Here is a 230,686-nt window from a genome sequence, read left to right as displayed (position 1 = left end):
GCCGATCCCAGGCTTTGCAGGCAGAGCATCAGGCAGATCAGGCAGATGCTGAGCAGCCCGATGCCGATGTAGTCAACGCGGGTTTTACGCGCCTGGATATGCTCGCTCAGGAAGAGCTGGATCATGATGATGACCAGCAGACCGATGGGCACGTTGATGGCGAAGACCCAGTGCCAGCTTATCTGCTGGACGATGAAACCTCCCAGCAGGGGGGCGATGATGGATGCGATGCCCCAGGCCGAGCCGTTCAGGCCGATCATGCCCGCCCGCTTGTCCAGAGGATAGATGTCGGCCAGAACCGTGTAGGTCAGCGGCTGGATGGCGCCTGCCCCCAGGCCCTGCAGAAAACGGGCGCCTATCAGCTGGGGCATGGACTGGGAGAGGGCGCACAGGGTGGATCCGATTACGAAGACCAGCAGGCCGATGGTCAGCAACGGCTTGCGGCCGAAGCGGTCTGAAAGCTTGCCGTAGATAGGCGTGGTGACCGCCGTCATGAGCAGATAGATGGAGTAGACCCAGTTCATGATGGACAGCCCATGCAGGTCCCCGATGATGGTGGGCATGGCGGTGGAGACGATGGTCCCCTCGATGGCGGTCATGAAGGTGGCAATGAAGACCGCCACCGTCACCAGGGTGCGATTGGTCTTCCTGCCACTGCCTGTATCGACTGTCTGTGACAATCCAAACTCCCCCTTATATGGTGTGTTTCTCTGCTTTTGCGGACGATGGCCGCGAATTCCTAGTGGATTATAGCCGCACCATGCGGCCTTGTCACCGTGTCTTCTGCTAAGGTAGTGTGCTGGTCCCGTGGCTCAGTTGGTTAGAGCGCCACCTTTACACGGTGGATGTCCCCGGTTCGAGTCCGGGCGGGACCACAGGGGTTTTAGGGGGCGTTCCCGAAGTCGCGTCTTAGCGCTCACGTAGAATCGATGCACGACGATCGTTGGCAAGAAAGGTCAGGAGGTCGATGCCTGATGTCAGCTAAGCCTGATGCCCGTGGAACCGAGGCGACCATTGCGCGCTCGGGCAAGCGCAAGTGGGGATATGACACCAAGCAGGTGGACGCCTTCCTGGAGCGGGCTCACTCTCTCTATGAGAGCCAGGACCCCGATCTGACCCAGGAGGAGATAGCCAACGCCTCCTTCGATCTGTGCAAGAACGGCTACATCATCACCCAGGTGGATGCTGCCCTCTCGCGCTTGGAGCGGGTGATTTCCGACAGGCAGACCAGCTTGGAGATAGCCCGGGTGGGCGTGGATGGCTGGACGACCAGAATGGTCAGTCTGCAATCGGAGCTGACCACTCATGCCGGCAGGCCCTCGGGCAGTGTCTTCAAGCGCGGGGATCCCGGCATGCCCTCATACGACTGCAAGCAGGTGGAGCGGCTGATCGAGCAGGTTCTCAACAAGACCTCTGACCAGCTCAACCTGCACGAGGGACGGAAGACGGGCTCGGGCAAGTCGAAGAACACCGACATCACGGCAGACCGCGTCTCCAACGTCATTTTCACCCAGCGGCGGGGGCCCAAGGGTTATGACGAGCGCCAAGTGGACTTCTTCCTGGCCAAGGCCGTCGAGCTCCTGGAGCAGCTGGAGTCCTTTGCCAGGGTCAGCGAGAGGGCCAAGAGGGCAAGCGCTAATGCAACGGCCCCGGCTGCTGTTCCTGCGCCGTCGCAGCTGTCGGTGCAGGAGTCTTCAACTTCGGGCGTTCAGCCGCTGATCGGACAGAGCCAGGCACCCGCCTGGAGCATCCCGAATGCCTCCGCTCATGCGAGCGACCAGGGCAGTCAGGACGATTTCGCTCAGCTGCACCAGGCAGAGCGGGCCATCTTCGAGGCTCCGACAGCCGGCACGCAGACGACACCCACGGCGCCGACGGCGCAACCTAACAGTTCTCTGGGTGCCCTGGCTTCGGCGGTCAACCAGCGGCTTGAACAGGGGGGCGCTGAGGCAGCCCAGGCATCATCGGCGGCGGCATCTCCCATCTCTTCTCCAGCCAAATCGATCTCCTCGGTCGGTGTCGGCCGTGGATCCGCTGCTGCCCCGGCCAATCCCGCTGTCTCAGGTCAACAGGAATCGGTCATGCCGGCTTCCGCGCCGCCTGCGTCCGCAGCGACGGCCTCTGCGCCGACCAGCTACACTCCTGCGGTTCCCACTGCAGAATCAACGGCGCCTGTGTCGTCTGCGAAACCCGTGCCTTTCAACTCGGCGGCCCCTTCTTCATCGTCTTCCCCGGCACCACAAACTCCCGAGCCAGCGGTATTCCAGTCGACCCCTTCGGCACCTGCAGCCTCGACCCCGCCTACTTCGGCAGGGGCTGCATTCGTCCCCTCCACAAGGCCGGGATCACCGGTGTCTGACTCAGCGACGGGTGCTGACGCTGACGGTTCGTCTACGCCGGGATCCACCTCGATCATCTCCTCACCCTTCGTTGACGGACATCTGGGCGCAGGCGGACCCTTGGGCAGCTATGAGGAACCGGCACCAGCAGCGTCTGGGACCCGTGAACGTCCATGGGCCCAAACAGCCGGAAGCAGCACGGATACGCCTGACTGGGCCAAGCCCCGGTATTCACAAAACACACAGGGGAGTAAGCAGGACAAGGACCCGGATTCCTACCTGGCCTCCCTGCTCAACCAGGATCTGCCCAAGATGGATTTGGACATCCCTGATATTTCTTTTCCAGCCTTCGATGACGAGGGGGAACAGGATAAAGGCGGTCGATGAGTCCTCTGGCAGTGATGAGTGAAGGCAGGCAGGGCGGTCTGTCGGTCGGACGCGAGCGCACCTTGGCGGATTGGTCGCCCAGGGATGATGCCGACCGGTCTCGCAGTCTGGTCATACTGGGATCCACAGGATCCATCGGCACTCAGGCCCTGGATCTGATCAGTCGTCACAGGGATCGCTTCCAGGTGACTGGATTGGCCGCTGGCGGCGCGCATGTCGAGCTCCTGGCCCGCCAGGCACGCGATTTTGGCGTGAAGCGTCTGGCTCTGGCCGACAAGGCTCAGGTTACTGCCCTGCAGCGGGCTCTCGAGGCCCTGGGATTGACCGGCATTCAGGTAGAGGCAGGCATGGAGGCGGTTCAGGCTATGGCCGGTTCCGGCAGTGACCTTGTTCTCAATGGCATCACCGGATCAGTTGGTCTGCGTCCATCCATTGCAGCTTTGCAGGCTGGATCCCAACTGGCTCTGGCCAACAAGGAGTCCGTGGTAGCCGGCGGCCATCTGCTCTTCGACGCCGAGATACGGCCGGGCCAGATCAATCCTGTCGACTCGGAACATTCGGCCATCTGGCAGTCCCTGCGTTCCGGGCAGCATGGAGAGGTGGCCCGTCTGGTGGTCACCGCCTCAGGAGGTCCCTTCCGGGGCTGGAGCCGCCAGGCCATGCGCGAGGTCACCCCTGAACAGGCCCTGAACCATCCGACCTGGTCCATGGGCCCGGTGGTCACCATCAACTCCTCCACCATGGTCAACAAGGGTCTGGAGGTCATCGAGGCAAGTCGACTCTTCCGGATCGAGCCCGAGCGGATCACCGTGGTGGTCCACCCTCAGTCCGTGGTCCACTCCATGGTCCAGTTCCAGGACGGGGCCACCATAAGCCAGGCCTCGCCTCCGGATATGCGTCTGCCCATCGCCCTGGGCCTGTCGGCGCCTGCCCGTCTTGGTAACGTGGCTGCGGCCTGTGACTGGTCCAAGGCCAGCACCTGGACTTTTGAGCCCTTGGATGACGAGGCTTTCCCGGCGGTCAATCTGGCCAGGCGGGCTCTGGGAGGCTGCGAGCCCATGACTGCGGTCTTCAACGCCGCCAACGAGCAGGCGGTCAGGGCCTTCCTGGATCACCGGCTGCCCTACCTGAACATCGTCGAAACCATCCGTTCGGTCATGGATGTCATGGAAACGCATCTTCCGGGAACATTCACATCCGTGGAGGTAATGGAGCAAGTCGAGCATGAGGCGCGCCAAAGGGCCGATGCTTTGATAGACATGACAGCGTGAGTAGCATTCCCAAGACCGAACAGTCAACATCCTCCCAAGGGTTCCGCAAGACAGGTGAGCAGGCCATCAGCCAGACTCCGCTGCATCCTCGCCGCCGCTCCCGTCGGATCATGGTGGGGCCTGTGCCGGTCGGCGGGGGCGCCCCAATTTCGGTGCAGTCCATGACCAACACGGTCACCGCTGACATCAATGCCACCTTGCAACAAATCGCTGAGCTGGCTGCCGCCGGCTGCGACATCGTACGGGTGGCCGTGCCCAGCCAGGACGATGCCGACGCGCTCCCCATCATTGCGAAGAAGTCGCCCATCCCGGTCATCGCCGACATCCACTTCCAGAGCAAGTACGTTTTTCAGGCCATCGACGCGGGTTGCGCAGCCGTCAGGGTCAATCCGGGCAACATCCGCAAGTTCGACCAGGTTGGCCCCGAGATCTGCAAGGCAGCCACGGATGCAGGCATCTCCCTGCGCATCGGGGTCAACGCCGGCAGCCTGGACAAGGACATCTACGCCCGCTACGGCGGCCCCACTCCCGAGGCCCTGGTCGCCTCGGCCTTGAAAGAGGCTCACATGTTCGAGGACGTGGGCTTCCACGACTTCAAGATCTCCGTCAAGCACCACGATCCCGTCACCACTGTCCAGACCTACAGGCTCCTGGCCTCCAAGGGCGACTGGCCCCTGCACCTGGGTGTGACCGAAGCCGGACCCTCCTGGCAGGGGACCATCAAGTCCTGCCTGGCCTTCGGCGCACTGCTGGCTGAAGGCATCGGCGACACCATCCGTGTCTCCCTGTCTGCGCCGCCTGTGGAAGAGGTCAAGGTGGGCTGCAAGATTCTGGAATATCTGGGGTTGCGCCAGCGCCACTTCGACATCATCTCCTGCCCCTCCTGCGGTAGGGCCCAGGTGGACGTGATCGAGCTGGCCAAGGAAGTCACCGAGGGGCTCAAGGACATCACCGCCCCCATCCGGGTTGCCGTCATGGGCTGCATCGTCAACGGACCAGGTGAGGCCAGGGAGGCCGACCTGGGTGTGGCTTCGGGCAACGGCAAGGGGCAGATCATCATCAAGGGCAAGGTGGTGCAGACCGTGCCAGAGGACCAGATTGTCCCCACCCTGCTGGAACGGGCCAAGGAAATCGCCGCACAGATGGATGCCAAGGCGGCGGTTCAGGGTGAAACCCTGCCGGAGGTAGGGCCCATGGTGGTTCCGGTCACCGGCCGTGCCAGCTGAGCGCATAAGCACCATCCTCGCCACCGGATACAATGGCCGTCGTGTCCCAAGAGGTTGAGCGTTCCCTCCCCACAAGTCGGTGGAGCAGAGTCAGGCGGCTGATGACCAGTCTGCCCATCTTCGTCATCCTCATGGGTCTGCTGGTATCCGTCTCACACTTGACCGCCGTCCCCTGGAAATACGAACCAGTGGATCAGAATTTCCCCACCCTGACTCCGGACACCGCGGTCACCTTCGATTGGCCTGCCGGCCTTGCCAGGGATGCCATGGGGCAGTATCAGGTCGAATCCCGCCACCAGGAACTGAGCGTGGAAAGGCCCGCCACGGGCGAGCACCAACGCATCAGAATTCTAATTCGCTCTCCCAAGGGGGCTTCAGGCCATCGCCCGGCTGTGGTTTTCATGCACGGCGCCGGTTACGGCACCTGCGACAACTCCTTCGGGGACGTGGCCCGATCCCTGGCCTCCGCAGGTTTCGTCACCGCCGTGCTGGACAAGCCGGTCTGGTCCACCACGGATGCCGACAGGGACTATCCAGCCTCCGCCAGGGCCTATGAGCGGGTTGCCAATCTGCTGCGAGACCGGGATGATGTGGATGCCTCCAAGGTGGGCATCTATGCCACCAGCGAGAGCACTTGGATCGCCGCCATGCTGCTGACCATGGACCACCGGATCGCCTTCCAGATCCTGCTGAGCCCCATGGTCTATTCCCCGCGGCACGCCATGGGCTTCTTCGTGGCTCAGGACTTCGCCATTGCCGGGGCCAACCAGGGCTACCAGTCGGTGGTCCGTCGGCTCTTCAGCACTGATGCCGCTCTTTTGGGCCTGAACAATCTGGACATCGAACCCACGGACCGCTACACCTACGCCATCCCCACCCTGCTGGCCTACGGGGCCAAGGACGTGATGACCGCACAGGTGGAGGGGGTGCAGAGTGTGCTGTCGAAGGCGCACGCCTCAGGCAACGAGAACGTCACGGTGCGTTCCTACCCGGTCTCCAATCATGTGCTGCGGCTGGGGGATGAGGCCCGGACCGGAACACCCCTGGCCGACCACTATCAACGGGACATGATCGACTGGGCGGTGGGTCAGGTCCATGGCCTGCATCAGACCAGCCCCAGCGTGGGAGGGGCCACCATCCACCAGTCCATCGCCGTGCCTACTGACCTGCGGGGGCGGCGCTCGCTGACCGTCTATATGCTGGTCCTGCACCTGCTGACCCTGGTTCTTTTGCTGGCGGCCCTGGTCATGGCAGTCGTGGCAGGTCTGATGAAATTGTCCCGTCTGCGCAGGCGCAAGGACCCGGTTCTGGGCTTCAGCCATGGCTTCGGCGGCACCTTGGTCACCATCACCGGCACCACCCTGGCCACCATGGTCCTTTTCGGAGCCGGCCTGGGCCAGGTCATCATGGCCGTGGTACGCCTGGGTTGGGGCGGCGTGCCCGACCAGGCCGGGGTCAGTTACTGGAGCTGGCCGGTCATCCAGGTGGTCTGCGCCCTGGTCATCTGGGCCTGGTCGCGCACCTTCGCCCGCATGGTCGAAGTGGCCTCCCTGAGGGGATTGGACCGATTTCCCGACCAGGTCCGCACAAGCAAGGCCGGCGGCCCCAGCCTGCGCCAGCAGATGCGCAACATGGATCCCAGGCCTGTTCTGGCCTCCACCCGCTTTGGCGTTGCCCTCTTCACCGTCACCACCCTGGCCATGTTCGGAGTCCTGTTGATCTTCGCCTTCTGGGGCCTGTTCATCTACCAATGAAAGGACGGGACCGCCGTGGCCATCTATCGTGACGAGGGCCTGGTCCTCAGAACGGTCAAATTGGGCGAGGCCGACCGGATTGTCACCATTCTGACCAAGGGGCACGGCAAGGTCAGGGCCGTGGCCAAGGGGGTGCGACGGACCAAGTCCCGCTTCGGTGCGCGGCTGGAGCCCTTCATGCGTGACGATCTGCTCATCTCCCGTGGACGCAACCTTGACATCGTATCCCAGGCCGTCTGCATAGCCCCCTATGCGGATGCCATATGCGCCGACTATGACCTCTACGCCAACGGGGGCGTCATGCTTGAGACCGCAGACAAGCTGGTGGTAGGCGAGCACGAGCCGGCCCCGGAGCAGTACCGTCTGCTGGTCTCCGCCCTGGTCAGCCTGGCTGGTCACCGGCATGGACCCCGTGACATCGGCGCCTCCTACCTGCTGCGTTCCCTGGCACTGGCTGGCTGGCGGCCCCGGCTGGACTCCTGCATCGTCTGCGGCCGGACCGATCAGCTGACCCACTTTTCGGTGCCCGGCGGTGGGGTGGTCTGCAGTCGGGATAGGCCTACCGATGCCGTGGCGGTGGATCCCGCCACCCTGGACCGCTTCAGGGCTCTGAGCAGCGGGGACTGGTCCAGGCTGGACGGCAAGGGCTCAACCCCCCTCTGCGATGGTCTTGTCGAGAAATGGGGCGAATATTACCTGGAGCGGACCATCAGGTCCCTGAGGCTATTAGATTCTTGAAGCATGAGCTTTGACCCCGTCGACTATACCTCCCTTGATGTGCCTGCAGCCCCCTTCTCCGATCCTGCGCGTATTCCGCAGTTCCCCAAGGGTTCAGTCCCACGGCACCTGGGTGTGATTATGGACGGCAACGGCCGCTGGGCCAAGCAGAGGGGCATGGAGCGCACCCAGGGTCATCGGGCTGCCGAGCCGGTGGTCTTCGACACCATAGCCGGGGCCATTGAGGCCGGGGTCCGATACCTGAGCCTGTACACCTTCTCCACGGAGAATTGGAAGCGCTCACCGGCCGAGGTGCATTTCTTGATGGGCTTCTCCCGGGACATCATCCACCGTCGAGTGGCCCAGATGGATGACTGGGGAGTGCGGGTGCGCTGGGCGGGCCGTCGGCCCCGTCTCTGGAAGTCTGTCATCGATGAGCTGGAGGAGGCCATGGAGCGCACCCGGCACAACAACAGGATCGATGTGATCTTCTGTATCAACTACGGGGGCAGGGCTGAGTTGGCCGATGCAGCCACTGACATCGCCAGGGAGGTGGCGGCCGGGCAGATCAAGGGCTCCAAGGTGACCGAAAAGATGATCGCCCAGCACCTCTACAACCCCGACATACCGGATTGCGACCTGGTCTTGCGCACCTCGGGGGAGCAGCGTACCTCCAACTTCCTGCCCTGGCAGGCGGCATATGCGGAGCTTGCCTTTGTTCCCGAGCTCTTCCCCGACTGCGGGCGCGAGGTGCTCTGGCGGGCCATCGACGATTACATCCACAGGGACAGGCGCTTCGGCGGCGCGGAGAATGACTGAGAAAACAGGACCTCCCATTATGTGAAGTTAGCCATAGTCGTCCAAATTTACATGTCTGAACACTCTCGAAATGCCCCTGAAAGGTAGTCTGTGTCTTATCGCAGCGGAGCAATCCATATCCGCTGTGGAAATCAAGGCAGCAAACGAAGCAAGGGAGTGACAGGCGTGGACGACAAGCAGCGCATCATGCAGATCATCGAAGATAAGTCACAGGAGTTCATCGAGGCCGCCGACCATATTTGGGGTACCCCCGAGACCAGGTTTGCCGTCAAGGAGTCGGTCCAGCAGCACTACAAGGTGTTGGAGCATGAGGGCTTTGACATCGAGAAGGGCGTGGGCCATATGGACTATGCCTACGTGGCGACCTGGGGGTCGGGCCGTCCGGTGATAGGTATCACCGGCGAATACGACGCCCTTGGAGGCCTCAGCCAGGTGGCTGATTTGGGCGAGCACAAGCCATTGGTCGAAGGTGGCAATGGACAAGGCTGCGGCCACAACATTCTGGGCATGGCTGCCGTAGCGGCAGGCGTGGGCATTAAGACTTTCATGGAGGAAAAGGGTCTCAAGGGGACCATCAAGGTATTCGGCTGCCCGGCTGAGGAATCGGGCTACGGCAAGGCCTTCATGGCCAGGGACGGGGTCTTCGACGGGCTGGACCTGGCCCTGTCCTGGCATCCCTCGGATGTGACCCAGGCTTGGGGTTCCTCCAGCCTGGCGGTCCTGCAGTCCTACTTCGACTTCACCGGCGTGCCGGCACACGCGGCTGCGGCTCCCGAGCTTGGGCGGAGCGCCCTGGATGCCGCGGAGTTGATGAACGTGGGCGTGCAGTTCCTGCGCGAACACATGATCGATGAGGCCCGCGTGCACTATGCCTTTATCGACGCAGGCGGCGAGTCGGCCAACGTGGTGCAGTCCCATGCCCGGCTCTACTACTTCGTGCGCGCCCCCAGGATGGATCAGGCCCAGGATCTGTTCAAGCGGGTGGAGAAGATCGCCCAGGGTGCGGCCCTGATGACCGAGACCCAGGTCAAGGAGGAGTTCGATGCGGCCTGCTACAACTTCATCCCCAACCATCCGCTGACCGAGGCCATAGACAGGAACCTGGACCTCGTCGGCCCCCTGCCGCTGGACCAGCAGGAGCTGGACTACGAACGCCGCTACACCGACACGGTCCCCGAGGCCGGCAAGCAGCGGGTGCTCAGCCGCACCAAGGCTGCCTTCCCTGATCTTCCGGATGGGGAAGTCAGGAAGATGGCCGAGTCCACCATGGCTCTGAAGAAGTATCCGCTGGCTTTCACCGATACGGCATCGGGGTCCACCGATGTCGGCGATGTCAGCTGGCAGACGCCCACCGCCCAGTTCAGCGGCGGCTTCGAGCCCCAGGGCACCTCGGCTCATTCTTGGCAGTGGGCGGCCAACGGCAAGTCCTCGGTGGCCCACAAGGGTCTGCTGGCTGCGGGCAAGACCCTGGCCCTGACTGCTTATGATGCCTTTACCGACCCGGACCTGGTCAAGGCCGCCAAGGAGGACTTCGACAAGACATTCGCCGGCCAGGAGTACAAGGTCGTCATCCCTGACGATGTGATGCCCCACTGACCTACTGTTCGGCTGCCGCCGGGCCCTGTGATCCCTGCGGATCACTTCGCCCGGCGGCGGTTGGCTTCGACTGAAGGATGACAGACCAATGGCAATCAAACAATCCTCAAAAACGGCGAGCGGAACGCTGATCTTCTCCCTGATGGCCGGTTACTCGATCGTGTACATGGACAAGAACATGATCTCGACCGCCATCATCCCCATCTCCGAGCAGTTCCACCTCGACTCGGGGCAGACAGGCATCATCATGTCGGCCTTCTTCCTGGGCTACTCGCTCATGCAGATTCCCAGCGGTTGGCTGGCCGATCGACTTGGGGCCAAGCGTGTGTTGATGGCCTCCATGATCATCATCGGTCTGTTCAGCTATCTGTTCGGCCTGGCCAATGGTCTGGTCTTCTTCATCATCGTCCGGTTCTTCGCCGGCATGGGCCACGGCGGCTACCCGCCCTCCTGTTCCAAGTCGATTGCGGAGAACTTCCCGCAGGAACGGCGCACCTTCGTACAGTCGCTGATCCTGTCGACCTCGGGCATTGGCGGCATTCTGGCCTTCGTCCTGGGAGCCAACCTGGTCGCCATCAACTGGCACCTGGCATACGCAGTGCTGGGCACCCTCTATCTGCTGGCATTTGTCTGCATCCTGATCTTCGTGCCCTCCAAGCCCCGCCAGCCCGAGGTTGACCAGAAGCCCGGAGTCAAGGGTGCAGGGTTCCTCGAGGTGCTGAAGAATAGGAACGTGCTGGTCCTTTTCGTGGCCATGCTTCTGCTCAACATCCTCCTGTACGGCAATATCTCCTGGATGCCTACCTTCATCAAAAAAACCTTCGGGCTTTCAATCGGTCAGGCCGGCATCCTATTGGCTGTCAACGCGGTATTCACGACCATAGCCACCATCTATGCCGGTCAGCTGCTCTCCAAGCTCTTCCTGGGCAGGGAGAAGGTGGCCATCCTGGGTGCCGGACTGATCAGTGCCGTCCTGGTCGTATGCTTCGTTTTCTCGCGCAACATTTGGCTCTCCCTCCTGCTGCTGATCCTGGTATCCTGCGTCTCGGTGGTGGCCTTCACCGGCATCTTCACCTGGCCCCACAAGATCATGGACCCGCACATCATCGGCTCCGCCATTGGCATCATCAATACCGGCGGCACCTTGGGCGGATTCCTGGCCCCCATGATCATCGGTTACCTGGTCAAGGCTGCCGGCGGTTCCTTTGTTGGATCCTTCCTCTTCATGGGTGCGGCGGCCATCGCCTCCGGACTGATGGCTCTGCTGGTCAAGGTTGGCAGGTAAAGCCAAAGCCCGATCGGCCTGAGCAATGGCTTCCGGTCCCGAAGATCAATGGTCTGGGGCCAAGCCTTGACTGCCGAGTTGCAAGACAAAAGGCCCGCCCCTGAGTGATTTCAGAGGACGGGCCTTTCCCATGCCAGCCATTGGAGTGGAATCAGTGATCCGGCTGCTCCCAGATGGTGCCCAGCCTGGCTATGGAGAGGGAGTTTATCAGGGCCTTGCCCTCGCCGGATTCGGCAATAAGGCGGATGCCGCGCGGCCCTTCGGAGGGAAAGGAGTAGGAGGACATGATCTCCAGTCCGTCGTTGACGACGACCTCGATCGAGCCCCGGTCTACGATGATGCGCAGCTTGAGCTTGCCCGAGGACTGGTCGACGGGAGCCGTACGGTAGCCTCGGTCCCCGTAGGTGTTGCAGTGGCGGTCAAGCACCACGCGGCCCAACTGGTCGTCATAGCAGACCAGCGTATGGTCACCGGATTGCGTCCTATGGATCTCCAGCCCGATGCGTTCGGCCTGGGACTTGTTCAGATCGATCTCCAGATTGATGTCGGCGGTCTGCGCATCCTCCACCAGATCCCGGCTGCCGTTGACCTCCAGTTCGATGGTACCGAAGTCCTGCCGGTCCTGGTCCAGGCTGGAGAACTCACGCACCGGTAGGCAGCGCAGGTGATCGCCGGCCAGGGTGACCTCGCGGGGCACCGTGAACTGGCCGCACCAGCCATCCTCCTGCATGGGGATGGGCTCGGTGAAGGGGCTCATCCATCCGAAGACCAGCCGACGGCCGTCAGGGGCCTGGAAGGTCTGAGGGGCATAGAAGTTATGGCCGTCATCCCAGAGGTGGAACTCTGTCTCCTGATGGAAGTCGCCGCCGGGCTGCCAGCTGCCGATCACGTAGCCGGCATTGTTGTGGTTGCGAGCTTCGAATCCGTGGGGCTTCAGGCCCATTGCCGAATAGCAGATCACCCACTTGTCCTCCAGGGGGAACATGTCGGGGCACTCCAGCATGAAGACCTCAGGGTCGGGGTGCCGGTAAATCGCCCGGTCAAAGTTCCAGTGCTCCATGTCATTGGAGGTATACATCCAGATCTCGCCCCGATTGGCAGGTGTGCTGACCCCGAAGACCATGTACCAGAGCCCGCCCATCTTCCACACCTTGGGATCGCGGAAGTGCAGGATCTTGTCGTCGGGGCAGGGGACTACGACCCCCTTCTTTTCGAAGTGGATGCCGTCTGAGGAGACAGCCATGCACTGCTCCTGAAGATTGCCGTCATCTTCGTTGACCCCGTTGCGCCAGCGGTGACCGGTGTAGTAGATGGTCAGGCGGCCGTCGTCGCCCACCACGGCCGATCCGGAGAAGACCCCGTCCTTCTCGACCTCCAGGGTGGGCGCCATGGCCAGGGGCTCGCGCCTCCAGGTGACCAGGTCGGCGCTGGACACATGCCCCCAGTGCATGTTTCCCCACTCGCTCCCATAGGGGTTGAGCTGGAAATAGGCATGATAGCGACCCTTGTAGTAGCTCAGGCCATTGGGGTCGTTGATCCATCCGGCTTTGGATGCTATGTGGCACTGGGGATACCAGCGGTCATTGCGGGTGGCGAAGAGCCGATCGATGCTCTTCTGGGCCTTGCCCAGCTGAGCGCTCATATCGGCATTCTCCTTGTTTGTTGGCTGGTTCATCCTTGAATCCTTTCCGGTTGGATGGGTGCTGATGATGGCTGATGTGGGGATCAGCCCTGGGTTACGGCGTTTTTTTGAGAGTCCCTGATGAAAGGATCGCCGTCAACCTGTTGGTCGTCGCGCTTGAGCACGAAGATGCCGTAGATCAGGGCGATCAGCACCACCAATGAGATGGTGTAGAAGGTGATCCGATCGCCGACCCGGTCGTGGAGGATGCCCAGCGGGGTGGACATGGCCACCTGGCCGACCTGGGAGGCGATCTGGAAGCCCACCATGTAAAGGGTGGCGGACAGCTTGGGGTTGAAGTGCAGGGTGAAGTAGCGGAAGGCCGGCAGGCTGAAGAGCGGGACCTCGATGGAGTGGAAGAGCTTGACGATGGAGACCATGACCGGGTCGTGGAAGAAACCGCACAGGCCAATCCTGGCGAACATGACCGTAGCCCCCAACAAGAGGGAGTTGCGCACGCCGATCTTGCGCATGATGACCGGAACCACGCCCATCATGGCCGATTCCAGAAACACTTGGAAGGAGTTGAGGATGCCATAGACCTCGTGGCCCTGTTCCGGGGTGGAGAAGAGACTGGCATAGTAGTTGGGGAACATCTGTTGGTCGAAGACGGTGTAGAAGGTGTTGGTGAAGACCACGAAGACGATCAGGAGCCACAGGGCGGGCATGCCCAGGACGTGGATCATGTCGCGCAGGGAGGGCTGGGACTTTTCGCCCTCGGGGGTGGACTCCCGCTTGATTTCCTCGCGCTGCTCATCGGGTATCCAGAAGGCGTAGACCAGGAGCATGCAAGCGCCGAAGGCGGATCCCAGCCAGAAGTTGATCATCGGGTTGACGTTGAAAGTAAACCCGGCAATCAGAGCCACAATGGCGTAGCCGAAGGAACCCCAGGCGCGGGACTGACCGTATTCGAATCCGAATTTACGGCTGTACCGCTCGGTGATGGCCTCGATCAGAGAGCAACCCGACATGAAACCTGCGGATAGAACGACTGAACCGAGTACCGCGCCCAGGATCAGGTTGGAATGCATGAGGGGGGCGTAGACGAACTGCACGAAAGGTCCGACCAACGCCGCAATGGCCGCGATGAAGATGGCGAGCCTACGCTTTACCCCCAGCTCGTCCTGGATGACCCCGTAGACAAACATTATTATCAGTGTGCCCAAGGAGTTGATGGAGTAGATGTTGCCGACCTGGGCGTTGGTCATACCGAGGCCGTTGGTCAGCCAGGGCGAGTAGAAGGACCACCAGATGCCCCAGGCGCAGAAGAAGAAGAATATTCCGGTGGAGGATTCCAAATATGATGGATTCCTCCATGCTGATGATTTGGTGGCCATGTTGCCCCTCTCTCCTTGTCATGCACCGCTTCTCCGCAGTGCCTTAAGGTCCGATGCACTTACTGTGTGCAGAGCGAATCCTGGTAGGTATAGTAAACCGTCAATCGATTTACGTCAAACGATTGACAATTGCTGTGTGAACCTGTGCACGATAAGCAACCAGCTGGGGATGCTGACCGATTGTCGATTGGCGCGAATCCCGCCAGTATGCGACCTTGGTTCACCATCTTGCGACGGTGAGAGGGGTGAGGGAAGTGTGATTCTGGCTTAGCGGTTGGCCGGGTTCGGGTCCGAGGCTGCATCGAGGCGGGTGGAACCCTTGTGGATCAGAGCGCAGTGGATGCGCACCCCGCCAGCTTGATTGAGCGGCGGCAGGACGGCACGGGTTTTGGGCAGTGGCAGAGCAATGCGACGGGGGTTGATTTGCGCCAGCAGTCGCCGCACTGCCCAGAAGCCCATCTCGTAGTGGGGCAGTTCGACAGTTGTCAAGGGGGGTGCCGTGGTTTCGGCTACGACCTGGTGGTTGTCCACGCCTACCAGGTTCAGATCCTTGCCGATGATTAGATGGCGGGCGGCGGCGGCCTGATAGAGGTAGAAAGAACGCGAATCATTGAAGCAGAAGACGCCATCGGGGTGCTGGTCGTCCATCAGATCATCTACCTGGTCCATGGCCTCCTGGTTGAAGCCCACCAGTCGGATCAAGGCCTGACTTGCAGGTAACCCGGCTTCCTTGAGGGCGGCCTGATACCCTCGCATTCTGTCTTCCTGCGCGGGCAGATCCTGTGTGGTGCCCAGATAGGCCACTCGGCGGCAGCCTGATTCGATCAGATGGCGGGTGGCATCGTAGCCGATCAGAAACTCGTCGGGGGCGATGCTGGGGCAACGGTCTGCCCGCTCTACGGCGTTGACCACCACGGCAGGGCAGGAGCGCAGATCCTGGGGCAGGTCGACATTCTGGTTGTACATCTTGGCGAAGAGGAAGCCGTCCACACCATAGCGCTTCAAAGCCTGGATCTGTTCGGATTCCCGGACGCTTCCGTCTGTGGAGACGGTGAGAAGCACATATCCGCGCTCGGCTGCCGCATCCTGCGCGCCCTGAATGATGGCGCCTGCATATGGTGTGGTGGCTACCTCTTCGCTGATGAAGCCCAGCATGCCGGTCTTGCTGGTACGCAGTGACCTAGCCATGGGATTGGGCCGGTAGCCCAGGGTCTTGGCTGTGCTGCGCACCTTTCGGGCGGTTTCCGACTTGACCCTGCCCTTGTCACGGCCGTTGAGCACCAGTGAGACCGTGGAGACGGATACGCCTGTGCGTTCGGCAATCTGCTTCATCGTGATCATGGGCACACCTTAGCTTACTCAGGCGATTTCAGCCCGGCTGATCTTCAGTGAGAGTGGGCTTTCAGCGGTTCTCCCCGCCCAGGATCCGGTTGACCCGCTCCACCTTCTCGTGGATCTGATCCCGCTTGCCGGGACGGATGTCCAGCCTGAGGCTGACGCCGGTCCGATACCCCTGCTCGGCCAGGACCCGTGTAGCCTCTTCCACGACCTCCATGACCCGATGCAGATCCCCCTCGACAACGGTGCTCATGGCATTGGTCTGGTTGGGCAGCCCTGATTCCCTGATGACCTTGATGACCTGGGCCACATAGGTGGACAGTTCCTCACCCTGACCGGAGGGTGCAATCGTGACCTCGGCTACGGTGTTCAGATAGGATGGGTCATTCATATCAGGCATATCGGGAACCTTTCCTCATCGACTGGTGTTCGTAGGCAGGATGTCCGGTGTACCCTGCGGTCACCTGCGCGGCCTCCCGCTCCTGCCTCGATGGTAGGCCTCTGCGCTGACAGCAGGTCACCCGCCGAAGGTATGCTGGAGGCCGGTCATCAGGTCGTATGCCCCAGCAGGGGCTCCCGAGCAGAAGGTGTGATCAGTGGCAGTATCGAAACTGGATGAGGTCATCTCCCTGGCCAAGCGCCGAGGGTTCGTTTTTCCCGCAGGGGAGATCTACGGCGGGACGCGCTCGGCCTGGGATTATGGTCCCCTGGGCGTGGCCCTCAAAGACAACATCAAGCGTGAGTGGTGGCGGACCATGGTGGTCACCCGCGACGACGTGGTCGGCGTGGACACCTCGGTCATCCTGCCCACGGCGGTCTGGGAGGCCTCAGGCCATGTCTCCGTATTCAACGACCCCCTGATCGAGTGCCTGAACTGCCACAAGCGGCACCGGGCCGACACCCTGGAGGAGGCCTACGTCGAGAAGCACGGCCATGATCCGGAAAACGGCCTCAAAGACGTCCCCTGCCCGGACTGCGGCACCAAGGGTCAGTGGACCGAGCCGCGCGACTTCAATATGATGCTGCAGACCCACCTGGGACCCGTCCAGGACGAGAAGAGCCTGCACTACCTGCGTCCCGAGACCGCCCAGGGCATCTTCGTGGACTTCAAGTCGGTCATGGCCTCCTCCCGCTCCAAGCCCCCCTTCGGCATCGCCAACATGGGCAAGAGCTTCCGCAACGAGATAACGCCGGGCAATTTCATCTTCCGTACCCGCGAGTTCGAGCAGATGGAGATGGAGTTCTTCGTCCACCCCGGCACCGATGAGGAATGGCACCAGTATTGGATCGACGCCAGGACCCGTTGGTACGTGGACCTGGGCGTCAAGCCCGAGAACCTGCGCCACTACGAGCACCCCAAGGAGAAGCTGGCCCACTATTCCAAGCGGACCGTGGACATCGAGTACCGGTTCGGCTTCCAGGGTTCCGAGTGGGGCGAGCTGGAGGGCGTGGCCAACCGCACCGATTACGACCTCAAGGCCCATGCCGAACACTCGGGTGAGGATCTGAGCTACTTCGACCAGGCCAGCGGGGAACGCTACATCCCCTACGTGATCGAGCCTGCCGCCGGTCTGACGCGCTCGCTGATGGCCTTCCTGGTGGATGCCTATGACGTGGACGAGGCCCCCAACACCAAGGGCGGGGTCGACCGGCGCACCGTGCTGCGTCTGGACCCAAGGCTGGCTCCGGTCAAGGCCGCCGTCCTGCCCCTGTCCAAGAAGCCCGATCTGCAGCGGGTCGCCCACGACCTGGCCGCGGACCTTCGCCAGAACGAGTGGATGGTGGACTACGACGAGTCCGGGGCCATCGGCCGCCGCTACCGTCGTCAGGACGAAATCGGTACGCCCCTGTGCATCACCGTGGACTTTGATACCTTGGACGACAAGGCGGTTACCATCCGCAACCGCGACTCCATGCAGCAGGACCGGGTGGCCCTGGATCAGGTGGAGGACTATGTGCGCCGGGTCGTCGGCGAGCAGCGGGTGCGTTACCCCATGGGCCCGTCCGACCTGACCGGCGCGCGCGCCGCCGACGGTTACACGGATCTGGCCAGCGAGCCGGGCACGGACGAGAGCGAACCCATCAAGGTGGCCGAGGCCGGTGGCCGGTACTGAGACTGATCGCCTGACCCCGAAGGTTGCTCCGGTGCAGTTGGGCCCGATAACCGTGCCCGTACCGGTCATGCTTTCGCCCATGGCTGGCGTGACCAACTGGCCTTTCCGCCTGCTCTGCCGTGAGTATGGACCAGACGGACTGTATGTTGGGGAGATGGTGACGGCCCGAGCCCTGGTGGCGCGCAACCCCAAGGCCTTCCGGCTCTGCCGCTTCGCACCCAAGGAGAAGGTGCGTTCCCTGCAGCTGTACGGTGTGGACCCTCAGATCATGGAGCAGGCCACCCGGATGGTGGTTGATGCGGGCTGGGTCGATCATATCGACATGAACTTCGGCTGCCCGGTTCCCAAGGTCACCAGACATGGCGGCGGGTCCGCCCTGCCCTGGAAGACCGACCTCTTCTCCGAACTGGTCCATCGGGTGGTCGCCGTCTGTTCGCCTGCCGGAATCCCCGTCACCGCAAAGATCCGTGTGGGCATCGACCATCAGCACGAGACCTTCCTGGAGGCGGCCCACATCGCCCAGGAGGAGGGGTGTGCCGCCATCATCCTGCATGCCAGGACCACGGCTGAGTACTACGGCGGCCATGCCGACTGGGACCGTATCGCCGAGCTGGTTCAGGCCGTGGACATCCCCGTCTTCGGCAATGGCGACATCTGGACCGCCGAGGATGCCTTGGACATGTTCGCCCAGACCGGCTGCGCAGGCGTGGCCATAGGTCGGGGCTGCCAGGGCCGTCCCTGGCTCTTTGCCGACATTGCCGCGGCCCTGGCCGGCTCGCCGGAACGGCAGGAGCCCACTCTGGGCCAGGTGGGTGCAATCATGGCCCGCCATGCCCGGCTCCTGGTCGAGTTCTACGACGGCGACGAGCGCATGGCCGTTCACGATATGCGCAAGCATGTGGCCTGGTATCTCAAGGGCTTCGCCGTGGGCGGCCAGGTGCGACGCGATTTCATGGCCTGCGAGAGCCTGGAGGAGCTGGACCGCTGCATCGCCGACCTTGACCAGGACATGCCATATCCGCGGGCCGTGGCCGGCAAGCCCCGGGGTCGGGTACGGTATGCCAAGAAGGTCCGCCTGCCCTATGGCTGGCTGGATTCGCGGACCACCACACATCAGGAGCGCGAGACGCTCTTCGGTAACGACCCCATGGACGCCTCCTACTGAAGCCGGAAATGATCCCGTCACCAACCATGCGCATCCGGGTCTAGAATCAGGGTTTAGAATACGGACAGAACGGCGTGGAGGTTCTTGGAGGCCAGGGCGGTTGGCTCTGACCTCCCGGACCCTGGGCCCACGGCCGTCAGGGAGGGTCGGAACGCCTGTGGGCAAATGCGTGTTGGCGTATATGACCTGCGCTAGAGTTAAGCGTAACGTGAGTGACGGGAGCATACTGTGAGCGAGATTGCCCAGAATGACAATTTCAATGACAAGACCAACATCAAGGTTGTTGGTGTTGGTGGAGCCGGTGGCAATGCTGTCAATCGCATGATCGCCGAGGGTCTGCAGAATGTCGAATTTGTGGCCATCAATACCGATGCCAAGGATCTCCTGCGCTCAGAAGCCGATGTGAAGATCTCCCTTTCTGATGCCAACAGCCGCGGCCTGGGAGCCGGAGCCGATCCGGAGAAGGGTGCCAAGGCCGCCCAGGACCATCAGTCCGACATTGAAGAGGTCCTCAAGGGCGCCGATATGGTCTTCGTCACTGCAGGGGAGGGTGGCGGCACAGGCACCGGTGCCAGCCCGCTGGTGGCGCGCGCGGCCCGTCAGCAAGGCGCACTCACCATCGCCGTGGTCACCCGGCCGTTCACTTTTGAGGGGCCCAGGCGATCCGCCTCCGCCGAATCGGGCATCGAGAACCTGCGCAAGGAGGTCGATGCCCTTATCGTTATTCCAAATGACCGGCTTCTGGATCTCTCTGATCGCACGGTCTCGGTCATGGATGCCTTCAAGACCGCCGACACGGCCCTGTTGGCCGGCGTTCAGGGCATCACCGATCTGATTACCATGAACTCCTACATTCATGTGGACTTCTCCGATGTCACCGCCATCCTGAAGGATGCCGGGACCGCCCTCTTCGGCATCGGCGCAGCCAGGGGCGAGGATCGAGCCACCCAGGCCGCCGAAATCGCCATCTCCTCTCCGCTCCTGGAGGAGAGCATCGAGGGTGCCCATGGAGCCCTGATCAACGTGGCCGGCCCCACAGACCTGAGCATGCAGGAGGCCTCCGCCGCCGCCCAGCTGGTTCAGGATGCCATCCATCCCGAGGCGCAGATCATCTGGGGACTGGCCTTGGACGACGCTTACGGGGACGAAGTGCGGGTTACGGTCATCGCAGCAGGATTCGATCCCACCCCAAAGAAGGACGAGACTCCAGCCCCTGCAGCGGACTCGACTACCGCTCCGACGGTGGCCACTCCGATCCAGGAGCCCCAGCAGCCGCTGACGACCCCGTCCGCCCAGGCGGAGTCGGAGTCCGATGAGACCTCCGAACATGATGTAGTGCCCCCCGCCTCCGGCGACGACGGCACCTCCGACCCGGGATATCTGGATATCCCTGACTTTCTGCGGTAATCAGGCGAAGGAGCAGGTATGGCAGGATTGATGAAGAACGCAATGTCCTTTTTCGGCATGTCGGATGTCGTGGACGACGATGACGAGGACCTGGCCGACGATGACGAGGCCCGAGATGGCTTTGACACCGATCACTCTGTGACTCCCATGGCTCCGCAATCCACGTCCAGCAGCCAAGAGACCGAGTCCACGCCCTTCCAGAGCCGGATCAACCGCATCACCACCATCCATCCCAAGTCCTATGAGGATGCCCAGATGGTCGGCAGGGCCCTGCGAGACGGGGTGCCGGTGGTTCTCAACCTGACTGGCGTGTCCGAGTCGGTTGCATACAGGATCGTCGATTTTTCAGCCGGCGTGGTCTTCGGGGTACGTGGGTCCATCGAGCGGGTCACCCCCAGGGTCTTCCTGCTCAGCCCTGCCCAGGTCAACATCAAGGTGGAGGAGCCCGAGTCGGGCTCCTCGGCCAAGGGGCTTTTCGCCCAGTGACCGACGCCCTGGCAGCCGTGTCCGCAGGAGCCTAAAGACGCATGCTTGTTCCTTTTCTTCGATACCTGGTAGACATCTGCATTGAGACCTACCTGCTCATCCTCTTCGTGCGGATGATCCTGGACTGGGTCTTGGTTCTGTCGCCCCGCTGGTACCCCCGTGGCTTCGTGGCCTCGCTCATTCGGGTCATCTATGCCCTGACTGAACCGCCCCTGCGCTGGCTGCGCCGGTACATCCCGCCCCTGCCCATGGGCAGGATTCAGCTCGACGTCTCCTTCATGGTCCTCTACGCCGCCCTGATCATTATCCAGGTGCTCCTGGGGTAGAGACAAGACCGCGGGTACGGCAGACTCCGTGCTAGCATGCAGTAAGAGAACACAATCGGGCTGGTTGGCCTGAAGCGAGGTGGAGAAACATATGGCTCTATTGACGCCTAATGACATAAGGGAGCATACCTTCCAGACAGTGCGGTTTAAGGAAGGCTACGACGTCGACGAGGTCGACGACTTCCTGGATCAGGTCACCGATACGGTTGAGGCCCTGGGCAAGCAGGCCATGCAAGGCAACACCGCTTCCACCCAGTCCCTGGGTACCGATGTGGCCTCACTGAACTCTAAGATTTCCGACTTGACGGCCCAGGTGCAATCCCTGCAGACGGAGAATCGGGACCTGAAGCAGGCCCAGGGATCGGCTGCGGCCCAGCAGCCGGCCGTGGATGCCCAGACCAAGCGACTTCTGGCAGAGTCCCAGAGTCAGGTCAAGACTCTGGCCTCCCAGAACGACCAGCTCAAGCGTCAGGTCGAGCAGCTGAACTCGCAGATTGACCAGCTGACCGCCCAGGCCGCTGCGGGCAACAACACCCAGGCGCTGACCAACCAATTGACGGCCATGCAAAAGGAGCGCGACCAGGCCCGTCAGCAGGTGCAGGCGCTGACCAACCAGCTCAATGCCTCCCAACAGAGCATGGCCACGGCCCGCCAGCAGATTACCCAGGCACAGAAGGTCTCTCAGGAACAGCAGCAGCGCACCGAGCAGCTGAACAAGCAGCTGGAGGAGTCCCGCAAGCGCGAGGAGCAGCTGCGTGAGCAGGTCTCCAAGGCCGAGCCCTCCACTGAAACGGGCAGTCTGCAGCGGATCGCGGGGGCCGGTGCCGAGGCAAGCAGCGAGCCCGAGAGGGCCACTGCCATGCTCACTCTGGCCATGCAGCTGCACGACCAGTACGTAGACAAGGGCAAGGCCAACGCTTCCCAGCTGGTGGCCGAGGGACACGCCCAGCATGACGACATCGTCAAGAAGGCGGAGGACTACTCCAAGAGGACCCGCGCCGAGGTGGACGAGTACTCCAAGCGCGTGCACTCCGAGGCTGATGGCTACTCACAGCGCGTACGCTCCCAGGCCGACGAGTACTCCGTCAAGACCCGTTCCGATGCCGACGCCTATTCCAAGCGCCAGCACAACCAGGCTGATGAGTACGAGACCCAGGTGCAGACCCGGGCGCAGGAGTACGACAAGAACACCCGTGACAGCGCGGATCGTTATGCCGCCGATGTCAAGAACAAGCTCATGGATCAGTCCAAGGTTCTTGAGGAGAACATCCAGGGACTCAAGCAGTTCGAGGCGGGCTACCGGAGCAAGCTGACCGAGTTCCTCAACCAGCTGATCAACCAGATCTCGGACACCAGCAATTACCAGTCCATGGAAAAGAAGTCCGAACAGGCCCACTGATTCCATAAGGTAATGACGAAGAACACATTTATGAGACGGCTGCGCGGGCGCGTGGCCGTCTTCGTCGCTCTGGCGGCAGTGGCCATCGCCCTGGACCAGGTGACCAAGGCCCTGGCCCTGGCTCGGCTGGGCAGCGGTGTCAGGGTGGCTCTGCCCGGGCCACTGCGTGGACTGCGACTGGTACGCAACCCCGGGGCCTCGCTTGGATTGGGGTCCGGGAGTACCTGGGTCATATCCCTGATCGCCCTGGCAGCCTGTCTGCTCATCATTGTTCTGGCTCTGCGCACCACCTCCATGGCCTGGACTTTGGTTCTTTCCCTGGCCTTCTCCGGGGCGGCAGGCAATCTGATCGACCGAGTGGCCTATGCTTCGCGCTTCCTTGATGGAGCCGTGGTCGACTTTCTGGACTACGGCTGGTCAGTGGGCAATGTGGCCGACGTCTATCTGACCCTGGCAGGCGTGGCAGTAGTGGTGCTCCTCGTCTGCAATGTGAGGTTTACTGAACAGTCCACGATACAAGAACATGGGGGAGCAGCCAAGTGACCCGGCTTCTTCCTGCGCCGGATGCCCTGGTGGGTCGGCGCCTGGACATGGCCCTGTCCAAGATGCTGGGCCTGTCCAGGGCCAAGGCCAGCGATCTGGTGGCCCAGGGCCATGTGCGGATCATGGGCCGTCGTGTGAACAAGGCCACCACCCTGATGAGCGGCGATCTGATTGAGCTGGACGAGCCTGAGCAAGCCAAACAGGTGGAGCCGGTGGCCGAGGACATGCCTGTGGTCTACGAGGATGAGGACGTGGTCATCGTCGACAAGCCGGTAGGGGTGGCGGCACATCCCTCCATAGGCTGGACCGGCCCAACCGTTCTGGGCAGCCTCCTGCAGCGGGGCACCCACATCACCTCCATGGGGGCCCAGGGCCGTCAGGGCATAGTCTCCCGACTGGACGCGGGCACCAGCGGCCTCATGCTGGTCTGCAAGTCCGACCTGGCCTACAAGGAGATGCGCCGGCAGTTCGCCCGGCATGAGGTGGTCAAGATCTACCACGCCCTGGTCCAGGGCAATCTGACCGAGGACAAGGCCACCATCGAAGCCCCCATCGGCCGGGCCCGGGTCTCGGACTTCCGCTTCACGGTCACGCCTGCAGGCAAGGAGGCCATCACCCACTGGGATGTGCTGGAACGCTTCGGATCGGCCACACTGGTCAGCGTCAATCTGGAGACCGGGCGCACCCATCAGATACGAGTGCACTTCTCCTCCATAGGCCACCCCCTGGTGGGCGATCACATGTATGGGGCCAACCCCGACCTGGCGGACAGGCTGGGCCTGAAGCGGCAGTGGTTGCACGCCATGCGGCTGGAATTCCGCCATCCCCGAACCAAGATCTGGACCAAGGTGGTCTCCTCCTACCCCGCTGATCTGCGCAGCTCCCTGCAGATCGAGCGTCAGAGCGCCACTGGTATACGCAGCTAGCGGACTCCGGCGATTCGGCCAGGGGCCTGGGTAAGTTGGAGATATGTCCTCAACCCGGTCAGACTTCGTTCACCTTCACACCCACACCCACTATTCCACCCTGGACGGGGCCAGCAGGATCCCCGACCTGGTTGCCGAGGTGGGACGGCTAGGGCAGCCTGCCGTGGCCATTACCGACCACGGCAACATGCACGGGGCCTATGAGCTTTGGCGCACGGCCGTGGATGCCGACATCAAGCCCATCATCGGCATCGAGGCCTACGTGACCCCAGAGACGGCCCGCCAGGACAAGAGCCGGGTCCACTGGGGAACCGACGAGCAGCGTTCCGACGATGTCTCCGGCGGCGGCTTCATTACCCACATGACCCTTTGGGCCAGCGACGACACGGGCCTGGTCAACCTGATCAAGGCCTCCTCGGTGGCCAACCTGGAGGGCCTGGTCGGCAAGTGGCCCCGCATGGACAAGGATCTGTTGTCCACCTACCACAAGGGGGTCATCGCCACCACCGGCTGTCCCTCGGGCATCGTCCAGACAAGGCTGAGGCTGGGCCAGTTCGATGAGGCCCTGCGGGCCGCCGGGGAGTTCCAGGACATCTTCGGCAAGGAGAACTACTACGTGGAGCTGATGGACCACGGGCTGGAGATCGAGCATCGGGTGACCAAGGATCTGCTGGAGATCGCCCGTCGTCTGGATGCCCCCCTGGTGGCCACCAACGACTCGCACTATGTGCGCAAGGAGGACGCCTCGGCCCAGGATGCCCTGCTCTGCATCAACTCGGGATCCCGACTGACCGACCCCGGCCGCTTCAAGTTCGACGGCAGCGGCTACTACATCCGCTCCTCCCAGGAGATGCGCGAGATTTTCAAGGAGTTCCCCGAAGCCTGCGACAACACCCTGGAGATCGCGGAACGATGCAACGTCATGTTCGACGACCATGAGGACGGGGCCTTCATGCCCCGGTTCGACTGCCCGGAGGGTTGGGACGAGACCTCCCTCTTCCTGAAGAAGGTGGACGAGGGGCTGAAGAACCGCTACCCGGACGGGGTGCCCGAGGAGGTCTCCCACCAGGCCGACTACGAGTGCGGGGTCATCTGCCAGATGCAGTTCACCGGATACTTTTTGGTGGTGGCCGATTACATCAACTGGGCCAAGAACCATGGGATCATGGTGGGACCGGGCCGTGGATCGGCGGCAGGATCCATGGTGGCCTATGCCATGGGCATCACCGAGCTGGACCCGCTCAAGCACGGCCTGATCTTCGAACGCTTCCTCAACCCCGAGCGCGTCTCCCTGCCCGATATCGACGTGGACTTCGACCCGGAGGGGCGCATGAAGGTCCTGGACTACGTGGGCCGCAAGTACGGTTCAGACAAGGTGGCCCAGTGCGTGACCTATGGCACCATCAAGACCAAGCAGGCCCTCAAGGACTCCGCCAGGATCATGGACTACGAGTACTCCGTGGGCGACCAGGTGACCAAGGCCCTGCCGCCTACGGTCAACGGCAAGGACATGAGCCTCAAGGAGATCTTCGATCCCCAGTCCAAGCGCTATCCGGAGGCCAAGGAGTTCCGCGACCTGTACGAGTCCAACCCGGATGTCAAGCGAATCACCGAGGAGGCCAAGGGCATCGAGGGCATCATCCGCCAGACCGGTGTGCACGCCTGCGCCACCATCATGGCCTCCAACCCCATCACCAATACCTCGCCCTTGATGGAGCGCACCGACGGCACAGTGACCACGACCTTCGAGTACCACACCTGCGAAACCCTGGGGCTGGTCAAGATGGATTTCCTGGGGCTGTCCAACCTCACGGTCATCAGGGACACGGTCACCAACATCAAGCGCAACGGCAAGGAGCCCATCAGCATCGAGAAGGTCCCCCTGGACGACAAGGAGACCTACCAGCTGCTGTCCCGGGGCGACACCCTGGGCGTCTTCCAGCTCGATGGTGACGGCATGCGATCCCTGCTGCGCATGCTCAAGCCAGATAACTTCAACGACATCTCCGCCCTGATCGCCCTCTACAGGCCGGGGCCCATGGATATGAACTCGCACATCAACTATGCCAAGCGCAAGAACGGGCTGCAGAAGATCGAGCCCATCCATCCGGAGGTGGCCAAGCCCCTGGCGGGCGTGCTCGATGAGACCTACGGCCTGATCGTCTACCAGGAGCAGGTCCAGTCCGCAGCCCGAATTCTGGCCGGCTACTCCCTGGGTCGAGCCGATGTGCTGCGAAGGGCCATGGGCAAGAAGAAGCCTGACGTCCTGGCCAAGGAGCAGGTTCCCTTCTTCGAGGGTATGAAGGAGCACGGCTACTCCCAGGAGGCGGCCCAGGCGGTCTGGGATGTCCTGGTGCCCTTCTCCGGCTACGCTTTCAACAAGGCGCACTCCGCGGCCTATGCTCTGATCGCATATTGGACCGCTTATCTCAAGACCCACTATCCAGTGGAGTTCATGGCCGCCCTGCTGCAGAACGAGCGGACCAACAAGGACAAGACAGCCCTCTATCTGGGCGAGGCCAGAAGGATGGGCATCCGCATCCTGGCGCCTGACATCAACGAGTCCGTTGCCGAGTACTCCGCTGTCGGCGACGTGGTCCGCTTCGGCCTGGGAGCCATTCGCAATGTGGGCGACAAGGTGGTGGCGGACATCATCAAGGAGCGCCAGGGGCCCCGGGGTAAGTACGTCAACTTCATGGACTTCGTCAAGAGGGTGCCTATGGAGGTGCTCAACAAGCGAACCGTGGAATCCCTGATCAAGGGTGGTGCCTTCGACGGCATCGACCCCAACCGGAGGGCCCTCTTCCAGATCCACGACGAGGCAGTCGACCAGGTCATGCCCATCAAACGCAAGCAGGCCGAGGGCCAGTTCGACCTCTTCGCCGACGCCGATGACGATGAACCCCAGCAGGATGCCTTGGGCGATGCCCAGGTGACCGTGCCCGACATCGACGAGTGGGACAAGTCCACCAAACTCAACTTCGAGCGGCAGATGCTGGGCCTGTATGTGTCCGACCATCCACTGAGCGGCATGACCTCGGTTCTGGCCGGCATGCGAGACATGTCCATCGCCCAGCTGCTCAACCGGTCTAACAGCATGGACGGCAAGGCGGTGACCCTGGCCGGGCTGGTCACTGCTGTGGACCGCAGGGTCTCCAAGAAGGGCAACCCGTGGGCCATCGTCACCATCGAGGACCTGGAGAGCTCCATCCAATGCATGTTCTTCGGCAAGGTCTACGACGCCCACGCCGACGACCTGGCCCTGGACTCGGTCATCCGGGTGAGGGGAGTGGTCGAGCTTCGTGACGAGGCCACCAACATCCGCGTCAATGATATGGAGGTGCCCGTCCTGGAGTCGGCGGACGAGCGGCCACTGACCATCACCCTGCCCAGGCAGGCCCTGGATAGGGGGCACATGGAGCGGCTGGCCCGGATACTCAAGTCCCACCCCGGCTACTGCCAGGTCCGTCTGGCCGTCACCGACGACCGCGGGAACGTGCGTCTGCTGACCTTTGGCGACGGATTCCGCACCAGGCACGACACCTCCATGATGGCCGAGATCAAGTCGGTCTTCGGACCCTCCTGCCTACCGTCGGCCTAGGACGCGCCCGGACCCGTCTCACCATTTGGGACGGTGGTGGGTCGCTGGCTTTGGCGACATAAAAGTTCACTACCATCGAAGTATGTCAAAGCTCATGATGAGAACCATGGATCTGCGCGGGAAAACCATGTCCCGCGCCCAACTCCTCGCCGCCATGCCCCGAGCCGATATGGGTACCCGGGAGGCCAGCGCCCAGGTGCAGCCCATACTGGACCAGGTGCGTGAACATGGGGCGGCGGCCCTGCGCGACCTGGAGGAGAAGTTCGACCATGTGCGTCCTCATGATCTGAGGGTTCCGGCATCGGCCATGCAGGAGGCCCTGGAGCAGCTGGATCCCAAGGTCAGGGCGGCAATAGAGGAGTCAGTTACCCGCATCCGTAAGGTCTGCACCACACAGGTGCCCAAGCCCATGGCCACCGACCTGGCACCCGGTGCCCGGGTCAGCGAGCGGTGGATTCCGATCGAGCGCGTAGGCCTCTATGTGCCGGGAGGCAAGGCCCTGTATCCTTCCTCGGTCATCATGAACGCGGTGCCCGCCCAGATTGCCGGCGTCGATTCCCTGGCCGTGGCCACTCCGCCCGCATCCGACGACCCTCGGGGTCTGCCGGCGGCCATCATCCTGGCCACCTGCGCCATCCTGGGAGTGGATGAGGTCTATGCCGTGGGCGGCGCCCAGGCCGTGGCCATGTTCGCATACGGGGCCAGGGGATCCGAGCCCCAGGACGGGGAGATTCTCTGTGACCCGGTCGACAAGATCACGGGCCCTGGCAACATTTTTGTGGCGACAGCCAAGCAGATGGTCTCCGGCATGGTGGGAATTGACGCCGTGGCCGGACCCACGGAAATCGCCATTCTTGCCGACGGGCAGGCCAACCCCGACTGGGTGGCGGCAGACCTGATCGGACAGGCCGAGCATGACGAGCTGGCCGGCTCGGTGCTGATCACCGACAGCCCGGAACTGGCCAAGGGCGTTCAGGAGGCCCTGGGGCGCAGGGTGCCTCGGACCGAGCATGCCGACCGGGTGCGCACCTCCCTGGGCGGCAATCAGTCGGGAATCATTCTGACCGACGGGATCGACCAGTCCATCGACGTGGCAAATGCCTATGCCGCCGAGCATCTTGAGGTTCAGGCGGCCGATCCCGATGCTGTCATCGACCGAATTCGAAACGCTGGCGCCATCTTCCGCGGTCCTTACTCTCCTGTGCCCCTGGGCGACTACATGTCCGGGTCAAACCACGTCCTGCCCACCGGCGGCACAGCCCGGTTCGACGTGGCCCTGGGCGTCCACACCTTCATGAAGCCTGTCGAAGTCATCGAATATGACAAGGAAGGGCTTAAGCCCATCGCAGCCAAGATCAACGATTTCGCCGTATCCGAGGATCTGCCCGCCCATGGCGAGTGCATCCTGAGCCGGTTCCTGGACGACCCCTACGACAAGGCCGACCTGGAAGCCAACGAAGAGAAGGCCGGTTTGCTGTGAGTGCCGTTCCAGCAGATCTTCCACTCCGTACCGATCTGGTGGGTGAAGAACCCTATGGCGCCCCCCAGCTGGATGTCCCGGTCTGCCTGAACGTCAACGAAAACCCCTACCCCCTGGACCAGGAGGTGGTCGATGCCATCTGCCAGCGTGTCCGCCAGGCTGCCCCCGGCCTCAACCGCTATCCAGACAGGGAACATGAGGACCTGCGGCGGGCTCTGGCTGTCTACCTGAAGAGGGAGTCTGGTACCTCGCTCCCACCCGAGCAAATCTGGGCGGCCAACGGATCCAATGAGATCATGCTCCAGCTCTTCCAGGCCTTCGGCGGACCGGGTAGGATCGCCTTGGGCTGCGACCCTACCTATTCCATGTATCCCGAGTATGCCCGGGACACCTTCACCGACTGGGAGCTGGCCCACCGGTTGCCCGATTTCAGCCTGGACATGGATAAAACCATCAAGCGCATCAAGGAGCTGGGGCCCGCCATGGTCCTGGTGACCAGTCCCAACAATCCCACAGGGACGCCCCTGCCCATGGATCAGCTGACCAGGCTCCTGAAGGTCTGCTCTCAGGTCCCTGTGACGGGCGCGGACCCGTCCGCCCGGCCCATCGTGGTCGTGGATGAGGCCTACATCGAGTTTCGGGACCCGGGCACGCCCTCGGCGGTCAGCCTGATCGGTCAGTACGACCACCTGGCAGTCAGCAGGACCATGTCCAAGGCCTTCGCCTTCGCCGGCGCCAGGGTGGGTTACCTGGCTGCATCCCAGGGAATAGTAGACGCGGTCCGCATCGTCCGGCTGCCCTACCATCTGAGTGCACTGACCCAGGCTGCGGCCCTGGCTGCCTTGGAGCACACGGACCTCCAACTGGCTCGGGTCGATAAGCTTCGCCAGACCCGTCGGGAAACCGCCGAGTGGCTGGCTGGGCAGAAGTTCCACGGCCGGCCCCTGACCGTGGTCCCCTCGGCCTCCAACTTCATCCTCTTCGGGACCTTCCCCGACCGGGATGCCGTCTTCGAGGCCATGAAGGATGAAGGCGTGCTGATCCGGGCCGTGGGTCCCCAAGGCTACCTGAGGGTCTGCATGGGCACGGACTCGGAGATGGAGCGATTCCGCCAAACCCTGGTCCATGTCCTCAAGCGGTTCTAGCAGGATGCAGACCAGCGGGACGGCTATGCTGGTGGTCTAGACGCTGCGCAGAAGACACAGTGCTTACTGGAGTGCGCGGCAGAAAGCGGAGGAGCAGCAATGGCAGGCAGAACAGCCACCATCACCCGCCAGACCAGTGAGTCCAAGGTGAGCCTGAGTCTGGATCTGGATGGCACCGGGGTGACCGACATCGACACCTCGGTGCCCTTCTATGACCATATGATGACGGCCCTGGGCAGGCATTCCCTGATTGACCTGACCATCAAGGCCAGCGGGGACACCCAGATCGACGTCCATCACACGGTCGAGGACGTGGCCATCGTCTTTGGCGAGGCCCTGGCCCAGGCCCTGGGGGACAAGCGGGGCATCAAGCGCTTCGCCGACGCCACCGTCCCCCTGGACGAGGCCCTGGCCAGAGCCGTGGTCGACATTTCGGGCAGGCCCTATGCGGTCTGCACCGGTGAGCCTGAGGGGTTCCAGTACGCCATGATCGGCGGGCACTTCACCGGTTCCTTGGTCAGGCACGTCATGGAGTCCATCGCCATGCATGCCGGCATCTGCCTGCACCTGGCCCTCCTGTCGGGCAGGGATCCGCACCACATCGCCGAGGCTGAATTCAAGGCCCTGGCCCGGGCTCTGCGCTTCGCCGTGGAGCCTGATCCCAGGGTCAAGGACATCCCCAGCACCAAGGGGTCGCTATGAGCGCTGATGAATACGACAACAATGACAGTAGGGATCAGGATCTGCCGGATTCCGGCCATCATCTGAGCGAGGAGGAGGTCGAGCGGGCCCTGGCCAGCTTTGAGGCCGAGTTCAATGAGGGCCAGGACCAAGCGGATCAGCTGTCTGAGCACTCCGGATCGAGCGTGGATGACGAGGCTGGGCTGAATTCCGAGCCCGCTGACCATTCGTCGGTGGAACCGGACGAGGCTGATGGCGTTGCGGCAGACTTCGATCAGGAGCTTGAAGGCCTGATCGGCAACAGGGCCAAGGCCGCCGTCATGGTGACCCGCCTGGCTTCGGCAGAGCTTCTGGCGGCCTTCTGCCAGATATCTGATATATCTGCCTATTGCATCCAGGCCCGTGAGGGTGCCGTGGCCGTCCTTAGAAATCTGGACGGGGACGGCCCCGAGGCAGCCATTCGCGATCTGACTACGGTCGTATCCGGGCTCAGTGCCATTCTGGCGGTCAACCGGGCCGACAAACTCGAAGTGACCCTTTGGATCAGTGGGCAGTCGGGGCAGACGCTTGCCCCGCCCATCCTCTTCGCCGCCACCGCCGACTTTGTGGAGGACCTGATGATCGGAACCACCACGGTGGACAGGCTGCGCCAGGATGGGGCCTTAATCTTCGACTCGGGGGAGTACAACCGCGAGAAGGCCATGGGCATCATCGCCTCGCATACCAGGTTCGGGGCCGGCGGATCGACTCGCGAGGGTCGTGTCGAGTAATCGAACAAGCAAACGGCTTGGCTAGGAGGAACATGACCAGGATACAGGTGCTTGACTATGGGTTCGGCAATGTCAGATCCATGGTGCATGCCCTCTCCCAGCTTGGGGTTGATGCGCGAATCAGCGCCGACCCGGACCTGGCCATGAAGGCCGACGGCCTGGTCATTCCCGGCGTGGGGGCCTACGGGGCCTGCATGGCGGGGTTGCGGGCTGTCGGCGGAGACCGCATCATCCTGGATCGCCTGGCCCAGGGCCTGCCGGTTCTCGGGGTCTGCATAGGTCTTCAGATCATGTTCCAGTTCGGGGACGAGGACGGTCGCAGCGAGCCCGGTCTGGGCCTGATCCCCGGGCGGGTGACCGAGCTGGATGCCGATGTGGTGCCCCATATGGGCTGGGACCATGTCCAGGCGCCTCAGGGAACACAACTGTTGGCAGGGGTCCAGGACCAGCGCTTCTACTTCGTCCACTCCTATGCCGCCATGGCGGCGCAGGGAGATGACCGGGCCAGCCTGGCACAGCCCGATCTGTCCCTGCGGGTATCGGTGTTCAACCGAGAGGGCGAAACGCGGCCAGGGGCAGTCCAACCAGCATCTTACAAGACCTCACAGGGCACCTCCTTCGGTGAACCGCTGGTTACCTGGGCCACCTATGGACGCAGCAGGTTCGTGGCGGCCTATGAGTGCGGTCCCTTGAGCGCCACCCAGTTCCATCCTGAAAAGTCCGGCCAGGCCGGCGCACGGTTGCTGACCAATTGGGTGCGGACCCTTCCCGGGGCTTCCGGACGCCCCTGCGAGAAAGGTGAATGAGATGCTGACGCTCCTACCCGCTGTCGATGTCCGCGACGGAAAGGCGGTCCGCCTGAAGCAAGGGGTCTCCGGCTCCGAGAAGGTCTACGGGGAACCTGCCGATGCAGCCAAGGCCTGGGTCGACCAGGGTGCCGAGTGGCTCCACCTGGTCGATCTGGATGCGGCCTTCGGCACGGGCGACAACCGCGACAAGCTGGCCGCCCTGGTCAACGAGCTGGGGGATCGCGTCAAGGTGGAGCTCAGCGGCGGTATCCGCGACGAAGCCAGTCTGGAGGCGGCCCTGGATGCCGGTGCCACCCGGGTCAACATCGGTACGGCGGCCCTGGAAAACCCGGAATGGACAAGCCGGGTCCTGAATCGCTACGGGCAGAGGGTTTGCGTGGGTCTGGATGTGCGCGGACACACCCTGGCCGCCCGGGGCTGGACCAGACAGGGCGGGGATCTTTTCGAGGCCATGGATCGGCTGGACCGGGACGGTTGCAGCCGGTATGTGGTCACCGATGTGACACGCGACGGGATGATGACCGGTCCCAACCTGGATCTGCTGGGACAGGTGGCTGACCGGACTCCGGCCAAGGTGACCGCCTCGGGAGGTATATCCAGCCTGGATGACCTGAGCCGGATCCTGGATCTGGCCGATCGGGGCGTGGACAGCGCCATCCTGGGCAAGTCCCTCTATGAGGGGGCCTTCACCCTGGAGCAGGCGCTGGACCTGGTCTCGGGGCATTGTTAACGCTATAAGCAAGTCTGCGAAATATAGGAATGGGAGCATAAGCTCTATGGATAAGCAAGAGGAGTTCGCGCTGCGCACTGTCGAGGAGCGCGATGTCCGGTTCATTCGTCTCTGGTTCACCGACGTCTTGGGCACCCTGAAGTCGGTGGCCATAGCGCCCACCGAGTTGGAGGTCGCCTTCGAGGAGGGGCTGGGCTTCGACGGCTCGGCCATCGAGGGCATGACCAGGGTCTCCGAGGACGATATGATCGTCAAGCCCGACCCGTCCACCTTCCAGATTCTTCCCTGGAGGGGCGGACCTCAGGGCACAGCACGGATCTTCTGCGACGTGCTCACCCCGGATGGCGAGCCCAGCAGCGGCGATCCCCGGCATGTGCTCAAGAGGGCCTTGGCCAAGGCCAAGGAGAAGGGCTTCATCTTCTATACCCATCCGGAGATCGAGTTCTATCTGTTTGAGAACCAGGACGACTGGTCCCAGGTCCCGACCCCCATCGACGAGGGCGGCTACTTCGACCACGTGCCCCGCAGCCCGGGGATGGACTTCCGCCGGGCCTGCGTCAACATGCTGGAGCAGATGGGCATCTCGGTGGAGTACTCCCACCACGAGGCCGGGCCTGGACAGAACGAGATCGACCTGCGCTATGCCGATGCCCTGACCACCTCCGACAACATCATGACCTTCCGGACCGTGGTCAAGGAGATCTCACTGGAGCGTGGAATCTATGCCAGCTTCATGCCCAAGCCCTTCACCGATCAGCCGGGATCGGGCATGCACACCCATCTGAGCCTGTTCGAGGGGGACACCAACGCCTTCTACGAGGTGGGCCAGGAGTTCAACATGTCCCAGACGGCCCGGCAGTTCGCCGCCGGCATACTGGCACATGCGGCCGAGATCTGCGCGGTGACCGACCAGTACGTCAACTCCTACAAGCGTCTCTGGGGCGGGGCCGAGGCGCCCAGCTACGTCTGCTGGGGGCACAACAACCGGTCCGCCCTCCTGCGCATACCCCAGTACAAGCCCGGTAAGGGCAACTCGGCCAGGATGGAGTTCCGCGGGCTGGATCCGGGGGCCAACCCCTACCTGGCCTACTCGGTGCTGCTGGCTGCGGGCCTGGACGGGATCGAGCAGAAGATGACCCTGGGCGAGCCCACCAGCGACGACGTCTGGGAGCTGACCGACGCCGAGCGGCAGGCCATGGGCATCGAGCCCCTGCCTGACAGCCTGGATGCGGCGCTCAAGGTCATGGAAAAGTCGGACTTCGTGGCCCAGGTGCTGGGCGAGCAGACCTTCGAGTACTTCCTGCGCAACAAGCACAGGGAGTGGGCCGGGTACAGTCGTCAGGTCACCCCCTACGAGCTGGCCTACTACCTGCCCAGGCTTTGAACCCGGGGCTTACTGGTCTGATCGGCCGAACCAGCTGTTGTAGATGATGACGAAGTTGCGGTTGCCATAGCTTGAGCAGCGGTTGCCCTCGCCGTCTCCTGCCCGCAGCGCTGCCTCGTTGGGCTGGTAGGGCGTATAGATGTAGAGCAAGGCAGTGGCATCGTTCTCGATGTAGACCTTACCGCTGCCGCAGGAGGCATCGGGGCTGAAGCGAACATCGTTCAGGGCCTTGGTCTTGTAAGCGTACTGATCCCGGTGCGCCTGGTAGTAGCGGAATCGATGGGCGGCCCCGTAGACCTGGTTGAAGAAACCGGCGTAGCGGGCGTCACAATCCGCGCCATCAGGGCAGGAAAGGCCCATGGCGGACTTTAGCTGGACCTGGGTGGCGGGCTGGTCGGTGGCTACCAGATGCTGCTCCTTTTGCAGTATGGTCAGGAGGATTTTCTGACTTATCCCACAGGAGCGAGCGGACCCGTCGATGATCTGGGCCGCGCTCTGCCCCTTGCCGCCCTTGTAAGCATCACATAGACCGTCACCGGGGCGGTCGGGGACGTCCATCCGCAGGTTGCGCAGACAAGTGGATCCGTTGCAGGACGCCCCCTTCTGGTCCAAGAAGGCCTGAACATCGTCGGCGTTCATGTCCATGGTGTCATGGAAGCGGTGATCGGTGATAATCCTGCCTGGATTGAAGACATACTCCTGGGAAAGCTGCTCCTGGTAGCGGATGACGCGGCCGACCATCAGCCGGTATGAGACGAAGCGGACGGCCAGGATGCACAGGGCGACCACCAGGACTATGGCCATCAGGGCGGCCCCCAGGGTCTGTGCGCGGCGAAGGGTCATCCGTTCGCGTTTGTTGCCGCCCCTGCGTCTTCGTCCCGATGGACTTGTGCTCATGGTTTTCCTTCCAGCGCCTTCCTGATTCTTTGCAGGCTGACAGGGATGGCCGTCCCCAGCTCCTGGGCCCAGATGGAGACGAAGTACTCCTCCATCATCCAACGTCCCCTTTGTGCACGGTCCATGGCCTGGTCTCGTCCGGGACCGGCGGGCAGAGACTGGGCCGTCTTGGCCGCCTGGTCCACCAGATCCTGGGCGGTCTGCGCCTGCCATGCCCATCGTACGTCACGGTCCTTGTCCCTGCGGGCCTTGTTCAGCCGCATCAGGTCCGCCTTCAGATATGTGCGCAGGCGGGGGAGGGCATAGGGCGGGTCGGCGCCGATGAAGCCCTTGGCCACAAGATTGGCCGAATGCTGGCGTATCCACTGCAGAACCGAGAGCAGGGGAAGATCGGCCGGGCCAGACACGGCCTTGTCCACCTGGGCCGAAGTCTCCAGAATAGCGACAACATCCTTGGCCACCTGATACACGGTGTCCTCGTAGACCTGGCTGACGCCGGCTACAGCCTCCTGCAGGGTCCGGTCGTCGGTGATGGCTTCGGTGTGGGGGATCAGGCGCTTTACAGTGGCCATCTGCAGGTCCTCGGCCAGGGCGGAGGTGTCCGGGTAGGGGGCTGAGGCCAGCATCAGGGCCTCTCGGCTGAGCCAACGCGAGGAGATCCTCTGGGCAGGCAGATGGAGCTTGTCCAAGGCAGCCTGCCAGATCAGTTCCTCGCGCGGTTTGGTGGTGGCGCCGGACTGATGGAGCAGGTCGGCGCTTTTGACCACCTGGCCCTGTCGGGCGGCCTTGCTGGCCTGGGAGTCCACCCGGGACCGGGCCGACTGCCGGGCCTGTCCGGCCAGGTCGCGCTGCAGGTCGGTCAGGGACTTGGACCGGCCCAGGACCTTGGGGTGGCTCCGGCCCTTGTGGCCACTGCCGTGGCCCTGGCGTCGATCCTCCTCCACCTGGAAGGTGGGCCTCAGGTAGTCGGGCAGCCGTTCCAGCCTGGCCTGGGTGAAGACTTCCGGGTGCAGTTGGGCTCCGACCGTGTCTATGGCTGCGGCGGTGAAGGCCTGCTCGAAGTCCGGCCAGCCCCCGGCGGGAATGGCTCCGGCATTGCTGCCATCTTCGTCCGCAGGCCGGTCCGCTGACCCGTAGGTGGCCCGGTCCGCCGACGCAGGGTCGGCGCCGGGCAGCAGGGGATAGTGGCCGTCTATCCAAGCGCGGATTGTCCGGGCGGCGTCAGGGGCGGGGACGAACTGGACCCTCAGTGCCTTGGGCAGGGACTTGATGGTGGCTGTGATCAGGTCGTCCAGGAGGCCCGGCACGGTCCAGCTGAACTGCCCGGGTGTCAGCTGGTTCAGGCAGTGCAGTGGGATGTGGACCGTGATGCCGTCGTCTGGCTCTCCCGGCTGATAACGATAGGTCAGGGGCAGATCCATGGGCCGTCCGTCGATGCCCAGGGTGTGCCAGTGGTCGGGGTAGTCCCCGGGTCGGTAGGAGGCGGACTGGTCGTTCAGACGCTCCACCTTGTCGGGGTCGAAGTCCAGCAGATGTGGGTCCGCATCGTGGTGCTTCCGCCACCAATAGCCCAGCGCGGCCAGGGATGTGGCTTCCTGGGGAATGCGCTCCTGGTAGAAATCGTAGAGGTCCTCCTCGGTGACGGTGCCAGTAATCTGGCGGGTCCTGCTGGTCCGCTCGCCGGCCTCGTTGAGCACCTGCCGGTTGGCCTGGATGAAGCCGTCATGCGGGAAGCGCTCGCGCACCTCGCCCTGGACCAGGCCCTGGCGTATCAGCATGTCCCGGGCCTGGGCGGGGTTGATTCGGGCCCACTGGACCGTCCTGTCGCGCACGATGGGCAGGCCGTAGAGCAGGACCTTGGAGGTTGCCACCGCGGCACCACGGGAGGCAGACCAGTGAGGTTCGGCATAAGTGGTTCTGGTCAGGGATTTGGCCAGGGGTTCGGCCCAGGCGGGGTCGATGGCTGCGCAGCAGCGAGCCCAGAGCCGGGAGGTCTCCACCAGCTCGGCGGCCATGATCCAGGGCGGATTGGACTTGGAGAGCGCAGAGCCGGGGAAGATGGCGAAGTGCGTGCCTCGCGCCCCCTGGTAGTCGTTCTTGGCCTGCCGGCGTGCCCGCTTCATGGCCTTGGCCCGTGCCGCGCCATGCAGGCCGGCGAAATCGGAGGCCTTGGGTTCGTGGACCACCTGCATTCCCAGACTGGAGAGCAGGCCGGCCAGCATGGACCGGTGGATGCCTTGATCGTCCCAGGAGCAGACCAGGGCTTGGGCCGCCTGCTGCCCAATAGGCAAGGCCAGCAGAGCCTGATCCGGTCCCTTGACGGGGACAGGGGAGCCCACCTTCATGTGTAGGCCCCGACACATCTGAGCCAGCTGCCGGTAGAGGTCATGCCACTGTCGCATACGCAGGAAGCCCATGTACTCCTGTTTGCAGGCCTTGCGCAGGGCACTGTTGGAGGGCTCCTTGTCCTGCGGGAAGAAGCGGTTCCAGATGTTCAGGGCCGTCAGGAAGTCGCTGGAGGGGTCCTCGTAACGGGCATGTATTCGATCGGCCTCCTCGCGTTTCTCCTCCGGGCGCTCGCGAGGGTCCTGCAGGGAGAGGAAGGCCACGACCACCAGAACGGCGGCCAGGGTGTCCGGGGTGGCATCCTGACCGGCCTGCAGAATCATTCTGCCCAGACGGATGTCGATGGGGATTCTGGCCAGCCGTCGTCCCAGATTGGTCAGCCGGATGAGGCCCTGCTGGCGGGAGATGGCCTGCAGCTCGGTCAGCTCCCGCAGGCCGTCGCTGACTGCACGTGTGTCGGGCGGATCGATGAAGCCGAAGTCTGTGACGTCCTCGGCCGTATGGGCCACGCCCACCGAGAGCATGTGCAGGATGACCGAACCCAGGGAGGTGCGCAGGATCTCCGGGTCGGTGAACTTGGGACGGGTGTCATAGTCGTCTTTCGCATAGAGGCGGATGGCGATGCCGTCGGCCACACGTCCGCAACGGCCCGCACGCTGATCGGCCGAGGCCTGGGATATGGGCTCGATGGGCAGGCGCTGGACCTTGGCCGACTTGGAGTAGCGGCTGATCCTGGCCAGTCCCGGGTCCACCACGTAACGGATACCTGGAACCGTCAGGGAGGTTTCGGCCACGTTGGTGGCGATGACGATGCGCTGATGCCCGTGGCGTTCGAAGACCCGGTGCTGCTCCTTGGCCGACAGGCGGGCGAAGAGCGGGATGATCTCCAGGGCGTCCGCGCGGCGCATGTCGGAGGTTCGCGGGCCGAAGTGGCGGCGCAGGGCGGTCTCGTACTCGCGGATGTCGCGCTCGCCGGCAGCGAAGACCAGGATGTCCCTGGGGCCGTCCACATGGGTGGAATGGATGACCAGCTCGGCGCAGGCCCGGGCCACTGCCTTGGGGATGTCCGGATCCTCCCTGTCCTGTCCATCCTCGGAGTCGAACCCGGGGACGTGCCGCATCAGGGCCGGTGCCGATCCGGCGGGCTCGTAGAGGGTCTGGACCGGATAGGTACGGCCGGAGACCTCCAGCACGGGCACCTGGGTGTGCAGGGCCTTGGCGAAGTGGTCGCGGAACTTGACCGAATCGATGGTGGCCGAGGTGATGATCAGCTTCAGATCGGGCCGTCTGGGCAGCAAGGCGGTCAGATACCCCAGCAGAAAGTCGATGTTCAGGCTGCGCTCGTGGGCCTCGTCGATGATGATGGTGTCGTAGGCCCGCAGCTGGGGATCGCCCTGAATCTGTGCCAGAAGGATCCCGTCGGTGACCACCCGCAGGCGGGTGCTTCGGCTGGACTTGTCGGTGAAACGCACCTGGTAGCCGATCTGATCACCCAATCGGGTGCCCGTCTCCGAGGCGATGCGCTCGGCCACGGTTCTGGCGGCGATCCTCCTGGGCTGGGTGTGCACGATCTGATGGCCGTGGTCGCCCCGGCCCATCTCCAAAAGGATCTTGGGAATCTGGGTGGTCTTGCCCGAGCCGGTCTGACCTGAGACGATGACCACCTGGGAGGACTGCACGGCATGGACGATGTCCTCCTTGGCCGCGCTGATGGGGAGCTCGGCGGGATAATCGAACCTCATGCCCGGCCCACCTCGATGATCCGGTAGCCCTTGGCCGAGGCATGCTTCTCCGCTGTCCAGCCGGAGCCAAGAGCCTCAGCCAGCCAGGGAATCAAGGAGTCAGCGCCCAGGTTGCGCTGGACCACCAGGTAGGCCCGGCCCTGGGACTTCAACCTGGGCAAGTAGGTCATCAGCAGGTCGTGCAGTGCCGGCTTGCCTACCCGGATGGGCGGATTTGACCAGATCAGGTCATAGCGCAGATCGTCCGGCACCTGCTCCGGGGCCAGCGTGCGCACCCTGTCAAGGCCCTGGGATTTGGCGTTCCGGGCAGTCAGATCCAGGGCCCGCAGGTTGGTGTCCACAGCGTAGACGTTGGCCTTGGGCGATTGCATGGCCATGCTCAGGGCGATGGGACCCCATCCGCAGCCCAGGTCCAGAAAGTCGCCTTCTGCCGGTGGCTGGGGAACACGTTTGAGCAGGACCGATGTGCCCAGATCAAGCCTGCCCGATGAGAAGACCCCGTGGGAGACCTCCACCTGGCAGGTGCGGCCGGCCAGTTCGACCTGGATGGTCCGCCGGAGGTCGGGGGAGGCCGGACGGGCTACAAAGTACTGTTCGCCTCCGTCCATCCCGGTCCTGGAGGATTGCCCCCGGCTGCTGCCATGGTCCCTGTGCGTCATGTCCATCCCGTCCGTCTTTGAAGTCTGCCCGTCCCTCGGGCACCCGCTGATGTCTGCTAAGAAGATGATAATAAAGACTGTGTCATGATTCCGCCTATACCGGATTCGTTCCCCAGTCCATAGATCAATGCAGAGGTGCCTTTGACCCAAGAACAACCAACTCAAGAGCATGGTTCAGCAGTTGACGATGCCCATCAGGACCCGCTCTCTCACAAGTCCGAGGTACTGACCGGCAGTCAAGGGCGGGCCGGGCAGGACCAGGAGTGGGAGGAGCGCAGCCGGCGCAATGCCTTCCGCCATGTCGAGGGGCTGGGTGAGCTCCAGGACGTGACCGAGGTGGAGTACCGCAAGGTCCGTCTGGAGCGGGTGGTCCTGGTTGGTGTCTGGTCGGGTTCGAGGACCACGGTCGGCCAGGCCGAGGAGTCCCTGCGAGAGCTGGCCGCCCTGGCACGGACCGCCGGGGCTGAGGTCTTGGATGGGCTGCTTCAACAACGGGTCAAGCCGGATCCAGCCACCTACCTGGGTTCGGGCAAGGCGCGGGAGCTGGCAGATGTCGTGGCCCGGCTGGGCGCCGACACCATCATCACCGATGACGACCTGCATCCCTCCCAGCGACGTGCGCTTGAGGATGTCACCAAGGTCAAGGTGGTCGACAGGACGGCCCTGATTCTGGACATCTTCGCCCAGCACGCCACCAGCCGCGAGGGCAAGGCACAGGTGGAGCTGGCCCAACTGGAGTACATGCTGCCCAGGCTGCGCGGCTGGGGCGGGTCGCTCTCCCGACAGGCTGGTGGTCAGGCTGCAGGACAGGCTGGCGGCATAGGCTCCCGCGGCCCGGGCGAGACCAAGATCGAGACCGACCGTCGGGTCATCAGGCGGCGGATTTCCCGGCTGAAGCGCCAGATCGCCCAGATGGCCCCCTCGCGCCAGGTCAAGCGTGGGTCCCGGCGGCGCTACCAGCTCCCGGCCGTGGCCGTGGTGGGGTACACCAACGCCGGCAAGTCCTCGCTGACCAACCGGCTGACCGGATCCGAAGAATTGGTGGAGAACGCCCTCTTCGCGACCCTGGACACGGCGGTCAGGCGGACCAAGGCGGCAGATGGTCGGCTCTACGTCTATGTGGACACGGTCGGGTTCGTCCGCCGCCTGCCCACCCAGCTGGTGGAGGCCTTCAAATCCACCCTGGAGGAGGTGGGGCAGTCCGATCTGATTCTCCATGTGGTGGATGGCTCCCACCCCGATCCCTTCGGGCAGATCAGGGCTGTGGACGCCGTGCTGGCAGACATCCCCGGCGCCGAGTCCATTCCCCGCCTGCTGGTCTTCAACAAGGTGGATCTGATCGATAAGGACGCCCGGCAACGGCTTGCCAACCTTGAGCCTGAAGCCTTCCTGGTTTCGGCCAAGCAGGGTCAGGGTTTGGAGTCCCTGCGCAAGCGGGTGGAGGAGCTGCTGCCCGCTCCCGCCGTGCATGTCCAGGCCATACTGCCCTACACCAGCGGCTCCCTGCTGGAGCAGGTACGGCAGATGGGACGGGTGGAGTCATTGGAATATCGGGCCGACGGGGTTGCGCTGAGCGCTGATGTGGACGACCGGCTGGCGGCCGCCGTGCTTGACCAGGCCATTGACCAGAAGCCCTTGCAGGCTTCAGCGGGTGACACGCCATCGGCCGGGCTGAACTCTTAAGGGCAGATGCGCACCAGGTCACCTATGCTGGGTAGACTACGTATGTTGTCAGCGGCAAACCCGTTTCGCGGGTTCCGATAAGAGAGGTCCATAGAATATGGCGGAATCATCAATCAAGCCAACCAAGCTAGCAATCGTGGGAGCTGGAGCCGTGGGGTCGACTCTGGCCTTTTCGGCGGCCCAGCGCGGCGTGGCTCGAGAGATTGTTCTTGAGGATATCAACGCCCAGCGTGTTGAGGCCGAGGTCCGCGACATGCAGCACGGATCCAGCTTCTATCCCACGGTCACCATCGATGGCTCGGACGATCCGCAGATCTGCGCCGACGCCGACATGGTGGTCATCACGGCCGGAGCCAGGCAGAAGCCGGGGCAGACTCGGCTTGACTTGGCCGGTGCCACCATCAACATGATGAAGTCCATCATCCCGCAGATGGTCGAGGTGGCCCCCAATGCCATCTTCCTGCTGATTACCAACCCCGTCGACATCGTCACCCGAGTCTCCCTGGAGCTGTCCGGACTGCCGGTCAACCAGATGTTCGGTTCGGGCACCAACCTGGACTCTGCCCGTCTGCGCTACCTGATCGGCCAGCAGACCGGAGTCAATGTCAAGAACGTCCATGCATACATCGCCGGCGAGCACGGGGACTCCGAGGTCCCGCTCTGGAGCTCGGCCACCATCGGCGGCGTGCCCATGTGCGACTGGATGGAGCTGCCCGGCCATGAGCCCCTGGACGCGGCCAAGCGCGAGGAGATACACCAGGAGGTGAAGAACGCTGCCTATCAGATCATCGAGGGCAAGGGGGCGACCAACTTCGCCATCGCCATGTCCGGCGTGGACATCATCGAGTCCATCCTGAACGGCACCGACCGGATCCTGCCGGTCAGCTCCCTCCTGGAGGACTTCCATGGCATCTCTGACGTGTGCATGTCGGTGCCCAGCGTGCTCAACCGCGAGGGGGTCAACACCCACATCAACACCCCGCTGAGCGACGGCGAGCTGGCTGCTCTGAAGCGTTCCGCCGAGACCTTGAAGGAGACGGCAAGCAAGTTCGGCTTCTGAGTATTTCACGGAAAACCCTTGCCTCGCAGCCCCCGGTGACATACCTTGGTGACTGATGAATCGGGGTATGCATGAGCGCTCATGAAAGTGGTATCCAGGGTGGCGGATCCGCCCATCGTCGACAGTTGCTGACGACTTTGGCTCTGACGGGGTCGGTCTTCGTGGCCGAAGTCGTTGGCGCCTTGGTCACCCGCAGCCTGGCCCTGCTGGTCGATGCCGGGCACATGATGACCGACATGGCTGTACTAATCGCCTCCACGGTCACTGCGGTGTTGATGGAGCGCCGCCCTACAAACCGGCGAACCTGGGGCTGGTCCCGTCTGGAGGTCATCACGGCGGCTGGTGGGGCTCTGGTACTGCTGGCTATAGGCATCTACGCCATTGTGGAAGCAGTCATGCGGCTCTGGTCGCCCGGACGGGACCAAGTCCATCAGCAGGGGCTGCTGCTCTTCTTCGGCATCTTGGGCCTGGCTGCCAATGTTGGGTCCATCCTGGTCCTGGCCTCCGGCCATAAGGACAACCTGAACATGCGTGCCGCTTTTCTCGAAGTGGTCAATGACGCATTGGGATCGGTGGCGGTCCTGGTATCAGCCGTGGTCATGATGGTCACAGGCTGGGCCGGGTTCGATGCCGTGGCGGGAGGCCTGATTGCCCTGCTGATGATTCCCCGCGCGATCAAACTGCTGGCCAGCAGCATCTCTGTACTTCTTGAGGAGACACCGGCGGACCTCGACATGGCCAAGGTCAGGAAGCATCTGGAGGGTGTGCCCGGCGTACTTGAGGTTCATGACCTGCATGCCAACAGCGTCTCCACTGGTCTGCCGCAGCTGACGGCACACGTGATTGTGCGTCAGGGCACCTCGGCCGTCGAAAACGAACGAATTCTGACCAGCATGCAAAGCTGTCTGCGCGATCATTTCCCTATCTCGGTCGAACACACGACCTTTCAGATAGAACCGCAGGGGCACCGGGACAGCAGCGGCGAGCATTTGGACATGTAGCCTTCAGACTTTGCGCAGGACGGTGACCACCTTGCCCATGATGACGGCGTGGGTGCCATCAATGGGGGAGTAGGCAGGGTTGTGCGGAATCAGCCAAACGTGACCGTCCTCGCGGCGGAAGGTCTTTACCGTGGCCCCATCGTCCAGCAGGGCCGCGACGATATCTCCGTTCTCAGCCTCCTGCTGGCGGCGGACGACCACAAAGTCCCCGTCGCAGATGGCGGCATCGACCATGGAATCCCCATGTACCTCGAGCATGAAGAGCTCGCCGGATCCAGTCAGACGCTCGGGCAGGCGCATGACATCGTCCACATGCTGTTCTGCCAGAATGGGTTGACCGGCGGCGATTCTGCCCACCAGTGGCACGTCGCGGGACTGCATGATGGCCTCGTCGGTCTGTACGTCAGGGAAGGGCACAATCCTGGCGGTTCCCGCAGTCGGCTCAGGCTGGTCCTGGACCAGCTCTATGGCGCGTCCCTTGTTGGCAGTCAGACGAATATAGCCCAGATCCTGCAGGACCTGAAGCTGGTGCTTGACGGAAGAAGTGCTGCGCAGTCCCGCGTCTCTGCCGATCTCCCTGTAGGAGGGCAGGAATCCGCGCTCTGACAGGTGTCGCTTGATAGCCTCCAACACTCTGGCCTGGCGATCGGTCAGCCTGGGCCTGGAGCCATGATTCGGGCTCTCAGTGCCGGCGGAGTTTTCCCTCGCTTTGTACTTGGCTGAGGTTGAGGCGGTTTCCTGCGAGTCGGCTTTATCGGCGACAGTGGACTGGTTAAGGGAGCTCGTGGCCGTGGACCCTGTAAAGGGGATGGTACTCACGATAGGCTCCTTTCCTGGGAAACTGAACCCAGTCTAACCTGCCTGAAGTGAAAAATCAAACAAATGTTCGAATCAGCCTTGCCAAATGACCATCGCGGTGTCAGAATGAGAACATCTGTTCGATAGAACAAATGTTCGAAAGAGGAGTGCGATGGTTGTTCCTACCTATGCCAGTTCCCGCATGTCTGCGCCGTTGAACCTGTTTTCGACCTGCCTGGCGTCTGTGAGCTCTGTGTTCTCGTCCTTCACGGCCCGTCTTCGTGGAGCTGTCAAGGCCTGGCCCGATCAGGGTTTTCTGGGTGTCATCGTGCGCAGATTCGGGGTTTTCCTAGCCGTCGGCGCTCTGACCCTGTCTGGGTTCGGATGGATGGCTCGGCCGGCCAGTTCCGCTCCGGGGCCGCAGGAGGTCATCACAAGAACAGTTCGTCCGGGCGACAATGTCTGGTCCTATGCGGCCTCAATCACCCCGCAAGGGGAGGATGTCGCTAAAAACGTAGATCGTATCATGCAGATCAATAACATGTCCTCTCCCAATCTGCGCGTTGGCGACCGAATTCTGATTCCCGGCGACGATTGATGCAGCGACTTTCGATCCGGGGGAGGGGATTAAAGACGGGGCTTCGATGACTTGTCGTCTGGATGCAGGTACTAGCGGAATTCAAGGAGTTTGTCCAGGGTTATACGCTAATAGGCCCGGTATACGTGGGTCTTGAGGTTCTTTGGCGCTATGATATTGAATATGCACTGTCCTTTCTGCCAGAATCCCGATACCAAGGTTGTGGATACGCGAATCAGCGACGACGGCCATGCCATCAGACGCCGCCGTGAGTGCCCGCAATGCTCGCGTCGGTTCACCACGGTGGAGACCTCAATTCTCCTGGTCATGAAACGCTCAGGCAATGCCGAACCCTTCAACCGCGACAAGGTCATCTCTGGCGTGAGGAAGGCCTGCCAGGGCAGGCCCATCGATGAGAATGACCTGAAGCTCCTAGGCCAGCAGGTTGAAGAGGATCTGCGTTCACGCGGTTTGGCTCAAGTTGATTCGGAAGAGGTCGGCAGGGCCATTCTGAAGCCCCTCAGGGAATTGGACGAGGTGGCATATCTGCGCTTCGCCTCGGTCTACCGCAACTTCAGCAACCTGGAGGACTTCCAGCAGGCCATCGACACCCTGCGCGCCGAAGACCAGTCGGCTGAAGAGCAGTCTGCTACTGCACAGTCCTGAAGTCAGCTATTCTGGCATCGGTCATTCTGACTGCAACAGAACCACACTGCAACAGGCCAGCGATTTCCGTCAATGCGTGACGGGGCTGGCCTGTAACCGGCTTAGCACGAATTGAATGGGGGTTCCAGGCACGATACAGGCCAGGCACTCAGGCAAGTCATCCTAGGTCCAGCAGCCTCTGATCCTCGGAAGTCTGGGCGATGACCAGCTCCTGGGTCGGTCGCGTCATGGCCACATAGAGGTCGGCCGCCGCGCTCAGCCTGGAGGGGGCTTCATCCTGAATGGCCCCAGGCTCAACCAGAACCACGGCGTCGAACTCCAGGCCCTTGGTGTGACCGGTGGTTGTGACTGTGATCTGATGCTCCTGAGCCTTATCAATATGCAGCCGCGAGCTGACCTCGGCTTCCAGAGCGCCGGGAACGATGATGGCCAGGCGTCCGGTACCGTCCTTGCCCAGATGACGTTCCGCCAATTTGCTCACCAAGTCAGGCAGTTGGTCCAGCAGGCTGGCCCGATCCTCTGCCCTTAGGTGGCTGACCGATCCTTCCACCTCGCGCACGGCCTTGAGTGTTGAAACCTCAAGACCCTCGGAGGCTGCGAAGGATGAGGCCAGGTTGGATACCTGACGAGGATTGCGATAGTCGATGGTCAGCTGCCGCTGGTCCCACCCGTCCGGGCCGAAAAGCTTATCCATGGTGGAGGCCCAGGATCGGGTGCCGCCCAGGGCCGCTGTCTGGGCCACGTCCCCGACAATGGTAAAGGAACGGGAGGGGCAGCGCCGGACCAGCATCCTCCAGTCCATGGCCGTCAGTTCCTGGGCCTCATCGACCACGATGTGCCCGTAGACCCATTCGCGGTCGGCGGCCGCCTGGGCAGCTGCCTGGTTATCGTCCTGGCCGTTGATGGAATCCAGCAGCATCTGCGAGGTCACGATGCCCGTTCCGATGCCGTTCTGGGCCAGGGTGTCGCTGGCGAACCGGCGTTCCTCATCGCGGCGGGCCTTTTCAGCCTGGTCTCGATCCGCCTGGCGGGGGTCGGGGCCCAGCAGTTCCATGGCCTCGTCCAGGATGGGGATGTCGGATACGGTCAGTCCGGCGCCGTCCTGCCGGGTCAGCAGGTCAATCTGTTCAGGGGTCAGCCAGGGGGCGAACCGGCGCAGACGGTCCGGCCTGGACCAGAGGTCGTTGACCAGCCAGCGGGGGTTCATGGGCAGCCAGGCCAGGTTGAGTGTCCTCCGCACCTGGTCGTTCAGCCGCAGCAGGGAGGTTACACGGGCTAGTTCCTCAGCTCCGGGCTCGTAATCCACTCCCTCGGCGTAACGGGCGGTCATGGCGTTCAGTGCCGAGCGCACGAAGGTGTTCCTGGCCTTGTTGTGGGGCTGGTGGCTGCGGCGGGCATCGACCAGGGCCTGTTCCAGGTCGACAGCCAGCATGGGGACGGCGACCCCATCCACCTTGACCGTGGGCAGGGAGGCAGGCACCCGCTCCCTGGCGGCGACGGCGTTGGCTACGGCCTCGGCCATGCGGATGTCCCCCTTGAGCCGGGCTATGTGCGGGTCCTCCCGGCGTTCGGTGCTGATGCCGGGGATGAGGTCCCCCATGGTGCGGCTGAGCACTCCGGTCTCGCCCAGGGAGGGCAGGACCTGGTCGATGTAGTGCAGGAAGGCGTTGCTGGGCCCGACGATCAGCACGCCTGCACTCTCCAGTCGGCGCCGATGGGTGTAGAGCAGATAGGCCGCACGGTGCAGAGCCACGGCCGTCTTGCCGGTGCCTGGACCGCCCTGGACCACCAACGGGCGGGTCATAGGGGATCGGATGATTCGGTCCTGTTCGGCCTGGATGGTGGCCACGATGTCGGTCATCTGGCCGGTCCGGCGGCTGGACAGGGACGCCATGAGCGCGCCCTCGCCGGCCAGTGTGCCGCCCTGGGCTGCCTTGTCCACCTCGGGGGCCGACAGGTCCAGAACCTCATCCTCGATGCCGGTGACCTGGCGAAAGTTGAGGGTGATGTGCCGACGCATGACGATGTCGCCGTGATCCGCCGGCGTGGCCTCGTAGAAGGGGCGTGCGGCCTCGGCCCGCCAGTCGGTCAGGATGGGCTCGTGGTTGCTGTCAAGCAGGCCCAATCGTCCTATGTATCGTCGGCCGCCCTGGGCCGTATCCAGCCGGCCGAAGACCAGACGGTCCTCCACAGCCCGCAGTTGGGTGAGCCGGTCCTCATACATGTTGGCGAAGGAATCCCGCTCAGTGCGCTGGGTGGGGGATCCGTGGGAGCCGGCGGCCCGGACTGCGTCCAGTCTGGTTCTGGCCTGCGTCCGCAGCTCGTCCAGACGGCCGTAGGCCCTGTCCACCGCCGCCTGCTCTTCATGCAGCTGTGAGGAATAGCTCGACATGTGTGTCCGTTCTGTCCAATGTTCAAAAATCGGATGATCCAATATACCGCTCGACCTCTACTTTTCCGGCCCTGCAGACACTTGGTTGCGCCTTCTTTGCCAGGTGGCGAAACGCCGAGGCGGACCTTTTGCCGAGGCGAATGGTTGAGTTTGGGCCTGTAGTGGTGTCATGGTGGTGAGCAATGGGGATAAGTGGGGTAAAGTGGGGAGCGTTGCGCAGGGGACGCTACCCGATGGGGTCGTCCCACAGTTACCAAACTGGCATTGGAGGTGGGGCATGGCCGATACATACGACGCAGATGCCGCCCCGCCTTCCCTGCCGCCCATGCTTCTGGGCACTTATACGCCCAAGATGGATTCCAAGGGCCGCCTGGCTCTGCCGGCCAAGTTCCGCGCCCAGCTGGGTCAGGGCCTGGTCATGGCCCGCGGCCAGGAGCGCTGCGTCAGCCTGCTGCCCACCGAGGAATTTCGGCGGATGGCCGTGCGCATCCAACACACCTCCATGGGTGACAAGTCAGCCAGGGACTACCTGAGGGTATTTCTGTCCGGCGCCGTCGACCAGGTTCCAGACAAGCAGGGGCGCATCCTGGTTCCGCCTATGCTCCGCTCCTATGCACGGCTGACCGGCCCTGTCGTGGTCATCGGCGTGGGTACCCGTGCTGAGATATGGGATCAGGATTCCTGGTCCGCCTACCTGGATAGCAAGGAGCAGGGTTACGCCGATATTGCCGACGATGTTCTTCCGGCGGTGGATTGCTGATGGAGGCCCTCATGGAATATCGCAATCCACCCGATCAGGAGGCCGTGGACAGGGGCATGGTCCATCGTCCCGTCCTGCTGGAACGCTGCCTTGCGCTGGCCCGGCCCGCCTTGGGGCACCCTGGGGCCGTGGCTGTGGATTGCACGCTGGGCCTGGCAGGTCACGCCACCGCCTTCCTCAAGTCCTGCCCTGAGGCCCGTCTTATTGGCATCGACAGGGATCGCCAGGCCCTTGATCTGGCCGTTGGCCGGATGCGAGACGAGGGTCTGGCCGACCGCTTCACACCGGTACATGCCCCCTTTGACCAGCTGGATCAGCAGCTGGATGTGCTGGGTGTAGGCCAGGTTGATCTGGTCTTCATGGATTTGGGGCTGTCCTCCCTGCAGATTGACCAGCGCGACAGGGGATTCACCTACCGGCAGGACGCTCCGTTGGACATGCGCATGGACACCAGCCAGGAGCTGACGGCCGCACAGGTCCTGGCCGAGTATGACCAGGATCAGTTGGCCCACATCTTTTCCCGGTACGGGGAGGAACGCTATGCAGGACGCATCGCTCGGGCCATCGTTGAGGCCAGGCAGCAGCAGCCGCTGACCACCTCGGCCCAGCTGGACCGTCTGGTCGACAGGGTTGTGCCGCGTGGCCATCGTCCCCCCGGCAATCCGGCCAAGAGGGTCTTCCAGGCCCTGCGCATCGAGGTCAACGGGGAGCTGGACCGTCTCAGGCGCACCCTGCCCCAGGCCATTCTTCGCTTGGCCCAGGGGGGGCGTCTGGTTGTGGAGTCCTATCACTCCCTGGAGGATCGCATGGTCAAGCGCTTCATGGCGTCTGGGCTGCACGTGGACCTGCCGGCGGGTATGCCGGTGGTACCCGATCAGGCCCGCCCCTATCTGTCGGACCTGACTCATGGGGCCATCAAAGCTGACCCGGCCGAGCGGGAGCGCAACCCCAGGTCCGCCTCAGTGCGCCTGCGGGCCGTGGAGAAGATAGGAGCCATCCCTGAGGAGCGTCGTCGTCGGCTTCAGGCCGAGGCGCATGGTGAGAGTTCAGATGGTCGCCACCGCCATGTCGGCCATGGTCCGGAATCGAGGCGCCGGTCATGACCATGCCAGCACGTTCAGTCCGTTCCAAGGCCACTCCGGACAAGGGACATCCTCGCATCCAGGAGATGCCCACCAGGCCTGAGCTGAGTCTGATCAAGGGCACGGGCAAGGCAGGCAAGGCGCGCCGGCCGGAACGAGGCCCAGTGGCTGAGGGGGCCCGGCGTCTGATCGGCTGGACGCGGACCCGCGGCAATCCTCTGCTACGGATCATGACCTCCGTGGTTTTTCTTGCCGCCTGCATGTTCGGCTCCCTGATGCTGCGCACCCAGATGGTCCAGGATTCCTTCGAAGCCACCCGAATCCAGCGTGAGATCAGCAACCTCAACCAGGACGTCCAGGACGACCAGAACAAGCTCGACCAGCTCCAGGCCTCCCTGCCGGACAAGGCCCAGCAGTTGGGCATGCAGCCTCAGCAGGGTCTGAACTCCATCGATCTGCAGGGCTATAAGCCTCCCGAGAACGCCCAGGACAAGGCGGGGAATCCATGAGCGGGAAGGGAGCCAAGCGCTCCTGGCGCCTGTCCTTCTGCAAGCGTTCGTTGTCCGTTGGCCTGATCCTGGTCCTGGTGGCCGCGCTGGCCCTGGGCAAATTGGCATATATCCAGCTCTTCGACGGAAGGTCCATGGCCCAGGCCGCTGCGGCGGGTCGCACCGTGCCGCACACCATCAAGGCCCAGCGCGGCCGCATCCTGGATGTCAATGGCCGGGTGCTGGCCCAGAGCCTGGAGCGGTACAACATCATCGGCGACCCCGAGGCGGCCGCTTCCTTCATACCTGTCAACTGCACCAAGCGCACAGGCAGCGACTGCCACAGCATCAAAGGCCACCCGGTGGGCGCCGACGGTGCTGCCGGCGTGGCCCGCCTCCTGGCACCGGCCTTGGGGATGAATGCCATGGAGCTGGGAGGCAAGCTCAGCGTGCCTGGCAGATATGTGGTCCTGGCCAAAGGGGTGACCCCCGAGGTCAAGCGCGCTATCGACAAGCTGGGGCTGCAGGGGATCATCACGGCCGAACTGAGCAGTGAACGCACCTATCCGCACGCGGATCTGATGGGGGCCCTGATCGGGGGCATCGACGACAGCGGTAAGGGCGTGGCCGGGATCGAGCAGATGGAGAACAAGCGGCTGACCGGCACTGACGGCTATACGGTCTATCAGCAGGGAATGCTGGGCCAGGAGATTCCAGGAACCGTGACCCGTCAGCGCAATCCGGTCAACGGCAAGGATGTCACCCTGACCATTGACCAGGACGTGCTCTGGTACGTCCGTCAGGCCCTCAAGTCAGGTTGCCAGCGCTATCAGGCGGACTGGGGCCTGGCTGTGGTTCAGGACACCCGCACCAACGAGATCGTGGCCCTGGCCGACACCGATGATTACCAGGCTGGTAGCGACCAGGCCAAGGTCAACTCCTCAAGGGCGGTGGCGGAGACCTTCGAGCCCGGCTCCATAGGCAAGACCATCTCTGCCGCAGGCATGCTCCAGGAGCAGCTCCACGCCATGAGCGACCGCTTCACCGTGCCCGACCATATCACCGTGGACAACCAGCAGTACAAGGATGCCTTCTATCACCCCGCCGAGCACTGGACTCTTGCCGGCATTCTGCAGAACTCCTCCAATGTGGGCATGATCATGGCCGCGGATCAGTACTCTGATCAGAAGCGTTACGAGTATCTGACCCGCTTCGGCATCGGCCAGGCCTCGGCGCTGGGTCTGCCAGGGGAGTCCAAGGGCCTGCTGACCACGCCTCAGACCTGGGACCGGCGCACCCGCAACACGGTTCTGTTCGGACAGGGCTACGCCACCAACGCTGTCCAGCTGACCAATGCCGTCGCCACCCTGGCCAACAAGGGAGTCCGTTCCGACCAGACCATCATCCGCGGCCAAGGCGCCGTCAAGGCCAATCAGGTCAGGGTCGTGGACGAAAAGGTGGCGGCTGCGGTCATGAACGGCATGGAGTCGGTGGCCGAGAAGTACCAGAACACAGCCAAGGTGGAAGGCTATCGGGTGGCTTCCAAGACCGGAACCGCCGAGGTGGCCGACAGCTCGGGCAACCTGAGCGGCATCATCAGCGACTGGGTGGGCATCCTGCCCGCCGACGACCCCCATTTTGTGGTCACTGTGGCGCTGAAGAACCCCCACAGCAGCGATGGCGTTTTCGGCAGTATGACCGCCGGACCCATCTTTGCCCAGATCGGTGAATTCCTTATGCAGAAATACCAGGTCCCCGCTTCGCCGCCGAGGACCGATGCTATCCCGGTAACATGGTGATACCGGCAGGCATCATGGCGTTCCCGGACGAAGGAGAGATTGCAGCATGAGTGCGCTGAGTGAATCAATCTCCCGACGGTTGACCCTGGGTCAGCTCAAGGGGCGCTACGGGTTGACCCTGGTCCCTGACTTCGCTGAACCAGTCACGGTGACCTCATTGGTGGACGACCTGCCCTCAGTGCGTCCCGGCAGCCTGTACGTGCCTGCAGACCACCAGGTGGACCAGGGCATGATCGAGGAGGCCGAAAGCCGTGGGGCCTACGCAGCCCTGCTGCCGACCTCGGCGCGTCAAGAGGTGGGCCGAGCCCGCATACCCCTGCTCTTCGGCACCATGCACGCCTGGCAGATGGGCCAGTTGCTGGCCAACGCCGCCGGTGATCCTTCTGGAGCCCTGGCTGTTTTCGCCTTGGTTGGTTCCCAGGTACAGGATCAGGTGGATCTCCTGGCCGACTTCCTGCACGTGCTGGGCAATCCCGTCGGCATTCTCAGCGCCAAGGGTTCGTACTCGCTGGACCGGCGACTGGACCTGGAATATCCCCTGAGCATGTTCGATGTGCAGCGAAGTCTGTCCATCGCCCTGGAAGACGGGGCGGCCGCCGTTGTCATCTCCGTGGAGGAACAGACCCTGGCAAGGGATGCCCTGCAGGCGGTGGACCTGGATGTGGTGGCCCTGGGCGCCCAGGAGGGCTCCACCCGCGATATGCGGCACGTGAGGCTGATCTCCAAGGCCCGTCGATACGGATTCAACCTTGGCGGGCACACCATCGTGGCCCGGCGCAACGAGGAATCAGACGGGCTGGCCCGCCAGTCCCTGCCCGCGGATGCGGAAAGCGACGATCTGTCCCTGTGCATCGCCATGACCATGGCCGCCGGCGTCAAACGCAACAACATCAGGAGCGCCCTGCGCGTCTCCCGTGAAATGTCCTGAGAGGTGAGGATGAGTCAGTCTGTAGGGGCCGGGTCCATGCCCATGACCCTGGAAGAGGTCGTCGGATATGTGCACGGTCGGCTGGTCGAGGCCGGTCCTGGTCGCGAACCCGATCGGCGGTCCGTGCGCATGCGGGTGGTGACCGACTCCCGGCAGGCGGGCGCAGATGGGCTCTTCGTAGCAATCAAGGGCGAGCACGTGGACGGGCATGACTATGTTCCCGGCCTGGGGGCCCAGGGCTGCCGCGCGGCCTTGGTCGACCGCCTCGTTCCGGGTGCTGACCTGCCGCAGATTCTTGTGGACGATACGGTTGCTGCCCTGGGGCTGTTGGCGCGGGCCAACATAGACCGTCGGCGCAAGGCCTCAGGCCCTTTCACGGTCATCGGCATCACCGGCTCTGTCGGCAAGACCACGACCAAGGATCTGCTGGCCTCCCTGCTGGCCCTGCTGGGTCCTGTGGTGGCTCCGGTCGGGTCTTTCAACAATGAGATCGGTCTTCCTCTGACTGCCTTGGAGGTCGGGCCGGACACCCGCTACCTGGTGGCGGAGATGGGTGCCAATCACGTGGGCGAGATAGCAAGCCTGACCCGAATGGTTCCCCCTGACATGGCTCTGGTCCTCAAGGTGGGGGTGGCCCACCTGGGCGAATTCGGCTCCGTGGAGCGCATCGCCAAGGCCAAGAGCGAGATCGTGCAAGGCCTGGTGCCGGACGGGACCGCCGTGCTCAATGCAGACGATTCCCGGGTGGCGGCCATGGCCGATCTGGCCTCTGGGCCTGTCCTGCGATTTGGCATGGCCGGTGAGGACGGTGGAAGGGACCGCGATTTGGACGGTTCGGCTCGCTATCTGGATAGCGATAGCCTGGACAGGTCGGCCTTTGAGTTGCGCCTGCGTGGCCATCAACCAGTTCGGCTGCGTCTGGGCATCCCGGGACGGCACAATGTCATGAATGCCCTGGCCGCCGCCACGGTAGCCCACGCCTTGGGTCTGGACGCAGATCGTATCGCCGACGAGCTGGGTCGACAGCAGCGGATCAGCCCGCATCGAATGGCCGTATCTTCGGTCCAGCTGCCGGATGCCTCCTTCACCCTGATTGATGATTCTTTCAACGCCAATCCCGACTCTGTGCGGGCCGGTCTGGACGCCCTGGCCGCCTGGAGGGGATCCGATGGCCCGCTCTATCGGATAGCCGTCCTGGGGGCCATGCTTGAGCTGGGCGATCGAGGGGAGCAGTTGCATCAGGAGATAGGCACCTACTGCCGTCGTCAGGGCATTGATGCATTGGTCGCGGTGGGCTGCCGGGATCAGCAGATGGACGGTCTGGTCCAAGCCCTGGTCCGTGGTGCCGGTGGCCCATCCGATCCTAGCGGGGATCAGCCTGGAGCCATGCGGGTCCTCTTCGCCCAGGATGCCGATCAGGCCGATAAAATGGTACGCCGCCTATGCGCCGAGCATTCGGACCGGCAGCATCTCGTCCTGCTCAAGGGCTCACACATGTCCGGTCTGTCCGATCTGGCCGACCGGTGGCAGGGCTGAGCTATGAATCTACCGGCATCCCCGCAGCGGGGTCTAATATTCAAGGACAGAATCCAAGAGTTGGAGTACACACTGTGATTGCCCTCATCATCGGAATCCTGGTCGCCCTGGTGGTGACGCTGGCGGGGACCCCCCTGCTGATACGGCTGGTCCACCGCCTGCACTACGGCCAGTACATCCGCCAGGACGGGCCCAAGTCCCACCTGGTAAAGCGCGGCACCCCGACCATGGGCGGGCTGGTCATCAACCTGGCTATTCTGCTGGGCTGGGCAGCTTCGGCGCTCTACCGTTACTTGTCGCGGGGGGAGTCCGTGTCCCTGTCGGCCATGCTGGTTCTGTTCGCCATGCTCTCCATGGGCCTCCTGGGCTTCATCGACGACTTCGCCAAGGTGCGCAAGAAGCAGAACCTGGGCCTGTCGGTCAGGGCCAAGTTCATCGGCCAGTTCATTCTGGCCACCATATATGCGGTGCTGGCCCTGAAGGTGCCCACCAAGAACGGTTACCCTAGCGCGCAGGCAGGCATATCCTTCGTGGAGCAGCCCATCATCGACTTCCGAATGGCGGGCAGCGTCCTGTCCGTGGTCTTGTTCATCATCTGGGTCAATCTGCTGATGACGGCCTGGAGCAATGCGGTCAACCTGACTGACGGCCTGGACGGGCTGGCTTCGGGCTCCTCCATGATTGCCTTCGTGGGTTACACAATCATCGCCTTCTGGGAGAGCTACCACTTGAAGGGCGGCGGCCATCCAGGCCATGCCTACGCTGTCTCAGACCCCCTGGACCTGGCCATCATCGCTTGCTGCGCGGCTGTGGCCTGCTTCGGCTTCCTCTGGTACAACACCAATCCGGCCTCCATCTTCATGGGAGACACCGGATCCCTGGCTCTGGGCGGGCTCTTCGCAGCCCTGTCCATCGCTACCCATACCGAGCTGCTGGCGGTCATTCTGGGTGGGCTTTTTGTGGGAGAGGCGGCCTCCGATGTCATCCAGGTGGGCTACTTCAAGCTCACCCACAAGCGGGTCTTCAAGATGGCGCCCATCCACCACCACTTCGAGCTGATGGGCTGGCAGGAGTCCAAGGTGGTCGTCCGGTTCTGGATGGTCGACCTGATCTTCGTCCTGCTGGCCCTGGTCTGCTTCTATGCAGACTGGGTGGTCCGCTCCGGTTTGCCCATCTGAGTGCGTCCATTCACGGTACCGGACTTCGGCAGCCGGTATCATGCCAAGCAGATGCCAGAGCTAGCGGAATGAGGTGTTCATGGATATTGACTTGAGCCAGAAGCGCGTACTGGTCGCCGGGCTGGGTGTTTCCGGACGGAGCGTGGCCGCAGCCCTGCGGGGTCGGGCGGCCGGGGTGACAACTGTGGACCAGCGTGCTCCGCAGGCCGATCTTCATGACTTCGACCAGGTGGACTGGACCCGGGTGGATCTGGTCATGGCTTCTCCTGTCTTCAATCCGCGCACTCCATTTATCCTTGAGGCACAAGGTCGGGGCATTCCCGTGGTCAGCGAGGTGGAGATGGCCTGGATGTTGCGGGTGCCCTCAGAACGGACCGGACAGCCGGCCCCATGGATCGGGATCACCGGTACCAACGGCAAGACCTCGACCACCAGGATGGTCTCCGCCATGATGCAGGCCAGCGGATTCACGGCCCCTGCGGTGGGCAACATCGGCAAGGCCGTCTCCACAGCCGTCCTGGACCCCGACAATGACATACTCTGCGTGGAGCTCAGTTCCTTCCAGCTGCACTTCACCTTCTCACCGACCCTGGAGTGTGCGGCCATCACCAATCTGGCCGACGACCACCTGGACTGGCATGGGGGCTTCGAGGCCTATGCAGCCGATAAGGCGCGCATCTACCGTGGTGTGCGCAAGGCCTTGGTCTACAACGTCGATGACTCCCGGGTCTCCGACCTGGCCAGACAGGCTCAGCCGGCCTCCGGCTGCCAACTGGTGGGGTTCACCCTGGGGCGGCCCGAGGTTGGGCAGCTGGGTGTGGAAGATGGATGGGTCGTGGACCGCAGCGGATTGACCGGTCAGGACCTTGAGCATGGCGTCCGGCTGGTCCGGGTGGCCGATCTGACGGATCTGTGTGAGCCTGACGGCACGGTCTATCCTCATCTGCTGGCTGACGCTCTCTGTGCACTGGCCCTGGCACTGGGTGCTGGAGCCAAGGTCGATGCGGCCATCGAGGCCATGCGTGCTTTCACGCCCGGCGACCACAGAATCAGCACCGTGGCCACCCTGGGCCAGGGTTCGCAGGCCATCCGTTTTGTAGACGATTCCAAGGCCACCAACGCCCATGCCGCCGAGGCCTCCCTGGCCAGCTACCATGACGGCCAGGTGGTCTGGCTGGCCGGCGGACTGGCCAAGGGTGCCCGTTTCGACGATCTGGTCAGATCCCGCAGGTCCAAGTTGGCCGCAGCAGTGGTCATCGGCCAGGACCAGCAGCCCATGGCCCAAGCCATCAAGGATCAGGCGCCCGATCTGCCGGTTACCCTGATCGATCCAGGTGCCGGTGATCAGGTCATGGCCCGGGCCGTTCGTGCGGCTGCCTCCTATGCACAGCCCGGCCAGGTGGTTCTGCTGGCCCCCGCCTGCGCTTCCATGGATCAATTCGTCTCTTATGCCGACCGGGGCGATCAGTTTGCCAAGCAGGCAACACAATGGGTCCACGAGCATGAAGCGCGACACTGATTCCAACAAGGCCCCCTCCCAGGGGGCTGGCGGCAAGGGGGACTACCGAGGCTGGCGGGCCATTCTCAACCCGCTCTGGTGCTACTACGGTTTTCTGGCCGCAGTCGTCGCCACCACGGTCTTCGGTCTGATGATGGTATTCTCCTCTTCGGCTGTGGATCTGGTGGCCCAGGGTAGCTCACCCTGGAGCCAGGTCATTCGCCAGACCATATACGCAGTGTTGGGGCTCTTGCTGGCCCTTCTGGCCGTGAGGATCAGCATTGATCACTACCGGAGCTGGAGCACCTGGTTTCTGGTTGTCAGCCAGGGCATCCAGCTGTTGACCCGCACCCCGCTGGGGCGCTCCGCCAACGGCAACGAGGGATGGATCTCGGTGGGGGGCGTCTCCATGCAACCGGCCGAGCTGCTCAAACTGGCCCTGTGCCTGTGGCTGCCACAGGCCCTGATCGAAGCCCAGCGGCAGGCTGGCAAGGATTCCGATTTGAAGAGCCTGGCCAAGGCCTATGCCAAGCCGGCCTTCGGCTTTCTGATCAGCTTCATGTTCATCATGCTGGGCAAGGACCTGGGAACGGCCATGATCATCGTCATCATCGGCTTCGTGGCCTTCCTGGTATCAGGCTTCCCCCTGCGATGGTTGCTCAGCCTGGCGGTCCTGGGGATGGCGGCGGTCATCGGCTTTTCGGTCTACGGCAACAGCAACCGGACACAGCGGATCATGGCCGCCTACGGCAAGTGCTCGGCGGAAGACATTCAGGGTGTCTGCTACCAGTCCATACACGGGCTATACGCCATGGCTTCGGGAGGTCTGACCGGGGTCGGTCTGGGCAACTCCAGGGAGAAGTGGAACTACCTGCCCGAGGCGCACAATGACTTCATCTTCGCTGTCATCGGCGAGGAGCTGGGCTTCGTAGGGGCAGCCATGCTTATTCTGGTCTTCGTGGTCATGGGCTGGTGCATGCTGAGGATCGCCCTGACCACCAGGAACCGGTATGCGGGTATGGTGCTGATCTGCCTGGATGTGTGGCTGGTAGGCCAAGCCCTGATCAACATCTGCGTGGTTCTGGGCCTGCTGCCGGTGATCGGGCTGCCCCTGCCCTTCGTGTCGGCTGGAGGGACCGCACTGATCTCCTGCCTGGCTTCGGCCGGGGTGGCCCTGCAGATGATTCGGACCCAGCCGGACGTGAAGGCGGCCACGGACGGGTCCTGAGATATGGAATGGATATGGCGGAAAGGAAGCGGATTCGCGGATGACGACAGCGACGAGGACCGAGAGCGGGATGCCTGGGGACGACCATGAGCATGCCGGAAAAGGCGCTGGTCCCCATCTGGTGCTGGCCGGAGGGGGGACGGCAGGGCATGTCAACCCCCTGCTCAGCGTGGCTGCGGCCATTCGAAAGCGCTGCCCCCAGGCTTCTGTCAGCGTGATTGGCACTGCCGTCGGGCTGGAGCACGACCTGGTACCGGCCGCTGGACTGCCCCTGGACCTGATTGAGAAGGTACCCTTCCCTCGTCGTCCCAGTAAGGCCGCCCTCGCCTTCCCCCGGCGTTGGCGGCATGAGGTGCAGCGGGTCCGAGGGTATTTGCAGGATCGGTCGGCCGACATAGTGGTCGGCTTTGGCGGCTATGCTTCGGCACCGGCCTACAGGGCCGCACGGAACCTGGGTCTGCCCATCGTCGTCCACGAGCAGAACGCCCGGGCGGGCATGGCCAACAAACTGGGCGCTCGCTGGGCTGATTTCGTAGGTACGGCCTATGAGGATACCGGCATCCGAGCCCGGGCCGGAGTGCCCGTACGCCGCGTGGGTCTGCCCTTGCGGCCAGCCATCGCCCGACTGGCCATGCAGATGGAGACTGATCCTTCGGGCGCTCGCCGGGAGTCTGCACGGACCTTGGGTCTGGATCCCGATAGGCCCATCCTTTTGGTCACCGGGGGATCCCTGGGCGCGCTCAGCCTGAACAAGGCGGTGGCTGGCGCGGCCCGGCAGCTATTGGATCAAACCCAGGTCATTCATCTGACGGGCCGTTTCAAGGCCGACCAAGTCAGAGAGCAGGTGGCGGATGATCTGGGCGATGCAGCCATCAACGATCTGGATCCGGCCCACCAGGGCCAGGGGGACTACCATATGGCCGAATACTTGGAGCGGATCGACCTGGCCTTCGCCTGCGCCGATCTGGTGGTCTGCAGGGCTGGCGCCGGCTCTGTCAGCGAGCTGGCCGCACTGGGCGTGCCGGCCGTATACGTGCCCTTGCCCATCGGCAATGGAGAGCAGCGGTTCAACGCCCAGCCAGTCGTTCAGGCCGGGGGAGGGCTCATGGTCGATGATGCGGCCTTGGATGCCAAATGGATGGCCGAGCACGTCCCTGCTCTTATGGCTGATAAGGATAGGCTGGCTGACATGCGCCGCCGGGCCTGGGGGTACGGGATTCGCGACGCTGCCCAGGTGATGGCTGAGCAGATTCTGACCATGGCCGACCATCACCTAGCCCGCAAGGACTCAAGGAGGGTCTAATCGGGCATAATGGAGGCAGGCGACGGACGATAGTCCTGAATGGTCCTGAACTGTTTGAGGAGATGCAACTACTGTGCCCAAGATTGAATTGAATACTGTGCCCGGTCGGCAGGGCAATGGCGACAGGCCCCTGCCGGTTCTGGATCCCTGCCTGCCTGCCCTGGCCCAGGCCGGAGTGCACGACTCCAAGGATCTTGGGCCCACACACTTCATAGGCATCGGTGGGGCTGGGATGAGCGTGCTGGCTGAGATGCTCCACCAGGAAGGGGTACAGGTCTCGGGCTCCGACCGCGCCGAGGGGGACAAGACCCGCCGCCTGCGTCAGCTGGGAATTCAGGTCGCCATCGGTCAGGATGCCAGCAACGTGGCCGGGGCCCGCACTGTGGTTTGGTCCAGTGCCATCAAGCCCGACAATCCCGAGATTCTGGCAGCTCGTGAGGTCGGCGCCCGGCTGGTCCATCGCAGTGACATTCTGAATTTGCTTATGGCTTCCAGGATTTCGGTCACCGTGGCTGGTGCTCATGGCAAGACCACCACCAGCGCACTCTTGGCCCACCTGCTGGCCAAGGGGGGGCAAGGGGATCTTGCTGATCCCAGCTACGCCATCGGCGGCAGCCTTCAGAGCGGCCAGGGGCCCATGGACGGAGGGCATGTGGGTGCCGGACGGGTACTGGTGGCCGAGGCGGACGAGTCCGATGGCAGCTTTGGCAAGTACACTCCTGACGTCGCCATCATCACCAACGTGGAGCCCGACCATCTGGACCACTACGGTACGGCTGATGCCTTCCACCAGGCCTTTGTGGAACATGCCCGGCATGCCCGCCGCTTTCTGGTGGTCTGCGGAGACGACCAGGGCGCCCTGGAGGTGTTGCGGCGGTTGCAGGGGAACTGCCAGGCCAAGATCATCGTCTATGCTTCGGATCCCCAGCTGAATACTCACTCCCTGCCTGGGGTTCTGGGTCTGGTCCGCATCGAGTCCGAGTCCGAAAGCAGCGGTAGCGGTCGTGAGCATTGCCGTCTGGCCTTCCCCGCGCAGGTGCTCCAGGCGGCAGGGTTGAAGATCGGAAAGACGCTCGAACTGCAGGTGGATTTGGCGATTCCCGGCATCCACAACGCCCGCAATGCCGCCGCGGCAATCATCGCCGCCATCCTGCTGGGGATGGATCCCGATACGGCCGCCGCTTCTGCCGCAGACTTCCGTGGGGCCTCTCGACGCTTCGAGATCCGCGGAATCCAGCATGGGGTCACCGTAGTGGACGATTACGCCCATCATCCTACGGAGATCGCCGCCCTGCTGACCGCCGCCAGACGGCGTTATCCGGGTCGGACCATCAGGGTGCTCTTCCAGCCCCACCTGTATTCGCGAACCGCCATCTTCGCCGACCGGTTCGCGGCTGCTCTGTCCCTGGCGGACGATGTGACCGTCACCGACATCTTCCCCGCTCGCGAGTTGGCCAGAGATTTTCCGGGCGTGGATGCCGGGACCATCCCCGCAGCCGCCCGCAAGGCATCGAACCGGGAGTCCCAGGATTCCGGGAAGAGGTCGACCGGAACCGTCTTCCGGGCCTGCCCGGACATGCGTCAGGCCGCTCTGGATCTGGCGGAACGGGCGGAACCGGGGGATGTGATCCTGACCGTAGGCGCCGGCGATGTCACTGCCATGGGACCGGTCATTCTCGACAAGCTGGCTGAACGGGACGAGCAGTGAGGACCGGCAAGGGTCGCAGTGCCTCCGGCGGAGCTTCTTCCAGGACCAAGGCCGTCCGGGCAGCCAAAGCTGCTCGGACAGCCCGGTCTGGGCGTACCAAGTCTTCAGGAGAGGAACCGCGGACTGGCAGGACCGCCAGATCAGCCAGGTCGACCGCCTCCGATGTTTCAGCGCAGGCCAGCCGGTCCAAGATCGACAAAACAGGCGGCGATGGTAGGCGTCTCAAGCGCTCCAAACGTCTCAAGGGATCAAAGCGTTTCAATGGTCGCCCGAATCGTTCCAGGAATACAGGCGGATCGAGGACACGTAGCGTCAGATCCGCCTATTCATCCTCCAGCTCTCTGGTACAAGGCAGTAGCGCCTCGGCCTCCAAGTCTGCGGTGCGCAAATCCGCGACCACACGTTCGGCGAGTTCGGGTGAGGGATTCGTCGATGCCCGGACCATACCGCCGGACAGGCCCGTCTCTGGCAGGATAGGCACCGACCAGGAGGATCAGGGGCTGGGGATCTTCGTCCGGCCCAAGGTTCTGGACTTTCAGGCCCGGGTGCGCGAGAAGAAGAAGGTCAGCCGCAGACTGGTCCTGATCCGGACAGGTGTCGTCCTCCTGGTCATGGCTCTGATAGCAGGACTGGCATGGTTGCTCTTTCTCTCGCCGGTCTTCCGCCTGCAGGCCGACAAGGTCAGTGTCAGCGGCGGCAATGCCTGGGTGTCCAACGATCGGGTGGCCTCAATCGTGGCCCATCAGGGAGATCGCTCGCTGCTGTTGATTTCCACCAATGGCGTCGAGGAGGAGATCAGCGGCATGGCCGGGGTGACCGATGCCGAGGTCCGCAAGAGTTTTCCGCACGGTCTGGAGGTGACCTTCGATGCCCAGGAGCCCACTGCGGTCTTCAAGGATGCGCAGGACAAACTGACGGCCGTAGACAGACAGGGGAGGGTGCTCAACACCGTGTCCAAACCGGTGCACGGGGTGCCGGTCATCCAGGTGGCCACCGTGAAGCGTGCCCAGCAGGATCAGGCGGTCAGACAGACTCTGCGGATTCTGTCGACCATGCCTGAGGCCATGCGTCATTCGGTGACCAAGGTGACTGCGGAAACCCAGGACTCCATCACCACCGAGCTGGACCAGGGCAAACATGTCATCATCTGGGGCGACGGCTCCGACCTGAAGCTCAAGCAGGCCGTGGTCGACAAGATCATCAACGATCCATCCAAGATCGGCGACAAGCATCAGCTGGATGTGTCGGCGCCCCTGCGGCCAATCGTCAAATAGTCGCTGCAGGAGCTGCCGTCTTCATCAACCTGTCAGTGTCCAGCAGGATGGTCACCGGGCCGTCGTTGACCATATCCACCCGCATATGGGCGCCGAATTGTCCGACGGCAACTGGCACACCGGTCGCGGCCAGTGCCTGGTTCAGATTTTGCCAGACGCTTTGAGCGTGTTGGGGTTCGCCCGCAGCCATGAAACTGGGTCGATTGCCGCGCCGCAGATCCGCGTAAAGAGTGAACTGGGAGATGGAGAGGATGGATCCGCCGCAGTCCAGGACCGACCGGTTCATCCGGCCTTCCTCGTCGGGGAAGATGCGCATCCGGGTCAGCTTGCGGACGGCATAGTTGACCTGGTCAGCTCCGTCGCCATCCTGGACGGCCACCAGCAGCAAGAGTCCCTTGCCAATGCTTTGGGGTTTAAAATCAGGATCTGGCTGCCCTTGCTCGTCGACCACATCGACCCGGGCATGGCTGACCCGCTGTATGACGATTCTCATGCTTTCAGTCTAAATACTTCAGACGTTGTTGTAGTGTCGCAGGGAAAAGCTGGACCGGTACCTGGTTGGTGTCAGGTCGGAGAACCGTTTGAAGACTGGCATGAAAGACGCCCACTTCAATGTAGTCGTAGCAGGGCTGGTTCCTGTCAACGGTCCAGTCGATGGCTGTCCCTTCAACTCTTACGATGCGTAGCTTCAGGTCGAAGTCCGCGGTGCCTGTGTTACCAAGGAAATATGACGGGCTGCCTCTTCGACGCAACCCTGATCGGTGTGCACGGAGGATGTCATGAGGAATTACCTACTTACTCCGCTGATGGGCGGATTCTGGCCAGTCATGGTTTCCCTTGGATTGTCTCAGATTCGCTGGCGTTGTTTGGTTGTACAGACGTATCCTTCAACTGACTGCTGCGGTCATGATCCAGTCGGTCTGTAGTTCCTCGCCCAAGGTGAAGGTGTGTTCCCCGGTCCGTTTGAAGCCCATGGCTTGGTAGAAACGTTGGGCGGGCTCATTGTGTTCCCATACGCCCAGCCAGATTTTGTTCAAATTCTGAGTCCTGGCACGTTTGAAGGCTTGATTGACCAGCAGGGTGCCCAACCCGCGATGCTTGAAGTCCGATAGAACATATAGCCGCTCGATCTCCATGGATGTGTCGCCGAACTGCTCTGTTTGGGCCTTCCCGGTGTTGAGCTGCATGTAGGCTGCGGGCGTGCCGTCCACGCTGGCGAGCAGAAAAACGGATTCAGGTTCGGACAGTTTCGACTTGACCAATTCGGGGGAGAAGGAGTGCCGGAGGTAGTCTTCCATGTTCTCTTGGCTGTTGTCGGCGGCGAAGGTGTCGCGGAAGGTGGTCATGCCCAAGGAACGTATCAGCATGGCATCATCTGATGTGCATTGCCGTATTGTTGTGGTCATGATGGCGATTCCTGTACTCTTGATTTTATTTGTTGCTGAGGTGTATCTGCTTTGTTGGGTGTCAATTCTTAATTGACGATCTTGAGCCCGACCACGCAGGCGACCAAGCTAATGATGAGCAGAATGCGAGCCAGCGAAACAGGCTCCGAGCCCGTAGCCATGGCGTATATGACAGTCAAGGCAGCTCCGATGCCTACCCAGACCGCGTAGGCCGTGCTGGTAGGGATGCTGCGCATGGCAAAGGCCAGACCCATCATGCTGAGAATCAGTCCCACAATAAAAACGATGTCAGGGACGATTTTGGTAAAACCCTGAGACTTGCCCAGGGCGGTGGCCCAGACCGATTCACAGATGCCAGCGAATATGAGTACGATCCACGAGGACATGGTTCCCTTTCGGCAAGTCTTGTCGCTGTCCGGGTACTTGACCATCGTCCGGGAACCTGCATTGGATTCTGGGTATCAGAGTAGCACGGGAGGCGACTCTGAAGGCGGACTAAGCAGGGGAGTGGTCGACGGTCCATTGCGAGAAGGAATCGGGGTTGATTCAGGGGCGAATCAGGGGTTTGCCGGATGTTATCTTCCGCGCAGATCGGCTATTCATATACATAGAGGTGGATAGCAGAATGTACGCACGAGGATGTGGCAGGTGAATGAAACATGACTTGGGCCTTGCGTGACCTGAAAGCCAATAGTGGCATCTGGGCTGGCGTCTTTATCGTTCTTGTGGTTACCCAAACCCTGCTCTGCGCCATGAGTGTGAGTATGGGAGTCAACAGCTATTACCAGGGTCTGTCGGTCAAGACCAGGGATCCTGCCAAGAGTCTGGCTTCGGCCCTGAGTCTGGTCTTCCTCACGGTCATTGTGCTCGGCTGCCTGGTGATCAAGCAGACACTGCAAGCATCAATTCGCCAACGTCGGCGAGGCCTGGCCCTTATCTCGCTGTTGGGAGCCACTCCTAAGCAGATCCTGCTACTTACACTTTTGCAGGTGATCATTCTGGTTCTGCCGGCCTCCCTTGTTGCCGTGGCTCTTTCACCTGCGCTGGCTGGAAGGATCCTCGATTGGTATTCCACCGGGATGCGAATGCCGGTACATTTTGCTTTTACCTGGCGCGGTTTTCCCAGGTCTGCCTCGACCGGTCTTGCGGTGGGATTGGCCACGGCCGTCTTGGCGACCATCCGGACATTGCGGGATTTGGGAAAGACGACACCTGTCCGGGTGGTGCGCCGTGCTGAGGAGAGCGAATCGATTGACCGGCCCCGACATGGACGTGGTCTTGTATCCCTTTTTCTTGGGCTGGCCTTGCTGCTGTTGCCGTTGCCTGTCTTTGCCTATCTTTCGCACAGCGGCTCTGGGCCCTTGGATCCTAAGCAAGTCCAGGCGGTCATAAGTGCCGTTGGAAGTGGACCGCTTTTCGCCATTCTCCTGCTTCTGATAGCCTTGGCTCGCGCTGGTGGGCCGGTTATAGGCAGGGCCACTCAACTCTGGACTGCTCTGGTGCCGTCATCGTCTGCCGTCTGGCGGATAGCGCGTTCACAGGCTGTGGTCAGGAGTCGAGACACTACATTCGGCTCAACAGTTATAGCTCTGACTGCCTGTATGTTTCTGGTTGGCGGTCTGTTGGCTGCTGGAGGCACCAGTACCATCGCCATGAACAAGGTACCGGGAATAGAGAATGTCACATCGGGAGGAACCCTGGAGTTGCTCTATGGTTTCTGGGCAGCGCTGCTGGTCGCCCTGGTCGGCGTGATCGCGGGGTTCGCTATCGCCGCTCGGGATCGTGACCTCGATCTGGCGCTCCTGTCAATCGCTGGGGCAAAACCGCAGCAGCTTACTGCTATATCCACATTGGACGGCACCATCGTGATGACTACAGGCATTATCATCGCAGCAGGCGGCACCGGACTGGTCGGACTGAGCACAGCTATGGTCTACTGGCCCCTTATACACAGTCTGTCCGTAGTTTTTCCTTGGCAGTTTTTCCTTATCTGCGGGTTGCCGATCATCGTCGTCGGGTCGCTGGCGACCATGCTGACGGCGCGGCCTGCATTGAGACGCTCGCCCATAGCTATTCTGCAAGGCGCTATAGGCGAATGATCGGTTGTGAGCTTTAATTGTTGGGTCCGCGATGTGTAATTGAGTGGTCTTGCCAAGCACTGATTTCGTCAGTCGCTGTTTGTGAAATATACATCAACGGGCAATTCCTTGTCGTATTGACCGACACGGTCAATACGACAAGTACATGCTGGATGCTCAGAGATGGGTCTCGTCTTTATGACAAGTCAATCTTTAAGCGGTTCAGCACGCGATTATCTATGTATCTATGAAGTGGATAAAATTTCGAGCAAACTAGCGGTTTGATTGCAGTGATTCGAGTCAGTCGGGATCATCATCGATTGCCGAGACTTTCACTGATGTTACAGTGTTTGGTCATGGCTCCCGGTGGTCATCAAGGTAAGAATCATTCGATTCTTATCGCGCTTGTACACGAGCAGCCAGTCCGCGTCGACATGCAGCTCCTCGTATTTAGACCAGTGTCCTTTCAATCGGTGATTTCGGTATTTTCGTTTAAGCAGTGATGCATTGTAGTCAGCCAAGTCGTCAAGTACCTGATCAAGCCTGCTCAAGTCGAAATGCTTCCTTTTGATTTTCTTGACATCACGCAGGAATTTTTGCGTATATGCAAACTTATACATGATGGATGATGTCTTTCATGTTCTCTACATCACCCGCGTGAGTGACCGGTGAAGCCTCGGCTTCCTCCATTTCCCTGTCAAATTTGGAAAGTTGGGAGCGGAATGGAAGTCCTCCTTCGCGCAGCGACTGAGAGAGAAACATGTTAATAGCCGTGCCGAGATCAAGGCCTAAATCTTCGAAAAGCTGTGAGGCTCGACGCTTCATATCCTCGCTGGTTCGAATTTGAATTCTCGCTGTCTCTTTCATTACTTTCACCCGCTCCAATTGCTCTATTAGTCTCCTCTAGCTCCAAAATTATACCATTAATTCTCCAGGTGGAGTTATCTTGGAGTCATTTTAACTCTGCTAATAAAGAAACGAGGAAGACCTTTGATTCATGAAGAAGGTTGTTGACAATGTGATGCACTAAGTAATCCGGAAAGATGGATTCTTGAACCGTAGAACGGCATGAAAAGAGCCAGCCGAGTTGCCTCGGCCGGCCCTTGTCTTGTGGAGCTGCGGGGAATTGAACCCCGGTCCGGTGACCGCACCCTCAGTCTTCTACGTGCGTAGTCTGCTGGCCTTTGTGGCTATCTGTCTGCCCCCACCTGTGTCGCAGACAACCGGTGGCGGGCATAGCCGCAGTAAAAGTCCCCGAACCGCCCTGTGGCGCAGCAGTTCAGGCAAGTCTTCTTAATGACGCTCAGCATCCCCCCGAAGGCGAAGGGGAGTGAACGGAGCAGCTGCTCACTGGTTAATCCTGGCGCGAAGCTCAGGCAGCGAGAGCGAACTCAGTGCGGTTAGATTTAGCACTTGTTGTTTGCGGGAGGACATTAACGAGCGGACCCCCGCGTTCTCGGCACGCTTCCCTGCGACGAACAGGTCACCGTCGAAACCGATCAGCCCCAATCTTGAATTATCAAGCTCCGCTGGCGCCGATTCGGGCCAGCCTCGTCAGTATACAACAGATGGACGCTGCGGATATTCCCGCTTCTCCCTCGGCATTGACTCCAATTTTGGTCAAGCCACAGAGCCCAGTCGGTTGGTGGCATAGTCACTGAAGGCGTGTACCTCCTCCACGTCCTCGTGGAAGGCCTCCCGCTTGGTGTCGTTGAAGAGGAAGATGTTGAAGCGAGGCATGTCATCACCGGCAAAGGGGATGAAGCACAGGCCATCGCCAGGGTGTACGCCGGCCGAGGTGATCAGGCTGCAGACCAGGCCGGATGTGGTTACCATTTTCAGTGTTTCCACGTCGGAGACCTCAATCAGGTGGCTGACTGGCTCAGACAGATGAATCAGTCGTTCCGCTGCCTGGGCATGGACGAAATCGCGGTTTAGGGTGGCGAAGGGGACGTCCCCGGGAAGCATGGACAGATCCTCGGGGTGCAGGCTGGTCATTCCTGCCATACCCAATCGTTCGGCCATGGACTGGGTGCAGACCATGCCGAAGGGGAAGGAGGCCAGCCTGGTCGTCTCCACGCCATCCACGCTCAGCGACTCGTCGACGCTGGCCACCGCCCCGTAGTCCACGCGGTGGTTCTCTATCTGGCTCAGCAGCTTTTGGGATCCTATGGTTTCCACGGTCGTGTTCTTGTCTGGTTCGCACTGCTCTTGCTGCCCTTGTCCGGAGCTCAGCAACGATGAGATGATGGGTGGCAGACCGATGGTACGCCGTCGAATCCCGGGCCGCGCAGCCAAGGCTTCGGGCAGGGTGTTGATCAGATCCAGGGCCTGGCTGACATGATCCACCACTGTTTTTCCAGCCTGGGTGAGCTGTGTGCCATCACCTGCACCGAAACGTTGCCTCCGGACCAGCTTGGTTCCCAGACGCTTTTCCAGTCTTCTGATGGCCTGCGAGACCGCAGGCTGGGAGATGCTTGCCTCCAACGCGACATCGGTGAAACTGCCGTACCGGGCCAGCATGGTAAGCAGCTCGAGGTCGCGGACATTATCCATATAGGTCATGAGCCGCTTCCCTTGATTGGTGCTCATATTATTGCTTATCCGTCAACTTTGGCGAAAGACTACTTACCACTACACTATCATTATCGGCTGAATTTAAGAAGATTGACCCTTGAGAATATTGACCTGGCCTGACTCATGATGAGGGTCCGGTCGCCACGATCATCGGTTATCAATCGTGTCGACCGGACCCCAATCTCAATCTCGCAATATGCGAGGGAGCGGGTTTCGCTCAGGCATCGTAGTGCCACTGGGCCTTGGCCACGGCGGCGTCCACATCCTCAATCGGCTCCCGGTTCAGACCCTCTTGGACCGCCTGTGCAGCCACAGCAGTGGCCACCCGGCGTGAGATCTCCTTGAGGTCGGCCACCGGCGGCAACACAGCGGTTCCGGGCTTGTCCACGTCGATCATGTCGGAGATGGCGTAGGCTGCGGCCAAGAGCATCCCTTTGGTGACCAGCCGTGCCTTGGCGACGATGGCCCCGAAGCAGATGCCGGGATACATGAGGGCGTTGTTGCCCTGTCCGATGGAATAGGTGACCCCCTGGTAGTCAACAGGCTTTGAGGGCGTGCCGGTGATGACGAAGCCGCGGCCGTGGGTCCAGGCGATCACGTCGGCAGCCTTGGCCTCGGCCAGTTCCGTGGGGTTGGAGATGGGGCAGATCAGCGGCCGCTCCACATGCTTGGCCATGGCCTCAACAACATCCTGGTCGAAGGCCCCGGCTCTGGTTGAGGTGCCGATGAGCACCGTGGGTTGGAAGGCGTCGACGACCTGTGCCAGCGAGGTCTTGTCGGTGACTGAGGCGAACTCATACGGCTTGCGTGCATAACGGGTCTGGCCCTCGGTCAGATCATCCTGACCCTGCTCGATCAGACCCTGACGATCGAAGAGCAGAACCCTGCTGCGTGCAGTCTCTGAATCCATGCCCTGGCGGATGATCAGGTCGTCCACAATCTGGTCGGCGATGCCCACACCGGCGGTCCCTGCGCCAAAGACCATGATCCTGGTGTCCTTGGGGTCGGCTCCGGCGATTTTTCTGGCAGCGATCAGAGCGGCCAGGACGGTCACGCCGGTGCCCTGAATGTCGTCGTTCAGGGTCAGGATTCGGTCCTGGTAGCGCTTGAGGACGGGTGCCGCCTCAGGCCTGCCGAAGTCCTCCCAGTGGATCAGCGCCTGCGGGTAGCGCTGCAGGACCTGCTGGACGAAGTCATCGATGAAGTCGTCGTAGCGCTTGCCTCTGACCCTGGCGAAGTGGTTGCCCACGTAGTCGGGATTGTCCAGAAGGGCCTGGCGGTTGGTGCCGACATCCACCATTACCGGCAGAACGCGCGAGGGATCGATGTTGGCGGCGGCGGTGTAGACCGCCAGCTTGCCCGTCAGAATCTCAGCACCTTGTGCGCCCCAGTCGCCGATGCCGAGAATGCCTTCCGCGTCGGTGCAGACCACCAGGTCGATGGGTCGGTCGCCGGCGTATTGGTCCAGGGCGTCACCGATTCCTTCGGGGTGATCGATCGAGATGTAGGCCACGTCGCTGCCCGAATAGAACTCGTCGTAGCGTTGGATGGATTGTGCCACGGTGGGTGCGTAGACAATGGGCATGTACTCGGTCAGGTGCTTGTCCATGCTCCTGTAGAAGAGCCGACGGTCGGTGCGGCAGATGCTCATCAGATAGAGTCGTTTGTCCAGATCGGTGGGCTGGGCCAGGAAGCGGCGGTAAACGATGCGCTCGCGTTGTTCCTCATCCTGCACGGCAGCAGGCAGCAGCCCGTCCAGCTTTAGCTCGCGCCGCTGCTCATAGTCGAATCCCAGTCCCCGGTTGGTATAGGAATCGTTGATGGTATCGAATCCTGTCATGGTCTCACTTGTCCTTCACGATCGGGGCCGGCCGCGTTGCCGGACCTCTGCAATCAGCCTAGGAAAGCCCTTGGCGGCCCGGCAAATAAGCATCGTCTATATGCAGTTAAAGGCCTATTGCCGGTCCTTGGTGGGTCTGGGAGGTCATAGACAGTCGGCAGTTATGGTGCCCCCTCATATAGGCAGCGCTTATTTGTCGCCCCTACCGCCTGCCGCATAGCATAAGTCCACATGAGCATGCCGACGAAGAGGTCGGCGATTTCCGGGCAGTTATACGCCGGATCATGAGCGAAGGAGCAATGATGGGTGAAACAGTACGAACGGGTGAGGGCAGGGGAGACCCCCAGACAGGGGCCAAACAGCCTTTCAATACGGGCCAACTGGTCAAGGCTCTGATCTGTGTGGCGGTAGGGCTGGTCATCTTCCTCATACCGCCTCCCAAGGGGTTGACTCCCCAGGGCATGCACATGCTGGGAGTCTTCGTGGGCACCATTCTAGGGCTGATTCTGCAGCCTCTGCCCACATCAGCAGTGGCCATCATCGGCATGACCGTGGGGATGCTGACCGGGGCCCTGGATCCCAAGAAGGCGGCTTTCAACGGACTGGGCAGCGCCTCGATTTGGTTGATTGTGGCGGCCTTCTTCATTGCCCAGGGATTCGTATCCACCGGACTGGGCCGCAGGATCGCCCTGGTCTTTCTGTCCAGATTAGGCAAGTCCAGTCTGGGCATAGCCTACGGGCTCTCGGCCGCCGACCTGGTCCTGGCTCCGGCCACCCCGTCAAACACGGCTCGTCTGGGCGGTATCCTTTTCCCGATCATCACCTCCATCAGCGATGTGCAGGGTTCAAAGCCGGACACTGATGAGTCCCGGCGACGCATCGGCGCTTACCTGGCAATCACAGCCAACAATGTCAACGCCATCACATCGGCCATGTTCCTGACGGCTATGGCTGCCGGCCCGGTCGTGGGACAGCTGGCCCAGAAGTTCCACGTGGACATCGGGTGGGGGACCTGGGCCCTGGCGGGCATCGTGCCCGGCCTGATCTGCCTGATTCTCATTCCCGCCTTGATTTACCGCATTTTCCCGCCCACCCTGAGGAACGTGCCCCAGGCTCAGGAGGACGCCAAGGATGAACTCAAGGGACTTGGCCCTCTGAGCATGCACGAGTGGATCATGGCCGTGACCTTCCTGGTCATGCTGGTCCTCTGGGCGACAAGCTCGGTGATACATATCAATTCCACCACTGTTGCCTTCCTGGGCGTGGCTGTGCTGCTGTGCACCAAGATCATCACCTGGCAGGACATGGTGGCCAACAAGTCGGCCTGGTCCACACTGATCTTCTTCGGTGTCCTGGTAGGCATGGCGGAACCCCTGAACACCTTGGGCGTCACCACCTGGGCAGGGGAGATCATCGCCGGACTGGTCAAGGGCATGCCCTGGGTGCTGGTCCTGGTCATTCTGACGGTCTTCTACTTCTTCATCCACTACATGTTCGCTTCTGAGCTGGCTCAGGTCGCGGCCATATACACGCTCTTCGTCAGCGTGGCAGTGGCTGCCGGGGTCCCTGCGATGCCCGCAGCGCTGATGCTGGGATGCGCCAGCGGTCTGATCGGAGCCATGACCCATTACGCCTCCGGACCGGCGGCATTGATTTACGGTGCCGGATACGTCAAGACCTCTGAGTTCCTGCGGATCGGCCTGATTTGCGGACTGGTGACTGTGGCCATCTTCCTGACCGTGGGTCTGGGCTGGTGGCGCCTCATCGGTATCTGGTAAATTTCGGATTCCGTAGATATAAGACTGGTGCAGATATAAGTTTGGTCCCGTACAGTCGACAGTTCGTCCGGGCGGGACCAAATCATGTTCAAAGCTGGTGGATCATTTACCCTGCTGGCCCAGGTAGTCGGGGATATGCTCGGGATATTCGGGCCAGGCGCCCTGCTGGGTGCAGACGAATGCGGCGGTGTTGACGGCAGCTCGGTGGGCCTGGGTCAGGGATGCTCCCAGCAGGCGGTTGATGGCGAAGGTGCCGGAGAAGGCGTCGCCGGCTCCGACCGTGTCGGCTACGGTGATTTCAGGCGTCGGCAGGTGGGAGGACTGGCCGTCCGCCAGGTAGATCGTGCTGTAGTCGCTGCCGGCGGTCAGCACGATGGTGTCAAGGTGCCACTGCTCCATGAACCAGCGGCAGAGCTCGTCGTCCGTGGCCCCGGGAACGTGGAACATGTCACGCAGGGTGACCAGCTCCTCGTCGTTGAGTTTGAAGACCGTGGCCATGTCCAGCAGCTCCTGGATCAGATCCTTGCTGTAGAAGGTGCTGCGCAGGTTAATGTCGAAGAAGCGCATGGCATGGCTCTTGGTGTGACGCAGGACCTGCAGGCAGGTCTCGCGGGACTGGCTGCTGCGCATGCCCAACGTGCCGTAGCAGACCGCGTCGGCCCTGCTGGCAAGCCCGGCCAGGCCATCCGTGTATTCCAGATGATCCCAGGCCACATCAGGCTTGAAGACGTACTGGGGGATGCCCTCGGTCAGCTGGACCTCGACAGTGCTGGTGGGGTGGTCGTTGTGCTGCAGGACGGCATCGACCCCGGCCTTGTGAACAGCCTCCTCAAGCTCGCGGCCCAGGTCGTCACGTCCCACGGCGCTGATGGCATAGCCTTCCGCCCCGTTCTTTGCGGCGTGGTAGCTGAAGTTGACCGGTGCGCCACCGGCCCGTTTGCCTGTTGGCAGGACGTCCCAGAGGATTTCCCCGATGCTGAGGACCACAGGTTTACTGGTCATGGTGTTCCTTTCCTGACGACAGGCGATGTGCCCGCCTAATGCTTGTTGATTTCACAGTTGAGCGGCCCATGCTGGCCGGATGTTCCAGAAATTGGCTGGCAGCCACCGCGGCTGCCCCTGTCAGCGTGGCATCGGCTGGAAGGCGGGAGAGCAGAATCCTCGTGTGCTCGCGCAGGCCGGGTAGGGCGCGCTGGGATACCATGGTCCGAACTCGTTCCAGCAGTCGGGTACCGGCGTCGGCCACCATGTCTCCGATGACGATTTGGGCCGGGTTGTAGGCGTTGACGATGGTCACGCAGCCATAGCCCACGTAGTCGGCTATCTGATCCACCAGGGTCCGGGCGACCTGCTGACCTGAGCGGGCCTGGTCAAACAGGCTTGAGCAGGCCTTGGCGTGGGTCATGGCCTCGACTCCAGGGAAGTGATCCCGCATATCCGGCTTGCACATGCGGCGGTGGATTGCTACCGCCGAGCAGTAGCATTCCAGGCAGCCTCGGTTGCCGCACTCGCATGGCAGGCCGTTCAAATCGATGCTGACGTGGCCGATTTCTGTGGCCGCTCCCTGGCTGCCGTCAACCAGCGAGCCTCTGTCGATGACTCCTAATCCCACGCCTTCGCCCACCAGGAAGTAGGCCATGCTGGATGCGTTCACTCGGGGATCGAAGAGACTTTGCGCCAGCGCGCCGGCTCGGGCATCCTGCTCGATAAAGGTGGGTACACGGAAGGCCTGGCCGAATTCGTGGATAAAGTCCACCCCACGCCAGCCGGGCATGCTGGTGACCAGGGCGATGCGGCCGGTCTCGCGCAGGTAGGGTCCCGGTACGGCCATGCCCACGGCCACGATGGTGGGATTTGAATCCAATCGTCTTCCCACTCGCGTTCTGACCTCAGCTACTACGCCGGGGATGTCATCGGGGTCGACGGGGGGCATCTCCTCGGAGTCCAGCAGACGGCCGCTGATGTCGAACAGTCCGATACTGACCATGCTGCGGGCGAACTTGACTCCGATGACCTGGTAGCGGTCGGCGTTCAAGGCCAGGCCGATGGATCGACGGCCGCCCTCTGAGTCCATACTGCCGGTCTCGCTGATCAGACCCAGGCCGATCAGGCGGGCCACCAGCTTGCCTACAGCCGCCGGCGTCAGGTTGAGTTCCCGGGCCATCTGGGCTCGCGAACTGGTTCCGTGCTGGTGCAGATATTGGACGATGCGTGACTGGTTGAGTTCGGAGAGGGCCTTTGGTGTGCTGGCGTATGGGCTGCCTCGCATGTCAACCTCCTCCTTGAGTGCTACCGTCACGCTAACTTTGCGCACTTTATGAACAACGTTTATATATTAACATCGTTTAGTATTCTTGCGCAACTGATTCGATGCCGGTAAGGAACCGATAAGGGATCGCCGTCGGCGTTTGTCATAGGTCTGTAGCCGTAGGTGGGTTTGCTCTGTGGAGGTGGGGTGTGGCAACGAAGGGGGTATCGACAGAGTCGATGTAGGTTGTGCCGCCGTGAAGGGCATTATCGAACCCAAGACGTCAAAGGGTTTGATGGTTCGTATGCAGGTGGTCGACTGTCGACCTTCTAATGCTCAGCCCCATACAATTTCGTAGGCTTTTGACCGGGCGCATGCGCAGTGGTGCAGACGGATCGATTGGCCCGCGCGGGCGGACCTTTGTGGCTTGAGATCAAAGCTTCAGACGGTAGTCATCAGGGCTGTCGTCCAGATTCGATTCATGTGCCCGTGCAAGCGTCATCTATATAATTTAACGAATTGACAAAATCAATCCCTCCCTCTACCCTTGATGTTCAGGAGGCAGGAACTGATTTCCTCCCCTGTGAACGCCGTAAAGGCAAATGCAATAGGCAAAGGAGCATTTCGGATGGGTCTGTGGGACGTTGACAAGATCGAATACGTGGGTCGCCAGGGCGTCAAGGAAGGCCTGGGCTTCCGTTACTACGACAAGAACAAGGTGGTGGCCGGCAAGCCCATGAAGGACTGGCTGCGCTTCGCTGTGGCCTGGTGGCACACCTTCAACCAGGGTCTGGTGGATCCCTTCGGCGATCCCACTGCGCAGAGGCCCTATTATCGCTACACCGATCCCATGGATCAGGCGCTGGCCAAGGTGGATTACGCCTTCGAGCTCTTCACCAAACTGGGGGTCGAGTTCTTCTGCTTCCACGACCGTGACCTGGCTCCCGAGGGTGACACCCTGCGCGAGACCGATGCCAATCTTGACAAGGTGATCGACCGCATCGAGGCCGCCATGAAGGACACCGGAGTCAAGCTGCTCTGGAACACCTCCTCGCTCTTCACCAACCCCCGCTTCGAGGCCGGTGCCGGTACCTCGCCCTTCGCTGACATCTATGCATACTCGGCAGGCCAGCTCAAGCACAGCCTGGAGATCGGCAAGCGGCTCGGTGCTGAGAACTACGTCTTCTGGGGTGGCCGTGAGGGTTACGAATCCTTGTGGAACACCCGCATGAAGGAGGAGCAGGACCATATGGCCGCCCTCTTCCACATGTGCGTGGACTACGCCAAGGAGATCGGATTCGATGCTCAGTTCCTGATCGAGCCCAAGCCCAAGGAGCCCACCCTCCATCAGTACGATTACGACGCGGCCACCACCATCAACTTCCTGCGCACCTACGACCTGCAGGACAACTTCAAGCTCAACATTGAGGGCAACCACGCCAACCTGGCCATGCATACCTATCAGCATGAGGTCCGCGTGGCTCGCGAGGCCGGATTCCTGGGATCCCTGGATGCCAACCAGGGCGACAAGCTGATCGGCTGGGACATGGACGAGTTCCCTTCGGACCTCTACGATGCCACCGCCGTCATGTGGGAGGTGCTGGCCAACGGGAGCATCGGGCCCCGTGGAGGCCTGAACTTCGATGCCAAGCCGCGCCGCTCCTCCTTCCTGCCTGAGGACCTCTTCAGGACCCACATCGTGGGCATGGACACCTATGCCGCTGGTCTTCTGGTCGCTGCCAAGATGCATGAGGACGGCTACATCGAGCAGCTGCAGCAGGAGCGCTACTCCTCCTTCGAATCCGGCATCGGCTCGACGGTAAAGGACGGTACGGCCACGCTGGCCTCCCTGGAAGAGTACAGCCTTGACAAGCCGCAGGCCGAACTGATCGCCGCCGACAAGTCCGACCATCTTGAAGTGGTCAAGGCCACCATCAACAACTACATCGTCGAGGCTCTGGCCCAGGCCTGAGGATAAGAACATTCTGTTTTCGTCCCCGTGCGATGCTGCTGGCACCGCACGGGGACGAATCATTTATTGAGACCGTGCGCCTGCAGGTTGTCGATGAGCCAGGACCAATCGTAAGGGCCTTTATAACGTTGGATAAATTCGAGAACAGTGGGAATGCCGGGTGCGCTAAGGGCGCCTCCCGGGGTCTGCACTGAGTAGGCGGATGCCGCTGTCGCCAACTCCATGCAATGGCGCAATGGCCATGACCATGTAAAGGCTGTCATTAAAGCGGCTGCAAAAATGTCGCCGGCGCCGGTGGGATCCTTTGCTTCCACGGAAGGGGCCGGGACTTCGATGAAGCCGGTCGGGTCAGAGGCGGAAGATCCCAGGCCGCCGCGCGTGATGACAGCCGTTGATACATATTCACGTAGCATTTTCAGAGCACCTGCTGTCGTTTTCTGACCAGTGAAGTGTCTTGCTTCGGTTTCGTTCATCAGCAGGACATCGACTCCTCTGGCGGATTCGAGGATCTGCCTAGGCCAGCGGCCGGAGGAATCCCATCCGACGCCGCCGAATATGATTGTGCCCTGGTCTCGTAGGGGCTGTGACCAGGTGGGCAATCCTTCAGAGAGGCTGACGAAGAGCGTTCTGGTCAGTTTACCGGCAGGCCAATCCAGGGCAAGCGCTGAACGGTCATAGGTGACAAACGCGCGATCATTGCCAGTGCTGATAGCCACTGAGACCGGATTGCGGTATGCCGCGCTGGTGGTGCACAGATCAAGATTGAGATGGTCAACCTTTTGGAGGGTTTTGAACAATAAAGTCGACAATTGATCGTGTCCGCGGTTGGTGAGCAGACCGGATTCGGATCCAAGTCTTGCGGCAGCCACGGCCCTGTTGGCTGCACCCCCCGGAGAGATGGTCAGGTTGCCGGCCATTACTTCGGTCCCAGGCTGTGGGAAATCAACATCCGAAAAAACCAGATCCAGGTAGGTTTTCCCGGCAATCACTACGTCGAAGATCTTCGGACTGGCTTTATCGATCATCGTCTCATTGTTGATTCTGCTCATGTTTGCTCATTCTAGATAGAAACACTCAAAATGAGCAAACTTTGTCAAATCCTGTCATTTCATGTATGGTGAAGTCATGCTTTTGGATGAACGCCGTCAACGGATTCTCGATCAGCTGGCCGAGCATGGACAGTCAGTCAAGGACTTGTCACATGGTCTTGGGGTCAGTGAATCCACTATCAGAAGGGACCTCACATTCCTGGAGCAGGATGGCCGCCTCAAGCGCAAATATGGCGGTGCGATGCTGACCCAGGGCAACAGGGCCGACATCACTGACTCCGGCAAGCAGGACCGCGTCGTCGAGGCGACTGATGCGCAGATGCAACTTTGGGAACGCATGGCCAAGGCTGCTGCTGACATGGTTCAGGACGGCTCGGTCATCATCTTGGATGTGGCCCCTGAAGCGGCTTTGATTGCACGCAATCTGCGCGGACACAAGGTGACCATCATCACATCGAATCTGGCCGTACTTGATCAGGTTCGTGATGATGAAGCAGTTGACCTGGTGCTCATAGGCGGTGCGGTGCGGCACCATCATAACAGTCTGGTCGGCCCGCTGGCTGAACGGATGATCGCCGATGTTGCAGCTGACTTGATGTTTCTTTGCTGCACCGGTGTGCGGGGGAATGCCGTGGTGGACAACATGGCGGTCGAAGCCCCGATACGTCAAGGTTTCATAAAGGCGTCCCAGCAAATAGTCCTGTTGGCGGATGAATCCAAATTCCCTGGAACCGGAAGTTTCAAACTGTGCTCATTGACTGATTTGGATGCTCTCATCACGACTTCGGGGTCCGGCAAGGGAATGCAAGACAGTTTTGCCAAGGAAGGCAAGAAGGTGGTGGTCGTATGAAATTAACGATTCTTGGTGGCGGAGGCTTCCGTACGCCGTTCATCTGGCAGGCATTGATCAGGGATCAAGGCGAACCGCGCGTGGATGAGCTGGCTCTGTATGACACAAGCCAGTCGCGTATGGATACGATGGTGAACATCATGCGTGTCCAGGCCCAGGGCTTCGACCACAAGCCTGGAATCCGCACATACACGGAGCTTGAGCCGGCCCTGAGCGGTGCCGATTTTATTTTTGCTGCGATTCGTGAGGGAGGTCTCCAGGCCAGATGCTGCGATGAACATGTGGCTTTGGATCTGGGCCTGCTGGGGCAGGAAACCACTGGGCCCGGCGGGCTCGCATACGCCATGCGCACTGTGCCGGTTATGCTGCGGATGGCCCGTATGGCTGCCAGGGTCTGCCCTGACGCATACTTTTTGAACTTCACCAACCCTGCTGGCATCATTACCGAGGCATTGCAAAGCGTATTGGGTGATCGTGTGGTCGGCATATGTGACACCCCATCCGGATTGGGCAGAAGAATAGCCGCGGCTTTGGGCCATGATCCAGAGGATGTCAGCATGGATTATGTCGGCCTCAACCATCTGGGTTGGATGCGTAGAGTGTTGGTCGGCGATCATGATCTGCTGCCGGACCTGCTTGCCGATGAGGAGAAGCTGTCGGGGCTGGAGGAGGCCAAGGTCTTCGACCCGGACTGGTTGCGGCAGTTGGGGATGATTCCCAATGAATATCTCTTCTACTACTACTGCGATAGAGATGCCGTCCGTCGTATCTTGGAGTCTCCCATGACCCGCGGCGACTTTCTGCTCAAGACCCAGACTCGTTTCTACAAACAAGCAGCCACGGCCGGGAACGAAGCCGACCGTATCTGGACCGATGCCTTGCAGGAACGTGGAGCCAGTTATATGGCTGAGGCTCTGGGAGGTGTACAAGGTGCCCCCACCAGCAACCGCAAAGAGGAGTTCGATCCTGCCCATTTGGGTTATGCAGGAGTGGCTCTGGGCGTTATGAATGCAATTAGTCGACATGAGCGTCGGGTCATGATTCTCAATGTGCGCAACAGGGGAACAATAGCTGGCCTACCCAATGATGCCGTTGTCGAGGTTCCCTCGCTTGTGGACTCGCACGGAATCCATCCTCTGAATGTGGGAGAGCAGCCCACAATGGACCAGATCGGCCTTATGCAACAGGTGCGTCAGTCGGAAAGGCATGCGGTTCGGGCTGGGATCGAGGGATCCCCCCATGAGGCTTTGCTGGCTTTCGCCTTGCATCCTCTCGTGCAGTCCGTTCCGTTGGCCAGAAAGCTGCTGGCCGGATATCGTCGTGAAATTCCTGAGATGAACGCCATTTTCGAGAAACGAGGATAAAAATGACCAACCAGTCTTCGGCCCGGGGCTAAGCGGGTCGGTACGCGGACGGGGATTTTTTGCGTCCCTCATGTGATGTATCGCAAGAGTTCACAGTGCCAGGTAAAGCGATCAAAGCGGATTGTATTGTAATGGAAAGGTGCTCGGTTTATGCAAATCAAGGTTGATCGAGAGCTGAACAAGTGTAGGCGCTTCCTCAGAGATCGCATACGTCCTTTTATCGAAGAGGAACTTGAACCCTGCACTGTCGCCGCTTATGTCAACTCAGGGGAACCTGAACCTCCCAAGGACTTTATTCGTCGTGCAGAGGCAGGTTTGATTCGATTCCACCCTGTTGATCGTGGAGATGCGTGGGGGACGAACTGGGGCACGACCTGGTTTCGCGTTGATGGCAGGTTGCCTATGTCGGAGTCCCGTCACGGGACGGAGTTTGATCTGATTGTTGACCTGGGTTGGAATTCCAGCGTTTCCGGGGGGCAGTGCGAGGGATTGGTCTTCGCCAAGGATGGAAGAGCGATCAAGGGCGTTCAGCCAATGAATGCTTGGGTCCGCTTGCAAGGCAAGGGTGCTATGGCGGGTCTGTGTGACGACAATGGCGCCTTCCGCCTGTATGTTGAGGCCGGGTGCAATCCCATGCTGTTGAATATTCCACAGCGTTCCACGGATTTGGGCGAAGAGGCCGATGGGCGTGTGTGTGGAAAGTATGCCTTCCATGGCATCAGTCTGTGCCGGTTTGATCGTGAACTTTGGGAGTATGCCAGGGATCTGGAGGTCGTTACGGGCCTGCTTGATGTCATTGACAAGAACTCGGTGCGATATTGGCAGGTGATGAAGGCCCTGCAGACCTCGCTCAATCATTATGATGATGATCACCGTGCTGAAACACTTGGCCAGGCCCGACATGCATTGGCTGGGGTGCTGAGCAAAACCAACGGCCCGACGGTTTTCCATGATCATGCGGTCGGTCACGCACATATAGACACCGCCTATCTGTGGCCGAAGCGCGAGACAAGGCGAAAAATCGGCAGGACTGTTGCCAATGTCCTGGCCCTGATGGATCAGGACGACGAATTTGTTTTTGCAATGAGCTCGGCTCAGCAGTTTGCATGGCTGGAGGAGGATTATCCTGATCTCTTCAGACGAGTAAAGGAACGGATAGACCAGGGTCGATTCATTCCTGTGGGCGGAATGTGGGTGGAAGCAGATGCCATGATGCCTTCAGGCGAGTCTCTTGTCAGGCAGATTACCAATGGCCGTAGGTATTTCAAGGACCATCTTGGCATCAGTCCAAAAGGCATCTGGTTGCCCGATAGCTTTGGGTATACAGGTGCTTTCCCGCAGATTGCCAGAAGGGCTGGATACAGCTGGTTCCTCTCACAGAAATTGTCCTGGAATGACACAACCAAGTTTCCCCATCATTCCTTCATCTGGGAGGGAATCGACGGCAGTCCGATACTGACTCATTTTCCGCCTACTGATACTTATGCCGCCGAAATCACTCCCGGTGAATTGCGTTACTCGGAGATGAATGCAGCCGACAAGGAATGGATCGACCAGGGTCTGCTGCTTTATGGATACGGTGACGGTGGCGGCGGTCCCACCAGGGAGATGCTGGGCAGGCTCTCCAGGTTGCGCGATCTTGAGGGCGTGCCCACCTGCACTTCCGCGTCGCCTGACGATTTCTTCCAGACGCTGGCGGATCAGATGAATCGTTGTGATGGCTTTGAGAGGCCACGTTGGCACGGTGAGCTATATCTGCAGCTGCATCGAGCCACGCTCACGGCGCAGCAGGACATGAAGGCTGACTGCCGTCGCGAGGAGGGGATGCTCAGAACCATGGAATATCTGGGTTGCCTGGCCAGCTTGTGCCATGCGGAATATCGTTACCCCGGCGATCGGCTTCAAGTCATCTGGCACCGTCTTCTGCTCAACCAGTTCCACGACATTCTCCCAGGTTCTTCGATTTCTTGGGTGCACCGTGAAGCCCGTCAGGAATATGAGCAGGATATGTCCGAGCTGAGCGGGTTGATTCAGTCGGCTGCTGATACTGTGGCCGAGGCTGATCCCGATCTTCCCGTGCTTCAAAAGGGGTATATCGCGCAAAAGGATTGGCTGGTGCATCCAAGTCTTCCAGACGACTGCGCTGTGGTTGACGGTTGTCTTTCCTGCAATGATTCCGCTCCTCAGGTCCATGCTGAAAAATATGGATTCGTCATGGAGAATGCTTCGATAAGGGTTGCCATCAACAACGAAGGACTGATCGTATCCTTACGTGACCTTAAGGCCGGACGCGAACTGGTGGCTTCGGATCACGCTCTAGGCTCCTATCGCCTGTTGATCGACAAGCCATGCGAGCGTGATGCATGGGAATTGGACCGAGATGCCTTCCTGGGTCCCATTGATGAAGGCAGGGTCGTCAAGGTTGAACCTGTTTGCTCATCCGTTTCGGCCGGCGTGGAGATCACCACGGCTATAGGCGCAGGAACAACTATCAGGACCCAGGTTCTTCTGGATGGTCAAAACAGAAGTCTCAGGTTCCATGCCTACGTTGACTGGCAGGAGCGGGATCGCTTTCTCAAGGTGGATTTCCCTTTGAATGTCCAGACATCCATGGCTACTTACGAGTGTCAATACGGTACAGTCGATCGTCCAGTCTGTAGGGATGATGCAGACACGGAGGCGGCCTTTGAGTGTTGCACCCATAGATTCGTACACCTTCACGAGGGTGGATATGGAGTTGGGCTGGTCAACGAATCCACATATGGCTCCAGTGTCTTCCCGGTGGAGTCCGACGGGAATAACGGTGGCAGAACAGGGACCCTTTTGGAGTTGTCGCTGCTTTCCGCGCCCACATTCCCTGACCCCAATACGGATGTCGGCCGGAGCCACGAATTCACCTGGGAGGTCCTTCCGGGTGCCAATGTGGCGGATACGGTCAAGGAGGCGGGTGTTATCAACGCACCGACAATCGCCCATCTGCCGCAGGTCAGACCGCTGATTCAATTGCGTCAAGGGAAAGGCACGGTGATTCTGGATTGGGTCAAGCCGGCCGATGATGGATCGAAGGACATCATTGTTCGTTTGTATGAACCTGTCGGGGAATCCGCAACTGCGGACATTCTTGCGGATGATCTGATCGCCGAGGCAACCGTATGCGAAACGGATCTGCTGGAAGTAGCCGGGGCGACCCACGGCATGCCATCCGCCCTGGAAGGCGCTTGGATTCCTCTGCAAGGTGCGCACCTTAACCTGCGCCCGTACCAATTAACGACGTTACGGATTCGACCATGATGGGCTCGGCGCCCAGGCCATGGCCAATGAGGACTGCCGGGGCGCTTATGTACACAACAACATCAAAAGAAAGCAGGGCGATATGACTACGATGTCAGAATCTCCCACATCCCTGTCATCACCAAAACCCAGGGGTGTAAATCCATCCAATCGATGGAAAAAAGGGATACGAAGCAAAAGCAGGTGGGCCGGCTTAGGATTTGTCCTGCCTTTTCTGCTGGTCTTTTTTGTAGCAACCATACTACCTATCATTTATGCTCTGTACCTGAGCCTCTTCCGCGATCAGCTCATAGGCGGCAGCCATTTCGTTGGATTGGCCAACTACCTATCGCTGCTCAAAAGCGGTACTTTCTGGGACGGGGTATGGCGTGTGATCCGGGTGTTCCTGATTCAGGTGCCGATCATGTTGGGCCTGGCTCTCCTGGCGGCCCTGTGCATCGACTCCGGGCGACTCAGAGGGCACGGGTTCTTCCGAATCATCCTTTTCCTGCCGTATGCAGTTCCAGGCGTTGTCGCAGTGCTGATATGGGAATTCCTGTACGGCGATCAATTCGGGTTGACTGCCAGCATCAACAGCTGGTTCAACATAGCCATGCATCCATTGTCCAAAAACGTCATCCTGTGGTCCATAGGCAACATCATGACCTGGTCGTTCCTGGGATACAACATGCTGATTCTGTACTCCGGGCTGAAAACAATTCCTACCGAGCTGTATGAAGCCGCCCGTTTGGACGGAGCCAGCGAATGGAAAATCGCTCGTTACATCAAGGTGCCGGCAATAAAGGGGCAGTTGCTGATCACATGGATGTTCTCCATTATCGGTACCTTCCAGCTTTTCAGTGAGCCACAGCTGCTGAAGACGCCCGCGCCCAATGCAATATCAAGCAACTACACGCCCAACCTTTGGGCATACAACCTGTCTCTTAACGGAAGCCAGTACAACAATGCAGCTGCTCTGGCAATTCTTATGGGACTGATCACAGGGGTAATCACCTATATCACCCAGGAGCAGGGATCGCGAAGCGGCGATGAGAAGAAGCCCAAGGCATCCCGAGCTGCAAAAAGGAGGGCTGATCGATGAGTATCGTCAAACATTCCGGATCAAACAGATCTACCGGCGCCCACAGTCTGGTCCGGCACTCGCCGGCCATGCTCATCTTTATGCTGCTGCTGGCGTCCTATTCCTTGATTCCATTGTTGTGGCTGCTGATCAATGCCACCAAGACCCAGGCTGACGTTATGTCCACGTTCGGTCTGTGGTTCGGACACGGCTTCAACCTGATAGACAACATCAAGGAGACCTTTTCCTATAAGGATGGGATTTTCGCCAAATGGCTTCTCAATACCTTCTTATACGTGCTGATCGGAGCCGGCGGTGCGACTTTTTTGGCGACCATGGCGGGATATGCGCTGGCGATCTTTGACTTTCCGGGCAAGAAAGGCATCCTTGCCACGGTTATCGGAGGCATAGCCATCCCGGGAACAGCGCTGGTCGTTCCTACATTCCTGCTTTTTGCCAAGCTGGGATTGACCAATACACCATGGGCTGTCATTCTTCCGTCGCTGGTGAGTCCCTTCGGCCTTTATCTGGTCATGAGTTATTCGAGGACCGGCCTGCCAGTCAGCGTCATTGAGTCGGCACGCATGGATGGTGCGGGGGAATTCAGAATCTTTGCACAGATTGTGGTGCCTCTTCTGTCGCCCAGCATCATTACGGTGCTTTTGTTCGCTATCGTACAGACCTGGAATAACTATTTCCTGCCGTTGATCATGCTCAACGATCCGCGGTGGTATCCGCTGACCGTGGGCTTGAATGAATGGAATGACCAAGCTACGGGCTCGTCGACGCCAGAACCCATTTACAACCTGGTGATCACTGGTTCCTTGCTTACGGTCATACCGATTATTGTCATTTTCCTAATGCTGCAACGTTACTGGGAATCCGGCCTGACGGCTGGAAGCGTCAAGCAGTGATCCATCGATGTGACAAGGAGGTCATGGAGAAAGTCCCTCGTCTTGGAGGTTGCAGAAGAGACGGGGATAAGTAGGCATCGTCGATTCGTCGGCATGTCAAATCAAAGGAGATTGGTGATGAAACACAGCAGAATGACGAAATTCGCCACTGTCGCCACGGTGGCGGCTTTTGCGACAACTTTGTTGAGCGCCTGCGGAGGTGGCTCTTCAACAACCCAGAGCGGTCATGCAAATGACGTGGAACAGGCGCTTGAGAAAGGAGGCGATCTGGTCTATTGGACCTGGACATCGTCCGCTGATACCCAGGTCAAGGCCTTCGAGAAGCATTACCCCAAGGTTCATGTCAAGGTCGTCAACCCTGGCAGCGGGGCAGCGGCATATACCAAGATGATGAACGCCATAAAGTCGGGGTCCAATGTACCCGACATCATGCAGATCGAGTATCAGGCCCTGTCTCAGTTCTATACTCCGGGTAACCTGTTGGATCTGGCACCTTATGGCTTTGCCTCGCTCAAGAATCAATACGCGGCGTCCGCATGGAGCTCGGTGAGCGTTGGAGGCAAGGTCTACGGACTTCCTCAGGATACCGGTCCGATGGTTCTCTATTACAACAAGAAGGTCTTTGACTCGTTCGGCATCAGTGAGCCGCCAAAAACCTGGGATGAGTTCGTCAAGGACGGTGAGATCATGCAACAGAAGGATCCAAGCGTCCATATCACGAGCGACTCGGGTCAAGGCAATTTGGTGGCCTCCCTGCTTTGGCAGGCCGGCAGCCATGCCTTCAAGGTCTCTGGATCGAATGTAACCATCAATTTGAGTGACCCCGGCGCCCAGCGGTGGGCTGCCGTCTGGGACAAGCTGATTGGAGAGCATCTGATCACCACAGTGGCCAATCAGGGCACGGAGTGGTACCAGGCTGCAAACAAGGGGAAGATGGCATCCATCATTTCAGCCTCGTGGCTTCGCAACACCCTGCAGACCTCGGTAAAGGAAAGTGCCGGGGACTGGAGAGTGGCTCCCATGCCTACATATGACGGGAAACCGGCCTCGGCCAATTACGGCGGTTCGTCTCAGGCCGTATATGCAAAGACGAAGAATCCTGCATTGGCTGCTGGTTTCGTCAAGTGGTTGAACAACTCACGAGAATCCATTGAGCTGGCCACGGCTTCAGGAGGCTTCCCCAGCACAGTCAAGGATTTGAATGCTCAGGACTTCCTGGAGGAGAAAGCCGACTACTTCGGCGGCCAACAGGTCAACAAGGTCTTTAATCAGAGCTCCAAGGATATTCGGTCTGGCTGGCAGTTCCTGCCCTATCAGGTCTACGCCAATTCAATCGTGAATGATTCGATTGGCAAGGCCTATGAGGGCTCGGTCCGTTTCGAGGATGCGTTGAAGACCTTCCAGAAGGACCTGGTTAAGTATGGCAATGAACAGGGTTACACGGTAAAAGGTCTGTAGATCGATTCATGTGATTGACCCTTCCATACCCCCATCTTGAAGACGGCGCGCAATGACAGCGTGGTCGGAGTCAAGATGGGGGTATTTAATTTTGGCGAAGCTGTCATGGGGAAGATGCTTTCCTGATTGTCTGTTTTTCTTTTGCACTTGCGGTCCCTTTGCCAATTTGTGTTATCTGATTTTGCGCACGGCTATGGGGATACAAGAGGCGTATAGCAGCTGATGTCGGATTTTCTGCAAGGTCTGCCGTTTGATGACGACGCGATTGGGCACACTGACTCATGATGGCCAGAACATCTTTACAACTGATGTTGGTCATTGGATAAAAAAGAGATATAATATTACTAAACCGCTTTAGTTTTGAAGCGGAATCTGCACAAACAAGGAGGTTTACGGGATGCAGCTGAAGGTGGAGCGTGAACTCGACAGGTGTGATCGAGTCATGAGGCAACGGGTGCTGCCCTATGTCGATAGAACGGTCGGCCATTGTGCAGTCAGGGTCTACCGGATTCCTGGCGAGCCCATTTCCTCCCAGGACTTCTTCCGCCGCCTGAACAGTGGGGACATTCCTTTTGAGCCCTTGAATCTTGGCGAATCCTGGGGGACCACTTGGGGAACAACCTGGATGGAGATCAAGGGAAGCATTGACCAGAGCCATCGAGATGAGGCTCCGCTTGAACTGATTGTGGACCTTGGATGGCAGCCCGACTCTCCCGGCGGCCATTACGAGGCAGAGGCCTACCGCCCCGACGGCTCCATTATCAAGGCGGTCAACCCGAAGAATCAGTGGATCCCTCTTGACGGCAAGGACTGGAAGGGGTTGGCCACTGATGAAGAGCCTTCTCTTATCGGGCCAGACGGTACATTCACCCTCTATCTGGAGGCAGCCTGCAATCCGCTTATTCTCGGTGTTCCGGCCTTCGCGAAGACACAGCTGGGGGAGGGAACCACAGGACGGGCTGATGAGTCCAACATCCTGACCCGTCTGGATGTCTGCCGCTTCGATCAGGAGATATGGAACTACGCAATGGATCTGGAGGCGGTCAGCCAGATCATCAAGGAGTGCAACAAGAAACAGCCCCGCTACTGGCGGTTGGGCAAGGCTTTGCAAACCTCCCTCAATGACTATCAGGAAGGCGATGCAGACAGTCTGCCTCAGGCGCGAGGGGCTCTGGCGGAGGAACTTCGGCGTCCTGCGGTGTCCAGCAGCTTGGACCACGCAGTGGTGGGCCATTCCCATATTGATTCGGCATGGCTCTGGCCTAAGCGTGAAACGCGTCGAAAAGTGGCGCGTACTGTTTCCAACATGCTGGCACTGATGGAGCGCGATCCGGATTTCATCTATGTGATGAGCTCGCCGCAACAGTATGCATGGCTGGAGGACGACCACCCGGACCTGTTCTCCCGCCTGCTGCGTCGGGTCAAGGAAGGGCGCTTCATCCCGGTGGGCGGGATGTGGGTGGAATCTGATGGTATGCTCCCTGCCGGTGAATCATTGACAAGGCAATTTTCCTACGGCAAGCGTTACTATCGAGAGCACCTTGGCGTTGACACCGACGTGGTCTGGGAGCCGGACAGCTTCGGATACACAGGTCAGTTCCCGCAGATCGCCCGTCGTGCGGGGATGCGCTACTTCCTCTCACAGAAGATCTCCTGGAATGACACTACCAAGTTTCCCCATCACACTTTCGACTGGCAAGGCATTGATGGCACATCCATCTTTACGCATTTCCCACCCATGGACACGTATGCATCCAGCATGACGGCAAGGGAGCTCAATCATTCCGAAGAGAACTATCAAGACAAGGATCTCTCCGACAGAGCAATCGTCCTTTGCGGTTACGGTGACGGCGGCGGCGGCACCACTCGTGAGATGTTGGGCCGCTACGATCGGTTGCGTGACGTCGAGGGAGTAGCCAGGGCACGTTATGAGGCTCCTGAGGACTTCTTCCGTGAATCCAGCAGGCAGATTCATCTGCGTGCCGGTCGGGAGATGCCCGTCTGGAAGGGCGAGCTCTACCTGGAGCTGCACCGCAAGACCCTGACCTCCCAGCAGGATATGAAGCGAGGCTGCCGGCAGGAGGAAGCCATGCTGCGCACGGTCGAATACCTGTGCGCTTACGCCGGCCTGGTCGATGACTCATACGAGTACCCCCGTCAGGAGCTGGACGGAATCTGGCGCACGCTTCTGCTCAACCAGTTCCATGACATTCTTCCAGGTTCCGCCATCTCCTGGGTGCATAGGCTGGCCAGGGAAGACTACCGTAGGGACATAGCACGTCTGGAGCAGATCGGCGACGAGGCTGCCCGCGTCATAGCCTCCGCCCAGCCAGAGGCTCCCATGGTGTCCGATGCCAGGCTGATACCCATGGACGGCAAGGGTCAGACGGCTTGGAAGGCTGTCGGGCCAGTCCAGGCGCAGGAGGGGCCCGAAGGCATACGGCCTGTCCAAGTCAGTCAAGAGGGTGACGGATTCGTCATGGATAATGGTCTTATCCGTGCCGTCGTCGCTTCGGATGGCGAGGTCCATTCCATCCTTGACAGGACCTCTGGCAGGGACCTGGTCCCCCAGGGCTCATCGGTTGGCGGATATGAGCTCTTCAAGGATGAGCCCTATATGTGGGATGCATGGGACCTGGAGCGCGATGCCCTGCTGACTGCTTCTCCGGTCGATGACCCAGTCGCCATGGAGGCCTTGGGTTCCGGTGTTCGGGTATCGCGTCGGCATGGGGAGACCACAATCGTGACCACAATCGGGCTGACCCCTGGCAGCAGGCAGTTGGACTTCACTGCTGATGTTGACTGGCATCAGGATGAGCAGCTGCTCAAGGTGGACATCCCCGTTGCCGTTCAGGCCAGGTATGCACAATTCGAGTGCCAGTACGGCTTCATCGACAGGCCCATTCAGAAGAACAATGCTGCCGAAGAGGCCCAGTTCGAGAGCTGTACGCACCGATTCGTCAGGATCAGCGACGACGGCCTTGCCGTCGGCGTGGTCAACGCTTCGACATACGGCGGTGACACCACACCGATTCACTACGACGAGAAGGCTGGCAAAGAGGCGGGTACCCTGGTCAGACTGACCCTTCTGTCCGCTCCGGTCTTTCCTGATCCGCATACCGACAGGGGCAGGCACAGTTTTGCCTGGTCAATTGTCCCTGGGGACACCCAGGCTGACATCCTGCAAGCAGCCTATGCCCTCAACGCTCCGGTCTTCCATCATGGACTGCCTGCCGTTGAGCCACTGGCTGCTGTCGAGGATATCCAGGGCACCACCGTCATCGACTGGATCAAGACGGCTGATGACGACAGCGACGATGTGATTGTCAGGGTCTACAACCCGGATTCTTCGCCCTCCAAGGCCAGGCTGCGCACCGGGTCGGTCCTGCAGGGGGCGACCGTGAGGGAGACCAACTCCCTGGAGGATGGACCTGTGCCCGAAGGCGTGCGGCCGGGTCTGTGCTCCGCACAGGGTGAGCAAGCTGATGGTGCCTTGCTGAATCTTGTTCCCTTCCAGTTCACCACCTTGAGACTCTCCAGGCGCTGAGTCGCCTGAGCAGGGGTGTTTGTCCGGCCGGTTCGTTGGTCGGTTTGGACCGGCCGGAAGCCCCACAAAGAAGTGAGTAGTAAAAAAGGAAAGGAAGCTCCGATGAGAGCACTGAAGAAGGTAGCAGTAATGATCTGCGCGACTGCCATGGCGGGTTCGTTGGCGGCGTGCGGAGGAAGCAACAGCAGTTCAGGGGGGTCAAAAGATGGTAAGCCGTCAGGCGAAATCTCCTTCCAGACCTGGAACCTGAAAAACGACAAGTACACTCCGTACTTCAAAAATCTGATTTCAGCCTACGAGAAGTCACATCCCGGCACCACCATCAAGTGGGTCGACCAGCCATCGGACAACTATGAGCAGAAGCTGTCCGCCGATGCTGCGGCCAACTCCCTGCCCGACATCATCGATGCCGGTCCCTCTCTGATGTACGGCCTGGCCAAGGCCGGGGCCCTGATGAACATCAGCAAGGAGGCTCCCAAGGCCCAAAACAACTATTACAAGAATGCCTGGGATGCAGTGACCTTCAAGGGCAAGGACATCGAGGAGGGTGCCTACGGCTTCCCTTGGTACGTCAACGATGGACCGACCTATTACAATTCTGAGCTCATGCAGAAGTGCGGGCTCGATCCCAACAAGCTGCCTGTGACCTGGGACGACTACTTCTCCCAGGCGGACACCATGGTCAATAGCGGCTGCGGGGCCTACATGTCCACCATGCTGGGCGGCTCCGTCGATGACTATGCATCGGCCGGCATCCCCATCATGAACAAGGACCACACCAAGTACGTCTTCAATTCCCCCGAGGCCGTCAAGCACCTGCAGCGCTTCGTCGACCTGTATAACAAGAAGGGAATCCCGCCGGAGGCTCTGAGCGCACAGTGGTCTCAGCAGGGCGAGTTCTTCCAGAAGGGCTCCATCGTGGCCATGGGCGGCAGTGCCTACTCGGCGGCGGATTTCAAGCAGAACTCCCCTGACCTGTACAAGCATCTGGCTGTGGGCACCAAGATCAGCGATCAGGGCAAGTCCGCCAGCCTGGCCTATGAGATGCTGGCCGTCAACGCCCAGACCAAGAACAAGACGCTCGCCCTGGACTTCGTCCAGTATGTGACCAATGCCAAGAACCAGCTGTCGTTCGCCAAGAAGTCCAACACCTTCCCCTCCAGCAAGGGTGGCCTTGATGATCCCTATTACGCCAACATCGACACCAGCGATGTTCAGGGCAAGGCCCTGAAGATCACTCTGAACTCCGTAAAGAACGGGTACTCAAGCCGTCCTGCCGAGTTCACCGATGCCAATGGCAAGGACTACCTGCAGCAGCAGGCCGCCCTGGCCCTGCAGGGCAAGCAGACAGCCAAGGAGTCCTTGGACAAGGCCGTCAAGTACGCCAACGAGAAGCTGCAGTAACTATGAGCCGCACTGACTCTTCCGCCTTCCGGCCGAAGGCTTCTGCCCTCGGCCGGAACGGCGGGCCCCAGGCCGGGGTCCACGGCGGCAGGGGAATCCACTGGACCACTTCCCTGGCCCCTTACCTGTTTGTTTTCCCGGCCTTTGCCATCGTCTTCATCTTCGTGATCCTCGCTGCGCTGAATACCTGTCGCCTGGCATTTACCGATTCCACACTGCTGCGACCGGGCAAGTTCATAGGCATCCAGAACTTCGTAAAGATCGTGCATGACGACTATTTCTGGACCGCGTTGCTCAACTCCACCCTCTACGTGGTCTGCGTGGTCCCCTTTATGGTGATTCTTCCCCTGATACTGGCCAACCTGGTCAAGGGGAACTCCAGGATCATGGGGTTCTTCAGAACCTCCTTCTACACCCCCGTTGTCATGTCGGCAGTGGTGGTGGGGATGATCTGGACCAATCTGCTTGACCCCAAGGGGCTGGTCAACTCGGTTCTGGAGTCCCTGCACATCATCCACAGCCCGATCCCATTTCTCAGCGATCGCTGGCTGATACTGTTCACTTCCATGTTCGTCACCATCTGGCTGGGCCTTGGATACTACATGGTCATCTACCTGACCGCCCTGGCCAACATTGACGCCTCCCTGTACGAGGCAGCCTCGCTGGATGGGGCAGGCCCGGTAAGGCAATTCCTGTATGTCACCATCCCAGGAGTGAGATCCACCATCGTGCTGATCATGATGCTGTCCACCATCGCGGCCTTCCGTGTGTTCAACGAGATCTACGTGCTCACCAACGGCACGGCCGGACCCGGTGGCGAGGACATCACCATGTCCATGCTCATTCAGAAGGAGGGCACAGGCATCCAGGCCAGGACGGGCTATGCCAGTGCTCTGTCGCTGATCGTCCTGGTTGTGGTCGGAGCCATGCTGATCCTGCAGCAGATCATCCAGAAGCGGGGGGAGGACTCATGAAAAGCGGTCACTACAAAGTCACTGTTGGCAAGGTCATTCAGTACCTTGTGCTCATATTGGTCTTCTTCCTGCTGGTGGGGCCCTTCGTCTGGGAGCTGTCGCTCTCCTTCAAGGGCAAGGGCGACAATGTCTATGCGGTTCCGCCCTACATCATCCCGAAGACCCCCACTTGGAACAATTACATATCCGTCTTCAGACAGGTTCCGGTCTTCCGGTACATGCTGAACACGGTGATCGTCGCCGTTCTTTCCATCGGTGGCAATGTCATCTTCTCGACCATGGCCGGATATGCGCTGGGTCGACTCAAGTGGCGCGGGCGCAACCTGCTCTTCACGATTTTCATGGGCACCATGGTCATCCCCGTCGAGGGTGTGGTCATCTCCCAGTTCCTGATCGTCCGAAGCGTCGGTCTACAGAACACCCTATTGGCCGTCGCCCTGCCAGGCATGGTGGGCGCCGTCAATATTCTGCTGATGACCAATGCCTTCAAGGGCATTCCGGATGAGCTTGAGGAGGCGGCCGAGGTGGACGGCGCCAATCTTTGGCAGCGCTTCTACCGGATCTGTGTGCCTCAGGTCAAAGGCACCATGACCGTTGTCGGCATCTTCGCCTTCGTGGGCGCCTGGAATGATTTCCTCTGGCCCCTTATCGTCATCTCCGACGAGTCAAACTACACGCTCACTCTGGGCATGAACCGACTCAAGGGCATGTTCATTTCGGATCCCAGATTGATAGCAGCGGGGGCCCTGGTCTCCCTGATACCGATCCTGGTCTTCTTCGCCTGCTTCCAACGCTACTTCTTCCGTGGTCTGGAACAGGGTGGCATCAAGGAATAGCATCATTATGAAATTTGGAGTCAACTACACCCCCTCCCACAACTGGTTCTATTTCTGGCTGCATCCGGATTGGGATGCTGTCGCCAAAGACCTGGACGACATCGCCTCCCTTGGGCTGGATCATATCCGCATCTTTCCGCTGTGGACGCTGCTCCAGCCCAACAGGACCTGGATCAACGATGCCGCCCTGGACGACCTGAGGCATATGGCCGCCCTGGCGGATGAACGAGGGTTGGATGTCTATTCGGATGTGATTCAAGGGCACATGTCCAGCTTTGACTTTGTGCCCTCCTGGCTGGTCTCATGGCATGAAACCAACATGTTCACGGATCCGGACGCTGTCCAGGCGCAGGCCCGTCTGGTCGCTTCGGTCTATGAAGCCTTGGCGGATCTGCCGCATTTCCGCGGTCTGACCGTCGGGAACGAATGCAACCAGTTCACTGACCGTGTTCATCCGCGTCGAATGCCCTCCTCCTCCGAGGAGGCCGAAGACTGGCTGCTGCAGCTGTTGACCCCATTGAAGCAGAGGGCGGCCCAGGAGGGCCGCGTGCTTCTGCATTGCGAAAACGATGCGACCTGGTATCAGGATGGCCACTCTTTTCTTCCGCGATATGCGTCCAACATCGGAGACATGACCTGCATTCATTCCTGGGTTTTCAACGGCGCCGCCCAGGAGTGCGGTCCCTTGGCCGAGGAGAGCACGCGGCATGCCGAGTATCTGGTGGAGCTGTCGAAGGCCTTTGCCGGTCAGCCCCATCGGCGGGTCTGGCTGCAGGAGATCGGTGCCCCGCTCAATGTAATGGGCGCAGGGCAGGCTGCTGACTTTTGCAGGTCTTCAGTGGAGCATGCCCTCGATTGCAGCGATATGTTCGGCATCACCTGGTGGTGTTCGCATGATGTCGACCTGCGATTCGGTGATTTTCCTCCCTTTGAGCATCATCTGGGTCTGTTCGACCAAGAGCAGCATCTCAAGCCCATAGGCAGGGCCTTCGCCCAGGCAGTGAAGGACTACTCCGACAAGGTGGTCTCTCAAACCCGGTCCACGGCTCTCGTGGTGGATGTGGACGAGCATGATGATCCTTTGCTCAGATCTGCCTGTGCGCCTGGCGGTTCTATCTTCAAGAAGTGGATGGAACTCAGCCGCCAAGGTGCTAGGCCGGCCCTGGTCACATCCCTGCACGCGGCGGACAGCAGCTGGCTGCGGGACAGGGGGATCAGTGAGTGCATTGCCGTCAAACCTGTTGGTGGAAGCTCATATAGCGCTGTATCCGACCCCTCGCTTCTGCAGAATAAGTCCTGACCGCGGCATGCCCGGCTTCCGGATTCGGCTCCTGCCTTCGTCTGAGGCTGGAATGTGAGCGATAACAAGCTCCTCGGCCTCAGGAGAGGTTGTTGACCATGGTTTTGTGCTGATGAGGGTCTAAGTTAGGGTTAAAGGTCGATATTCGTATACGCCCAAAGCGTGTGGCAGGCAGTCTGATTTGCTGAGTCGGCCGAGCCGGATCACGGGTGTCGACGAGGATGGTTGATATGAGGTGGCGCATGGACGGCGAGTCCGTTGGCGGAGAAACGGAAGCCAGAACGGGCTCGTCTGTTCATAAGGGGACGGACGATGCCAGGGTCAACCTCAAGGACATAGCCAACGAACTGGGGATATCCCAGACAGCGGTCTCCTTCGCCATCAATGACAAGCCTGGAGTCTCCATCCAGACCAAGCGCAGGGTTCGCGAAGCGGCTGCCAGGATGGGATGGAAACCAGTATATGCAGCCCAGGCCCTGGGCAGTTCCAGGACCATGACGGTGGGCTTCGCTCCGGCCAGGTCCATGGATGCCTTCCAGACCGAAGGATTCATGCTGCATTTCATGGCTGGCGTCCATACATCCCTGAGCAGGTCGGGATACGGCCTGCTCTTCCGCCCCTGCGCCACGCTTGACGAGGAGCTGGACACTTATCGGGACTGGGCCAGGCGCAAGCGGGTCGATGGGGTGGTCCTGGTTGATCTTCTCTCCGATGATCCCAGGCCTCGGCTTCTGCATAATCTAGGCCTGCCCGCAGTTTTGGCCGGAGGTCCGGACTCGGACAACTATCTGCCCTCGCTGTCCATCGACGATTCCAGAACCATGACGACGATTATGAACCATCTGAGCTCGCGTGGGCATGCCCGGATCGCTTATTTGTCGGGGGATGAAAACCTTGACTACAGCCAAGCTCGTGTCTGCTCCTTCAAGGAGTTCGTCCGTCGTAAAAACCTGGGGGAGCCGAAGGTGGAGTTCACGGACTTTACGCCGGACAAGGCCGCGGCCCTGACTCTTCGTCTGTCATCGGGGAAGAATCCGTATACGGCTTTTATCTATGAGAACGAGATCATGGCTGCAGCAAGTCTGCGAGCGATTCTGGAAAGCAGGATGACGTCTACAACTGTGTCGAAGTCTGAGAATAAGACTGCAACTCCTGTTTCGGCCTATCTCGGTCTGCCGGCCATGGTCAGCTTCGAGGACAGCTTTATCTGTCAGAGCACCTATCCTTCCATTACATCAGTCCATCGTGATGCCGGGCTCTACGGCACCAAGGTGGCCAACCTGCTTCTGAAGATCTTCCGAGGGGAGCGGGTGGGGGGCAACCGCCGTATTCTGACCCCAAAGTTGGTCATTCGCGAGAGCACGGCGCGTCCTCTGCGATGAAACCTGTGACAAGCGCCGGGAATTCTGTGCTATGGCCCCGGTATCATGGTCGCATGTGAGCGTAAACGGTCACGCCTGTGAAACGTCTGCCGCCAATGCCACCGAGGAGGATGGAGTCGTCATGTTCATACCACGTTATTACGAGGATCCAGCCACGCTGCATGTGGGGACCGAGCCCAACCGTGCCTACTATATGCCGGCCGGCGCCCCCATGGACACGCGTGGCGACCTGCGCAAGCGCTCCGACCGATACCTGGATCTGGATGGAGACTGGAACTTTCGCTATTACGCCAGCATCGACCAGCTGGACGCCGAAGTTCAGTCCGCCAACGAGGCCAAGGATCCGGTCTTTTTCGAAGCCGACTACAGCCCCTCCCGGGATGCGGGCCGAGGGGTGTACCAACCCATCCATGTGCCAGGGGTCTGGCAGACCCAGGGCTATGACAACCCCCAATACACCAACGTGCGTTATCCCTTCCCCTTCGATCCGCCCAGGGTGCCGGCCGACAATCCCTGCGGCATCTACCTGCGCTCCTTCGACTACGAGCCTGATCCCTCGGCACCTCATGCACTGCTCAATTTCGAAGGGGTGGACTCCTGCTTCTACCTCTGGGTCAACGGGGATCTGATCGGATACAGCCAGGTCTCGCACGCCACCAGTGAGTTCGATGTGACCGACCACCTGCGGCAGGGCCGCAACCAGCTGGCCGTCCTGGTGCTCAAGTGGTGCGATGGCAGCTATCTGGAGGACCAGGACAAGTTCCGCATGAGTGGCATCTTCCGCGATGTCTACATCCTGCGTCGGCCCAAGGCACGTCTGCGCGACTGGTTCGTCCACACCGATCTGGACGAGGACACGAGTCATGCCAAGGTGACCCTGGACTTGGATCCCACCGGCGTATCGGGCCAGGACGATGCCGCTCTTGACGTGCAGGCTCTGCTGACCGATCCCGATGGGGTGGAGGTGGCCCGGGCCGAGCTGACAGGTTGCAAGGAGCCTGAGCAATTTGTCATGGAAGTCAGCCATCCCCGCCTCTGGAATGCCGAGGACCCTGAACTCTACCGGCTGACCCTGTCGACCAGGGCCAGCGCTTCTGAACCCGACGATTCCGCTCAGCCCTTGCCGGGGGAGCACCCCGACGAGGTAATCACCGAGTACATCGGCCTGCGCACCATAAGCGTGGACGGCCAGGTGGTCAAGGTCAACGGCAGCCCCATCAAGATTCACGGGGTCAACCGACATGACGGGGATCCGCGCACCGGCTTCGCCATCGATCAGAGGCAGATCATGCGAGACCTGACCCTGATGAAAGAGCACAACGTCAACGCCATCCGCACATCCCATTACCCCAACAGCCCCCAGTATTACGCCCTCTACGACCAGCTGGGCTTCTATCTGATTGCCGAGGCGGACCTGGAGACCCACGGCATCGAGGCCCTCTACCACGGTCCGGACTGGAAGGAGCCCGATTACTGGAATGGTCGCATCGCTGACGAGCCGCGCTTCACCAAGGCCATTGTCGACCGGGTCCAGCGCAGCGTGGAGCGGGACAAGAACCATCCTTCGATTCTGATCTGGTCCATGGGCAATGAAAGCGGCTACGGCTGCGGCATCGAGGCGGCTCTGGCCTGGACCAAGTCCCGGGACTCCTCCCGTCTGACCCACTACGAGTCGGCCATCCACGGCTCGCCCCGGAAGGATCTGGACTACAGCAATCTGGACATCACCTCGCGAATGTATCCCAGCATCAAACAAATCGAGGATTACTTCACGCCGGAGGGTCCTCATGGCATCAGCGGCCACGGGGATGACGGAGACGGAGGACGTCGGCCTTACTTCCTCTGCGAGTACTGCCATGCCATGGGACTGGGCCCCGGGGATTTGGAGGACTATTTCCGGGTCATTCAGGCCTATCCAGGGCTACTGGGCGGCTGCATCTGGGAGTGGGCCGACCATGCCATCGACCAGGGCAGGGACCGTGAGGGCCGTCGGATCTATGCCTACGGTGGCGACCACGGCGAGTACCCCAACGATGCCAACTTCTGCATGGACGGCCTGGTCTACCCCGACCGACGGCCCCACACAGGCCTCAAGGAGTTCAAGAACGTATTCCGTCCGGCCCGTCTGGTCGGCTACGATCCCCAGACCCGGCTGCTCACCCTGCACAACTATCTGGACTTCACCTTCCTGGACGAATACCTGAGCCTGAAGTGGACCCTCCTGTGTGACGGGGGGCCGGTTGCCTCCGGGACGCCGGAGCTTGACCGGGGGACCGGCCTGCACATCGCCCCCCATGCCGAGGGCACCGTGGGTCTGCCACCCATGAATCCTCCTGAGAAAGGCCGTCTGACCCTGCTGGTGGAGTATGTCCTGGCCAAAGCCGATTCGGTGCTTCCACAGGGGCATCCACTTGGCTTCGATCAGCTTGAAGCTGCGGACATGGGAATGCCTGAACGTCCCAACGGCGTGGCCAGGGTCATCAGTGCCGATCCCGGCAGCGGATCCCGGGGCGCCCATCGTCCGATGGTCAGGCAGACTGATGCCCGCTTCGATGTGGAGGGGGCCGACTGGCGCTACGTCTTCAACCGCCGAACCGGCATGGTGGAATCCATGTGCATCGACAACCGTTCCCTGTTGACCGCCCCTATGGAGGTCAACCTCTGGCGGGCGCCCACGGATAATGATGCCACCATCAAGGAGGAATGGCGCAAGGCCGAATACGACCGGGCCAGCACCAGGGCCCTATCCTGCCAGCTGCAGACCGATCAGGAACGGGGGTTGACCACCATCAAGGCTGAACTGTCCCTGGTGGCACCTTTCATTCAGCCCATGGGCAGCATCCTCGCCACCTGGACCCTGAGTGACCAGGGTGGGCTGGACCTGAAGATGGAGCTGCATCGGGATCCCGAGTTCCCCTATCTGCCCAGGTTCGGCCTGCGGCTCTTCCTGCCCAAGAGCCTGCAGCGGGTCACCTACTGCGGCTATGGGCCCTACGAGAGCTACCGGGACATGCACCGTGCCAGCCACTATGGCGTTTTCCATGACACCGCTCAGGGTATGGTCGAGCACTACCTGCGTCCCCAGGAGAACGGCTCCCATTATGGCTGCGACTACGTCCTGGTGGAGGATGACCGCTCACTGTTGCAGGCGGCGGGGGATGGTCCGATCAGCTTCAACTGCTCCCCCTACACACAGGAGGAGCTGACCGCCAAGGGGCACGACCATGAGCTGGAGGAATGCGGCTCGACCGTGCTCTGCCTGGACTATGCCACAAGCGGCGTAGGCTCGAACAGCTGCGGACCCGAGTTGGATCCCGCCTATCGTCTGGATGAAACCGATCTGGTCTTGGGACTGCATCTGCGGGTCCGTTCCAAGTGACCCAGGCTGGCGGGGCCTTTCATCCCCGCCAGCGCAGGTACTGCCGGTAGACCTGCTCACAGGGGGCTCCCGTCAGCGTGGTCTCGATGTCCACCGGCCAGACGGGTGGCTCCTCTTCCCCGGTCAGAGCCCAGGCCGCCTGGCGGGCCGCACCAATGGCCACATATTCGTCCGGACGTGGTAGCTGCACATCCATGCCCAGGATTCCTGGCGCATAGGCTCTGACCGCTGGGGACTTGGCGCCGCCGCCGACCAGGAGGATTCTGGAGACTGTGGTGCCCAGCCGCTTCAGCAGCTCCAGACAGTCGCGCTGGGAGCAGAGCAGACCCTCCACGAATGCCCTGGCCAGGTTGGTGCGGGTGGTATTGGCCAGGGTCAGCCCCTCCAGCCTGGCGTGGGCATCAGGGCGGTTGGGGGTGCGTTCGCCGTCGAAGTAGGGGATCAGGGTGATGCCCTCGGCACCCGGCGAGGAATTCTCCGCCAGTTCGGCCAGACCGTCATAATCCGTTCCGAGAGCGGCCAGGCCCGCGTCCAGGATGCGTGATGCGTTGATGGTGCAGGCCAGGGGCAGCCAGTGGCCGGTCGCATCGGCGAATCCGGTCACCGAGGCGCTCATGTCATAGGCGGGGACCGGGCTGACTGCTGCAGCGACACCCGAGGTTCCCAGGGAGATGGAGACGTCGCCCACCTGCATGGCCAGGCCCAGAGCCGTCATGGCGTTGTCGCCACCGCCCGGTGCGATGATGCAGCCGCCGGGCACATCCCGGCCGGCGATGCGGGGGTCGGCCTTGGCTCCGACCTGGTGGGGGCCAAGAACCTTAGGCAGAATCACACGCTCGGCCATGCCGACGGGCAGGGCCATGGCCAGCAGGTCACGGCGATAGCAGTCGGCGGCTGGGTCGTAGTAGCCGGTGCCGGAGGCATCCGAGCGATCGGTGAAGAGATTCTCCAGTCCGGGTTCGGTCCCCGGGTCGGCTGCGGGGCCATGACCGGCGATGACCCAACTCAGCCAGTCGTGGGGGAGGCATATGGCCGCGATGGCTCTGGCATTATCCGGTTCCACCCGGCTGACCCAGGCCACCTTGGTGATGGTCAGCGAAGCCACCGGGGAGGATCCCACAGCCCGCACCCAGGCTTGTTTGCCGCGCATGGCCAGGTCCTGTTCCGGGCCCGGGTCCTTGTTTGTCCCGCCATTTTCCGCCTGAGCGCTTTTAGCCTCGCTGGTCTTGGACCTGGCTAGCCGGATGATGAGATCATCGGCATCCGGAGCCGAACGCGTGTCATTCCAGAGCAGGGCATCCCTGATCACCTGTCCCTGGTGGTCCAGCAATACCATGCCGTGCTGCTGGCCGCCCACGCTGATGGCAGAGACATCGTTCAGACCTCCCGCCTGGGCTGAAGCCTCCTGAAAGGCCTTCCACCAGGCCATGGGATCGACGCTGGTGCCTGCCGGATGTGGAGCCTTGCCAAAGCGAACCAGTCGACCGGTCCGGGCTTCGGTGACCCTCACCTTGCAGGACTGGGTCGATGTGTCCACTCCCGCCACCAGGATCTCATTCATGTCAGCCTCCTCGCTTTCTGAGCTCCGGTCTTTGGAGTACCCCATCATAGTATCTCAATTATTAAATCGATAAACTAAATGGCCTTGTTTCGGGTGCTCGCAATTGCTGACCCACCGTCGGACTCGAACGTAAGATGTTGAAGAGGCCCAGGATTCAGTGGGCCCATGTTCGTTCATGAAAGGTTGTTGAACCGTGACTGCCCTGCGCTCCATCAATCAGGATGATCTGAGGAACCACAACCTCTCGGTCATCATCGACACCATTCTGCGGTCGCCTACCTCGCTCAGCAGGGCGGATCTGGCCAAGGCCACAGGGCTGACCAAGGCCACCATGTCACTCCTGGCGGGCCTCCTGCTCAGGAATCGGGTGGTGCGCGAGGAGGAGCCCGAGACCTCCCAGAGCAGCCACGGCCGACCCAGCACCCCGCTGTCCATCGCACACGGACGCTGGGCCGGCCTGGGCCTGCAGATCAACACCGACGGCTACGGCTGCCTGGCCATGGATCTGGATGGGACCCTGATCGATTCGGCCTGGGTCAAGGATGACATGCACGAAGCGGAACCTGATCAGGTCTTCGCCAACCTGGAGAAACTGACCAAGCCCATCGAACGCAAGCTCTCCCGTCGCCACTACCGTACAGTGGGTTCGGGCCTGGCCCTGCCCGGTCTGGTCGGCGGCGACACCACCCTGCTTATGGCCCGCAATCTGGGATGGGAACGTCTGGATCTGCAGGACTTCCCCCTGGTTCGCCGTCTGGCTCCCAGAGTGGGCAACGAGGCGCGTCTGGCAGCCCTTGCGCAGATTCCCGGATACGCTGCCCAGCGTCCGGCTGGCGGACATGAGGGGACGCTTTCACCCACGGACTCCTTTATTTACATCTCAACTGACATCGGCATCGGCGGGGCTGTGGTGCGCCGCGGGGCCGTGGAGACCGGGGATCATGGGTTCGCTGGCGAATTGGGGCATGCCTCGGTGGACCTGAACGGGCCCACCTGTCGTTGCGGCCGTCGCGGATGCCTGGAGACCTACGCCGGGCGTCGGGCCCTGGTTGAGGCGGCTGATATCGCCACCGGAGCCAAGGCGGTCACGCCTCAGGCCATGGAGGAACTCTACCGGCGCTGGCAGCAGGGAGACGCCAAGGCGGTCGACGCCATCGACCGCGGACTCGATGCCATGATTTCGGTCATTGCCTCCGCCATCAACATTGTCGACGTGGATACGGTCATCCTGGGGGGATTCTGGTCGCACTTCGGGGGGAATCTGGCCCAGCGCCTGCAGGATCGTCTCAATCAGCTGACCCTGGGCCGGGATGCCGTGGACATCCGTGTGCTCATCCCCACCCAGGCCGACTATCCGGCCCTGGAGGGAGCAGCGCTGGTGGGCCTGCGCCGTTTCATCGACAATCCGCTGGATTTCTTCGAGAACTGATAGGTCGAGGACCGGGACGTCCAAGGGTTCAATGACCAGCCTGAGACTGGTCGGAATCGGCTGGCATCCGCCTGCCGTTGACCCTGAAGAGGGCGTGGGCGTCTCCGCCCTGCAGGCGTTTCAGATAGGTTCGGGCTCGGGCCATGCGTTCCACAGTGGTCTGGGCCAGCGGGGCTGGGAGTTGATCGGGTTCGAACCAACCGACCGACAGGCTCTCCTCGTCACCCACAAATGGGTCGGCATTGCCGTTGGGGTCGGGCCGGCAGATGAACAGATGATCCATGTACATGGTCCGGTCACCGTTGGCATAGGTGACCACCTCCCGGGAGGATGTGACCGCCGCCAGGTCGGTGACGATCACATCCACCCCGGTCTCCTCCTTGACCTCACGGACCACGGTGTCCGCCGGGTCCTCGCCGGGTTCGTTGATCCCGTAGACCAGGGCCCACTGGCCTGTGTCGGAGCGCCGGCCCAGCAGGACACGGCCCTGGTCGTCGCTGACGAGGGCCGTTACGCCGTTCAGCCAGAGCAGGTCATGTCCTATGGACCGGCGGAGTCTGAGTACGAAGTCAGGGGTTGGCATATCAGTCCCGGTCCGGGTCGGCCAGCGCAGCCCGCTGGGCCATCCAGGCCTCCACCTCTTCCACGGTCTTGGGGATGCCTGCAGACAGCCACTGGGGTCCCTGCTCGGTCATGAGCACGTCGTCCTCCACGCGCACGCCGATACCGCGGAACTCCGGGGGCACCAGCAGGTCGTTCTCCTTGAAGTAGAGTCCGGGCTCGATGGTGAAAATCATCCCTGGGGTGATGGGCGCGCCCTGGTAGGACTCGTACCTGGCCTCCGCGCAGTCGTGTACGTCCAGACCCAGGTGGTGGGCGCAGCCGCAGGCGTGCCAGCGCCGATGCTGCTGGCCCTGGGGGGAGAGGGACTCCTCCACGCTGACCTTGAGGATGCCCCACTCGTGCAAAGTTTCAGCCAACACACGCATGACGGCATGATGGATGTCCGAGTAGGTGGCGCCGGGCTTGGCGGCTTCGAAGCCGGCCTGCTGGGCCTTGAGCACAGTCTGGTAGATCCGCTTCTGCAGTGGGCTGAAGGTGCCGCCTACAGGGAAGGTGCGGGTGATGTCGGCCGTGTAGAGGCTGTTGACCTCCACGCCTGCGTCAATCAGGAGCAGGTCGCCTTTCCGGACCGTCCCGTCGTTGCGCATCCAGTGCAGAATGGGAGCGTGCTTGCCCGAGGCGATGATGGAACCGTAGCCCACATCGTTGCCTTTCTCCCGGGCGTTGGCATTGAAAACGCCTTCCAGCATCCGCTCGGAACGGGGCTTGCCCACCACCCGGGGCAGGTGGGTCAGAACCCGATCGAACCCGTCCTTGGTGGCGGCGATGGCCTTGCGCATCTCGCCCACCTCGTAGTCGTCCTTGATCATGCGGGCCTCGGAGGTGAACTCCTCAAGCTTGTCGTCGGCCTCCTCATTACGGTTAGGGCCGCCGATGCCATTGGCCTTGCGGGCGGCTTCCACCTGGTTCAGGACCTCCTGGTCGGCAGTGCGGATCACCCGCATCCTGACCGCTCCCTGATCCGGCCCCAGATCCTTGGCGATGGCATCGGGGAAGGTGGCGATGTCCTTGGTGGGGATGCCGGTCATGACGGCCAGCTCCCGCAACCCGGCCCGGGGACCTACCCAGTACTCCCCATATTGGGAGGACCGGTAGTAGTCGCGGGTGGACTGATCGGCCCGTGGATGGACAAAGAGCTCAGGGGTGTGGGTCAGGCCCTTGGCGGCTTCCGGACTGTCGGGATCCACCGGATCCAGGACCAGGATGGCCCCGGGTTCGTAGTCCTCGCCCAGGCCCGTGTAGTAGGCGAAGGTGGTATCTGGGCGGAAGGCGTAATCGTTGTCGTTGTTTCGGGTCTTGTAGGAACCGGCGGGGATGACCAGGCGTTCACCGGGGAAGCGCCGACCCAGTTCACGCAGACGGCGCTCAGTGTATTTGCTGGACTCCAGCGGCTCGATCTGAGGCTCCTGGGCCTGCCAGCCGGTGGTCATGAACTTCTGGAAAGCGGCGGAGTTGGGGCGCAGGGTGCGGTTGTTCACCCGGTCTTGCATGTTCTGCTCATCCAGGTCCACATTCTTGGGATCGGTGTCTCCTTGTAGATGCTCCTGAGCGGATACGGTCACGTCCAGCCTCCTTGAAATTCCGGTTCTGACTATGTTGGTTCCATGGTAGTGCGTTCGGCCGATGTGACAGTCGGCTGTTTCGGCCCTCAATCGGGGCCGATGGCGCATAGAATGGGCGGGAAGCATCCACAGCCAGCAGGAGGCGCAGGCAGAATATGTCATTCGAACACCCCAATAGCAAGGGTCAGAATATTCGCGATGTCGAGCGGGCCATCATGTCGCGTCCCGCCGAGCATGACAGCCCCAATCTGGATCTTGACAGGATGGGGATGATGCTGGACCTGCTGGGCCACCCCGAGCATAGCTTCCGGGTCATCCACGTCACCGGGACCAACGGCAAGGGGTCCACGGCGCGGATGGCCGAGGCCCTGGTGCGGGCCTATGGTCTACGCACCGGGCTCTACACCTCGCCCCACCTGGAGCGGATCAACGAGCGGATCGCCATTGACGGCAAGGAGCTTTCAGACGAGGACTTCGTAGACATCTACCAGCAGATCGAGGATTTCATCGCCATGGTGGACGACCGCTTCGCCCAGCAGGGCAGGGCTCCCATGAGCTTCTTCGAGGTCCTGACCGCCATGGCCGTCTGGGCCTTCGCCGACGCCCCCGTGGACGTGGCCATCGTCGAGGTGGGGATGGGCGGCCGCTGGGACGCCACCAACGTCCTCGATGGTGACGCTTCCATCATCGGACCTGTGGACATGGACCACATGAAGTGGCTGGGGGATACGGTCGAACAGATAGCGGGGGAGAAGGCCGGAATCATCAAGCCCAAGTCCACGGTCATCGTCGGCGCCCAGCCTCATGAGGATGCCGTCATGCCCATCATCGAGCAGGCCGTGCGCGAGCAGGGCGCCCCCACACTGTTGAGGGACGGCAACGAGCTGGAGGTGGTCTCCCGCATGCCCGCAGTCGGCGGTCAGGTGGCCACCTTGCGCACGCCCCAGGGGCTCTACAAGGATGTGCCCATTGACAAGTTCGGGGAGCATCAGGCCCACAACGCCCTGGCGGCCCTGGCGGCGGCCGAGACGGTCATCCCCGTCAACGGGGCCCTGGACCAGGATCTGGTGGCCGAGGCCTTGAGCCAGGTGCGCATCCCTGGACGGATCGAGCAGGTGCGTACCTCGCCCACCATCATCATCGACGGTGGGCACAATCTGAATGCGGCCCAGTCTCTGCGTGCGGCCATTGAGGAGAACTACGACTTCAAGCAGCTGGTAGGCGTGATCTCCATGATGGCCGACAAGCAGGTGGAGGACTATCTGGGCCTGCTGGAGCCCGTGCTGGACAGCGTCGTGGTCACCGAGAACTCCTGGAAGGGTCGGGTCATGCCGGCCGAGGATCTGGAGCGAGTGGCCGTCAGGGTCTTCGGGCCCGACAGGGTGGTCCGGCGTGATCGGATGCCTGACGCCATCCAGACGGCCGTCGACATGGTCGACAGCGAGGACCAGACCGGGGTGGGCTACGGCCGAGGGGTGCTGATCTGCGGCAGCTTCGTCACCGCCGGCGACGCCCGCACCCTGCTGGCCGAGCGGCCCAACCCCGATCTGGCCAAACCTAAGGCGGAGCGCGCCTGATGTATCTCAAGGAGCTGACCCTCAAGGGCTTCAAGTCCTTCGCCTCGGCCACCACCCTGCGCTTCGAGCCGGGCATCACCGCCGTGGTGGGCCCCAACGGATCAGGCAAATCCAACATCGTCGACGCCCTGGCCTGGGTCATGGGTGAGCAGGGGGCCAAGAGCCTGCGCGGCGGATCCATGGAGGATGTCATCTTCGCCGGCACCTCCTCCAGACCGCCGTTGGGCCGGGCTCAGGTCACCCTGACCATCGACAACACCGACCGGACCTTGGACATCGACTACACCGAGGTCACTATCAGTCGGACCATCTATCGAAACGGCGGGTCAGAATACGCCATCAACGGATCCGACTGCCGCCTGCTGGACATTCAGGAGCTGCTCAGCGACACCGGGCTGGGCCAGCAGATGCACGTGATTGTCGGCCAGGGGCGGCTGGATGCCATTCTGCGGGCTGATCCGGCCGGCCATCGTGCCTTCATCGAGGAGGCGGCCGGCATCCTCAAGCATCGCAAGCGCAAGGAAAGGGCCCTGCACAAGCTGGCCAACACCGAGACCAACCTTTCCCGTCTGGATGATCTGATTGGCGAGATTCATCGGCAGTTGGGGCCGCTGGGCCGCCAGGCCAAGGTCTCCCGCCGGGCCGACATGATCCAGGTCAGCCTGCGGGACGCCCAGGCCCGTATCCATGCCGACGATGCCCTGACCTCGCAGAAGAAGCTGGAGGATCTGCGCTCGCGGATGGTAGAGACCCGGGGGCGGCTGGCCCGGGGGCAGGAGGATCTGACCAGGGTAAAGCTGCGCATCGAACAGTTGGAGGGGCTGGATAGGCAGTCCAGTCCGGCCCTGGATGCGGTCAACCAGCAGTGGAATGACCTGACCAAACTCGGCGAACGGGCCGGTTCCCTGGCATCCCTGGCCAGGGAGCGCAGCCGTTCGCTGGAGGCCGGCATGGTGGCCGACCAGGGGCAGGATCCCGGGGTGCTCAGACGGCGGGCCGACGAGTTCAAGGGCCAGGCCGACCAGGAGGAGGCCCAGGTTGGAGCCGATCGGATCGCCCTGGATGGCCGCGTTCAAGCCCGTGCGGATCTGGAGCGGCGGCTGGCCGCCCACCGGCAGACCATGACCGAGCTGCGGCAGGCGGCCAGAAAGAGGCAGGCTCGGTTGGGCGATCTGGCACAGCTGGTGGCCAAGGAGGAATCGGCCCTGGAACTTTCCAGGCAACGTGAGCGTGACCTGACCAGTCAGCAGGATCAGCTCAGGGAAGGCCTGGAGCGGGCCAGAAACCGGGTACGGGACCTGGATAATCAGGAGGAAAGCCCCGACCAGGACGGCAGGCAGGCCCTTGATCAGGCAAATCAAGTCAGGGACCAGGCCCGCAGCAGACTCAACGACCTCGAGGAGCGTGAACGCCGCATCCGCTCCGATGCCATCTCGGCTCAGGCCAAGGCTGATGCCCTGGCGGACACGCTGGAGCATCGCGGAGCTGGCGAGGCCCTGTCCCAGGACGGGGATCCGGCACTGCTGGGTCTGCTGACTGATTTCGTCCAAGTGGAGGAGGGCTGGGAGGAGCCCCTGGCCCAGGCCCTGCACGACTATGCCTCGGCCCTGGTGGCCAAGGATGGCCAGACGGTCGACCAGACCCTGGAGCGGGCCCGCCAGGATCGCCTGGGACGCGCCGCGCTGATCTCGGCATCAGACCCTCTCGAGGGGGCAGGCATAAGGCCTGGTGACGGTCCCTGGCGGTCGGCCGCCGACCTGGTGGCCCTGCGGGAGCATCCTGCCGACCCCGAACATGCCCAGGGGGTGCTGGCGGCTGTCCGCAGTCTGCTGGCCTCCACGGCTGCCGTCGATGACGCTGATCAGGCTCGCCGTGCCCTGGAGGACGGATGGCAGCATGCGCTGACCAGCCTGGGCGATCTCTACGACCGGGTAGGTGCTGTGGGAGGTTCCGCCCCGGCCACCAGCGACCTGGCACTGACCGCACGCAGGGATAAGGCCCTGGCGCAGGTGGAGGCCCTCCAGGAGGAATCCAAAACACTGCAGCCGCAGATGGATGCGGCCCGTGCCGCCCTTGAGCAGGCTGAAAAGAGGTTGCAGGAGGCGCGCAACCGGTGCACCGAGGCCCGGGTCAAGGCCGAGCAGGCTGCCCGGGAGCTGGCGGCAGCCCGCAAGGAATCGGATCGAGCCCAGGCCGGGGTCAGGGATCTGGATGACAGGCTGACCCAGGTGCGCGACCAGATGCGCACCCACGAGCTCAAACTGGAGGATCTCAAGGCCGGCCTGGCCCGTGCCCAGGAGGACGGCGGATTTGATTCTGATGACCCGGAGGGCATGGAAGACCGGCAGCATGAATTGGAGACGGCCCTGGACCAGGCCCGCACCGCCGAGATGGAGGCCAAGCTGACCTGGACCGAGAGTGATCGGCGGCACGCCTCCCTGCTGCGTCAGATCGATCTGCTGCGGGATCAGGCCGACCAGGCCGAACGCCATCGTCAGCGGATAGGCGAGGAGAACCGCCGACGCAAGGTCGGCATGGCCTCTCTTGGGCAAATCGCGCTCAGGGCCGACCTGCTGGCCCAGCTGATCCAGGGGAGGATGGAGCATACAGCCCGTCGCCGGGATCAGCTCAGGGCCAAGGCTTCGGCCCACGACAAGGAGCTGACCGATCTGCGGGCCAGCAGGGACGCTCTGGAACCCAGGGTGGCCGGTCTGCGCCAGGATGAGCACGGTCTGGACCTGGAGCGTGAGCGTCTGGCAGGTGAAGACGGCCGTCTTCGTCAGCGCATCCAGGATGACCTGGGTATGGAGCCGGAGGAGCTGATCCGCGAATACGGCCCCGACCGCCCGGTTCCTGTTCTGGATGACGAGGGCAACCCGGTCCCCTTGGAGCAGGATGCAACGGAGGAAGACGGGAATTCACCAGACTTTAGGACAGTGCCCTACCAGCGCGGTGAGCAGGAGAAGCGGCTGGCCAAGGCCAAGCGGGACCTGGCCGCTCTGGGCAAGGTCAACCCGCTGGCCACCGAGGAATACGAGGCCCTGGAGTCCCGCAACCGCTACCTGCACGAGCAGCGTCAGGATGTAATAGGCTCACGGGATGACCTGATGGCCCTGGTCAAGGATCTGGATTCGACCATGGTCACGGTTTTCAAAGAGGCCTTCGACGACACCGCCCAGGCCTTCGAACACATCTTCGCCACCCTATTTCCCGGCGGGCGTGGACGGCTGCGGCTGGAGGATCCGGATGACCTGCTGACCACCGGTGTTCTGGTCGAGGCCAGCCCGGCCGGCAAGAAGGTACGTCGGCTCTCCCTGCTTTCGGGCGGGGAGCGGTCGTTGACGGCCCTGGCCCTGCTCCTGGCCATCTTTACGGCTAGGCCCAGCCCCTTCTACGTCATGGATGAGGTCGAGGCCGCCCTGGACGACGTCAACCTGACCAGGCTGCTCAAGGCCTTCGAGCAGCTACGCGAGCATGCTCAGCTGATCATCATCACCCACCAGCAGCGGACCATGGGCATTGCCGACGCCCTCTACGGGGTCACCATGCGGGGGGACGGGGTGACGGCCGTCATCTCCCAGCGGCTGGAGGATCCGAATCGTTCCGGTCGTGAAGATCCCGAGCCCAATCAAGGGTGACCCTGGCCAGAACCGCCTGGGAGTCCACGATGGGCAGCTGCGGCATGGGGTAGGCCTCGTTGAGCACTGAGAGCTCGGTGCAGCCCAGTATGACTGGTTGGGGTCGTTTCATCTGTTTGAAACCACCTACCGGGTTCTCGTGCGTCCCACTCTGCCACGGGGCATTCGGATTTCCATATTAGGATCTTGTCGGGTAGTCATCCTTGGGATGCTCCGGTGGCTCCCAGATCGTAGCTTTTCGTGCCCAGCAGGCGAGCAACCACATGGTCGTCGCCCTCATAGGACACGTGGCCGCCGTCCTTCTTGATCCAGCGTTCCTCGCCCTTGCCGATGACCAGGGTGACGCGCAAACGGTCCCCTGGCCGGCCTGGATTCCCAAGGGCCTGCTTGATGGCCTGGGTCCTGTCCGGCTCGATGCTGACATCCAGTTCCGGGTTGGTCACGAAGCCCAGCATCTGCCGGTCCACCTGGTCCGAGCTCTCTCCGTCCTCGTCGTCGGCGGTCAGTATCAGCCGATCGACACGGTTCTGGGCGGCGCTGACGATGCCCTCCCTGCGGTCGATGGCCTTGCCGCCTGCGGAACCGGAGACCAGGGTGATCAGGGGCCTGCGCTGGCTATAGCGCTCGTCCACGAAATCCAGGAGGGCCGTGACCGAGGCCTTGTTGTGGGCGTAGTCGACGTAGACCACCCGGTTGTCGGCCTTGAAGCGTTCCATCCTGCCGGCGATCCTGACGCTCTCCATGGCCTGGATGGCTCCGGCATCAGGATCCAGACCAAGACGGGTCAGCATGGCCAGGGCGGCGGCAGCGTTCAGGGCGTTGAAATCCCCGTCCATGGACAGGCTGACCGGCCGCAGGGTTCCGCCAAAGGGCCCTATCAGGTAGTCGTCGCCATTGCCGGGTGCCTTACGGACCAGGAAGTCGGTCTGTCGGGTTCCATCGCCGAAGGTGGTCACCGGAACGCCGGCGGCGCGGGCATCCTGACGGATCAGGTCGGCTCCTTGCGCATCGGCTCCCAGGACCAGTTGCCGGCTGTTGTATGTTATGCGGCGCTTGCAGTAGAAGTAGTCCTCGAAGCTGGGATGCTCGATGGGGCTGATGTGGTCTGGGGAGATGTTCAGGAATGCCCCCAGATCGAAGGTCAGCCCGTAGACCCGGTCCACCTTGTAGGCCTGGGATGAGACCTCCATGACCATGTAGCGCATGCCCGCATCCACCGCCTGGCGCATCATGCGGAAGAGGTCCAGCGACTCGGGAGTGGTCAACTGGGATTCCTGGTAGTGCCGACCGTCCAGGCAGTTGTCCACCGAGGAGAGCAGGGCGGCGCGTCCCTCGGAGAGCCTGGAGAGCATGGCCTGCAGGAAGTAGGCAGTGGTTGTCTTGCCCTTGGTGCCGGTGATTCCCACCAGGGTCAGCCGGTCCTGGGGGCGGCCATAGAAGGCCGAGGCCAGCAGGCTCATGGATTTGCGCACGTCATTGACGATGATCCCCGGAGCCGTGGTGTGTGCGGACAGGTCCTGCTGGGCCACGTAGGCCGCCGGTCCTTCCGGGCCGCAGGAATCCAGATATTCAGGCAGGAAGCGTCCCTTGCAGAAGAGCAGGCTGCCAGGTCCCACCTGACGGGTGTCATAGGTGACATCGGTGAAAGGTCTGGATGGCTGGATATCCTCGGGCGAATCCAAGGTCCACCGGTCGCCTTGGATCACCTCGCGCAACTGATCATGTTCGTGCAGTAGCTCCAAGGACGAAGCCATCGTCAGCGCCATGCCATCCTCCCCCTTGTCCGTTGGGTTGTGTCTGTCCCGATAGGAGACCTGAACGAGACCAGACCCAAGTCTATAACCCCGTTGAGGTCAAAGGAGGTGGGCCCGGGACCCCTTGACTGAATGGTCAAATGCGGGGTGGCCTCTCACCGTGACCGTCCCCTGCCAGGTATTTGCAGGCAGCGGCGGTGGGCATCAGGGCCGGGGGTCAGAGCCAGGAGTCGGTGACCGGACGGCGGCCCTGGGAGGTCAGGTACTGGTTGAAGTGGTCCCGCCATTTTGCCTGCGCCTGCCGCTGCCAGTCCATGAGGGAGTCCATGGTGATTCGGGCCACCTGGGGGAAGAGGGTGGTCATGGGCTTGATCAGGTCGACGGCCGCCACCGTATCCGCCGTGGCATTGTGGAAGTTGCCATGGGGGATGACGCCGTAGTATTCGCTGGTCACTCCCAGGGTGCGGCGGCCCGACCGGTGGGAGATCTCCCTGTCCAGGACCAGAGGGTCCACCACCAGCAGATCCCCCTGGCCCAGGGGCTTGACCGATCCTGCGCACCAGTGGGCGATGTCCCCGTCCAGCATCTGTACGTCGAAGGGGGCGTTGTAGGCCAGCAGGGGGATGCGCTTGTCCTGGGCGAGGGCAATGAACCCGGCCATCTGCGCTGTGGCCACCTCAGGCTCCATGCCCTCGGCGACCAGTTGCTGATCGGTGAACCCGTTGACCCGGCTGGCCCCCTTGGTGATATGTCGGTGCGGATTGACTATCCAGGTGGCTACCACATCCCCTGCGTAGCCCTTGGATGGGTCGCGCAGAACCAGGCTGGCCGAAACGATGCCGTCCCTGCCTGGTCTGGTGCCCGTGGTCTCGGTGTCGAATCCCAGAAGCCAGGAGTCCCCTAGGCGTGTCGATCCCTCTTGCTGGGGGGCGGACTGAAGCGCCTGCTCCATGCTTGTGTACCCGGTGTTTTCCATAAGCGTGATTTCTCCTCAGTCATTATGGTAACCGAGGACCGACCTGCCCGCGACCGGGTCGAAACCGCGACGGGCGAGGGGGGATGGCACAATAGGGGTGTGGCAGATACCAGCGAACTCGAAAGCAGAAAACGTCAATTCGAGGCCCTGGCCATGCCTGCGGTGGATGTGCTCTACCGCCAGGCCATGCGCCTGACCAACAACCCCGACGATGCCCAGGATCTGGTCCAGGATACCTTCGAGCGCGGATTCAAGGCCTTCGACCGCTTCCAGCCCGGCAGTAATTTCGAGGCCTGGATGACCACCATCGAACGCAACGCCTACTTCAACCAGTATCACAAGGCCAAGCGGCGCCCGCAAAGGGCCAACGATTCGACCGGCGAGTACAACGACTGGGATATCTACTCGGCCTCGGAGCACGGGTCCGAGGGGCTTAAATCCGCCGAGCAGGAATACATGGAGACCTTTGCCCCCGAGGAGATCATGGCCGCCCTGGACCGGCTCAGTCCGGAACGCCGGCGGGTCTTCATCGACGCCGCCATCGATGGCAAGAGCTACCAACAGGTGGCCGACGAGGAGGGCATCAAGATCGGCACGGTCATGAGCCGATTGAACCGTGCGCGCTCGCAGCTGCGTCAGGAGCTGGAGCGATATGCCAAGGAACGCGGCTACCAGCAGGAGCACGGGGCTGCAGGCAAGCCCTCAGCGGAACACCATGGCGCTGTTACGGCCAGGCCTAGTATAAAAAAAGAGATGAACAGCAAGGGGCGTTGAGGGCCCTCGAAGATTGGGTATCAGGAAGCGGGCAGGAGCATGGACGGACGCGTGGAGATGAGTCACTACGCCTACGATGACGGCGGCTCTGTCAGGGTGACCCACACCAGCCTGCGCATCTATCAGGATGCCTCCTGCGTTGATCCCAGCGACTGCTTCGATCCGGAATCCTGCTGCGACGAGCGGGAGCGCATGGTCATCGAGGAGCTGCGTCGGTATCTGCGTCCCGAATGCGCACCGGACTGTCTGCTGGATCGGCTCAGGCACATGTTCGATCAGATGGATGAACTGGGGCAGGGGACCCCGGAACGCAGTACGGACAAGTAGATCCGGTCAAGTAGTTCCAGTCGCTTTTTCTTGGCAGGGCGACGGTTCCGTCAGACTATTCAGGCTATTGCAGAGACCATGGTCATGCCTATGCAACCATGGTCTTATGTTTACGTATATATGCAAAACCCCGGCACCGTTGGTGCCGGGGCAGACGATCAGGTGTTCGGCCTCTTGCCGTGGTTGGCGGCCTTCTTGCGGCGATCCCTGCGCTTGCGTCCGCGCATGCCCATGATTGGACTCCTTTGCTACTGATGATCCGATAAGCCTTGCCGATTATCGCACACCGGGCTGACCTTTGTCGACCAGCCAGGACGCTCAGAGCTGTTGTGCCCGGTATCCCACCTGGGTGGTGTAGACGGCGGCAGGTTGCAGAATGACCAGGTTCCGGCCAGTTCTGAAAGCGTTGGCGTAGGCGGTCATGGGCTCCACGGCAACACCGGCCGGGCGCATAACTGCGTCAAAGCCGGTCCCGGTGCAGACCTGCCAGGAGGTGATGGTCTCATCGCCCCAGAGCTGAATGCGGATGCCGTCCGGCCTGGTGAACCAGGCCGAGCATGTGCCGTCATCGTCTCGTTCCACATCGGTCCAGGCATCGTCAAAGGCCGTATCCTCGCCCAGCGCAGGACCCTGGCGCAGATCGGTTCGTCCCTGGACGGGTTCGGTGCCGGTGGGCAGCAGCCTGTCCGGATTGACCACCACGTGGGTGCGGCAGGGGATGGACAGGGTGCAGGGGGCGTTGTCCTTCTGAATCTGGTCACCGACGCCCTGCTTGCCGTTGGCCAGCCAGGGGTGGATGCCGAAGGCCCAGGGTGCGGCCTCGTCGCCCAGGTTCAGGGCCCTGGTGGTCATGGTCAGCCCCTGGTCGTCCAGGGTGTAGGTGACGGTGACCACCACGTCGAAGGGGTATCCGCCCATGTCCGGCACCCGCCAGGAGAGGCTGACGGAGTCCTCCGTCAGGGCTTGCAGCCGCCAGTAGGCCCGGTATCCGTAGCCGTGGATGGCGGTGTTCCGGTCGTGCTCGTCGATGGGCAGGGTGTATGTGTGACCCTGGAATTCGTAGGTGCCGTCCTCGATCCGGTTGGGGAAGGGTACCAGCACGTTCCCGTTGCTGCAGGGTACGGTTCCATCCGGATCGAATGAGGCCAGCAGGTCCTTTCCCCGGTATTTCAGGACGCGCAGGATGGCTCCCAGCTCGGTCACCACCGCCTCGTAATCCCCATGACGGATGCTGTACTGCTGTCCTGTCCGGGGCACGGCCCCGCCCATCATCTCGTTCGTATGCATACTCCCACTTCCATAGTGCCGTTGATGCTTGGTACGCCACCATCCTAGCGCCTGGTTGGTCTTGGCTTCTTGGTGAAAGAGTGGCGGTTGGACTACCGGGGGACGTTCCGGCTTTCTACCATGGACTTGCAGTGTCCGGGATTGCCCGGATTGACATCGATAAGGAGCAGCAGTGGCAGGATTTCGGACCACCGTGTGCGAACAGCCGACCCCACAGGGCCATGGGCGGGTCATCCTGGCTGATCCGCGCGGGTTCTGTGCGGGGGTGGACCGTGCCATCCAGACCGTGCAGACCATCCTGGATGCGGACAATCCCCACCAGGGTCTGCCACCGGTCTATGTGCGTCGGCAGATAGTCCACAACCGGCATGTGGTCGAGGACCTGTCCAGGCGTGGAGCTGTGTTCGTGGATGAGCTGGACCAGATTCCTGAACAAGCGGTCCGTGCCGGTGTACCTGTGGTCTTTTCAGCCCATGGAATCGCTCCCTCGGTCGTCAAGGAGGCCCAGCGGCGGGGGATGCGAGTGGTTGATGCCTCATGCCCCTTGGTCAGCAAGGTCCACCGGGAGGTGCAGCGCTTCGTGCGGGACGGCTACCGGATCATTTACATAGGTCACCGGGGGCATGACGAGGCTGTCGGAGTCATGGGGGAGGCCCCGGACCAGGTTCATTTGGTGGAGCATGAGGCCGATATCGAGGCCTTGGACTTCGGGCCCGACACGCCGCTGGTCATGCTGACCCAGACCACTCTGAGCCTTGATGAGACCGCCGACCTGGCTGCAGCCCTGCGTCGACGATTCCCCTGGATTGAGGAGCCACCGGGTTCCGACATCTGCTACGCCACCCAGAACAGACAGCAGGCGGTCAAGCTGGTGGCCGGTCAGGCGGACTGCATGATTGTGGTGGGGTCGGCCAACTCCTCCAATTCGGTGCGTCTGGTCGAGGTGGCCCGTCAGGCCCTGGATGCGCGCTTTCCTGGTCAGGGCCAGCAAAGGGCCCACCGGGTCGACGATGCGGGGGAGCTGGACCCGACCTGGCTGCAGGGCATGGATTCGGTAGGGCTCACCTCGGGTGCCTCGGTTCCCGAAAACCTGGTTCAGGGTGTGCTGGAGACCCTGGCCTCCCGGGGGTTCACCCAGGTGACCCGGGAACGAGCAGTCGACGAGCACATGCATTTCGTCCTGCCTGCTGCCCTGCGCTCAGCACGTGCATCCAGGAAGGTTCCACAGCCGCAGGGCTAAGCCCCAGCACAAAAATTCTCAGGCGGTGGCCAGCGGTGCGGTCCTGGCCTTGAGAACACGAATCAGATCTCGCGGGTCCAGACCCAGGCTGATGCCGCGCTTGCCGCCGGAGACCATGATGGTGTCGAACTCCAGGGCGCCCTGGTCCAGCACGGTCAGGTGTTGGGTGCGTTGGCCGAAGGGCGAGATGCCGCCCAGGACATATCCGCTCTCCCGCTCGGCCTGGGCCCTGTCTGCCATACGAGCCTTTTTGGCACCCACGGCGGCAGCCAGGTGCTTGAGGTTCAGATGGCCGGTCACCGGTACAATGCCGATGACACGCTCCTTGCCCGTGTCGGCCATCAGGGTCTTGTAGACCGTGCGCGGATCCAGGCCCAGTTTTTTGGCCGCTTCGATGCCGTACCCCTGGTCCATGTGGTCGGCACTGTGATGATACTCGTGGACGGTGAAGGGAACCCCCAGACGCTCCAGCTGGGCCATGGCCGGAGTCGCGGCATCCGAGTCCGCCCGCTTCTTCTTGCTCATGACTCCATGCTAAGGTACTGACCGTTTAGGTAGGCTGAGGGGTGTCTTTGGCGCCATTTGCGCGGAAAGGGTAGTCCATGACCGCTGTCAATGCCTGGCTGCTTGATGCGGTGACGGGCGGCTGGGGGCTGGCCGTGCTTTTTCTGGCCGCCTTTCTGGATGCGCTGATCATTCCCATACCCACGGAGCTTATGGTCCTTGCCACGGCTTCGGCCTTTCGAGCCACAGGAAGACCCCTTCCCGTCCTGGTCTTTCTGGTATGCGCCCTGGCTTTCGCGGGCGGCGATGCCTGTACCTATGGGCTTGGGCGCCTGGTCCCCTTGAATCGTCTGGCTGTCTTCCGTGGTGCCGCAGGCAAGGCTGTTACCTCATGGGCCCACCGGGCCCTGCTGCAGAGGGGCGGCTTCTTCACTCTGGCCTCGCGGTTCGTGCCCTCGGGCAGGACCGTGGTCAATCTGACGGCCGGGGCGGCGCGCTATCCGCTCAGCCGTTACCTGCCCCTGGCTGCACTGGCCGGCCTGCTCTGGTCAATCTACATGTGGACCCTGGGGTATCTGGCCTCCTCCTGGTTGGAGAACAACCCTCTGGCCGTCATGGTCATCGGCTTTCTGGTGGGCATGGTCGTCGGCCTGGTCTGCGACCTGGCCATGCGGGCGCTCACCCGGAGGCGCTGATTACAGCAAGAGGTCCGTCCCCCGTATAAGGAACGGACCCCGTAAACGCTATGGCCGGAGGAACCGGCCGGATGCTCAGTCGCCCAGCTTGGCGAAGTAGAGCAGGGTGCGGATCATGTTGCTGGTGAAGCCATACTCGTTGTCGTAGAAGGCAACGGTGCGGACCAGCTGGTCGTCACCGTGGGTGTTGACATCGGTCTGCGTGGGATCGAAGATGCCACCGTGGGTGTCGCCGATCACGTCGGAGGAGACAATGCCCTCGTCGTTGTAGCCGAAGTAGTCCTTGCCCTCGAAGGCCTTCTTGGCGGCGTCGTTGATCTCGTCGACGGTGACCTTCTTATCCAGGACGCAGGTCAGCTCGGTGACGGAGCCGGAGGGAACGGCCACGCGCTGTGCATGTCCCTGCAGCTTGCCGTCAACGGAGGGAACGACCTTGCCGATGGCCTTGGCGGCACCGGTGGAGTGCTCGATGGTGTTGATGGCGGCGGCGCGGGTGTTGCGCGGCTTGTTGCCCTTGGGGCCATCCAGCAGCATCTGGGAGCCGGTGTAGGCGTGGATGGTGGTCATGTAGCCGATGCGGATGCCGAAGTTGTCATCCAGCATCTTGACCATGGCAGCCAGGGAGCCGGTGGTGCAGGATCCGGCGGAGATGATCTTGTCGGAGGACTTCAAGGTCTCCTCGTTGACGCCGTAGACCACGGTGGGCGTGGTGTCGTCCTTGGCGGGAGCGGAGATCAGAACCTTCTTGGCTCCGGCGTTCAGGTGGGCCTGGGACTTCTCGGCCGAGGTGTAGAAGCCGGTGCACTCCAGCACGTAGTCCACGCCGTCGTTCTTGACCCAGGGGATGTTGTTGGCATCCTTCTCGGCATAGACCGGGTACTCCTTGCCGTCCACCACGATGGCGGTATCGGTGGAGGTGACCGAGACAGGGGTGCCGTCGTCGTGACGGAAGGTGCCCTGGGTGCTGTCGTACTTGAGCAGATAGGCCAGAATGGCCGGGGTGGTCAGATCGTTGATGGCGGCAACCTCGATGTTGGAGGCGTCGCCGCCACGGGCCTGGAGCTCAAAGATGCGCCGGAAGGCCAGACGACCGATACGTCCGAATCCGTTGATGCCAATCTTTACTGTCATTCAATTCTCCCTTGGAGATTGGCCGTATACAGCACAAAAATTACCGGACCGTATATGGCCGATTACTGATAACATCTCATAGTTTATAGAACCCTGTGTACTTATAGCAAGCGATTACGCGGGTTGTGCCGAGGAAAAAACGAACAAAAAAATTGGTAGGTTTTGTTGTTTGTTTGCGCAACAAAGTGATCAGGAATTGTGAGGATTTTCGTTCGTATCGGCCAGCCAATCCTCCCACTGCTGCTGGCGGAATCCGACCAGGACATGCCGGCCATCCAGCAGGATGGGGCGCTTGACCAGCATGCCGTCGGTGGACAGCAGCTGCAGAGCCTGTTCCGTATTCATCTGCGGCAGGCGTTTGCTCAGCCCCTGGCTGCGATAGGCCTGACCCGAGGTGTTGAAGAATCGCCGGACGGGCAGGCCGCTCATGTCCAGCCATTCGGTCAGTTCCTCCTGGGTGGGGTGGTCCCCCTTGATGTCGCGCTCGGTGAAGTCCACATTGTGGTCACGCAGCCAGGTGCGCGCCTTGGCACAGGTGGAGCAGCGGCTGTAACAGATGAAGAGCGGGTGTTCGGCTGTAGGTGCTGCTGATGGCTTGGCTGATGATGCTGTCATAGATTTTCCTTTCCAGGTAGGTTTTCAAGTCCAAAGGGGCTTAGGCCAGCAGCCGGGAGGGACGGGTCTCCAGGGAGCCCAGGTCGGCCTTGGGCTCCAGGCTGGTGCTCCAGACCGGCTCGGGCGCCGAGGTGGGGTAGGTGACGAACACGGTTCCCTGCTTCAAGGCTATGTGGGCCGGTCTGCCGGGCAGGAACTCGTTGCTGACACCGGTGACCTGCTGGTTGGTCATGGTCATGCCGTCCGTCTGGTATTTGAAGCCCTGTTCGACCACGCCAAGGGCCTGGTCGTCGGCTGCCAGGACGGAGACCATGGGCCTGGGCGGGCAGTCCCAGGCGGAAAAGTCCAAGCTCCCAGAGCCTAGGGCCGTGACCAGCATCCCCTGGCCCCAAAGTTCGGCCCGGCCCCCGCTGGCGGCGATCAGATGGATCAGGTTCAGATTGGCCAGTGTGTGGTCCATGCGTCCGCCCAGGCCGCCATATATAAGGAATCGTCGGCAGCCGCGCTGCCAGCCCACCTTGACCGCGGCCAGCAGGTCCGTGTCGTCTTTCTCGGCAGGTAGGACCCGGCGGGGAATGTCTGTGCGCAGCTTTCGGCTACCGGCGGGCAGGGAGTCGAAGTCGCCTACGACCAGCTCGGGTTCGTCCCCATGCTCCAGGGCCGGCTCCAGTCCGCCGTCCGCTGCTATGACCAGGGCCTGTCCGCCTCGTGCCGTCTCTTCGCCGAAGTACTGTCCGGCGCCCCAGATCCGGCAGAGCGGTGCCTGATTTGTCTGGCTCGTACGGTCCGACTGACCGTCATCCTGCATAAGATTCTTCTTTCCGCGCTCGCCCATTGGACGCACTCTCATCATCCCAGACCAACCAGACGGATCAGGAAGAGCAGCCACCCTTGCACAAGGGCCATGTAGGTCAGGGTGCCGCAGGCGATGCTGACCATCATGTTTCGCCAGCGCAGGTGGACCAGGGCTGTGACCAGCAGAGCCAGGGCCTCGTAGAGCCCGTGGTCGCCTCCGACCAGGTTGGTGTGCCTCAACGAATAGACCACCAGCAGTCCCATGACGGCGGCTGGCAGTAGACGTCCCAGCCTGGTCACCAGGGCCGGCGGCCGACGTCCCTCCGGCCAGATTATGAAGGGCAGGAATCTTGTGATCATGGTTCCCAGGACCACAATGCCTATGGTGATCAGTTGCTGTGCAGTGGTCATGAGGTCTCCCTTTGGCTGCGGAAGTCCATGAGGATGAAGACGGCCAGGATGACCGCCATGGACGGGATGATGAACCGGTCAGGTCCGAAGACCAGCAGGCAGGCCAGGGAGGCCAGCAGACCGATTATGGCAGGCAGGCGGGCTTCGGCCTGCCGCCACTGCTCCAGGAAGAGGACCAGGAACATGGCGGTCAGCACGAAGTCCAGCCCCCGGGTGTCGAAGTTCGCCAGGTTGCCCAGCACGGCACCCAGGGTGGCGCCGCCCACCCAGTAAATCTGGTTGAGCAGGGTGACGAAGAAGAGGTACCAGCCCTTGTCGGTCCCTGCCGGATGGGGATCGGCGGACTCCAGGGCGAAGGTCTCATCGCACATCCCGAAGATCAGGTAGGGCTTTTTCCGGCCCGTCCCTCGGAAGACCGGCAGCATGGCCAGGCCGTAGAAAAGGTGCCGTGCATTGACCATCAGGGTCAGCATCAGCGCGCCCCAGGGGTTGAAGGTGGACAAGAGCAGGTCCACGGTCACGAACTCCATGGACCCGGCGTAGATCAGGGCGCTCATGGCCAGCGGGTAGATCACCGGGAATCCACGGCTGGTCATCAGAAAACCGTAGGAGGCTCCCAGCACCAGGAATCCGGCCATGATGGGCAGGGTCCGTGGAAAGGCCGCAGCCAGGGAGCCCAGGATGGTCCCGGAGGACTTCGCATCGTCGTCTGCTTCTTCCTGCGCCCGCTGCATGACCATCCTCCTGACTTCGATTTGGAGATGGTCATATGATAATCGCCTCTTGCGCCGCAGGGGCAGACTGGTCGACAATGTGAGAAGGCTGTCAAGAGGCGTGAAGGGCGGAATAGGGGCTCTCAGACTCTTGTTGAACTTGGCGATAGGCACCGGTAGGTGAGGAGGAATCATGGACAAGAACAAGATTTCGACCAACAACCCGGCCACGGTCGTCCTGGCTGGGGGATGCTTCTGGGGCATCGAGCGGTTCTTCCAGGAGGTGGACGGAATCGTCGACACCCAGGTGGGATACGCCCAGTCCACAGTGCCCAACCCCGGCTATGAGCAGGTCTGCAGCGGTGTCACCGATGCCGTGGAGAGTGTGCGGCTGACCTATGATCCCCAGACGGTCAGTCTGCGGACCCTGACCCTGCTTCTGCTGGATCTGATCGACCCCTTCTCTGTGGATCGGCAGGGCAACGACCGGGGTAGTCAGTACCGCAGCGGCCTTTACTGGAATCCCGAACACCGCGAGCAGGAGGAGCCCGTCTTCCGACGCGCCCTGGAGGAGCTGGAGCGCAGGACCGGCCGTCATCCCGCTGTACAGGTGGAGGCCCTGACCAACTTCTATCCGGCGGAGGAGTCCCACCAGGACTATTTGCTCAAGAACCCCGGCGGTTACTGCCACATCCCTCTGGATGCCATAGCCAACGCCGCCTCCCGCCAGCGCTACATCGAACGCATCTGGTCCCTGGACCCCGAAAGCTACGAGGTGACCCAGCACGCGGCCACCGAACGGCCTTTCGCCAATGCCTACGACGGGGAGTTCCGCCCGGGCATCTATGTGGACGTGGTCAGCGGGCAGCCGCTCTTCTCATCAACTGACAAGTACGACTCGGGCTGTGGCTGGCCCGCATTCACCAAGCCCATCGATCCCGACCTGCTGGTCAATCGCAAGGACTACAAGCTGCTGGGACGGCCCCGGATCGAGGTGCGGACGGCACAGACCGGCATCCATCTGGGACACGTCTTCGACGATGGTCCGGCCGACCGTGGCGGGCAGCGCTACTGCATGAACTCCGCCGCCCTGCGGTTCGTGCCGCGTGACCGTATGGAGGAGGAGGGCTACGGGGACTGCCTGCCCCTGGTGGACGGCGCGACTTCCTGACGGGGCCCTGTCCTGAGGGTTGTGTTATACTGCTACACGGCTTGAGAAATCAAGAAAGCGGATGATCCCACCTGGGAGCCTTCCATGGCTTCGGGTTCGACCTGTGCCGACGACGGTTGAGCGTCGTCATGTGCGGCGCAGGCATTGGCGGTTTCGTTGCCATACGGCTGCGACGGTCATGTTCGAAACCCATGGGTTCTTCGCCTGGCAGTGGATGTTGTGGTATTTGAGAAGGAGTCATCATTAGCGACGAACCAAGGATTAACGACGATATACGAGTGTCTCAGGTACGCCTGATCGGGCCCAACGGCGAGCAGGTGGGAATCATTGCGACCTCCGTCGCCCTCAATCTGGCCAAGGAGGCCAACCTTGACCTGGTCGAGGTTGCGCCCAAGGCCAAGCCTCCGGTCGCCAAGCTCATTGATTACGGCAAGTTCAAATACAACGAGAAGATCAAGGCTCGTGAGGCGCGTCGCAACCAGAGCATGTCGGAGATCAAGGAGATCCGCTTCAGATTGAAGATCGACGACCATGACTTCGAGGTCAAGGAAGGGCACGTACGCCGCTTCCTGTCCGCCGGAGACAAGGTCAAGGTCACCATCATGCTGCGTGGGCGTGAACAGTCCCGGCCCATCGGCGGTGTGGAGCTCCTGCGCAAGCTGGCTGACGACGTCGCGGATCTGGGCTCCATCGAGTTTGCCCCCAAGCAGGAGGGGCGCAACATCATCATGACCCTGTCGCCCAAGGGCAAGAAGGTCCACACCCAGTCCGAGCAGCGTCGGCGGGGCGGCCAGGCCCGTGCCGAGCGCAAGGCCCGTCAGGCGGCCCATCTGGCTGCCAAGGCCGACGAAAAGGAGACTGCGGGCTCCAACAATACTTCTCCCAAGCAGATGAAATCCAAGGAGGGCAGCAATGCCGAAGATGAAAAGTAACTCCGCCGCATCCAAGCGTGTTCGGACCACGGGTTCGGGCAAGCTCATGCACGCCGGGACCGGTATGCGCCACAATCTGGAGCACAAGTCGGCCAAGAAGCGTCGTCACCTGTCCACTGACGAGGTGCTCGCTCCGACCCAGTCCAAGAACATGAAGAGGATGCTGGCCCGCTGAGCGGGTGCTGTCGCGTCGAGTGAGATTTTAGAAAGCTGAGGAATATCTATGGCACGAGTCAAGCGGGCAGTCAACGCGCATAAGAAGCGTCGGGTCGTCCTGGAGCGGGCGTCAGGCTACCGTGGCCAGCGCTCCCGTCTCTACCGCAAGGCCAAGGAGCAGCTGCTCCATTCATATACATACAACTTCCGGGACCGTAAGGCCCGCAAGGGTGACTTCCGCAAGCTGTGGATCCAGCGCATCAACGCCGGATGCCGCGCCCAGGGAATCACCTACAACCGCTTCATCCAGGGTCTGCGCCTGGCTGGAATCGAGCTGGACCGCCGCGCCCTGGCCGACCTGGTCGTCAACGACATCGACACCTTCAACGCCATCGTGGCTGAGGCCAAGAAGGCCCTGCCTGCCGATGTGAACGCTCCGGTCGCTGCCTGATCAGCGGACCTGAACACCGTATATTGCAAGAACCCCGCCTTGCGCGGGGTTCTTTGCATATTTGACCATTCCACAGCGGGACGGTAAGTTGATTGACGACAATGATGCCGGGAGCCGCCATGAATGATGATCACAGTCTGGACGCATCGGCTGTCTCGGCAGAATCGGCAGGTCAAACAAGCCCATCTCGGGGCAGCAGTAGATCCAAGCCTGCTGAAATCAATCAGGCGCGCCCCATCCTTAGGTCGCGGGTTTTCCTCTATGTGACGGAGTTCTTCTCTGGGATGGCCGTGATGGCCGCCGAGCTGGGGGCCTCCCGTCTGCTGGCTCCTTACTTCTCGTCCTCCCAGATCGTGTGGACCATCATCATCGGGACCATCATGATCGCCTTGGCCCTGGGTGCCGTCGTCGGGGGCCGCTGGGCCGACAGGAACCCAGACCCTGACAGGCTCTACCTGTGCATTATGGCTGCGGCCGTCTGGATCGCCCTGATTCCCCTGGTCGGCAAGTATCTGATCATCCTGATTTCGGGGCTGCTGATTGTGGCCGTCTCCACCAACTTCCTGGTCCTGGCGGCCTTCATCTCCTGCCTGATCATCTTTGTTCCGCCCCTCTTCCTCCTGGGCACCATCACCCCCGGCCTGGTCAAGTGCGCCACCGACTCACTGGACGACAACGCTTCGGTGGTCGGTCGGCTCAGCGCCTGCAACACCGTGGGGTCCATCCTGGGCACCTTCCTGCCCACCTTTGTGACCATACCTGCCGTAGGCACCTTCGTCACCTTTCTGATCTTCTCCGGGATACTGCTCCTGGTGTCCTTGATCTACTTCCTTTCCTCCCATGCGCACCGCCTGGCCTGCCTGATCGCCACGGTGGCCTTTGTAGTCTCGGCCGCCCTGTCGCCGATGACCGGGTTCGCCTTCTGGGAGAAGGGTCTGGCCTATGAGGGCGAGTCCATCTACAACTATCTGCAGGTCAAAACCCTGGCGGACAGAACCATCCTTTCCACCAACGTCCTCTTCGGCGTCCAGTCGGTGACCATGAAGCACCCCGGGATGACCGGCATGTACTACGACACGGCTCTGGCGGCACCGCTCATGGCTGATCAGGCCCGCTCGGCCCTGATTTTGGGCATGGGGACCGGGACCTACGCCCGGCAGCTGAAGCGATACTATCCCCGGTTGGCCATCCAGGGAGTGGAGATCGACCAGTCCATCAGCAACCTGGCCCTCAAATATTTCGATCAGCCCGCCGATATTCCGGTTTCCACCTACGACGGCCGAGCCTGGTTGGCGGCCAGTGGCCAGCACTACGACCTGATCATGGTCGATGCCTATCAGGACATCACCATACCCTTCCAGATGAGCTCCACCGAGTTCTTCAGCCTGGTCAGGGACCACCTGAATCCGGGCGGGGTCATGGTGGTCAACATGAACATGATCGACGACGGTCAGGGATCCATCAATGCAGCCCTGACCAACACGATCACCAGGGTCTTTGGATCCGCCGCCATCCTGACGGCCGACGTGCCCCAGACCACCAACCGTGAGCTCTTTGCCCGTCGCCCTGCTTCCGATGATTTTTCGGGAACCAAAGGTGCCGAGAAGACGACGATGAGAGACTACCAGAGTTCCGACCTGTTGGCGGAGGCGGCGGCTAGGGTCAGCCCTGATCCGGACCTGTCCCAAATGATGGAGCAGGTCAGCTCCCGCCTGAGCACGGTTGGGGATGCGAAGGGAAGGGTATTGACCGATGACAATGCGCCGGTGGAACTGCTGGGCATGCACGCCATCGATGGGATCATCAGCAGGGAGGCCGGACCCTACCGACGGATTCTTCAACAGGAGGGGATTCAAGGGCTGATTCGGGAGGTCTCCTGAGTTTTCGCCCCAATCCCAAGCGCGTTGGAAGCATGGAAACAGGGGAGCATAGCGTTAGACTATGGCCTGAGACCAGCACTGATGAAGAGAACCGGAGGTTAAGCGGTAGTGGACGGTGATCATCAGGAGGGGCTGACCGCATTGTTGGATCAGTTCCTGGCCTACACCGGTCTGGAGCGGGGTCTTGCCCCCGCCACGGTCAAGGCTTATAAGTCCGATCTGACCATGTATATCAACTGGTTGTCCGGCCGCGGCATCACCAGCCTGGAGCAGATTCAAACCGCCGATGTGGAGGGTTTTCTGGCCCATCTGGCCGATGAGAGCCCAGCCAGTCGCTCACGAAGGATGGCCGCTGTCCATGAGTGGCATCGGTTCGCCCTCAAGCAGGGGGTGACCGACCAGGATGTCTCCCGTACTGTCAAGGCTCCCAAGGGCACCTCGGCCCTGCCTGATGTGTTGGACGTGGACCAGGTGGCCCGATTGCTGGATGTGGCCGCCATGGGCGGGTCCAAGGATCCGGTGGTCCTGCGGGACAAGGCTCTGCTGGAATTCATGTACGCCACAGGCTGCCGGGTCTCGGAGGCCGTCGGCACCGACCTGGAGGACATGGACCTGCACGAGCGGGTGGTCCGTCTGACAGGCAAGGGCGACAAGCAGCGTCTGGTTCCCATGGGTTCCTACGCCTGCCAGGCCATGGAGGCATATTTGAATATGGGGCGGGCCATCCTCTGCAATCGAGCCACCAAGGGCAGGGAGCTGCGGGCTGTATTCCTCAACAAGCGGGGCAAGCGGCTGACCAGGCAGACGGTCTGGCAGGTGGTCAGGGATGCCGGCCGCCGGGCGGGTCTGAACAGGCCCCTGCATCCCCACACCCTGCGGCACTCCTTCGCCACTCATCTGCTGGAGGGAGGCGCCGATGTGCGTTCGGTCCAGGAGCTGCTGGGCCACGCTTCGGTGACCACAACGCAGATCTATACACACGTCAGCCCCCAGGCCCTGATGGAGACCTACCAGACGGCCCATCCCCGCGCCCGCTGACCCGCCAACCCGCGAATGCGGCCGGAAACTTGATAGGGTAGAGACATGCCTACGGATTTGTTAGGGCGCGAGTATGAGACGTTCGCTGCCCCGGAGCCTTTGAAACAGCACGGCCCGGCCCGTGTCCTCGCCATGTGCAACCAGAAGGGCGGCGTGGGCAAGACCACCTCATCCATCAACATCGCCGGGGCCATGTGCCAGTATGGGCGACGGGTGCTGATCGTGGACTTCGATCCCCAGGGTGCGGCCACCGTGGGTCTGGGCATCAACGCCAACAGCGTGGACAACACCATTTACACCGCCATGTTCGATACCTCCCTGGATGTTCATGAGGTGGTCCGGCACACCCGTTTTGACGGCCTGGACATCATCCCGGCCAACATCGATCTGTCGGCTGCCGAGATTCAGCTGGTCACCGAGGTCGGCAGGGAGCAGGCCCTGGCGGCCACCATCCGGCCCCTGCGGCAGGAATATGACGCCATCATCATCGACTGCCAGCCCTCGCTCGGTTTGCTGACCGTCAACGCGCTGACTGCCGCGGACGGGGTCATCATTCCCGTGGCGGCCGAGTTCTTCGCCCTGCGCGGCGTGGCCCTGCTCATGCAATCCATAGAGAAGGTCCGTAGCCGCATCAATCCTGACCTGCAGATCTACGGGGTGCTGGTCACCATGTACACCAAGACCCTGCATTCGGACGAGGTGCTTCAGCGTATCTATGAGGCTTTCAAGGGCAAGGTCCTGCACTCCATCATCAGCCGGTCCATCAAGCTGCCCGACGCCACGGTGGCCGGCGAGCCCATCACCATGTTCGCCCCCGAGCACAAGACCGCCAAGGAGTATCGGGAGGTCGCCCGGGAGCTGATCGCCCGCGGCATCGTGGCGTGAGCGGATCAGCGGACGGCTTCGCCGTCGACCTGGATGTCTACCAGGGACCCTTCGACCTGCTGTTGGGCATGCTGGCCAACCGAAAGCTCTCCCTGACGGAGGTCTCCCTGGCCTCCATCACCGGGGAGTTTCTGGACTATGTGCGCACCCTGGACTTCAGTCAAGGATTGGACCAGGCCAGCGCCTTTCTGGATGTGGCCTCGGTTCTTGTGGAGGCCAAGAGCGCTGCCCTCCTGCCTGTGGAGGACGAGTCCATGCGCGACCAGGCCTCCATGGATGCCCTTCGGGAGCGTGATCTGCTCTTCGCCAGGCTTCTGCAGTACCGGGCCTTCAAGCAGGCAGGACAGGACTTCCGAGCCAGACTGGCCGCCAACTCGGGCCGCTACCCGCACCCCGGTCATCTGGAGCCCCAGCTGGCCCATCTGCTGCCTGATCTGGTCTGGACCCTGAAGCCGGAGGATCTGGCCCTGCTCTGCGCCAATGCACTGGTCAACGCTCCGGCATCAGAGGTCCGTTTGGACCAGCTGCACGTGCCCTTGGTCGACTTGAACAAAGAGGCCGACCAGGTTCGCCAAGCCCTGCTGGTGCAGCCCGGTCAGCCGGTGGCCTTCGCCGATTTGGTCGCCTCCTCCAAGGGCCGGGCTCAGGTGGTGGCCCGATTCCTGGCCGTGCTGATCTTCTTCAGGCAGGAGCTGATCCAGTATCGTCAGGATGGCCCCTACCAGCCGCTCTACCTGCGCTGGGTCGGGCCGACACAGGAGCCGGCAACGGCCTTGATCAGTGAGGGGGACTTCGCATGAGCCAATCCTCGGCTCCCGACACCCGTCCCGAATACGTGGATTTCGACGTGCAGGACTTTCCCGGCGGACTGTCCGCCTGCCTGGAGGCCATTCTGGTGGCCACGGACCGGCCGCTGACCGCTGAAGACTTCTCCCGGGTGCTGGCCGTGGATCCTGGTCCGGTCGATGCAGCCCTCGAATCGCTGGCCGAGTCCTATAGCGACCGAGGATTCGAACTGCGTCGGACCGCCCGTGGCTGGCAGCTGACCAGTCGCGCCGCCTACCAGCCCGTGGTGGCGGCCTTCGTCAAGGACGGTCAGACGGCACGACTCTCCCAGGCGGCTCTGGAGGCCCTGGCTATCGTGGCCTACCGCCAGCCCATGACCCGTGCCCAGGTGGGTCAGATTCGCGGGGTTAACTCTGATGGGGTCATCCGGGCCCTGCTTGTGCGCGGCCTGGTTCGCGAGGAGGGCCTGGACGAGCAGACCCATGCAGCGCTGCTGGTCACCACCGACCTCTTCCTCGAACGGATGGGTCTGCAATCCTTGGAGGATCTGCCCTCCCTGGCTCCCTTCCTGCCCGACGAGGACTCGGCTCTGGCCCAGGCCCGCCAGGAGATGTCCGGGCAGCCGCAATCCCCGGATCCGGCCCAGGGTTCGCCCCAGGGCGAGGAACAGTGATCGCCTGTCACACAAGGCGGTTACACTTGTCTCTGTTTGTCCAATTCCTGGACCACGCCACCCGGCAGTCAGGCCGGTGGGGGCATGGATAGCATTCACGAGAATGAGGTTTTGATGGCGGTACGCGGCGATATACGAAATGTGGCGATTGTGGCACACGTTGACCACGGCAAGACCACCCTGGTCAACGCCATGTTGCAGCAGTCGCACGTCTTCTCCGAGCGGGAGGAGGTGCCCGACCGGGTCATGGACTCCAACGACCTGGAGAAGGAGAAGGGCATCACCATCCTGGCCAAGAACACCGCCGTCAAGTACACAGGTCCCCTGGCCGCCAAGCTGGGCCAGCCCGACGGCATCACCATCAACGTGGTGGACACCCCCGGCCACGCCGACTTCGGCGGCGAGGTGGAGCGCGGTATCTCCATGGTCGATGGTGTGGTCCTGCTGGTGGACGCCTCCGAGGGCCCCCTGCCTCAGACCCGCTTCGTCCTGCGCAAGGCCTTGGAGGCCAAGCTGCCCGTCATCCTGGTCATCAACAAGACCGATCGTCCCGATGCCCGCATCTCCGAGGTGGTCTCCGAGTCCACCGATCTGCTCCTGGGCCTGGCCCAGGACGTGAGCGAGGAGGGGGTGGATCTGGACCTGGATTCCCTCCTGGACCTGCCGGTCATCTACTGCGCAGCCAAGGCCGGCAAGGCCTCCGTCAACCAGCCAGCCGACGGTGCCGTGCCCGACAACGACGATCTGGAGCCGCTCTTCGAGGCCATCCTGAACAACATCCCCGCCCCGGAGTATGAGGATGGAGCCCCCCTGCAGGCCCATGTGACCAACATCGACGCCTCCGACTACCTGGGCCGTCTGGGCCTGGTGCGCATCTACAACGGCACCCTGACCAAGGGCCGCCAGTACGGCCTGTCGCGCGTGGACGGGTCCATCGAGAACTTCAAGCTGACCGAGATCCTGCGCACCAAGGGCCTGCAGCGCTTCCCGGTGGACGAGGCCGGCCCCGGCGACATCGTGGCTGTGGCCGGCGTTGAGGACATCATGATCGGCGAGACCATCGTCGACCAGGACGACCCCCGCCCCCTGCCCCTGATCCACGTGGACGACCCGGCCGTCTCCATGACCTTCGGCACCAACGATTCGCCCCTGGCCGGCACAGAAGGCAAGGACCACAAGCTGACCGCACGCATGCTCAAGGACCGTCTGGACCGGGAGCTGATCGGCAACGTCTCCATCAAGGTGCTGCCCACCGACCGTCCCGACGCCTGGGAGGTCCAGGGCCGTGGCGAGCTGGCCCTGGCCATCCTGGCCGAGCAGATGCGCCGTGAGGGCTACGAGCTGACCGTGGGCCGCCCCCAGGTGGTCACCAAGACCGTGGATGGCAAACTTCAGGAGCCCATGGAGTCCGACACCATCGACGTGCCCGAGGAGTACATGGGTGCAGTCACCCAGCTCATGGCCGATCGCAAGGGCCGTATGGACACCATGACCAACCATGGCTCCGGCTGGGTCAGGATGCAGTTCACCGTGCCCTCCCGCGGCCTCCTGGGCTTCCGCACCGCCCTGCTCACCGCTACCCGCGGCACCGGCATCTCCTCGTCGATCTCCGCCGGCTATGCCCCCTGGGCGGGCGACATCAAGACCCGGCAGAACGGATCCATGGTTTCCGACCGTTCGGGCAAGGCCAGCCCCTACGCCATGCAGAAGCTCCAGGCCCGCGGCGAGTTCTTCGTCAAGCCCCAGTCGCCCGTCTACGAGGGGCAGATCGTGGGCATCAACAACAAGCCCGGCGACCTGGACATCAACATCACCCTGGAGAAGCACATGACCAACATGCGTTCCTCTACCGCAGACGTGCTGGAGACCCTGACCCCGCCCATCGACATGAGCCTGGAGGAGTCCCTGGACTTCGCCAACGATGACGAGTGCGTGGAGGTGACTCCCGAGTCCATCCGTGTGCGCAAGATCATCCTGGACAGGGATGCCTGGTACAAGTGGAACGCCCGCCAGCGCAGGGCCAACAAGAAGTAAGCCTTCTCTCACAATCAGATTCAGTCCGACCCGGCCGCCCCACGGTGACCGGGTCGGACTAGTCTTGAACCCATGAAGTCTCAGGAGTCTCAGGTTTCCGAATCCAAGGGCCAGGCCGCCTCCCATTCCAGGGAGGAGTCTGGGAAGGCAAGCCCCTTCCGCTGCCTGCTGGGCCTGCCCATCGGCCTGGCAGTTGGCGTGCTGGGAACCCTGGTCCAGCGCTCCGGTGCTGCCCAGGGTCTGCCCTGGGGGATGGTTCTGGCCTATCTGCTGGTGGCCCTGGCCGCCTGGTGGGTCCGCTGCGATAGCGGCACCATGGGTCTGGCCCTGCACCTGGTGGCCTCCACAGTCATGGTTTGGCTGCTCTCCATGCGTGGGCCGGGTGGCGATGTGCTCATGCCCTACGCCAACTTCCCCACATTCTTTGCCAAGTATGCGGTCTTCCTCTGGATGGGCGGGCTGGTCCTGATTCAGACCCTGGCCATCTGCCTGCCGGCCTCCTGGTTTGCTGACGGTCCCCTGCGTCGTCAGGGGCGATCCGCATGAGCCGGGCTTCGTCTGGAAGTCCGGCGACTGCGCCCGACCGGACGCCCCTGTACTTCCTCGGTCCCGAGGGGACCTTCACCCACCAAGCCGCTCTTGAGGCCGCCGGCCTTATGGAGACAAGGCTGGGCTGTCAAGCGGATCTGAGGCCCTGCACGGATGCGGCTGCCATCGTGGCTGCCGTGGAGGAGGGCCGAGGCTGGGGAGTGCTGGCCTGGGAGAACAACGTGGAGGGCCATGTGGTGCCCAACATGGATGCTTTGATCGACGCTCGATCAGTAGCGGGTTTCGGCATGGTCCGCCTGTCCATCGTCTTCGACGCCTTCGTCCGGGCCGACCATGGCCGCCTGCGTCAGGTTGCCGCCCACCCCCATGGACTGGCCCAGTGCAAGGGATTCATCAAGGAGATCGGCCTCAACCCGTTGACTGCCAACTCCAACGCTGCGGCCTGCCGTGATCTGGGCTCCGATCAGGTGGCCCTGGGTCCACGTATCTGTGGAAGCCTCTACGGACTAAAGACCTACCGGCGCGAGGTACAGGATTATCAGGGAGCCCACACCGACTTTCTTATATTGGCTCCCCGGGACCAGGCCGCCGGGCTGGCACGCAGACTGGCGCCAGACGGGGATTTCGAGTCCATCGTCACCTTTATTCCCTTGAATACCGGGCCGGGCGTGCTGGCCAATCTGCTGGACCGTCTGCGCGATGCGGGCCTGAACATGACCTCATTCATGTCCCGGCCCATCAAGGGGCATGACGGGACCTACAGCTTCGTAGCCAGCATCGACGCCGCCCCATGGCAGAAGGGTCTGCATCAGGTGATGGCCGACCTGCTGGAAAGAGGGGACTGGCTCAAGACCCTGGCGGTCCATCCACGCACCCCGCATCCAGCGCCCCCCATCCGTGAATGGATGCTGCCCAGTGCGGGGGCCTTTCGGGGCGAGGACCCCGATTCCGAGACAATCAGCAAGGAGTTGTTATGGTAGATGAATCCGCGCCTTTCCCACACATGGACCTGTCAGGGCCCGAGCACATGCATCCAATGGCAGGCATGGCCGCCTCGCCGGTGCTGACCTCGGCCCACAAGATCGCTGTGGCGGGACTGGGTCTGATCGGCGGATCGCTGGCCCGACGCCTGGCCTCACGGGGCCGGTTCGTCATTGCATGGAACCATAATGACCGCCCTTATGAGCAGGCCCGCAGCCAGGGAATCCACTGCGTGGACACTCTGGAGGAGCTGGCGAAGGGGAAACCCGACGTCCTGGTGTTGGCCACCCCCCTGCGGGCCATGCCCGAAGTGCTCCAGGCCCTGGCACCGGTCCTGACCAGAGGCACCACCCTGACCGACGTAGGCAGCGTCAAGGGCCCGGTACGCCGGCAGGTCGAACAGGCCGGTCTCGTCGATTGTTATGTAGGCGCCCACCCCATGGCCGGCAGCGAAGGCTCAGGCTACGAGGACTCGGATCCGGCACTCTTGGAAGATGCCCTCTGGGCCCTCTGTGTCGATGAGCATACGGATTACAGCCGCTTCCTGACCGTGGCCGATATGGTCACCCAGGGGCTGGGAAACCGTCTGATTGCTATGGACGATGCCACTCATGACCGGGCCGCGGCACTGATTTCGCACATGCCCCATGTGGTGGCCACCGCCCTGGCCAACATGCTGACGAAGTCGCCTGACCGTCGTGTGGCTGCGGCCCTGGCTGCCGGATCCTGGCGGGACATGACCCGTGTGGCCCTGACCGATCCGGAGCGGACCCGGGCCATGGTGGAGGAGAACTCCGACCAGGTGGCCGACCTTCTGGATGTCCTGGTTGAGAATCTGCAGGGCATGGCTTCCCTTTTACGGGACCAGAAGCCGGAGGCCGATGAAAAGCGTCGGGACTTCTTCCTCCAGACGGACCCCTTCCGGCGCTACAGAACTGCCCTGGCCGATCAGGAGCAGATTCCCTCCACAGACCTTGAATTGGATCCACAGGAGGGCAACTGGCGGCAGGAGTTGATGGATTCGGCCCTGCGCGGCGAGCAGGTCTCGGCCTTCCTGACCACCAGCCGCGCCCGGGTGCTGCACCCGCCGGTCATCGACTGAAATTCGGAGGGTCCGGTCGGGGAGAACGGCGTTCTGGTACCGGCTTCAGTGCCACCATGTCTTCTGCTTGCAGGGTCACGCGCTCCCCGGGACGTGATCCATTGGCCGCAGGGTCCCTATCCAGAATCAGCCGCCGTCCGTTCCAGTCGACCACATGCCCTACGTAGTCGCGGAACTTGGGCCTTCCGTCTTCCCGGTCCGGTCCAAGGGCAATCCGGACCACCAGCCGTGCTCCGGCCGGTATGTTTGCTGGCAAACGCATGGCCATCCCACCTCCTGGGTCAGTATCGCCTGCGGCTGCGACGAGGGTGAAAGCGCCTAGACTGTATTGCACATACTGCATGGAGATCAAAGGCAGCCAAGCGAAGGGAGTGCCCGCAGTGGACCAGGATTTGCAGGACTTCACCGACTATCTTTCCCGGGTGGCAGGCAAGAGTCCCAATACCGTCCGCTCCTACCGGGCCGACCTGGCGGGCTTTCTGCACCTGATGCATCTGCATGGCATCGATGACCCTTCACAGATCGATCTGGCCACCATCAGGTCCTGGCTGGCTCACGAGGCCGCCACCCACGCCCGTTCGACCATGGCCCGGAAGACGGCCGCACTGAGGTCCTTCTTCGGATGGCTGAGTCGGCATGGTCGCATTAAGACGGACCCCACCCTGGCCCTGAGCAGTCCCAAGCAGTCCGAGCACCTTCCTCGGATCCTGACGCACGACCAGGCCCGCACCCTGATGGATACGGTCGACCAGGATCCGGTCGAGCCCCGGGAGGACGAGGGTGTGCAGGCGGCCCTGCAGGTGCGGGACGCGGCCATGCTGGAGCTGCTGTATGCCACGGGCATGCGCGTGGCTGAGCTCTGCGGACTGGATCTGGATGACGTGAACCGACACAGCCGCACCGTAAAGGTTCTGGGCAAGGGTTCCAAGGAGCGGGTCCTGCCCTATGGTCTGCCTGCCGATCGTGCCCTGGATTGCTGGCTGGGGGAGGGACGTCCGGTCCTGGCGGGCTCAACGGCCAAATCAGCCCACAAAGCAGGTCAGGCCCTCTTCCTTGGTCAGCTGGGTGGCAGGGTTGGTCAGCGGCAGGTTCGCAAGGTGGTTCATCAGGCGGCTGGTCAGGCCGGTGTGCCCGACATCGCTCCCCATGCCCTGCGGCACTCTGCGGCCACACATATGCTGGATGGTGGAGCCGACCTTCGTGAGGTTCAGGAGATGCTGGGCCACTCCTCCCTGCGGACCACCCAGCGCTACACCCACGTCTCCATCGAGCAGCTGCGGGCACGGTACAGGCAGGCTTTTCCGCGGGCCTGAGACCGGCAAATGAGATGAGACTTGATTTACGAAACATCTTCGTACCAGAATATGGCGTATTGTGGCTTACACGTCAGCCAAGGGTTTTGAGGTTCGGTCATCCTGGTGTCCTTGGTGTTGTAGACGTGACGTTGACACTCAATAAATATTATAAGTAAAGGGAGCAGCAATGAAGAAGGGTTCACAGCTTACGCTCGTATCCGCAACCATCTGCGCCTTGGCGCTTTTGGCCAGCGGCTGCGGCAGTGGTTCTGACACCAAGGGCGCCGAGCAATCGCCCAGCAGCCAGGCCGGCAACAATACCGTCGTTTCGATTCGTGGGTGCGAGCCGGCCAAGCCGCTCATTCCCAGCAATACTGTGGAGAGCTGCGGCGGGTCGATCGCAGACGCCATCAATTCCAAGCTGGTCCGCTTCGACGACCATGGCAAGGCCCACAATGATCTGGCCTCGGAGATCAAGGCCGATGACGACATGACCCAGTACAAGGTCACCCTGGCCGATGGACGTAAGTTCTCTGACGGCACCCCCATCACGGCCAAGTCCTTCACCAAGGCATGGTCCTGGGCGGCCAATGTGAACAACGGCCAGCTGGGCTCCAGCTTCTTCGCCAACATCAAGGGCTATGACGATTTGCAGAAGGAGGGCGCGCCTGCCGATGGTCAGCTGTCCGGCCTGAAAGTAGTGAATGACAAGACCTTCACAGTGGATTTGACTTCGCCCTCCTCAACCTTCCCCATCCAGGTGGGCTATACCGCCTTCGCGCCGCTGCCCGAGTCCTTCTACAAGGACACCAAGGCCTACGGTGAGAATCCGGTCAGCTCGGGTCCCTACAAGTTCGATTCCTGGCAGCACAACACCATGGTCAAGCTCCGCAAGAACGCCTCCTACACGGGTGATGTCAAGATTCAGAACGGTGGCATTGACTACAGGATCTACACTGATGTCGCCTCGGCCTACGCCGATGTGCAAGCGGGTAACCTGGACGCGATCGATACCATCCCCACCTCGGCCCAGAAGACCTTCTTGAAGGACAGTCTGGTCAAGGGCTACAACGAGCCCGGCTCCGTCCTGCAGATGTTCACCATCCCCACAACCATGGAGCACTTCGGCCAGAACGAGGAGGGTCACCTGCGCCGTCAGGCCATCTCCATGGCTTTGGATCGCAAGATGCTGATCGACAAGGTCCTGGGTGGTCTGGGCGTGCAGCCCACCGACTTCACCGCGCCGACCATCCCTGGCTATGCCAAGAACCTCAAGGGTTCCGATAACTTGAAGTACGACGCCCAGAAGGCCAAGGACGCTTGGGCCAAGGCAGACGCCATCAGCAAGTGGCCGGCCGACAAGAGCTTCCAGCTGGTCTACAACGCCGATGGCGGTGCCAAGGACTTCTATGACGGCATGGCCAACTCCATCAAGAACACCCTGGGGATCAATGCCGTGGCCACTCCTGTGCCCACCTTCAGCGAGTTCCGAGGCAACGTCAACAAGCGCGCCTACAAGGATGCGGCCTTCCGGTCGGCCTGGTCGCCCGACTACCCCTCTCCTGAGAGCTACCTGCTGAGCAACTTCGCCAGCTCGGCGGCCGATGGCAATGGGTCCAACGACGGCGATTACAAGAACCCCAAGTTCGACGACCTGCTGAAGCAGGCTGCAAAGGCCAAGAACACCGACGAGGCCAACAAGCTTTTCCAGCAGGCCGAGGAGATTCTCCTGCAGGATATGCCTGCGGTTCCGCTCTACTACTCCAACAACAAGGGGGCGTCAGCCAAGAACGTGCAGGGATTGGCCATTCGCTGGGACGGCCATGCGAACCTGGCGGAGTTGTCCAAGCAGAAGTGATGATCGTGCCGGAAACGGCATAATCCGTCGTCGCCGACCCGGCCGGATCCGCAGCAAAGCGGATTCGTGCCCGGGTCTTATGTACTGGCGGCGGATTTGGGAAACCAACCAAAGGAAAGAGCAGTATATATGAAGAAGCAATCGGCCCTGACCATTGCTGGCGCCGGACTCTGCGTCATGGCGCTCACGCTTGGCGCCTGCGGCGGATCCGGCGGATCCGACTCCTCAGCCAAGGGGACCAACGGCGGCAGCTCGGATGCCATCATCTCGGTCTTCAACCCGGAGCCGGCCAATCCACTCATCCCCAGCATGACCAACGAGGTGGGTGGCGGCAACCCCATCGATGTCATGTTCTCCAAGCTGGTCCGCTTCGATGACAAGGGCAAACCGGCCAATGAGATCGCCAAGCAGATCAAGGCCAACGAGGACAACACCCAGTACACCGTGACCATCAATGACGGTTGGAAGTTCTCGGACGGCACCCCGGTTACCGCACAGTCTTTCACCAAGGCCTGGTCCTGGGCATCCAGCATCGCCAACAAGCAGCTGGGCTCCAGCTTCTTCGCCAACATCAAGGGCTATGACGACCTGCAGAAGGAGGGCACCCCCAGCGATGCCCAGTTGTCTGGCCTCAAGGTCATCGACGACAAGACCTTCACCGTGGACCTGACCTCGCCCTCCTCAACCTTCCCCATCCAGGTGGGCTATACCGCCTTCGCGCCGCTGCCCGAGTCCTTCTACAAGGACACCAAGGCCTTCGGCGAGAAGCCGGTGACCGTGGGACCCTACAAGTTCCAGTCCTGGGAGCACAACAAGTCCATCAAGCTGGTCAGGGATCCTTCCTACAAGGGCGGGGTCAAGGTCAAGAACGGCGGTGTTGAGTTCCGCGCTTACACCGATGCCACCGCGGCTTACCGCGACGTGCAGGCCGGCAACCTGGATGTGCTGGACACCCTTCCTGCCTCGGCTCGCAAGACCTTCCAGACCGACAGCACGGTCCAGGCCATCAACGACCCGGGCTCGGTCATCCAGATGTTCACCATCCCCACCTACATGAAGCACTTCGGCCAGGATCAGGAGGGCAAGCTCCGTCGCCAGGCCATTTCCATGGCCATCGACCGGCCGACCATCATCAAGAAGGTGCTGTCCGGAACCGCCAAGGAGGTCCACGACTTCACCGCCCCGGTCATCCCCGGCTATTCAACCAGTATCAAGGGATCCGACGTGCTCAAGTACGATCCGTCCAAGGCCAAGGAGCTCTGGGCCGAGGCCAACAAGATCTCCCCCTGGGGCGAGGGCGACACTTTCAAGGTCGCCTACAACGCCGATGGCGCCCACAAGGAGATCTACGACGCCGTCACCAACTCGATCAAGAACGCCCTGGGCATACAGGCTGCGGGCAACCCTCTGCCCACCTTCAGCGAGTTCCGTTCCAACGTGCAGAACCGCAAGTTCACCGACTCGGCCTTCCGTTCCGGTTGGCAGCCTGACTACCCGTCGCCTGAGAGCTACCTGTCCAGCAACTTCGCCAGCTCGGCGGCAGATGGCAACGGGTCCAACGACGGTGACTACAAGAACCCCGAGTTCGACGACCTGATGGACAAGGCGGCCTCCGCCAAGAACATTGACGAGGCCAACAAGATCTACCAGCAGTCCGAGGAGCTGCTCTTCCGCGACCTGCCCGCAGTCCCGCTCTACTATCAGAACTCCAACGGTGTGGCCGCCAAGAACATCAAGGGATTCTCCTTCACCTGGAAGGGAACCCCCGCCTACTACAACCTCAGCAAGTGAGGTGACGGGAGTCTGAATCCCGCACCCCAAAACTGACACCGCCCGGGCCGGCGCGGGAGGATTGACTCCGCGTCGGCCTTGGTGTTCTTGCACCCCTGTTGAGGTGTGCTGGTAGACTCAAACAAGAATTTTTGCGGCGGCCCCGATCCCCATGCCGATCCCGGTCGCGGATGACAAAGGAGAATAGCCGATGGGAAAATATCTTCTGCGACGTATTCTGCAGATGATCCCCGTCGTTCTCGGTACGACACTGCTGATATACGCGCTGGTCTTCGCGCTTCCTGGCGACCCTGTGGCCGCCATGTTCGGGGACAAGCCGGTCAACCAGGCCGTTGCCGCACAGATACGTTCGGAATACAATCTCGACAAACCCTTCATCGTGCAGTATGTGCTCTTCCTGAAGAACGCGCTTACCCTGAACTTCGGCAACACCTTCGCCGGACAGCCCGTGATCAGCGTGATCGCCAGGGCCTTCCCGGTGACCATCAAGCTGGCCCTGATGGCCTTCGTCTTCGAGGGCATCTTCGGTGTGATCTTCGGCATCATCGGCGGCCTGACCAAGGGCAAGTGGTCGGACAACATCATCCTGGTTCTCTCCCTGCTGCTGATTTCGGTGCCTACCTTCGTCACCGGCTTCATCCTGCAGTATCTGTTCGGCGTCAAATGGCATCTGCTGCCGGCCACGGCCGGAGCCAATCCGGGCTTCATTGATCTGCTTATGCCGGCCGTCGTGCTGGGGTCGGTTTCCATGGCCTCCATCATCCGACTGACAAGGACGGAGATCACCTCCAACATCTCCGAGGATTACGTGCGAACGGCCCGGGCCAAGGGCATGAGCAACCGGTCCGTCATCGTGCGGCACGTGCTGCGCAACTCCCTGATTCCCGTGGTCACCTACCTGGGCGCCGACATCGGCGGACTCATGGGCGGGGCCATGATCACCGAGCGCATCTTCAACATCCAGGGCGTGGGCAACACCCTCTACCAGGCCATCCTGAGGGGCGAAGGCACCCTGGTGGTCTCCATCGTGACCATTCTGGTCCTGATCTTCGTCATAACCAGCCTCCTGGTCGACCTGCTCTACGCAGTGCTCGATCCGCGAATCCGGTATGCGTGAGGGAGAGGGACCGACTATGAGTGAAACGGCAATGAACGAGTCAAGCGAACAGAACGAAAGCCAGGCCCGCGTATACTTCCCCGACCCCTTGCCGGGGCAGGAGCGGTTTGTGGCCCCCATCGACGAGACGCCCCTGCGCGAGGTGGACTCGGTGGATGAGGACGTGCCGCCTACCAGCATGTGGGCCGACGCCTGGAAGACCCTGAGGCGCAACCCGCTCTTCATCATCTCCGCTATCCTGGCGATCGTGGTTATCCTGGTGGCCCTCTTCCCCGACCTCTTCGCCAAACAGGACCCCATGGCCTGCAACCTGTCCAACTCTGTGGAGCCAGGTCGTCCGGGGCACCCCTTCGGCTTCGACCTGCAGGGATGCGACGTCTACAGCCGCGTCATCCATGGGGCCCGAACCTCGGTGGCCATCGGCATCATGACCACCATCCTGGTCACCGTCTTCGGCGGACTCATCGGCGCAATCGCTGGATTCTTCGGGGGCTGGGTTGACGCGGTGCTCAGCCGCATCACCGACATCTTCTTCGCCATCCCCATGATCCTGGGTGCCATCGTGCTCCTGCAGATGTTCCGTACCTCCACCTCACTGTGGAAGATCATCCTGACCCTGACCCTCTTCGGCTGGGTCAACATGGCGCGTATCACCCGAAGCGCCGTCCTGGAGGCCAAAAACCTGGAATTCAATACCGCATCTACGGCCCTGGGCTCCACGCCTCTGCGCAACCTCTTCCGTCATATCCTGCCCAACTCACTGGCCCCGGTCATCGTCATGGCCACCATGTCGCTGGGCAGCTACATCGTCTCTGAGGCCACTCTGAGCTTCCTGGGCATCGGTCTGCCCTCCACCGTGGTCTCCTGGGGCGGGGACATCTCGACGGCCCAGAGCCTCCTGACCACCAATCCCTCGGTCCTCTTCTATCCCTCCGCAGCCCTGGCCATCACCGTGCTGGCCTTCATCATGATGGGTGACGCGGTCAAGGATGCATTGGATCCCAAGAGCAGAACGGCCTGAGTGGAGGAAGCATGACTGAAGCAGACAAGAATACGACCACCAATCAGGAGAATCAGCCCCTGCTCGACGTGCGGGACCTGCAGGTGGACTTCACCGCCGATGGGCGCACCGTCCATGCGGTTCGCAAGGCCTCCTTCAACGTCTACCCCGGCCAGTGGGTGGCCATCGTGGGGGAGTCAGGCTCCGGCAAGTCCACCTCTGCCATGGCTGTGCTGGGCCTTCTGCCCGGCACCGGCAAGGTGACCGGCGGCAGCATCCGGCTCAATGGCCGCGAGCTGGTGGGCCTGGACCGCAAGGACTATGAGGCGCTGCGCGGATCCCAGGTGGGCCTGGTCCCGCAGGATCCCATGAGCAACCTGAACCCGGTCTGGCGCATCGGCTCCCAGGTCAAGGAGGCGCTGACCGCCAACCACATGGATGTCTCCCGGGAGAAGCGCTCCCGGCTGGCCAAGGCCCTGGCTGGCGACGAAGAGGTGAAGGTAAAGAAGTCCGACGATGAGCTCTTCATCTCCTCCAAGGACCTGCCCGGTCTGCTTGAGGCTGCACGTCAGGCACTGAGTGATGCCGGGGTCGCCGACGTGGACAAGACCATGGAGGCCATGAAGTCCGAGTGGGATGTGGGCTCCGAGACCCGCTGGGGCGTGGCCAAATCCCTGATCGACGCCGGTGTGAATGACGACACAGCCTGGACGCTGGCCAAGGAGCATGTGACCGGCTCGGACATGAACGACCGCATCGCCGGCCTGCTTTCGGAGGCCGGGCTGCCCGAGGCCGCCACCAGGGCCCGGCAGTATCCGCATGAGTTCTCCGGCGGCATGCGCCAGCGCGCCCTGATCGCCATCGGCCTGGCTTCCCGTCCCGACCTGCTGATTGCGGATGAACCCACCAGCGCTCTGGATGTGACCGTCCAGAAGCGGATTCTGGACCACCTGCGCAGCCTGACCGAATCCCTGGGCACCGCCGTGCTCTTCATCACCCACGACCTGGGCCTGGCAGCCGAACGCGCCCAGCACATCGTGGTCATGTACCGGGGCCAGGTGGTGGAGTCCGGACCCAGCCTGGAGGTTCTGCAACACCCCCAGCACCCATACACCAAGCGGCTGGTCCAGGCTGCGCCCTCACTGGCCTCCCAGCGCATCATCTCCGCCAAGCAGCGCGGCCAGGATGCCGAGGGACTGCTGGAGCACCACGTCAAGGGCGAGAGCACCCTGGAGCGCAGCGAGCACGTCATCACCGTGGAGCACCTGACCCGCGAGTTCAGGCTGCCGCGCCGTAAGGAGATGTTCAAGGCAGTGGACGACGTCTCTTTCTCGGTCAAGCGGGGGACCACCCTGGCCATCGTGGGGGAGTCCGGCTCCGGCAAATCCACCGTGGCCAACATGGTTCTGCACCTGCTCAAACCCACCTCGGGCCGGGTGACCTACGAGGGCCAGGACATCGCCGACTTCGGCAGCCGTCAGCTCATGGAATTCCGGCGGCACGTCCAGCCGGTCTTCCAGAACCCCTATGGCTCCCTGGACCCCATGTACTCCATCTACCGCTCCATTGAGGAGCCCCTGCGCATCCACAAGATCGGCAACGCCAAGTCCCGGCAGAGGAGGGTCAAGGAGTTGCTGGACATGGTGGAGATGCCCGAGTCGGTCATGGGGCGTTACCCCAACGAGCTCTCCGGAGGCCAGCGTCAGCGCATCGCCATCGCCCGGGCCATGGCCCTGAATCCGGATGTGATCATCTGCGACGAGGCTGTCTCCGCCCTGGACGTGCTGGTCCAGGACCAGGTGCTGCGGCTGCTCAACGACCTGCAGGCCGAGCAAGGGCTGAGCTACCTGTTCATCACCCACGACCTGGCCGTGGTCAGGCAGATCGCCGATGAGGTGGTGGTCATGCAGCACGGCCGGCTGGTGGAGCACGCGACCACCGACGAGGTCTTCGACCATCCGCAGCGCCAGTACACCAAGGACCTGCTGGACGCCATCCCCGGCGGCAAGCTGCGCCTGGGTCTTGACTAGGTATCCTTTGCACAGACTCACAAGGAAATGAGGCATCATGGGATTGTTCGGTTTCGGCAGGAAACGCGCCAAGCGACAGGCCGAGGAGGATGTCGAGGATCAGAAGGACCAGTCCAAGGAGCTCGACGAGTCCAGGGACGCTGAAGAGTCCACAGAGAAACCCGACCAGACCTCACAAACCTCTCAGGCCGACGGTGATGAGACGGCTGCGGGGCGGGACGAAGCCGAGCAGAGCGGGAAAGGCCCCTGGGACAGTACGGATCCCGAGGCCCCCGACACCGATGAGTACCTGGACATCGGCGCCCTGATGCTGCCCTTCCTGCAGGGCAGTGAGTTGAGGCTCAAGGCCAACTCGCAGACCGGCGACGTGCTGGGGGCCACCATCACCTACAAGTCCTCCAGTCTGGAGCTGGAGCCCTTCGCGGCCCCCAAGTCCCTGGGCCTGTGGGACGAGGTCCGGGCCGACCTGCTCAAGGCCAACCCCTCCTGCAAGGAGGTGGACGGCGTCTTCGGCAAGGAGCTGACCTTGCCTGTCAAGGTCAAGGGCAAGAACCTGCTGACCCGGGTGGTGGGCGTCGACGGACCCCGCTGGATGCTGCGAGGCATCTTCTCCGGCCCTGCGGCCAAGGGCGGCAAGGAGAAGGATGTCCTCGACGGCTACCTGGCCGACATGGTGGTTGTCCGTGGCGATGAGCCCCTGGCCCCTCGTGACCTGGTTCCCATGCATGCGCCCATCACCCCCAATCAGCGCCGAGGAGATGCCGAAGACTCGAAGTCCAAGGACGACGAGAGTGCGCAGATCCCTGGCAAGCCGGAGGGTCCCTTCGACTCGGACCAGCAGACCGAGGTGAAGACCACACTGTCTCGCGGACCCATGTTCTCGGAGGTCCGCTGAGGCTGTGGAGCAGAAGCATTCCGGGCTGGCTGCGCTGGCTGACGACGATTTCTCCGTCATGGAGGCCATCGGCGGATGGCGGGGGATCGTCGAGTCCCTGCTGCCGGGGCTGGTATTTCTGGTTGTCTTCCTGGTGACCGGCCGTCTGGGACTGACCGTGGCGGTTTCGGCGGCCCTGGCCCTGGTGCAGCTTCTGATTCGCCTGGTCCAGCGGCAGTCCTTTCTGGGTGCGTTGACCGGTCTGCTTTCGGTGGGCATCTGCCTGGTGGCTGCATGGCTGACCCGGGATGCGCGTAACTACTATCTGCCAGGATTCCTGACCAACGGATTCTGGATTATCGTTTTGGGCGCCTCGCTGCTGGCACGGATACCCGGCATAGGCTTGGTTGTGGAGTACCTGCGCCGACCTGTCGTCTCAGGCTGGAAGCAATGGCTGGCCTCTTGGCGCAGTGAACCGGAGCTGGTACGGGCCTATACCCAGGCCACTCTGGTCTGGATCGCCGTCTTCGCGCTGCGCCTGCTGGTCCAGGTGCCGCTCTACCTGACTGGTTCCGTCGGGTTTCTTGGCGCCGCACGCCTGATATTGGGCCTGCCCTTGTTCGCCTTGGGCATCTGGATTAGCTGGCTGCTGATCGGGGGCCCCTACCATCGCCGCCAGGCTGACCAGGGTCAGGCCGATCAGGAGGTTCACGCCGATCATGACTGAGACCAGGGTTCGTCTGCGCATCGAACGCTATGCCGACCAGGGCCGTTGCGTGGGCCACCTGGAGGACGGTCGGGTGGTCTTTGTCCGCTTTGCCCTGCCCGGGGAGCTGGTGGAGGTCCTCCTGGACGAGCCCCACGGCCGGGCAGGCAGATTCGCCACGGGCGAGGTCACCCAGGTGCTGGAGGCCAGCCCTGACCGCCGTGACCCCGTCTGGTCCTTGGCTGGCCCGCTTGCCTGGGGAGGTGGACTGGGCGGCGCCGATCTGATTCACGTGAGCCTGCCCGGTCAGCTGGCCTGGAAGGCCGATCTGATCGGTCAGCAGATGGCCCGTCTGGGCGGGGTGGATGTTCATGTACCGGTGGCCCGGGTTCCGGGCGATGAGCAGCTGGGTGGCCTGCACTGGAGGACCCGAATCGAGCTGGTGGCCGACGATCAGGGTCGTCCCTCCATGCGTCGGCGGGGATCACATGACCGTCTGCCGATTCAGACCATGCCCCTGGCCACTCAGGAGCTGCTGGACCTGGCTGAAGAACTGGGCATCTGGGAAGGCGGCCTGCCGGCGGGAGCTCGCATACGCCTGGCCGTTCCCCAGCCGCGCGATGGGGGACCGGTTGGCGACAACTACGCCCTGCTGGTGGATGGCCGCCTGGGCAAGGGGAGTCGCCTACTGACGGAACGGCTGGAGGCCAGGACAGGACCTGAGTACCAGGTCCGGGCCGACGGATTCTGGCAGGTCCACCGCCAGGCACCGGTCGTACTGACCAAGGCGATCCTGGACCAGGCCAGGCAGGCGTTGGACGGGGTAGCTGAACCGGTCATCTGGGACCTCTACTGTGGATCGGGGCTCTTCACTTTGCCTCTGGCTGCTCTGGCCGACGGACGAGCCCGGCTTCTGGCCGTCGAGGGTTCTGCCGGAGCCATTGCCAGTGCGAAAAACAACGTAAAGCAAGCCGGACTGGATCGTGTGGTCCTGCGTCGAGGGGACGTGGCCAAGGTCCTGGCTGGCGGTGTACCCAAGGGGCTGGGCCATCCCGACCTGATCCTGCTGGATCCGCCCAGGGCCGGCGCCAAGGCTCAAGTCTGCCGACTGCTGGCCGCCTGCGGGGTTGGGACCATCATCTATGTGGCCTGCGACCCGACCAGCCTGGCCAGGGATACAGCCACCCTGATCTCCCTGGGCTACAGCCCCAGGTATCTTGAGGCCTTTGATATCTACCCGATGACCCACCATGTGGAGACTGTGGCTGTCTTCACCCGCACGGTGGGAAGGCATCGCTGACATGAGCCGCGCCGGGCGGATCGTGGCAGTGGTCAGGCGGCTGGCGGGTCTACTGCTGGCGGTCGCTCTGCTGGCAGGCCTGCCCATGCTGACCGGCTGCGCCCCCAAGGACAGGGCCGTGGGAGACTCCTGGCATGAGGGCACCGTGCCTCATGATGGCGTGGATCGCTCCGACACGCTCGTGGCTTTGATTGGATGCCCGCAGAAGGATGACAAGGATTCGGATACCGGTCTTGACAGCCGTATCCTGGCCTCGTTGCAGGCGCAGCGCATGAAGGGTTATTTTTCTTCAGCGCATTCCACCAGCGATCAACAGGATGGGGTGCAGGATGCCATCAACCGCGGGGTCAGTCTGATTCTGATTCGCCGACCCGGAGCCGGCGACTGGGCCCCTGCCTTGAAGGCGGCCCGGAAGGCGGGCATCCCTGTGGTAGAGTTCGCTCAAAGCGCCAAGGCTTGGACCCCTGACCCAGGTAGGCTCTACTATGCGGCTACGGTCCACCCGGTGGATCCTGCCGGGAATCCACATGCGCCCTTGCTGGCCGACGCCCTGCAGACCATTGTGGACGACGGACCGCATGCAAGGATCATGGCCGTGCGCCTGAGCGCCGACCGAGAGGGGGCCGAGGATGAGCACAGGCAGTGATCAAGAGCCGACTATGGGCACAACGGCGGACACAGGCTTTCCGGAGACCGACCGGCCGGGGCTGAGCTCCCGGGAGGTGGAGCAGCTGAAGTCCCAAGGCCTGGTCAACGTCTCCCAGGACCAAACCTCCCGCAGCCTGGGCCAGATCATCCGCGACAACGTCTTCACCCTCTTCAACGGGATCATCCTGACCGCCATGGTGGTGGTCCTGCTGACCGGCCAGTGGAAGGACGCGGTCTTCGGCCTGATCATCATCATCAACACCGGCATTGGCGTGGCCACCGAGCTCAAGGCCAAGCACACCCTGGACGGGCTGTCCATCCTGGTGGCCTCCGACTATACGGTGCGCAGGGATGGGCGCAACCTGACCGTGCCCCACGATGCCATCGTCAAGGGGGATCTGCTCTGGATCCGCTCCGGGGACCAGGTGCCTGCCGACGCGCAGATCATCGACATCTACGGCCTGGAGCTGGACGAGTCCATGCTGACCGGCGAATCGCGCACGGTCAAGCACAAGCCGGGGGACCAGGTCTACTCGGGCTCCACGGCCGTCTCGGGCATGGCCCTGGCCCAGGTGACCGCCGTGGGCGCCGACTCCTACGCCGCCACGCTGACGGCCAAGGCCAAGGTCTACAAGAAGGTCCACTCCGACCTGAACGAGGGCATCAACACCATCCTCAAGGTCATGACCGTGGTGGTCATTCCCCTCTGCCTGCTGCTCATCTTCACCCAGATGCGGACCGTGGGCGGCTTCCAGACGGCCCTGGCCACCGGAGCCTGGCGGCAGGCCGTGGTGTCCGCCGTGGCCGGGGTCGTGGGCATGATCCCCGAGGGTCTGGTCCTTTTGACCTCCTTGAACTTCGCCCTGGCCGCCATCCGCCTGGCCCGGCATCAAACGTTGGTCCAGCAGATGGAGTCCGTGGAGACCCTGGCCCGGGTGGATGCCCTGAATCTGGACAAGACCGGCACCATCACCGACGGGGGCATCGTCTACGACGACCTGCATCCGCTGGCCGAGGATCTGCCGGCCCAGCAGATGCGGCAAGCCCTGGTGGACGTCTGCGCGGAGGAGAGCCCCAACGCCACCGGCCGGGCCATCCTCAAGGGGATGGACGACCTGCACCCGGGCAGGGCCGTCAGCCGCCTGCCCTTCTCCTCGGCCCGCAAGTGGAGCGCCGTGGCCGACCAGTCCGGCAGAATCTGGTACTTCGGCGCCCCGGAGGTGCTCCTGGCACCCCAGGCGGGCAGCTGGCCCCAGGTGGACCAGCAGGTGGCCGACCTGGCCGACCGCGGCTACCGGGTGCTGATGCTGGCCGCCCCCGGCGGGTACCCGGGCACCGACCAGCCTGACTACTTCACCAGCAGTCCCGACCTGCCCGGGAACCTGAAGCCCCTGGCCCTGATCACCTGCTCGGAGCACATCCGCGATGACGCTGCCGAGACCCTGGCCTGGTTCCGCCAGCAGGGCGTGCGCTGCCGGGTCATTTCGGGCGACAACCCGGCCACGGTGGCGGCCATCGCCACCAAGGTGGGCCTGACCGGCGACCGGGCGCCCCGGGCCATGGATGCCCGGCAGCTGCCCAAGGACACGGCAGCCCTGGCCGAGGTGCTGGAGGACGTGGACGTGCTGGGCCGGGTCCTGCCCGACCAGAAGAAGGCCGTCGTCCAGGCCCTGCACCTGAAGGGTCACACGGTGGCCATGACCGGCGACGGGGTCAACGACTCCCTGGCCCTGAAGGAGGCGGACCTGGGCATCGCCATGGGCAATGCGGCGGCCGCCACCAAGGCCGTGGCCCAGCTGGTCCTGGTGGATTCGCGCTTCTCCCACCTGCCCGACGTGGTGGCCCGTGGCCGGCAGGTCATGGCCAACATGGAGCGTGTGGCCGGCCTCTTCCTGGTCAAGACCGTCTACTCGGCCCTGATCTCCCTGGGTGTGGTCCTGACCGGCATCCCCTTCCCCTACCTGCCCCGGCACATCACCTACATCGGCGCCCTGACCATCGGCACGCCGGCCTTCTTCCTGGCGCTGGCCCCCAACACCAGGCGCTACCGGCCCGGCTTCCTCAAGCGTGTGGTCACCTTCGCCCTGCCCTCGGGCTTCGCCACTGCTTTGATTGTGCTGGCGGCGGCCTGGAGCCTTCCCGGCCTGTTGGGCCTGAACCTGGCCCGGCCCGGAGACCTGGGGCGCTGGCGGTCGGTCTGCGCCATCGTCCTCTTCTGCATGGGCGTGCTGGTCCTGGCACAGGTGGCCCGGCCCCTGCGCTCCTGGAGGGGCCTGCTGGTCCTCTTCTTCGCCGCAGCCGGGGTGATCGGGGCCCTGATCCCCATGGTGGCGCGGTTCTTCGCCATCAGCCTGCCCTCCGGTCCGGCCCTGGCCGCCACCGTGGCCTTCGCCCTGGTCGGAGCCCTGCTCATGGTCCTGGCCGTCCTGGGCTATCCAGCATGCGCACGTTACATCCATCAGGTAACACATCGGGGCTAAGAGTGGAACCCAAAAAGCACAGATAGCGTCACTGACGGCCTGGGGTCCTCCCGCCGCCGGTCCACATGGGCGCAAGGGCAGGGCCCGAGCGTCCAAGGAAGGGGTGGTGCATGTCAGAATCCGCACAAGATGCCGGTCGTTCCAAGCTCAAGGTGGGCTCCGAGGAGTTCGAATACTACCGGATCAGCGACCTGCCGGGAATCGACCACCTGCCCTACAGCCTGCGCATCCTGGCAGAGAATCTGCTGCGGCATCAGAACGGGACCACGGTGACCCGGGACCAACTGGACCAGCTGTTGGACTGGGACCCCAAGGCCCAGCCCGACAGGGAAATCCAGTATAGTCCCGCCCGGGTGCTCATGCAGGACTTCACCGGCGTGCCCTGCATGGTCGACCTGGCCACCATGCGCGACGCCGTCAAGGCCCTGGGCGACGACCCCTCCCTGGTCAACCCGCTCATCCCCGCGCAGATGGTCATCGACCACTCCGTCCAGGTGGACAGCTCCGGCATGCCGGGCGCCCTGGAACACAACATGGACATGGAATACCAGCGCAACAGTGAGCGCTACCGCTTCCTGCGCTGGAGCCAGCAGGCCTTCCAAAACTTCCGCGTGGTGCCCCCTGGCACCGGCATCATCCACCAGGTCAACCTGGAGTACCTGGCCCAGGTGGTCATGCGCAGGGACAGAACTAAAGGAGAGGGGCCGGCCCTGGTCTACCCGGACTCCTGCGTGGGTACCGACTCGCACACCACCATGGTCAACGGCCTGGGTGTGCTGGGCTGGGGCGTGGGCGGCATCGAGGCCGAGGCGGCCATGCTGGGCCAGCCCATCTCCATGCTGGTGCCCCAGGTCTTGGGCTTCAAGCTGACCGGGTCCATTCCCGAGGGGGTCACCGCCACCGACGTGGTGCTGACCGTGACCCAGATGCTGCGCGAGGTGGGCGTGGTGGGCCGGTTCGTGGAGTTCCATGGCAAGGGCCTGGCCCAGGTCCCCCTGGCCAACCGGGCCACCCTGGGCAACATGAGCCCTGAGTTCGGCTCCACCTGCGCCATCTTCCCCATCGACCAAATCACCCTGGACTACCTGCGTCTGACCGGCCGCAGCGACGATCATGTGCGCCTGGTGGAGGCCTACGCCAAGGCCAACGGCCTGTGGATGGACCCGGAGGATGCCGACTGCCCCGAGCCTGAGTATTCGCAGGTGCTGGAGCTGGATCTGTCCACGGTGCGGCCGTCCATTGCCGGCCCTCGGCGGCCCCAGGACCGCATCCTGCTGGACCAGGCCCAGAAGACCTTCCATCGGGACTTGAAGGATTACAGCGACCAGGACAGGGACGCAGACGGCCAGGCTGTGCCGGTCAGGAAGGCCGACGGCAGCGAGTTCAGCCTGCGGGACGGGGATGTGGTCATCGCGGCCATCACCTCATGCACCAACACCTCCAACCCCTCGGTCATGGTGGCCGCCGGTCTGCTGGCCCGCCAGGCGCGCGCCCGGGGCCTCAAGCCCAAGCCCTGGGTCAAGACCTCGCTGGCGCCAGGCTCCCAGGTGGTGACGGATTATCTGAACCGGACCGGCCTGAGCAAGGACCTGGACGCCCTGGGCTTCGAGCTGGTCGGCTACGGCTGCACCACCTGCATCGGCAACTCCGGCCCCCTGGACCCGGCCATCCACCAGGCCATCGCCGATCATGACCTGACGGTGACGGCCGTGCTCTCGGGCAACAGGAACTTCGAGGGGCGCATCAGCCCGGACGTCAAGATGAACTACCTGGCTTCGCCGCCCCTGGTGGTGGCCTACGCCCTGGCCGGCACCATGGACTTCGACCCCTGGCGGGACCCCCTGGGCCAGGACAGCCAGGGCAAGCCGGTCATGCTGGCGGACGTCTGGCCCTCCCGGGAGGCCATCGAGTCCGTGGTGGGCACCGCCCTGGACCGGGACATGTACCTGCGCGACTATGCGGACGTCTTCGGCGGGGACGAGCGCTGGCGGAAACTGGAGGTGCCGGAGGGCGAGCTCTTCCACTGGGACCAGGATTCCACCTACATCCGTCGCCAGACTTTCTTCGACGGCATGAAGGCCCAGCCCGTTCCCCTGGAGGACATCCACGGAGCCCGGGTGCTGGCCCTGCTGGGGGATTCGGTCACCACCGACCACATCTCGCCCGCAGGGGCCATCAAGGCCGACGCACCGGCCGGTCGCTACCTGCAGGAGCACGGCATAGCCCCCAGGGACTTCAACTCCTACGGCTCCCGGCGCGGCAACCACGAGGTCATGGTCCGGGGCACCTTCGGCAACATCCGCCTGCGCAACCAGCTGTTGGCCTCGGTGGGGCTGGATGTGCGCCCGGGAGGGTTCACCTACGATTTCCTGAACGGCCAGGAGACGACCATCTTCGAGGCGGCGCAGGACTATGCCAGGCAGGGCACTCCTTTGGTGGTGTTGGCAGGCAGCGAGTACGGCACGGGCTCCTCCAGGGACTGGGCGGCCAAGGGTACCCGGATGCTGGGCGTGCGGGCCGTCATCGCCAGGTCCTTCGAGCGCATCCACCGCAGCAACCTGATCGGCATGGGCGTGCTGCCCCTGGAGTTCCCCGCGGGTCAGTCGGCTCAGAGCCTGGGTCTGGACGGCCAGGAGACCTATGACCTGATCGGCGTCGATGCCCTGAACAGCTCCCTGTCCGAGCAGGTTCAGGTGCGGGCCCAGCGGCCCGACGGCAGCATGGTGGAGTTTGCGGCCAAGGTGCGCATCGACACCCCTGGCGAGGCCGAGTACTACCGCAACGGCGGCATCCTGCAGTATGTGCTGCGTGGTCTGCTGGCCAGGGCCGATCAGGAGGCCTGAAGATACAAAAATCCCCGCCCCCAATGCTAGGGGCGGGGATCTTCTTTTTTGTCAGTTGCGATCGCCGACCAGATCCAGGATGTAGAGGAAGAGGTTGACGAAGTCCAGGTAGAGGTTGAGGGCGCAGAGGATGGAGACCCGCTTGATGGCCTCCGGTCCCTGGCTGCGATAGGTGGCGAAGATGACCCTGGTCTGCTGGGCGTCATACATGGTCAGCCCGGCGAAGAGGATGATGCCGATGGCCGAGACCACGCGCAGGGCCGTGTTGGAAGGGGCCAGGAAGAGCATGACCACCTGGACCAGGATCAGCATGAGCAGGCCGGCCATGAAGATGGACCCCATGCCCAGCATGTTGCGCCGCGTGGTCAGCCCCAGCATGCTGAGGACGAAGAAGAAGCCTGCGCTGATCACCAGGGTCAGCATGATGGAGGGCAGGGAGTAGGCGATGAAGATGGTGCTCAGGGTGAAGCCCATCAGGGCCGCATAGAGGTAGAACATGACCCGGGCGGTGGAGGTGCGCATGCGCATAACCCGGACGCTCAGAATCATGGCGAAGGCCACCTGGACCACGGCCATGCTGATCCAGCCCAGGGCGCCCGTGGCCTGCATGAAGGCCAGGAGCAGACCGGTCCGGGCGGTCAGATAGGCCGTAAGGGCGGTGACCAGCAGGCCGACGGCCATCTCCGCATAGGCGCGGGACATGGAGACCCGTTCCGCCTTTTCAAAGCTGTATGCTGCGTTGGTGTCGATGGGCGCGCCCATGCCGTAGGGCTCACCGCCCTGCATGGTCGGCATCGGCTGCTGCGCGTACTGACCGTATGGGGCCTGCGGCCGCGGATTCCCGTTGAAAGCCATCTGCTCCTCCTTGTCTTCCCGCCTGTGGCGGGATGGTCGTCTTGTTCAATTCTACATGGCCGGTTTGGCCATATAACAGGTGTTTGCTCTGGTTGGAATCGGGTGGGGGTGGCCGTCATGGCGGGGTGGAAGGAGTGTGGTGGGGGCGCGGGAGGATGTGTCGGCTCTCTTGGGGTTTGAGCCTAAAGTGGCACGTTCCTCCCTGCTCCCCCTGTATGGGCCGGGGGCGGGGGGATTGATACGCCGCCCGGCCGCTCTTACTCGTGCGAAGCGTGAAGCAGTCGGTGTGTTTCTTTCCGGTGGCGGCGCGAGGCGAGGACCCCGCCCATGCCGGTCATGCCGGTGGCGAGGGCGAGCAGGATGCCCTGCCCGCCGGCCCTTGGGAGCGCGCCTGCGGGCAGGTACGTGTACCTGAGGGAGGTGTCCGGCGTTTGGGATGCGCCGCCCAGCGTATAGTCCACGCTGACCGTGACCGTGCCCGGCAAATGTGCGGGCGTGGTCACGGTGACACTATTGCCATCGCCGCGTGTCAGGCCTGATACGGGGGTCTGGTCGAATCTGACGCCGGTGATCACCAGCTGCAGGTTAAACACCACCGGCACAGGAGCCGATTTGTTGTTTGTGGTGCCGTCGCCGAGTCGACCAGAGTCGTTGCGTCCCCATGTTTTGGTGTTCCCGTCCGTGTCGATGGCCAGCGAATGCTGGTCACCGGCGATTATTCGCACGGCGTGCAGCCAGGGGCCGGCCTTGCTTGTGGACTGTTCGGAGGCGAGCACCTTTACAGGGTAATAGTAGCCGCTGGTTGTATTGTTCCCGAGCTGGCCCTTATCGTTCTCTCCCCAGGCGTAGGCGTATCCGTCGCTGCCCAGGGCCAATGAATGCTCGTATCCACCGTCCACTTGTGTGGCTTGCAGTCCTTTGCTCTCGTCATCAGGGTTGGCGGGGTCGCGCACGTGCACGGGAACAGTCGAATCCGTTGTGCTGTTATTTCCGAGTTGGCCGCAGTAGTCGAATCCCCAGGCGTAGGCGTATCCATCGTTGCCCACGGCCAGCGAATGAGAGTATCCTGCGCTCACCTGTGTGGCTTGCAGTCCTTTGCTCTCGTCATCAGGGTTGGCGGGGTCGCGCACGTGCACAGGAACAGGATTCGCGTTAGTGCTGCTGGTCTTCCCGTTGCCGAGCTGGCCATTTTTGTTGTATCCCCAGGCGTAGGCGTATCCGTCAGTCCCGATGGCCAGCGAATGCCGCCATCCGGCGCTCACCTGGGTGGCTTTCAGTCCTTTGCTTACGTCAGCGGGGTCGCGCACTTGCACGGGAACATCAGACAAATCGTCGCTGGTGTTGTTGCCGAGCTTGCCATATTCGTTGTATCCCCAGGCGTAGGCGTATCCATCGTTGCCCACGGCCAGCGAATGAGAGTATCCGGCGCTCACCTGTGTGGCTTGCAGTCCTTTGTTTGCATCCTCGGGGTTGGCGGGGTCGCGCACGCGAATTGGTTTTGATGAATCGGACTTGGTCTTGTTGCCGAGCTGGCCATAGTGGTTGTATCCCCAGGCGTACACGTATCCGTCACTGCCCAGGGCCAGGGAGTAATAGCTTCCGGCGCTGACCTGCACGTATGTGAAATCTGCAGGCAGATCCGGATACGTGTTGCGGTCAGGTTTCCTCACCATGACCGGCGTATGCCGCTCGGTGGTCGTCCCGTCGCCGAGCTGGCCATACCTGTTGTCTCCCCATGCGTAGGCGTTCCCGTCGCTGCCCACGGCCAGGGAAAAGCCATAGGTAGTACTACTGTCGTTTTTCGATCCGCTGACCTGGCTGAACCTGATGTTTCGCCTGGTGATGTCAGGCGGGGTGATGATGGTGGACTCGTTGCCCAGCTGGCTGCCTTTATCGGGGCTGATGCTCCACGTGTTGTTGGGGTCTTGGAAGGTCCATTTGGCGGTGAGGGTGAGGTTCTTGGTGACGGGCTTGCTGAAGTCGTAGGCGATGTTGCCGGTGAACCATCCGTCGAACTGGTAGCCTTCTCGTGTCGGGTCGGGGGAGGGCCGTTTGACTCTGCTGTTTGGGGTGGAGAAGTTCTGATCTGCTGGTTCGGGGTTTCCTCCGTCCGCATTAAAAGTGACTTTGTAAGTGGATCTTTGCTGGTTGTCTCTGGTGAGGGTCTGGTCGACGGTGTAGTTGAGGCTCCTGGTGAAGGGTTGGCCGTCCTGCCTGCCGGCGAGTGTGATGGCGGCTGGCCCCGGTTTATGGGCGGGGATTTCCGTCTGCCAGGCATCGTTGCTCTTGTTGAGTGTCAGTGTTTGGCCGTCCATGCTGGCTGTTTCCAGGGTGGGTCCGGTGGCATCGTCGGTTCTGGCTGGCTTGCCTGGATTGTTTTGAGCGTCCGGGTTCCATGTGAACATGTCGCCCTGCCTGCTGACGGCGGTAATCCTGCCGCCTGCAAGGACGGCCTGCGTGTATGTCTGGTTGCTGTTGTCCACCCGGATGGGAGTTCCGGCTATCTTCCAGAACCAGACGTGGCCCTCTGTGTCGGTGATTAGGGCCTGGTCCTTGTCGGTGCTGATCCTGCTTGCTTTTATGCCCTCTGGCAGGCTGACGGTTGTCGGTTTTGTTGTGCTGTCGGCCAGGTAGTAGATTTGCCCGTCCGCGTCCAGGAGGAGGAACCCCTGGTTGAGGGCCTGGGCCTGGACGGTGCGTGTGCCTGGTTCCTGTTTGATGGGTTCCGGTCTGGTTTTTCCGGTGTTGCTTGTCTCCCGGGTCCAGGCCTGCCCGTCCGTGTCCACGATGAGGATTCGGCTGCCGGATGCGGCGGCGAGGACGGCCTGCGCCTGCCCGGGCAGGCCGATGGTTTCCTGTACTGTGGACTTCGGATTCTGGCTGTTGGTCTGATTGACTTGGAAGATGTGGACCTGTCCCTGCCGGTCCACGGCCAGGAGCCGATTATCGTTCATGCTGATGCTGGTGAACCCGGCGTTCTGTCCGGTGTCCAGGAGCGTGGGTACGAGCTGTTGGCTGTCCCAAATGTAGATCCGCTGGTCGGATCCCAAGGCGGCCTGCCGGCGGCTGCCGGCTGCGGCCTGCAGGTAGCGGAACCCGCCGGGAGCCTGGGCGGGGGCGGGAACCTGCTTGGGTGTGTGGTCCTGTGTCCAGGTGTGGATGCGCCCGTCGCCGGTCAGGCCCACAACCTGGTTACCTGCGGACTGGATGCTCGTGTAACAGGGTTCCTGCCTGTCGGGCGGGCTGATGGTCAGCCTGGCGCCGGTGGCGGGCCCGTGCTCCGGGCTCAGCCGCCAGTCCGTGGTCTTCGACCATTGGGCTGTCAGGGTCGTGTCCTGCAGGATGGGGGTCTGGAAGTCGTAGGGCTGGCCGTCAAGCGTCCATCCGTCGAACCTGAAGCCGGGACGTTGAGGGTTGTGTTGCGGGGGGGTGGCAAGCGTCCCGGTCTTCACGGTCTCCTGTGTGGGCGTGCTGCCGTCGGCCGGGTCGAAACGCACCATATGTGCGGCTTGACCATCCGTTTTATTATTTGGTTTGTCAGGAGCTGGTTCTGCGCTGTCTATATTGTTCGTCGACGTTGACGGAGTGCTTGGACTCGGCGTTGCTGGGCTTAACGGTGGGGTGGCTTGTATCGGCGATGGCGAGGAAAGTGGGATATTTGATGCGTTGCCGGGGAGGGTGGCGGGGGTTTGCTCAGCTACGCGAGGGGTCTGACGACCCCCCCCCCCCCGGTGAGTATGGGAGCGTCCGCCTGGGCGGATGCGACGCCCAGGCCTGCCAGCAGGCCCAGCAGGACGGTCATCATCGCCAACACGCGACGCAGACGGGAAACCAGATGCATGAAACCAAAACCCCTTCACCAAACACCAAGCGGTACCAACACCGCCCATCAATTGAAATTCTACCTGCCAGCGCCAGCCCTGCATCGGATTACAGGAATCGTGGTGGAAGCCAGCTGTCTTCTCGACATCCCCTTTTTTCACCCTACCACCCGGTCAGCAAACAACACACGAACCAGAGTCAGCCGCTTGGCGACGGTGATTCTCTCGGTCAAGGAGAGTCGTTGTTGACAGCGTTATTTGAGAACGGGAGCACGGACAGCGTCAGGGCCGGCTCGAGTTGTAAACTTTGCAAACTCTATGGTCGACTCTTCTGTGTTCATCTCCCTTCCTGGGCGGAAACAAGAGAGGTTTGCCTGTATCATCACAGGCAGAAGTGTGGTGGGGGCGCGGGAGGGGTGTCGGCTCTCTTGGGGTTGAGCCTTACTTAAATGACACGTTTCTCCCTGCTCCCCCCCCCCCTATATGGGTCGGGGGCGGGGGGGGGGATTGATACGCCGCCCGGCCCGTCTTACTCGTGCGAAGCTTGTGACAGTTGGCGTGTTTCCCTCCGGTGGCGGCGGGATGCCAGGACCCCGCCCATGCCGGTCATACCGGTGGCCAGGACCAGCAGGGTGCCTTTCCCTCCGGCCTTGGGGAGCACTCCTGCGGGCATGTACGTGTATTTGAGGGAAGTGTCGGTCAGGGTATTTCCCGCGCCGCCCGTTGTGTATTTAACGCTGACTGTGACTGTGCCCGGCAGGTGTGCGGGCGTGGTCACGCTGACGCTGCTGCCATCGCCGCGGATCAGGTTCGTGCCGGGGCTGGTGTCGAAGGTGACGCCGGTGATCACCGGCTGTAGGTTGAACGACACCGGTGAAGGAACAGGACTCTGCCTTCCTGCATTGGGATTGCCGAGCTGGCCATACCAGTTCTGTCCCCAGGCGTAGGCGACTCCGTCCGTGCCAATCGCTAGTGAATGCCGCCATCCTGTGCTGACTTGCAGGGTATTCAACCAGGGTCCGGCCGAGCTCGTGGACTGCGCGGAGGCAAACACCTTCACAGGGGAATTCCGGTCAATGGTGGTGTTGTCGCCGAGCTGACCATAGTCGTTGTGGCCCCATGCCCAGGTGTTCCCGTCCGTGTCGACGGCCAATGAATGGTAAACTTCTGCGCTCACCTGCACGGCTGCCACTGCGCCCGCATTCGCGGGGTATCGCACCTTTTGGGGGATATAATTCGTGTCTGCATCTGTGTTGCTGTAGCCGTTGCCGAGCGAACCGTACTCATTGTAGCCCCATGCCCATGTGTTGCCATCCTCGCCGATAGCCAATGCGAACCAGCTTCCGGCGCTCACCTGGACGGCCTTCAGCCAGGGGCCCGCAGCAGCCGTGGACTTGTTGGAGGCGAACACACGGCTGGGCGTGAGGTGGAAACTATTGTCGGTGGTGTTGTTGCCGATCTGGCCATGGTTGTTGTAGCCCCAGACGTACACATACCCGTCCTGGCCTAGGGCCATGTCGAAGGACCAACTTGTGCTGATCTGCACGGCGTGGAGGACGCCGCTGGCATCCGAGGGGTCCTTGACGGTTGTGGGCACGTTCTGCGGGCTGGAGCAGTCATAGCCGCCTCCTTTGGATATGCTGCCCCAGGTGTATACGGTGCCGTCGGCGCCCAATGCCAAGGAGTTCCAGGCTCCTGCGGCGACCTGGATCGCCTTCAGGCCTTCACCGGTGTTGCCGGGCCCGTGCACGCGCACAGGGGTTGATGAATTGGATGTGGTGTTGTTGCCGAGCTGCCCGTGGTCGTTGAGCCCCCAGGCGTACACGTAGCCGTCGCTGCCGACGGCCAGCGAATGGTAGCCTCCGGCATCAGCCTGCACGTAGGTGAAATCCGTGGGCGCGCCTGCGGGCTTTGGCACCGGGGCGGGCGTGTTCTGCTGGGCGGTCGTGCCGTTGCCGAGCTGGCCGGACTCGTTGTTGCCCCAGGCGTAGGCGTTCCCGTCGCTGCCCACAGCCAGTGAATACCCCGTCAGATCAGCATATACGTATCCTCCGCCACTGACTTGGCTGAATCTGATGCCTCGGTTGGCGTCTGGCGGGGTGATAGTGGTGGTTTCCTTGCCCAGCTGGCTGCCCTTGTTGGGGTTGATCTTCCACGTGTTGTTGGGGTCTACAAGCGTCCATTTGGCGCTGAGGGTGAGGTTGCCGGTGACGGGTTTGCTGAAGTCGTAGGCGATGTTGCCGGTGAACCATCCGTCGAACTGGTAGCCTTCGCGCGTCGGGTCGGGGGAGGGGCGCTGGACCCTGCCGTAGACTGGCTGGATGCTCTGGTCCTGTGGGGTCGGGCCTCCTTCGCCCGTGTTGAAATGGATCGCATAGGCGGAGCCCTGTCGGACCTCTCTGGTCAGGGTCTGGTCGACCGTGTATTTAAGGCTCCTGGTGAAGGGCCGGCCATCCTGCCTGCCGACGAGTGTGATGGTGGTTTGCCCTGGCTTGTGGGCTGGGGCGTCCGTCTGCCAGGTGCCGTTCTGTTTGCTGAGTTTAAGCGGCTGGCAGTCCAGGCTGGCTGATTCCAGGATGGGCGCCTGGGTGGTGTCGAGCCGGTCTGGCTGATTTTGCTTGTCTTGAGCATCTGGATTCCACGCGAACAAGCCGCCCTGCCTGCTGATGGCGATTATCCTGCTGCCGGCAGCGGTGGCCTGCATGTACTGCTGGTTTCCGTCGTCCTCCCGGGTGGGCGCTTCGCCGGGCTTCCAGGCCCATACGTGGCCGTCTTTGTCAAGGACTGTGGCCTGATCGCCGCTGCTGTTGATTCTGCTGATCTGCGTGCCGTCGGGCAGGCCGGCGACTGTGGGGCTGCTCATGCCATCGGCGAGATACCAGGCCTGCCCGTTCTCATTCAGGAGGAGGAACCCCTGGTTGAGGGCTTGGGCTTGGACGATGCGCATGCCCGGCTTCTGCTTGACGTGTGCGGGTTTGGCGTTTCCGGTATCAGTCGTGCCCCACGCCCAGGCCTTTCCGTCCGCGTCCACGATGAGGATCCGTCTGCCAATGGCGGTGGCGGTGGCGGTGACGGCCTGCGCTTTTCCGGGCAGGCTGGTTGTGGCCTGTTGTATGAATTTCGGGTTCGGGTCCTGGCTGTCGGCATCCCTGGACTGATAGGCGTAGACCTGTCCCTGCCGGTCCACTGCCAGGAGCCGATTATCGGTGATGCTGATGCTGGTGAACCCGGGATCCTGGCCGGTGTCGAGGATGGCGGGCGTCGACTGCTGGCTGTTCCAGGTGTAGATTCGTTGGTCCGATCCGAGGGCTGCCTGCCATCGGTTGCCGGCTGCGGCCTGCAAGTAGCGGAACCCGTCGGCGGCCTGGAAGGGGGCGGGAACCTGCTTGGGTGTGCCGTCCTGCGTCCATGTGTAGATGCGTCCGTCCCCGGTCAGGCCGAGGATCTGGTTTCCTGCGGCTTGGATGCCGGCGAATTGAGGTTCCTGCCTGTCGGGCGGGCTAATGGTCAGGACTGTTCCGGAAGCGGGCCCGTGGTCCGGGCTCAGCGTCCAGTCCGTGGCCTTCGACCATTGGGCTTTCAAGGTCATGTCCTGGAGGACGGGGGTTCGGAAGTCAAAGGGCCGGCCGTCAAGCGTCCACCCCTCGAATCGGAAGCCTTGACGCTGAGGATTCTGTTGCGGGGGAGTGGCAAAAATGCCGGTTTTCACGCTCGCCTGGGTGGGCTTGCTGCCGTCGGTCGGGTCGAAGCGCACTGTATGCACGGCTTGATCATCTGTCTTCTCCCCTGATTTGGCCGGAGCGTGGTCTGTGCTGTCCGGAGTGCCCGTCGCCGATGACGGGGCGCCTGGCGTGGGGCTTAGTGGCGTGGTGGCTTGTATTGGTGAGGGCGAGGAAAGTGGCATGTCTGTTGCGTTGCTGGGGGGAGTGGCGGAGGCTCCGTCAGCTACGCCAGGGGTCTGAAGACCCCCTTCCCCGGAGGGGATGGGAGCGTTCTCTTGGGCGGATGCGACACCCAGGTCCGCCAGCAGACCCAGCAGGACGATCATCATCACCAGGATGCGACGCAGCCGGGTACCCAGACGCATGACTCATAAGCCCCTTCACCAAACACCAAGCGGAGCAAACGCCGCTTGCAGAATAAGGTTCTCCCCGTCGGAAAGCTGCCAATCGCTCAACGCCAGTCCGCGCAACAGACTGCGTGAATCATGGCGGAACCCAGTCGTCTTCTCGACTTCCCCTATCTCTCACCCTACCACCCAGCCCACAGACAACACATACAAGCCAAATCAGCTCTTTGACGACAATGAATTTTTGTTGAGGAATAGCGTTTGTTTACAGCGATTGTCTGGTACTGAGAGCACGGACGAAGACCGAGCGGACTTGGATTCCATTCCCCCCCCCCCCTGGTCGGCGGCCCAAGTTTCCCTTTCGAGGGCAGAAACCTGCCGTGCATGCCTGCTCCTAATGTCTGTCAGCGGCAGTCGACAGTAGTGTGGGGTGGGGGCGCAAGAGGAGTGTCGGCTCTCTTGGGGATGAGCCTTGTATGTGACATTCCTCCGTGCGCCCCCGTTGTAAGCCGGGGATGGGGGATTGATCCGCCTCCGGCCTGTCTTACTCGTGCGAAGTGTGCAGTAGCCTGTGCCGTTCTCTCCTGTGGCGGCGTGAGGCCAGGACTCCGCCTGCAGGCAGGTACGTGTATCGGAGGGAAGTATCGGGCTGCTGGGCTGTGCCGCCCAGCGTGTAGTCCACGCTGACCGCGACCGTGCCCGGCTGGTGTGCGGGCGTGAGCACGGTGACGCTGTTGTCATTGCCGCGCGTCAAGCCTGTTGAGGGAGTCTGGTCGAATCTGACGCCGGTGATCACCAGCTGCAGGTTGAACGTCACTGGCACAGGAACGAGACTGCGGCTTCCTGCGTAGGGATTGCCGAGCTGGCCAGCGTTGTTGTATCCCCAGGCGTAGGCGTTCCCGTCGCTGCCCAGGGTCAGCGAATGATTGCCTCCGGCGCTGACCTGCACGTAGGTGAAACCCTCCGGCAGGTCCGGGTATGTCTTGCGGTCAGGTTTTTCACCATGACCGGCGTAGTCTGATACTCTGCTGTCGTCCTGTTGCCGAGCTGGCCATTCTTGTTGTTTCCCCAGGCGTATGCGTTCCCATCGCTGCCCACAGCCAAGGAGAAACAAGAGCTGTAGTCTTTCCCACCGCTGATCTGGCTGAATCTGATGCCCCGGCTGGTGTCTGGCGGGGTGATGGTTGTGGATTCCCTGCCCAGCTGGCTGCCCTTGTCGGGGCTGATGCTCCACGTGCTGTTCTGGCTTTCGGTCCATTTGGCGGTCAGGGTCAGGTCCGTGGTGACGGGCCTGCTGAAGTCGTAGGCGACCTGTCCGGTGAACCACCCGTCGAACAGGTAGCCTTCGCGCGCCGGGTCGGGGGAGGGCCGCTTCACCCTGCCGTTCGGGGTAGGGAAACTCTGGTCTGCTGGTTCGGGGTTTCCTCCGCCTGTGTCGAAGTGGACCGTGAGCGTGGATCTTGGTTCGGCGCCTCGTGCCAGCGGCTGGTTGACCGTATAGTTGAGGCTCCTGGTGAAGGGCTGGCCGTCCTGGCTGCCGGTGATGAGGATGGTGGCTGGTCCTGGCTTGTGGGCGGGCATGTCCGTCTGCCATGAGTCGTTGTTCCTGGTGAGTTTGAGCGGTTGGCTGTCCGTGCTGGCTGTTTCCAGGGCGGGCGCCTGGGTGGTGTTGATTCTGGCGGGTTTGCCTGGCCGGCCCTGCTTGTCCAGGCTCCACTGGTGTAGGCCGCCCTGCTTGTTGATGGCGGTGATCCTGCTGCCGGTGCTTGCGGCTTGCATGTACTGCTGGCTTCCGTCGTCCGCCCGGGTGGTCTTGCTGCCGGGCTTCCAGGCCCATATGTGGCCGTCCTTGTCGGTGATGGCGGCCTGGTCGCCGCTGCTGTTGGTTCTGCTGATCTGCGTGCCGTCGGGCAGGCCGGCGGCTGTCGGCTTGGTTGCGCTGTCGGCCAGGTACCGGGTCTGTCCGTCCTCATTCAGGAGGAGGAGCCCCTGGTTGAGGGCCTGGGCCTGGAGAATGCGCGTGCCCGGGTCCTGCCTGACGGGTTCGGGCTCGGCGTTGCCTATGCTGTTCGCGTCCCGGGTCCAGGCCTGCCCGTCAGAGTCCACGATGAGGGTCCGGCTGCCGGAGGCGGCGGCGGTGACGGCCTGCGCCCGTCCGGGCAGGCCGGTCTCGGCCTGCTCCAGGGGTTTCGGGTTCGGGTCCCGGCTGTCGGCATCGCTGGACTGGTAGGTGTGGACCCGGCCTTGCCGGTCCACGGCCAGGAGCAGGTCGTCGTTGATGCTGATGCTGGTGAACCGGGTGTCCTGTCCGGTGTCGAGGATGGCGGGCGTGGACTGTCGGCTGTCCCAGGTGTAGATCCGCTGGTCGGATCCGAGTGCCGCCCGCCAATGGCTGCCGGCTGTGGCCTGCAGATAATGGAACCCGTCGGATGCCTGCGTGGGGGAGGGAACCTGCACGGGTGCGCCCTCCTGTGTCCAGGTGTGGATGCGCCCGTCGCCGGTCAGGCCCACAATCTGGTCTCCCTCGGCCTGGATGCTCGTGTAACAGGGTTCCTGCAGGCCGGGCGGGCTGATGGTCAGCCTGGCGCCGGTGGCGGGCCCGTGCTCCGGGCTCAGCGTCCAGTCCGTGGTTTTCGACCATTGGGCTTTCAGGGTCGTGTCCTTCAGGACGGGGGTCCGGACGTATTTTTCCCGCCAGTATGTTTCGGCTGAAAGTCGTGTCCTTCAGGACGGGGGTCCGGAAGTCGAAGGGCCGGCCGTTGTATGTCCATCCGTCGAACCGGAATCCCTCACGTACGGGATTATGTTCCGGAGTGGATGCGAGGGTGCCCGTCTTCACGCTCGCCTGTGTGGGTGTGCCGCCGTCGGCCGGGTCGAAGCGCACCGTGTGAGTGGTCTGCTCATCCGTCTTGTCGGACGGCTTGGCCGGAGAGGAGCCTGCGCCGCCCGTGCCTTCCGTCGGCGTCGTGGGGTTCAGGGGCGGGGCGGTTTCCAGCGGCGAGGGCGAGGGCAGCGGGCTGCTAGCTGCGCTGCCGGGGGCAATGCCGGGGGTTTGCTCAGCTACTTAAGATGTCTGGCGACCCCCCCCCCCCCCCCGCTAAACACAGGAGCATCCGCCTGGGCGGACGCGACGCCCAGGCCTGCCAGCAGGCCCAGCAGGACGATCATCATCGCCAGGATGCGACGCAGACGGGTACCCAGATGCATAAGCCGACAACCTTTCGCCCGCACCGGACACAGCCGCTTCCACCATCCTGGGAAACGTGCTGATGAATTCCTGCCTACAATGTCCCATCCGTCAGGAAGTGGCCTTTCAGGCCACATCGAAAACCCAACCAACTGCCCAACAGCATTGCACCCATCATGCTATCCGAAAAAGCGCCGCACATGGTGTAACCCACAATAAACGCTTCGAAATATAGGCCAAGCCAGCTTCGGGCTACGTGCCGGCACAATGCCCCCGTTTACCGCCTCACTGATGAAAAAGTGAGCAAACATCGTACCGCTAGCCAGTACTTCAACCTACCAGATTGCGCCTGCCGGTTGACCGCCAGCATATGGGGGCCGGGAAACGCTCGGAATCGAATCTAATCCGGATGTTGCATGGCTGTGTCCATGATGCCGATGCCGGTTCGGTGGAAGTCAGCATATGTGTGGTGGGAGGGGCGCGGGAGGCGTGTCGGCTCCCTTGGGGATTGAGCCTTCAGTGACACTTTTCCTCCGTGCGCCCCCGATAAGCCAGGGCCGAGGGATTGACCCGCCCCTGGCCGCTCTTACTCGTGCGAAGCGTGTAATAGTTGGTGTGTTTCCCTCCGGTGGCGGCGGGATGCCAGCATCGCGCCCATGCCGGTCATGCCAGTGGCCAGGGCGAGCAGGATGCCTTCCCCGCCTGCCTGGGGGAGCACGCCTGCAGGCAGGTACGTGTATCGGAGTGAGGTGTCGGTCAGGGTGCTTCCTGCACCGCCCATCGTGTAGTCCACGCTGACCGTGACCGTGCCTGGTTGGTGTGCGGGTGTGAGCACGGTGACGCTGTTGCTGTTGCTGATATGGTTCAGGTTCGTGGCAAGGCTGGTGTCGAACCTGGCGGCTGTGATCACCGGCTGCAGGGGGAACATCACCGACACAGGAACAGGATTCGGCTTCTCGCCACTAGTGGTGCCGTTGCCGAGCTGGCCATTGTTGTTTTGTCCCCATACTTTCGCGTATCCGTCAGTGCCGATTGCTGATGAAAAGTATCCTGCGCTGATTTGCACAGCATTCAGCCATGGTCCATCCGAGCTCGTGGACTGCGCGGAGGCGAACACCTTTACTGGGGTACTCTGATTGCTCGTGGTGTTGTTGCCGAGCTGGCCATAGTTGTTGCGTCCCCATGACCAGGTGTTTCCGTTTGTGTCGACAGCTATCGAATGATTGGCTCCGGCGCTCACCTGCACGGCTGTCACTGTGCCCGTACTTGCGGGGTATTGCACACGCACGGGGACAGGATTTGCGACGTGTTCTCCGTTGGTGGTGTTGTTGCCGAGCTCGCCATAGTTGTTGCGTCCCCATGACCATGTGTTCCCGTCCTCGTCGATGGCCAGCGCATGCCTAACGCCGGCGCTCACTTGGACGGCCTTCAGCCAGGGGCCTGCAGCAGTCGTGGACTGACTGGATGCGAACACGCGGCTGGGCGTGGGGTGGAAGACGGTGGTGCTGGTACCGTCGCTGGTGTTGTTGCCGAGCTGGCCGTTGGTGTTGTAGCCCCAGGCGTATACGTACCCGTCCTGGCCGATGGCCATGTCGAAGGACCATCGGGTGCTGATCTGCACGGCGTGGAAGACGCCGCTGGCATCCGAGGGGTCCTCGACCGTTGTGGGCACGGTTTGCGGGACAGTTGCGGGCAAGTTGGACGAGAGGGCCCATGCGCTCTGTAAGCTGCCCCAGGTGTATACGGTGCCGTCGGCAGCCAGTGCCATGGAGTTCCAGGCTCCTGCGGAGATCTGGATGGCTTTCAGCCCTTCGCCGGTGTTGTTGGGCCCGTGCACGCGCACGGGGGTTGACGAATTGGACTTGGTGTTGTTGCCGAGCTGCCCGCGGTTGTTATTCCCCCAGGCGTATACGTACCCGTCGCTGCCGATGGCCAGCGAATGATAGCCTCCGGCAACGACCTGCACGTAGGTGAAATCCGCAGGCGTGCCTTCAGGCTTTGGCACCGGGACCGGTGTGTTCTGCTGGGTAGTCGTGCCGTTGCCGAGCTGGCCATACTTGTTGTATCCCCAGGCGTAGGCGTTCCCGTCGCTGCCCACAGCCAGTGAATACCCCCCCGTCACATCAAACGGGGCGTATCCTCCGCCACTGACCTGGCTGAACCTGATGCCCCGGCTGGTGTCTGGAGGGGTGATGGTGGTGGTTTCGTTGCCGAACTGGCTGCCCCTGTCGGGGCTGATCTTCCATGTGTTGTCGGGGTCTTTGAAGGTCCAGTGGGCGGTGAGGGTGAGGTTCTGGGTGACGGGCTTGCTGAAGTCGTAGGCGGTGTTGCCGGTGAACCATCCGTCGAACAGGTAGCCTTCGCGCGCCGGGTCGGGCGTGGGCCGTTGCACTCGCCCGTAGGGGTAGTCGACCTGCTGGAGGCCGGGCGCCGGGCTTCCTCCGGCCGTGTCGAAGCTGACCGTGTGGGTGGAGCCTTCTCGGATGTCTCTGGTCAGCGGCTGGTCGACCGTGTAGTCGAGGTTTCTGGTGAAGGGCTGGTTGTCCTGGCTGCCGGTGATGGTGATGGTGGCTGGTCCTGGCTTGTGGGCGGGCATGTCCGTCTGCCATGAGTCGTTGTTCCTGGTGAGTTTGAGCGGTTGGCTGTCCGTGCTGGCTGTTTCCAGGGTGGGCGCCTGGGTGGTGTTGATTCTGGCGGGCTTGCCGGGCCGGCCCTGCCCGTCCAGGCTCCACTGGTGGAGGCCGCCCTGCCTGCTGATGGCGGTGATCCTGCCGCCTGCAAGGACGGCCTGCGTGTATGGCTGGCTCCCGTCGTCCGCCCGGACGGGGGTTCCGCCAGGCTTCCATGCCCAGACCTTGCCGTTCTTGTCGGTGATGGCGGCCTGGTTCTTGTCGGCCGTGATCCTGCTTGCTTTCATGCCCTCCGGCAGGCTGACGGCTGTCGGATCGGTTGTGCTGTCGGCCAGGTACCAGGCCTGCCCGTCCGCGTCCAGCAGGAGAAATTGTTTGCCAAGTGCTTGGACTTGGACGGTGCGCATTTCGGTGTCTTGTCTGATGTGTACAGGCTTGGCTTTGCCTATGCTGTTCGCGTCCCAGGTCCAGGCCTGCCCGTCAGAGTCCAGGGCGAGGGTCCGGCTGTCGGAGGCGGCGGCGGTGACGGCCTGCGCCTGTCCGGGCAGGCCGGTCGTGGCCTGCTCCAGGAGTTTCGGATTCGAATTCCGGCTGTCGGCCTGATCGGTTTGGAAGGTGTGGACCTGTCCCTGCCGGTCCACAGCCAGTAGAAGGTCATCGTTCAGGCTGATGCTGGTGAACTTGGTGTTCTGGTTGGCATCGAGGATGGTGGGTGTCGATTGTTCATTGTTCCAGGTGTAGATCTGCTGGTCGGATCCGAGTGCCGCCTGCCGTCGGCTGCCGGCTGCAACCTGCAGGTAGCGGAACCCGTCGGATGCCTGCGTGGGGGTGGAAACCTGCTTGGGTGCGCCTTCCTGCGTCCATGTGTGGATGCGCCCGTCGCCGGTCAGGCCGACTATGTGCTGTCCGGCGGCCTGGAGGCTGACAAATTGAGGTTCTTGATTTTTGGGCGGGCTGATGGTCAGCCGCGTGCCGGTGGCGGGCCCGTGCTCCGGGCTCAGCGTCCAGTCCGTGGTTTTCGACCACTGGGCTTTCAAGGTTATCTCCTTCAGGACGGGGGTCCGGAAGTCATAGGGCCGGCCGTCGAGCATCCACCCGTCGAACCGGAAGCCGGGACGTTGCGGGTTCTCTTGCGGGGGAGCGGCCAGGGTGCCGGTCTTCACTGTTGACTGTGTTGGCTTGCCGCCGTCGGCCGGATCGAAGCGCACCACATGCGAAGTTTGCTCATCCGGCTTCTCTGCTGATTTGGTCGGAGCGGGGTCTGTGCTGCCGGGTGTTCCCGTCGTCGATGACGGGGTGCCCGGGCTTGCTGTCGGGCTTAATGGTGTGGTGGCTTGTATCGGCGATGGCGAGGGCAGTGGGGTGTCTGTTGCGCTGCTGGGGAGAATGCCGGGGGTTTGCTCAGCTACGCGAGGGGTCTGACGACCCCCCCCCCCCGGTGAGCATGGGAGCATCCGCCTGGGCGGATGCGATGCCCAGGCCTGCCAGCAGGCCCAGCAGGACGGTCATCATCGCCAGGATTCGACGCAGACGGGTAACCATATGCATGAAACCAAAACCCCTTCACCAAACATCAAGCGGAATCAACGCCGCTTGCCTATTAAAGTTCTTCGTTCTTCCAGTCGAAAAACCGTTCTGTCTATCGATGCCGATCCTGCATCAAACAGCAGAGTCCAATGGCGGAAGCCAGTCGCCTTCTTGACATCCCCTGCCTCTAACCATACCACCCAGACTTCAGACAACAAACACGAGCCAAGTCAGCTCTTTGACGACAACGGATCTTTTGGTTGGGAAAAGCGTTTGTTTACAGCGATTATCTGGTACTGGGAGCACAGACGAAGGCCGAGCGGACTTGGGCTCCATCCCCCCCCCCCCCTGGTCGGCGTGCCCAAGTTTCCCTTTCGAAGGCAGAAACGTGCCGTGCATGCCTGCTCTCAATTCTTGACTGCAGTATTTGGACAGTAGTGTGGTGGTGGAGGCGCAAGAGGGGTGCCGGCTCTCTTGGGGGGTGAGTTTTAAGTGGCATTCCTCCGTGGGCCCCTGTTGTAAGCCGGGGGTGGGGGGGGGGATTGATCCGCCTCCGGCCTGTCTTACTCGTGCGAGGTGTGCAATAGCCTGTGCCGTTCTCTCCTGTGGCGGCGTGAGGCCATGACCCCGCCCATGCCGGTCATGCCGGTGGCCAGGGCGAGCAGGATGCCTTCCTCCCCGGCCCTTGGGAGAACGCCTGCAGGCAGGTATGTGTATCTGAGGGAGGTGTCGGTCAGGATGCGTCCCGCGCCGCCCATTGCGTAGTCGACGCTGACCGTGACCGCACCTGGCTGGTGTGCGGGCGTGAGCACAGTGACGCTGCTGCTGTTGCTAACAGGAGCCAGGTTCGTGCCTGGGCCGGTGTCGAACCTGGCTGCAGTGATCACCGGCTGCAGGTTGAACAACACCGACACAGGAACGTTTGAGTCGTCAGTAGTGCCGTCGCCGAGCTGGCCATAGATGTTTTCTCCCCAGGCGTATGTGTATCCGTTGCTGCCCACGGCCAGCGAATGATGGTCTCCGACGCTGAACCGTGTGGCTTGTAGCCCTTTGCTTGCGTCAGCTGGACTGGTGGGGTCGCGTACTGGCACAGGAACACTCGAGTTGCTTGTAGTGCCGTCGCCGAGCTGGCGATACAGGTTCCATCCCCAGGCGTATGCGTATCCGTTGCTGCCCACGGCTAGTGAGTGCTCGCCTCCAGCGTTGATCGCTGTGGCTTTGAGCCCTTTGCTCGTGTCCTTGGGGCTGGCGGGGTCGCGCACGCGCACAGGAACTGTCGAATCTGCTGTGTTGCTGTTACCGAGTTGGCCATAGTTGTTTAATCCCCAGGCGTAGGTGTATCCGTCGCTGCCCACGGCCAGCGAATGAGAGTATCCGGCGCTGACCTGTGTTGCTTTCAGACCTTTGTTTGCGTCAGTGGGGCTGGTGGGGTCGCGCACGCGCACAGGAACTGTCGAAGAGTTTTTGCTGGTGTTGCCGAGTTGGCCATAGTTGTTTAATCCCCAGGCGTAGGTGTATCCGTCGCTGCCTACGGCCAGCGAATGGTGCCATCCGGCGCTGACCTGTACGGCTTTGAGCCCTTTGCTCGGGTCAGTGGGGCTGGCGGGGTCGCGCACGCGCACAGGAACAGACGAATCCGTGGTGCTGTTGTTGCCGAGCCGGCCATTGTCGTTCCAACCCCAGGCGTAGACGTATCCGTTGCTGTCCAAGGCCAGTGAATGCTCGTCTCCGGCGCTGACCTGTATGGCTTTGAGTCCTTTGTTCGGATCCGTGGGGCTGGTGGGGTCGCGCACGCGCACAGGAACAGAGGAATTCGTTGCGGTGTTGTTGCCGAGCTGACCATGCTGGTTGCTGCCCCAGGCGTATACGTATCCGTCGCTGCCCACGGCCAGCGAATGCCATTTTCCTGCGCTGACCTGCACATAGGTGAAGTCGGTCGGCACGCCTGCAGGTTCCCTGACTATGTTCGGCGTAATCCGTTGAGTGGTCGTCCCGTCGCCGAGCTGGCCATAGGTGTTGTCTCCCCATGCGTAGGCGTTCCCGTCGCTGCCCACGGCCAAGGAAAAAACATAGGTATAGTATTTTGCTCCGCCGACCTGGCTGAACCTGATACCGCTGGTGCTGTCTGGCGGGGTGATGGTGGTAGTTTCGTGGCCGAGCTGGCTGCCCTTGTCGGGGCTGATCCTCCAGGAGGTGTTGGGGGTTTTGCTGGTCCACTTGGCGGTGAGGGTGAGGTTGTCGGTGACGGGCTTGCTGAAGTCGTAGGCGACTTTGTTGATGAACCATCCGTCGAACTGGTAGCCCCTGCGGGTCGGGTCGGGTGAGGGCCGTTGGACTCTTCCGTAGGGATAGGTGACTTGCTGGTCTCCGGGTTTGGGACTTCCTCCGTCTGTCTTGAAGGTGACCGTGGATGTGGAACTCTGTCGGATGTCCTTCAGAAGCGTCTGGTCGACCGTGTAGTTGAAGCTTCGGGTGAAGGGCTTGCCGTCCTGCCTGCCGGTCAGTGTGATGGTGACTGGTCCGGGCTGGCTTGCGGGCATTTCCGCCCGCCAGGAGCCGTCTGTTTTGTTGAGTGTCAGCGGCTGCCCGTCCAGGCTGGCTGATTCGAGAGTGGCCGCCTGGGTGGTGTTGACTTTTGCTGGCTTGTCTGGCTGGTTCTGGGTGTTGATGCTCCACTGGTATAGGCTGCCCTGCCTGTCTAGGGCGGTGATCCTGCCGCCGATGCGGACTGCTTGCAGGTAGTGCTGGTTCCCGTTGTCCGCGCGCGTGGGTGTCTCGCCTGGCTTCCAGGTCCAGATGTGGCCGTCCGTGCCGGTGATGACGGCCTGGTTCTTGTTGGCGGTGATCCGGCTGGCTTTCATGTTTTCCGACAGGCCGGTGGTTGCGAGGCTTGTCTTGCCGTCGGCCAGGTAACAGGCCTGCCCGTTTGCGCCCAGGAGGAGGAACCCCTGGCTGAGGGCTTGGGCTTGGGTGATGCGCATGCCCTGGTCTTGTCTGATGCGTTCGGGCTTGACGTTGGCGGTCCTGCTTGTGTTCCAGGTCCAGGCTTGCCCGTCCGTGTCCAGGGCGAGGGTCCGGCTGGGGGAGGCGACGGCCAGTGTCGCCTGGGCCTGCTCGGGCAGAACGGTCGTGGCTTGTTCTGTCAATTTTTCGTTCTGACCGTCGATTTGGTCGGCTTGGAAGGCGTGGACCTGTCCCTGCCGGTCCACCGCCAGCAGTAGGTCGTCGTTCATGCTGATGCTGGTGAACCTGGTGTTCTGCTTGGTGTCGAGGATGGTGGGCGTTGTTTGTCCGTTGGTCCAGGTGTAGATGTGCTGGTCGGATCCTATTGCGGCCTGCAATTGGTCGCCGGTTGCGGTCTGCTGGTAGCGGAACCCGTCGGGGGCCTGGGCGGGGGAGGGAACCTGCTTGGGTGTGCCGTCCTGTGCCCAGGTGTAGATGCGGCCGTCGCCGGTCAGACCGGTAAACTGGTCCCCTGCGGCTTGGATGCTCATGTAGTAGGGCTCTTGCAGGCTGGGTGGGCTGATGGTCACCCGGGTGCCGGAGGCGGGCCCGTGGTCCGGACTCAGCGTCCAGTCCGTGGCTTTGGCCCATTTTGCGGTCAGAGTTGTGTCTTGGAGGATGGGAACCTGGAAGTCATAGGGCTGGCCGTCACGTGTCCACCCGTCGAACCGGTAGCCTTCGCGCACGGGGTTGTTTTCCGGAGGGAATGCGATGGTGCCGGCTTTCACGGTCGCCTGGGTAGGAGTGTTGCCGTCGTCTGGGGCGAAGCGCGCCGTGTGCGAAGCTTGACCGTCCGTCTTGCCGGATGGCTTGGCTGTAGAAGGACCTGTGCTTTTGGTGGCGTCCTTCGACGTTGACGGGACTGGGCTTGATGTCGTGGGGTTCAGGGGTGATGCGGTTTGCAGCGGCGAGGGTGAAGGCAGGGGAGTGCTGGTTGCGCTGTTGGGGAGTGTGCCGGGGGTTTGCTCAGCTACGCGAGGGGTCTGACGACCCCCCCCCCCCCCCGCTAAAACAGGAGTGCCCGCCGGACTGGCGGACACGACATCGTCCGCGTTGGCGGACGCGACACCCAGGCCTGCCAACAGACCCAGCAGGACGATCGCCGTCGCCGATGCGCGACGCAGGCGGGTATCCAGATGCATGAAATCAATCCCCTTCACCAATGCCAAGCGGTATCAAGGCCTCCTGCCTATCAGCATTAACGTCTTTCAAAGTTGATGAACCGTCGCTACTGTGGGCATTAATGGCCCATAAAGTAGAAGCCAGCTATCTCCCAACATCCCCAATTTTCACTTTACCACCAAGCCAACAGAGAACGCACGAAATGCAGAAGCGCGACGGTAGGCCCTAAACAACAGCTGATCTCATCTTGCCTGGCAGATAGAATGAACAGACAACACGTCACGGCCTCAGATCGACCGACAAGGAGTATGCCTATATGACCGGAAACGTCACCGACACCGTCATCACCCTCAACAACGGGGTCAGCATTCCCCAGCTGGGGCTCGGGGTCTTCCAAACACCCGATGGAGAGGCCACCAGCCAGGCTGTCACCTGGGCCCTGCAGGCGGGCTATCGCCACATCGACACCGCCATGATCTACGGCAACGAGCAGTCCGTGGGGGAGGGGCTGCGCCGCTCCGGGGTTGACCGGCGGGATGTCTTCCTGACCACCAAGCTCTGGAATGACGATATCCGCGCGGGGCGGGCCAAGGAGGCCTTCAAGGAGAGTCTGGACCGGCTGGGCGTGGACTACCTGGACCTCTATCTGATCCACTGGCCCGCCGAGGGCTGGCAGCAGGCCTGGGAGGACATGGAGGAGCTCTACACCCAGCGACGGGTGCGGGCCATCGGGGTCTGCAACTTCCAGAAGCACCACCTGGACGAGCTGCACACCATCAGCGGCACCAAGCCGGCGGTCGACCAGATCGAGTCCTCGCCCCAGTTTGTCAACGACGACCTGATCGACTACTGCCACGGCACCCTGCGCGTGGATGTGGAGGCCTACAGCCCCCTGGGCGGCACCGGCGGCAACTTGCTGGCCGACCCAAGGCTCAAGGCCATGGCCGAGCGCTACGACCGCTCCCCGGCACAGATCGTGCTGCGTTGGCACCTGCAGCGCGGGGTCATCGTCATCCCCAAGTCCACCCACAAGGAGCGGATCGAGCAAAATGCACAGGTCTTCGACTTCGAGCTGAGCGATGAGGATATGAAGGCCATCACCGCCATGAACAGGGACGAGCGCACGGGCGCGGATCCCGACAACTTCGACTTCTGAGGGATGGTGGTACAGGAGGAGACCCGACCTTGAAGGCGGGGCCTCCTCCTGGGACCCGGCGGAAGCCCCAACCCTTCCACCTGGCCTGGCTTCTATGGTAAAGGATTTGTGAGGATTCAGCTAATCGGCATTGCCGCTGATGGCTTCGTCGTCGGTCTCCTGCTCCTGGGGCGAACCTGAGATGTCGCGGTGGATGGACTGCATCTGCACCTCGATGTTCTGCAGGGAGCGGGCGCAGTCCAGCAGGGTCTGCGAATGCTCGGCCAGGCGGGCGTCGGGCAGGTCGGACTTGTAGCGCAGCTGGTGCTCCAGGGAGGCCCAGTAGTCCATGGCGATGGTGCGGAACTGCACCTCGACCGGCGTGTAGTGGGGGCCCGAGGTCAGGAAGACCGGCACGGCGTAGATGACGTGCAGGCTGCGGTAGCCGTTCATCTTGGGGTTGCGGATGTAGTCCTTGACCCTCAGCACCTGGATGTCCGACTGGTCGGAAAGGTAGCGGGAGACCGAATAGACGTCATCCCGGTAGTTGCAGATGACGCGCACGCCGGCCACGTCGAAGATGTGATCGCGCACCGAGGGAATGGTGACGGGCAGGTTCTTGCGGTGCAGCTTGCCAATCAGGGAGTCCACGCTCTTGAGCCGGCGCTCCATGTGGTGGATGGGGTTGTGACTGAACCGGACCTGGAATTCGGTGTCCAGCACGTCCAGCTTGGTCGAAATCTCGTACATGGCCCCCTCGTAGGTCTGCATGAGATTGACGAACTCCGTTATCTCGTCGATGTCCAGCTTGGGACGGTCCTTTTCGTCCAAGTCCGACAGTCGCTGCTTCATTTCGGATGCGCTCATGGCACTGTTACGGTCGAGTATCACATGAACCTCCCATGCCGCCGTTCGTAACCATGATTCATGGTACGCACAGGCCCCGATGGCCGCGGGACCCGACCTGCGCATACAATCGTGGCTTATGGAAGCAGGCGAGGGCATGAGCGTGACCGCTCAGCATAAGGACAGCAGGGGCGTCTACTATGTGCGGACCCTGGGCTGCCAGATGAACGAGCATGATTCCGAGCGGATCGCCGGGGTGCTCCGGGCCCAGGGCTACCGGCAGGCCACGCCCGAGCAGGTCCGTGCGCGCGAGGTGGACGTGATGGTGCTCAACACCTGCGCCGTGCGCGACAACGCCACCCAGCGCATGTACGGGACCATCGGGCGCTGGCACAGGTTCAAGCAGCACAAGCCCGACACGCGGATCGCCGTGGGCGGCTGCATGGCCCAGAAGGACCGGGAGCGGATTGTGAAGGCGGCGCCCTGGGTGGATGCGGTCTTCGGCACCAGGGACATCGGTTCGCTGCCCGGTCTGCTGGACAAGGCCCGCAGGGACGGGCGACCCCAGGTGGGGGTTTCGGAGGAGTTGCGGGATCTGCCCGGGAGGCTGCCGGCGGTCAGGGCCTCGCGCTCGCAGGCATGGGTATCCATATCGGTCGGCTGCAACAACACCTGCACCTTCTGCATCGTGCCCTCGGTTCGCGGGCGGGAGCGGGACCGGTCCATGGAAGACATCCTGCAGGAGGTTGAGGACTGCGTGCGCTCCGGTGCCCGCCAGGTGACCCTGCTGGGGCAGAACGTCAACTCCTACGGCTGGTCCACGGGGGACCGCTATGCCTTCGCCCGGCTCCTGCGCGCCTGCGGACGGGTGCCTGGGCTGGAGCGGATTCGCTTCACCTCGCCCCATCCGGCGGCCTTCACCGACGATGTAATCGCCGCCATGGCCGAGACGCCCACGGTCATGCACCAGCTGCACATGCCCCTGCAGTCGGGCTCCGACCGGATTCTGCGGGCCATGCGGCGCTCCTACCGGTCCCAGCGCTTTTTGGACATACTTGACAAGGTGCGGGCTGCCATGCCCGATGCCCTGATCACCACCGACATCATCGTGGGCTTCCCCGGGGAGACCGAGGAGGACTTCCAGGCCACCATGGACGTGGTGCGCCGGGCGCGCTTCTCGTCCGCCTTCATCTTTGAGTATTCGCCGCGTCCGGGCACGCCTGCCGCGCGCATGCCACAGCTGCCCAAGGCCGTGGTCCAGGACCGGTTCGAGCGGCTGCAGGCCCTGCAGGAGTCCATCACCATGGAGCACATGCAGGCCTTTTTGGGCAAAGAGGTGGAGGTGCTGATCGGCGACGGGCACGGCCGGCACGACGGCAGCACCCATCGCGTGACCGGGCACGAGCGCACCGGGGTGCTGGTCCACGTCGGCGTGCCCCAGGGGATGCCTGCGCCAAAGCCCGGGGATCTGGTCACCTGCACCGTCACCCAGGCGGGGCCCCACTATCTGATTGCTGACCCGGATCCCCGGGCGGGGCAGGTCTATGGCATCCGCTGAACCCCGCATCATCTCCATCGTGGGTCCCACAGCCTCGGGCAAAACCGCCCTGGGCGTGGCCCTGGCACAGGCTCTCCAGGCGCGCGGGCAGGAGGCTCAGATCGTCAATGCCGATGCCTACCAGATGTACAGGGGGATGGACGTGGGCACGGCCAAGCCTTCGGTAGGGGAGCGGCAGGCGGTGGTCCACCACCTGATCGACATCATCGAGCCGGAGGAGGCCATGAGCGTGGCCCGCTTCCAGGCCATGGCCCGGTCCCTGATAGCCGACCTGCGGGCGCAGGGAATCAGGCCCATTCTGGTCGGCGGCTCCGGGCTCTATACCCGGGCGGTCATCGACGATCTGTCCTTCCCCGGCACCGACCCGGCGGTCAGGACCAGGCTGGAGGAGCGGGCCCAGGAGGAGGGCCCCGGACTGTTCTTCCGCCAGCTGCAGGAGCGGGACCCGGAGGCTGCGGCCCGGATGGATCCCCGGAATGTGCGGCGGACCGTGCGGGCTCTGGAGGTCATGGAGATCACCGGACGGCCCTATTCGGCCAGTCTGCCCCGGTACCGCTACCTGCTGCCCGCCCTGCAGCTGGGGCTGGACCTGCCCCGGGAGGAGCTGGACCGCAGAATCGACCGACGCACCCAGGCCATGCGCGACCAGGGGCTGGTCGATGAGGTGAGCGGGTTGCGCAACCGCCTGGGGACCACGGCCTCACGCGCCCTGGGCTATCAGCAGATTCTGGACTATTTGGACGGTCGCACCGACCTGGATGCCGCCTTCGAGCTGATAGCGCAGAAGACCAAGCGCCTGGCCCGCAAGCAGATGGGCTGGTTCGGCCGCGATCCGCGCATCCACTGGCTGAATGCCCTGGCCCCGGACCTGGCCCGGCAGGCTCTGGATCTGGTGGACCAGGCCGACCAAGGCTGCTTCGACCAGGCGGACGCCCAGGCCGATCAGTCGGACCAGGGGAGGGTGACCAGACACCATCTGGGCGCGCTTTGACTTCAAGTACTTGAAGTTCCTAGGCTGGACGGGTATGACCACCATCACGCAGCCCCAGGCTGAAACCCAGACCACCCAAACCCAGACCGACCAGGAATCCGGGCCCTGGTACACCATCCGCCAGGCCTCGCTGATGTCGGGGATGCCGGAGACCACCCTGCGCTACTACGAGACCATCGGCATCATTCCGCCCATCGCCAGGGACCCCTCAAGCGGCCACCGTTGCTACAACCAGAAGGATCTTGACCTGCTGGAAACCATCTCCTGCCTGAGCGCTACGGGTATGTCCCTGGAGCACATGCGGGAGTATCTGGGCAACCGTGCGGCGGGAGCCGAGGCCGCCGGACGGCAGATCGAGCTCCTGGCCGAGCAGGAGCGGCGGCTGGATCAGCGGATGGCCGATTTGCGGGCAAGGAAGCGGTATGTGCAGCTCAAAATACAATACTGGGGGCACGTGCGCGACCACGACCAGGCCGGGGCGACGGAACTGATCAATCAGAGTGCCCAGATCATCGAGGCCGCCAAGCGCAGCGGCAACGAGCGGCTGTCGGGCTGAGGCTGTCGGCTCAGTGGGCTGGGCCCTGGTCCCATCCCGCGATCAGAAATATTCTGGTTGGGTTAACCGGGCGGACCATGCCTGCAATCAGGGCCTGCAGGTCGTCGGTGTTGCCCCGGAGCGCTCGCTGGATGGCCCGGCGGTGGGCGGTCGGATCAGCTTGACCCCAGTCCAGGTCCCAGCCGGCATCGTGGGACAGGCGCGAGAGGAAGATGCGCAGGGTCATGCCGTCGCAGTCGGCGAAGGGATGCAGGTAGGAGAGCTCGTCGTAGTAGTGCGCCAGGCGCTCCACGAAGACTGGACGGTCCAGGCTGCCCAGATTGCGTTCGGCCGCCAGCTCCTGGCCGATGGCCGCGGCTCCCTGCTCCAGCATGGCCGCTGGATACAGGCTGGCATCGTCGTTTGGTTGAGGCCAGCGCAGTGCTCGTTCTTCTGGCAGGTTGGGCAGCAGCCTGCGGTGGATGGCTCGTAACTCTGCAAGATCGCCTTCGGTCGCCCAAGGCCACTGACAGACCAGAATGGTCCGCAGAAACAGGGCATCCGCATTGGCGTTCGTACCATTGCTCTGGGCTTCCAAGCGTCGGGCCGTGTCGGCCAGCGCTTCGGCCTGCCTTCTGCCTGCTACAAAGTCGCTGGCTGCTTGAAGAGCCGAAGGACTGGGATGACGGTCATCCAGAAGCAGGTTGCGCAGAGCGAAGGCCACGGCGCTCTGACGTTCGGCTGGTGTCATGCCAACGATGCTAGCCCTGGCGGCCCCCGTCTGAAAGAGTTGTGCACACTGACCCGGCGTGCCCGATGCAGACCGGGGTTCTGGGTAGGCTGAAAGGGTTATGACACGTAAGCAGCAAGCAGACGCACGCGGTCGCGGTCGGACCGCATCCAAGGACAGTCAAGACCCGGAACCATTCTGGCACAAGGCCTTGCTGGCCCTGCCCCGGGGCCTGGGATCCCTGGTGCGCGCCGTGGCCGGCAAGAATGGCGACAACTCCGCCTACCGCAAGGATGGACTCTGCTTCGTGCTGGTCATCCTGGCCGTGCTCTTCTGTGCCAGCGAATGGTTCCGCGTAAATGGCTTCCTGGGACGGGGACTGCATGCTCTGGCTGCGGGCGTTCTGGGACTCTGCAGCATCATCCTGCCGGTGGTCCTGCTTTTCGCGGCCTTCCGTTTGGTCTGCTACACCGGGCGCGAGGCGGGCAACCTGCCTGTGGTGGGCGGCCTCGTGGTGGTTCTCTGGTCGGTCTGTTCCATCCTGGACGTGCTTATGGCCTCGGATTATCGCGGCTTCGACATGACGGCCATCAGTGGCTCAGGCGGCCTTCTGGGGTTCTTTCTGGGTTCGCCCCTGGCCTGGGGGCTGTCCAAGGTTTTCGCCGTCATCATCTTCGTACTCGTGGCCATTTTCGGCCTCTTCATCACATTTAGATTCCATATGAGCGACCTCATGGCCTGGCTGCGCGGGAAGGGGACCCGTGCCTCCAGCCCGGCTTCGGCTCAGACCGCTCCCAACGAGGTGAGGCTGGGGGACGAGACCCTGCCACTAGCGCCTGGCGTGCCCACTCACCAGGAGTCGGACCAGGAGGATGACCAGGATTCCCGCAAGGGCGGGGTGGCCGGCTGGTTCAGCCGCTTGCTGCATGGCCGCATCGGCAAGGACACGGACACCCATCTTGAGCGTTACGAGGCTGACGAGCCCTTCTCCCAGGCGGCCTCGCTGGAGGGGTCTGACCAGGGTGATCAGGTGCCCACGCAGAACATGCCCGCGGTGGAGGCACCGGCCACGGCTGCGCTTTTGGATGCCAGGGAGCAGGGGCACCCCAAGGTGGATCCGGCTGCCCTGTCCGGCGTGGGGGCCTCGGATCCATGGGCCGCTGCCGCAGCCGCAGCCGACACTGTGCAGATGGATGCCCAGCCGGCTCCGGGAGCAGGGAATCAGCCGGCCGGAGCCCAGGGTGCGGGGGCCCAGGCTGCCGGCGCGTCAAGCTCCTCCGATGACCGCCAGGTGGACGAGAGCCGACCCTACGTGCTGCCCAGCACGGACCTGCTGGTCAAGGGCAAGCCCCACGCGGTCAGGACCCCGGCCAACGACGCGGTCATCAAGGCCCTGCAATCGACCTTCCAGCAGTTCGACGTGGACGCCAAGGTGGTGGGCTTCCTGCGCGGGCCCTCGGTCACCCAGTACGAGGTGGAGCTGGGCCCGGGCGTCAAGGTGGAAAAGGTCACCAACCTTCAGCGCAACATCGCCTACGCGGTGGCCAGCTCGGACGTGCGCATCCTCTCTCCCATTCCTGGCAAGTCGGCCATCGGCATCGAAATTCCCAACGTGGACCGCGAGATCGTCCACCTGGGCGACGTGCTGCGCTCCGACAAGGCCAAGCAGGACGACAACCCCATGATGACCGCTGTGGGCAAGGACGTGGAAGGCCACTATGTGACCGCCGACCTGACCAAGATGCCCCACCTGCTGGTGGCCGGCGCTACGGGTTCGGGCAAGTCCAGCTTCATCAACTCCATGCTGGTTTCGCTGATCATGCGGGCCACGCCGGAGCAGGTCCGCCTGATCATGGTGGATCCCAAGCGCGTGGAGCTGAGCGCCTACGCCGGCATTCCCCACCTGCTTACGCCCATCATCACTGAGCCCAAGAAGGCCGCCCAGGCCCTGGAGTGGGTGGTCAAGGAGATGGACGCCCGCTACGACGATCTGCAGTTCTTCGGATTCCGGCATATCAAGGACTTCAACAAGGCCGTGCGCGAGGGCAAGGTCCACGCCCCGGCCGGCTCCAACCGCAAGGTGGCCCCATATCCCTACCTGGTCGTGGTGGTCGACGAGATGGCCGATCTGATGATGGTGGCCAAGAACGATGTGGAGAGCTCCATCCAGCGGATCACCCAGCTGGCGCGTGCCGCAGGCGTCCACCTGGTCCTGGCCACCCAGCGGCCCTCGGTGGACGTGGTCACCGGCCTGATCAAGGCCAACATCCCCTCCAGGCTGGCCTTCGCCACATCGTCCTCCACGGATTCCCGGGTCATTCTTGATGCCACCGGTGCCGAGACCCTGATTGGACAGGGTGATGCCCTCTTCCTGCCCATGGGTCAGGCCAAGCCCACCCGAGTCCAGGGAGCCTGGGTTTCCGAGTCCGAGATCCGCAAGGCGGTGGATTATGTGCGCACCCAGCGCAAGCCCCACTACCGTGAGGACATCGAGCAGATGGCCGACAAGGCGGATCACAAGAACGAGATCCAGGAGGAGATCGGCGACGATATGGACGAGCTGCTCCAGGCGGCAGAGCTGGTGGTGACCACCCAGTTCGGATCCACCTCCATGCTTCAGCGCAAGCTGCGCGTGGGCTTCGCCAGGGCAGGAAGACTGATGGACCTGCTGGAATCGAGGGGAATCGTAGGGCCATCGGAGGGTTCCAAGGCCCGCGAGGTACTTATTCAGCCGCCGCAGCTACAGCAGGCCCTGGCTTTCATCCGTGGGGATGCCACTTCCATGGATCCTGCCCCGGATGAGCAAGCGCAGGGCTGAACCTCGGTCCAAAAAGCCAGGCCTGGTCTACCGTTATGATGAAACTGCCGCCTGGCATTTCTTGTTGGACGGCCCGAGCGCACGAGTATCGCGTATAAGGAGTGGCAATGCAGGAGCATGCCGAGTCAGAGACCGGTCGTGAGAGGCGCAGGCTTCTCGAAGGATGGAATTCACCCCCAAACCTGGTCACCTACACCCGTATCCTCCTGGTTCTGGTCTTCATCGCCCTGGATCTGGTGGCCGGTCCCTGGGGCGAGCGCAAGCCTGGCATGCGGTGGACCGCAGCCGTGCTCTTCATCCTCGCGGCCTCGACCGACAAGCTGGACGGGTGGCTGGCCCGCCGGTACAACCAGGTGACCGAGCTGGGCAAGCTCATGGATCCCATTGCCGACAAGCTGCTGATCTGCTCGGCGCTGATTGTGGCCTCCGTCTTCGGCGAGCTCTGGTGGTGGGTCACCGTGCTCTTCCTGGTGCGGGAACTGGGCATCACCCTGCTGCGGGTCCTGGTCATCAACAAGCAGGGCCGGGTCATCGCCGCCTCCCGGGCTGGCAAGTACAAGACCTTGTTTGAGTGCATCGGCCTGGGCATGCTCATGATGCCCCTGTCAACGGTCTGGCCCTGGTACTTGGTGGCCACCCGCGTGGTCATCCTGGTGGCCCTGGCCCTCTGCCTTTACTCGGGAGCGGAATACGTGATGGGGATGCGGCGATGATCGGCAAGAGCGTGCAGGGACGTTGCGACGACCTGGCTGGACGGATCATCGACACCTGCCGTGATTCGGGCCTGTTCCTCACCGCCGCCGAATCGCTGACCGGGGGGCTGCTGGCCGATGCCTTCGTCAGGATTCCTGGGGCGTCAGACGTTTTCCTTGGGTCGGCCGTCACCTACGACATCGCAGCCAAGGCCGCCATCCTCAAGGTGGACCAGGACCTGCTGGCCACCCAGGGCGCGGTCCATCCACGGGTCGCCCAGGAGATGGCCGAGGGCACGGCCAGGCTCTACACCAGGCCGGGGCACGAGGACACGGTCATCGGCATGGCCACTACAGGTGTCGCCGGGCCAGGCCCTGACGGGGATGATCCTGCCGGGCTGGTCTACATCGGTCTGGCCCTGCCCGTCCGGGTGATGGGTCGACGCATAGAGACCGGCCTTCAGTCCCATGCCTACCGGACCTATGCCTACGAGTTGCATCTGGATGGCGACCGGGAACAGGTGCGCCGGGGCACGGTTATGCGGATTCTGGACCAGCTGGATCGGGCCCTGCATTCGCGGGGCTGACGTCTTGATGCAGTAAGTCGCTTCTACAGCTGCTATAAGCGGATGTCGAGCTTTGTGCTTGCGGGATTTGCTGTAGCCAGCAGACCAAGGCTAGATGGTGGCTGTATTGAGCCATTCCGTCTGCCTTCTGATTCCTTCCTCTCATATACGTGCATATACGTGACCTTGGTCACAAAGCAGGCCTTTCAGGTTCCTCCCCTGGAATAATTTACGGGCTCGTCTGTTGGTCACTGTGTAAGAAGTTGAACACGATAATGGCGAAAGGGGCTGCTATGGCCAGCACCGAGACCGTGATGACTCGAACCAACGATACCTATGATGTCAAGCCGGCCGTACCCGGAGTGGAGCGCAACGCGCGGGTTCGTGACCTGACTCCCGCCCAACGTCGTGCCGTCGTCTTCGCCCAACAGCAGGTGATTCGGGCCAAGGCCGCCAAGAAGGCCAAGGAGGAGCGCCAGGCCAACCTGAACAAGATGTGGATGGAGGAAGACGGCATGGAAGCCAGCCGTCAGCGGGCAGCCTCCACCAACGACGGCCGGGCCGTCACCCACACCGTCTCCCTGCGCGAGGCCCTGGGCCACGTGCTGCGTGAGTTGAGGACCAATGATCATAAGACCCTGCGCGAGGTCAGCGAGAAGGCGGGCGTGTCCCTGGGCTACCTGTCCGAGGTGGAACGCGGCCAGAAGGAGGCCAGCTCCGAACTGCTGAGCTCCATCGCAGACGCGCTGGGCCTTGGTGTGCCGCAGACCCTGCGGATGGTGGCGGATTACCTGGAGTCCACTCAGGAGTAAGCATGTCAGGTCCAGACGATTGATTCGGCGGGCCGTTCTTGAGGGCGTCCGGTTCTGAGGAACCAGGCGCCCTCTTCTACTGACTGTCGGTTGCTACCGTAGAAGGGGTGTGACAGGGTGGGTCTTGGACGAAAGGTGATGTCGGGTGCGTGAACGGGAATTCTGGCAGCTGCTGGAGGAGGTCTTCGGCCGGGTCTACGGACGTAGTCTGGCCCGTGACCAGAGGCTGACCGCCCTGGATGCCATGACCGTAATAGAGGCCCTGGATGCAGGCGTGGAGCCGCGCGTGGTCTGGAACGTGCTCTGCGATCAGATGGAGATTCCCGACTCCCGGCGCTGGGGGAAGGACCACAATGCGCCGCCCATGCCGGCAGCCTGATCGGCGGGTTTTATCCTCCGCGAATTTATTTCCCATTCCAAGCGATTTTCGAACATTTGTTCGCATAGGCGGGTATACTGATACCCATGGTCCGGTGATCATCGGCACGTTCGACCACATCGGGCGCCGGGACCGCAGACGGGTTCCGACGGCGGATAGGCTGTCAATCGTGAGGTCGTCAATCAGGATGTCGTCATCGTGAGGTCGGTTACTAAGAAGGAGAGCCATATGGCACGTCAGAGCAACAGTGGCAAGGCGAAGAAGGAAGAGGAGGGCGGGATCGATCCCCGTCGCCAGGCAGCCTTGAACACGGCCCTCGCGCAGGTGGAGAAGAGCTTCGGCAAGGGTTCGGCCATGCGCCTGGGCGACAAGCCTGCCCAGGATGTGGAGGTCATTCCCACCGGGTCCCTGGCCTTGGATATGGCCCTGGGCATCGGTGGACTGCCCCGCGGCCGCATCGTTGAGATCTACGGTCCTGAATCCTCGGGTAAGACCACCCTGGCCCTGCACGCGGTGGCCAATGCACAGGCCGGCGGTGGAGTGGCTGCCTTCATCGATGCCGAGCATGCTCTGGATCCTGAGTATGCCAAGAAGCTGGGCGTTGACACGGACTCCCTGATTGTCTCCCAGCCGGACAACGGCGAGCAGGCGCTGGAGATTGCCGACATGCTCATCCGGTCGGGCGCCCTGGATGTCATCGTCATTGACTCGGTGGCCGCCCTGGTGCCCAAGGCAGAGATCGAGGGCGACATGGGCGACAGCCACGTGGGCCTGCAGGCCCGTCTGATGAGCCAGGCCCTGCGCAAGATGACCGGTGCCCTGTCCCAGGCCAACACCACGGCCATCTTCATCAACCAGCTCAGGGAGAAGATCGGTGTCTTCTTCGGCAGCCCGGAGACCACCACCGGCGGCAAGGCCCTGAAGTTCTATGCCTCGGTCCGTTTGGACATCCGTCGCATCCAGACCCTGAAGAACGGCGACGAAGCGGTGGGCAACCGCACCAAGGTCAAGGTGGTCAAGAACAAGATGGCCCCGCCTTTCAAGGTGGCCGAATTCGATATTCTCTATGGAGAGGGCATCTCCAAGGAGGGTTCGGTTCTGGACATGGCCCTGCAGACCAACATCGTCAAGAAGTCGGGCTCCTGGTTCACCTACGAGGGCGATCAGCTGGGTCAGGGCAGGGAGAACGTCCGTCAGTTCCTCAAGGACAACCCCGGCCTGACCAAGGAGATCGAAGATAAGGTCAAGGTTGCCTTCGGCCTTATTCCTGCTCCCTCCGAGGACGACAAGGTCGATCAGGCTGATGCTGACCAAGACAGCAAGGAAAACGACTCGGCTCCTGTCGACATCAACAGCACTGTGCCCACGGCCCAGGCTGCATGACCCGATGATCTCGGCCGAGGACTTCCTCAAGGAAAATCCTGTCCGACTGGCGCAGACCGGGGATCCTGCCGACTCCATCACAGAGTCGAAGAATCTTCGGTCGGACCAGTTGCAGCCAGACTCTGCGGGTGCGCCTGCTCCAGCAGAGTCGGTGTCAGTCCTTGATCCTGCCCTTGAGCAGAAGGATGACAGCTTCAAGGAGGACAGCCGCCTGGTGCAGTCTCCTGTCCTGGGTCTTGGGCATGGCGCCCGATTCGGAGGCAGTCTGGAAGATGCAGACAGTGCTGCCAATGCTGATATGGGTGACGAATCCCTGGCAGGTCGCCATTCTCGTGGTCACCGTTCTGCCCGTGGTTTCGATAGAAGAACCCGCCGCCGTGGCCGTCGCCCACGTGCCGGCGGCTTTGGTGGAGATTCCGCGCCTGCAGCTCCGCGAGCAGATGCCGATGATGCGGATGCTTGCCGGGAGGCTGCCCTGACCCTTTTGGATGCGGCAGCGCGTTCAAGCGGGGCTCTGGCCCGTCGCCTGGTCGACAAGGGGTTTGATACGAACGTGGTCGATCAGGTGGTCGATCGGTTGACCAAGCTGGGCCTGTTGGATGACCAGGCCTATGCCCAGGATCTTCTGCGTTCCTGTCTGCATCGCACCATGGGGGAGCGGGGCGTGCTCTCGGAGATGACCCGCAAGGGACTAGACCCAGGACTGGCTGCGCAGGTGGTGGCACAGGCCTCTCGTGAGGGACTCTTCGTCGACTCCGCCTACGAGCTCGGCCGCAAGGTGGCCCGGAAGACAGCGGGACTTGATCTTAAAGTGTGCAAACGGCGATTCTGGAGTGCTGGATCCCGCAAGGGCCATAGTCCTGGCCTCCTCAACCAGGTGGCAGCAGACCTTTTCGTCTCTGACGACCCTCTCGATTGAGGTATCTCGTGGATGTATTGGTTTTCACGATGAAAAAAGCACGGCAATATGCGGCTATGGCCATGTTACCGAACTGCTCTAGCTGGAGGTACGCACTATTCGGAGCACTCCAGTCGGCATAGGCGAACCATGAATCAAGACCTTTGGTCCCGCTTTCACATAGAGCGGCTAGTCTGGATGTAACGGGCTGCCGCGGTTGTTCAAGTCTGTCAGAAGGTGGAGGTGTCGGATGCTCGATAAGAGTGAACTTCTGCAGGAGAATGCAGCACTTGTCGCCCTGCTGAGAACCATCGACAAATCGCATGACACCTGGAGCTCCATCGCTGAAAAGGTTGTACGCCAGGGTAGCGCTATTCAAGTCTTTGAACATGAGCTTGACCCGCAGCATCATCGGCTGGATGACCCTGACGAAGATGACGAATATGAAGACCGTATTCAGACGGCCCTGTTGGGCGAGGATGACATACCCATTACCACGCAACGTCGTGTGCAGCTCTTGGAGGCTCACAAAGAGGCCGAAGCCATGGTTCATGACTGGGGCAAGCAGGGTTTGGATATGGTGTCGGTCCTCGATGAGCGGTATCCGTTGAGTCTGCGTGAGGTTGTCGATATGCCTCCGTTCCTGTTTTCCAAGGGTCGTTTCCTCAGCCCCGATCAACAGGATATGGGTGTCAGCGTGGTGGGTTCGCGCAATGCAGGACCGGAGGCTTTGCATTTCGCTTCTGATGTGGCAACGATGCTGGTGAGCAAAGGCCTGACCGTTATCGCCGGCTTGGCTTTGGGAGTAGATGCTGAAGCCCATCATCGTGCCCTGCAGGAGCATGGCCGTACGGTGGCTTTCATCGGTACGGGCATAGGGAAGTACTATCCCGCAAAAAATCGCCATCTGCAGGAGCTTATCGAGCATAACGGCCAAGTGTTTTCGCAGTTCTGGCCCTGGCAGGGGCCCACGAAGTGGACCTTTCCTGCACGTAATGCCACTATGAGCGGCTACGGTATCGCTACCGTCATCGTTGAAGCCCATGAATATTCCGGCACCCGTGTTCAGGCTCGGCAGGCCCAGCATCATGGCCGGCCGATCATAATTCGTGACGCCGTGGTTGACCATACTGAATGGGGCAAGCGTCTGGTCGACAAGCCCAACGTCTACGTCGTATCCAATGTGGATGAGGTGGCCAGCGCCATCAACTCGATACAAGAGGTCAACAGTGAGTTGCAAGATGCAATAAACGGCATAGTTGCCCAAGCCAGTGCCTATGCCGATCGTATCGGTGTGGGGTAATCAGCATGGTGGATCAGACAACCAGACTCGACCAATTGCTGTGGCGGAAAGCTGGAAGCTATTTAAAGCCTGTCATTTATCATTCAAAGCATGACAACGTATGTGGTACCTGTGGCGGTTTCAAACAAAATCAATACGATAGGTGCTGGTCCTGTAATCAGACCATTCTTGAAGCACAAAAACGGCAATGCCAGACTCTTTTAGCTGACCACATAGCCTGTGGTTTTTATGCAGTTGAAGAATGGGAACAGACATACAAGGTCATCCGCGACTACAAAGAGCAATTGCCTTCTGCCAAGGAGCACCGAACAATCGTCGCGTCGATACTTGCTCTGCATATCCTTGGGCACCTGTCATGCATCGGTTCTCAGGAGAACTCACCGGTAACGGCATGGGCTGTAATTCCTTCGACGAAGAATTCAAAACGATATGGCCAGGAGCACCCCCTCCATCAGTTGGTGGCAGGGTTGATTCCTTTTTTGCCTGAAGTGACGTTGCGGGCCAACAAGGCCAAGACCCGTAGTCTGGATGAAGAAGCCTTCTCGATTGCAAGTCCAGTGAAAGCAAGCTGCTTACGCCATGTGCTTCTGATTGATGACTCATGGGTGACGGGAAGTACAGCGCAATCAGCGAGCATTTGCCTTAAAGAGGAGGGTGCTTCATGCGTATCCATCTACTGCGTGACTCGCATAGCCAAGGAATCCTTCATCAATTCGCTTGGTCCTAGCTTGCTTAGAGACTTTAGTAACGGAGATCACTATGCAATGGGATGGTGCCCGTGGAATAGAGGCGTTGAAGGGTGATCCCCCGAGGAGGTTTCGTTGATGATGCTGCCTGCATTTTAGCTTCGCAACGGAATGCTCAATAACAGCCTTCAAATGATTGCAAGGATGAAGGTAGCCAAAGGGAAGAAAATGAGACCTCTCATATACCCCGGGTTCTGTCATCGACCGGATAAAATCCAGACGACGGATGGCCATCCATCTCGACCTGACGTTGCCGCCAGGCTCTAGCGGCCTACCCGAAGGCGGGACGAGCAGCCCCTGAATGCCTTCTGCTTGGCCTTGCTCCCGATGAGGCTTGCCATGCGGTCGGCGTTACCGTCGACCCGGTGGTCTCTTGCACCGCCGTTTCACCCTTGCCCGCCTTTACCAGGCGAGCGGTCTGTTCTCTGTTGCGCTATCTCTCAGGTTGCCCTGGGCGGACGTTATCCGCCATCGTGCTCTGTGGAGCCCGGAAGTTCCTCAGCCCTTCCCAGGAGGAGGGGCCGCGGCCATCCGAGAGGTCTCGGGGATACAGCATAGCGGAACTGAAAGACCGGAACCGCGGTTATGCTCCCGCTCCGGCCTCAAGCTCAATCAGTGAGTCAGCCCTGCTCTTCGGCTAAAATCGAAAGCACAGTCGATGGTGACCAAGTCCGCCATCGCACCAGCGGTTTGTCCGCTCACAAGTGCAAGGAGATTCCCATGGAGATCGTCATTACCGGTCGACATACCCAAATCAAGCAGCGGTTCCGCGATGTCGTGGACAGCAAGATGAACAGGGTGACGGCCATCGCCCCCGATGCCCAGCGCATCCAGGTCGTTCTGACACATGAAGGCAATCCCCGCCAGGCTGACAGCGCCAAGAGGGTGGAGCTCACTGTCCAGGCCGGCAAGACCGTGATTCGCGCCGAGGCCTCCAGCGCTGACGAGTTCAGCGCGCTGGACATGGCCTTGGACAAGCTGACCCAGCGTCTGCGCCGGGTCCGCGACCGCCGCAAGGACCATCGCCGCGGACTGGAGCATCCGCCCCTGCCCGCCGATCTGCCCGTGGATGACCAGGCAGGTGATGAGGGCAATCAGGGCCAGGAGTCCAACCCAGACAACAGCGCCCAGAGCGCCGTGGCCTCGGACCTGGCACCGGGTCAGTCGGTCGAGGTGCAGGTGGGGGACACTCCCATCGTCATTCGCCGCAAGCTGCACATCGCCGAGCCCATGAGCATCGACGAGGCCCTCTACGAGATGGAGCTGATCGGCCACGACTTCTTCCTCTTCGTCAACAAGGAGACCCGGCGGCCGTCGGTGGTCTACCGTCGGCACGGTTGGAGCTACGGTGTCTTCGAAATCGATACGCCTGAGCATGTAGGCCAGAAGAAGTAAGAGCAAAACGGAAATTGAACAGTGGGGCGATTCCCCGGCGGCAGGTTGGCTAGACCTCCGGAGGATCGCCTTTCTTCAATGCCCGGTCCGGTTGCCAAGGTCGCAGCCGGGTTTGCGTAACCATAGGTTCCGAGAAAATCGGTGCATTCGCGTAAGATAATCAGGGTCTGGGCCTACGTCAGCTGAGGGCGTGCGAAGGCCATAAAAGAACGGTAGGGAGCGCAACGTGGTAGCAGTCTTGGACAAGGTCCTCCGTATGGGCGAGGGTCGTCAGATTCGCAAGCTTCAGGGGGTGGCCAAGGCGACCAACGCCTTCGAGGATCAGATCTCGGCCATGAGCGACGAGGAGCTCAAGGCGCAGACGCCTAAGTTCAAGCAGCGACTGGAGAACGGCGAATCCCTCGATTCCCTGATGCCCGAAGCCTTCGCCACGGTTCGCGAGGTTTCCAAGCGCACACTGGGCCAACGGCATTTCGACGTCCAGCTGATGGGCGGAGCGGCCCTGCACTGGGGCAACATCGCAGAGATGAAGACCGGCGAGGGCAAGACCCTGGTGGCCACCCTGCCCAGCTATCTGAATGCCCTGGAGGGCAAGGGCGTGCACGTGGTCACGGTCAACGATTACCTGGCCTCCTACCAGAGCGAGCTCATGGGGCGCATCTTCCGTTTCCTGGGTATGAGCGTGGGATGCATCATCACCGACCAGCGTCCCGTCGAGCGCCGGAAGCAGTATCAGGCGGACATCACCTATGGCACCAACAATGAATTCGGCTTCGACTACCTGCGCGACAACATGGCCTGGGACAAGGACGAGCTGGTTCAGCGTGGTCACCATTTCGCCATCGTGGACGAGGTGGACTCAATCCTGATCGACGAGGCGCGAACTCCTCTGATCATCTCGGGGCCTGCCGAGGGCGATGTGACCCGATGGTACCGGCAGTTCGCCAAGCTGGTTCCCAAGCTCACCAGGGATGAGGACTACGAGGTCGACGAGAAGAAGAAGGTCGTCGGCATCCTGGATCCCGGCATCACCAAGGTGGAGGACTACCTGGGCATCGACAACCTCTACGAGCCCACCAATACCGCCCTGATCGGGTACCTGAACAATGCCATCAAGGCCAAGGAGCTCTTCCTGCGTGACCGCGACTACGTGGTCCAGAACGGCGAGGTCCTGATTGTGGACGAGCACACCGGCCGTCTGCTCAAGGGCCGCCGTTACAACGAGGGCCTCCACCAGGCCATCGAGGCCAAGGAGGGCGTGGAGGTTAAGGCCGAGAACCAGACCTTCGCCACCATCACCCTGCAGAACTACTTCCGCATGTACGACAAGCTGGCGGGCATGACCGGAACGGCCGAAACCGAGGCCGCCGAGTTCATGAACACCTACAAGCTGGGCGTGCTGCCCATCCCCACCAACAAGCCCATGATCCGCAAGGATCAGCCGGACCTGATCTACCGCACCAAGAAGGAGAAGCTGACCGCCATCGTCCGCGATGTGGCCAAGCGGCATGCCAAGGGCCAGCCCATCCTGTTGGGCACCGCCTCTGTGGAATCCTCCGAGGTGGTCTCCTCCCTGCTGGACGTGGCCGGCATCGACCACCAGGTCCTCAACGCCAAGCAGCATGCACGCGAGGCTGCGGTCGTGGCCGTGGCAGGGCGCAAGGGGGCTGTGACCGTGGCCACCAACATGGCTGGGCGTGGCACCGACATCATGCTGGGCGGAAACGTGGAGTTCCTTGCCGATCAGAAGCTCAAGGAGCAGGGCTTCTCCTCCGACGACACTCCGGAGGAGTATGAGAGGCGCTGGCCCAAGATGCTGGACTCCGTCAAGGAGCAGGTCAAGGACGAGCATGAGGAGGTCGTCAAGCTGGGTGGCCTCTATGTGCTGGGAACCGAGCGGCACGAGTCCCGCCGTATCGACAACCAGCTGCGCGGCCGTTCGGGCCGTCAGGGCGATCCCGGCGAGTCCAGGTTCTACCTGAGCCTGGAAGACGACCTGATGCGCCTGTTCAACTCTCAGTTGGTGGCTCGGATGATGTCCTCCAAGAGCATGCCGGAGGGGGAGCCCATCGAGTCCAAGACCGTCACCAAGGGCGTGCGCAGCGCACAGAAGTCCGTCGAATCCCGCAACTACGAGATCCGCAAGAACGTGTTGAAGTACGACGACGTGATGAACAAGCAGCGTCAGGTCATCTATGGCGAGCGTCAGGCGGTGCTCAAGGGCGAGGACATCCACAAGGACATCCTCCGCTTCATCAGCGAGACCATCACCTCATACATCCGGGGTGCGCAAAAGGGCTCGGACAAGCCCGAGGACTGGGATGCCGACGAACTCTGGAAGGCGCTGGCCTCCGTCTACCCGGTCAGCCTTGACCAGGATGAGACCATGGACTCCCTGGAGGGCCTGAAAGGCGACAAGGCCGTCAAGGCCCTGGCGGACAAGCTGGTGGAGGATGCCGATTCCATCTACCAGGAGCGTGAGGATGAGCTGGGCGAGAAGGGTTCCAGGCAGCTGGAGCGCCAGGTGGTCCTCTCCGTCCTGGACAGCAAGTGGCGTGAGCACCTCTACGAGATGGACTACCTGAAGGACGGCATCGGCCTGCGTGGCATGGGCCAGCGTGACCCCCTGGTCGAGTACCAGCGCGAGGGCTACCAGATGTACAACTCCATGATCGACGCCATCAAGGAGCAGACCGTGCAGCTGCTCTTCAACGTGGACCTCAAGCAGATCGCGGCCAGCCAGGAGAACGAGCGGCGGGCCCGCGAGGAGCGCAAGGAGAACGAGGAGGGCCAGTCCGAGCCGGTCAGCTACCAGGCGCCTGAAGAGCCTGATGCAGAGGATGAGACCACCGACATCGATGAGACGGCCGAGGAGCATGACGAGGGTGCCCCGGCTGGCAGCATACAGGAGGATTCCGAGGAGGAGGATGCCTCTGAGGATGCCGCTGACGATAGCGCTCCGGCTCCGGTCGGACCCGCGCCTATCAGCCATGCCGAGGGCAAGGTTCCTGCCAGCAAGAGGCCCAAGGCCGTAGAGGATCACTCGCCCTGGGCCGATGGTCGCACCTTCCCGGGCACGCCCCGCAACGCCCCCTGCCCCTGCGGTTCCGGACGCAAGTACAAGATGTGCCACGGCCAGAACGAGAAAAAATAACAGGTATTCGTAATCTCCAGAGGCCTGCCTAGGCAGGGTTGCTGATTTGATTGACGGTCATCGCTCACAAGGGCGGTGGCCGTTTCCATATATTGGATCCCCATTTTTCATATATTGGTAGCAAAGTGACCAAAATATGGGATTGCCTTGTGTGGGGAGGGGCGGGGCAGTAAACCTAGAGCAAACAGCGGGGCATCCGGCCCCGCTTCTTCAAAGGAAAAGAGTCATCATGCGGCCACTTAGCTGGAAATCCGTCCTGAACTCCTTGGTGTCCGGTCGACACCTGAGCGCGGATGAGGCCGAGTGGTGCATGAACGATCTGATGGACGGAAATGCCGACCCGGTGCAAGTGGGCGCCGCCCTGTCCATGCAGTCCACTCTGGGTCTGACCAGCCCGGAGGTCGAAGGGGCTGCCAAGGCCATGGTGGGCCATGCTGTGCCCCTCAAGGTCAGGGGTGACGTGACCGACATCGTCGGCACCGGTGGTGACGGAGCAGCGACCGTCAACCTGTCGACCATGGGCGCCATCGTGGCTGCCGCAGCAGGGGTCAGAATCGTCAAGCACGGCAACAGGGCCGCATCCAGCAAGAGCGGCACCGCTGACTGTCTGGAACAGCTGGGTCTGCCCCTGGATCTGCCGCCCAAGGAGGTGGCTGCCATGGCTGACCGTTACGGCATCACCTTCGTCTTTGCCAAGACCTTCCACCCTGCCATGCGTTTTGCAGGTCCTGTCCGCTCGTCGTTGGGAATCCCCACCGTCTTCAACCTTCTTGGGCCGCTGACCAACCCGGTCAAACCGCACAATGTGGCCATCGGATGCGCCCAGCGCCAACTGAGCCCCATGATGGCCAAGGTCTATGCCTCACGCGGCCAGGAGGGCATGGTCTACACCTCGGTTGAAGGTCTTGACGAGATGGCTCCGACCGGCCCTGTCTCCATCTGGGAGATTCACCAGGGCCAAGTGGAGGAACGGTCCTTCGATCCGACTCGCGAGTTGGGCATCGATCCGGTGGATTTGAATGACCTCCGCGGCGGCGATCCTGCCTTCAACGCCAGCGTTGTCAGGGACTTCCTGGCTGGAAAGTCGGTTCCTTCGCGTTCCACGGCCCTGCTCAACGCAGCGTCGGCCATTGTGGCTGACGGCACGCAGATCGATGCCGGCCCCGAGGACGATCTGAGCGTCCGGTTTGCACAGGCCTACCAACTGGCTACCCAGGTTGTGGACCAGGGCAGGGCCGCCGACCTGCTGGCGGCATGGATTCACGGAGCCCAGCAAGCACAGATCCGCTGCCGGCAAGAGGAACAGACACGCCATCCGGTCTTGGTCTAGGTTCGCGGCTGTCAAGCCTGTTCAGGCCCCGCTGGCTGATATTCCTGCCAACGGGGCCTGACTATTTTGACGGTTCACTTCTGGCGGCTCTCGACATTATCGCCGGTAGTGCCGTTCGTCGTCATCGAAGAGCCCGCTTGAATCATCGCGGAAGTTCTTCCTGTCGATGATCAGTCCCGCAATGCCTATCAGCAGGAGCAGACCCGCCAGCAGGCCGGTCAGGCCGGACCAGCGGGGGATGAACATGGTCAGGAAGAAGCAGACCAGGCCCAGCACCGTCATGATCATGAAGGCCATCCGCCTTCTGCCCAGGTCGCTCAGGTCGGGGTTGGGCGGCACAAAATTCGACGACTGGTCCATGATCTCGTCAGTGTCCAGCCAGCTTCTGCCCTGGAAATCTCGCGGTCCGGAACCGCCGACGAAGGCATCTCGCTTCAAGTCCTCGGCCTTCAGCGCCGCCTTCTTCTCGGACTTTCGAGCCTTCTTTTCGAATTCCCTGGCCGTCCTGGACGATTCCAGGGAATCCAGCTCGTCAGCGTGCGAATTCAGGAAGTCCGCCCACTGCTCGTCCCCCTGTGAGGACCCGGTTCCCGCCTCGCTGTTATACTGATTCCCGGCGTCGTTATCCTTGTGCTCGGTCATAGAACCATCGTAACCTCGGCCGAACGCATTCGCTACCAAGGAGTCTCTGTGCTGTACTGGTTCTTCGTCAAACTGCTCGGTCCGTTGGCGCGTACCTGGTTCAAACCGACCGTAGAAGGTACGGGGAACATTCCCAAGCAAGGGGCTGCCATCATCGCCTCCAACCATTTGGCCGTCATCGACGATGCCCTCCTGCCCATCACCTGCCCTAGGATGATTCACTTCATGGGCAAGGCCGAGTACTTCAACGGCAAGGGAATAAAGGGCAAGTTCAAGAAATGGTGGTTCAGCTCAGTCGGAGTCTTCCCCGTCGACAGGTCGGGCGGTTCCAAGTCGTTGGGAGCCATGGAAACCGCGCGTTCCATCCTTGAGCACGGGCACATCTTCGGCATTCATCCGGAGGGCACGCGCAGTCCTGACGGCAGGCTCTACCGGGGGCACACCGGGGCGGCGCGGCTGGCCTTCGAGACCGGAACGACAGTGGTGCCCACCGCCATCATCGGCACTCGGCAGCTTCAGGAGCCCGGCCATGTGCTTCCGCATAAGGGCAGGACCAAGGTCATCTTCGGCAAGCCCATCACCGTGCCCTACGTGCCGGTCAACAGCCTCACTCACGAGGAGATCCGCAACCTGACCGACAGGATCATGCAGGAGATCCAGGAGATGAGCGGGCAGCGCTACGTGGACGTGTATGCCCAGGTCGTCAAAGCGCATGAGAGCAGGGAAGAACTGGACTGACGATTGGCTGCAGAGATAGGACAGTCAGACCACAGTCAGGGTCACGACTGCCGGTGAGCCGTCATCATTGACCACCTTGACCTGGGTGCCGGGGCCGGGGTCCTGGATTCGCACGGTGTGGGTCAGGTTGCCCAGCGGGGCGGAGATGTTGACCTTGAGCCCGTATCCCTGCAGGATCTGGGTGGCCTCGTCCTGGCTCTTGCCTTTCACGTCGGGCATACTGATGAATTGTGGTCCCTTGGAGATCACCACGTTGACCGCATCGCCCCAGTGCAGCTGTTCCTGGGCCTGGTGGGAGGCGGAGATCACCTGGTTGCGGGGGACCGTGTCTGACCAGTCCTCGCTGTAGTTGACCTTGAGCCGGAGGGCTTCCAGAGCCGCCTTGGCATCGTTCCTTGCCTTGCCGATGATGTCCGGCATGGCCACCGGCATCCGGCCCTTGGACAGGACCAGGCTGACCTTGGTATCGTGTCGGGTCTTGGTCCCCGGGGCCGGATCCACTGAAATCGCCGCCCCCTCGGGTATGTCCATGGAGTACTGGTCCTTGGAGGTGTCATGGTCGATCTTGTCGAACCCAGCCGCCTTCAAGGCTTGCAGGGGGTTCTTGCCGTTGGAGGTGTCCGGCAGGAGGATGTCCTTGGGCACTGTTGCCTGGCGAATCCCCTTGGAGACGGTCAGTTTGAGGTTGCCGCCCCGCTTGCTGATATGGGCTCCGACGGTATCGGGATCCGCGGCCATGATGGCCCCTTTGGGCACTTGGTCGCTGAAGTCGTATTCGGTGTAGACACCGATGCCTGCGACCTTGAGCGTGCGGGCGTACTTGGCATAGTCGGCTCCGATGACCCTGCACCCCTGATTCTCGGAGCAGGAGATGTCATCCGGCTTGGGCAGGGCTACATAGCTGCCCGGACCCAGGTAGTACCACCAGGCGCCACCGCCGCCTCCGGCCAGGGCCAGCACCAGCAGAACCACCAGCACAATGATCAGGCCCCGATGCCGGTGCTTGGGTTTGGCTGTCTCGGCACCTTGCTGCAAGGTCTGGAAGGAAGCCGGGACGGCCGTCGCATCGGCGGGGGAGGCTGCCAGGTCCTGAGGCTGCAGGACGGTCGTGGTTTCGGCCTGGGAGGGGGTGTCCACGTCATTGAGTTGATAGCGTCTGGTCGCTGCCTCTGTATCGTTCTGGGGCGGGGCCGGCACAGCCGGGACGGTGTCCGAAATCTCTTGGTCGGTTGCAGCAGCAATGGTCTCCGTGGCTGCATCCTCGGCATCGTCGCTGGGTGGCGTAGCTCCCTGGGTTGGCGATTCCGGAATCTCAGGGTCGTGCCCAGGGGTTCCGGCAATGGCAGACTCGGGCTGACCGCTGGCTGCGGCTGCTGCTGCGGTCCCTGCAGGCAGCACGTAGTCCATGGCCTGCCGATCCAGCCCCCTGACCACCTTCCTCAGGCTCTCCAGGGCCTTGCCCGCGTCGTCCGGGCGATTTTCGGGGGAGCGGTCGGTCAGCCCGGAGACCAGTGCGGCCACAGATGGGTCGATACCCGGGCAGACCCTGGCCAGGGAGGGAACGTCCTCGTGGACGTGCTTGAAGACGATGGTCACCGGATTATCGCTGGCGAAGGGGACCGTGCCGGCCAGCATCTCGTAGGCGATGATGCCCACGGCGTATAGGTCGCTCTGGGGGGATGCCTCATTGTTCTCAATGGTTTCGGGGGCCAGGTAGGCGGCCGTGCCCATGAGCATGCCCGTCGAGGACAGGGTGGCCTGGGCGGCGGCGCGGGCCAGGCCGAAGTCGGTGATTTCCACGTGGCCGCGGTCGTTGATGAGGATGTTTTCCGGCTTGATGTCGCGGTGGATGACGCCGGCTCGATGGGCGGAGGCCAGACCGTCGAGGATTTCGCCCACGATGCGCAGGGTCTCCTTCAGAGGATAGACACCCTGCCGAGCCATATCCGTCCGCAGGCTTATTCCGTGGACATACTCCATGACCAGGTAGTCCAGCCCCTGGTCGACACCGGTGTCGTAGACCTGGACGATGTGGGGGTTGGCGATGGCAGCCGCAGACCTGGCCTCCCGGCGGAAGCGCTCCTCGAACTGGGCCCTGTGAGGTCCCTGGGCCAGCATGGTGTGCATGATCTTGACTGCCACATGTCTGGACAGTCGCAGGTCCAGAGCCTCGTAGACCGTGGCCATGCCACCTTGCGCGATCTCGCGCAGAATGCGGTAGCGCCCGTCTATGATCCGGTCGCTGGTCCTCTCGTCCGCTTCACTCATGCTCGTCTTGTCCGGCCCTCTGCACCTCGGAGGCCTGACCGGCCTCGGCATCAATGGAAGATACACGTTCATGATACCCGGCGGTGGTGGCAAGCGGCAGGAAGCGTCGGCAGGCCTTCAGGAAGATGATTCGACCCTCTGTCGACAGATTCAGATCATCGGCCAGGGCCTGGGCTTGGGTCTGTGCTCGGGTGGAAAGGTCGGCCATACGTCGACGACTGGCATTTACGGCGCCACAGGACTGCATCAGGTCACGGACTATATTCACCTGTGCATCCTTGCGGCGTTGGGAGGGGGAATCGTAGAGTCGGCGAACCTCCTTGGCCTGATCAGGGTCGGCCATGGCCAGGGTGTCAGCCAGGAGGACGGTCCGCTTGCCCTCGCGAATATCTCCGCCCACGGGCTTGCCGGTGTGGTGGTCGTCGCCTGTCACATCCAACAGATCGTCCGCCAGTTGGAAGGCCAGCCCCAGGTCCAGGCCCAGGGCGCGTACCGACCCTTTATGCTCTTCCAGGTCTGCTCCGGCCGCTAGCAGGCCCAGAGCCAGAGGGGCCAGCGTGGTGTATGAGGCGGTCTTCCACGCCATGGTGTGCAGAGCCTGACGGCGCAGTTGTTCCGGATTGTCCAGGCGGGCCTCCTCCATTCCCATGTCCAGGACCTGGCCGGTGACCACAGCCGTCTGCATGGCTTGAAAAGCCCTGCAGACGGCCGGCCCCTGAGGCAGGTCGGCAGCCGCTTGGAGGGCTATTTCTGTGCTCAGCGATGCCAGCAGGTCGCCAAGGAGGATGCCCAGGCCGGTGCCGCGGGCATTGGGAACGGCGGGGTCTTGGCTGTTCGGATCGTTTCTGACAACTGGCCGGCTCAGGGCCAGATGGGCGGCAGGGCGGCCCCGACGACGAGGAGAGCCGTCGATGATGTCGTCGTGGACCAGGGCGCTGGTCTGGTAGACCTCCAAGGCGCAGGCAAGGTCCACTACCGCCTGTTCACGGTTCGGATTCTGCCCGCAATCCAGAGCCCCCCAGACATCGCAGAGCAGCAGGGCGCGCAGTCGCTTGCCGCCTCGGCCAGCCTCGATTGCCTGGAGGATGACCGCCTGCAAGGCCTCCTGGGAGGGGTCCTGATCCAGGGGATGGTCCAGTCCAGGCTCTGGAGCAGTCAGGTGGTCGCAATGCTGCTGGAGCAGTTCCTCCATGCGCTGTTCGACCCGTGCTGCTGTCACGCTCTTCATGCCTTAGAGCCTATCCGCATATCTGCCCAACAGGCAGGTTCCAGGACCTTGGTGGATGGATGACCCCACTTGACCACATGATCCGATATGGCCTTCTTAACGGTTCCCACTGGTTCAGGATGATGCCAAGGCTTCCCGGCCAACAGACCGGGGAGCGGATGGGAGGCGATGACGACATGAACGATTCACATGAACATGGCATGACAGAACTGATGGAGAACTACCGGGAGGGCCGACGACGATGGGGTGTGGAAGATGCTGACAGGCGATGGCTCCGGCAGCCCTTGACCGAGTGGACTGCATGTTTGAAGGGACAACAGGCAGAGCCGCATTTGAACCCCGACTCTACGGACCGTCTGGCCGTGGCCATCACGGAGACCCTGGCCATACGCGACGGGCTTATCCTGTCCATCCTGGCACCTGAGCCAGGTCTGGACGATGACCGGCTGCTGGACCTGTGCGTGCGCCCCAACGATCCGGCCAATGTGACGGCGCTCTGCAGCATTCTGGATTCAGTATTCAAGGATTCCACGATGCGGCCGGACCATCCCCGTTGCCGGGCTGGGCTTGTCATGCTCGAGGCCATGGCGGGTAAGGCGCCGCCTGGGTTCCGGTCCCAGCCCCTGGCGGTTGCGTCCTATGTTGACTGGTGGAGTGGGGGATCCCAGGCATCCGGGTTCGCCGAGCAAGCCCTGGCCGACGACCGTTCCTGCAGCCTGGCCGCCATCGTCCTGGCCTTGATCGGCCGCAGCATCGACCCGGCTTGGAGGCAATCGAGCTGAATCGGGAATAATCGTCCCCCTGGGGTGGTTCACTTAGTGAGTCTACGATTTGACCTTGCCATAGCTGTGCCTTAAAAGCAGTGTCGGCGGGTGGGATGATCCAGGAGGAGAATTTGGCCACGAAGGACACCAAGTCAGCCAAGACAGCCGCAGTGGATACCGGAAAGGGCCGGACCAGTTCAACCGCCGGCAAGACCAAGACCGCCACCAGGTCCAAGACCAGCAGCAGCAAGGCGTCCCACAAGACCTCGTCCCGCAAGACCGCCACTGCCAGCACTTCGACGGCCAAGACGAACCGGCGCCCGGCCTCCAAGACCACGAAGAAGGTCGAAGAGGAGCCCATTCTGCAGCAGGAGGAGCAGGAGCCTGACGAGGACCTGCTTGAGGACCAGGAGGACGACGACCAGCTGGACAAGAGCGAGGATCAGCTGGAGGACGAACCCGATGAGGACGATCAGGAGGAGGACGAGGTCTCCCGGGTCGAGGATGAGGCCGAGGAGGATCGCAAGGCCGCCCATGCCCTCGCAGCCAAGGTCAAGGGTGCCTTTGTCGTCGACGATTCCGATGATGACGAAAACGTCACCCCCTCGGGCAATCCCAAGCGTCGTGTGGTCACCGCCGGAGCCACTGCCGATCCCGTCAAGGACTACCTCAAGCAAATCGGCCGCGTCAGCCTGCTGAATGCTGAGCAGGAGGTGGACCTTTCCGAGCGTATCGAGGCCGGCCTCTATGCCCAGCATCTGCTGGACACCGAGGGTGAAGGCATGGACTTCAAGCGTCGCCGCGAGCTCAAGTGGGCCGCCAACGACGGGAAGAAGGCCAAGGACCATCTGTTGGAGGCTAACCTGCGACTGGTGGTCTCTCTGGCCAAGCGCTACACCGGCAGGGGCATGCTCTTCCTGGATCTGATCCAGGAAGGCAATCTGGGTCTGATCCGCGCGGTGGAGAAGTTCGACTACACCAAGGGCTACAAGTTCTCCACCTATGCCACTTGGTGGATTCGTCAGGCCATCACCCGCGCCATGGCCGACCAGGCCCGCACCATCCGTGTGCCCGTCCACATGGTCGAGGTCATCAACAAGCTCTCCCGCGTCCAGCGGCAGATGTTGCAGGATCTGGGCCGCGAGCCCACTCCCGACGAGCTGGCTCGGGAGCTGGATATGCCTGTCGAGAAGGTCCAGGAGGTCCAGAAGTACGGACGCGAGCCTATCTCCCTGCATACCCCCCTGGGCGAGGACGGCGACTCTGAGTTCGGCGATCTGATTGAGGACACCGATGCCATCGCCCCCTCGGATGCCGTGGCCTTCTCCCTGCTGCAAGAGCAGTTCCAGCAGGTTCTTGAGACCCTGAGTCCCCGCGAGGCCGGCGTCATCAAGATGCGCTACGGCCTGGAGGATGGGCAGCCCAAGACCCTGGATGATATTGGCCGCGTCTACGGGGTCACCCGTGAACGCATCCGCCAGATTGAGTCCAAGACAATGTCCAAGCTGCGCCATCCTTCGCGCTCGCAGACCCTGCGGGACTTCCTGGATCAGTGACCGCTGCGCCCGGCAAGGGGGTACTGATACTGTCGAGGCCTCCTTGCTAGAAATGGTCATCGGTGCGTAAGCGACTGCCCATGTGAGGACCTGTGTCCCCTGGGCGCCATGAGGTGAACGGCGAGGTAAATGGTGGCGAAAAAGGCTGATACGGCAAAGTCCTATGGTGCCGGAAGTCTGACGGTTCTGGAGGGCCTGGACGCTGTACGCAAGCGTCCAGGCATGTATATCGGGACTACGGACAGCCAGGGGCTCATGCACTGCCTTTGGGAGATCATCGACAACGCCGTGGACGAGGCCCTGGCCGGCCAATGCGACCACATCAAGGTCATCCTGCACAAGGACGGCTCCATCGAAGTGGACGACAACGGCCGAGGCATCCCAGTCGATATTGAGCCTCGGACAGGGCTGACCGGCGTGGAGGTGGTTCTGACCAAGCTCCACGCGGGTGCCAAGTTCGGCAACTCTTCTTATACGGCCGTGGGCGGCCTGCACGGGGTGGGCTCTTCGGTGGTCAACGCCCTGAGTTCCCGGTTGGATGTCGAGGTGGACAGGGACGGCAAGACACATAGGATGCGGTTCCATCAAGGCCATCCCGGTACCTACCAGGACCCTGACCCGGAGCATCCCTCGCCTGACTCGCCATTCAAACGCACCAGGAAGAACCGGCCTACGCCCCTGGAGGTGGTGGGCAGCGTGCCTAAGTCCCGGACCGGTACCAGGGTGCGCTACTGGGCCGACCCAGAAATCTTCAACCCCACGGCCCGGTTCAGCTACGACCAGCTGATTGACCGAGTGCGCCAGACCAGCTTCCTGGTGCCTGGCCTCAAGATCACCGTGATCGACGAGCGCATCCCCGCCACAGGCAGCGCCGAGCAGGACCTGCGCCTGGAGGTTGACGGCGAACCCGCTGGGGAGTCGAACAACCAGGGTGTTCAGGAGAACCCTCTTGAATCGTCTGACAGCGGCGGCCTCACTGAAGAGGGCGATGAAGACGAAAGTGCCGAGGACGCACAGGCGGATGATACCGATCTTTCGGCCACCGAACAGGCTGACCGGGCCATGTTGAGGCCGGAGGACGAGTGCGACCATCAGCGCGTGGAGGAGTTCCTGCACACCGGCGGTGTGACGGACTTTGTGGACTTCCTGTCCAAGGGCGAGCCGGTCAGTGACGTCTGGCGGATCAGCGGCCAGGACACCTACCAGGAGGAGACTCAGCGGGTAGGCACCGACGGCGAGCTGCACGCCGAGCAGGTGGAACGTGTCTGCGGGGTGGATATTGCCCTGCGCTGGGTCAATGACTATGATTCAGTCGTCCGTAGCTTCGTCAATGTGGTCGAGACGCCCGGCGGAGGCATGCACGTGGACGGGTTCATGAACGCCATGACCCGCCAGGTGCGTAAGGCCGTGGAGGCCAACGCCCGCCGTCTCAAGGTCAACCTCAAGGACTCCCACACCAAGGTGGAGCGCGACGACGTCCTGGCCGGGCTGGTGGCCGTGGTCACCGTACGCATCGCCGAGCCGCAGTTCCAGGGCCAGACCAAGGACGTGCTGGGTACGGCCCAGGTCAAGCCCATCGTCACCCGGATGACCGACGACCAGTTCGGCCAGATGATCAGCGGCTCCAAGCGCGGCTTCAAGGAGCAGTCCGGCCAGGTGCTGGAGAAGATCGTCGGCGAGATGCACGCCCGCGTCCAGGCACGCAAGACCAAGGAGGTCACCAGGCGCAAGAACGCCCTGGAGTCAGCCTCCATGCCCTCCAAGCTCTCGGATTCCATGCCCGGCAACGACGACATCGCCGAGCTGTTCATCGTCGAGGGCGACTCCGCCCTGGGTACGGCCAAGGCCGCCCGAAACTCCATGTTCCAGGCCCTGCTGCCCATCCGTGGCAAGATCCTCAACGTCCAGAAGGCCTCCCTGTCCCAGATGCTGACCAACAAGGAGTGCGCCTCCATAATCCAGGTGGTCGGCGCCGGTTCGGGAGCCAGCTTCGACATCGACCAGGCCCGCTACAACAAGGTCATCATGATGACCGATGCTGACGTGGACGGTGCCCACATCCGCATCCTGCTGCTGACCCTCTTCTACCGCTACATGCGTCCACTGATTGAGAACGGGCGAGTCTACGCCGCCGTGCCCCCCCTGCATCGAATCGCGCTTGCAGGCAGGAACAAGGGAAAGTTCATCTACACCTATTCGGACGATGAGCTGGAGGGCAAGCTGGCCGACCTGCAGGCCAAGCACATCGACTACAATCCCGATGTGCAGCGCTACAAGGGTCTGGGCGAGATGGACGCCGACCAGCTGGCCGACACCACCATGGATCCCCGGACCCGCATGCTGCGCCGCATCCGCATGGAGGATGCGGCGCAGGCGGCCGGCATCTTCCCCCTGCTCATGGGCGACGACGTACCGCCCCGCAAGCAGTTCATCGTGGACAATGCCGACGACTTCGACCGGAGCAAGATCGACACCTGATCGACCTTCAGCAGGGCGCAGGGAGGCGGGGAGAGGAGTGTGACGCATATGGACGGTCCCTTGGATAATTTCTCCCCGCAGACTGCCGACTGGTTCCGCCGGGCCTTTCCCGAGGGGCCCACGCCGACCCAGGTGCAGGCCTGGCCGGCCATCCGCTCAGGCGGCGATGCGCTGATCATATCGCCCACCGGGTCAGGCAAGACCCTGGCCGCCTTTCTTTGGGCCATTGACGAGCTCATGACCAGGCCCCGGCGCTCTCGGAAACCAGGGGTCGCCGTGCTCTATATTTCACCCATGAAGGCCCTGGGGACGGACGTGGCCCGCAACCTGCAGGGTCCACTGGAGGGCATCGCCGAACGTTTTGCCCGACAGGGACGAAAAGCGCCCAAGGTCCGGACGGGCATCCGCACCGGAGACACCGACGCCCGCGGCCGTAGGGCTCTGGCCGCCCATCCTCCGGATATTCTGGTCACCACTCCAGAATCCCTCTATCTGATGCTGACCTCAAAGACGGCCAGCACGCTGAGGAACGTCCAGACCGTTATTGTGGACGAAATCCATGTTCTGGCGGGCAACAAGCGCGGGGCTCATCTGGCGCTGAGCCTGGAGCGGCTGGACGACCTGGTCGGACGGCCCGTGCAGCGGATCGGCCTGTCGGCTACGGTCCGGCCGCCCGAACAGGTGGCACGCTTTCTGGGCGGCAGCCGTCACGTCAGCCTGATCCAGCCCAAGTCGTCCACTGCCATGGACCTGCGGCTGATCGAGCCCCTGGAGGACATGGGCGATCTGGCTGCACCGCCCGGGGAATCGGGCCAGGATGGGCAGAATGGCGACCAAAGAAGCGGATCCATCTGGCCTGCCGTCGAGCGGGCCATTCTGGATCAGATCCTGTCCCACCACACCACCCTGGTCTTCGTCAACTCCCGCGGCCTTGCCGAGCGCCTGACCGCTCGGCTGAACGACCTGCACCAGTCCGATCTGCAAGAGTCCAAACACCGTAGCCGAGGCAGCAGTGGGCAGGACCAACCAGATTTATCCCCTGAAACAGAGGAGCCCACGGCCAGGGCTGGGCAGGTCGGGGAGCCAGCCCACTATGATTCGGCCACCGGGTCCACCTCCGGGAGGACTTCCGGCCAGGTTGTCGACCAACCCATTGCCATGGCCCATCATGGTTCGGTATCCAAGGAACGCCGACGCCAGGTTGAGGACGACCTCAAGGCCGGCCGACTGCGCTGTGTGGTAGCCACCTCCAGCCTGGAGCTGGGCATCGATATGGGCTCGGTCGATCTGGTCATCCAGGTCAATGCCCCGCTGTCGACCGCCTCGGGGCTGCAGCGCGTGGGCCGGGCCGACCACCAGGTAGGTCGGGTATCGCAGGCCAGGCTTTTCCCCCTGACCCGTGAGCAAATCCTGGAGTGCACGGCCAGCATGGAAAGCATGGTCCAGGGCGACATCGAGCCCACCATCATGCCCAATAGCCCCCTGGATGTTCTGGCTCAGCAGACGGTGGCCGCAGCTGCCATGGGACCGCTCAAGGAGGAGGACTGGCTGGCCACGGTCAGGCGGGCCGCTCCTTTCGCCCACCTGGACCAGCAGGTCTACCGGGCGGTGCTGGGTATGCTCAGCGGCGCCTACACCTCCCAGGACTTCACCGCCTTCCGCCCCATCCTGGTCTGGGATCACCAGACCGGCACATTGACAGCCCGCCCCGGTGCGCAACGCCTGGCGGTCACCTCCGGAGGCACCATTCCCGACCGTGGCTCCTACAGCGTGGTCATGCCTTCAGAGGCCGCCGGCGGCAAGCCCCGGCGAGTGGGGGAGCTGGACGAGGAGATGGTCTACGAGTCCCGCAAAGGGGACGTGATCACCCTGGGCACCACCTCCTGGAGGATCCAGCAGATCACCCGTGACCGTGTGGTGGTGGTACCCGCCCCGGGACGCTCCGCAAGACTGCCCTTCTGGCACGGGGAGGGCACCGGTCGCGACCCCGCCTTCGGCCGTCGCCTGGGCAGGCTCGCCAGGGAATTGTCCCAGGGCCTGATACCGGCGGTCCAGACTGCCTCCGGTCGGCCTGGCTTCACCCAAGCCGTCTACTCTCGTCTTTTGAAGGACGGTCTGGACCGTCCTGCCATCAACAATATGGCCGCCTTTCTGGCTGAGCAGCAGGTCTCCACCGGCCAGGTGCCGGACGACATGCATCTGGTAGTCGAGCGCTGCCCCAACGAGGAGGGCGACCTGAGGCTGATCCTTCACTCGCCATACGGCCGCAGGATCAACGAGCCCTGGGCCCTGGCCGTCGCCGCCCGGCTCTCCCGTGAGCGCGGATACGACGGATCCGTCTGGGCTGGGGAGGACGGCATTGTCGTTCAGATTCCGGGTACTGATGCCTTCCTGGAAGATCAGCGAATATTCGGATTTACCCCCGATCAGATAGAGCGCGAGGTCCGACGGCATCTGGTGGGCTCAGCGCTCTTCCAGTCCCGTTTCCGCCAGTGCGCAGCCCGCTCGCTCTACATGCCCAGGATGGAGCCCGGTCGCAGGGTACCGCTCTGGCAGCAGCGTCTGCGGGCCTCTCGGTTGTTGGACGCGGCTTTGAAGGAGGATGACTTCCCCCTGGTTCTGGAGACCATGCGCGAGTGCCTGCAGGACGTCTACGACATGCCTGCCCTGCGCGAGCTGATGGCCGACCTGGAGCAGGGGAGCGTCCGTCTGGTCCCGGCTTCCACACGGACCCCCTCACCCATGGCCTCAGGGCTGCTCTTCGGCTACCTGGGGACTTTCATGTACCAGTACGACATGCCCAAGGCCGAGCGCGATTCCGCCATGCTGGCCATCGACTCCGACCTGCTGGAGCAGATGGTCGGGCAGGTGGACATGGCTGACCTCCTGGACCAGGGGACCGTCGACCAGGTGACCGCTGATCTGCAGCGGCTTTCGCCCAGGACCCAGGTCAAGGGGGCCGAAGGACTGGCCGACCTCTTGCGCACCCTGGGCCCCATGGATCTGGCCGAGATTCGTCGGCGTGTGCGCGGCCAGGAGGACGAACCGGTGACGGAGGCACAGGTCCGTGCCATGCTGGAGGAGCTGCAGGCCCAGTCCAGGGTGGTTCGGGTCAGGCTGGGTACACGCGACTGCTGGGTATGGGCCGGCCAGGCAGGGCGGCTGGCAGCGGTCCTGGGCCCAGGCATCCGGACATCGCCCCAGTCAATAAAGGAATCTGAATCAGACAGTGATGCCTTCGACCAGCTGGTCAGGCAATACGCTGCGGTCCATGGGCCATTCACCACCCAGGACCTGTCTGGTCACCTGGGCCTGGGAAGTGCTCCCTTGGAGGACAGATTGCGTTCCCTGACCGCACGCGAGCTGCTTATGACCGGGGTCTTCCCTCGGCCTGACCTGAGTGCCTATGGCGAGCCTGGATGGGAGGGAGGCGAACCCCGCCGAGGGTGGCTGGATCCCGAGGTCTTCCGTCGGTTGCGCTCGAGGTCCCTGGCCAAGGCCAGCAAGGCCGCCAGTCCCGTCCCCGGCCATGTCTACAGCGATTTTCTTCTTCATCGGCAGGGTCTGGCACCCCTCGGCCAGGAGCCCCTGATGGGCACCGAGGGGCTTCTGGAGGTGGTGGGGCAGCTGGAAGGTCTGGACCTGCCGCCTGTGCTCTGGGAGTCGGCCATCTTCCCGGCCAGGGTGCGTGATTACGGTCCCGCATTGATGGACGATCTGCTGGCCTCGGGCCAGGTGGTCTGGGTGGGGTCCGACCAGGGCGAGGGGCCTCTGGGAGCCATGACCTTTTATCTGGCCGAGGACCTGGATGAGGAGTTTCCGGCACAAGCTGCCGGTTCTCAACCAGTAACGGATGAGGCCGGCAAGTCGGGCAACCCAGGCAATCTGGAAGAGACCCTGCTGGGTGTCTTGGACGACGGGGGAGCCTACCGGTTCGATCGCCTTCTGCGCGCCTGTGCCAGCCGGGGCGGGAATGACATTGAGTCCCCTGATTCTGAATCCTTTGATTCTGAAGCTTCCGATCAGGAGGCTTTGGCCCGGTCGCTCTGGGATCTGGTCAGGCGTGGATTGGTCACCAACACCTCCCTGGCTCCGGTCCGGCGACTGGTCCGAGGATCGGGTCCGCTGCCATCGGGGAGGGCCCGCCGTTTGCCTCATGGTCTTCGTGGACGCAGCAGGACCGTGGGTCGCGCAGCCTTAAGACGGACGGCTGGCTCCTTGGCGCTGTCAGCGGCGGAGGAGGGATTCTGGACCCTGGTTGCGGATGAGCGCGGAGTAGCAGAAAGTGCAGCGGGCACCGGCGTGGCCAATCCAAGCGACAAATCGAGAGGCAGCCGGGATGGTGACCGGCAGCGTACCGTCCGCCTTGTTCACGAGGGGCAAGCCATCCTGGATCGCTATGGGCTCCTGGCTCCGGTCCTGCCTGAGGTACGGTCCCTCCCTGGTGGATTCTCGGCGCTCTATCAGGTTTGCAGACGCATGGAGGAGGCCGGCCAACTGACACGTGGAGTCATCGTGGATGGTTTTGGCGGCGCCCAGTTCGCCCCCCGGGAGGTGATTGACCAGCTCAGAGGCTTCCAAGAGGATGAGCACAATGGTGATGGCGGATTGGAGCGGCGGCCTCCCGAGCCGGTGGTCATGGATGTGACCGATCCTGCCAACCTCTATGGCACGGCCCTTGCCTGGCCCTCCATATCATCCGGGGATGCCGGTGGTCGACCCACCCGGCGGGCGGGAAACCTTGTGGTGCAGAATCGAGGCCGTGCCCTGGTCCATGCGGCGCCCAAGGGGCATCATGTGCTGGTTTTCGGTAAGCCCGAGCGTGGATTGCTGGAGGCCGCCTTCGTCCAGCTGGCCTCATGGCTGAGGCGGGAGGGGCAGGGACGCATCCTCTTCAGCGATGCCAATGGCCGCCCCCTGACCATGCGTGAACCGGTGGGCATGGCCATGGCCGCAGCCGGGTTCACGGCCGGGCCAGGCGGCATGGCCCTCTACTGAGTCTTCACTGGGTGCCCTCAAGCCACGAAGGCGATGGGAGCTGCCAGCTCCTGGCCGGATGCGTCCCGGCGCATGTCCACGTCGGGCAGCTCGACCGGCGAGCCGGCGGCGGTGCTGGCGTGCAGTGGCCAGGTGCCAACCCGGGCCAGCAGCAGGGTGTCCTGACCCTTGAGGAAGCGCTGGGAGCGCACGCCGCGAGTCCCGCGGCCCTTGACCGGATACATCTCCAGCGGAGTCAGCTTGGCCGACCCGTTCTCGGTGCCGGGCAGGGCCTCGGAGTCGCCGGCCACGGTCAGGACCACCGCTCCGGCCTGGGTGCTCATGCCGTTCTCGCCGGTCTCCTGATAGGTCCAGCCGATCTCTCCGGCCGGCACGACTGTAAAGGTGGCGACCTGGCAGCCCTGGGCCAGACGGATGCCCGCCATGCCGGCTGCATTGCGTCCCTGGGGTCGGACCTTGTCTCCCGTGAAAGTCAACAGGCTGGCATCAGAGGAGATGATCACCATGCGGTCCCCGTCCTGGCAGGGAGCTGCGAAGACCACCTGGTCGTCGTCCTTCAGGTCGATGACCGTCCAGGAGTCCATGGTGGTCGGCGACTCGCGGTTCCAGCGCTTGACCGTGCCCAGGCGTGTTCCCAGGGCCAGGGGCCGGGAGTCGGCCATGTCGATGACGGTGATGGCATGCTCGTCGGCCTGGGGTTCGGTGCTGGCGGTCCCGCCCAGGAGCTCGTCGGCCACGATGCCTCCGCTCAAATTGGGGTTGGCGGTGGCCGGGATCAGCGGCAGGTCGGCCACGGGAGCGGTGATCAGCCGTCCAGCTGTGGTGACCAGGCCGTAGGTGGCCAGGGTGGTGGTGGCGAATATGGCGATGATCTGGTCGTCATGCCCCCGGTCCTGGTTGCGCGGCCGAGACCGCCAGGCGTCCAGGGCGCCCGGAGTGCTGCGTGCCAGCAGGCCGGTGGCGCTCATCATGACCGTACAGGGCTTGTCCTCCATGTGCATGTCGCCGCCATCACTGCCGCGGCTGGTTCCTCCGCTGGCCAGCAGCGTAGCCTGTGAACCAGCACCGGCCTTGCCGGAGGTCTGCTGAGGGGTCTGCTGATCGCCGGCTGCTGCTGACTGCACGGGGGCCAGGTCTCCGGAGGGCTCCTGGTCCAGGATGACCGTGCGCCTGGGTGTGCCCCACTGGGCCACCGCCTGGTCCATCTCCTGGATGACCACCCGGTCCAGCTCGGCCGAGGAGCCCAGAATCCGTTCCAGCTCCTCCAGTTGCTTGTTGAGGTCGTCTCGCTCGCCCTCCAGCTCGATTCTGCTCATCTTGGTCAACCGCCGCAGACGCAGGTCAAGAATGTACTGGGCCTGGGTCTGATCCAGGTCGAAGACCGCCATCAGCCTGGTCTTGGCCGCATCAGCATCGTCCGAGCCGCGGATGACCTGGATGACCTCGTCGATGTCGACCAGGGCCAGCAGGAGCCCCTCGACCAGGTGCAAACGCTCCAGGGCCTTCCTGCGTCGGAACTCGCTGCGCCGATGGATGACCGTGCGCCGGTGCTCCACCCAGACCTCCAGCAGCTCCTTGAGCCCCATGGTTCTGGGCCGTCCGTGGACCAGGGCCACGTTGTTGATGGTGAAGGAGTCCTCCAGGGGCGTGTACTTGAAAAGCTTGCCCAGAACCTTTGCCGGGTCGAATCCCGTCTTGATCTCGATGACCAGGCGGGTCCCGTTGTGCCGGTCGGTCAGGTCGATGGCGCTGGAAATGCCCTCCAGCTTGTGGTTGCGCACACCCTCGGAGATGCGCTCCAGAACCCGCTCGGGGCCCACCATGAAGGGCAGTTCGGTGACCACGATGGCCTTCTTGCGGGCGGTCACGTTCTCCAGATGGGTGACGGACCTGGTCACGAAGGCTCCCCTGCCATGCTCGTAGGCCTTGCGGATGCCGTCCCGTCCCACGATGATCCCGCCGCCGGGCAGATCCGGGCCGGGCAGGTAGCGCATGAGTTCGTCCAGCCCTGCGTCCGGGTGGGCCATCAGATACTTGGCGGCGGCCACCACCTCGCTCAGGTTGTGGGTGATCATGTTGGTGGCCATGCCTACGGCGATGCCCGAGGCACCGTTGACCAGCAGGTTGGGGATGGCCGAGGGCAGGACCTGGGGCTCCTTGAGCTTGTTGTCGTAGTTGGGGGAGAAGTCCACCGTGTCCTGGTCGATGTCGGCGTTCATGCCCAGGGCCGCCGGGGCCAGCCTGGCCTCGGTGTAACGGGAGGCGGCAGGACCGTCGTCCAGGGACCCGAAGTTGCCGTGGCCGTCGACCAGAGGCAGACGCATGGCGAAGGGTTGGGCCAGACGGACCATGGCCTCATAGATGGATGAGTCACCATGGGGGTGCAGCTTGCCCATGACCTCGCCCACGGCCCTGGCGGACTTCATGTAGGGGCGGTCGGGGTTGAGGTTCATCTGCCCCATCTGGTAGATGATTCGCCGCTGGACCGGCTTGAGTCCGTCACGGGCGTCGGGCAGGGCCCTGGCGTAGATGACGGAGTAGGCGTATTCCAGGAAGGACTTGCTCATCTCCTCGTTCAGAGGGGTTTCGACGATGTGCTCCTTGACCTGCCGGGGGTCGTACCCCGCCGCCTTGCTCCTGCGATGAGTTGCCATGCTCAAGCTCCTGCTCCTTCACGTTCCGCCTTATGATAACCGGACGGTCCGCCAAAGCGTGCCTGTTCGGCCCCGGTGTCGGCCTGGGGTCTGACCGTGGTTGAATGGAAAGCATGGGTCTGGATACACCTGACATGAAGGAACTGCTGCAGCCGAGTCCGCCTATCCGATACGGGGACCAGGCGGGGGACAAGCAAGTTGGCGGGGCCAGGCATCTGTCCGCCGTTCTGCCAGCCCTGAGCGCCTGCCTGGGAGCACCCGTGGCCACCGACGTCCACCCCTCTGCCAAGACCCTCCAGGAGGCACTGGGACTGCCGGATGCTCGGTCGGTGGTCGTCGTCCTGGTGGACGGTTTGGGATTCTGGAACCTGGTCAGCCGCCAGGGCCATGTGCCCTACCTGCGCTCGCTGCTGTCCGAACCCATCAACCAGCGTCCCCTCTGCACCAGCCTGCCTTCGACGACCGTGGCCGCCATGGGGGTCTTCGGCACCGGAACCTGTCCTGGGCTGACCGGCATGACCGGCTACACCCAGCTGAACCCCGACACCGGCCAGCTGAGCCAGATGATCCAGTTCAGGGGGGCTCAGGATCCCGAGCGCCTGCAGCGCCGTCCCACGGTCTTCGAGACCCTCCAGGCGCAGGGGGTTCGTGTTACATCCTCGGGCCTGCCGCGTTTTCGTGACTCCGCCCTGACACGTGCGGCTCTACGTGGTGGGGAGTACCTGGCTCACAACCACTCCCGTCAGCGTCTCCTGGCCGCCTGTCAGGCTGCCCGCCAGCCGGGACTGACCTATCTTTACATCCGCGATGTGGACAAGGTGGGCCATCACAGCGGCTGGGAGGGCGAAGAATGGGTGGCCGCTCTTGAAGCGACCGATGCCCAGCTGGCTGAGCTCCACCGCCGACTGCCCGCCGGGACACTGACGGTGATCGTAGCCGATCACGGCATGGTCGAAGCCGATCCGGACCAGCGCATCGACATAGCCCAGGACCCGGAGTTGAACCGAGATGTGAGATTGGTGGGCGGCGAACCCAGGGCTGTCATGCTCTATTTGGATCCGGGGGTGGATCCCCAGGTCGTGGCTGCACGCTGGCAGGAGCATCTGGGGGAGCGGGCCTGGGTGCTGACCCGGGACCAGGCCATTGAACGGGGAATCTTCGGTCCTGTCGATGCCCGTATTCGTCCCATGATCGGCGACATTATTGTTCTGGCCGGTGACCGGGTCACCCTGGTGAATTCGGCTGACCAGACTGATGCGGCGACCAGGCTGCCTGGCGTCCATGGTTCTTGGACCCGTCTTGAGACACAGATTCCCTGCCTGATCGATCTGGTCTGACTACTTGCCGAAGAGGATCTCATCCCAGCTGGGTACGGCCGACCGCCCGGAGTGTTTTTTGGCCCGCCTGCTGCTGCGACCATCCTTGGTCTCGTCCTCCTGCTCATCCTTACTGGCATCATCGCCTTGATCCTGCTGCTCGGGCTGCTCATGGCCAGCCTGGACCTGTCCATGGCTCTGCACCGGCAGGACCATTGTGGATTCATTGTCCCTGATGGGAGGATGCTCGGCCGTATCGGGGTCCTCGGTCAGCTCGGCATGGGGGTGGTTGGGCTCCCGGTCAACTGTCTGGTCCTGTCCTTCCTTGGGCTTGCCATAGAGCCAGGCCGTGAGCGCCGCCTGACGCTCTCCGTTCACCTGGCCCACCGATCCGGTGTCGTCTTCTTCGATTTGAGCAAAGGCGTCCTCCTGGCTTGGAGGCCGCTTGTCGGTCTGGTCGTCGATCTCTTCGGCAGGGCCCTGATCCAAGGCGGGTCGCTCCTGTCCATGGCCGTCTTCGGAATCATCCAGCAGCATCCTGGCAGCCCCGTTCAGACAGGTAACGGTGTTGTCATGCATGTTCCAGGCCCAGCGGGCGTTGAAAATCCGTTTGTCCAGCGTGAACACGCCGTTGATGTTCCAGGGTTCGTACCCTCGTCTGGTGGCCTGCCAGGAAACCTGTGCCAGGCTGACCCCCGCACGGGCCAGCACCTTGCCTATCAGTTCCTGGTAGTTTCGCCCGCCTGATCCCTTGGGCGCCGGCATGGTCAGGAACTGCTCGATGGCGTACTTCTTCTCGGTCTCCACCGGGGCCGCGAAACGCCGTACCAAGGCTTCGTTGACAGCGTATTGCTGAGCCACCTGTTCGGGGCGGGCGCCGGCACGCACAGCCGCCTGGATGGCAGAGACAGGCAGGGGCTTGGACTTGCCTGTCTGAGGATCCACGTCCTCTTCTTCCTTGACCTGCTTGGCCTCAAGAATGGCGCGATCAAGCGCATCGTCGACCCGTACGGCGAAGTGCCGGTGGTCACAGACGAAGACCAGATCGCCCCTGTCGTCGACATGGTCAAAGCTGGCCATCCTGGTCCCATTCTCAGACATGCACGCCCCTATCCTCTTACGGTTCCTTTACACGGCCTCAGGTATTTCCATTGTGCCCTACGGTTGGTATTTTACGTGCTTTTGAAATCGTGTATCCTATGCGCAGTACATATCGTGTGGAATGACCGGTATACGAGGTGACTGGCCGAACAAGGAAAGGGTACACGATGGCACAGGATTACGATACCCCGCGAGACAAGGATGACGACGAGGAATCCCTGCAGGAGCTTGGCAAGAGCGGGCAGGATTCCGGGGCTGACCTGGATGACGACGAGAACGCCATTGCCGAGGACTATGAGCTTCCGGGCGCTGACCTGAGCAATGAAGACTCCTCGGTGACCGTCATCCCCATGCAGGGCGATGAATTCATCTGCTCCAGCTGCTTCCTGGTCAAGCATCGGAGCCAGCTGGCCTACACCACATCCGACGGCAAGCCAGTCTGCAAGGAATGCGCCGCCTGATGGCCTATGACGAGTCCTACAACGAGCCTGAAACGGTCGAGGTTCTGTTCCAGTCCTTGGACGGGGCCGACATGCCGAAATACGCCATGCCCGGTGACGCGGGGGCCGATCTTCGAGCCAGGGTGGCCGTGGATCTGGCCCCCTTCCAGCGGGCCTTGGTGCCTACCGGCGTCGCCCTGGCCCTGCCCAACGGCTACGTCGGCCTGGTCCATCCCCGTTCAGGACTGGCGGTCAAAATGGGTGTGACCGTGCTCAACGCGCCCGGGACCATCGATGCCGGGTACAGGGGCGAGATCAAGGTGCCGCTGATCAACCTTGATCCGCATGACTCGGTTCACTTCGAGCCTGGGGAGCGCATCGCCCAGCTGGTCATCCAGCGCTACGTGCAGGCCCGTTTCGTGCCCGCTGAACGCCTGCCCGGCTCGGTGCGTTCGGATGGCGGATTCGGCTCGACCGGCCGCTGATGCACCCTGCGGACACGAGCGACCCGAATGGGCTATGCGGAAGTGTAGGATTGGTGCATTATATCGGGACATTGGAGGCTTGAATGGTCACTCAGGAGGGCAGCGTCTGTAGCAATGATGTCGGCGATCAGGCCCCTTCTGGCTTGTCCTCCAGAGCCCTGGGCTGTGAGGTCAGCGACGATCCGCTCAACCCCCTGATGCCCATCTGGGAGATTTGCTCCGCCCATCATCCCGATGAGGACCTGTCCATGCTTCAGCGTGCCTACGATCGGGCCGTGGTCCAGCATGCCGACCAGAGGCGAAAGTCCGGCGAACCATACATCATCCATCCACTGGCTGTAGCCCAGATTCTGGCCGACCTGGGTATGGGGCCCACGGTGGTCTCGGCCGGTCTTCTGCATGACACTGTGGAGGACACCGACTACACCCTGGATCAGTGCCGGGACGAGTTCGGCGACACGGTGGCCGGGCTGGTGGACGGGGTCACCAAAATATCGAAGATGGACTACGGCGATTCGGCCCAGGCCGAGACCATCCGCAAGATGATCGTGGCCATGAGCCGGGATGTTCGCGTCCTGGTGGTCAAGCTGGCCGACCGGGTCCACAACGCCCGCACCTGGCGCTACGTCAAGGCTTCATCAGCCCAGCGCAAGGCCCGCGAGACCCTGGACGTCTATGCGCCCCTCGCCAACCGACTGGGCATGAACGCCATCAAGACCGAGCTGGAGGAGCTCAGCTTCAAGACCCTCTATCCCAAGATCTACAACGAGATCGTGGTCCTGGTCTCCCGCAGGGCCGGCCAGCGTGAGGTCTACCTGCAGCAGATCCTGGACGAGATCCATGAAGATTTGGATGCCCAGGGCATCAAGGCCCAGGTGACCGGGCGGCCCAAGGACTATTTCAGCATCTACCAGAAGATGATCGTGCGTGGGCACGATTTCGCCAACATCTATGACCTGGTCGGGGTGCGCATCATCGTGGACACCATCCGTGACTGCTATGCGGCCCTGGGCGCCGTCCATGCCCGGTGGAGCCCGGTGCCTGGGCGGTTCAAGGACTATATCGCCATGCCCAAGACCAACCGCTACCAGTCCCTGCACACTACTGTGGTGGGTCCGGGTGGCAAGCCGGTCGAGATTCAGATCCGTACCTGGCAGATGCACCGACGTGCCGAGTTCGGCATCGCCGCCCACTGGAAGTACAAGGAGAACGGTTCCGCCGGCCGCGAGCTTTCCCAGCCGGACAAGTCCGATGTCAAGCGTGAGCGCCAGGATAAGGAGCTGAGCCAGGAGGACAACCTGACCTGGATCCAGCAGCTGGCCGACTGGACCAGCGAGACTCCGGACTCCAACGAGTTCCTGGGCTCCCTCAAGGATGACCTGGGCGCGGCCGAGGTCTATGTGTTCACCCCCAAGGGCAAGATCATCTCCCTGCCGGCCGACTCCACACCCGTGGACTTCGCTTATGCCGTCCACACCGAGGTGGGCCACAGAACCATGGGCGCGCGTGTCAACGGCCGTCTGGTTCCTCTGGACACCAAGCTGCGCAACGGGGACACGGTGGAGATTCTGACCAGCAAGTCGGACACCGATGGGCCTTCGCGCGACTGGCTCAGTTTCGCCAAGAGCCCCCGTGCCCGCAGCAAGATCCGTCAGTGGTTCAGCAAGGAGCGCCGTTCGGAAACCATCGAGGAGGGCAAGGACGAGCTGATCCGCGCCATGCGCAAGCGGAACCTTCCCGTGGCCACCCTGCTGACCCCCGAAGCCATGGTGGGAGCTGCTGACGAGCTCAATTATCCCAATGAGAATGCGGTCTATGCCGCCATTGGCGATGGACAGGTCTCCACCCAGAACGTGATTTCGCGTCTGGTCCATGACGCTGGCCGGTCAGCCCTTGAGGACGAGGTGGAGCAGGAGGCCATCCCCCTGCAGCGGGTTACCAAGTCCAGTCGGCCGGAGACTTCCCAGGGCATCTCGGTCAAGGGCGTGGACGATGTCTGGGTCAAACTGGCCCGTTGCTGCACCCCAGTGCCGGGAGACCCTATCACCGGGTTCATCACCCGCAACCAGGGGGTCTCGGTTCACCGGTCCGACTGTCAGAATTTGCTGGAGTTGCGCAAAAAGCAGCCCGAACGGATCATCGAGGTCGCCTGGACGGGCAAACAGGGCACTTTTATGGTCCAGATCCAGGTGGAGGCCCTGGACAGGCCACACCTGCTCTCGGACATCACCCAGGTGCTGTCCGACCATGGGGTCAACATTCTGTCGGGCAGCCAGTCCACAGGCCGTGATCGGGTGGCCGTCAGCCAGTTTGTCTTCGAGATGGGCGACCCCCAGCATCTGAACACACTCCTGTCGGCCGTCAGGAAAATCGATGGGGTCTTCGATGCCTACCGGCTCACCGGAGCCAAAGGCTCGACCAGTCCCCATATGCGGGCCATCTGACCTTCCTCTGCGCTCTTGTGACGGCGTCCTTCATACCGTTCTTTCGAACCAATCACTTGCTCCCGGCCTTGAAAATCTGCTGTGCCGGAATCTGATAGACGGTTATTAACGGTGATTACAGAAGAACCCCCGGCGGTCAATGACCAAGCCGGGGGTCCTACCAGCGGAAATGGGTGATTAGCGCACGGCGTTCATCCATTGCTCCTTGGTGGCTTTCTCGGCTTCAAGCTCCTGTCTCTTGGCCGGATCCTGCTCGGCGGCGATCCGCCGGTCCAAATCCTCAAGTTGAGTGGCCAGCTGCTGCTCGAAGCTGGAGACGCGGGCATCGGCCTCGGGGTCGGACTGATTCCAGGCGGCATCCTCCACGGCCTTGATCTGCCGGTCTACGGCATCCATCCTGCCCTCGATCCGACGCACGTCGTCACGGGGGACGAAGCCGATGGCGTCCCATTCCTCTTGGATCTTGGCCAGTTCCTGCCGGGCCTGCTTGGCGGCCTTGGTGTCCTTGACGGGCAGCAGGGCTTCGGCCTTGGCCACCAAGGCCTCCTTCTTGGTCAGGTTCTCCCGCTCGTTGACCGAAGTCTTGTCACGGTCGGCCTGACGGGCGTTGAAGAAGACATCCGCGGCCTGACGGAACCGAGCCCAGAGGGCGTCATCATCCTGGCGTCCTGCCCGTCCGGCCTGCTTCCAGCGGTCCATGAGCTCATTGAACTGGTGGGAGGTGGGTCCCCAGTCGGTCGAGTCCTTGATCTGGTCGGCCTCGGCGATGATCTCCTCCTTGATCCGCTTGGTCTCGGACCGCTGGGCATCACGCTGCTGCGCCCACTTGCGGCGGGCCTGGTTGAAGGTGGTACGGGCGGATGAGAAGCGCTTCCAGAGTGCGTCCGCGTCGGCCTTGTCGATACGGATGGTGGTGCGCTGGTGCTGCTGCCACTGCTCGAAGAGGGAACGGAACTTGTCCGCCGTGGAACGCCAGTTGGTGGAGTCGCCCAGGGATGCGGCCAGCTCTTCGGCCTTCTCTACAATGGCGGTCCGCTCCTTGATGGCCTTGGCCATGGCGTCCTTGCGGGCCTGCGCCAGCTCATCCTTGCGGGCCTTCCCCTGTTCAGCCAGCTGATCCAGCTGCGTACGCAGGGCGGCGAGGTCACCGACCGCCTCGGGCTTGTCGGTCTCCTCCTTGAGCGAGGTAATGGACTCGTCGATCTCGTGGGCCTTGATCTTGGGGCTGCGCAGCCTGGAGGCGAAGAGGTTCAGCTTCTCCTTGAGGTCCAGGTATCGGCGGGCATAGAGGTTCAGGGCCTCCTTGGCATCAGCGTTGGGGAACTGGCCCACCTGGCGTTCCTGGTCGCCCTCGCGAACGAAGACGTTGCCTTGCTCGTCCACCCTGCCGAAGGCTTCTGCCTTCTCAATCTCTTCCTGGCTGTAGGTGGGAGCGGCCGGGGCGGCCTTGACGTGAGGGGCCTTGTGGGCCAGAGCTGCTGGCGAGGGGACTGCCTTGGGCTTTGCCGGCTTAGGCGCGGCAGGTGCTGGTGCTGGAGCAGGCGCTTCGGCGGTTGCAGGCTGGGGCTCAGCCGGTACCTGTGCCGTCTGTCCGGGGGCAGCCTGTTCCTGCCCGGCTTCGGGCGTCGTCGCAGCAGCGACCTGGCCCTCCGCGTCCGCGGTGTGCTCCTCCTGCGGTGTCGGGGTATTCTCGGGTGTGATGGCGGTGTTGTCGGCCATGGCCAGCTCCTTAGGCTTGTGTGTTGGAGAGATCGCAAAATATGGCAATACCATTTTCCTTGACCTCCTATAGTATAGGTTCTTATGGCAAAAGGCACATCTCTATCCGGTTTCCCTGAATGGCTTCCTTCGCAAAGAGTGGTGGAGCAGCGAATCCTCGACACGCTCCGCAAGGTCTTTGAGTTAAACGGCTACATCGGCATTGAGACCAGGGCCGTGGAAGAGGGATCCAGCCTGCTCAAGAAGGGGGAGACCAGCAAGGAGATCTACCTGCTCTCCCGCCTTCAGGATCTGGGTCAGGAAAAGGATGTGCCGGTGGAACGCCGGTTGGGCCTGCATTTTGACCTGACTGTGCCTCTGAGCCGTTACGTGGTGGAGCACAGCAACGACTTGACCTTCCCCTTCAAGCGCTGGCAGATTCAGAAGGTCTGGCGGGGGGAGCGCCCCCAGGAGGGACGGTTCAGGGAGTTCGTCCAGGCCGATATTGACGTGATCGGCAATGGGGAGCTGCCCGACCACTATGAGGTCGAGGTGCCCCTGGTCATGCTGAGCGCCCTGGAGGAGCTGCGGGCCTTTGGACTTCCCAAGCCCACGGTGCATGCCAACAACCGCAAGCTTTCCGAGGGATTCTACCGGGGTCTGGGCTTGGAGGACGTCGAGGGCGTCCTGCGCGAGATCGACAAGCTGGACAAGATCGGCCCTGACGAGGTGGCCAGCCTGCTGGTCAGTGAATGCGGCGCCGATGAAGACCAGGCCAGAGCCTGCCTGGATCTGGCCGAGCTGACCGCCGACGATGGCAAGCAGCTGCGTCAGCGGTTCGATGCCCTTGTCGACAAGGTTGGCATCGACAAGCAGTCTCCTTCATACGCTCTGGCCATTGAAGGACTGGGGACGCTGGCCATGATCATCGACGAGGCCGCCCGCATCCGGCCGGGCTCGGTCATCGCCGATCTGAAAATTGCCCGTGGTTTGGATTACTACACCGGCTCGGTCTACGAGACCTTCCTGGAGGGGGCGCAGTCCCTGGGTTCCATCTGCTCCGGCGGCCGCTATGACAACCTGGCCAGCCAGGGCAACCGCACCTATCCCGGTGTGGGGCTGTCCATCGGGCTCTCACGTCTGCTCTCCTACCTGCTGGCCCGGGGGGTCCAGGCCTCCCGGGTCTCACCGGCGGCGGTCATGGTCGCTGTCTGGGACGAGGAGGATCGCACACTCAGCAACCACATCGCCCAGGACCTGCGTGCCCGGGGGATTGCCGCTGATGTGGCTCCCACCGCGGCCAAGATCGGCAAGCAGATCCGCTATGCCGACCACCTGGGCATCCCCTATGTCTGGTTCCCAGCCAAGGAGGGCCAGCAGGAGGGCGACCAGGTCAAGAACATCATTACCGGCGAACAGATTCCTGCTGACCTGGTGTCGTGGACGCCGGATAGCCTGTATGCCCGGCAGAGTGTGGAATACCAGGCCTGACGCAGGGGCAGGCCGAGCATTATGGAGGTACAGGAAAGCATGGGCCAGTCGGCTTACAGAACGAGCTACGCCACGGATGTCACTGAAGATATGGTCGGTCGCCAGGTGACGGTGGCCGGGTGGGTGGACCGCCGCCGTGATCATGGAGGCGTGGCCTTCATCGACCTGCGTGACCGTTCCGGTCTGGTGCAGATTGTCATCTATGACGAGGAAGAGGCCCGCCCCCTGCGCAGCGAGTACGTGATCCAGGTCACCGGCAAGGTTCGCGAACGCCCCGAGGGCAATGACAACGAGCACCTGTCCACCGGGCACATCGAGATCGTGGCCGACAGGATCGAGGTTCTGGCCAAGTCGGCCGCCCTGCCCTTCCAGGTGTCCACAGCCCTGGAGAACGAGGCCGAGAACAAGCTGCCCGGCGAGGATGTGAGGCTGCGCTACCGTTATCTGGACCTGCGTCGGCCATCCATGCAGCACAACATCCGTCTGAGGGCCGCCATGAACCGTGCCGCCCGTGCCGCCCTGGACAAGATGGACTTCTGTGAGATCGAGACGCCGACCCTGATCAAGTCCACCCCTGAGGGTGCCCGAGACTTCCTGGTGCCGGCACGTCTGGTGCCCGGGTCCTGGTATGCCCTGCCGCAGTCCCCCCAGCTGCTCAAGCAGCTGCTGATGGTGGGTGGCTTCGAGCGTTACTACCAGATCGCCCGTTGCTACCGCGACGAGGACTTCCGTGCCGACAGGCAGCCCGAGTTCACGCAACTGGACATCGAGATGAGCTTCGCCTCCCAGGAGGACGTCATGGCCATGGCCGAGCAGGTCATCGCCGAGGTCTGGAAGGCTGCGGGATTCGAGGTCAGCCTGCCCATCCCCAGGATCAGCTGGCAGGAGGCCATGGACAAGTATGGCTCCGACAAGCCTGACCTGCGCTTCGGCAACCCCATCGTCGAGCTGACCGACTACTTCAAGGACACGCCCTTCCGGGTCTTCCAGGCACCTTATGTAGGCGCCGTGGTCTACCAGGGTGCGGCCAACCTGCCCCGCAGGCAGTTCGATGCCTGGCAGGAGTGGGCCCGCCAGCGGGGTGCCAAGGGTCTGGCATACGTCCAGTTCACCGGCGACGGTACCCTCAAGGGCCCCGTGGCCAAGAACCTGTCCGATGCTGAGCGTCAGGGTCTCAAGGAGGCTGTGGGAGCCTCGGATGGAGATGCCGTCTTCTTCGCCGCCGGTCCCCGTGAGGCCTCGCAGACCCTGCTGGGTGCGGCCCGTGTGGAGATCGCCCGTCGCCAGGGGCTGCTCAAGCCCGACGAATTCGCCCTGACCTGGGTGGTGGACTTCCCGCTCTTCAAGCCCACTGACGACCCGGACGATGACGATGTGGCAGTGGGCCATTCCAAGTGGACCTCCATGCACCACCCCTTCACCATGCCCTCGGCCGATTGGATCGACCGCTTCGACAAGGATCCCGAGCACGCCATGAGCGACTCCTACGACATCGTCTGCAACGGTGAGGAGATGGGCGGCGGCTCGGTGCGTATCCACCGCGACGACATTCAGGACCGGATCTTCAAGGTGCTGGGCATCGGTCCCGAGGAGGCCCAGGAGAAGTTCGGCTTCCTGCTGGATGCCTTCAAGTACGGCGCCCCGCCCCATGCGGGCATCGCCTTCGGCTGGGACAGGACCGCACAGATCCTGACGGGAGCCGACTCCATCCGTGATGTCATCGCCTTCCCCAAGTCCGGCGGCGGCCAGGATCCCATGACCGGAGCCCCGGCTCCCATCTCCGACCAGCAACGCGCCGAGACCGGTGTGGACTGGGAGCCGGATCAGGAGGATGCCGACTGAGCGCATTCCGTCACTGATCGACGAGAGTCCAAGAGGGCTGGAATCCTGCGGGGTTCCGGCCTTTATTGCTTGTGCCCTCTGATGTGCTGCAGACCGGCCGGCCGGGGGGTTGGCCCTTGCATCTGCTTTCCAGGAGGACCGTTTCTATGGCCGTTACGCAACAAAGGATGAGTAAACTGCCCAATATGAGCGAAACAACCAAACATCCGTCGGAGCGGATTCTGCCGGAGAAACCGGTCTCGGATCTCCCAGCCAAGGACAAGTCCGGGCCGCTGGTCGAGCTGGCCCACGTCGAGAAGCATTTTGGCAGCCTGCATGTCCTCAAGGACATCAACCTGCAGGTCGAAACCGGCGAAGTGCTGGTGGTAGTCGGACCCTCAGGCTCCGGCAAGTCAACCATGTGCCGGACCATCAATCGCCTGGAGTCCATCGACTCCGGTGTCATCAGGATCGAGGGGGAGCCCCTGCCGCAGGAGGGACGCGACCTGGCTCGGCTCAGGGCCGAGGTGGGCATGGTCTTCCAGTCATTCAACCTGTTCGCCAACAAGACCATCCTGGAGAACATGACCCTGGCACCCATCAAGGTGCGCCATATGCCAAAGAAGGACGCCGAGGACCTGGCAATGGACCTCTTGGCCCGTGTGGGTGTGGAATCACAGGCCTCCAAGATGCCCTCCCAGCTCTCAGGCGGTCAGCAGCAGCGTGTGGCCATAGCCCGCGCCCTGGCCATGCAGCCCAAGATCATGCTCTTCGACGAGCCCACATCTGCGCTGGACCCGGAGATGGTCAACGAGGTGCTGGACGTCATGATCCAGCTGGCCCAGGAGGGCATGACCATGATCTGCGTGACCCATGAGATGGGCTTTGCCCGTCAGGCCGCCGACCATATCGTCTTCATGGCCGATGGGCGGATTCTGGAGAAGGACGACCCCGACGACTTCTTCGACCACCCCAAGACCCAGCGGGCCGCCGACTTCCTGTCCAAGATTCTGACCCACTGAAGCAGGAGGGAAGCGTATCCGCATGAATGCAAGCATGCATGGCATGGGCCAGCCGTTGAAACGGCTGGCCAAGAATCTGACCGCGATCCTGTGTGCTCTGGGTTGCCTGGTCTCCCTGGCGGCCTGCGGCTCCGACAAGGAGGCAGGCAAGATCCGCGTGGGCATCAAGTTCGACCAGCCTGGTCTGGGCTTTAAGAAGGCCGGGACCTATGTGGGCTTCGACGTGGACGTGGCCACCTACATCGCCGACAAGCTGGGTTACAGCCCCGACGACATCGTCTGGAAGGAGGCCCCCTCCAAGCAGCGTGAGGCCATGCTCCAGAACGGTGACGTGGACATGATTCTGGCCTCCTATTCCATAACGGACGAGCGCAAGCGGGCCGTTTCCTTCGCTGGACCCTACATCGTGGCTGGTCAGGACCTGCTGGTACGCAAGGAGGATCATCAGATCCGCGGCCCCGAGGACCTCAACGGCAAGCGGCTGTGCTCGGTGACCGGATCCACCTCGGCTGTCACCGTCAAGAAACGGTTCGCCAAGGAGGTTCAGCTGATGGAGCAACCGGGTTACGCCGAATGCGCCACCGCCCTCTTCTCCGGCATTGTCGATGCGGTCACCACCGACGACATCATCCTGGCCGGTCTGGCATCCGCCTCCCGTGGAAGGCTGCGGCTGGTCGGCAACCCCTTCACCCAGGAGTATTACGGCGTGGGTATTAAGAAGGGCGATACCAAGCTGGCCCACAAGATCAACGCGGCCCTGGCCGACATGGAGGCCAACGGCTCCTGGCAGCGGGCGCTGGAGAACAACACCCGGGGCACCCATTACAAACCCGACCCGCGATACAACCCGCCCAAGCCCAAGGAAGGAGAGTGAGATGTCAACAATCATCGAGCTGTTTTCCGACTACGACATTCCAGCTGCCTTTTGGGTCAACATCCAGCTGACCCTTTGGTCGGCCCTCTTCTCACTGGTCCTGGGCATCATACTGGTGATCATGCGCATCTCGCCCATCTCCTCCCTGCGGGCCGTCGGACGAGGGTATGTGGAGTTCTTCCAGAACATGCCACTGACCATCATCATGGTCTTCATGGTCCTGGGGGCCTTCGCCCAGCTCAAGATCAGCTTCTCGCCGGAATTCTCGGTCAACTTCTTCTGGCTGGCGGTGACGGGCCTGTCCCTGTATACGGCAGCATTTGTCTGCGAGTCCTTGCGCTCGGGCATCAACACGGTGCCTCTGGGCCAGGCCGAGGCGGCCCGTGCCCTGGGGCTGAGCTTCTTCCAGTCGGCCTCGCAGATCATTCTGCCCCAGGCCTTCCGTGGTTCGGTAGCGCCCTTGGGCAACACCTTCATCGCCCTGCTGAAGAACTCCACCGTGGCTGCGGCCGCCTCCGTGGCATCCGAGAGCTCCTCCCTGATGAGCGAGATGATAGAGTTCCACGCCAATGCCATTGTGGCCATCTTCCTGATTTTCGCCCTAGGATATGTGATTCTGGTTTTGCCCATCGGAGCTTTGACCACGTACCTGTCCAACAAGCTGGCAGTGAGGAGGTGAGCGGCCATGGCACCAGATAATGAGAGCTCGCTGCTCTTCGATCAGCCCGGTCCCAAGGGTCGGCGCACCATACGAATCGCCAATTGGATAGCCGCTATCATCTTCGCCATAGTGGTCATTCTGGTGCTGATGAGGCTGCACAATCCTCCTGATGGGGAGAACCAGCTCAGCTGGGAGCTTTGGCGTCCGGCCCTGGACTACGAAGCTTGGTCGGACTTCTATCTGCCTGGGCTCTGGCTGACCATCAAGGCTTCGGTGGTTGCAGTGATTGGCTCGGTCATCTTTGGGTTTGTCTTCGGCCTTGGCCGTCTGCTGCCCAACTGGCTGGTAAGGGCAGTCTCAGGAATCATCGTGGAGTTCTGCCGGGCCGTCCCGGTTCTTATGATGATGATCTTCTTCTGGCGCTGGTTCGCCTTTGCCGGAGTCAGCCAGGCCTCCTATTGGGCCGTCGTGCTGGGCCTCATTCTTTACAATGGCTCCGTGGTGGCTGAGTTGATTCGTTCGGGGGTGGGCAACCTGCCCAACGGCCAGCGTGAGGCCTCCCTGGCACTGGGGCTGACCAGGACCCAGTCGTTGATGCAGATCGAGGTTCCGCAGGCCGTCTACGCCATGTTGCCTGCTGCCGTGACCCAGCTGGTCGTGGTCCTCAAGGATACTGCTCTGGGCTCCATCATCATGTACACGGATCTGTTGCAGGAATCCCGTCGCCTGGGCTCCATGTACTTCAACATCCTGCAGACCCTGGTGGTGGCCTCGGTGGTCTACTTCTTCGTTTGCTTCCTGCTGTCCCACTTCGCCCGCTGGCTGCCCAAGAAGATGCAGGAGCGCACCGCCGCCCCCGCCGACTTCGTGGAGCCTGCCGCGCCTGTGGCCATCATGGATCCCTCCAATGTCAACCAGATAGCCGTGGCCAAGGAGGTGGACGAGGACCGGTACGGCGGCGCGCCGCTGAAGTACCATGCACATCACCGTGGATCTAACGCTTCCATCCAGCACTGGAGGAAGACCCGCTACATCCAGGGCTATGACAGGACCCAGCCCGACACGCTGGTCGATCCGCACAAGGCGAGTCTGGAGATTCCGGACTTCCTCAAGCCCGGACGCGGCAACCGCTCCGGTGGCGAGCAGAAAGCCGAGGGGAAGACCAGGAAGGAGAAGAAAGGCGGCAGCGACAAAGACAGCAAGAACAGGAGCTGACGAAGAGCTCCTTGCTGTTCCCTGTCTGGCGGCTTTCCCGTTTCTGGACTTAGTTGACGAAGCCTGTGTCCGGCCGTACTTGTGTGCCTGGCCGGATAGACTGGTGGACATGGTCCAAGAACATGCTGATTCCTCAACCGCCTCAACCGACCAACCAGTCTCCTTGGGCGACCTGGTCCCCGAGGCGGGAGGCCCCCGCAATCTGACCGAGGATCAGATTTACGACTGTTTCTTCTCCTGGGTGGCTTCCCGGGGCATTACCCCATGGCCGCATCAGGAGGAGGCTGTCCTCTCCCTGGTTTCAGGAGACCATGTGATCCTGTCGACCCCGACCGGCTCGGGCAAGTCCATGGTGGCCCTGGCCATGCATTTCATCGCCCTATGCACCGGGCGGCGCTCCTACTACACGGCCCCAATCAAGGCCCTGGTCTCTGAGAAGTTCTTCGACCTGGTTTCGATCCTGGGTCGCGACCGTGTTGGCATGATCACCGGCGACACCCACATCAACACGGATGCCCCGGTCATCTGCTGCACTGCCGAGATCCTGGCCAACCAGGCGCTCAGGGAGGGTCGCCATGCCGATATCGGCTGTGTGGCCATGGATGAGTTCCACTATTACGGGGATCCTGACCGTGGCTGGGCCTGGCAGGTGCCTCTGCTGACCCTGCCCGATGTGCAGTTCCTGCTCATGTCGGCCACCCTGGGTGACGTGGATCAGATCGCCGTGGACCTGGAGCGCAAAACCGGGGTGGGTGTGGACATCGTCGCCGATGCCCCACGACCGGTGCCTCTGGACTACCGTTATGTGGACACCCCATTGCCCAACACTGTGGAGTCCTTGCTGGCCGATGGGGATTCGCCGGTCTACATTGTTCACTTCTCCCAGGATGCCGCCCTGGAGACGGCCCAGGCCCTGTCCAGCACGGGGGTCTCCGACCGGGGCCAGCGGGACCGGATCAAGGAGGCCATGGCCGGCACCCGCTTCACCACGGCCTTCGGCAGGATTCTGCAGCGGCTGTTGCGCACCGGGGTCGGGGTCCACCATGCGGGCATGCTGCCCCGGTATCGGCGTCTGGTGGAGCAGCTGGCCCAGGATGGCCTTCTGCCGGTCATCTGTGGCACGGACACCCTGGGGGTCGGCATCAATGTGCCCATCCACACGGTCCTGCTGACCGGGCTGACCAAGTTCGACGGCTACAGGATGCGTCGCCTGAGGGCTCGGGAATTCCACCAGATTGCTGGCAGGGCCGGGCGCATGGGCTTCGATACCAGCGGGCTGGTCGTGGCCGAGGCGCCTGAATACGAGATTGAGAACGCCAGGGCCGTGGCCAAGGCTGGCAACGACCCCAAGAAGCTCAAGCGGATCAAACGCAAGAAGCCACAGGAGGGGTTCGTAACCTGGGGCAAGGGAACCTTCGACAAGCTGATCGAGGCCCGTCCCGAGACCCTGACGCCGCACCTGAAGATCTCCCATGCCATGGTGCTCAACGAGGTCGACCAGGGCGGGGATGCCAGGAGACGGGTCGAGGACCTGATCGAGGACTCCCGTCAGACACCGCAGCAGAAGGAGCATCTGCAGGACCGGGCCGACGAGATCTTCCAGACCCTGACCGACACCGGGGTCATCGAGACCGAACGGAACCCCGACGGCGGCCTGGACTACTTCACGACCGTGGACCTGCCCGAGGATTTCGCCCTGGACCAGCCCCTCTCGCCCTTCCTGCTGGCCGCCCTGGAGCTGCTGGATCCCGAGGACCCTGACTACGACATGAATCTGCTCTCCATGGTCGAGGCCACCCTGGAGGATCCCCGGCAGATTCTCAAGGCCCAGCAGCGGCAGGCCCGTGACGCGGCCATCCAGCAGATGAAGGAGGATGGCCTGGAGTACGAGGAACGGATGGAGCGTCTGCAGGAGGTGACCTGGCCCAAGCCCCTGGAGGAGCTGCTGGGGGAGGCCTTCGACCGCTACCGTCGGGATGTTCCCTGGGCCAACGACTATGAGATCCACCCCAAGTCCGTTCTGCGGGACATGATCGAGACGGCCTCGGACTTCAACGGCTACATCGCCCGCTACGGAATATCCCGGTCGGAGGGGACCCTGCTGCGATACCTGTCCGATGCCTATCGGGCGCTCAGCAGGACGGTCCCCGAAGAGTTCATGGATGAGCGGCTGGAGGACATCCTGGCCTGGCTGGGACTGATCGTGCGCTCGGTGGACTCCAGCCTGGTGGATGAATGGGAGGCCGCGGGCAGGGCCGAAAACGGCGAAGTCGCAAGCGGCCTGGATGCCGCCCCGCCCAAGGTGGAAAACCAGGTGGTGACGGACCGGCGTGGGTTGACCCTGCTGGTGCGCAACGCCATGTTCCAGCGGGTGGAACTGGCGGCCGCCGACCGGCCGGAGGCCCTGGCCGACCTGGATGCGGACTGGGGCTACGGCCTGCGGGCCTGGAGCGACGCACTGGACGACCTCTACGAGGACCATGAGCAGATCCTGACCGATGCCCAGGCCAGGTCCTCGGACTTCTTCAGCCTGGATGACCGTGACGAGCGCCAGGGGCACACATGGCGGGTCCAGCAGATCTTCGACGACGTCGAGGGGGAGCGCGACTGGGGCATCGCAGGCATCGTGGACCTGGATGCCACCCAGGAGAGCGGTCAGGTGGTATTCAAGGAGTACCGGGTGGGTCCCATCGAGGAACTGATGGAACTCTAGCCCCGAGGCGTTACAGGACCTTGGAGAGGAAGGACTGCAGCCGGGGACTCTGCGGATGGCCGAAGATCTGTTCGGGCGTGCCCTCCTCCTCGATGATCCCGGCATCGGTGAAGATCACCCTGGAGGAGACCTCCCGGGCGAAGGCCATCTCGTGGGTGACCAGAATCATGGTCATGCCGCCCTCGGCCAGGGAGCGGATCACTTGAAGCACGTCGCCCACCATCTCCGGATCCAGGGCCGAGGTGGCCTCGTCGAAGAGCATGATGTCCGGGTGCATGGCCAGGGCGCGGGCGATGGCCACACGCTGCTGCTGCCCGCCTGACAGATCCGTGGGCCGCGCGTCCGCCTTCTCCTGAAGCCCTACGGTCTCCAGCAGGTCCAGGGCCTGCTGCCGGGCATCCTCCTTGGGTGTCTTGTGCAGCATATGGGGGGCCAGCATGATGTTGTCGGCCACGCTCATGTTGGGGAAGAGGTTGAAGTGCTGGAAGACCATGCCCACATGCTCGCGTAGCTTGTCGATGTTGGTCTTTGGATCGGAAATGTCGATTCCATAGACGCTGATGGTGCCCGAGGTCGGCATCTCCAGGGCGTTTATGCAGCGTAGCAGGGTGGACTTGCCCGCGCCCGATGGGCCGATAATGGAGATGACCTCGCCGGGCTTGACCTCCATGTCGATCCCCTTGAGGACCTCGGTGTCGCCGTAGCGCTTGTGCAGGTCACGGATGGATACGGCCGCCTGGGACTCTCCCTGGTTGCGGCGACTTTGGTTCTGGCGGATGCGACGGGTCAGTCGTCCGGTGTCCATGTCCGGGTCCTCGAAGTTCATCGATGCAGCCTCCTATCGAGCATATTGGCCATCCAGGTCAGGGCGCTGATGGCGACGAAGTAGATGACGCCCACCATGAACAGGGTTTCGGTCACGCGGAAGTTGGCCGCGTAGATCTGCTGGGCCTGGTAGAGCAGTTCGCCGAAGCCGATGGCCAGCAGCAGGGAGGAATCCTTGAGCATGATGACCAGCTGGTTGATGATGGAGGGCGTGGCGATTCTGACGGCCTGGGGTAGGATGACCCGGCGCAAGGCCATGCGACGGGTCAGGCCCAGGCTGCGGGCCCCCTCCATCTGCCCGACGTCCACCGAGTCGATGGCTCCGCGCACGATCTCGACAAGGTAGGCTCCGGAGTTCAGGGACAGGGTCAGTGCGCCGGCCAGCCAGATGCTGATGCGGTGGCCGATCAGCTGGGGGACGCCCAGGTAGAAGAAGAAGGCCCAGACCAGGACGGGTGTGCCCCTGAAGACCGCGACGTAGATGCGGGCAATCCAGGACAGAATCCGGTTGGGGCTGATCCGCCACAGTCCTAGGATGATACCGATGGCCAGGGCGATGACGAATGATATGGCCGTAATGGCCAGGGTGTTGCGCAGGCCCAGCATCAGGGAGGGGAATGCCTGACGGACCAGCCCGAGGAATCCTGGCCGGGATGCGGAGGCACTCTTGCTGGAATGGCTGCTGCCCACATAGGAATCGACCAGTTTTTTATAGCTGCCGTCGGCTTTCATCTTGGCCAGACCCTCGTTGAAGGCGGCCACAAACTCCTTGTTCTCGCCCTTGCGGACGGCTGCTCCATAGGAGGCGCCAGGTTCCTTCTTGGTAACGGTCTTCAGCCCATTGCCCTGGGCGATGCCGTAGGCCAGGACAGGGTAGTCATCAATGACCGCTTGTGCATTTCCGGACTTGACCATCTCATACATGGTGGAGGACTGGTCCACCGCCTTGACAGTAAAGCCGTACTGGTCTGCCCGCTGCTTGGCGAATGCCTCGCCCTCGCTGCCGGTCTTGACGGCCACCACGCTGCCCCGCAGATCCTTGTAGCTGTGGATCTGGTCGTTGTCCTTGGCGATGGCCATCTGCACGCCGGAGTCGAAATAGGGATCGGTGAAGTCGTAGACCTGCTTGCGCTGGTCGGTGATGGTCATGCCTGCTATGACCACATCGGCCTGCTGGGAATTCAAGGCCTGTAGGGCGGCGTTGAAGCCCAGGGACTGGATCTGCACTGAGAACCCCTCGATGTCGGCGATTTTGCGAATCAGATCCATGTCGATGCCGACCAGGTTCCCGGAGGAGTCCCTGAATTCGAAGGGGGCAAAGGTGGTGTCGGTGGCGACGCGGAAGGTGCGTCCGTTGACCGCCTGCGAGGCGGGGGAGTCCTGGGCCGCCTGCGCCGGCGTGGCCAAGGGAGCGACGATCAGGGCTGAGAGCCCCAGGACCAGGGCCAGCAGGCCGACGGCCCACCTGCCTGGACCCGATGTCCATCTCTGGCGAACATGCGTGGCGATCACTGGCGATTCTCCTTATTGTTCCGACCTATGCCGGTTCC

General features: G+C 62.3%; 174 protein-coding genes, 1 tRNA gene, 2 other RNA genes, 3 pseudogenes and 1 riboswitch (1 of these 181 running past the window's edge). Of the genes and pseudogenes, 123 read left to right on the top strand and 57 right to left on the bottom strand.

Annotated features, from left to right (window positions below; all coding sequences use genetic code 11):
- Positions 1 to 680, bottom strand: partial view of an MDR family MFS transporter gene (locus H3T89_RS07280; protein ID WP_198216647.1) — the beginning only. 865 nt of this gene lie to the left of the window's left edge; the window shows 680 of its 1,545 coding nt (coding positions 1–680); its start codon is at positions 678 to 680; its stop codon lies beyond the left edge, outside the window.
- A gap of 121 nt (positions 681 to 801) precedes the next feature.
- Between H3T89_RS07280 and H3T89_RS07275 the strand changes: the two genes are divergently transcribed.
- The 9 genes from H3T89_RS07275 to H3T89_RS07235 all read left to right on the top strand — a co-directional run bounded on the left by H3T89_RS07275 (position 802) and on the right by H3T89_RS07235 (position 11,394).
- Positions 802 to 875 (top strand) — tRNA-Val (locus tag H3T89_RS07275).
- A gap of 99 nt (positions 876 to 974) precedes the next feature.
- Positions 975 to 2,726 (top strand): DivIVA domain-containing protein, encoded by a 1,752-nt coding sequence (locus tag H3T89_RS07270; RefSeq protein ID WP_198216646.1) that lies wholly within the window; start codon positions 975 to 977, stop codon positions 2,724 to 2,726.
- Complete coding sequence (dxr, locus tag H3T89_RS07265) at positions 2,723 to 3,997, top strand: 1-deoxy-D-xylulose-5-phosphate reductoisomerase (protein WP_232348516.1); 1,275 nt, start codon at positions 2,723 to 2,725, stop codon at positions 3,995 to 3,997. The genes H3T89_RS07270 and dxr overlap by 4 nt, the downstream gene beginning before the upstream one ends.
- The gene (gene ispG, locus H3T89_RS07260; RefSeq protein WP_015021523.1) at positions 3,994 to 5,223 is read left to right on the top strand and encodes a flavodoxin-dependent (E)-4-hydroxy-3-methylbut-2-enyl-diphosphate synthase; all 1,230 of its coding nucleotides are present in this window, start codon (positions 3,994 to 3,996) and stop codon (positions 5,221 to 5,223) included. Before dxr ends, ispG begins: the two co-directional genes overlap by 4 nt.
- A 101-nt stretch (positions 5,224 to 5,324) precedes the next feature.
- Positions 5,325 to 6,977 (top strand): alpha/beta hydrolase family protein, encoded by a 1,653-nt coding sequence (locus H3T89_RS07255; protein WP_198216645.1) that lies wholly within the window; start codon positions 5,325 to 5,327, stop codon positions 6,975 to 6,977.
- A 15-nt stretch (positions 6,978 to 6,992) separates the two neighbouring features.
- Positions 6,993 to 7,715 (top strand): DNA repair protein RecO, encoded by a 723-nt coding sequence (recO, locus tag H3T89_RS07250; RefSeq protein WP_198216644.1) that lies wholly within the window; start codon positions 6,993 to 6,995, stop codon positions 7,713 to 7,715.
- A gap of 3 nt (positions 7,716 to 7,718) precedes the next feature.
- Positions 7,719 to 8,513, top strand: a complete 795-nt coding sequence (locus H3T89_RS07245; protein WP_198216643.1) for an isoprenyl transferase — start codon at positions 7,719 to 7,721, stop codon at positions 8,511 to 8,513.
- Positions 8,514 to 8,678: 165 nt separating this feature from the next.
- Entirely contained in the window at positions 8,679 to 10,109 is a 1,431-nt protein-coding gene (locus H3T89_RS07240; RefSeq protein ID WP_198216642.1) for an amidohydrolase, read from the top strand.
- 88 nt (positions 10,110 to 10,197) lie between these two features.
- Entirely contained in the window at positions 10,198 to 11,394 is a 1,197-nt protein-coding gene (locus H3T89_RS07235; RefSeq protein ID WP_198203762.1) for an MFS transporter, read from the top strand.
- Positions 11,395 to 11,545: 151 nt separating this feature from the next.
- Here H3T89_RS07235 and H3T89_RS07230 read toward each other — a convergent pair whose 3' ends face one another.
- The 4 genes from H3T89_RS07230 to H3T89_RS07215 form a co-directional block, all read right to left on the bottom strand.
- Complete coding sequence (locus H3T89_RS07230) at positions 11,546 to 13,069, bottom strand: glycoside hydrolase family 32 protein (protein ID WP_198216641.1); 1,524 nt, start codon at positions 13,067 to 13,069, stop codon at positions 11,546 to 11,548.
- Positions 13,070 to 13,119: 50 nt separating this feature from the next.
- The gene (locus H3T89_RS07225) at positions 13,120 to 14,412 is read right to left on the bottom strand and encodes an MFS transporter (RefSeq protein ID WP_198216640.1); all 1,293 of its coding nucleotides are present in this window, start codon (positions 14,410 to 14,412) and stop codon (positions 13,120 to 13,122) included.
- A gap of 267 nt (positions 14,413 to 14,679) precedes the next feature.
- Entirely contained in the window at positions 14,680 to 15,753 is a 1,074-nt protein-coding gene (locus H3T89_RS07220; protein ID WP_198216639.1) for a LacI family DNA-binding transcriptional regulator, read from the bottom strand.
- 61 nt (positions 15,754 to 15,814) lie between these two features.
- Positions 15,815 to 16,150, bottom strand: a complete 336-nt coding sequence (locus H3T89_RS07215) for an MTH1187 family thiamine-binding protein (protein WP_198216638.1) — start codon at positions 16,148 to 16,150, stop codon at positions 15,815 to 15,817.
- A 196-nt stretch (positions 16,151 to 16,346) separates the two neighbouring features.
- On the opposite strand from H3T89_RS07215, the gene H3T89_RS07210 reads away from it, so the two are divergent.
- The 16 genes from H3T89_RS07210 to glnA all read left to right on the top strand — a co-directional run bounded on the left by H3T89_RS07210 (position 16,347) and on the right by glnA (position 34,716).
- The gene (locus H3T89_RS07210) at positions 16,347 to 17,864 is read left to right on the top strand and encodes a glycine--tRNA ligase (RefSeq protein ID WP_198216637.1); all 1,518 of its coding nucleotides are present in this window, start codon (positions 16,347 to 16,349) and stop codon (positions 17,862 to 17,864) included.
- Positions 17,865 to 17,874: 10 nt separating this feature from the next.
- On the top strand, positions 17,875 to 19,029 hold the full coding sequence (gene dusB / locus H3T89_RS07205; RefSeq protein ID WP_269749216.1) for a tRNA dihydrouridine synthase DusB: 1,155 nt from the start codon (positions 17,875 to 17,877) through the stop codon (positions 19,027 to 19,029).
- A gap of 228 nt (positions 19,030 to 19,257) precedes the next feature.
- On the top strand, positions 19,258 to 20,436 hold the full coding sequence (ftsZ, locus tag H3T89_RS07200) for a cell division protein FtsZ (RefSeq protein ID WP_015021534.1): 1,179 nt from the start codon (positions 19,258 to 19,260) through the stop codon (positions 20,434 to 20,436).
- An 18-nt stretch (positions 20,437 to 20,454) separates the two neighbouring features.
- Positions 20,455 to 20,922, top strand: coding sequence for a cell division protein SepF (locus tag H3T89_RS07195; protein WP_110416948.1), 468 nt, complete (start codon positions 20,455 to 20,457; stop codon positions 20,920 to 20,922).
- Positions 20,923 to 20,963: 41 nt separating this feature from the next.
- Entirely contained in the window at positions 20,964 to 21,248 is a 285-nt protein-coding gene (locus H3T89_RS07190) for a YggT family protein (RefSeq protein WP_015021536.1), read from the top strand.
- A 91-nt stretch (positions 21,249 to 21,339) separates the two neighbouring features.
- Positions 21,340 to 22,647 carry a DivIVA domain-containing protein gene (locus tag H3T89_RS07185; protein WP_015021537.1) on the top strand — a complete coding sequence of 436 codons (1,308 nt, stop codon included), beginning with the start codon at positions 21,340 to 21,342 and terminating at the stop codon, positions 22,645 to 22,647.
- 30 nt (positions 22,648 to 22,677) lie between these two features.
- Positions 22,678 to 23,190 (top strand): signal peptidase II, encoded by a 513-nt coding sequence (locus H3T89_RS07180; RefSeq protein WP_015021538.1) that lies wholly within the window; start codon positions 22,678 to 22,680, stop codon positions 23,188 to 23,190.
- On the top strand, positions 23,187 to 24,116 hold the full coding sequence (locus H3T89_RS07175; protein ID WP_198203770.1) for an RluA family pseudouridine synthase: 930 nt from the start codon (positions 23,187 to 23,189) through the stop codon (positions 24,114 to 24,116). Before H3T89_RS07180 ends, H3T89_RS07175 begins: the two co-directional genes overlap by 4 nt.
- 43 nt (positions 24,117 to 24,159) lie before the next feature.
- On the top strand, positions 24,160 to 27,717 hold the full coding sequence (dnaE, locus tag H3T89_RS07170) for a DNA polymerase III subunit alpha (RefSeq protein WP_198216635.1): 3,558 nt from the start codon (positions 24,160 to 24,162) through the stop codon (positions 27,715 to 27,717).
- A gap of 82 nt (positions 27,718 to 27,799) precedes the next feature.
- Entirely contained in the window at positions 27,800 to 29,197 is a 1,398-nt protein-coding gene (gene hisD, locus H3T89_RS07165; RefSeq protein ID WP_198203772.1) for a histidinol dehydrogenase, read from the top strand.
- On the top strand, positions 29,194 to 30,342 hold the full coding sequence (locus tag H3T89_RS07160; protein ID WP_198216634.1) for a histidinol-phosphate transaminase: 1,149 nt from the start codon (positions 29,194 to 29,196) through the stop codon (positions 30,340 to 30,342). The genes hisD and H3T89_RS07160 overlap by 4 nt, the downstream gene beginning before the upstream one ends.
- Before the next feature lie 99 nt (positions 30,343 to 30,441).
- Positions 30,442 to 31,044 (top strand): imidazoleglycerol-phosphate dehydratase HisB, encoded by a 603-nt coding sequence (gene hisB / locus H3T89_RS07155; protein ID WP_198216633.1) that lies wholly within the window; start codon positions 30,442 to 30,444, stop codon positions 31,042 to 31,044.
- Positions 31,041 to 31,793, top strand: a complete 753-nt coding sequence (locus H3T89_RS07150; RefSeq protein ID WP_110416955.1) for a hypothetical protein — start codon at positions 31,041 to 31,043, stop codon at positions 31,791 to 31,793. The genes hisB and H3T89_RS07150 overlap by 4 nt, the downstream gene beginning before the upstream one ends.
- A 32-nt stretch (positions 31,794 to 31,825) precedes the next feature.
- A complete protein-coding gene (hisH, locus tag H3T89_RS07145) occupies positions 31,826 to 32,599 on the top strand; it encodes an imidazole glycerol phosphate synthase subunit HisH (protein ID WP_198216632.1) in 774 nt (257 codons plus the stop codon).
- A 1-nt stretch (position 32,600) separates the two neighbouring features.
- On the top strand, positions 32,601 to 33,332 hold the full coding sequence (priA, locus tag H3T89_RS07140; protein WP_198216631.1) for a bifunctional 1-(5-phosphoribosyl)-5-((5-phosphoribosylamino)methylideneamino)imidazole-4-carboxamide isomerase/phosphoribosylanthranilate isomerase PriA: 732 nt from the start codon (positions 32,601 to 32,603) through the stop codon (positions 33,330 to 33,332).
- 46 nt (positions 33,333 to 33,378) lie between these two features.
- Positions 33,379 to 34,716, top strand: a complete 1,338-nt coding sequence (gene glnA / locus H3T89_RS07135) for a type I glutamate--ammonia ligase (RefSeq protein WP_015021547.1) — start codon at positions 33,379 to 33,381, stop codon at positions 34,714 to 34,716.
- Between the two features lie 9 nt (positions 34,717 to 34,725).
- Here the strand turns inward: glnA and H3T89_RS07130 are convergent, their stop codons facing one another.
- Genes H3T89_RS07130 through H3T89_RS07120 form a run of 3 tightly spaced genes read right to left on the bottom strand, consistent with a single transcriptional unit; the run spans position 34,726 to position 40,366 of the window.
- Positions 34,726 to 35,613: a hypothetical protein gene (locus H3T89_RS07130; protein WP_015021548.1), complete on the bottom strand. Its 888-nt coding sequence runs from the start codon at positions 35,611 to 35,613 to the stop codon at positions 34,726 to 34,728.
- Complete coding sequence (gene hrpA, locus H3T89_RS07125; protein ID WP_198216630.1) at positions 35,610 to 39,701, bottom strand: ATP-dependent RNA helicase HrpA; 4,092 nt, start codon at positions 39,699 to 39,701, stop codon at positions 35,610 to 35,612. The genes H3T89_RS07130 and hrpA overlap by 4 nt, the downstream gene beginning before the upstream one ends.
- Positions 39,698 to 40,366 (bottom strand): class I SAM-dependent methyltransferase, encoded by a 669-nt coding sequence (locus H3T89_RS07120; protein ID WP_415873472.1) that lies wholly within the window; start codon positions 40,364 to 40,366, stop codon positions 39,698 to 39,700. Before H3T89_RS07120 ends, hrpA begins: the two co-directional genes overlap by 4 nt.
- 219 nt (positions 40,367 to 40,585) lie before the next feature.
- Between H3T89_RS07120 and hflX the strand changes: the two genes are divergently transcribed.
- The 3 genes from hflX to H3T89_RS07105 all read left to right on the top strand — a co-directional run bounded on the left by hflX (position 40,586) and on the right by H3T89_RS07105 (position 44,104).
- Positions 40,586 to 42,043 (top strand): GTPase HflX, encoded by a 1,458-nt coding sequence (gene hflX / locus H3T89_RS07115; protein WP_232348534.1) that lies wholly within the window; start codon positions 40,586 to 40,588, stop codon positions 42,041 to 42,043.
- A 97-nt stretch (positions 42,044 to 42,140) separates the two neighbouring features.
- A complete protein-coding gene (locus H3T89_RS07110; protein ID WP_046322674.1) occupies positions 42,141 to 43,103 on the top strand; it encodes an L-lactate dehydrogenase in 963 nt (320 codons plus the stop codon).
- A gap of 71 nt (positions 43,104 to 43,174) precedes the next feature.
- Positions 43,175 to 44,104 carry a cation diffusion facilitator family transporter gene (locus tag H3T89_RS07105; protein ID WP_198216629.1) on the top strand — a complete coding sequence of 310 codons (930 nt, stop codon included), beginning with the start codon at positions 43,175 to 43,177 and terminating at the stop codon, positions 44,102 to 44,104.
- A 3-nt stretch (positions 44,105 to 44,107) separates the two neighbouring features.
- On the opposite strand, the gene lexA is transcribed toward H3T89_RS07105, so the two are convergent.
- Positions 44,108 to 44,923 carry a transcriptional repressor LexA gene (gene lexA, locus H3T89_RS07100; protein ID WP_415873471.1) on the bottom strand — a complete coding sequence of 272 codons (816 nt, stop codon included), beginning with the start codon at positions 44,921 to 44,923 and terminating at the stop codon, positions 44,108 to 44,110.
- 223 nt (positions 44,924 to 45,146) lie between these two features.
- Here lexA and H3T89_RS09125 point away from each other — a divergent pair, with 223 nt between their 5' ends.
- On the top strand, positions 45,147 to 45,500 hold the full coding sequence (locus H3T89_RS09125) for a LysM peptidoglycan-binding domain-containing protein (protein ID WP_198216628.1): 354 nt from the start codon (positions 45,147 to 45,149) through the stop codon (positions 45,498 to 45,500).
- A 162-nt stretch (positions 45,501 to 45,662) separates the two neighbouring features.
- On the top strand, positions 45,663 to 46,145 hold the full coding sequence (nrdR, locus tag H3T89_RS07090; protein ID WP_044090887.1) for a transcriptional regulator NrdR: 483 nt from the start codon (positions 45,663 to 45,665) through the stop codon (positions 46,143 to 46,145).
- Positions 46,146 to 46,302: 157 nt separating this feature from the next.
- Here nrdR and H3T89_RS07085 read toward each other — a convergent pair whose 3' ends face one another.
- On the bottom strand, positions 46,303 to 48,537 hold the full coding sequence (locus H3T89_RS07085) for a HelD family protein (RefSeq protein ID WP_198216627.1): 2,235 nt from the start codon (positions 48,535 to 48,537) through the stop codon (positions 46,303 to 46,305).
- Positions 48,538 to 48,814: 277 nt separating this feature from the next.
- Between H3T89_RS07085 and mraZ the strand changes: the two genes are divergently transcribed.
- From mraZ to H3T89_RS09120, 12 genes are all read left to right on the top strand, one after another.
- A complete protein-coding gene (mraZ, locus tag H3T89_RS07080; RefSeq protein ID WP_110416964.1) occupies positions 48,815 to 49,297 on the top strand; it encodes a division/cell wall cluster transcriptional repressor MraZ in 483 nt (160 codons plus the stop codon).
- 11 nt (positions 49,298 to 49,308) lie between these two features.
- Positions 49,309 to 50,400, top strand: coding sequence for a 16S rRNA (cytosine(1402)-N(4))-methyltransferase RsmH (gene rsmH, locus H3T89_RS07075; RefSeq protein WP_232348515.1), 1,092 nt, complete (start codon positions 49,309 to 49,311; stop codon positions 50,398 to 50,400).
- Positions 50,397 to 50,888 carry a hypothetical protein gene (locus tag H3T89_RS07070; RefSeq protein WP_015021560.1) on the top strand — a complete coding sequence of 164 codons (492 nt, stop codon included), beginning with the start codon at positions 50,397 to 50,399 and terminating at the stop codon, positions 50,886 to 50,888. The genes rsmH and H3T89_RS07070 overlap by 4 nt, the downstream gene beginning before the upstream one ends.
- Positions 50,885 to 52,666, top strand: a complete 1,782-nt coding sequence (locus H3T89_RS07065) for a peptidoglycan D,D-transpeptidase FtsI family protein (protein WP_110416965.1) — start codon at positions 50,885 to 50,887, stop codon at positions 52,664 to 52,666. Before H3T89_RS07070 ends, H3T89_RS07065 begins: the two co-directional genes overlap by 4 nt.
- Positions 52,667 to 52,712: 46 nt before the next feature.
- Positions 52,713 to 53,594: a hypothetical protein gene (locus tag H3T89_RS07060; protein ID WP_015021562.1), complete on the top strand. Its 882-nt coding sequence runs from the start codon at positions 52,713 to 52,715 to the stop codon at positions 53,592 to 53,594.
- A gap of 9 nt (positions 53,595 to 53,603) precedes the next feature.
- Positions 53,604 to 55,130, top strand: coding sequence for a UDP-N-acetylmuramoyl-tripeptide--D-alanyl-D-alanine ligase (locus tag H3T89_RS07055; protein WP_198216626.1), 1,527 nt, complete (start codon positions 53,604 to 53,606; stop codon positions 55,128 to 55,130).
- A gap of 74 nt (positions 55,131 to 55,204) precedes the next feature.
- Positions 55,205 to 56,308, top strand: coding sequence for a phospho-N-acetylmuramoyl-pentapeptide-transferase (mraY, locus tag H3T89_RS07050; RefSeq protein WP_015021564.1), 1,104 nt, complete (start codon positions 55,205 to 55,207; stop codon positions 56,306 to 56,308).
- Positions 56,309 to 56,387: 79 nt separating this feature from the next.
- A complete protein-coding gene (murD, locus tag H3T89_RS07045) occupies positions 56,388 to 57,827 on the top strand; it encodes a UDP-N-acetylmuramoyl-L-alanine--D-glutamate ligase (RefSeq protein ID WP_198216625.1) in 1,440 nt (479 codons plus the stop codon).
- Positions 57,811 to 59,034 (top strand): peptidoglycan glycosyltransferase FtsW, encoded by a 1,224-nt coding sequence (locus tag H3T89_RS07040; protein WP_015021566.1) that lies wholly within the window; start codon positions 57,811 to 57,813, stop codon positions 59,032 to 59,034. Before murD ends, H3T89_RS07040 begins: the two co-directional genes overlap by 17 nt.
- A 70-nt stretch (positions 59,035 to 59,104) precedes the next feature.
- A complete protein-coding gene (locus H3T89_RS07035; RefSeq protein ID WP_198216682.1) occupies positions 59,105 to 60,337 on the top strand; it encodes a UDP-N-acetylglucosamine--N-acetylmuramyl-(pentapeptide) pyrophosphoryl-undecaprenol N-acetylglucosamine transferase in 1,233 nt (410 codons plus the stop codon).
- 82 nt (positions 60,338 to 60,419) lie between these two features.
- Entirely contained in the window at positions 60,420 to 62,045 is a 1,626-nt protein-coding gene (murC, locus tag H3T89_RS07030) for a UDP-N-acetylmuramate--L-alanine ligase (RefSeq protein ID WP_415873476.1), read from the top strand.
- Positions 62,042 to 63,319 (top strand): cell division protein FtsQ/DivIB, encoded by a 1,278-nt coding sequence (locus tag H3T89_RS09120; protein WP_332461050.1) that lies wholly within the window; start codon positions 62,042 to 62,044, stop codon positions 63,317 to 63,319. The genes murC and H3T89_RS09120 overlap by 4 nt, the downstream gene beginning before the upstream one ends.
- Here H3T89_RS09120 and dtd read toward each other — a convergent pair.
- From dtd to H3T89_RS07010, 3 genes are all read right to left on the bottom strand, one after another.
- Positions 63,312 to 63,812, bottom strand: a complete 501-nt coding sequence (gene dtd / locus H3T89_RS07020) for a D-aminoacyl-tRNA deacylase (RefSeq protein WP_198203788.1) — start codon at positions 63,810 to 63,812, stop codon at positions 63,312 to 63,314. The two genes, H3T89_RS09120 and dtd, sit on opposite strands and share 8 nt — an antisense overlap.
- 394 nt (positions 63,813 to 64,206) lie before the next feature.
- The gene (locus tag H3T89_RS07015) at positions 64,207 to 64,725 is read right to left on the bottom strand and encodes a GNAT family N-acetyltransferase (RefSeq protein ID WP_198216623.1); all 519 of its coding nucleotides are present in this window, start codon (positions 64,723 to 64,725) and stop codon (positions 64,207 to 64,209) included.
- Between the two features lie 68 nt (positions 64,726 to 64,793).
- The gene (locus tag H3T89_RS07010; RefSeq protein ID WP_198216622.1) at positions 64,794 to 65,111 is read right to left on the bottom strand and encodes a DMT family transporter; all 318 of its coding nucleotides are present in this window, start codon (positions 65,109 to 65,111) and stop codon (positions 64,794 to 64,796) included.
- Between the two features lie 8 nt (positions 65,112 to 65,119).
- Positions 65,120 to 65,183, bottom strand: a riboswitch (guanidine-III (ykkC-III) riboswitch).
- 201 nt (positions 65,184 to 65,384) lie between these two features.
- On the opposite strand from H3T89_RS07010, the gene H3T89_RS07005 reads away from it, so the two are divergent.
- Positions 65,385 to 66,824 (top strand): FtsX-like permease family protein, encoded by a 1,440-nt coding sequence (locus H3T89_RS07005; RefSeq protein WP_198216621.1) that lies wholly within the window; start codon positions 65,385 to 65,387, stop codon positions 66,822 to 66,824.
- A 320-nt stretch (positions 66,825 to 67,144) separates the two neighbouring features.
- On the opposite strand, the gene H3T89_RS07000 is transcribed toward H3T89_RS07005, so the two are convergent.
- From H3T89_RS07000 to H3T89_RS06980, 5 genes are all read right to left on the bottom strand, one after another.
- Positions 67,145 to 67,423, bottom strand: coding sequence for a type II toxin-antitoxin system RelE/ParE family toxin (locus H3T89_RS07000; RefSeq protein ID WP_015021574.1), 279 nt, complete (start codon positions 67,421 to 67,423; stop codon positions 67,145 to 67,147).
- Positions 67,416 to 67,670 (bottom strand): type II toxin-antitoxin system RelB/DinJ family antitoxin, encoded by a 255-nt coding sequence (locus H3T89_RS06995; RefSeq protein WP_015021575.1) that lies wholly within the window; start codon positions 67,668 to 67,670, stop codon positions 67,416 to 67,418. Before H3T89_RS06995 ends, H3T89_RS07000 begins: the two co-directional genes overlap by 8 nt.
- Before the next feature lie 241 nt (positions 67,671 to 67,911).
- Positions 67,912 to 68,310, bottom strand: a transfer-messenger RNA (tmRNA) gene (gene ssrA / locus H3T89_RS06990).
- Between the two features lie 113 nt (positions 68,311 to 68,423).
- On the bottom strand, positions 68,424 to 69,368 hold the full coding sequence (locus H3T89_RS06985; RefSeq protein ID WP_198216620.1) for a LysR family transcriptional regulator: 945 nt from the start codon (positions 69,366 to 69,368) through the stop codon (positions 68,424 to 68,426).
- A 229-nt stretch (positions 69,369 to 69,597) separates the two neighbouring features.
- Positions 69,598 to 71,220: an NAD-dependent malic enzyme gene (locus H3T89_RS06980; protein WP_198216619.1), complete on the bottom strand. Its 1,623-nt coding sequence runs from the start codon at positions 71,218 to 71,220 to the stop codon at positions 69,598 to 69,600.
- A 302-nt stretch (positions 71,221 to 71,522) separates the two neighbouring features.
- Here H3T89_RS06980 and H3T89_RS06975 point away from each other — a divergent pair, with 302 nt between their 5' ends.
- Positions 71,523 to 72,998 carry a DASS family sodium-coupled anion symporter gene (locus H3T89_RS06975; RefSeq protein WP_198216618.1) on the top strand — a complete coding sequence of 492 codons (1,476 nt, stop codon included), beginning with the start codon at positions 71,523 to 71,525 and terminating at the stop codon, positions 72,996 to 72,998.
- Between the two features lie 102 nt (positions 72,999 to 73,100).
- Here H3T89_RS06975 and H3T89_RS06970 read toward each other — a convergent pair whose 3' ends face one another.
- Both H3T89_RS06970 and H3T89_RS06965 read right to left on the bottom strand, forming a co-directional pair.
- On the bottom strand, positions 73,101 to 74,000 hold the full coding sequence (locus tag H3T89_RS06970) for a carbohydrate kinase family protein (RefSeq protein WP_198216617.1): 900 nt from the start codon (positions 73,998 to 74,000) through the stop codon (positions 73,101 to 73,103).
- Entirely contained in the window at positions 73,990 to 75,267 is a 1,278-nt protein-coding gene (locus H3T89_RS06965; protein WP_198216680.1) for an ROK family transcriptional regulator, read from the bottom strand. The genes H3T89_RS06970 and H3T89_RS06965 overlap by 11 nt, the downstream gene beginning before the upstream one ends.
- A 607-nt stretch (positions 75,268 to 75,874) precedes the next feature.
- On the opposite strand from H3T89_RS06965, the gene xylA reads away from it, so the two are divergent.
- A complete protein-coding gene (xylA, locus tag H3T89_RS06960) occupies positions 75,875 to 77,218 on the top strand; it encodes a xylose isomerase (protein WP_015021581.1) in 1,344 nt (447 codons plus the stop codon).
- Positions 77,219 to 77,277: 59 nt separating this feature from the next.
- Here xylA and H3T89_RS06955 read toward each other — a convergent pair whose 3' ends face one another.
- Entirely contained in the window at positions 77,278 to 78,267 is a 990-nt protein-coding gene (locus H3T89_RS06955; protein ID WP_198216616.1) for a carbohydrate kinase family protein, read from the bottom strand.
- 76 nt (positions 78,268 to 78,343) lie between these two features.
- On the opposite strand from H3T89_RS06955, the gene H3T89_RS06950 reads away from it, so the two are divergent.
- The 13 genes from H3T89_RS06950 (at position 78,344) to H3T89_RS06890 (ending at position 100,026) form a co-directional block, all read left to right on the top strand.
- A complete protein-coding gene (locus H3T89_RS06950) occupies positions 78,344 to 79,117 on the top strand; it encodes a DeoR/GlpR family DNA-binding transcription regulator (RefSeq protein WP_015021583.1) in 774 nt (257 codons plus the stop codon).
- Positions 79,114 to 80,481, top strand: coding sequence for a 6-phospho-beta-glucosidase (locus H3T89_RS06945; RefSeq protein WP_198203805.1), 1,368 nt, complete (start codon positions 79,114 to 79,116; stop codon positions 80,479 to 80,481). The genes H3T89_RS06950 and H3T89_RS06945 overlap by 4 nt, the downstream gene beginning before the upstream one ends.
- A gap of 150 nt (positions 80,482 to 80,631) precedes the next feature.
- A complete protein-coding gene (locus H3T89_RS06940; RefSeq protein ID WP_198216614.1) occupies positions 80,632 to 83,772 on the top strand; it encodes an alpha-mannosidase in 3,141 nt (1,046 codons plus the stop codon).
- Between the two features lie 82 nt (positions 83,773 to 83,854).
- The gene (locus H3T89_RS06935) at positions 83,855 to 84,853 is read left to right on the top strand and encodes a carbohydrate ABC transporter permease (protein ID WP_198216679.1); all 999 of its coding nucleotides are present in this window, start codon (positions 83,855 to 83,857) and stop codon (positions 84,851 to 84,853) included.
- Positions 84,850 to 85,746, top strand: coding sequence for a carbohydrate ABC transporter permease (locus tag H3T89_RS06930; RefSeq protein ID WP_198216613.1), 897 nt, complete (start codon positions 84,850 to 84,852; stop codon positions 85,744 to 85,746). The genes H3T89_RS06935 and H3T89_RS06930 overlap by 4 nt, the downstream gene beginning before the upstream one ends.
- Positions 85,747 to 85,863: 117 nt before the next feature.
- Positions 85,864 to 87,204, top strand: a complete 1,341-nt coding sequence (locus tag H3T89_RS06925) for an ABC transporter substrate-binding protein (RefSeq protein ID WP_015021588.1) — start codon at positions 85,864 to 85,866, stop codon at positions 87,202 to 87,204.
- 397 nt (positions 87,205 to 87,601) lie between these two features.
- A complete protein-coding gene (locus tag H3T89_RS06920; protein ID WP_198216612.1) occupies positions 87,602 to 90,751 on the top strand; it encodes an alpha-mannosidase in 3,150 nt (1,049 codons plus the stop codon).
- Positions 90,752 to 90,853: 102 nt separating this feature from the next.
- Positions 90,854 to 92,155 (top strand): ABC transporter substrate-binding protein, encoded by a 1,302-nt coding sequence (locus tag H3T89_RS06915; RefSeq protein ID WP_015021590.1) that lies wholly within the window; start codon positions 90,854 to 90,856, stop codon positions 92,153 to 92,155.
- 2 nt (positions 92,156 to 92,157) lie between these two features.
- Entirely contained in the window at positions 92,158 to 93,129 is a 972-nt protein-coding gene (locus H3T89_RS06910; protein ID WP_198216611.1) for a carbohydrate ABC transporter permease, read from the top strand.
- On the top strand, positions 93,126 to 93,965 hold the full coding sequence (locus tag H3T89_RS06905; protein WP_198216610.1) for a carbohydrate ABC transporter permease: 840 nt from the start codon (positions 93,126 to 93,128) through the stop codon (positions 93,963 to 93,965). The genes H3T89_RS06910 and H3T89_RS06905 overlap by 4 nt, the downstream gene beginning before the upstream one ends.
- A gap of 7 nt (positions 93,966 to 93,972) precedes the next feature.
- Positions 93,973 to 95,265, top strand: a complete 1,293-nt coding sequence (locus H3T89_RS06900) for a glycoside hydrolase 5 family protein (protein WP_198216609.1) — start codon at positions 93,973 to 93,975, stop codon at positions 95,263 to 95,265.
- A gap of 230 nt (positions 95,266 to 95,495) precedes the next feature.
- Complete coding sequence (locus H3T89_RS06895) at positions 95,496 to 96,647, top strand: LacI family DNA-binding transcriptional regulator (RefSeq protein WP_232348514.1); 1,152 nt, start codon at positions 95,496 to 95,498, stop codon at positions 96,645 to 96,647.
- 121 nt (positions 96,648 to 96,768) lie between these two features.
- Positions 96,769 to 100,026 (top strand): glycoside hydrolase family 2 TIM barrel-domain containing protein, encoded by a 3,258-nt coding sequence (locus tag H3T89_RS06890; protein WP_198216608.1) that lies wholly within the window; start codon positions 96,769 to 96,771, stop codon positions 100,024 to 100,026.
- A gap of 19 nt (positions 100,027 to 100,045) precedes the next feature.
- Here H3T89_RS06890 and H3T89_RS06885 read toward each other — a convergent pair whose 3' ends face one another.
- Entirely contained in the window at positions 100,046 to 101,587 is a 1,542-nt protein-coding gene (locus H3T89_RS06885) for a xylulokinase (protein ID WP_198216607.1), read from the bottom strand.
- Between the two features lie 193 nt (positions 101,588 to 101,780).
- On the opposite strand from H3T89_RS06885, the gene H3T89_RS06880 reads away from it, so the two are divergent.
- Positions 101,781 to 103,016 (top strand): ROK family protein, encoded by a 1,236-nt coding sequence (locus H3T89_RS06880; protein WP_198216606.1) that lies wholly within the window; start codon positions 101,781 to 101,783, stop codon positions 103,014 to 103,016.
- Positions 103,017 to 103,044: 28 nt separating this feature from the next.
- Here the strand turns inward: H3T89_RS06880 and H3T89_RS06875 are convergent, their stop codons facing one another.
- Entirely contained in the window at positions 103,045 to 103,599 is a 555-nt protein-coding gene (locus H3T89_RS06875) for an NUDIX hydrolase (protein WP_198203812.1), read from the bottom strand.
- A gap of 1 nt (position 103,600) precedes the next feature.
- Positions 103,601 to 105,202 (bottom strand): aminopeptidase P family protein, encoded by a 1,602-nt coding sequence (locus tag H3T89_RS06870; RefSeq protein WP_198216605.1) that lies wholly within the window; start codon positions 105,200 to 105,202, stop codon positions 103,601 to 103,603.
- Between the two features lie 155 nt (positions 105,203 to 105,357).
- On the opposite strand from H3T89_RS06870, the gene H3T89_RS06865 reads away from it, so the two are divergent.
- On the top strand, positions 105,358 to 106,779 hold the full coding sequence (locus H3T89_RS06865; protein WP_198203814.1) for a bifunctional folylpolyglutamate synthase/dihydrofolate synthase: 1,422 nt from the start codon (positions 105,358 to 105,360) through the stop codon (positions 106,777 to 106,779).
- The gene (gene smc / locus H3T89_RS06860; RefSeq protein WP_198216604.1) at positions 106,779 to 110,417 is read left to right on the top strand and encodes a chromosome segregation protein SMC; all 3,639 of its coding nucleotides are present in this window, start codon (positions 106,779 to 106,781) and stop codon (positions 110,415 to 110,417) included. The genes H3T89_RS06865 and smc overlap by 1 nt, the downstream gene beginning before the upstream one ends.
- 197 nt (positions 110,418 to 110,614) lie before the next feature.
- Here smc and H3T89_RS06850 read toward each other — a convergent pair whose 3' ends face one another.
- Both H3T89_RS06850 and H3T89_RS06845 read right to left on the bottom strand, forming a co-directional pair.
- Complete coding sequence (locus tag H3T89_RS06850; RefSeq protein WP_198216603.1) at positions 110,615 to 112,183, bottom strand: Mur ligase family protein; 1,569 nt, start codon at positions 112,181 to 112,183, stop codon at positions 110,615 to 110,617.
- Positions 112,184 to 112,388: 205 nt separating this feature from the next.
- Positions 112,389 to 113,147 carry an exonuclease domain-containing protein gene (locus H3T89_RS06845; protein ID WP_198216602.1) on the bottom strand — a complete coding sequence of 253 codons (759 nt, stop codon included), beginning with the start codon at positions 113,145 to 113,147 and terminating at the stop codon, positions 112,389 to 112,391.
- A 153-nt stretch (positions 113,148 to 113,300) separates the two neighbouring features.
- Between H3T89_RS06845 and H3T89_RS06840 the strand changes: the two genes are divergently transcribed.
- Entirely contained in the window at positions 113,301 to 113,921 is a 621-nt protein-coding gene (locus H3T89_RS06840; RefSeq protein ID WP_198216677.1) for a sigma-70 family RNA polymerase sigma factor, read from the top strand.
- A gap of 39 nt (positions 113,922 to 113,960) precedes the next feature.
- Positions 113,961 to 114,248, top strand: a complete 288-nt coding sequence (locus tag H3T89_RS06835) for a hypothetical protein (RefSeq protein ID WP_232348513.1) — start codon at positions 113,961 to 113,963, stop codon at positions 114,246 to 114,248.
- Between the two features lie 158 nt (positions 114,249 to 114,406).
- Here H3T89_RS06835 and H3T89_RS09215 read toward each other — a convergent pair whose 3' ends face one another.
- Both H3T89_RS09215 and H3T89_RS06830 read right to left on the bottom strand, forming a co-directional pair.
- Positions 114,407 to 114,481, bottom strand: a complete 75-nt coding sequence (locus H3T89_RS09215) for a 50S ribosomal protein bL37 (RefSeq protein WP_099327425.1) — start codon at positions 114,479 to 114,481, stop codon at positions 114,407 to 114,409.
- Between the two features lie 85 nt (positions 114,482 to 114,566).
- Positions 114,567 to 115,535: an aldose 1-epimerase family protein gene (locus tag H3T89_RS06830; RefSeq protein ID WP_198216601.1), complete on the bottom strand. Its 969-nt coding sequence runs from the start codon at positions 115,533 to 115,535 to the stop codon at positions 114,567 to 114,569.
- A gap of 172 nt (positions 115,536 to 115,707) precedes the next feature.
- Between H3T89_RS06830 and H3T89_RS06825 the strand changes: the two genes are divergently transcribed.
- On the top strand, positions 115,708 to 116,775 hold the full coding sequence (locus H3T89_RS06825) for a 4-hydroxy-3-methylbut-2-enyl diphosphate reductase (RefSeq protein WP_198216600.1): 1,068 nt from the start codon (positions 115,708 to 115,710) through the stop codon (positions 116,773 to 116,775).
- 18 nt (positions 116,776 to 116,793) lie between these two features.
- On the opposite strand, the gene ybaK is transcribed toward H3T89_RS06825, so the two are convergent.
- Complete coding sequence (gene ybaK / locus H3T89_RS06820; protein WP_110417004.1) at positions 116,794 to 117,300, bottom strand: Cys-tRNA(Pro) deacylase; 507 nt, start codon at positions 117,298 to 117,300, stop codon at positions 116,794 to 116,796.
- 77 nt (positions 117,301 to 117,377) lie between these two features.
- On the opposite strand from ybaK, the gene H3T89_RS06815 reads away from it, so the two are divergent.
- A complete protein-coding gene (locus H3T89_RS06815) occupies positions 117,378 to 117,974 on the top strand; it encodes a DedA family protein (RefSeq protein WP_198216599.1) in 597 nt (198 codons plus the stop codon).
- A 75-nt stretch (positions 117,975 to 118,049) separates the two neighbouring features.
- Here H3T89_RS06815 and gap read toward each other — a convergent pair whose 3' ends face one another.
- From gap to H3T89_RS06790, 5 genes are all read right to left on the bottom strand, one after another.
- Positions 118,050 to 119,105, bottom strand: coding sequence for a type I glyceraldehyde-3-phosphate dehydrogenase (gene gap / locus H3T89_RS06810; protein ID WP_198216598.1), 1,056 nt, complete (start codon positions 119,103 to 119,105; stop codon positions 118,050 to 118,052).
- Between the two features lie 189 nt (positions 119,106 to 119,294).
- Positions 119,295 to 119,720, bottom strand: a complete 426-nt coding sequence (locus tag H3T89_RS06805) for an arsenate reductase family protein (protein WP_015021611.1) — start codon at positions 119,718 to 119,720, stop codon at positions 119,295 to 119,297.
- A gap of 40 nt (positions 119,721 to 119,760) precedes the next feature.
- Complete coding sequence (locus tag H3T89_RS06800) at positions 119,761 to 120,555, bottom strand: thiamine diphosphokinase (RefSeq protein ID WP_198216597.1); 795 nt, start codon at positions 120,553 to 120,555, stop codon at positions 119,761 to 119,763.
- 14 nt (positions 120,556 to 120,569) lie between these two features.
- Positions 120,570 to 120,926, bottom strand: a complete 357-nt coding sequence (locus H3T89_RS06795) for a branched-chain amino acid transporter permease (protein WP_015021613.1) — start codon at positions 120,924 to 120,926, stop codon at positions 120,570 to 120,572.
- Entirely contained in the window at positions 120,923 to 121,660 is a 738-nt protein-coding gene (locus H3T89_RS06790) for an AzlC family ABC transporter permease (protein ID WP_198216596.1), read from the bottom strand. The genes H3T89_RS06795 and H3T89_RS06790 overlap by 4 nt, the downstream gene beginning before the upstream one ends.
- Positions 121,661 to 121,832: 172 nt before the next feature.
- Between H3T89_RS06790 and msrB the strand changes: the two genes are divergently transcribed.
- From msrB to H3T89_RS06725, 13 genes are all read left to right on the top strand, one after another.
- Positions 121,833 to 122,810, top strand: a complete 978-nt coding sequence (gene msrB / locus H3T89_RS06785) for a peptide-methionine (R)-S-oxide reductase MsrB (protein ID WP_198216595.1) — start codon at positions 121,833 to 121,835, stop codon at positions 122,808 to 122,810.
- A 239-nt stretch (positions 122,811 to 123,049) separates the two neighbouring features.
- Positions 123,050 to 123,742 (top strand): translation initiation factor IF-3, encoded by a 693-nt coding sequence (gene infC / locus H3T89_RS06780; protein ID WP_110417009.1) that lies wholly within the window; start codon positions 123,050 to 123,052, stop codon positions 123,740 to 123,742.
- Positions 123,723 to 123,917: a 50S ribosomal protein L35 gene (rpmI, locus tag H3T89_RS06775; RefSeq protein ID WP_015021617.1), complete on the top strand. Its 195-nt coding sequence runs from the start codon at positions 123,723 to 123,725 to the stop codon at positions 123,915 to 123,917. Before infC ends, rpmI begins: the two co-directional genes overlap by 20 nt.
- A 48-nt stretch (positions 123,918 to 123,965) precedes the next feature.
- Complete coding sequence (gene rplT / locus H3T89_RS06770) at positions 123,966 to 124,349, top strand: 50S ribosomal protein L20 (protein WP_015021618.1); 384 nt, start codon at positions 123,966 to 123,968, stop codon at positions 124,347 to 124,349.
- 119 nt (positions 124,350 to 124,468) lie between these two features.
- Positions 124,469 to 126,229 (top strand): spermidine synthase, encoded by a 1,761-nt coding sequence (locus H3T89_RS06765; protein ID WP_232348512.1) that lies wholly within the window; start codon positions 124,469 to 124,471, stop codon positions 126,227 to 126,229.
- 108 nt (positions 126,230 to 126,337) lie between these two features.
- Complete coding sequence (gene xerD, locus H3T89_RS06760) at positions 126,338 to 127,267, top strand: site-specific tyrosine recombinase XerD (RefSeq protein WP_198216594.1); 930 nt, start codon at positions 126,338 to 126,340, stop codon at positions 127,265 to 127,267.
- 45 nt (positions 127,268 to 127,312) lie between these two features.
- The gene (locus tag H3T89_RS06755) at positions 127,313 to 128,152 is read left to right on the top strand and encodes a ParA family protein (RefSeq protein ID WP_015021621.1); all 840 of its coding nucleotides are present in this window, start codon (positions 127,313 to 127,315) and stop codon (positions 128,150 to 128,152) included.
- Positions 128,149 to 128,952, top strand: coding sequence for a segregation and condensation protein A (locus H3T89_RS06750; RefSeq protein WP_198203825.1), 804 nt, complete (start codon positions 128,149 to 128,151; stop codon positions 128,950 to 128,952). The genes H3T89_RS06755 and H3T89_RS06750 overlap by 4 nt, the downstream gene beginning before the upstream one ends.
- Positions 128,949 to 129,611: an SMC-Scp complex subunit ScpB gene (gene scpB / locus H3T89_RS06745; RefSeq protein WP_198203826.1), complete on the top strand. Its 663-nt coding sequence runs from the start codon at positions 128,949 to 128,951 to the stop codon at positions 129,609 to 129,611. The genes H3T89_RS06750 and scpB overlap by 4 nt, the downstream gene beginning before the upstream one ends.
- A 114-nt stretch (positions 129,612 to 129,725) precedes the next feature.
- Positions 129,726 to 131,645, top strand: a complete 1,920-nt coding sequence (gene typA / locus H3T89_RS06740) for a translational GTPase TypA (RefSeq protein ID WP_198216593.1) — start codon at positions 129,726 to 129,728, stop codon at positions 131,643 to 131,645.
- 72 nt (positions 131,646 to 131,717) lie between these two features.
- Positions 131,718 to 132,191: an alcohol dehydrogenase gene (locus H3T89_RS06735; protein WP_198216592.1), complete on the top strand. Its 474-nt coding sequence runs from the start codon at positions 131,718 to 131,720 to the stop codon at positions 132,189 to 132,191.
- Positions 132,188 to 133,174, top strand: a complete 987-nt coding sequence (locus tag H3T89_RS06730) for a prephenate dehydratase domain-containing protein (protein WP_198216591.1) — start codon at positions 132,188 to 132,190, stop codon at positions 133,172 to 133,174. Before H3T89_RS06735 ends, H3T89_RS06730 begins: the two co-directional genes overlap by 4 nt.
- Before the next feature lie 65 nt (positions 133,175 to 133,239).
- Positions 133,240 to 134,277 (top strand): prephenate dehydrogenase, encoded by a 1,038-nt coding sequence (locus H3T89_RS06725; RefSeq protein ID WP_198216675.1) that lies wholly within the window; start codon positions 133,240 to 133,242, stop codon positions 134,275 to 134,277.
- On the opposite strand, the gene H3T89_RS06720 is transcribed toward H3T89_RS06725, so the two are convergent.
- Positions 134,267 to 134,539: a DUF6725 family protein gene (locus tag H3T89_RS06720; protein ID WP_198216590.1), complete on the bottom strand. Its 273-nt coding sequence runs from the start codon at positions 134,537 to 134,539 to the stop codon at positions 134,267 to 134,269. The two genes, H3T89_RS06725 and H3T89_RS06720, sit on opposite strands and share 11 nt — an antisense overlap.
- A 79-nt stretch (positions 134,540 to 134,618) precedes the next feature.
- On the opposite strand from H3T89_RS06720, the gene H3T89_RS06715 reads away from it, so the two are divergent.
- The 12 genes from H3T89_RS06715 (at position 134,619) to acnA (ending at position 152,219) form a co-directional block, all read left to right on the top strand.
- Positions 134,619 to 135,590: a tyrosine recombinase XerC gene (locus tag H3T89_RS06715; RefSeq protein ID WP_232348511.1), complete on the top strand. Its 972-nt coding sequence runs from the start codon at positions 134,619 to 134,621 to the stop codon at positions 135,588 to 135,590.
- Positions 135,591 to 135,759: 169 nt separating this feature from the next.
- Complete coding sequence (locus tag H3T89_RS06710; protein ID WP_198216589.1) at positions 135,760 to 137,430, top strand: peptide ABC transporter substrate-binding protein; 1,671 nt, start codon at positions 135,760 to 135,762, stop codon at positions 137,428 to 137,430.
- Between the two features lie 129 nt (positions 137,431 to 137,559).
- Positions 137,560 to 139,221, top strand: a complete 1,662-nt coding sequence (locus H3T89_RS06705; RefSeq protein ID WP_198216588.1) for a peptide ABC transporter substrate-binding protein — start codon at positions 137,560 to 137,562, stop codon at positions 139,219 to 139,221.
- A gap of 190 nt (positions 139,222 to 139,411) precedes the next feature.
- The gene (locus H3T89_RS06700; protein ID WP_198216587.1) at positions 139,412 to 140,338 is read left to right on the top strand and encodes an ABC transporter permease; all 927 of its coding nucleotides are present in this window, start codon (positions 139,412 to 139,414) and stop codon (positions 140,336 to 140,338) included.
- Between the two features lie 31 nt (positions 140,339 to 140,369).
- The gene (locus tag H3T89_RS06695) at positions 140,370 to 141,359 is read left to right on the top strand and encodes an ABC transporter permease (protein ID WP_181415592.1); all 990 of its coding nucleotides are present in this window, start codon (positions 140,370 to 140,372) and stop codon (positions 141,357 to 141,359) included.
- Between the two features lie 11 nt (positions 141,360 to 141,370).
- Positions 141,371 to 143,368 (top strand): dipeptide ABC transporter ATP-binding protein, encoded by a 1,998-nt coding sequence (locus tag H3T89_RS06690; RefSeq protein ID WP_198216586.1) that lies wholly within the window; start codon positions 141,371 to 141,373, stop codon positions 143,366 to 143,368.
- Positions 143,369 to 143,405: 37 nt separating this feature from the next.
- On the top strand, positions 143,406 to 144,263 hold the full coding sequence (locus H3T89_RS06685; protein ID WP_198203833.1) for a DUF3710 domain-containing protein: 858 nt from the start codon (positions 143,406 to 143,408) through the stop codon (positions 144,261 to 144,263).
- A 4-nt stretch (positions 144,264 to 144,267) separates the two neighbouring features.
- Positions 144,268 to 144,969 (top strand): DUF3159 domain-containing protein, encoded by a 702-nt coding sequence (locus tag H3T89_RS06680; protein WP_198216585.1) that lies wholly within the window; start codon positions 144,268 to 144,270, stop codon positions 144,967 to 144,969.
- Positions 144,962 to 146,248, top strand: a complete 1,287-nt coding sequence (locus H3T89_RS06675; RefSeq protein WP_198216584.1) for a class I SAM-dependent RNA methyltransferase — start codon at positions 144,962 to 144,964, stop codon at positions 146,246 to 146,248. Before H3T89_RS06680 ends, H3T89_RS06675 begins: the two co-directional genes overlap by 8 nt.
- A gap of 1 nt (position 146,249) precedes the next feature.
- On the top strand, positions 146,250 to 146,894 hold the full coding sequence (locus H3T89_RS06670; protein ID WP_015021638.1) for a substrate-binding domain-containing protein: 645 nt from the start codon (positions 146,250 to 146,252) through the stop codon (positions 146,892 to 146,894).
- Positions 146,878 to 149,376 carry an HAD-IC family P-type ATPase gene (locus H3T89_RS06665; RefSeq protein WP_198216583.1) on the top strand — a complete coding sequence of 833 codons (2,499 nt, stop codon included), beginning with the start codon at positions 146,878 to 146,880 and terminating at the stop codon, positions 149,374 to 149,376. Before H3T89_RS06670 ends, H3T89_RS06665 begins: the two co-directional genes overlap by 17 nt.
- Positions 149,377 to 149,486: 110 nt before the next feature.
- A complete protein-coding gene (acnA, locus tag H3T89_RS06660; protein ID WP_198216582.1) occupies positions 149,487 to 152,219 on the top strand; it encodes an aconitate hydratase AcnA in 2,733 nt (910 codons plus the stop codon).
- A gap of 51 nt (positions 152,220 to 152,270) precedes the next feature.
- Here acnA and H3T89_RS06655 read toward each other — a convergent pair whose 3' ends face one another.
- The 11 genes and pseudogenes from H3T89_RS06655 to H3T89_RS06620 all read right to left on the bottom strand — a co-directional run bounded on the left by H3T89_RS06655 (position 152,271) and on the right by H3T89_RS06620 (position 172,453).
- Positions 152,271 to 153,074 carry a Bax inhibitor-1/YccA family protein gene (locus tag H3T89_RS06655; RefSeq protein WP_198216581.1) on the bottom strand — a complete coding sequence of 268 codons (804 nt, stop codon included), beginning with the start codon at positions 153,072 to 153,074 and terminating at the stop codon, positions 152,271 to 152,273.
- Between the two features lie 257 nt (positions 153,075 to 153,331).
- Positions 153,332 to 156,574 carry an RCC1 domain-containing protein gene (locus H3T89_RS06650; protein ID WP_232348510.1) on the bottom strand — a complete coding sequence of 1,081 codons (3,243 nt, stop codon included), beginning with the start codon at positions 156,572 to 156,574 and terminating at the stop codon, positions 153,332 to 153,334.
- 197 nt (positions 156,575 to 156,771) lie between these two features.
- A complete protein-coding gene (locus H3T89_RS06645) occupies positions 156,772 to 156,915 on the bottom strand; it encodes a hypothetical protein (protein ID WP_198216580.1) in 144 nt (47 codons plus the stop codon).
- A 509-nt stretch (positions 156,916 to 157,424) separates the two neighbouring features.
- Positions 157,425 to 160,982 (bottom strand): RCC1 domain-containing protein, encoded by a 3,558-nt coding sequence (locus H3T89_RS06640; RefSeq protein ID WP_198216579.1) that lies wholly within the window; start codon positions 160,980 to 160,982, stop codon positions 157,425 to 157,427.
- 526 nt (positions 160,983 to 161,508) lie between these two features.
- The gene (locus H3T89_RS09015; RefSeq protein WP_332461049.1) at positions 161,509 to 161,913 is read right to left on the bottom strand and encodes a hypothetical protein; all 405 of its coding nucleotides are present in this window, start codon (positions 161,911 to 161,913) and stop codon (positions 161,509 to 161,511) included.
- Positions 161,880 to 163,475: an InlB B-repeat-containing protein gene (locus tag H3T89_RS09010; protein ID WP_258326533.1), complete on the bottom strand. Its 1,596-nt coding sequence runs from the start codon at positions 163,473 to 163,475 to the stop codon at positions 161,880 to 161,882. The genes H3T89_RS09015 and H3T89_RS09010 overlap by 34 nt, the downstream gene beginning before the upstream one ends.
- A 259-nt stretch (positions 163,476 to 163,734) precedes the next feature.
- Positions 163,735 to 163,803 (bottom strand): annotated as a pseudogene (locus H3T89_RS09115) (hypothetical protein); the annotation flags it as partial.
- 221 nt (positions 163,804 to 164,024) lie between these two features.
- The gene (locus H3T89_RS09000) at positions 164,025 to 164,171 is read right to left on the bottom strand and encodes a hypothetical protein (protein ID WP_232348509.1); all 147 of its coding nucleotides are present in this window, start codon (positions 164,169 to 164,171) and stop codon (positions 164,025 to 164,027) included.
- 566 nt (positions 164,172 to 164,737) lie between these two features.
- Positions 164,738 to 167,992 (bottom strand): RCC1 domain-containing protein, encoded by a 3,255-nt coding sequence (locus tag H3T89_RS06630; RefSeq protein ID WP_258326534.1) that lies wholly within the window; start codon positions 167,990 to 167,992, stop codon positions 164,738 to 164,740.
- A gap of 190 nt (positions 167,993 to 168,182) precedes the next feature.
- Positions 168,183 to 168,329 carry a hypothetical protein gene (locus H3T89_RS06625; RefSeq protein WP_181415570.1) on the bottom strand — a complete coding sequence of 49 codons (147 nt, stop codon included), beginning with the start codon at positions 168,327 to 168,329 and terminating at the stop codon, positions 168,183 to 168,185.
- 542 nt (positions 168,330 to 168,871) lie between these two features.
- On the bottom strand, positions 168,872 to 172,453 hold the full coding sequence (locus tag H3T89_RS06620) for an RCC1 domain-containing protein (protein WP_198216578.1): 3,582 nt from the start codon (positions 172,451 to 172,453) through the stop codon (positions 168,872 to 168,874).
- Positions 172,454 to 172,749: 296 nt separating this feature from the next.
- Between H3T89_RS06620 and H3T89_RS06615 the strand changes: the two genes are divergently transcribed.
- Positions 172,750 to 173,589: an aldo/keto reductase gene (locus H3T89_RS06615; RefSeq protein WP_121914537.1), complete on the top strand. Its 840-nt coding sequence runs from the start codon at positions 172,750 to 172,752 to the stop codon at positions 173,587 to 173,589.
- 120 nt (positions 173,590 to 173,709) lie between these two features.
- Here the strand turns inward: H3T89_RS06615 and H3T89_RS06610 are convergent, their stop codons facing one another.
- The gene (locus H3T89_RS06610; RefSeq protein ID WP_232348508.1) at positions 173,710 to 174,420 is read right to left on the bottom strand and encodes a GTP pyrophosphokinase; all 711 of its coding nucleotides are present in this window, start codon (positions 174,418 to 174,420) and stop codon (positions 173,710 to 173,712) included.
- A 151-nt stretch (positions 174,421 to 174,571) separates the two neighbouring features.
- On the opposite strand from H3T89_RS06610, the gene miaB reads away from it, so the two are divergent.
- Genes miaB through H3T89_RS06595 form a run of 3 tightly spaced genes read left to right on the top strand, consistent with a single transcriptional unit; the run spans position 174,572 to position 177,519 of the window.
- Positions 174,572 to 175,972: a tRNA (N6-isopentenyl adenosine(37)-C2)-methylthiotransferase MiaB gene (gene miaB, locus H3T89_RS06605; protein ID WP_232348507.1), complete on the top strand. Its 1,401-nt coding sequence runs from the start codon at positions 174,572 to 174,574 to the stop codon at positions 175,970 to 175,972.
- Positions 175,959 to 176,963 carry a tRNA (adenosine(37)-N6)-dimethylallyltransferase MiaA gene (miaA, locus tag H3T89_RS06600; RefSeq protein WP_198216575.1) on the top strand — a complete coding sequence of 335 codons (1,005 nt, stop codon included), beginning with the start codon at positions 175,959 to 175,961 and terminating at the stop codon, positions 176,961 to 176,963. Before miaB ends, miaA begins: the two co-directional genes overlap by 14 nt.
- 34 nt (positions 176,964 to 176,997) lie before the next feature.
- Positions 176,998 to 177,519: a MerR family transcriptional regulator gene (locus H3T89_RS06595; protein WP_198216574.1), complete on the top strand. Its 522-nt coding sequence runs from the start codon at positions 176,998 to 177,000 to the stop codon at positions 177,517 to 177,519.
- Between the two features lie 10 nt (positions 177,520 to 177,529).
- On the opposite strand, the gene H3T89_RS06590 is transcribed toward H3T89_RS06595, so the two are convergent.
- A complete protein-coding gene (locus H3T89_RS06590; RefSeq protein ID WP_198216573.1) occupies positions 177,530 to 178,249 on the bottom strand; it encodes a Fic family protein in 720 nt (239 codons plus the stop codon).
- 100 nt (positions 178,250 to 178,349) lie between these two features.
- Between H3T89_RS06590 and H3T89_RS06585 the strand changes: the two genes are divergently transcribed.
- The 9 genes from H3T89_RS06585 (at position 178,350) to H3T89_RS06545 (ending at position 187,882) form a co-directional block, all read left to right on the top strand.
- On the top strand, positions 178,350 to 181,046 hold the full coding sequence (locus H3T89_RS06585) for an FtsK/SpoIIIE family DNA translocase (protein ID WP_198216572.1): 2,697 nt from the start codon (positions 178,350 to 178,352) through the stop codon (positions 181,044 to 181,046).
- Between the two features lie 107 nt (positions 181,047 to 181,153).
- On the top strand, positions 181,154 to 181,759 hold the full coding sequence (gene pgsA / locus H3T89_RS06580) for a CDP-diacylglycerol--glycerol-3-phosphate 3-phosphatidyltransferase (RefSeq protein WP_198203850.1): 606 nt from the start codon (positions 181,154 to 181,156) through the stop codon (positions 181,757 to 181,759).
- Positions 181,756 to 182,325, top strand: a complete 570-nt coding sequence (locus tag H3T89_RS06575) for a CinA family protein (protein ID WP_198216571.1) — start codon at positions 181,756 to 181,758, stop codon at positions 182,323 to 182,325. Before pgsA ends, H3T89_RS06575 begins: the two co-directional genes overlap by 4 nt.
- A gap of 272 nt (positions 182,326 to 182,597) precedes the next feature.
- Positions 182,598 to 183,116, top strand: a complete 519-nt coding sequence (locus tag H3T89_RS06570) for a helix-turn-helix domain-containing protein (protein ID WP_015021654.1) — start codon at positions 182,598 to 182,600, stop codon at positions 183,114 to 183,116.
- A gap of 145 nt (positions 183,117 to 183,261) precedes the next feature.
- Positions 183,262 to 183,495 carry a DUF3046 domain-containing protein gene (locus tag H3T89_RS06565; protein WP_015021655.1) on the top strand — a complete coding sequence of 78 codons (234 nt, stop codon included), beginning with the start codon at positions 183,262 to 183,264 and terminating at the stop codon, positions 183,493 to 183,495.
- Positions 183,496 to 183,723: 228 nt separating this feature from the next.
- Positions 183,724 to 184,878, top strand: coding sequence for a recombinase RecA (gene recA / locus H3T89_RS06560; RefSeq protein ID WP_198216570.1), 1,155 nt, complete (start codon positions 183,724 to 183,726; stop codon positions 184,876 to 184,878).
- 4 nt (positions 184,879 to 184,882) lie between these two features.
- The gene (locus tag H3T89_RS06555) at positions 184,883 to 185,797 is read left to right on the top strand and encodes a regulatory protein RecX (RefSeq protein WP_198216569.1); all 915 of its coding nucleotides are present in this window, start codon (positions 184,883 to 184,885) and stop codon (positions 185,795 to 185,797) included.
- Between the two features lie 229 nt (positions 185,798 to 186,026).
- Positions 186,027 to 187,079: a DNA-processing protein DprA gene (locus tag H3T89_RS06550; RefSeq protein WP_198216568.1), complete on the top strand. Its 1,053-nt coding sequence runs from the start codon at positions 186,027 to 186,029 to the stop codon at positions 187,077 to 187,079.
- 5 nt (positions 187,080 to 187,084) lie between these two features.
- Complete coding sequence (locus H3T89_RS06545) at positions 187,085 to 187,882, top strand: hypothetical protein (RefSeq protein ID WP_198216567.1); 798 nt, start codon at positions 187,085 to 187,087, stop codon at positions 187,880 to 187,882.
- Positions 187,883 to 187,991: 109 nt separating this feature from the next.
- Here the strand turns inward: H3T89_RS06545 and rnpB are convergent.
- Positions 187,992 to 188,368, bottom strand: an RNA gene (gene rnpB / locus H3T89_RS06540) — RNase P RNA component class A.
- 177 nt (positions 188,369 to 188,545) lie between these two features.
- On the opposite strand from rnpB, the gene hpf reads away from it, so the two are divergent.
- From hpf to trpD, 4 genes and pseudogenes are all read left to right on the top strand, one after another.
- Positions 188,546 to 189,220 carry a ribosome hibernation-promoting factor, HPF/YfiA family gene (hpf, locus tag H3T89_RS06535; protein ID WP_015021658.1) on the top strand — a complete coding sequence of 225 codons (675 nt, stop codon included), beginning with the start codon at positions 188,546 to 188,548 and terminating at the stop codon, positions 189,218 to 189,220.
- Positions 189,221 to 189,446: 226 nt separating this feature from the next.
- Positions 189,447 to 191,955: pseudogene (secA, locus tag H3T89_RS06530) on the top strand (preprotein translocase subunit SecA); the annotation flags it as partial.
- 233 nt (positions 191,956 to 192,188) lie between these two features.
- Positions 192,189 to 192,374 (top strand): annotated as a pseudogene (locus H3T89_RS09210) (SEC-C metal-binding domain-containing protein); the annotation flags it as partial.
- 229 nt (positions 192,375 to 192,603) lie between these two features.
- Entirely contained in the window at positions 192,604 to 193,704 is a 1,101-nt protein-coding gene (gene trpD, locus H3T89_RS06525; protein ID WP_015021660.1) for an anthranilate phosphoribosyltransferase, read from the top strand.
- 96 nt (positions 193,705 to 193,800) lie between these two features.
- On the opposite strand, the gene H3T89_RS06520 is transcribed toward trpD, so the two are convergent.
- On the bottom strand, positions 193,801 to 194,346 hold the full coding sequence (locus H3T89_RS06520; protein ID WP_198216565.1) for a hypothetical protein: 546 nt from the start codon (positions 194,344 to 194,346) through the stop codon (positions 193,801 to 193,803).
- Between the two features lie 48 nt (positions 194,347 to 194,394).
- Between H3T89_RS06520 and H3T89_RS06515 the strand changes: the two genes are divergently transcribed.
- On the top strand, positions 194,395 to 195,084 hold the full coding sequence (locus H3T89_RS06515; protein WP_015021662.1) for a lysophospholipid acyltransferase family protein: 690 nt from the start codon (positions 194,395 to 194,397) through the stop codon (positions 195,082 to 195,084).
- Positions 195,085 to 195,108: 24 nt separating this feature from the next.
- On the opposite strand, the gene H3T89_RS06510 is transcribed toward H3T89_RS06515, so the two are convergent.
- Together H3T89_RS06510 and H3T89_RS06505 are read right to left on the bottom strand one after the other, a co-directional pair.
- On the bottom strand, positions 195,109 to 197,352 hold the full coding sequence (locus tag H3T89_RS06510) for a Stk1 family PASTA domain-containing Ser/Thr kinase (protein ID WP_198216564.1): 2,244 nt from the start codon (positions 197,350 to 197,352) through the stop codon (positions 195,109 to 195,111).
- A complete protein-coding gene (locus H3T89_RS06505; protein WP_198216563.1) occupies positions 197,345 to 198,571 on the bottom strand; it encodes a polyprenyl synthetase family protein in 1,227 nt (408 codons plus the stop codon). Before H3T89_RS06505 ends, H3T89_RS06510 begins: the two co-directional genes overlap by 8 nt.
- Positions 198,572 to 198,756: 185 nt before the next feature.
- On the opposite strand from H3T89_RS06505, the gene H3T89_RS06500 reads away from it, so the two are divergent.
- The 4 genes from H3T89_RS06500 (at position 198,757) to H3T89_RS06485 (ending at position 208,376) form a co-directional block, all read left to right on the top strand.
- Positions 198,757 to 199,362, top strand: coding sequence for a DUF4192 family protein (locus tag H3T89_RS06500; protein WP_181415573.1), 606 nt, complete (start codon positions 198,757 to 198,759; stop codon positions 199,360 to 199,362).
- Between the two features lie 113 nt (positions 199,363 to 199,475).
- On the top strand, positions 199,476 to 200,900 hold the full coding sequence (locus H3T89_RS06495) for an RNA polymerase sigma factor (RefSeq protein ID WP_415873470.1): 1,425 nt from the start codon (positions 199,476 to 199,478) through the stop codon (positions 200,898 to 200,900).
- 129 nt (positions 200,901 to 201,029) lie between these two features.
- Positions 201,030 to 203,378, top strand: a complete 2,349-nt coding sequence (locus H3T89_RS06490) for a DNA gyrase/topoisomerase IV subunit B (RefSeq protein ID WP_198216561.1) — start codon at positions 201,030 to 201,032, stop codon at positions 203,376 to 203,378.
- Between the two features lie 48 nt (positions 203,379 to 203,426).
- On the top strand, positions 203,427 to 208,376 hold the full coding sequence (locus H3T89_RS06485; protein ID WP_198216560.1) for an ATP-dependent helicase: 4,950 nt from the start codon (positions 203,427 to 203,429) through the stop codon (positions 208,374 to 208,376).
- A 17-nt stretch (positions 208,377 to 208,393) separates the two neighbouring features.
- Here H3T89_RS06485 and H3T89_RS06480 read toward each other — a convergent pair whose 3' ends face one another.
- Positions 208,394 to 211,030: a DNA gyrase/topoisomerase IV subunit A gene (locus tag H3T89_RS06480; protein WP_198216672.1), complete on the bottom strand. Its 2,637-nt coding sequence runs from the start codon at positions 211,028 to 211,030 to the stop codon at positions 208,394 to 208,396.
- 113 nt (positions 211,031 to 211,143) lie between these two features.
- Between H3T89_RS06480 and H3T89_RS06475 the strand changes: the two genes are divergently transcribed.
- A complete protein-coding gene (locus H3T89_RS06475) occupies positions 211,144 to 212,367 on the top strand; it encodes an alkaline phosphatase family protein (protein WP_015021670.1) in 1,224 nt (407 codons plus the stop codon).
- Here H3T89_RS06475 and sepH read toward each other — a convergent pair whose 3' ends face one another.
- Positions 212,368 to 213,447 carry a septation protein SepH gene (sepH, locus tag H3T89_RS06470; RefSeq protein WP_198216559.1) on the bottom strand — a complete coding sequence of 360 codons (1,080 nt, stop codon included), beginning with the start codon at positions 213,445 to 213,447 and terminating at the stop codon, positions 212,368 to 212,370.
- A gap of 167 nt (positions 213,448 to 213,614) precedes the next feature.
- Between sepH and H3T89_RS06465 the strand changes: the two genes are divergently transcribed.
- The 3 genes from H3T89_RS06465 (at position 213,615) to H3T89_RS06455 (ending at position 216,816) form a co-directional block, all read left to right on the top strand.
- Positions 213,615 to 213,908 carry a DUF4193 domain-containing protein gene (locus H3T89_RS06465; RefSeq protein ID WP_015021672.1) on the top strand — a complete coding sequence of 98 codons (294 nt, stop codon included), beginning with the start codon at positions 213,615 to 213,617 and terminating at the stop codon, positions 213,906 to 213,908.
- Positions 213,908 to 214,372 (top strand): dUTP diphosphatase, encoded by a 465-nt coding sequence (gene dut / locus H3T89_RS06460; RefSeq protein ID WP_015021673.1) that lies wholly within the window; start codon positions 213,908 to 213,910, stop codon positions 214,370 to 214,372. Before H3T89_RS06465 ends, dut begins: the two co-directional genes overlap by 1 nt.
- 83 nt (positions 214,373 to 214,455) lie before the next feature.
- On the top strand, positions 214,456 to 216,816 hold the full coding sequence (locus H3T89_RS06455) for a RelA/SpoT family protein (RefSeq protein ID WP_015021674.1): 2,361 nt from the start codon (positions 214,456 to 214,458) through the stop codon (positions 216,814 to 216,816).
- Between the two features lie 177 nt (positions 216,817 to 216,993).
- On the opposite strand, the gene H3T89_RS06450 is transcribed toward H3T89_RS06455, so the two are convergent.
- Entirely contained in the window at positions 216,994 to 218,535 is a 1,542-nt protein-coding gene (locus tag H3T89_RS06450; RefSeq protein ID WP_015021675.1) for a DUF349 domain-containing protein, read from the bottom strand.
- Positions 218,536 to 218,619: 84 nt separating this feature from the next.
- Here H3T89_RS06450 and hisS point away from each other — a divergent pair, with 84 nt between their 5' ends.
- From hisS to H3T89_RS06415, 7 genes are all read left to right on the top strand, one after another.
- The gene (gene hisS / locus H3T89_RS06445) at positions 218,620 to 220,005 is read left to right on the top strand and encodes a histidine--tRNA ligase (protein ID WP_198203873.1); all 1,386 of its coding nucleotides are present in this window, start codon (positions 218,620 to 218,622) and stop codon (positions 220,003 to 220,005) included.
- Between the two features lie 39 nt (positions 220,006 to 220,044).
- Entirely contained in the window at positions 220,045 to 221,847 is a 1,803-nt protein-coding gene (aspS, locus tag H3T89_RS06440) for an aspartate--tRNA ligase (RefSeq protein ID WP_198216671.1), read from the top strand.
- Between the two features lie 185 nt (positions 221,848 to 222,032).
- Positions 222,033 to 222,848 (top strand): amino acid ABC transporter ATP-binding protein, encoded by an 816-nt coding sequence (locus tag H3T89_RS06435; RefSeq protein WP_269749211.1) that lies wholly within the window; start codon positions 222,033 to 222,035, stop codon positions 222,846 to 222,848.
- A 43-nt stretch (positions 222,849 to 222,891) separates the two neighbouring features.
- On the top strand, positions 222,892 to 223,722 hold the full coding sequence (locus H3T89_RS06430; RefSeq protein WP_198216669.1) for a glutamate ABC transporter substrate-binding protein: 831 nt from the start codon (positions 222,892 to 222,894) through the stop codon (positions 223,720 to 223,722).
- Between the two features lies 1 nt (position 223,723).
- On the top strand, positions 223,724 to 224,401 hold the full coding sequence (locus H3T89_RS06425; RefSeq protein WP_015021680.1) for an amino acid ABC transporter permease: 678 nt from the start codon (positions 223,724 to 223,726) through the stop codon (positions 224,399 to 224,401).
- A 6-nt stretch (positions 224,402 to 224,407) separates the two neighbouring features.
- On the top strand, positions 224,408 to 225,598 hold the full coding sequence (locus H3T89_RS06420; RefSeq protein ID WP_198216558.1) for an amino acid ABC transporter permease: 1,191 nt from the start codon (positions 224,408 to 224,410) through the stop codon (positions 225,596 to 225,598).
- A gap of 109 nt (positions 225,599 to 225,707) precedes the next feature.
- Positions 225,708 to 228,311 (top strand): DEAD/DEAH box helicase, encoded by a 2,604-nt coding sequence (locus H3T89_RS06415; protein WP_232348506.1) that lies wholly within the window; start codon positions 225,708 to 225,710, stop codon positions 228,309 to 228,311.
- Positions 228,312 to 228,321: 10 nt separating this feature from the next.
- Here the strand turns inward: H3T89_RS06415 and H3T89_RS06410 are convergent, their stop codons facing one another.
- Positions 228,322 to 229,137 (bottom strand): amino acid ABC transporter ATP-binding protein, encoded by an 816-nt coding sequence (locus tag H3T89_RS06410; RefSeq protein WP_232348505.1) that lies wholly within the window; start codon positions 229,135 to 229,137, stop codon positions 228,322 to 228,324.
- Positions 229,134 to 230,648, bottom strand: coding sequence for an amino acid ABC transporter substrate-binding protein/permease (locus tag H3T89_RS06405; protein WP_198216557.1), 1,515 nt, complete (start codon positions 230,646 to 230,648; stop codon positions 229,134 to 229,136). The genes H3T89_RS06410 and H3T89_RS06405 overlap by 4 nt, the downstream gene beginning before the upstream one ends.
- Positions 230,649 to 230,686 lie beyond the last annotated feature (38 nt).

It is taken from the genome of Bifidobacterium sp. W8114 (genome assembly GCF_016101165.1).
Classification (GTDB): domain Bacteria; phylum Actinomycetota; class Actinomycetes; order Actinomycetales; family Bifidobacteriaceae; genus Bombiscardovia; species Bombiscardovia asteroides.
This window is presented reverse-complemented; position numbering and strand designations above follow the sequence as displayed.

What these genes read in the sequence shown, in the direction of transcription:
- H3T89_RS06725 (WP_198216675.1), top strand. Translation starts at nt 133,240, where the DNA reads ATGGCCGCCTCGCCGGTGCTGACCTCGGCCCACAAGATCGCTGTGGCG.
- trpD (WP_015021660.1), top strand. Translation starts at nt 192,604, where the DNA reads ATGCGGCCACTTAGCTGGAAATCCGTCCTGAACTCCTTGGTGTCCGGT.
- rsmH (WP_232348515.1), top strand. Translation starts at nt 49,309, where the DNA reads ATGGAATATCGCAATCCACCCGATCAGGAGGCCGTGGACAGGGGCATG.
- H3T89_RS07065 (WP_110416965.1), top strand. Translation starts at nt 50,885, where the DNA reads ATGAGCGGGAAGGGAGCCAAGCGCTCCTGGCGCCTGTCCTTCTGCAAG.
- H3T89_RS06985 (WP_198216620.1), bottom strand. Translation starts at nt 69,368, where the DNA reads ATGACCTATATGGATAATGTCCGCGACCTCGAGCTGCTTACCATGCTG.
- miaA (WP_198216575.1), top strand. Translation starts at nt 175,959, where the DNA reads ATGGCATCCGCTGAACCCCGCATCATCTCCATCGTGGGTCCCACAGCC.
- H3T89_RS06555 (WP_198216569.1), top strand. Translation starts at nt 184,883, where the DNA reads ATGATCTCGGCCGAGGACTTCCTCAAGGAAAATCCTGTCCGACTGGCG.
- H3T89_RS06935 (WP_198216679.1), top strand. Translation starts at nt 83,855, where the DNA reads ATGACTACGATGTCAGAATCTCCCACATCCCTGTCATCACCAAAACCC.
- H3T89_RS06710 (WP_198216589.1), top strand. Translation starts at nt 135,760, where the DNA reads ATGAAGAAGGGTTCACAGCTTACGCTCGTATCCGCAACCATCTGCGCC.
- H3T89_RS07105 (WP_198216629.1), top strand. Translation starts at nt 43,175, where the DNA reads ATGAGCGCTCATGAAAGTGGTATCCAGGGTGGCGGATCCGCCCATCGT.
- murD (WP_198216625.1), top strand. Translation starts at nt 56,388, where the DNA reads ATGGATATTGACTTGAGCCAGAAGCGCGTACTGGTCGCCGGGCTGGGT.
- H3T89_RS07085 (WP_198216627.1), bottom strand. Translation starts at nt 48,537, where the DNA reads ATGTCGAGCTATTCCTCACAGCTGCATGAAGAGCAGGCGGCGGTGGAC.
- H3T89_RS07070 (WP_015021560.1), top strand. Translation starts at nt 50,397, where the DNA reads ATGACCATGCCAGCACGTTCAGTCCGTTCCAAGGCCACTCCGGACAAG.
- H3T89_RS06490 (WP_198216561.1), top strand. Translation starts at nt 201,030, where the DNA reads ATGGTGGCGAAAAAGGCTGATACGGCAAAGTCCTATGGTGCCGGAAGT.
- H3T89_RS06695 (WP_181415592.1), top strand. Translation starts at nt 140,370, where the DNA reads ATGAACGAGTCAAGCGAACAGAACGAAAGCCAGGCCCGCGTATACTTC.
- H3T89_RS06700 (WP_198216587.1), top strand. Translation starts at nt 139,412, where the DNA reads ATGGGAAAATATCTTCTGCGACGTATTCTGCAGATGATCCCCGTCGTT.
- H3T89_RS06575 (WP_198216571.1), top strand. Translation starts at nt 181,756, where the DNA reads ATGATCGGCAAGAGCGTGCAGGGACGTTGCGACGACCTGGCTGGACGG.
- H3T89_RS06550 (WP_198216568.1), top strand. Translation starts at nt 186,027, where the DNA reads ATGCTCGATAAGAGTGAACTTCTGCAGGAGAATGCAGCACTTGTCGCC.
- H3T89_RS06790 (WP_198216596.1), bottom strand. Translation starts at nt 121,660, where the DNA reads ATGCAGCGGGCGCAGGAAGAAGCAGACGACGATGCGAAGTCCTCCGGG.
- mraZ (WP_110416964.1), top strand. Translation starts at nt 48,815, where the DNA reads ATGGCCGATACATACGACGCAGATGCCGCCCCGCCTTCCCTGCCGCCC.
- H3T89_RS06475 (WP_015021670.1), top strand. Translation starts at nt 211,144, where the DNA reads ATGGGTCTGGATACACCTGACATGAAGGAACTGCTGCAGCCGAGTCCG.
- H3T89_RS06455 (WP_015021674.1), top strand. Translation starts at nt 214,456, where the DNA reads ATGGTCACTCAGGAGGGCAGCGTCTGTAGCAATGATGTCGGCGATCAG.
- H3T89_RS07060 (WP_015021562.1), top strand. Translation starts at nt 52,713, where the DNA reads ATGAGTGCGCTGAGTGAATCAATCTCCCGACGGTTGACCCTGGGTCAG.
- H3T89_RS06875 (WP_198203812.1), bottom strand. Translation starts at nt 103,599, where the DNA reads ATGCCAACCCCTGACTTCGTACTCAGACTCCGCCGGTCCATAGGACAT.
- dnaE (WP_198216635.1), top strand. Translation starts at nt 24,160, where the DNA reads ATGTCCTCAACCCGGTCAGACTTCGTTCACCTTCACACCCACACCCAC.
- H3T89_RS06720 (WP_198216590.1), bottom strand. Translation starts at nt 134,539, where the DNA reads ATGCGTTTGCCAGCAAACATACCGGCCGGAGCACGGCTGGTGGTCCGG.
- H3T89_RS06620 (WP_198216578.1), bottom strand. Translation starts at nt 172,453, where the DNA reads ATGCATCTGGATACCCGCCTGCGTCGCGCATCGGCGACGGCGATCGTC.
- H3T89_RS06945 (WP_198203805.1), top strand. Translation starts at nt 79,114, where the DNA reads ATGAAATTAACGATTCTTGGTGGCGGAGGCTTCCGTACGCCGTTCATC.
- rplT (WP_015021618.1), top strand. Translation starts at nt 123,966, where the DNA reads ATGGCACGAGTCAAGCGGGCAGTCAACGCGCATAAGAAGCGTCGGGTC.
- H3T89_RS07120 (WP_415873472.1), bottom strand. Translation starts at nt 40,366, where the DNA reads ATGGACATGACGCACAGGGACCATGGCAGCAGCCGGGGGCAATCCTCC.
- H3T89_RS06545 (WP_198216567.1), top strand. Translation starts at nt 187,085, where the DNA reads ATGGTGGATCAGACAACCAGACTCGACCAATTGCTGTGGCGGAAAGCT.
- H3T89_RS07150 (WP_110416955.1), top strand. Translation starts at nt 31,041, where the DNA reads ATGAGCGCTGATGAATACGACAACAATGACAGTAGGGATCAGGATCTG.
- H3T89_RS07185 (WP_015021537.1), top strand. Translation starts at nt 21,340, where the DNA reads ATGGCTCTATTGACGCCTAATGACATAAGGGAGCATACCTTCCAGACA.
- H3T89_RS06410 (WP_232348505.1), bottom strand. Translation starts at nt 229,137, where the DNA reads ATGAACTTCGAGGACCCGGACATGGACACCGGACGACTGACCCGTCGC.
- gap (WP_198216598.1), bottom strand. Translation starts at nt 119,105, where the DNA reads ATGACAGTAAAGATTGGCATCAACGGATTCGGACGTATCGGTCGTCTG.
- H3T89_RS07180 (WP_015021538.1), top strand. Translation starts at nt 22,678, where the DNA reads ATGAGACGGCTGCGCGGGCGCGTGGCCGTCTTCGTCGCTCTGGCGGCA.
- H3T89_RS06420 (WP_198216558.1), top strand. Translation starts at nt 224,408, where the DNA reads ATGGCACCAGATAATGAGAGCTCGCTGCTCTTCGATCAGCCCGGTCCC.
- glnA (WP_015021547.1), top strand. Translation starts at nt 33,379, where the DNA reads ATGGATAAGCAAGAGGAGTTCGCGCTGCGCACTGTCGAGGAGCGCGAT.
- H3T89_RS07245 (WP_198216643.1), top strand. Translation starts at nt 7,719, where the DNA reads ATGAGCTTTGACCCCGTCGACTATACCTCCCTTGATGTGCCTGCAGCC.
- H3T89_RS07190 (WP_015021536.1), top strand. Translation starts at nt 20,964, where the DNA reads ATGCTTGTTCCTTTTCTTCGATACCTGGTAGACATCTGCATTGAGACC.
- H3T89_RS07220 (WP_198216639.1), bottom strand. Translation starts at nt 15,753, where the DNA reads ATGATCACGATGAAGCAGATTGCCGAACGCACAGGCGTATCCGTCTCC.
- ybaK (WP_110417004.1), bottom strand. Translation starts at nt 117,300, where the DNA reads ATGAGCAAGAAGAAGCGGGCGGACTCGGATGCCGCGACTCCGGCCATG.
- recA (WP_198216570.1), top strand. Translation starts at nt 183,724, where the DNA reads ATGGCACGTCAGAGCAACAGTGGCAAGGCGAAGAAGGAAGAGGAGGGC.
- H3T89_RS06570 (WP_015021654.1), top strand. Translation starts at nt 182,598, where the DNA reads ATGGCCAGCACCGAGACCGTGATGACTCGAACCAACGATACCTATGAT.
- H3T89_RS07010 (WP_198216622.1), bottom strand. Translation starts at nt 65,111, where the DNA reads ATGTCCTCGTGGATCGTACTCATATTCGCTGGCATCTGTGAATCGGTC.
- H3T89_RS06915 (WP_015021590.1), top strand. Translation starts at nt 90,854, where the DNA reads ATGAGAGCACTGAAGAAGGTAGCAGTAATGATCTGCGCGACTGCCATG.
- H3T89_RS06595 (WP_198216574.1), top strand. Translation starts at nt 176,998, where the DNA reads ATGACCACCATCACGCAGCCCCAGGCTGAAACCCAGACCACCCAAACC.
- H3T89_RS07230 (WP_198216641.1), bottom strand. Translation starts at nt 13,069, where the DNA reads ATGAACCAGCCAACAAACAAGGAGAATGCCGATATGAGCGCTCAGCTG.
- smc (WP_198216604.1), top strand. Translation starts at nt 106,779, where the DNA reads ATGTATCTCAAGGAGCTGACCCTCAAGGGCTTCAAGTCCTTCGCCTCG.
- H3T89_RS06795 (WP_015021613.1), bottom strand. Translation starts at nt 120,926, where the DNA reads ATGACCACTGCACAGCAACTGATCACCATAGGCATTGTGGTCCTGGGA.
- H3T89_RS06955 (WP_198216616.1), bottom strand. Translation starts at nt 78,267, where the DNA reads ATGAGCAGAATCAACAATGAGACGATGATCGATAAAGCCAGTCCGAAG.
- hisS (WP_198203873.1), top strand. Translation starts at nt 218,620, where the DNA reads ATGGCAAAAGGCACATCTCTATCCGGTTTCCCTGAATGGCTTCCTTCG.
- H3T89_RS07055 (WP_198216626.1), top strand. Translation starts at nt 53,604, where the DNA reads ATGAGTCAGTCTGTAGGGGCCGGGTCCATGCCCATGACCCTGGAAGAG.
- H3T89_RS06940 (WP_198216614.1), top strand. Translation starts at nt 80,632, where the DNA reads ATGCAAATCAAGGTTGATCGAGAGCTGAACAAGTGTAGGCGCTTCCTC.
- H3T89_RS06765 (WP_232348512.1), top strand. Translation starts at nt 124,469, where the DNA reads ATGAATGATGATCACAGTCTGGACGCATCGGCTGTCTCGGCAGAATCG.
- H3T89_RS06415 (WP_232348506.1), top strand. Translation starts at nt 225,708, where the DNA reads ATGGTCCAAGAACATGCTGATTCCTCAACCGCCTCAACCGACCAACCA.
- H3T89_RS06465 (WP_015021672.1), top strand. Translation starts at nt 213,615, where the DNA reads ATGGCACAGGATTACGATACCCCGCGAGACAAGGATGACGACGAGGAA.
- acnA (WP_198216582.1), top strand. Translation starts at nt 149,487, where the DNA reads ATGTCAGAATCCGCACAAGATGCCGGTCGTTCCAAGCTCAAGGTGGGC.
- typA (WP_198216593.1), top strand. Translation starts at nt 129,726, where the DNA reads ATGGCGGTACGCGGCGATATACGAAATGTGGCGATTGTGGCACACGTT.
- H3T89_RS06905 (WP_198216610.1), top strand. Translation starts at nt 93,126, where the DNA reads ATGAAAAGCGGTCACTACAAAGTCACTGTTGGCAAGGTCATTCAGTAC.
- msrB (WP_198216595.1), top strand. Translation starts at nt 121,833, where the DNA reads ATGGACAAGAACAAGATTTCGACCAACAACCCGGCCACGGTCGTCCTG.
- H3T89_RS06755 (WP_015021621.1), top strand. Translation starts at nt 127,313, where the DNA reads ATGCCTACGGATTTGTTAGGGCGCGAGTATGAGACGTTCGCTGCCCCG.
- H3T89_RS06480 (WP_198216672.1), bottom strand. Translation starts at nt 211,030, where the DNA reads ATGGCAACTCATCGCAGGAGCAAGGCGGCGGGGTACGACCCCCGGCAG.
- H3T89_RS07110 (WP_046322674.1), top strand. Translation starts at nt 42,141, where the DNA reads ATGGCGGAATCATCAATCAAGCCAACCAAGCTAGCAATCGTGGGAGCT.
- H3T89_RS06830 (WP_198216601.1), bottom strand. Translation starts at nt 115,535, where the DNA reads ATGCATACGAACGAGATGATGGGCGGGGCCGTGCCCCGGACAGGACAG.
- H3T89_RS06615 (WP_121914537.1), top strand. Translation starts at nt 172,750, where the DNA reads ATGACCGGAAACGTCACCGACACCGTCATCACCCTCAACAACGGGGTC.
- H3T89_RS06665 (WP_198216583.1), top strand. Translation starts at nt 146,878, where the DNA reads ATGAGCACAGGCAGTGATCAAGAGCCGACTATGGGCACAACGGCGGAC.
- H3T89_RS06970 (WP_198216617.1), bottom strand. Translation starts at nt 74,000, where the DNA reads ATGACCAGTAAACCTGTGGTCCTCAGCATCGGGGAAATCCTCTGGGAC.
- H3T89_RS07255 (WP_198216645.1), top strand. Translation starts at nt 5,325, where the DNA reads ATGACCAGTCTGCCCATCTTCGTCATCCTCATGGGTCTGCTGGTATCC.
- hrpA (WP_198216630.1), bottom strand. Translation starts at nt 39,701, where the DNA reads ATGAGGTTCGATTATCCCGCCGAGCTCCCCATCAGCGCGGCCAAGGAG.
- H3T89_RS06885 (WP_198216607.1), bottom strand. Translation starts at nt 101,587, where the DNA reads ATGAATGAGATCCTGGTGGCGGGAGTGGACACATCGACCCAGTCCTGC.
- H3T89_RS06890 (WP_198216608.1), top strand. Translation starts at nt 96,769, where the DNA reads ATGTTCATACCACGTTATTACGAGGATCCAGCCACGCTGCATGTGGGG.
- H3T89_RS06815 (WP_198216599.1), top strand. Translation starts at nt 117,378, where the DNA reads ATGACCGCTGTCAATGCCTGGCTGCTTGATGCGGTGACGGGCGGCTGG.
- H3T89_RS06865 (WP_198203814.1), top strand. Translation starts at nt 105,358, where the DNA reads ATGTCATTCGAACACCCCAATAGCAAGGGTCAGAATATTCGCGATGTC.
- H3T89_RS06435 (WP_269749211.1), top strand. Translation starts at nt 222,033, where the DNA reads ATGAGCGAAACAACCAAACATCCGTCGGAGCGGATTCTGCCGGAGAAA.
- H3T89_RS06910 (WP_198216611.1), top strand. Translation starts at nt 92,158, where the DNA reads ATGAGCCGCACTGACTCTTCCGCCTTCCGGCCGAAGGCTTCTGCCCTC.
- aspS (WP_198216671.1), top strand. Translation starts at nt 220,045, where the DNA reads ATGGGCCAGTCGGCTTACAGAACGAGCTACGCCACGGATGTCACTGAA.
- H3T89_RS07195 (WP_110416948.1), top strand. Translation starts at nt 20,455, where the DNA reads ATGGCAGGATTGATGAAGAACGCAATGTCCTTTTTCGGCATGTCGGAT.
- H3T89_RS06995 (WP_015021575.1), bottom strand. Translation starts at nt 67,670, where the DNA reads ATGAAAGAGACAGCGAGAATTCAAATTCGAACCAGCGAGGATATGAAG.
- hisD (WP_198203772.1), top strand. Translation starts at nt 27,800, where the DNA reads ATGTCAAAGCTCATGATGAGAACCATGGATCTGCGCGGGAAAACCATG.
- H3T89_RS06670 (WP_015021638.1), top strand. Translation starts at nt 146,250, where the DNA reads ATGAGCCGCGCCGGGCGGATCGTGGCAGTGGTCAGGCGGCTGGCGGGT.
- H3T89_RS06925 (WP_015021588.1), top strand. Translation starts at nt 85,864, where the DNA reads ATGAAACACAGCAGAATGACGAAATTCGCCACTGTCGCCACGGTGGCG.
- xylA (WP_015021581.1), top strand. Translation starts at nt 75,875, where the DNA reads ATGGGTCTGTGGGACGTTGACAAGATCGAATACGTGGGTCGCCAGGGC.
- H3T89_RS06840 (WP_198216677.1), top strand. Translation starts at nt 113,301, where the DNA reads ATGCCTGCGGTGGATGTGCTCTACCGCCAGGCCATGCGCCTGACCAAC.
- dut (WP_015021673.1), top strand. Translation starts at nt 213,908, where the DNA reads ATGGCCTATGACGAGTCCTACAACGAGCCTGAAACGGTCGAGGTTCTG.
- H3T89_RS06900 (WP_198216609.1), top strand. Translation starts at nt 93,973, where the DNA reads ATGAAATTTGGAGTCAACTACACCCCCTCCCACAACTGGTTCTATTTC.
- H3T89_RS06650 (WP_232348510.1), bottom strand. Translation starts at nt 156,574, where the DNA reads ATGGTGCGTTTCGACCCGGCCGACGGCAGCACGCCCACACAGGAGACC.
- H3T89_RS06610 (WP_232348508.1), bottom strand. Translation starts at nt 174,420, where the DNA reads ATGAAGCAGCGACTGTCGGACTTGGACGAAAAGGACCGTCCCAAGCTG.
- H3T89_RS06845 (WP_198216602.1), bottom strand. Translation starts at nt 113,147, where the DNA reads ATGGAAAACACCGGGTACACAAGCATGGAGCAGGCGCTTCAGTCCGCC.
- H3T89_RS06920 (WP_198216612.1), top strand. Translation starts at nt 87,602, where the DNA reads ATGCAGCTGAAGGTGGAGCGTGAACTCGACAGGTGTGATCGAGTCATG.
- H3T89_RS06590 (WP_198216573.1), bottom strand. Translation starts at nt 178,249, where the DNA reads ATGACACCAGCCGAACGTCAGAGCGCCGTGGCCTTCGCTCTGCGCAAC.
- H3T89_RS06835 (WP_232348513.1), top strand. Translation starts at nt 113,961, where the DNA reads ATGGACGGACGCGTGGAGATGAGTCACTACGCCTACGATGACGGCGGC.
- H3T89_RS06950 (WP_015021583.1), top strand. Translation starts at nt 78,344, where the DNA reads ATGCTTTTGGATGAACGCCGTCAACGGATTCTCGATCAGCTGGCCGAG.
- H3T89_RS06685 (WP_198203833.1), top strand. Translation starts at nt 143,406, where the DNA reads ATGGGATTGTTCGGTTTCGGCAGGAAACGCGCCAAGCGACAGGCCGAG.
- H3T89_RS06705 (WP_198216588.1), top strand. Translation starts at nt 137,560, where the DNA reads ATGAAGAAGCAATCGGCCCTGACCATTGCTGGCGCCGGACTCTGCGTC.
- H3T89_RS07270 (WP_198216646.1), top strand. Translation starts at nt 975, where the DNA reads ATGTCAGCTAAGCCTGATGCCCGTGGAACCGAGGCGACCATTGCGCGC.
- dxr (WP_232348516.1), top strand. Translation starts at nt 2,723, where the DNA reads ATGAGTCCTCTGGCAGTGATGAGTGAAGGCAGGCAGGGCGGTCTGTCG.
- H3T89_RS09000 (WP_232348509.1), bottom strand. Translation starts at nt 164,171, where the DNA reads ATGCATCTGGGTACCCGTCTGCGTCGCATCCTGGCGATGATGATCGTC.
- H3T89_RS06625 (WP_181415570.1), bottom strand. Translation starts at nt 168,329, where the DNA reads ATGCATATGGTTACCCGTCTGCGTCGAATCCTGGCGATGATGACCGTC.
- H3T89_RS06645 (WP_198216580.1), bottom strand. Translation starts at nt 156,915, where the DNA reads ATGCATCTGGTTTCCCGTCTGCGTCGCGTGTTGGCGATGATGACCGTC.
- H3T89_RS06640 (WP_198216579.1), bottom strand. Translation starts at nt 160,982, where the DNA reads ATGCGTCTGGGTACCCGGCTGCGTCGCATCCTGGTGATGATGATCGTC.
- priA (WP_198216631.1), top strand. Translation starts at nt 32,601, where the DNA reads ATGCTGACGCTCCTACCCGCTGTCGATGTCCGCGACGGAAAGGCGGTC.
- hpf (WP_015021658.1), top strand. Translation starts at nt 188,546, where the DNA reads ATGGAGATCGTCATTACCGGTCGACATACCCAAATCAAGCAGCGGTTC.
- H3T89_RS06800 (WP_198216597.1), bottom strand. Translation starts at nt 120,555, where the DNA reads ATGGGCGAGCGCGGAAAGAAGAATCTTATGCAGGATGACGGTCAGTCG.
- miaB (WP_232348507.1), top strand. Translation starts at nt 174,572, where the DNA reads ATGAGCGTGACCGCTCAGCATAAGGACAGCAGGGGCGTCTACTATGTG.
- H3T89_RS06715 (WP_232348511.1), top strand. Translation starts at nt 134,619, where the DNA reads ATGGAGATCAAAGGCAGCCAAGCGAAGGGAGTGCCCGCAGTGGACCAG.
- H3T89_RS06850 (WP_198216603.1), bottom strand. Translation starts at nt 112,183, where the DNA reads ATGGCGCTGACGATGGCTTCGTCCTTGGAGCTACTGCACGAACATGAT.
- dtd (WP_198203788.1), bottom strand. Translation starts at nt 63,812, where the DNA reads ATGAGAATCGTCATACAGCGGGTCAGCCATGCCCGGGTCGATGTGGTC.
- hisH (WP_198216632.1), top strand. Translation starts at nt 31,826, where the DNA reads ATGACCAGGATACAGGTGCTTGACTATGGGTTCGGCAATGTCAGATCC.
- H3T89_RS06450 (WP_015021675.1), bottom strand. Translation starts at nt 218,535, where the DNA reads ATGGCCGACAACACCGCCATCACACCCGAGAATACCCCGACACCGCAG.
- H3T89_RS06585 (WP_198216572.1), top strand. Translation starts at nt 178,350, where the DNA reads ATGACACGTAAGCAGCAAGCAGACGCACGCGGTCGCGGTCGGACCGCA.
- H3T89_RS06500 (WP_181415573.1), top strand. Translation starts at nt 198,757, where the DNA reads ATGAACGATTCACATGAACATGGCATGACAGAACTGATGGAGAACTAC.
- H3T89_RS07035 (WP_198216682.1), top strand. Translation starts at nt 59,105, where the DNA reads ATGCCTGGGGACGACCATGAGCATGCCGGAAAAGGCGCTGGTCCCCAT.
- rpmI (WP_015021617.1), top strand. Translation starts at nt 123,723, where the DNA reads ATGCCGAAGATGAAAAGTAACTCCGCCGCATCCAAGCGTGTTCGGACC.
- H3T89_RS06690 (WP_198216586.1), top strand. Translation starts at nt 141,371, where the DNA reads ATGACTGAAGCAGACAAGAATACGACCACCAATCAGGAGAATCAGCCC.
- H3T89_RS06675 (WP_198216584.1), top strand. Translation starts at nt 144,962, where the DNA reads ATGACTGAGACCAGGGTTCGTCTGCGCATCGAACGCTATGCCGACCAG.
- H3T89_RS06975 (WP_198216618.1), top strand. Translation starts at nt 71,523, where the DNA reads ATGGGTGAAACAGTACGAACGGGTGAGGGCAGGGGAGACCCCCAGACA.
- H3T89_RS07235 (WP_198203762.1), top strand. Translation starts at nt 10,198, where the DNA reads ATGGCAATCAAACAATCCTCAAAAACGGCGAGCGGAACGCTGATCTTC.
- H3T89_RS06510 (WP_198216564.1), bottom strand. Translation starts at nt 197,352, where the DNA reads ATGAGTGAAGCGGACGAGAGGACCAGCGACCGGATCATAGACGGGCGC.
- pgsA (WP_198203850.1), top strand. Translation starts at nt 181,154, where the DNA reads ATGCAGGAGCATGCCGAGTCAGAGACCGGTCGTGAGAGGCGCAGGCTT.
- H3T89_RS06425 (WP_015021680.1), top strand. Translation starts at nt 223,724, where the DNA reads ATGTCAACAATCATCGAGCTGTTTTCCGACTACGACATTCCAGCTGCC.
- H3T89_RS06895 (WP_232348514.1), top strand. Translation starts at nt 95,496, where the DNA reads ATGAGGTGGCGCATGGACGGCGAGTCCGTTGGCGGAGAAACGGAAGCC.
- H3T89_RS07000 (WP_015021574.1), bottom strand. Translation starts at nt 67,423, where the DNA reads ATGTATAAGTTTGCATATACGCAAAAATTCCTGCGTGATGTCAAGAAA.
- H3T89_RS06930 (WP_198216613.1), top strand. Translation starts at nt 84,850, where the DNA reads ATGAGTATCGTCAAACATTCCGGATCAAACAGATCTACCGGCGCCCAC.
- nrdR (WP_044090887.1), top strand. Translation starts at nt 45,663, where the DNA reads ATGCACTGTCCTTTCTGCCAGAATCCCGATACCAAGGTTGTGGATACG.
- H3T89_RS07225 (WP_198216640.1), bottom strand. Translation starts at nt 14,412, where the DNA reads ATGGCCACCAAATCATCAGCATGGAGGAATCCATCATATTTGGAATCC.
- H3T89_RS07015 (WP_198216623.1), bottom strand. Translation starts at nt 64,725, where the DNA reads ATGACCACAACAATACGGCAATGCACATCAGATGATGCCATGCTGATA.
- H3T89_RS07130 (WP_015021548.1), bottom strand. Translation starts at nt 35,613, where the DNA reads ATGAGCACAAGTCCATCGGGACGAAGACGCAGGGGCGGCAACAAACGC.
- H3T89_RS06965 (WP_198216680.1), bottom strand. Translation starts at nt 75,267, where the DNA reads ATGCGAGGCAGCCCATACGCCAGCACACCAAAGGCCCTCTCCGAACTC.
- H3T89_RS07040 (WP_015021566.1), top strand. Translation starts at nt 57,811, where the DNA reads ATGAAGCGCGACACTGATTCCAACAAGGCCCCCTCCCAGGGGGCTGGC.
- H3T89_RS06430 (WP_198216669.1), top strand. Translation starts at nt 222,892, where the DNA reads ATGGGCCAGCCGTTGAAACGGCTGGCCAAGAATCTGACCGCGATCCTG.
- H3T89_RS06655 (WP_198216581.1), bottom strand. Translation starts at nt 153,074, where the DNA reads ATGGCTTTCAACGGGAATCCGCGGCCGCAGGCCCCATACGGTCAGTAC.
- H3T89_RS06520 (WP_198216565.1), bottom strand. Translation starts at nt 194,346, where the DNA reads ATGACCGAGCACAAGGATAACGACGCCGGGAATCAGTATAACAGCGAG.
- hisB (WP_198216633.1), top strand. Translation starts at nt 30,442, where the DNA reads ATGGCAGGCAGAACAGCCACCATCACCCGCCAGACCAGTGAGTCCAAG.
- H3T89_RS06485 (WP_198216560.1), top strand. Translation starts at nt 203,427, where the DNA reads ATGGACGGTCCCTTGGATAATTTCTCCCCGCAGACTGCCGACTGGTTC.
- H3T89_RS06980 (WP_198216619.1), bottom strand. Translation starts at nt 71,220, where the DNA reads ATGACAGGATTCGATACCATCAACGATTCCTATACCAACCGGGGACTG.
- H3T89_RS06735 (WP_198216592.1), top strand. Translation starts at nt 131,718, where the DNA reads ATGAAGTCTCAGGAGTCTCAGGTTTCCGAATCCAAGGGCCAGGCCGCC.
- H3T89_RS06730 (WP_198216591.1), top strand. Translation starts at nt 132,188, where the DNA reads ATGAGCCGGGCTTCGTCTGGAAGTCCGGCGACTGCGCCCGACCGGACG.
- H3T89_RS07215 (WP_198216638.1), bottom strand. Translation starts at nt 16,150, where the DNA reads ATGCCTGATATGAATGACCCATCCTATCTGAACACCGTAGCCGAGGTC.
- H3T89_RS06805 (WP_015021611.1), bottom strand. Translation starts at nt 119,720, where the DNA reads ATGACAGCATCATCAGCCAAGCCATCAGCAGCACCTACAGCCGAACAC.
- H3T89_RS07005 (WP_198216621.1), top strand. Translation starts at nt 65,385, where the DNA reads ATGACTTGGGCCTTGCGTGACCTGAAAGCCAATAGTGGCATCTGGGCT.
- scpB (WP_198203826.1), top strand. Translation starts at nt 128,949, where the DNA reads ATGAGCCAATCCTCGGCTCCCGACACCCGTCCCGAATACGTGGATTTC.
- sepH (WP_198216559.1), bottom strand. Translation starts at nt 213,447, where the DNA reads ATGTCTGAGAATGGGACCAGGATGGCCAGCTTTGACCATGTCGACGAC.